This window comes from Azospirillum sp. A29 (assembly GCF_042604625.1).
Classification (GTDB): Bacteria; Pseudomonadota; Alphaproteobacteria; order Azospirillales; family Azospirillaceae; genus Azospirillum; species Azospirillum palustre.
In genome coordinates this window covers 250,344-478,841 of record NZ_CP170463.1, presented here as the reverse complement: position 1 = coordinate 478,841, position 228,498 = coordinate 250,344, and the positions used below count along the sequence as shown (strand labels likewise).

The window sequence follows — 228,498 nt, the reverse complement described above, 5'->3', positions numbered from 1 at the left end:
GGTCACCACGGCGCCGCCCCCCGCATCGGCCAGCAGGCGGGCGGCGGCGATCACCTGCCGGTCATGCTCGCCGACCTCGCCGCCGGGGCGGTCGAGCATGGCGAGAACCAGATAGGCTGGCTCGGCGATCACCCGGAGCGGGATCGCAGGCACGGGGGCGATAGCGACGCCGACAACTGCGGTGGTGCCGGTCGAGGAGGCGTCGCGCGTCCAGTCATAGCGCGGACGCGGCTGGCTCTGCACCAATGCTGCAGCGCGAAGGGCACGCGGGTCGCGGCGGCGTTCGTTGACAGCGGCGGCGACCGGCTGGCGCAGCAGGCGCGGACGCTGACCGGTCAGGACGGTGCGGGCGGCGCGCTCGGCACGCGGGTCGACGCGGCGGCGGATGTGGGGGCGGATCGGAGAAGGTTGGGTCATCGGGCGGTCTCCGTCGCGGCGAGAACCAGTTCGGCGATCTCCGCCACCTCGGGCCGGGGGCCGACGACGCCTTCCAGCATCAGGGCGCAGTTGGGGCAGGCAACGGCGACCAGCGAGGCGCCGGTCTCGCGGGCATGCTCCATGCGGACGTCGGGGATGCGGCGCTCGCCCGACACGTCGGTCAGCGGGGCGCCGCCGCCGCCGCCGCAGCAGCTCGACCGCAGGCCGGCGCGCAGCATTTCCCGGCGTTCCACGCCGATGGCGTCGAGCAGGGCGCGCGGCGCCTCGATCTCGCCGTTGTAGCGGCCGAGATAGCAGGGGTCGTGAAAGGTGACGCTGCGCCCGATTGGCTTGGTCACCGTCAGCGCCCCGGCGGTGACCAGCTCCAGCATCAGGGCGGTGTGGTGGACGACGGTCCAGCTGCCGCCGAAGGCCGGATATTCGTTGCGCAGCGTGTGCAGGGCATGGGGGTCGGCGGTGACAATGCGATTGAAGCGGCGGGTGTTCAGCGTCGCGACGTTGCGGGTCGCCAGCGACTGGAAGGTCGCCTCGTCGCCCAGCCGGCGGGCGACGTCGCCGCAATCCAGCTCCTCCTCGCCCAGCACGGCGAAGTCCACCCCGGCGCGGCGCAGCAGCAGGACGAGCGCCCGCAGCGAGCGCTGGACCCGCAGGTCGAAGGCGCCGTCGCCGACCCACAGCAGCGTATCGCAGGACCCGCCGGCCGGCAGCCGGGGCAGCGACAGGTCGGCCGCCCAGTCCCAGCGCCGGGCGAGCGCGCGGCCGCCGGGGTTGTCGGTGGCGCGCAGCTCCTCCAGCATCACGGCGGCCTTGCCGGGGGTGGCGCCCAACTCCAGCGTCTGGAAGCGGCGCAGATCGACGACGGCATCCACATGCTCGATCATCATCGGGCATTCCTGCACGCAGGCGCGGCAGGTGGTGCAGGACCACAGCGTGTCGGGATGGATCATCGCGTCCAGCCCGATCAGTGGCAGCCCCGCCCCGCCATGGGCCTTGCCGACGCCGCGGCCGGGGTGGGGGTTGCCGGCATAGGCGGCGTCGCTGGCCCGGTCGTCCATGGCGAGGACCAGATCCTGCACCAGCTTCTTCGGGTTCAGCGGCAGGCCGGCGGCAAAGGCCGGGCAGGCCGTCTCGCAGCGCCCGCACTGGACACAGGCATCGAAGCCGAGCAGCCGGTTCCAGGCGAAATCGACGGGACGCTCGACACCCAGGGTGCCCGGCTCAGTCTCCTCCGCGGGAGCGAGCGGCAGCGGCTTCAGCCCGGTGTCGCGCCCCTTGCCGTCATGGAAACGGGCCGGACGCGGATGGAAGGCCAGATGCAGCGCCCCATGCACCGCGTGCTTCAGCGGCCCCTTCCACACGCCCCACACCAGATCGGCCATCGCCACTCCGGCGACCGCGACCAGCAACAGCGCCACCACTTCCGGCATCACACCGCCCAGCGCCTGGTCGAGGGCCACCAGCAGCAGGCCGCCGGAAAATCCCAGCAGCGACAGCGGAAGGCGGGCGAAGCGCCCCTGCGACAGCTCGCGTGGGCGCAAGACCCGGCGGCGATGGCGGACCATCAGGGCACCCGCCAGCATGACCGCCAGCACCACCGCCAGCAGCAGCCAGAGAATGCGCGATCCACCGAAGGCGACGCCCATCGCCACCAGCAGCACGAGCGCCGCGAGGAAACCGCCGGCGACCAGGGCATGGAAGCGGGCGTTGAACGGCGTCCGTCCCACGACATGGTGGACATCGACCAGATAGCGGCCGGGCAGGGCGCGCAACCCGGCGACCACACCGACCGTCGCCGGCCGGCCGGCCAGCCAACGCCGCGACTGCCAGGCGGCCAGTGCCGCGCCGATGGCGAGGACGGCAAGGACGACGGTGGTAAGAGCGGTGGCGATCACGTCGGACGGCTCCTGTCGCTTGGCTGGGGTTAGAGGTGTCAGATGTCCTTGCAGAGACGCGCGGCGTCGTAGATGGCGGCGTGGATGTTGCGACCGGCCACCGCATCGCCGATGCGATGCAGCGTGTAGCCGCCATGGCCGTTGGCCTGCACCGGCTGCGCCCGGCCGGCGATCAGGCTGTCGAGGTCGGTTTCGCCGCGGTTCAGCGAATGGTCCTTCAGATCGAAATAGAGGCCGTCGTTGGGCAGGGTGCCCAGCTCCACCACGATCTGGTCGACCAGCCGTTCCTCTTCCTCGTGGGTGTACTCGTTGCGCAGGACGGCGACGCGGCGGTTGCCCTCCGGGTAGATTTCCACGAGCTGGTGGTTGGTGGTCATCACCACGTTCAGCTTGTACAGCTCGCGCAGGTGAATCGGCTGGTTGGTGGTGCCGACCTCCTCCGCGACCATGCGGTCGGGGGTGGCGATCTCCACCAGCGCGCCGCGCTTGGCCATGAATTCGGCGCAGGAGGCGCCGTGATGCTGGCCGGTGCCGTCATACATCAGGACGGTCCCCGTCGGCTCCACCGCGCCTGTCAGGATGTCCCAGGTCGACACCGCCAGATCGGCGCCCTTGAAGTCGCCGCGGTTGGGACGGCCGCCGGTGGCGAGGATCACCACGTCGGGGTTCTCGGCTTCCACGGTGGCGCGGTCGGCCTCCACCCCCAGCCGGACATCGACGCCCAGCTTGGTGACCTGCTGGGACAGCCAGCGGGTGATGCCGCTCATCGCTTCGCGCCAGGTCGCCTTGGCGGCGATGCCGATCTGGCCGCCAGGGGCGGCGTTGCGTTCGAGCAGCACGACCGAATGGCCGCGCTCGGCGCAGACGCGGGCGGCTTCCAGCCCGCCGGGACCGCCGCCGATCACGACGACGCGACGCTTGCGCTCCGCCTTCGGGATCACGTGTGGCATGGTCCGCTCGCGCCCCGTCGCGGCGTTCTGGATGCACAGCGCGTCGCCGCCGACATAGATGCGGTCGATGCAATAGCCGGCGCCGACGCACTGGCGGACATCGTCCAGCCGCCCTTCCATCAGCTTGCGCACCAGATGCGGGTCGGCGATGTGGGCGCGGGTCATGGCGACCATGTCGACGTGGCCTTCCTCGACCGCGCGGGCGGCGGTGGCGAGGTCGGTCACGCGCTGGGCATGGAAGACGGGAATGCCGGCCTCGCGCTTGATGCCGCTGGCTAGATGCAGGAAGGGAGCCACCGGGAAGGACATGTTGGGCAGCGAGATGGCATGCGCCAGATGATCGCGCGCCTGTCCGCCCAGCACGTTCACGAAATCGATCAGCCCGCGCTCGGCATAGGTGCGGGCGATGGCGATACAGTCCTCGTGGCTGAGGCCGTCGTCGATCAGCTCGTCGCCGGACATGCGCATGCCGATGACGTAATCGTCGCCGACCTCGGCGCGGATCGCCTCGAACACCTCGATGCCGAAGCGCATGCGGTTTTCCAGGCTGCCGCCGTACTTGTCGCTGCGCCGGTTGGCCGAGGGGCTCCAGAACTGGTCGATCAGGTGGCCATGGGCGGCCGACAGCTCGAAGCCATCCAGCCCGCCTTCCTTGCAGCGGCGGGCAGCCGCGGCATAGCCGGCGATGATCCGCTTGAAGTCGAAATCCTCCATCTCCTTCGGCGTGTTGCGGTGCGCCGGTTCGCGGGTGGCCGAGGCGGAGACGGTGGGCAGCCAGTTCTCGGTGTCCCAGCGGGTGCGCCGGCCCATGTGGGTCAGCTGGATCATCAGCGCCGCGCCGTGGCGGTGCACCCGGTCGGAGAATTCACGGAAGAAGGGAATGACGCTGTCATCGGCGACGGAAATCTGGTTCCAGGGCGCCGCCGGGCTGTCCACCGCGACGGAGGAGGAGCCGCCGAACATCGTCAGGCCGATGCCGCCTTTGGCCTTTTCCTCGTGATAGAGCTGGTAGCGTTCCTTCGGCTTGCCTTCGGACCCGTAGCCCGGCGCGTGGCTCGTGCTCATCACGCGGTTACGGATCGTCAAATGCTTGATCTGCAGAGGCTTCAGAAGGGCTTCGGCGGGTGAGGACATGGCAGGAACGATCCCCAGTATTGAGCCTGCCAAGAATTCACCATCGGCGCCATTGTCGCGTTGCCCCCCGCGACCGGGAATTACCTTTTTGCGACAGGAGAGAGGTGGGAGACTGCCCACCGAACAAGCATATGAATTTTTTGGAAAATCGGTAAGAACCGCCCCTCTTCGAAGTCCGCAATTAAGGATCCCCAAACCTGCTGACCCTCGGTTATGAGCGGTGGCGGTGGCTGTTTTGAAGGGGGCGCCTTCTGAATACCGCTATCCTCCTTATGCAGAATCGCTTCTTTCCCACCGGTCGAAAGCGTCTGCCACCGTACTGACCGTCGAAATGCACTTTCATTGAGTTGAGCACGGTGGATCATTCAACTATTGTCGCGTTCATTAGATACCATAAAGGCACTTAATATGCGTACACGTACACGAATAATAAACATCTTGAAAACTTTCACCGCGGCATTTTCTATGAGTGTTATCGCATTGACGTCTGTGTGTTTTGCCCCTTCGGTGCGGGCAGAAACGATGCAAAAATCCAATAGCAATTTCGATATTGGAGCATATTCCGCTAGATTTTCTCGTGAAAAGCCGATCGTAGCCGTGGTGGCTGAGAATTCATTCACTGAACTCACGGATTATGTGATCCCATTTGGGGTGATTTCTGCATCCGGGGCGGCGAATGTGTTTGCACTTGCTACGCAGCAAGGCTCTGTGCAGATGTTTCCGGCCCTTAAGGTGCAGCCGCAAGCAACGACCGTCCAATTCGATGCCCGCTTCCCTGATGGCGCGGATTTCGTGATTGTTCCCGCAGTTCATCGGGTGGATGACGCAACACTCATTGCTTGGATCCGGTCTCAAGCGGGCAAAGGTGCGACGATTGTTGGAGTTTGCGACGGCGTATGGGTCGTCGCAAACGCTGGCTTGCTCGATGGGAAAAGCGCTGTTGGTCATTGGTATTCGATTGACGATCTCAAAGCCAAATTCCCGGCCACCCAATTCCTGCGGACCAGACGGTATCTTGCTCATGGCAATGTCGTTACCACGACAGGGGTTACAGCATCGATTCCGGTTTCCCTTGCGCTCGTAGAGGCAATCGCAGGCCGAGAACGCGCAGTGGCGGTAGCGCAATATCTCGGAATCAAGGATTGGGGAGCGTCACATCGCGGTGAAGATTTCACTTTGACGCTGTCGAGTGTCGTAACTGCGGCCACCAACTGGCTGGCGTTCTGGCTGCACGAGGACATCGAGATTCCGGTCACTCATGGGATGGATGAGATCGCCTTGGCTTTGGCCGCAGACGCCTTTTCGCGCACCTATCGTTCCACCGCCTACGCCCAGTCGACCACATCCGAACCGATCACCACGAGCCATGGTTTGAGCGTGATTCCAGATCGAGTGGTTGCTCCGAACACGGGCAGTCGAACTGTCAATTTGCCGGTCGGCGTTCCGGCCGCATTGATGCTTGATGAAGCACTCCGTCAGATCGGGAATACCTACGGCGTTGCGACCGCGGATTTCGTCTCGTTGCAGATGGAGTATCCGAAGCCGTAAGCGGACATTTGAAAGACGGCCAATCACGTTTCATGACAGGCGGTCAGTCGACCTGCGCGGCGTCCCGGACGATTGGCTCCGGGTCTTCGAACAGGCGACGGTCGGGCAGAAGGGAGTTGGCGTTGGTGCGCCGGAAGGCGGTGAGAGGCGAAACATGCGGATCGGCCTCCGCATCCGGCACGGCGGTACGGCGCACCTCCGACGGCGAAACGCCGAACAGCTCCCGGAACTGGCGGGAGAAATGGGCACAGTCGGCGAAGCCGGCCTCGTTCGCGATGGCGGTGACCGACCGCTTGGTGTTGCGCAGCAGCCAGTGGCCATAGCGCAGGCGCAAGGACCGGTAATAGGTAGCCGGGCTGGTACCCACCGCCAAGCGGAACAGCCGTTCGAACTGCCGGGTGCTGACGTTCAGCCGGTGGACGATCTCCTCCACCGACAGCGGATCGCTGATGTGCTGCTCCATCAACAGCAGGGCGCGGCGGACCCGGTCGTTGGTGATCTCCACCACCGTCGGCGGCTGGGGCTGCGACTGGCTGGCGGGACGGGCCTTGTCGATCAGCAGGATGTGCATGGTCTTCTGGGCGGTCGCGCGGCCCAGATGGCGTTCGATCAGGAAAGCGGCCAGATCGGCCACCCCGGCGCCGCCCGAACAGGTGATGCGGTCGCGGTCCACCACATAGAGCTGGTCGGCCACCGGCACCAGATCGGGAAATTCCTCGATGAAATCGCGGTGATGGTACCAGCTGACGCAGCAGCGCCGGTTCTTCATCAGGCCGATGCGGCTCAGCACGAAGCTGCCGGTGCACACGCCGACCAGGGTCACGCCATAGGATGCTGCGGCGCGCAGATAGGCCAGCGTTTCGTCGTCCAGCTGTGGGCCGGCATGCAGCAGCCCGCCCACCACGACCACATAGTCGAAGCGGCGGGGATCGGTCAGCGGTTCCCAGCGGGCGACACCGATGCCGCAGCTCGACATCACCGGTTCTGCCCGTGACCCCATGATGGTCCAGCGGCAGCGGATCTGCCGCGACCGGTCGCCCTCGTCGGCGGCCAGCCGCAGGGCGTCGATGAAGGGGGCCAGCGCCGTCAGGGTGAAATTGTTGGTCAGGATGAACCCGACCGACAGAAGCGCGCGTTCCTCCTGCCGGGGGGCGGGACCGCTACCGCCGAACCGGCGATATTCCACTGTCTTCCCCACCAGGACACCCTCCCAGTCCGACGGCCCCCGTTTGACGGCCATCTTCCATCCTTCGGAATGCTAGCGTCAGCGGCCTGCCCCCGGAAGACAATTCATTGGCGATGCGTCTAACGCTCCACCACCAGATCGCTGGTGGGACGGCTGCAGCAGAGTAAGATCAACCCCTGGTCGATTTCCCGTTTGCGGATGCCGCCGGTGTGGTTCATTTCCACCGTGCCCGAAATCAACTTTGTCTTGCAGGTCCCGCACAGCCCGCGCGAGCAGGATGTCGGAACCCGGATGTCGGCCGCAGATGCCGCGTCCGCTACGGCCATGTCCGGCAGGCAGGTGAAGACCTTGCCGGTCTTGGCGAATTCAATGCGGAAGCCGGCCGATTGCAGCGCGTCCTCGATTGGGGCGGCTTGAGGCGGGGCTTCCTGGGGCGGTCCCCCGGCGGCAAGGTCGGCCACCAGCTCTTCGAAATTGAAGCTCTCCTGATGGTAGCGGCTCATGTTGAAGCCACCCTCTTCCAGAAAGGCCCGCACCGCCTTCATGAAGGGACCGGGGCCGCAGACATAGACCTCCCGCTCCATGTAGTCCGGCGCGATCAGGCCCAGCATCGGCAGCGACAGCCGGCCGGTGAAGCCGGCCCAATGGGCTTCGGTATCGATGCCTTCGCAGACATGGGCAACGCGCAGGCGCCGGCCGGGGCCGGTCAGCGCGTCCAGTTCACGGCGGAAGACGATGTCGGCCGGGGTGCGGGCGGCGTGGACGAAGACGATGTCGTGATCCTCGCCGAGATCGTCGAAGGTCCGGGTCATCGACATCAGGGGCGTGACGCCGCTGCCGCCGGACAGGAACAGGAACTTGCGCGGCGTCTCGGACTCGCCGGGGGTGAATTCCCCGAGCGGGCCGACCGCGCGGATGGTGTCGCCCGGCTTAAGAGTGTCGTGCAGCCAGTTCGACACCGGGCCGCCGGGCACCCGCTTGACGGTGATCGAAAGCCGGTGCGGCCGGGCGGCGGAAGAGGAGACGGTGTAACTGCGGTGAATGGTTTCGCCACCGATGGACAGTTCCAGCGTGATGAACTGGCCCGGCCGGAACCGGAACAGGCAGGGTTGCCGCGGTGCGAAGACGAAGGTCTTCACATCGTGCGTTTCGTCCCGCACTGCCCGGCACACCAGCGTGTCGTCGGTTTCGGGATCCCAGATCCGGACCGGAGGCAGAGCCGCATCCTGCTGCATCGTCATCTCTCTTCCTGAGCCGTGAAGCCTTGGTCGCGAACGGCGGGCGGTCCCGGCGCTTGGCCGGCCGGGATGCCCCGGCGCCGCGTCATTCGGCGGCGACGCTCACTGCGGCCTGCTTGCCCAGCAGATGCTCGGACATGCGGCCGACGTACCACTCCGTGAACTTCTCGACGAGCGGCTCGGTGTAGGGCGAGTAGGGTCCCGGCTCGTAGGCCGGGCTGAGGGCGCCATTGTGCGAGATCTCGACCAGATCGGCGTCCTGCTGGTTGGTCGCCTCCCACACCTCCGTCAAACGGTTCAGGTCGTAATCGACGCCTTCCACCGCGTCCTTGTGGACCAGCCAGCGGGTGCGCAGCAGATTGCGGTCGGGACCGAGCGGGAACACCGAGAAGGTGACGATGTGGTCGCTCATGAAGTGGTTCCAGGAGTTCGGCTGGGTCCAGAAGGACAAAGCGCCGAGCTTGCGCTCGGTGATCGACCCCAGCAGCTTCTTGGAGGCGCTGCGCGTGTCCTTGGTGTGGGCCTCGCCGGCCCCGTCCAGCGGCAGCCGCTCGGCGCGGAAGCCTGTGGTTTCGGTCAGATGCTCGATCTCGCGGCTGGGGAAGCCCGCGGCTTCCCAGCCGGTGTGGCAGCTTTGCACCAGCGCATCGTACTTGGCAGCATGTTCCATCCGCTTCGGGTTCGTACCATCGGGGGCGAAGCCGAAGCCGTATTCGAACAGCGGGATGGTCAGTTCCGGATGATTGCTGACGCAGTGGTAGCATTCACGATTGTTCTCCATCGTGAGCTTCCAGTTGCCCTTCTCGATTAGGTCGACGGTCTTGGCGATCTTGCAGTTCTTCAGATCGTGCGGAAGGATGTAGGGCTCGATGGCCGCCGCCATGCGGTCGATGTCGTCCGGGGCCTCTTCCGCCAGACAGATGAAGATCAGGCCGCCGACCGAGCGGATATGGACCTTTTTCAGGTTCCGGCACTTGCGGTCGAAATCGTTGCCCATATGCTCGGCGAACAGAAGCTCGCCGTCCTGGCCGTAGGTCCACTGGTGATAGCTGCACACCAGATTGCCGACGGAGGTCTTCTCCTTCAGGACGATGCGCGCGCCGCGGTGGCGGCAGACATTGTGAAAGGCGCGCAGTTCCATGTCGTCGTCGCGCATGACGATGACGGACGTCTTGCCGATGTCCACCACCATCACGTCGCCCGGCTCCGCCACATCCGGTTCCACACCCACATGCAGCCAGTGGCGGCCGAAGATGATTTCCATGTCCAGCTTGAAGATCTCGTCGCTGGTGTAGAACGGGGCTTCCAGGCTGTGACCCTTCTTTCGGCGCTTCAGCAGGGCTTCTATGGAAATCTCGGACGACATGGTTGTTGACCTTCTGCGGGAGTGGGCCAGCGGGAGTTGGGCAATGCGTTCGTGGAACCGCTTCAACCTTGACCGGGCTGTGATTTTCTCGATTCCACGACACACAGCCTGCCGCCGGCTGCAGCGCGTCGCGTTCTGGATTGCGACATCAACTTTAAAAAGGCCGACAGGACATCCTGTCTTTCTGCGCAGGCCGGGCGCGAGACAATGGTCGGTTTGCGACAGGATGCGAATATTCGGGCAGGATGGTCGCTCGATCCGGCCGGGAGTATGGCCGGCGTTCGACGATATGATAAGAGCCGGCTATCATCCGTAACGTTTCATCGTCACAGGACTGCCGCAGCGTTTTCCTATTTCCATAGCAGATTTTAAAATATCCGCCGGTAAATCCGGCAGCATTCGCCAGGCGGGCAGACGTCGTACGGCGTTGTCGCAAATGCGATACGAACTGCCGCTGTGATGAAGGTTTTCTGCTTTCAAGCCCGGCATTCTTCCTCAATCAGCACTGATGCCAGCAAAGGTTCGCATCGGTTGGAAACAGCTTTCCGTTCAACGCCGGAAGGCGGTCGGCCACCCGTTTCCATGGGCGCCAACCCGTCATGCGGCCGCAGTCACCGGTAGGTCGGAGATGACCTGCCGGGCAATGCGCACGCGTCCGGTTGAAGTCCCGGCACGGCGGATCGGTCAATCCAAGCGGAAGAACCCAAACAAACGACAAAACAAACGACACGAGGAGGCTTCTTGATGAATATCTTCGGTAAAGCCTTGGGCATGCTGCTGTCGGCGGCCGTGACGGTCGGTCTGGGGACCGCTGTGACCGCCATCCCGGCGCAGGCCGCGGAGAAGTCGATCAACATCGGCTGGACCGCCTGGTCGGACGCCGAGGCGGTGACGAAACTCGCCAAAGCGTTGATCGAGGAGCGGTTCGGCTACAAGGTCGAACTGACCATGGCCGACATCGGCATCCAGTACCAGGGCATCGCCAGCGGCAAGCTGGACGCCATGCTGATGTCGTGGCAGCCGCTGACCCACAAGCCCTATCTCGACAAGGTCGGCAAGGACATCGTCGATCTCGGCCCGCTCTACACCCGCGCCCGCCTGGGCTGGGTGGTGCCGGACTACATCCCCGTCGATCAGGTCAAGACCATCGAGGATCTGAAGAAGCCGGAGGTGCAGAAGCAGCTCGGCGGCAAGATCCAGGGCATCGATCCGGGATCGGGGTTGATGCAGGCGTCGGAAAAGGCGCTGAAGACCTACGATCTGAAGGGAATGCAGCTGGTGTCGGCCAGCGATGCCGCGATGCTCGCCGCTCTGGAGCGCGCCATGAAGCGCAACGAGTGGATCGTCGTGACCAGCTGGAGCCCGCACTGGATGTTCGCCAACTGGAAGCTGCGCTATCTGGAGGATCCGAAGGGCGCGCTTGGCGGGCTGGAAAGCGTGAACGCCGTGGTCCGGAAGGGCTTCTACCAGGATCACCCGGAAATCTACGAGTTCCTGAACCGGATGGTCCTGCCCATCGGCGATCTGGAGGCGATGATGCAGGAAGCCCGCCAGACCAGCTATGAGAAGGCGGTCGACAATTACATCAAGAACAACAAGGCCCGGATCGATTACTGGGTCACCGGCAAGCTCTGATCCGTAGCCGGGCACCCTTTCCCGCACCATTCCCGGCACTGTCGATGGAGGCGGTCCGTTCTCAACGCGCAAACGCGTGACGGACGGCCGTCTCCAGCCATTCCCGTTTTCAGTCCTTTCATGATCGGGAGCGCCGATGATCTCGCCAGCTCACCTGCAAGGGCAAACTCACCTGCAAGGCATGGTGCCGGCCGGCACCGGGATGTTGTCGGTTGAGGGATTGTGCAAGCTGTATGGCGGCAATGCCGCCCGCGCCTTGCCCATGCTGCATGCCAGGAGGGACCACGCCGACATCCGGCGGGAAACCGGTACGACGGTGGCGGTCGCCAATGTTTCATTCGGTCTTGCGGCCGGCGAAATCCTTGCGATTCTCGGGCGGTCCAATTCGGGCAAATCCACCCTGATCCGCATGGTGAACCGTCTGGTCGAACCGACTTCGGGCATCGTGTGCCTGAACGGGCGCGACATGGCGGCGATGAAGCCGGCCGAACTGGTGGCCGCCCGCCGCGACGCCATGGCGATGACCTTCGGCGCCGTCGCGCTGATGCCCAACCGCACCGTTCTGGAGAATCTGGCATTCGGGCTGGAGGTGGCGGGCTTGCGCCGGCGTGAGCGTCAGGACCGTGCCCGGGCCGTGCTGACGCACATGGGGTTGGCCCATCTGGCCGACCGGCGTCCGCTTGAAATTCCATCCGAGGCGCGGCTGCGGATCGGGCTGGCGCGGTCGCTGATCGGCGATCCGCCGCTGCTGCTGATGGATGCTCCCTTCGCCGGGGTGGACCCCGTCCTGCGGCTGGAGCTTGAAGCGGAATTCCTCGACTGGCAGCGGGCGCATCGGGCGGCCGTGCTGTTCACCACGCAGGACCCGGACGAGGCGATGCGGATCGCGGACCGGATCGCCTTCATGGAGAACGGCCGCTTTGCGCAGGTCGGCACCCTGGATGAAATCCTGGGGTCTCCCGCGAACGACCATGTTCGGTCCGCCTTCCAGGATATCGCGGCACGGCGGCGCGAGCGCCAGCGCTCCATCCAACTGGAGGAACTGATTTCCCATTTCGAACGGACGGCGATGGCGGGGCTGGACACGGTGGATTCGTCGGCGGGAGCGCTCGACGGCACCGCGCGCCAGCTGACCGGCATCATCGACCGCACCAACGAACAGGCGGGCGAGACCGTGGTGGCGGCGGAGCAGATCGCAAGCAACGTCCAGTCCGTTGCCGCATTGGCCGACGAGACCTTTCGGTCGTTGGGGGAAATCCGCCTCCGCATCGACAATTCCACCCGCATCGCCCTGTCGGCGGTCGAGGAGGCCCGCAAGGCCGACCAGTCGGTGCACAGCCTGCGGCAGTCGGCCGAGGGCATCGGCAACGTCGTGCGCATCATCGACGAGATCACCGGACAGACCAATCTCCTGGCGCTGAATGCGACCATCGAAGCTGCCCGCGCCGGCGAGGCCGGCAAGGGCTTCGCCGTGGTGGCGCAGGAGGTGCGCCAGCTGGCCAGCCAGACGGCCAAGGCAACGCAGGATGTCTCGCTCCGCATCCAGGCGATGCAGGACGCGACCGGCAACGCCGCCCAGGCCTTGCAGAGCATCACCGCCGTGATCGAGGAGATCAGCACGATCTCGCTTGCCATCGCCAGGTCGATGGAGGCGCAGGCCGCCGCCTCGGCCACCATCCATGCCAGCATCGACCAGGCGGCATCCGGGGCGGGTGTGGTCGCGCGCAACGCCCGGCATGTCACCGGCGGCGCCCGCGACACCGAGAGCGCCACACGCCACGTCCTGTCCGCCGCTGCCGACCTTGCCGGTCAGACGGTACGGCTGCGCGGCAGCATCGAACAGCTGCTGGACGGCATCCGCACTGGATGACCGGCCAAATCACCCCTTCTCAAGAGAGCAGAAATCCCATGAGCAATCCGCTGTTTCGTGTCGGCGAGGCCACCGTTTTCGCCAAGGAAGGCCAGTTCACCGACGCCATGCCGGAAATCGTGATCGGCACGGTCGACGGTCCGGCCGGCCATGCGTTCGCCACCATGATGGGGCAGACCGCCGGCCATACCCGCATGTTCGCGGTGCGGGATTGCAACCAGATGGTTCGTCCGGCCACCATGATGGTGTCCAAGGTGACGATGAAGTCCAGCGCCTATGTCGACCTGTTCGGCGGCGTCGTCCAGGCCGCCACCGCCGATGCGGTGCTGGACTGCGTCATCGACGGCCTGCTGCCGCGCGACGGGATCAACGACCTGTGCATTCTGGTGATGGTCTGGATCGACCCCCGCTGCGCCACCGATGCGAACCTCGACCGCGCCGATCTCTATCGCACCAACTACGAGGCGACCAAGATCGCCATCGGCCGGGCGATGCGCAACGAACCCACCATCGACGAGCTGATCGAGAACCGGCACAAGGTGCGCCACTTCATGCTGGATGCGCAGGAGTGAGCTTCGGCCCCAGGGCGGCAGCCCTGCGCCGGCTCTTTGGGATCGGGTCTTCGACTACCGGTCCCAATTGCTGATGATGGCGTCGATGGTGCCGTCCTTCTTGAGTTTTTCATAGGCTGCACGCAGCCGTTCGGCCTTATCCGCCCGAGCCTTCGGCACCGAGATATAGCGCGGCACCATCGCCAGGGGCTTGGGCAGGATTTTGACCGATGCGGTACGGCCTTCGCTGTCGGCTAGATATTTGAGCACCTGCAAATCGCCGGCGATGGCATCGACACGGCCGAGAAGCAGGCGCCGGAACGAGACGACGCTGCTGCTGCTGGGGACCCTCTCGAAGAGCTGCGACTTGTCGAACTCGGGCGTATATTCGAAGCCCTCGACGACGCCGACCCGCAGCCCCCGCAGATCCTCGATACCCCTGTAATCGATGTCCGAATTGCTGCGGACCATCAGAACGGTCGCGCCGACCCGGTAAGGTCCGATCAGATGGCCGCGCTCCAGACGGCGGGGCGAGGTGAAGAACTGGAAAGCGACGTCCACCTCGTTCTCATCGTGGGCGCGCACCACCTCCGGCCAGGTCATCGGGCGGTGAACCGGATACACGCCGATTTCCTTCAGCATCGCTTCGACGATCTCGGTGTCCATTCCCGTCCGCTTGCCCCGCAACGTGAAATTATAGGGCGGGAAGAAATCCTCGGAAGCGACGAGCCAGTTCTCGGCACGGGCCGGGGCCGCGCTGAAAATCAGCGCGCCAACCAGCAGCGTCGCGATGCATCCCAGGACAGTGCCCAGCACCCTCATGATCGGTGCCGTCCGCTTCGCGGGATGAAGAATACTGGAAACAGGAATCATCGATCTCGCCAACATGCCGGAGTTTTGGGGGATGTACGCTTCATGGGTGAAGCAGCATCTCCGTCTCCGGCGAGTGGTACATCGACAGCTTCGGGTTGGGGAAGGGATCTTATCGACGGTCGTGCCGCCCCCCGTCGCCCCGGGGGCCTTCAAAACCTTGACGGCTGTGCGTCGGGCGCTTCCTCCCCGATGCCGTCCCCGGACTTTTCTACACCCGGCGTCACGCCGTCCAAAGGCCCCGGGATCGGTGCCTGGGGGAGGAAGGGGAGGCGCCGGTCCAACGGCACAGGGGGGCGGACCGTCATCCGCCAGAGCGCGAACACCAACGCAAGCCCGGCGACCAATGCCGAGAACAGGAACAACCCATCCTGTTCGAACACCGCCATCACCAGCGAGGCGAGGAAGGGGCCGGCGATGGCGCCCATTGAGAAGCCCAGCACCATGCCGCCGCTGGCCGGCACCATTTCGGCCGGCGTCAGGAAGTCGTTGGTGTGCGAGACGCAGATCGGATAGATCGCGAAGATGATCCCGCCGAACAGGGAGATGCCGGCCAGCAGCGGGCCGAACCCGCTCTCCGGCAGCATCGTCATGCCGATGCTGATGACGGCCAAGGCCGCAAACAGGCCGACCAGGACCAGCCGCCGGTCGATAAGGTCCGAAAGCTTGCCGAAGGGCCATTGAAGGAGCATGCCGCCGATGATGGCGGCGCTGATGAAGGTCGCGGATTGGCCCAGATCGTAGCCGAGATGCCGGACATAGACCGGACCCAGCCCATAGAAGGCGCCGACGACCAGCCCGCTGATCACCGTGCCGGAAAATCCCAGCGGACTGGCGCGGTAGAGATGGCCGATCCTGATGGACTCCAGCTTCTGCAACAAGGGCGGGGCCTTGCGGCTCAGCGCGACCGGGACAAGGGCGAGCGAGACCAGGATCGACACGATGACGAACTGCTTGAAGCCGTGCGGATCGTCGATGACCATCAGATACTGGCCGACCCCTTGCGCGCCATAGAGCGCGATCATGTAGAGGGCCAGGATCTGCCCGCGCGTGGCCGAGGTGGCGCTCTGGTTCAGCCAGCTTTCGATGCAGACGAACAGGCCGGCCATGCAGCAGCCTTCCACGAGGCGAAGGGCGATCCAGGCCGCGGGATCGGCCCCCAGCGTGTGCCCGAGCGTCGCCGCGACCAGAACCGTGGCGGAGGCGCTGAAGGCGCGGATGTGGCCGACCTGCCCGACCAGCCGGAACGCCTGTGTCGATCCGACCGTCACCCCCAGGTAATAGGCGGCGGTCAGGGCGCCCAGCAGGATGGGCGAGGCGCCGGCGGCATCCAGCCGAACGCTGACGATGGTCGTCAGCGCTCCCGTACCTCCCATCATCAGGAACACCGCGAGAAGCAGCGGGACGATCGGTTGGATGAGGGGCATCGCTTGATCCGCCGGAGGGGGGAGAAACGCCCGCCTTGTCGGGGCCGACAGTGCCGATAAGGCGGGAACAGCGACCTTATAGCCGGGTGTCGCCGTTGTGGACACTGGCAAGAAGGGCCTCGACGGTGGCGAGCGCCATGCGTTCATCCTCGATCACGACATGCCGGCGCAACTCCTGCACCGCAGCGGCGAGGCCGCCCGATGCGAAAGCGCGGCGGATCGCCTGGGTGGCGTTTTCGTCAATGAGCTGCAAGATCGGTGGACTCCTGTTGTTACCTCAGGACGATTGCCCGATGGTCGTGGAGCATGACGCGCGCTTCGATGTGTAGGCGGATGGCGCGGGCCAGGACGACGCTTTCGACGTCGCGGCCGATGGCGACCAGATCGTCGGGCGACATCGAGTGATCGACGCGCGCCACCTCCTGTTCGATGATCGGTCCTTCGTCGAGGTCGTCGGTGACGTAGTGCGCCGTGGCGCCGATCAGCTTCACGCCGCGCTTGTAGGCCTGATGATAGGGCTTGGCCCCCTTGAAGCTGGGCAGGAAGCTGTGGTGGATGTTGATGACCCGCCCGGCCATCCGCGTGCAGAGGTCCTGCGAGAGGACCTGCATGTAGCGGGCGAGCACGACGAGTTCGACGTCGTTCGTCTCCACGATCTCCATCAGGCGGAGTTCCTGCTCCCGCTTGGTGCCGGACGAAACCGGGAGATGGTGATAGGGGATGCCGTGGGATTCGACCTGGGACCGGAAGGCGTCGTGGTTGGAGACGACGCCGACGATGTCGATGGGCAGCGCCCCGATGCTGTGGCGGTACAGAAGGTCGTTCAGGCAATGGCCGAACTTCGACACCATGATCAGGATCTTCGGCCGCCGCCGTGCATCCCGCAGCGTCAGGGTCATCCCGAAGCGCCCGACGATGGGTTGCAGATCTTCGATGAGGGCGGCTTCGCTGCGGATCGATTCCGGAGCGTCGAAGGCCATCCGCAGGAAGAAATGCTCGCCGTCATGATCGACGAATTGCGCGCTTTCGATGATGTCGCAGTCGCGGTCGGACAGGTAGGTGGAGATGGCGGAGATGATCCCCGGCCGGCTCAGGCAACTGACAGTCATGTAGAAGAGGTTGTGATTGGGACGCATCGCTGATCTCGCGCCTAAGGATTTGGCCGGGGGAGGAGTGGTCAGGCGATGTCGACGATGATCGGCTCATAGCCGAGCCGGCCCAGGAAGGCCGACAGGTCGTCGGGGTGCATCGACAGCGTCGCGCGATTGGTCATCGGGTGGAAATTGACGGTGTCGCCGGCCAGGACGCGGCGTTCCAGCACCAGACGGACGCGGCGTTCCTTGTCCGCCACCAGGGCCAGCGGGCTGACGCCGCCCGGCTCGATGGACAGGGCCTGCTCCAGCGTGACCGGCGAGGCGAAGGACAGCTTGGCCGAGCCGATGACCGGGGCCAGCTCCTTCATGTTCACCGACTGGTCGTGCGGCAGCACCACCAGCCACAGCACGCCCTTGGCGTCCTTCAGAAGCAGGTTCTTGGTGTGCACGCCGGGAACGCTGCGCCAATGCTCCTCCGCATCGGCGACGGTCCGCACCGGCGGATGGGCGTGCAGGCGCATCGGCGTCGATGCCAGGGCGAGTTCCCGGCACAGCTCTTCGGGAATGCCGGCCTCGCGCCAGTGCAGCTGCATGGTGTCGTTGTCGTCGAGCATGGTCGCCATCCTTGTTGAGCCCGGCAAGCCACGGAAAGCGGATTGCCGCAGTGCGGGTCGAGGGCACCGTGGATGGTTGCACTCCCGACCGTTCCGTTGGACGCAGCATGGCGAAAGGATCCACCCACCGATTGTACAGGTGCGTCACCGGCGTTGAATGGAATGGCCGTGGCAAAAAGGCCCTGGCTGAGTCTCAGCCCTTGCGGAAGACGGACGGCGTCATGCCACGCCGCTCCTTGAAGGCGCGGACGAAGTGCGAGGAATCGCAGAAGCCGACGGCGGCGGCGATCTCCGTCACCGACTGCTCGGTGTTGCGCAGCAGGAATTCGGCATGCTCCAGCCGCATGATCCGGTAGGCCTCGGTTGGCGTCATGCCCAGCGCGTTCTGGAAATGCCGCTCCATCTGGCGCCGGGCGGCTCCCAGTCGGCGCGCCATCTCCGCCACCGACAGCGGCACGTCGATGTTCTGCTGCATCAGCAGAAGCGCCTTCCGCACCACCTCGTCGTTGGTGGAGAAGTCGAGCGGGATGCCCGGCTGCGGCTTCTCCCCACGCAGGGCGTCGTCAATGATCATGATGTGCAGGCTTTTGCGCGCCTGGGCCCGCCCGACATGCTTTTCCACGAGATAGGCCGCGAGATGGGCCGAACTCGTACCGCCCGAGCAGGTCAGCCGGTCGCGGTCGACGATGAAGATCTGGTCGGACACCGGCGTGATGCCGTCGAACTGCTCCAGGAAGTCGGCGTGGTGGAACCAGCTGATGCAGCAGCGGTATCCGTCCATCAGCCCGGCCCGCTGCAAAATGAAGGCGCCGGTGCAGACGCCGACCAGCGGGATCTTCGCCGCCGCCGCCTGCCGCAGATAGCGGAGGTAGTCGGGGCTGAGGTTGGAGATCTCGTCGATCAGCCCGCCGATGACGACGATGTAGTCGAACTTTGCCGGATCGCCCAGCCGCTCGGTCGGCTGCATCAGCATGCCGCAGCTGGATGCCACCGGCCGCATCTGGTCGGACAGCACCGACCACTCGCAGAGGATAGGCCGGCTGCGGTCGCCCTCGTCGGCAGCCAGACGCAGCACATCGACGAAATTGGCGAAGGCGCACAGCGTGAAGCGGTGGGCGAGGATGAAGCCGACGGACAGGCGCGGCGCCGCGGCACGGTCCGGGAACCGGCCCGGCCTGATGGCGTTTGCCCTGGCAATGACTGTCATGTGACCTCCGGCGGACGCATCGTCGCACAGGTGACATTAAACTGACGCATCCATTCTGTCCAACGAAGGGTCGCTTCCCGATACTGTCAGCACATTGAACTTCGCGGTGCTGCCATGACCCGCTTCTCATTCTCCTCGCTGTTGACCAACGCGCTGACCGGCAACAAGAACTGGCAGCCTCAATGGCCCGATGCGGAACCGAAATCCGAATATGACGTCGTGATCGTCGGCGCGGGCGGGCATGGTCTGGGTGCGGCCTATTATCTCGCCAAGGAACACGGCATCACCAACGTGGCGGTGGTGGAGAAGGGGTGGCTCGGCGGCGGCAACACCGGCCGCAATACCACCATCATCCGCTCCAACTATCTGTACGACGAGAGCGCCCGGCTCTACGAGCATGCGGTGAAGCTGTGGGAAGGGCTGAGCCAGGAGCTGAACTACAACGTCATGTTCTCGCAGCGCGGCGTGATGATGCTGGCGCATACGGTCCATGACATCCAGAGCTTCAAGCGCCACATCCACTCTAACCGCCTGAACGGCATCGACAACGAATGGCTGACGCCGGAGCAGGCCAAGGAATACTGCCCGCCGCTGAACATCGCTGCCAACGCCCGCTATCCGGTGATGGGGGCGGCGTTGCAGCGGCGCGGCGGCACTGCCCGCCACGATGCGGTGGCCTGGGGCTATGCGCGGGCCGCGTCGGCGCGCGGGGTCGACATCATCCAGAACTGCCCGGCGACCGCGATCCGCCGCGACGCCTCCGGCCGCGTCACCGGCGTCGAGACCGCGCGCGGCTTCATCAAAGCCAAGAAGGTCGCGGTGTCGGCCGCCGGCAACACCTCGGTGGTGATGGACACCGCCGGCGTCCGGCTGCCGCTGGAAAGCTATCCGTTGCAGGCGCTGGTGTCGGAACCGATCAAGCCGGCCTTCCCCTGCGTGGTGATGTCCAACACGGTGCACGCCTACATCAGCCAGTCCGACAAGGGCGAGCTGGTGATCGGGTCGGGCACCGACCAGTACACCTCCTACAGCCAGCGCGGCGGTCTGCCGCTGATAGAACACACCGTCGCCGCCATCTGCGAGGTGTTCCCGATCTTCAACCGCATGCGCATGCTGCGCAAATGGGGCGGCATAGTCGACGTCACGCCCGACCGCTCGCCGATCATCGCCAAGACGCCGGTGCCGGGGCTCTACGTCAATTGCGGCTGGGGAACCGGCGGCTTCAAGGCGACGCCGGGGTCGGCCAACGTCTTCGCCCACACCATCGCCCGCGACGAGCCGCACCCGATCAACGCGCCCTTCACGCTGGAACGCTTCAAGACCGGGCGGCTGATCGACGAGGCCGCCGCCGCCGCCGTCGCGCATTGAGGAGACGATCATGCTGCTCATCCGCTGCCCCTATTGCGAAGCAGAGCGCCCGGAGGTGGAGTTCACCTATGCCGGCGAGGCGCACATCGCCCGCCCGGCGGACCCGTCCGCCCTGTCCGACGACGAATGGCGCGACTTCCTGTTCATCCGCACCAACCCGCGCGGCCGGCATTTCGAGCGCTGGCGTCACATGCATGGCTGCGGCCGCTTCTTCAACGCGGTGCGCGACACCGTGACCGACAAATTTTCCATGACCTACAAGGCCGGGGCTCCGCGTCCGAGCGACGAGGAGATCGCGCTCGCTTCCAGCGCCGCCGCCGACTCCGCTGCCGCCTCCGCCGCCAGCGTCAAGGATGCACGTCCATGAGCAATTTCCGCATTGCCGGCAAGGGCAGGGTCAACCGCAGCCGCCAGCTCCGCTTCACCTTCGACGGTGTGGATTACAACGGCTATGAGGGCGACACGCTGGCGTCCGCGCTTCTCGCGAACGGCGTCCATCTCGTCGGGCGGTCCTTCAAGTACCACCGTCCGCGCGGCATTCTGACCGCCGGATCGGAGGAGCCGAACGCGCTGGTCGGCAGCAACCGCGGCAATGGGCGGTTCGAGCCGAACACGCGGGCGACGGTGCTGGAGGTCTTCGAAGGGCTGAAGACCGAGAGCCAGAACCGCTGGCCGTCGCTGACCCGCGACATCGGCGGGGTGAACGACGCGCTCTACATGCTGTTCTCGGCCGGCTTCTACTACAAGACCTTCATGTGGCCGAAGAGCTTCTGGGGCAAGGTCTACGAGCCGGTCATCCGCAACGCCGCCGGCCTGGGAAAGGCGCCGACCGCCCCCGATCCCGACACCTATGCCAGCCGCTTCGCCCATTGCGACGTGCTGGTCGTCGGCGGCGGTGCCGCCGGTCTCGCCGCCGCGCTGGAAGCGGGTCGCAGCGGCGCGTCGGTCATCCTGTGCGACGAGCAGTCGGAAATCGGCGGCTCGCTGCTGTCGGAACCCGCTGCCGAGATCAACGGGCAGCTGGCCTGGGACTGGCTGGAGGATACCAACGCCGCGCTGTCGGCGATGCCGAACGTCACCGTGCTGCCGCGCACCACGGCTATCGGCTACTACCACCAGAATTTCGTCGGCCTGTGCCAGCGGCTGACCGACCATCTGCGCATCGTGCCGGACGGCGCCCCGCGCGAGCGGATGTGGAAGGTGCGGGCCAAGCAGGTGGTGCTGGCCCAGGGCGCCATCGAGAAACCGCTGGTGTTCGCCGGCAACGACCGGCCGGGCGTGATGCTGGCCGGTGCCGCGCGCACCTACCTGAACCGCTATGGCGTCAGGGTCGGCAACCGGGTGGTCGTGGTCACCACCCATGACAGCGCCTGGCATGCCGCCTTCGACCTTGCCAAGGCGGGGGTGGAGGTCGCGGCCATTGTCGATGTCCGCGGGACCGTGCCGACCCAGCTTGTCGCGGCGGCCGACGCGCTCCGCATCAGGACGCTGATCGGCTGGACCGTCACCGGGACCAAGGGCCGGCTGCGCATCTCCTCGGTGCGGGTCAATCCGGTCGGCGCCGGAGGCAAGGTCGGCGGTGCCGAGACCATCGCCTGCGACGCCCTGTTGATGTCGGGCGGCTGGACCCCCAGCATCCATCTGTTCTCGCACACCCAGGGTTCGCTGACCTGGAACGAGGACGGCCAGATGTTCCTGCCCGGCCGCGGCAAGGAGGAGTGCCGTTTGGCCGGCGCCGGCAAGGGCCGTTTCGGTCTGAAGGCCGCCTTCGAGGACGGCGCCGCCGCCGGTGCCGCCGCCGCGGCGGATGCCGGGTTTGGGGCCGAGCCGGCGACCTACCATGTGGAGGGCGAGCTGTCCTTCACCGGGGTGACCGGCCGCGAGCTGCCGACCGACCTCGATCCGGGCCACGCCAAGGCGTTCGTCGATTTCCAGAACGACGTGATGGCCAAGGACATCCGGCTGGCGGTGCGCGAGGGCTTCAAATCCATCGAGCACATCAAGCGCTACACCACCAACGGCATGGCGACGGACCAGGGCAAGCTGTCCAACATCAACGGTCTGGCCGTCGCGTCCGATGCGCTGAAGCGGCCGATCCCGGCGGTGGGCCTGACCACCTTCCGCCCGCCCTACACCCCGACCAGCTTCGGCACCTTCGCCGGCTACAACAAGGGCGCGCTGTTCGAGGTGACGCGCAAGACGCCGATCGACGGCTGGGCCGAGGAGAACGGCGCGGTGTACGAGCCGGTGTCGCTGTGGCGCCGCGCCTGGTACTTCCCGCAGGTCGGCGAGGACATGCACGCCGCGGTGGCGCGGGAATGCAAGGCGGTGCGCTCGTCGCTCGGCATGTTCGACGCCTCCACCCTCGGCAAGATCGAGATCGTCGGTCCCGACGCCGCCGAGTTCATGAACCGCATGTACACCAACGCCTGGACCAAGCTGGCGCCCGGCCGCTGCCGCTACGGCCTGCTGCTGGGCGAGGACGGCTTTATCCGCGACGACGGCGTGATCGGGCGTCTGGCCCATGACCGCTTCCACGTTACCACCACCACCGGCGGCGCCGCCCGCGTGCTGGGCATGATGGAGGATTACCTCCAGACCGAATGGCCTGACCTGAAGGTCTGGCTGACCTCGACCACCGAACAATGGTCGGTGATCGCGCTGCAAGGTCCGAACGCCCGCAAGCTGATCGAGCCGTTCGTCGAGGGCATCGACCTGTCGGAAGGCGCCTTCCCGCACATGGCGGTGGCGACCGGAAAGATCTGCGGCGTGCCAACCCGGCTGTTCCGCGTGTCCTTCACCGGCGAACTCGGCTTCGAGATCAACGTGCCGGCCCGCTACGGTCGCGCGGTGTGGGAAAAGCTGTTCGAGGCCGGGCAGCGCTTCGGCATCACCCCCTATGGCACCGAGACGATGCACGTCCTGCGCGCCGAGAAGGGCTACATCATCGTCGGCCAGGACACGGACGGCACGCTGACGCCGGACGATGCCGGTCTGTCCTGGGCTGTCGGCAAGACCAAGCCGGACTTCGTCGGCAAACGCTCCCTGTCCCGCCCGGACATGCTGGCGGCGGACCGCAAGCAGCTGGTCGGCCTGCTGACCAGCGATCCGAAGACCGTGCTGGAGGAGGGGGCGCAGATCGTCCTCGACCCAAACCAGCCGGTGCCGATGGATATGGTCGGCCATGTGACCTCGTCCTACTGGAGCGCCGAACTGGGGCGGTCCGTCGCCTTTGCGGTGATCCAGGGCGGCCGGTCCCTGCAGGGCAAGACCGTGCATGTGCCGATGCCGGACAAGGTCCATGCCGCGACCATCACCGGCATGGTGTTCGTCGATCCCGAGAACAAGCGTCTCAGCGCATAGGAGGCTTACCCATGCTTCTGGCCAATCACCCGTTGCTGGGCAAGACGATCACCGGCGACACCGCAAGCAAGCTGACCATCCGCGCGGCCGACGACGTCGCCCGCTTCAGCCTGCGCATCGATCCCGCCGCCGTCCAGGCGGCCGGGGCTGCCTTCGGCACACCGCTCCCCACCCGCATCGGCGGGATCGTGGAGGCCGACGGCCGGATGGCGCTGCAACTCGGCCCCGACGAATGGGTGCTGACGGCGCCGGTCGCCGAGAGCGACGGCATCGCCGATGCCTTCGCCGCCCTTGGGGAGACGCACAGCCTGGTCGATATCGGCCATCGCGAGGTCGCCATCCTGGTGGAGGGCGAGGCCGCGGCACTCGCCCTGCGCTCGGCCATCGCCTTCGATGTCGGGGCGATGGCGGTCGGCACCGGCTGCCGCACCCTCTTCGACAAGGCGCAGATCGTCCTGATCCGCGAGGACAAGAACCGCTTCCGGATCGAGGTCTGGCGCTCCTTCGCCGACCATGTCTGGGGAATCCTGCACGCCGTCAGCCGCGAAATCGCGCTCGGCCTCTGATCGAGAGAACCGCACATGACCCGTCATCAGTCCCTGCCAAAATCCGATCTCACCGATTCCGCGATTGCGGCGGCAATCGGGCGCGAGCTGAACCGCCAGAAGTACGAGATCGAGCTGATCGCCTCGGAAAACATCGTCTCGGCGGACGTGCTGGCCGCCCAGGGCTCCATCCTCACCAACAAGTACGCCGAGGGCTATCCGGGCCGCCGCTATTACGGTGGGTGCGAGTTCGTGGACGAGGTCGAGACCATCGCCATCGACCGCGCCAAGCAGCTGTTCGGCGCCGGCTTCGTCAATGTCCAGCCGCATTCGGGCGCCCAGGCCAATCAGGCGGTGTTCCTGGCCCTGCTCCAGCCGGGCGACCGGGTGATGGGCATGTCGCTGGCCCATGGCGGCCACCTGACCCACGGCTCGCCGGTGACGATGTCGGGCAAGTGGTTCGACATCGTCAGCTACGAGGTGCGCGAGAGCGACCAGCTGATCGACTACGATGCCCTGCGCGCCAAGGCGCTGGAGACGAAACCGAAGCTGATCGTCGCCGGTGCCTCGGCCTATCCGCGGGTGATCGACTTCGCCGAGTTCCGCCGCATCGCCGACGAGGTCGGCGCTTATCTGATGGTGGATATGGCCCATTACGCCGGTCTGGTCGCCACCGGCCAATATCCGGACCCGCTGCCGCATGCCCATGTGGTGACCACCACCACGCACAAGACCCTGCGCGGCCCGCGCGGCGGCATGATCCTGACCAACGACGAGGCGCTGGCCAAGAAGTTCAACTCCGCGGTGTTCCCGGGCAACCAGGGCGGCCCGCTGATGCATGTCATCGCCGCCAAGGCGGTTGCCTTCGGCGAGGCGCTGACCCCTGAGTTCAAGGCTTATGCCGCGCAGGTGGTGACCAACGCCAGGGTGCTGTCCGACACGCTGGTGAAGGGCGGGCTGGACATCGTGTCCGGCGGCACCGACTGCCACATGGTGCTGGTCGATCTGCGGCCGAAGGGGGTGAAGGGCCGCGACGCCGAACGCGCGCTGGAGCGGGCCGGCCTGACCTGCAACAAGAACGCCATCCCATTCGACCCGGAAAAGCCGGCGGTGACCTCCGGCGTCCGTCTCGGCACCGCAGCGGGCACCACCCGCGGCTTCGGCGAGGCGGAGTTCGCCCGCATCGGCGAACTGATCCTGACCGTCATCGACGCCCTTGCCGCCGCCGGACCGGAGGGCAATGCCGAGGTCGAGAAGCGCATGCATGGCGAAGTCCGGGAATTGTGCGAGCGCTTCCCGATCTACGGGTGACCGGGCTCCCTCTCCCGCCCCGGGAGAGGGCGTTTATCGCTATATGCAATAGCCTTCCCTCCGGGGAGAAGGGCATCCGCACCTGACGAGGCGCCCGATGTTTCTCAGCGTTTTCGATGTGTTCAAGATCGGCATCGGCCCGTCGTCGTCGCACACGATGGGGCCGATGACCGCGGCGGTGCGGTTCCTCGACATGCTGCGGGCCTCGGCGGATGCCGCGCCCGCGGCGATCAAGGTCCGGCTGCACGGCTCGCTCGCCTTCACCGGCAAGGGGCATGCGACGGACCGGGCGGTGCTGCTCGGGCTTCTCGACTACCGGCCGGACAACCTGAATGTCGATGAAGCCGAAGAGCGGATCGCCGAGCTTTGGCGGACGCGAAAGCTGCACCCGGTCGGCCTGTCGGCGCTGGACTTCGATCCGGAAACCGATCTGGTCTTCGACTTCGGACCGCCGCTGCCCGGCCATGCCAACGGGCTGGTTTTCCAGGCGTTGGACCCGGCCGGCAAGGTGACGCAGTCGGAGATCTTCTACTCCATCGGTGGCGGCTTCGTCGTAACCGCGGCGGAACGGGAAGCTCCGCCGACGGTGTTCGCGAGCGAGTCCGCCGGCTGGCCCTATCCCTTCCACAACGCCGCGGCGATGCTGCGGATGGCGCGGGAGAGCGGCGCGTCCATCGCCGAGATGAAGCGCGCCAACGAGATCGTCGTCCGCTCCCCCGCCGAGGTGGACGAGAAGCTCGGCGCGGTCTGGGCGGCGATGAACGGCTGCATCGAGCGTGGCCTCAGCCTGGACGGCCAACTGCCCGGCAGCCTCAAGGTCAAGCGGCGGGCCAAGGCCATCCATCAGCAGCTTCTGCGCGAGCGCGGAGCCAATTCGAGCCTGCCGCACGTCGCGTCCGACTGGCTCGCCATCTATGCGATGGCGGTCAACGAGGAAAATGCGGCCGGCGGCAGGGTGGTGACCGCGCCGACCAACGGGGCGGCCGGCGTCGTGCCGGCGGTGATCCGCTATTACCTCGATCATTGCGCCGGGGCTGAACCGGCGAAGGTCGCCGACTTCCTGCTGACCGCTGCGGCCATCGGCGGGCTGATCAAGCACAATGCCTCGATCTCCGGAGCGGAGGCCGGCTGTCAGGGCGAGGTCGGGTCGGCCGCCGCCATGGCCGCGGCGGGGTTGTGCGCCGTGCTGGGCGGGACGCCGGAGCAGGTGGAGAATGCCGCGGAAATCGCGCTGGAGCACCACCTCGGCATGACCTGCGACCCGGTTGCCGGTCTGGTCCAGGTGCCCTGCATCGAGCGCAACGCCATCGGCGCCACCAAGGCGGTGGCAGCGGCGTCCCTGGCGCTGCGCGGCGACGGCCAGCACTTCATGCCGCTCGACAACTGCATCCAGGCGATGCGGCAGACCGGTGAGGAAATGAGCACCAAGTTCAAGGAAACCAGCCTGGGCGGGCTTGCAGTCAATCTGCCGGAGTGCTGACGCTCTCCGCTTCCTTGCTGCCAGCCTCACCGCCAATCTCGCCGTCGTCAGCCGAGGTCGATCCCCATGGGCAACGGCATCCGGATATTTGCCGCATTGGATGGCGACGTGGAGCCGGTGCTGGCCTGCGGCTGGCTGCTGTCGATGAACCAGGGCGTGACCGTCACCGCCGGCCCTCCGGACCGCGGGCCGGGTGCGGGACTGTGCGCACGCGGTTATATGGATTTGCATGTCGTCACGCAGGACCACGGCAACGATGCGCTGATACGGACCGCCGCGCTCCAGGCCCGTCGCCTTGCGGCCCTTCTCCCCGGTGAGGGAGCGCTCCACCTGAGCCATGACCCGCCGGTCGGGAGGTTCGACCTGCTATTGGCCGGCAGGCCGCAGCCCGGCAAGCCATCCTGCTGGAGTGCCGATGCGCAGCGGTTCGGCGCGGTTCTGGTCGCCCCGCGCGAGACGCCGTCACACCTGGGGCGAAGCATTGCCATCCTGGCGGACGGGCCGCCACGCGAACTGAAATCCTTCCGCATCGCCCGACGGCTCTTCCCGGCCATCGCGTCGGTTCACCTGATTCTCGACGAGCGCAGTGGTTCGGGACGGACGGACGAGTGGCTGCGGCAACTGGACTGCCGGTGTCCGGTTCGGCTTTCGACGGTGCGGCCGACCGCGGATGCGCAGTGCGCCGCCAGTCTCGACGCCGACGGCGACCTTCTGGTGGTGGAGCGGCCGGCGCGCTTCTGGAATTCCATCGGTTTCGAGTGGCGGCTGGCCGCTCTTCTCGATCGCATGGCAGGGGCGGTGCTGTTCGCTCTTTGAAACGCGAAGCGTCACTCCAACCGCTCACCCAGCTTCATCCGCATCAGCGCCAGTTCCGGGGCATTGCGGGCCTCCATCTTTTCCAGCACGCGGGCGCGGTGGGTTTCGACCGTGCGGATGCCGATGGCGAGGCGGGTGGCGATGATCTTGTTGGGCAGGCCCTGGGCGACCATCTCCATCACCTCCAGTTCGCGCGGGCTGAGCAGGGCGAGGCGGCGGCGGATTTCCCCGACCTCCGCATCGGCGCTACGCGCGGCGAGGTCACGCGCGAACGCCTCCTGCACCCGCTCGATCAGCAGATCCTCGTCGAACGGCTTTTGCAGGAAATCCACCGCCCCGGCTCGGAAGGCCCGCACCGCGGCGGTGACGTCGCCATGGCCGGTGATGACGATCACCGGCAGGGTCAGGCCGCGCCGGATCATCTCCTGCTGCAAATCCAGCCCGTCCATGCCCGGCATGCGGATGTCGAGAATGGCGCAACCCGGCTGGTCGGGAGACGCCGTCTCCAGGAACTCGGCGGCCGACGCGCAGCAGCGTACGGCCAACCCGGCCAGATCGAGGTGAAGCGCCAGGGCATCGCGCACGGCCTCGTCGTCGTCCACCACGAAAGCCACCGGGGTGGCTCCAGAGCCCGCGGCGGGCGTCTCGGTCGTCATGCGGGCTCTCCGTTTTTGCCCGCGGCATGGGCGGGAATGGTGAACTGGAACACGGTACCGCCGATGGGACCGCCATCTGTTCTGCTTCTTGCGGTCAGGGTGCCGCCATGGCTCTCGACGATGGTGCGGACGATGGACAGCCCAAGCCCCATGCCGGTCGGCTTGGTGGTGACGAAGGGGGCGAACAGGTTGCGCTCCACCACCTCGGCAAGGCCGGGTCCGGTGTCGCGCACGCCGATGGCGACGAAGCCGGGCTGCGCGGCGGGGCAGGCGAAGATCACGATGCGGCGCCGGGGGGCCTGGGCGGACGGACCGCCATCCGCGACTTCGCCCATCGCTTCCGCGGCATTGCGGACGAGGTTGAGAATCGCCTGCTGCAATTGGACCGCGTCGCCGTCAACAGTCGGCAGGGGAGCAGGGAGGGCAGGGTCGATTTCGGCGACGATCTCCACCGCATGGCGGCTGGCCAGCGGGCCGGCCAGCGTCAGGCAATCGGCGATCAGCGTGGCGACCGACAGCGGGGCGCGGTCGCTGGCTCCCTTGCGCACGAAATCGCGCAGGCTGCGGATGACCCGGTCCGCCCGCTCCGCCTGGGTGACGGTCTTGTCGAGGATCTCGGTCAGGCGGGGGGAGGCCCCTTCAAGCCTCGCGACCTTGCGGGCGGCGCGGGCATAGCCCATCGTGGCCGCCAGCGGCTGGTTCAGCTCATGGGCCAGCGCCGCCGTCATCTCGCCCGCCTCGATCAGGCGCGAGGCGTGGGCGAGGTCGGACTGCCGTACCCGCAACCTATCCTCCGCCCGGCGTCGCTCGCTGACCACGGCGCCCAGCAGCAGGATGGTGACGGCCAGCGTCAGCATCAGCAGCTGGAAGTGCGCCATGCGGTCGGTGTCGACGCCGGTCGCCTGGATGGCGGCGATCAGCCCGGCCTGGGTGGCGACCGAGGCCACCACCGCGCCGACCAGCCCATGCCGCACGGCGATGGCGATGGAGGGTAGGAACAGCAGGTAGAAATGCTCATACTGCGAGGAGGCGAGCGGGCCGAAATCGAGCCACAGGGTGAAGCCGATCAGCCCCCCTTGCGCCAGCGTCTCCGCCGCACCGCTCCAGGACCAGCGCAGGGCCGGCATCCGCCGGCCGATCAGCACCAGCGGCGTCAGAACGGCGATGCCGATGACTTCGCCCGTCCAATAGCGCAGCAGCACCTCGGGAAAGTTTGTCCACTCGAACAGCCCGGCCGCGGTGTGGATGGCGATGAAGCACAGACCGATGCCCAGCACCGCCGCGGCGCTGCCGCCCAGCAGCAGGACGATGTCGCGCAGCCGGGACAGGCCCGGATCGATTGCGCGGCGCAGCAGCCATCCCGCAACCCCATAGCCCAAGGCGACGACGCCGTTCGCCAGGAACGGGGCCCACAGCGTCATGGGCAGAAGCGTTACGGGCAGATCGCGGACGACGAGGTCGGCGGCGGTCAGGGCCAGCCAGACCAGGGGCACGGCGCGGACGCCGAGCAGCACCGACACCCCCATCATCAGCCCGGCCGGCGGGTTCCACGGCGTGATGTTGATGGACGAGACCGCATGGATGAAGCTGATCCAATCCAGGAACAGGTGGATGGCCAGATAGGCCGGAACGAACATCCATTTGCGGCGGACAATCTGCGACATGGGGCGATGGTAACGCCAACCCGCTCCGACTGCATCAGAGGAAATCGCCGGGCCCGTATTACTACGGACACCCTGCTGTATCTGGCGCGGCCCCTTCGGGTCCGTATTTCCCGGCATGGACAGACTGCCGCCGACTTCCGATCATTGAGCTGTTTCCTGCGGAGCGATTTCCGGCAGGCAACCGACCGCACCGGAACAACAGGACCGGAGACCCCAAGCAACCGGAACCGTCACGATGGCAAGCCTCAAGCGCATTCTGCTGGCTACCGACCTGGAACCGAAATCGGACCGCGCGCTGGAGCGCGCCGTTCAGCTCGCCCACCGGTTCGATGCGGAGCTGACGGCGCTGCATGTCGTCGACGGCAAGGGCGGCCGCTATGGCTGTCTGCCGCTCCACCATGTGGAAGGCGAACTGCAACGCCACATCCTGTCGGCAAGTGGTGGGGCGGGCATCAGGGCGCAGGCGGTCGCGGTGCGCGGAGATGCGGTGGAACACCGGGTCGCCGGCTATGCCGGTTTGTGGCGTCCCGACCTTCTGGTGGTTGGCCTGCACCAGCGCGACCGGGTGGCGGACCTGTTCCTGTCCTCCACCGTCGAGCGCATCGCGATTGCCGACGGAACGCCGATGCTGATCGTGCGCGACAAGCCACTCCAGCCCTATCTGCGGGCGCTGGTGCCGGTCGATTTTTCCGAACGGTCGCACTCTTCGGTGGAATCGGCGCGCATGCTGATGGCGGAGGGCTGCATCCACCTGCTGCATGTCGCCGATCTGCCGGAAGCGTCGGCACTGGACAAGGCTCAGGTCGAGCACGATTTCCGGAGCGTGCTCGGCCCCCAGGGAGAAGGGCCGCCGGGTGGGCCGCCGGGTGGGGTGGAGGTGGAGACGATCCTGTTGACCGGCTCTCCCGGACAGCGGATCGTCGGACTGGCCCGGCAGGGGCGGTACGATCTGGTCGCAATGGGCTCCGCCCGACGCAGACGCAGCGGCGTCTCCCGCGCCCTGCTGGGCAGCACGGCGTCCGAGGTGATCGACGTACTGCCCTGTGACGTGCTGATCGGTGGCGTTGGTATGGGAATGGGCTCCGGCTGGTCCCCGGCGCCCGCACCCACACTTTGTCCCTGATGGGCCTGAATGGAGAACCGGATGACCATCACTGACCATTTTTCCGCGTCCAGCGTAATCCTCGATGCTGCGCCCGGCAACAAGGCGGCGCTGCTCGACCAATTGGCGGCGGAGGCGGCCGACCGCAGCGGGCGGCCGGCGCCCGAGATCCTGGAGGCATTGCAGGCGCGGGAGAAGATCGGCTCCACCGCGCTCGGCAGGGGCGTGGCGCTTCCCCACACGGAGCTTGCCGATCTGGCGGCCCCGGTCGTCCTGTTCGCCCGTCTCCAGCGCGCGGTCGATTTCGACGCGCGCGACGACGAGCCGGTCGATCTCGTCTTCCTGGCGCTCTGGCCGGCATCGAACCGCAAGGGGCTGCTGGCGGCCATGGCGGAAATCTGCGGGGCATTGCGCGATCCGCAGTCGCTGCGCCGGCTGCGCGGTGCCAAGACCGCCGACGACGCGGCCCAGATCGTCGTCCAGGCCGTTGCCCAGGATGAGGACGACCGGGACTGCAACGACGCATCCCCCGGCTTCTGACGCCGTCCATCGCCGCCGCTCCAGTGTGCCGCCAGTCTGCCGTAGGATTTCATGCCCGACGCACTCCCGCTCCTGATCGCCATCGCCTTGCCCTTCGCCGGCGCGGTCGCCGCCGGACTGCTGCCCACCCATGCGCGCAACGCCGCGGCGTGGCTGGCCGGCGGGGTGGCGCTGCTCGGGCTGGCGATGGTGTGGGCGGCCTACCCGACGGTTTCGGCGGGTGGCGTGCTCCGCCTCACCGCCGGATGGATGCCGTCGCTTGGGCTCGACTTCTCACTGAGGATGGACGGCTTCGCCTGGCTCTTCGCCGGGCTGGTGTTCGGGGTTGGCGCGCTGGTGGTGGTGTACGCCCGCTATTACATGGCGGCCGAGGATCCGGTGCCGCGCTTCTTTGCCTTCCTGCTCGCCTTCATGGGGTCGATGACAGGGGTGGTGCTGTCGGGAAACCTGATCCAGCTCGCCTTCTTCTGGGAACTGACCAGCCTCTTCTCCTTCCTGCTGATCGGCTACTGGCACCACACCGCCGCTGCGCGCGACGGTGCCCGCATGGCGCTGACGGTCACGGCGACCGGTGGCCTCTGCCTGTTCGCGGGCGTGCTGATCCTCGGCCACATCGTCGGCAGCTATGAACTCGACGCAGTGCTGGCGGCCGGCGACCTCATCCGCGCCCATCCGCTCTACCTGCCGGCGCTGGTGCTGATCCTGCTCGGCGCGCTGACCAAGAGCGCCCAGTTCCCCTTCCATTTCTGGCTGCCGCACGCCATGGCGGCGCCGACCCCGGTGTCGGCCTACCTGCATTCGGCGACGCTGGTGAAGGCGGGCGTCTTCCTGATGGCGCGGCTGTGGCCGGTGCTGGCGGGGACCGAGGCGTGGTTCTGGATCGTCGGGTCGGCCGGTCTCGCCACCCTGCTGCTCGGCGCCTATGTCGCCATCTTCCAGCATGACCTGAAGGGGCTGCTGGCCTATTCGACGATCAGCCATCTCGGCCTGATCACCCTGCTGCTCGGCCTGAACAGCGAGCTGGCGATGGTGGCGGCGATCTTCCACGTCATCAACCACGCCACCTTCAAGGCCTCGCTGTTCATGGCCGCCGGCATCATCGACCACGAGACCGGGACGCGCGACATCCGGCGCCTGTCGGGGCTGAACCGCTTCATGCCCTTCACCGCCCGCCTCGCCCTGATCGCCGCCGGCGCCATGGCGGGCGTGCCGCTGCTGAACGGCTTCCTGTCCAAGGAGATGTTCTTCGCCGAGGCGCTCTCCGCCAAGGACCCGCTGCCGGTCTTCTTCGACATTCTGCCGGTCGCGGCGATGGTGGCCAGCGCCTTCAGCGTCGCCTATTCGCTGCGCTTCATCCACGGCACCTTCTTCGGGCCGGACCCGGTCGACCTGCCGCACAAGCCGCACGAGCCGCCGGCCTGGATGCGCTTCCCGGTCGAGGTGCTGGTGCTGGCCTGCATCGTCATCGGCATCCTGCCGGCCGCCACCGTCGGCCCCTATCTCGACATGGCCGCCCGCGCCGCGCTGGGTGCGGCGACGCCGGAATACAGCCTCGCGGTCTGGCACGGCTTCAACCTGCCGCTGGTGATGAGCATGGCCGCCTTCGCCGCCGGGCTGATCCTCTACCGGCTGCTGCAAAGCCATCTCGCCAAGGGCATCGAGGGGCCGCCGCTGATCCGCAGCCTGGAAGGGCGGCGCATGTTCGAGCGGACGATGGTCTTCCTGTCCTGGCGGCTGGCCCGCACCGCCGAGGGTGTGCTCGGCACCCGCCGCCTTCAACCGCAGCTGCGGCTGGTGGTGACCGCCGCGGTGCTGGCCGCCGGCTGGACCGTGTGGACCCGCGGGGTGGGGCCGGGCAATCTGGTGCCGTCCGGCATCGACCCGGTGTTGGCGCTGATCTGGCTGCTGGGGGCCGCCTGCGCCCTGGGTGCCGCCTGGCAGGCGAAGTTCCACCGGCTGGCGGCCCTGATCCTGCTCGGCGGCACCGGGCTGGTCGTCTGCGTCACCTTCGTCTGGTTCTCCGCCCCCGACCTCGCTTTGACCCAGCTTCTGGTCGAGGTGGTCACCACCATCCTGCTGCTGCTCGGCCTGCGCTGGCTGCCCAAGCGGATGGGCGGCGCCGGCGGCCGCGGGTCGGAGGCGGTCACGCTGACACGGCGCCTGCGCGACCTCGGCATCGCGGTCGCCGCCGGGGCCGGCATGGCCGGGCTGGCCTTCGGGGTGATGACGCGCTTCCCGCCGGAGCTGCTGGCCCGCCATTTCCTGGAGCTGGCCTACAGCGAGGGCGGCGGCACCAACGTCGTCAACGTCATCCTGGTCGATTTCCGCGGCTTCGACACCATGGGCGAGATCGCCGTGCTGGGGGTGGTGGCGATGACCGCCTACGCGCTGCTGCGCCGCTTCCGCCCGGCGTCGGACAGTGTCGACGTTCCCGAGCAGCAACGCGACCAGAGCGCCTTCGACGCCTCGCGGCCCGACCGCAAGGACGGCGACACCGTGGCCGACTGGCTGTTCATCCCGTCGCTGATCGCGCGCCTGCTGTTCCCGGTGATCCTGTTGGTGGCGCTGTTCCTGCTGCTGCGCGGCCATGATCTGCCGGGCGGCGGTTTCGCCGCGGGCCTGACCGTCGCCATCGCCATGATCCTGCAATACATGTTCGGCGGCACCCAGTGGGTCGAGGCGCGGCTGCGCGTGCTGCCGATGCGCTGGATGGGCATCGGCCTGCTGCTGGCCGCCGGCACCGGGCTCGGCGCGTGGATGTTCGACCGGCCGTTCCTGACCAGCTATTTCGCCTATTCGCAGATTCCGGTGCTGGGGAAGGTTCCGGTGGCGAGCGCCCTGCTGTTCGACATCGGCGTCTTCGCCCTGGTGGTCGGCGCCACCATCCTGATCCTGATCGCGCTGGCCCGCCAATCGCTGCGCGGCCACCGCGCCGCCGCCCCCCGTCCGCCGGAGGTTCCGGCGGTGCCCGAACCGGTTGCGACCGCCGTGGGAGACGACTGATGGAACTGATCCTTTCGCTCGGCATCGGCGTACTGACCGGCTCCGGCGTGTGGCTGCTGCTGCGGCCCCGCACCTTCCAGGTGATCGTCGGCCTGTCGCTGCTCTCCTATGCCGTCAACCTGTTCATCTTCTCCACCGGCGGCCTGCGCACGGGTGCTGCGCCGATCCTTGAGGGCGGCCGGGCCGGCAATCTCGCCATGCATGCCGACCCGGTGCCGCAGGCGCTGGTGCTGACCGCCATCGTCATCGGCTTCGCCACCACCGCCCTGTTCCTCGTCGTGCTGCTCGCCGCCCGCGGCCTGACCGGCACCGACCATGTCGATGGAAAGGAGAGCGGCCGGTGAGCGGCTGGATGGACCATCTGACGATTGCCCCCATCGTCGTGCCCCTGCTGGCGGGGGCGGTGATGATGCTGATCGACGAGCGGCAGCGCACGCTGAAGGCCGCGATCGGCATGGCGTCGGCGCTGATGCTGCTGGGGCTGGCGATTCTGGCGCTGAGCGTCGCCGATACGGGTGCTGCCGGGATCCGGGTCTACCGGCTCGGCAACTGGCCGGCGAATTTCGGCATCGTGCTGGTGCTGGACCGCTTCGCCGCCCTGATGCTGGTGCTGAGCGGGATCCTAGGCGTGGCCGCCCTGACCTTCTCGCTGCCGCGCTGGCAGAGGGCGGGGGCGCATTTCCACCCGCTGTTCCAGTTCCAGCTGATGGGGCTGAACGGCGCCTTCCTGACCGGCGACCTGTTCAACCTGTTCGTCTTCTTCGAGATCATGCTGGCGGCCTCCTACGGCCTTGCCCTGCATGGCTCCGGTCTGGCGCGGGTGCGGGCGGGGCTGCATTACGTCGCGATCAACCTGTCGGCGTCGCTGCTGTTCCTGATCGGCGTCAGCATGATCTACGGCGTTTCCGGCACCCTCAACATGGCCGATCTCGCCGGCCGCGTTGCCAGCCTGGCTGCCGAGGATCGCGGGCTTCTGGAGGCCGGCGCGGCGATCCTGGGTCTCGCCTTCCTGATCAAGGCGGGGATGTGGCCGCTGGGCTTCTGGCTGCCCAACACCTATTCCACCCTGGGCTCGGCCTCGGCCGCCATCGTCTCGATCCTCAGCAAGGTCGGCATCTATGCCGTGCTGCGGTTGTGGCTGCTGGTGTTCGGCGAGGGGGCGGGGGCGTCGAGCGGCTTCGGCGGCACGGTCCTGCTGATCGGCGGCTTGCTGACCATCGGCTTCGGTTGCATCGCCGTGCTGGCAACGCAGAACATGGCGCGGCTTGCCGGCGCCACCGTGCTGGTGTCGTCCGGCACCCTGCTGGCGGCCATCGGCGCCGGCCAGATGGCGGTCACCGGCGGGGTGCTGTTCTATCTGACCAGTTCCGTGATGGCGGTAGCCGGCTTCTTCCTGCTGATCGAGCTGGTGGAGCGCGGCCGGGGCGTCGGCGCCGACGTGCTGGCGGTGACCCGCGAGGCCTTCGGCGAAGGCGACGACGAGGATGCCGACGATGGCGGGGGTGGCGGCGGGGCCGGCGTCCCCATTCCGGCGACGATGGCGATCCTCGGCATCGGCTTCATGTCCAGCGCGCTACTGCTGGCCGGCCTGCCGCCGCTGTCGGGATTCCTCGCCAAGTTCGCCATCCTGTCGCCGCTTCTGGCCGCCGGGCCGGAGGTTCCCGTCACCACCTGGATCCTGCTGGCGGCGCTGGTGCTGTCGGGGCTGGCGACGGTGGTGGCGATGACGCGGGTGGGCATCGACGCCTTCTGGGCCTCGCCAGCCGCCGAGGTGCCGCGGGTGCGGGTGGCCGAGATCGCGCCCGTCCTGCTGCTGCTCGCCCTCAATCTGGCGCTGACCATCCAGGCCGGACCGGCCATGCGCTACATGGAGGACACCGCGCTCGCGCTCCATGCGCCGCAGGATTACAATGGTGCCGTGCTGTCCGGCATCCCGACGACGGGCCCGACGGCCGGAGGTGCCCGATGAGACGGCTGATGAGGCGGTTTCTGCCCTATCCCATGATGACGGCGACGCTGCTGGGGGTGTGGCTGCTGCTGAACGAGAGCGTGGCCCCCGGCACCATCATCCTGGGCGGCGCTCTTTCGCTGGGGACGGCCGCGACGCTGGGCGTGCTCGACCTGCCGGGCGGACGTTTCCGCCGTCCGCAGGCCGCGCTGTCGCTGCTGGGTGTGGTGCTGGTGGATATCCTGCGCTCCAACTGGGCGGTCGCGAAGATCATCCTGCGGCCGGGCGGCGGCGGCCGGGTGTCGGGCTTCGTGCGTATCCCGCTCGATCTGCGGGCGCCCTACGGGCTGGCGACGCTCGCCTGCATCGTCACCGCCACTCCCGGCACGGTGTGGGTCGCCTATGACCGGCGGCGGAACACCATCCTCCTGCACATCCTCGATCTGGTGGACGAGCAGGAGTGGATCGACACCATCAAGGGCCGCTACGAGACACGGTTGATGGAGCTGTTCGAATGATCCTGACCCTGCTGATGGGGACGATCTTCCTCACCCAGATCATGCTGGTGGTCGCCATGGCCTTCGCGACCTTCCGGGTGCTGCGCGGACCGCGGGCACAGGACCGGGTGCTGGGGCTGGACACCCTCTACGTCACGGCGACCATGCTGCTGCTGACCTTCGGCATCCGCAACGGCAGCATCCTCTATTTCGAGGCGGCTCTGATCATCGCCCTGCTCGGCTTCGTGTCGACGGCGGCGCTGGCGAAGTTCCTGATGCGCGGCGAGGTCATCGAATGAACAACCATCTGGCCGATCTCCCAGCCTGGGCGGCCATTCCCGCCGCCCTGCTGTTGCTGGCCGGTGCCGTGCTGACCCTGATCGGCACGGTCGGGCTGCTGCGGTTCGGCAGCTTCTATCAGCGGGTCCACGCGCCGACGCTGGGCTCGACCCTGGGGATTGGCTGCATCCTGCTGGCTTCGATGCTGGTCTTCTCGGTTCTGGAATCCAGGGCAATCCTGCACGAGGTGCTGATTACCGCGCTAATGGTGGTCACCACCCCGATCACCCTGATGCTGCTGGCCCGCGCCGCCCTCTACCGCGACCGCAGCGAGGGAAGCGACGAGGTGCCGCCGCCGCCCTCCGGCCAGGACGCGCGCACTTCCGGCTCTGCCCCTCAGTCCCAGCCGGGTTTGGGCGGCGGGCAGGATGTGTGATGCGGCGTGACAGGGATCGCCCGTCACAGCGATGCGGTTTGACGCCCAACCTTGCCGGGATCGTCTGAACCGCAGCCGTTCAGCGCAACGAGCACCGCATCGGCGGTTTGCCGGCTGTGGGCGGCCAGGAGGCTGCCGGCCGCCGCCGTGTCGCGCTGCCGGAATGCGGCCATAAAGCCGTCATGTTCGCTCAGCGAGTGCCGCCAGCGTTCCTCATCGTAATTGGCCAGCGACCGCGCCCGGAGAATCTTGGAGGCGAAGCCGGCATAGGTGGCGTCCAGGGACGGGTTGCGCGCCATCGCGACGATCCGGGCGTGGATCTGCCGGTTGGTCAGGAAATAGGCCGGCCGGTCGCCGGCATCGAATTGGGCGTGAAGCTGGGCGTGGAGCCGGTCGAGTTCGGCGAACTCCTCCGGCGTGCCCCGCCGGCAGGCAAGGTCGCCCGCCAGCGCCTCCAGCGCCTCCATCACTTCGAAGACGGCGGCGATCTCCTTGGGGTCGATCGGCGTCACCACGGCGCCGCGGTGCGGGCGAAGCTCCACCAGCCCCTCCGCCGCCAGGACGCGCAGCGCTTCCCGCAAAGGCGTGCGCGAGACCCCCAGCTGTTCGCACAACTGGACCTCCGGCACGCGGCTGCCCGGCCGCAATTCACCGGACAAAATCATCGCGCGCAACTCCGCAACGGCACCGTGGTGCAGCGTTTCGCGGCGGATCGGCCCGGCAGGGGGCTTGGCGGTTTTCACAATGTCCATGGTCGATCCGGCGATGCCCGTAATGCTGAATGATTGTGCAGCTATGCGCAAACGATGCCATACGCTTAAAAACAAGGCAAGAGAGTCGCGGTGCGCACTTGGCTTCAAAAAAATTATATAGCATTGATATAAATAGATAAATCATAAATCACCATATTGTATACAATCTGGCACGCGGCTTGCGACTGATGGGATATCGCAATCGCATCAGGGAATCCTGCCCATGTCGCTTCGATCCTTCACGCTTGGCGCCGTCACCGGCGTGGTCCTCGCCCTGTCCGCGGCCGCCGCGACCGCCCAGGCCGCTGACATGGACGCGGTGAAGCTGGGCTTCGCCAAATGCGCCCACTGCCTGCCGATGGCGCTGACGCCCGATCTGGCGAAGGGCGTGAAGATCGAGGCCATCAACTTCAATTCCGGCAACGACGTGCTGACGGCCCTGGTGTCCAAGAGCATCGACGTGGCGCAGGTCACCTACCTCCATTACATCACCGCCCTCGACAAGGGCTTCGACGTGGTGGCGATCTCCGGTCAGGTGAATGGCGGATCGGAGATCCTGACTGCCAAGGGGATCGAGCTGAAGCCGGACGACTGGGCCGGGCTGAAGGCGCTGATCGCGGACCGCAAGGCGAAGGGCGAGCCGCTGCGCGTTGCCGCCTCGCGCGGGAATGCGCAGGACATCCACATGCGCGGCGCCTTCCTGAAGAATGGGATCGACGCCAACAAGGACGTGCAGTTCGTCAACATCCCCAACCCGTCCGACCATGCCGCCGCCCTCCAGCGCGGTGAGGTGGACGTGATCTGCACGGTGGAGCCCTTCGCCTCGCAGATCCGCAGCAGCGGAGCCGGCCGGCACTTCACGCTGCCCTACGATCAGGCCGCCGGCAACCTGACCAACCTGATCGTCACCCGCTCCGACGTGATCAAGGAGCATCCCAAGGCGGTCGAGGCCACCGTCGCGTCCGTCGTGGCGCTGGTCGACAAGCTGAAGGCGGATAGGGGCGCCTGGGTCGACACCATCAACAAATACACCGGCATGGACAAGACGGTCGCCGCCGAGGCGCTGAAGAACGCCTCGCCCGACTATGCCATGCACAAGGACAGCACGCTCGCCATCGCCGCGATGATGCGCGACCTGAAATACATCAGCCACGACGTCTCCGCCGCGGCCGAGAAGAACCTCGACTACAGCTTCCTGGAAACCGTCACGGCCAAGCCGAAGACCGAGTTGGGCTTCTGATCGGCTCCGGTTGCATCCGGCCAGATGTTTCATGGGACAGGAGTCCGGTTCATGACGGCGATAGGAAAAATCTGGGAGCGGTTCGCCTGGGAAAGGGCGGTCGTTCCCCTCGTCATCCTCGTGGCCTGGGAGGCCGTGTCGCGGTCCGGCCTTCTTCCCGCAGCGCTGCTGCCGCCGCCGACGGTGGTTCTGCATGCGTGGGGCGACTGGGTCTTCGGTTTCGACGAGACCGCCCAGGCCAACAGCGGGCGCTGGTTTGCCGATGCGCTGTCCAGCGCCATGCGGGTTGCCGCCGGCTATGCCATCGCGGCGGCCAGCGGCATCCTGCTGGGCATCGCCATCGGCTGGTGGCGCTGGGTCGAGCGAACGGTGGAGCCGACCATCCAGATGCTGCGCCCGGTTCCGCCGGTGTCGTGGATTCCGGTGGCGATCATCTGGTTCGGCATCGCCAACAAGCCGGCCATCTTCCTGGTCTTCCTCGGCGCCTTCTTCCCCATCCTGATGAACACCATCCACGGGGTGAAGACGGCCGACCGCAACCTGATCCGCGCCGCCGCGATGATGGGCGCCACCGAGCAGCAGCTTCTGCGCCATGTGGTGTTCCCGGCGGCCCTGCCCAGCATCTTCGCCGGCCTGCGCATCGGCATCGGCGCCGCCTGGATGCTGACGGTCACCGCGGAGATGGTCGCGGTCAAGAGCGGCCTCGGGTACGTCCTGTGGGACAGCTATTACTTCCTGCGCTACGACCTCGTGCTCGCCGCCATGGCCAGCATCGGCCTGCTCGGCTACGCGACCGACGGCCTGATCAAGCTGCTGATGTCCGTGGCGCTGCACTGGCAGCACGGATCCACCCTGCAAAGCCGGGAGGGCTGACGCCATGGCCTCCATCGAGCTGAAGAACATCACCAAGATCTTCCGCGACGCCAAGCGCAAGCGCGACCTGCTGGCCATCGACGATGTCAGCCTGTCGGTGGAACCCAACCAGTTCCTGTGCCTGCTGGGTTCGTCGGGCTGCGGCAAGTCAACGCTGCTGAACATGATCGCCGGCTTCGAGAAGCCGACCGGCGGTAGCGTGACGGTCGGCGGCAAGCCGGTGGACGGGCCGGGCGCCGACCGCGGCATGGTCTTCCAGCAGGCCAACCTGATGCCCTGGTTGCCGGTATGGGAGAATGTCGCCTTCCATCTGCGGCTGAAGGGCTGGCGCAAGGCCGACCGCCGGGCCGCGGCGCAGGAATACATCGACATGGTCGGGCTCCAGGGCTTCGAGAACCATTTCCCAGCGGAGCTGTCGGGCGGCATGAGCCAGCGCGTCGGCATCGCCCGCGCCCTGCTGCTGAACCCGCAGGTCATCCTGATGGACGAGCCGTTCGCGGCGCTGGATGCCCAGACCAAGATGGACATGCAGGAGGAGCTGGTCGCCATCTGGCAGAAGCAGCGTTGCACCATCGTCTTCGTCACCCACAGCGTCGACGAGGCGCTGGTGCTCGGCACCCAGGTCGCCGTCCTGACCAGCCGGCCGGGCCGGGTGCGCGAACTGATCGACCTCGACCTGCCGCGCCCGCGCGACATCACCAGCCAGCAGTTCAACGACCACAAGCGCCACATCCTGAACCTGATCCGCGAGGAAGGGATGCAGCAGCGTAAGGAGGCGAAGCCGGACTCCATGGCGGTGAGCCGACAGGGTGCTGTGGCATGAACCCCGCTCCCCTCGATCTGCTGCTGACCGGCGTCACCGCCATCACCGGCGATCCGGCGCTGGGCATCGTGGAGGACGCCGCCATTGGCATCCGCGACGGCCGGATTGCTCATCTGGCCCCGGTCGCCGCCGGGCTGCCGGCGGCGGCGCGGACGCTGCACCGTCCGGGCCGGCTGGTGACGCCGGGCTTCGTCAACGCCCATCTGCATGCGGTGCTGGTGATGGTGCGCGGCGTCGCCGCCGATCTCGGCTTCGCCCCGTCCTACACCCCCGGCGTTCCCAAGGGCACCGACGCCACGCCGGAGGAGGCGCGGGCGCTCGCCCGGCTGGGCGTGGCGGAGGCGCTGCTGTCCGGCTCCACCCTGGTCTGCGACCATTTCGTCCATGCCGAGGCGACGCTGGAGGTCGTGGCCGAACTGGGCTTGCGCGTTCATGCCGGCTGGCGGGTGCATGACGTCGATTTCGCCCGGGTGCCGCAGGGGGAATGGCGTTTCGACGCCGCCATCGGCGAGGATCTGCTGCGCCGGACGCTCGACCTGCACGACCGCTGGGATGGCGCCCTGGACGGGCGCATCGCGGTGCAGATGGCGGCCCATGCGCCGGACACCTGCTCCCCCGGCTTCCTGAGGACGCTCGCCGCCGAGGCGTCGGCCCGCGGCATGCGCGTCAATACCCATCTGGCGCAGAGCCGGGTCGAGGTGGAGCGTGTCCGCGCCTCGACCGGCCTGTCGCCGGCAGCCCTGCTGGAGGAGGTGGGGATGCTGAACGACCGGCTCCTCGCCACCCATTGCCTCTATGTCGATGACGACGACATCGCGCGGCTGGCCCGTTCCGGCGCCCATGCGGTGCATGTGCCCAAATGCAACGCCGCCTCCGGCAGGCTGGCGCCGACCCCGGCCCTGAAGGCGGCGGGGATCAATCTGGCGCTGTGCACCGACACCCAGCATGGCGACATGGTGGAGACGATGCGCTGGGCGCTCGCCACCGCCCGCATCGGCCAGGGCGGCGTCACCGCCGACTGGCAGCCGGCCGACGTCTTCCGCATGGCGACGCTGGGCGGGGCGGAGGCCGTCGGCATGGCCGACCGGATCGGCACGCTCACTGTCGGCAAATGCGCCGATCTGGTGGTGTTCGACAGCCGCCGCCCGCATCTGCGCCCGCAGACCAACCCGCTCGGCACGTTGGTCCACACCGGCCAGGGCCGCGACGTGGAGATGGTGTTGGTCGACGGCGAGGTTCTGGTCGAGGACGGCCGCCTGCTGCGTGCCGATCTGGAGCGGATCTGCATCGAGGCCGACGAGGCCGCCCGCGCTCTTTGGGCGCGCGCCTGACTAAAAACCCTGAAAACAAGAAACGCCTGAAGCGATAAGGACTGAACATGACCACGCCCGATCTGACCAAGCGCGTCCTTCTGGGGATGCTGACCCCGTCTTCCAACACGGTTCTCGAGCCCGTGACCTCCGCCATGTTGAGCGGGTTGCCGGAGGTGTCGGCCCATTTCGGCCGCTTCACCGTCAAGGAGATCTCGCTGCGCGCCGCGGCACTCGACCAGTTCACCGACGCACCCTTCCTCGACGCCGCCCGGCTGCTGGCCGACGCGAAACTGAACGTGATCGGCTGGAACGGCACGTCGGCGGGCTGGCTCGGATTCGATGCCGACGAGCGGCTGTGCAGCACCATCGCGGCGGAGACCGGCATCCCGGCCTGCACCTCCATGCTGGCGCTGAATGAGATTCTGGAGACGACGGGGCGCAAGCGCTTCGCCATCGTCAGCCCCTATCTCGACGAGATTCAGGAGCGGATGGTCGCCAACTACAACGCCGCCGGCTTCGAGGTGGTGGCGGAGCGCCATCTGAACGACCGCGGTAACTTCTCCTTCTCCGAGATCACCGAGGAGCGGATCGAGCGCATGTGCGCCGAGGTGGCGGAGCCCAAGCCCGACGCCATCGCCATCATCTGCACAAACATGCGCGGCGCCCCGGTGGCGGAGCGGGTCGAGAAGGCGCTGGGCATTCCCGTCTACGACACCGTGTCCACCGTGGTGTGGAAGGCGCTGCGCATGACCGGCGTCGACACCCGCCGGATCGAGGGCTGGGGCAGCTTGTTCCGGGAATTGCATGGCTGATGGCTGAAACGGGGGAGGGGAGCATGGAGTTCGATCTGGTCATCCGCAACGGCACGGTCGCCACCGCGTCGGATGTGTTCAAGGCCGATGTCGGCGTGCGCGGCGGGACCATCGCCGCGCTCGGCGCCGGCCTCGGCCCCGGAGCCGAGGAGATCGACGCCGCCGGGCTGCTGGTCCTGCCGGGCGGCGTCGACGGACATGTCCATTTCGACCAGCCGACCGGCGACGGGTCGGTGATGGCCGACGATTTCCTGACCGGCACCCGCTCCGCCGCCTTCGGCGGCACCACCACGGTGCTGCCCTTCGCCTGCCAGGAAAAGGGACGCTCGCTGCGCGAGGCGGTGGACGATTATCATCGGCGGGCCGCCGGCAAGCCGGTGATCGACTATGCCTTCCACCTGATCGTCACCGATCCGACCGAGCAGGTGCTGTACCACGAACTGCCGGCGCTGATCCGCGAGGGCTACACGTCCTTCAAGATCTACATGACCTATGACGCGCTGAAGCTGAACGACCGCCAGATCCTGGAGGTTCTCGACATCGCCCGCAGCGAGGGCGCCATGGTGATGATGCATGCGGAGAATGCCGACTGCATCGCATGGCTGACCGAGAAGCTGGAGCGTGCCGGGCAGACGGCGCCCTTCTTCCATGGCGTCTCCCGCCCGCGCGTGGCGGAGCGCGAGGCCACCCACCGGGCCATCTCGCTCGCCGAACTGGTGGATGTGCCGATTTTGATCGTCCATGTCTCGGGTGCCGACGCGGTGGAGCAGATCCGCTGGGCGCAGGGGCGCGGCCTGCGGATCTATGCCGAGACCTGCCCTCAATATCTGTTCCTGACCGGCGACGATCTGGGTGGGGAGGGCTTCGAAGGGGCGAAGTGCATCTGTTCCCCGCCGCCGCGCGACGCCGCCAATCAGGCCGTCATCTGGGACGGGCTGACTGGCGGGACCTTCCAGGTCTTCTCGTCCGACCATGCGCCGTTCCATTTCGACGGCCCGGACGGCAAGAAGGTCCACGGCGAACAGGCGCCCTTCCGCTGCGTGCCCAACGGCATTCCAGGGGTGGAGACGCGCCTGCCGCTGCTGTTCTCCGCCGGCGTGATGACCGGGCGGATGGAACTGACCAAATTCGTGGAACTGACCGCCACCAACCCCGCCCGCATGTACGGGCTGCATCCGCGCAAGGGCACCATCGCGGTGGGGGCCGACGCCGACATCGCCCTGTGGGATCCGTACCGCGGGGTGACCGTTACCAACGCCATGCTGCACCACAATGTGGACTACACCCCCTATGAGGGGATGGAGGTCATGGGCTGGCCGGTGGCGACGATTTCACGCGGCGCGGTGGTGTGCCGTGACGGCGCGCTGCTGGCTGAGCCCGGCCGCGGCCGGTTCCTGCCCTGCGGCCTGCCGGCGCCCGCCCGCCCCAAAAGCGCCCCGGCGCCGGTTCTGCCGTTCTGACGGTTCCGGCGGGCGGTGGTGGTTACACCGCCCGCCGTGCCCTGGGCGACGCGCAGGCGGCGGCCACCACCTCGCCGGTACGGCCGACATGGTGCATGAACAGGCGCTGGGCGGTTTCGCCGTCGCGGGCCTCCATCGCCGCCAGGATCTCGCGGTGCTCCAGCACCGATTCCTTCCAGCGGCCCTGGGCGCCCAGGGCGAAATAGCGCGCCCGCGCCAGCCGGCCGAGCAGCCGGTCATGCGCGTCCACAAGCGCCGGATTCTTGGCGCCCGACACGATCATCCGATGGATTTTCTGGTTGATGGAGAAATACTCCTCCAGCGCGCCGGCTCCCTGCAAAGCCTCGATCCTGTCCTGGAAGCCGCGCAGGCGGCGCAGGTCGGCGGCGGTCATCCGTTCGGCGGCGAGCTTCGCCGCGAAGCTTTCGATACAGCCTTCGGCTTCGAATAGGTGGATCAGCTCGTCGGCATCGAGCGGGGCGACGATGGCGTTGCGGTTGGGGCGCAGCATCACCAGCCCGTCGGCCGCCAGCAGCTTCAGCGCCTCGCGCAGCGGGGTGCGGGAGATGCCGAGCTTTTCGCTCAGCTCCGGCTCGATCAGCCGGGCCGAGGGTGGCAGTTCGCCATAGATGATCATGGAGCGCAGGCGCTCCACCGCCATTTCCGCCAGCGGCGGCGGCGGCACCGTCCGGCGCCGCCGGGGGGCGGCTTCGGGGGTGTCGTCCGGAGCGCCGCCAGGAACGGTGTTGTCCATGCTCATCCGGCCAGTCCTCGCCCGCCACCGGCGAGCAGCGTTTCGATGAAGGCGGCGAAGCGCAGCACCCGCCAATCCAGCCCGCGCGGGGCGACGACCTGCAACCCGACTGGCAGACCGGCACGGCCGGTGCCGCAGGGCAGGCTGAGGGCGGGGACCTTGGCGTGGTTGAACAGCGGGGTGAAGACGGCGTGCGCGCGTGGCGGCACCGCCTGCCCGCCGATGGTCTCCGGACCCAGCCGGTCGAGCGGCCATGCGACGCAGGGCGTGGTCGGGCCGAGCAGCAGGTCGGTGCCGGTGAAGAAGCCGGCAAGCGCGCGTGCGACCTCCACGCCTAGCAGTTGCGCCGCCGCGACCTCCGGTCCCGTCAGGGTCAGTCCCCGCTCGATCTGCACGGCGATGTCGGGATCGAACCGGGCCGGATCGCGGCGGAAGGCGTCGCCGTAGAGGGCGGCCAGCCCGGCATGCTGCAAGGGCATCAGCGCCGTTTCCGTCACGCCCGCGGGCCAGGACGGATCGCGCCGGACGATACGCACTCCCGCCCGTTCCAACAGTTCCACCGCGCCTTCGACCGCCTGCCGCACATCCTCGTCGATCGGGGCATCCAGGCCGAGGCGGGGGCTGTAGGCGACGGTCAGGCTTTCGGGCGGTCGGCTGTCCGCCGGTGCGACGGCGATGGACTCGGGATCGCGCGGATCGGGCCCGCACAGCGCCTCGAACATCAGTGCCGCGTCGGCGATGTCGGCGGCGATCGGGGCCATCACGGCAATGCCGGTGAAGGGCTCGGCGAAGCCCGGTCCGTAGGGAATGGCGCCGAAGGACGGTTTGAACCCGACCGCGCCGACATGGGCGGGCGGGCGGCGGCTCGACCCGCCGGCATCGGTGCCGAGCGCCAGCGGCACCAGCCCCGCCGCCACCGCCACCGCCGGCCCGCCGCTCGACCCGCCGGGGGTCAGGCTTGGGTCCTGCGGGTGGCGCGTCGGTCCGAACAGCGGGTTGGTGGTGACGCCCTTGCAGGCGAATTCGGAGCTGTTGGTCATGCCGACGATGACGGCGCCGGCATCGCGCAGCCGCTCCACCGCGATGGCGTCGGCCGGAGCGCGGAAGTCCGCGAACAGGCGCGATCCCTGGGTGACGCGCCGTCCGGCGACCCAGATGGTGTCCTTGACCGCGACCGGCACCCCGGCCAGCAATGGCGTTTCCCCGGCGGCCAGCCTGCGGTCGACCACATCCGCCTCTGCCAGCGCTTCGGCCTCGTCGACGGAGACGAAGGCGTTCAGCGCCGGGTTGCCAGAGGCGATGCGGGCCAGCGTCGCTTCCGTTTCGGCACGGGCGCTGCTGCGGCCTGTGCGCACGGCTTCGGCAATGGCGGCGGCGCGGTGGGCGGCGGCACGCGGGGGAGTGGTCATCGCTTGTCCTTCAGAAGGCTGAGGCCGGACAGCGCCGCCAACAGGCCGACGGCGATATAGCCGGTGGCGAGGTCGCTGACCGCGGCGGCGGCGACCAGCAGAATCGGCCCGGCGATCAGCCCGGCGAAGCCGCCGACCATCACCGCCCCCGTCGCCTCGCCGATGCGGCCGGCGGGCGCCAGCCTTGCGACCTCGGCCACGAACACGCCGTTCCAGCCGCTGGCGGTCAGTCCGAACAGGAAGGTCGCCAATGTCAGCACCGGGAAGGGCAGGGCGGCTCCGGCCCATCCCACCACGATCGACGCCGCGGCCATGCCCAGCCCCAGCAGACCGACCAGCCGGCGCGGCGCCATCCAGCGCGACGCCACCACGCCCCAGCCGAGCCGTCCCACCAGTCCGCCCGCCTGCCCGGCGGCCAGCGCCACCCCGGCGGACACATGCTCCAGCCCAAGCTCCGTCACCGCGAAGACCACGAAGAAGCCGTTCAGCGTCAATTGGCTGGCGGAGTAGGGGAAGGCCGCCAGCGCCATCCGCCGCAGTGCCGGGTCGCTGCGCAGCAGCTGCACTGCCGTGCCCAGTCCGAAACCGGCAGCGGCATTCCGGGTCAACGGATCGTAGACGGGCCGCAGCCGCTCGAAGACCGGAATGCAGGCCAGCGCCAGCATGGCGATGACCGCATAGCCGGCGCGGGGATCCAAGGCGACGGCCAGAAGCGGCAAAGCCAGCGATCCGGCGATGGCGCCGATCTGGTTGCCTGTCTGGCGGACGGAGAACACCATCGGCCGGTCGGCTTCCCGGACCAGCCGGCCGAGGATCGCGGCGCTGGCCGGCGTTTCGGGGCCGCAGGCAAGGCCGATGGCGACACCAGCGGCCAGCAGCCCCGCGGCGCTCCCGCCCGTCATCGCGCACAGCATGGCGGCGGCGACCGCCACCGCACAGAGGCTGGCGATCCGGAACGGCCCGAGACGCCCGGCCAGCACGCCGCCATAGAGCGACGCCGCCATCCCGACCGCGAAACCGGTGGTGGTGAACAGGCCCAGCCCGGCCGGGTCGATCCCCAATCGGGGCGCCAGCACCCCCGGTGCGAACAGGGCCAGCGCGACCAGCGCCTGCAAACCGGTCATGCCGACCAGTGCCGGCAGGAGCGGGGGGAGCAGCGGCGCTGGCGTTGCCGTCGCCGTCTCGGCTACCATTTCGGCGAACCGAAGACGGAGGCGGCATGGCTGGCGGAATTTCGATCCATGGTGTGGATGTGGCGCGCGGCGTCGCCGCCCAGGGCATGCGGGTGGAGCTTCACGCGCTGACGCCGAACCGCCGGCTGCTGGCGGCGGGCGAGCTTGGCGCCAACGGGCAGCTCGACCACCCGACCGTGCGCGGCGACGGCATCGAAGCCGGCCCGCATGAGGTGCTGTTCCATGTTGGCGACTGGCTGCGGGCGGCGGGCTATGCCGGGGAGCAGGCCCGCTTCCTCGACATCGTTCCGTTCCGCTTCGTCGTCACCGACCTCGACCGCCATCTGCATCTGCCCTTCAAGTTCACCCCCTACGGGGTTTCCCTCTTTCTCGGTGTGTGACGGGGGTCAGGTCAACCTTTTGGAGAGACCGGCGACACGTTCCATCAGCAGCATCAGGGCGACGGTGACGACGATCAGCACGCCCGACAGCGCCGCGACGGTGACGTCCAGCCGGCCTTCCAGATCCTGCCACATGCGGATCGGCAGCATGTCGGTGGCGGCGTCGCGCAGGAACAGCGAGACGGGGACGTTGTCGAAGGACGCCATGAAGGCGATGAAGCCGCCTGCCATGATGCCGGGCCGGATCAGCGGCAGGGTGACGCGGCGGAAGCCGTACCAGCGCCCCGCACCCAGGCTGGACGAGGCCTCCAGCAGCGACGGGTTCATCTGGGCGAGCGACGCCACCGTGTTGCGCACCACGAAGGGCACCGAGACGACGGTGTGGCCGATGATGAGCGTCAGCGGCGACACCGGCACCCCGATCATCGAGAAGAACATCAGCGACGACAGGCCGAAGGCCAGGGCCGGCAGCACCAGCGGCGACAGGAACAGGCTGTCCAGCACCTTGGCCGTCAGCGTCGGCGAGCGGGCGATGCCGAGCGAGGCGGAAACCCCCAGAAGGATCGACAGGCCGGTCGCCCAGGCGGCCACCGTCAGGCTGTTCATCATCGCGAACTGAAGCTGCCAGGCGTCCCACAGTTCGGCGTACCAGCGCAGCGAATAGCCGGGAGGCGGGAATTTCAGGGAATAGCCGCTGGTGAAGGACACCCAGATCACCACCACCGTCGGGGCGACCAGCAGGACCAGCGCCATCAGCGCGATGCCGGTCATGACGATGCGGAAACTGAGCGCATCGAAATCGATGCGGCGGCCGCCGGAGACCGGCTTTGCGTAATCGGACATCGATGCCTCCCCGGATCAGGCGTTGGCATAGCCGCGCGACAGGCGGCCGAGGGCGTTGAAGATCGACACCACCACCAGCACCGACACCAGGAAGATGATGGAGATCGCCGCGGCGAAGGGCCAGTTCTGCAGGGTCGAGGCCTGCTGGTAGATGTACATCGGCATGAACAGCATCTGGCCGCCGCCGATCAGGCTCTGTGTGATGAAGGCGGTGATCGCCGCGGCGTAGGTCAGCAGGCAGCCGGCGACAATGCCCGGCAGCGACAGCGGCAAAATCACCTTGCGGAAGGTCCGCCAGTGGCCGGCCCCCAGCACCGACGAAGCGTCGGCGAAGTTCGGGTCGATGCGGCTGAGCGCCGTGACGATCGGCAGTACCATCAGCGGCATCTGCACCTGCGCCAGCGCCACCACCACCCCGCCCTCGGTGTAGAGCAGCTTCAGCGGCGTGTCGATCAGCCCGATCCAGGCCAGCGTGGCATTGACGATGCCCTGGCGGCCCAGGATGACCACCCAGGCGAAGGTGCGCACCACCACGCTGGTCAGCAGCGGCAGCAGCACCAGCAGCATGATGATCCCCCTGGCCCAGCCGGGGGAGCGCTGGTGCAGCCATGCCACCGGATAGCCCAGCAGCAGGGTCAGCACCGTCACCTTCACCCCCAGCCACAGGGTGGAGCCCAGAACCCCCAGGCTGAAGCTGTCGCCCAGGAAATTGACATATTGGGTCAGCCCGTAATGGCCGCCCTGCGGGTCGGTCTGGAAACTCAGCGCCAGCAGGATAACCAGCGGCGTGACGAAGAACAGGACGAAGCCCGCCGCCAGCGGAGCCGCGAGCTTCAGGTCGTAGGTGGTGACGTCGCGCAACGTCGCGGCCATGGGGCGCCTCCTCCGGCTGGCGGGCTGTTGATGGTCAGACGCGGATTTCGCGGTTGAACCGCTCGATCCAGGCGGCGCGCTGCTCGTTGATCTTGCCCCAGTCCTGGAACACGAACTTCTTCGCGATCTCGGCATGGTCCTTGGCCAGCGTCTTGGCCAGTTCGCCCTTGATCGCGACCTTGGTGTTGGTCGGCACGATCAGGTAGGGCTCCTCCATCAGCGTGGCCTGCACCTCCGGCGACAGGGCGGCTTCGATCAGCTTGAAGGCCAGCTCCTTGTTGGGGGAGTTCTTGACGATATGGATGGTCGTCTTGAAGGCGATGGCGCCTTCCTTCGGAATGACGAACTCCACCGGGACTCCGCGCGCCTTCAGGATCTGGATGGCGTTGAAGTTGCCGGGGGAAATGTCGATCTGGCCCTGCTGGAACAGGGTGGCGAGCTGTCCTGGGTTGGCGGCGACGGCGGCAAGGCTGGGGCGCAGCGCCTCGATGGCCTTGAAGGCCGGATCGATGTTGGCCTCCGACCCGCCATGCATCTTGGCGAGTTCCACCATGAAGCCGGTGCCGAGCGTCGAGTTCAGGTTGGTGATGCCGACGCGGCCCTTGAATTCCGGCTTCCACAAATCGGCCCAGGAGGTCGGCGGCGTCTTCACCGTCTCCGGGTTGTAGGTGATGCCGACCACCTGGAAGAAGGGCGCCGGGCCCATTGGGACCTGAGCCGCCGGGATCAGGTCCTTGTAATAGGCGCTCTGTTCGACCGGATAGGGTTCGACCAGATCCTGCGCGATGGCCTGGAGCGCGGGGCCCGGATCATGCAGCATGACGTCGATCGGCGGGTTAGACCTGGCGGCGTTGACCTTGGCGATCTGGTCGACCGACAGCATCGGGTCCAGCACGATGTTGGCATTGCCCGCCGCCTTGCGGAAGGCGGGGACGAGCACGGCCTTGTGGGCTTCCTCCCAGCTGCCGGTGAAGGTCGCGAAGACCAGCGGGCGCGCCTGCGCCCAGGTCAGGCCGGGGAAGGCGTGCATGGCACCCAGCGTCAGCGCCGTCTGCATCAGATTGCGGCGGGTCAGCAGCATCGTTCACTCCTGAAGGTGAGAGGGGGCCTGAAGGTGAGCGGAGGTGGGTGAAGAGGAGATTCAGGCCGCGGCGAAGACCGAGGCGAGGCGGGGGGCGACCGGTGCCAGCCGCACCGGGGTGCCGGGCGCCAGCAGGTCGGTGCGCTGGATGCGCGGTTCCGACACCTTGACGGCGGTGCCGTCGCCGACGCGGATTTCGTGGACGACGGTGGCGCCCAGCGGCAGCCCCATCTCCACCACGCCATTCAGCGTCTCGGCGTCGCCCGTGGCGGGATCGACGCTCAGATGTTCGGGGCGCAGGCAGACGGTGACGCGGGAGCCCGGCCGCAGATCGCCCTTGGGCGCGCGGGTCTCGATCAGCCCACCGGCGTCCAGCCGCACCCGGCCGGCGTTGCGGTCGCTGTCGACCAGCACGCCGCCCAGCAAATTGGCCGAGCCGACGAAGGTGTTGACGAACAGGCTGTCGGGCGCGTCGTAGATCTCGGTCGGCGGGGAGAATTGCTCCAGCCGGCCCTGGCTCAGCACCGCGACGCGGTCGGCCATTGACAGTGCCTCCTCCTGGTCGTGGGTGACGAGGATGGTGGTGATGCCGGACAGGCGCTGGATGCGCTTGACCTCGATCTGCATGTCCAGGCGCAGATTCTTGTCCAGCGCGGCAAAGGGTTCGTCCAGCAGCAGGATCGACGGGTTGACCGCCAGCGCGCGGGCCAGCGCCACGCGCTGCTGCTGGCCGCCGGACAGCTGGCGCGGGGTGCGGTCGCCCAGATGGCCGAGCTTGACCAGATCCAGCATGCGCTGTGCCTCGCTGCGCTGGGTGGCGCGGTCGACGCCGCGTGCATCCAGCCCGTAGGCGACGTTCTCCGCCACCGTCATGTGCGGGAACAGCGCGTAGTTCTGGAAGACGATGCCGACCGAGCGGCGGTTGGGCGGCAGTCCGTCCACGCTTTTGCCGCCGACCATCACATGCCCCTTCGTTTGGGCGAGGAAACCGGCGATGATCCGCAGCAGGGTGGTCTTTCCGCAGCCCGACGGGCCGAGCAGGGCCACGAGTTCGCCGCCGCGGATGTCGAGCGTGACCTCGTTCACCGCGAGCGACGTGCCGTAGCGTTGGGTGATCCCGTCGAGAAGAAGCGTCTGCCCGCGCGGGGAAGCCGGGCCGTTGGGCGAAGCGCTGACCATGGCTGAACCATCCCTTTCGCGTTGCCGTTCGATTGCCTTCCTCTTTAGCAAACGGCATGCCGATTTTGCATTTTACGTTATATGGCAATATGATAGCGTTGTTTTGATTCAGCCTGCGGTTTTTGCGGAACGCGAATTGCCGCCATCTTGTGCGCAGGCCGGATGCATATGCCGTTTTTGACGCCATTGCCGGGAGCTTGATGAATGTCTGTGCAGAATGACGTCTTGTGGCGGGACAGCGCGGCGGCCTTGGCGGCGCGTCTCGCCAGCGGGGAGCTTTCAGCCCGCGCGGTGACGGAGGCGCATCTGGACCGGATCACGGCTGCCGATCCCGCGCTCTGCGCCTTCCTCACCGTCGCCGCGGACAAGGCGCTGGCGTGGGCCGGGGCACTCGATGCCGCCTTTGCGAAGACCGGCCGCCCGGTCGGTCCGCTGCATGGCGTGCCGGTGGCCATCAAGGATCTGACCGACACCGCCAGTATTCGCACGACCTATGGGTCGGAGCTTTACGCAGACAATGTGCCGGCGGCGAACGATGTCGCGGTGGAGCGGATCGAAGCGGCTGGCGGCATCGTCATCGGCAAGACCAACACGCCGGAATTCGGTTTCGGCGCCATCTGCGGCAACCGTCTGGCCGGACCGACGCGCAACCCGTTCGATCCGCGGCTGACGTCCGGCGGATCGAGCGGCGGCGCTGCGGTCGCCGTCGCCGCCGGCATGGTTCCGCTGGCCCACGGCACCGACTTCGGCGGGTCGGTGCGGGTACCGGCGGGCTTCTGCGGCGTCGCCTCGATCCGGCCGACGCCCGGATCGATCCCGGCGCCGAAACGGCCGCTGGGCTGGGATACGCTGGCGACGCATGGGGTGATCGCGCGCAACACGGCGGACTGCGCAGTGCTGCTCGCGGCGATGGCCGGAATGGACCTCGACGATCCGACATCGCTTCTGGCGCCGTTCCGCGACGGTGCCGATGGAGGGGTGGGCTCACGGCTGGGCGCCACGGCCGATTTCGGTGCCGCAACCGTGTCGCATGCGGTGAGGGAGCGCTTCGCCGCCACCGTTGCCCGGCTGGAGGGTGTGGCAGGGCCGGTCCTCCGCCGTCATCCCGACTGCGGTGACGCCATGGCGACCTTCCGCACGCTGCGCGCTGCACAGATCAGCCACGCCTACGGCCCGCTGCTGGACAGGCACGGCGAGCGGTTGACCGACACCGTGCGGTGGAACATCGAAGCGGGCAGCGGCATCACCGCCCAGGCCTATCTGGAGGCGCAGGCGGCGCGCACCGCGCTGTACCGCCGCTTCACGGCACTGTTTCGGGACATTGATATTCTGGTGGCCCCCGCTTGCGGCGTGATGCCCTGGCCGAACGAGGATGGCGAGGTGACGGCCATCGACGGCAGTCCGACGGAGACGATCCTGGATTATCTCGGCGTCACCGCCATCGTGACGCTGATCGGGTTTCCGGTGCTGACGCTGCCGGCCGGCGATGCTGACGGGCTGCCCTTCGGCATCCAGTTGATCGCCCGTCCGGGCGAAGAGCACCGCTTGATCGGCCTGGGCCGGCGGCTGGAGCGCGACGCCGGCTTCGTCCATCGCTGGCCGCCGGATCCGGCATTGCCGGATTGAGAGGCCGGTGGGGCCGGTCGACGCCGGTCCCGTCCCGTCATTCGCGATGGCGCAGCGCCTCGACCAGCGCGATGAAGGCCGGCGAGGATTGTCGCCGGCTCGGATAATACAGGTGATAGCTTTCCCAGTAAGGCGACCAGTCTTCGAGGACGCGCATCAGCCGCCCCCGCGCGATGTGGGGGCTGGCGATGTCCTCCGGAACATAGGCAAGGCCGAAGCCATCCAGGGCTGCCTCCAGAACATTGTGGATGTTGTTGAAGGCCACCTGTCCATCGACGCGGATGTTGACCGTCTGCCCCTCGCGTTCGAACTCCCACGCCCACAGGCCGCCATAGGTCGGCAGGCGCAGATTGATGCAGTTGTGGTGGACAAGCTCCTGCGGGCTGGCGGGGATCGGATTGCCGTCGAAGTAGGCGGGGGTGCCGATCACGGCGAAGCGGACCGGCGGGCTGATCCTGGCCGAGATCATGTCCTTGGCTAGCAGCTCGCCCATCCTGACGCCGGCATCGCATCGGGTGGCAACGATGTCGATCAGCGCGTTGTCGAGAACCAGCTCGACCTTGATGTCGGGGTATTTCGGCAGGATGTCGCGCAGCTTGGGCCAGAGCACATGGGCGACCGCATGGTCGGATGCGCTGATGCGGATGTTGCCGGCCGGTTTCTCGCGCAACTCGCTGAGCGCGTCGATCTGCGCGCCGATCTCCTCGAAATGCGGACGGATGCCGTTGAACAGACGCTCGCCGGCATCGGTCAGCGACACCGCCCGCGTCGTGCGGGTCAGAAGCCGGATTCCGAGCCGGGCTTCGAGCTGGCGGATGGTGTGGCTGAGCGCCGACTGCGACAGGCCGAACTGCGCCGCCGCCCTGGTGAAGCTCCGTTCACGGGCCACCGCGATGAAGGCCAGTAGATCGTCGACGCTCTCACGCGGCATTCATGACTCTCCTTCATGTCGTTCCGCACATTATAGCGTCCGAATGGATTTCAGGAATTGGGCTGCTGTCCCCGCTGCATGCCTGCGATTCCGGCGCGGGAGGTGAGGAAAGCCAGCAGGGCGGCGAGAGCGAGCAGGGCTGCACTGGCGCCGAAGGTGGCGCGATGTCCGCTTGCGTCGAACAGCAGGCCGCCGACCACCGCTCCCAGGGTGATGGCAAGCTGGACGATGGCCACCATCAGGCCGCCACCCGCCTCGGCGTCCCGCGGCAGCGTCCTCGCCACCCAGGTCCACCAGCCGACCGGTGCAGACGTGGCGAACAACCCCCAGCAGGCGAGCAGCAGCGCCGTCATCGGCAGAGTCCAGTCAGCCATGACGAGCATCAGAGCGGTGAGAGCCATCAGTGCCGGAATGACGATCAGCGTCCGGTAGAGACCCGTCTTCAGGAATCCGCCGATCAGGGTGGTGCCGACGAAGCCGGCCGCCCCCATCGCCAGCAGCATGAACGACAAGGTGGAAACATCGACATGGGCGACCGTTTCCAGGAACGGCCGCAGGTAGGTGAACAGGGTGAACTGCCCCATGAAGAAGACGCTGACCGCAATCATTCCCAACGCAACGACGGGGCGGCCCATCAGCCGGAAGACTGTCACGGGGGATGAACGGCTTTCCGTCCTCATGGACGGAAGACTGACCGCCTGCCAGACGAGGACGATTGCGGCGACCGGCACGACCAGAAAGAAGGCTCCGCGCCAGCCGATGAGACCGCCGAGAAAGCTTCCCATCGGTGCGGCGATGACGGTGGCGAGCGCATTGCCGCCGTTGAGGACCGCAAGCGCCCGCGGCACTTGACGGTCGGGAACGAGCCGCATGGCCGTGGCCGCCGACATCGACCAGAATCCACCGATGGCGACGCCGATGAGGGCCCGGCCCGCCATGAAGGTCGGGTAATCCGGTGCAGCGGCCACGATGGTTCCCGACAGGATCATCAGGGCGGTCAATCCCAGAAGCAGATGCTTGCGGTCGAGCGAGCCGGCCAGGGACGAGATGAAAAGGCTGGTCAGCATGGCAAAGGCGCCGGATACGGAGATGGCCTGTCCGGCCTGTCCCTCGGTGATGTGAAGTTCCGACGCTATCGGGGTCAGCAGGCTGACTGGCATGAATTCGGATGCGACCAGGGCGAAGGCGCCGAGGGACAGCGCAAAGACGGCACCCCATGCTGCCGGCTGCGGCACGATCCTGTCGGCATCCGAAGAGACGTGAGTTTGCATATTTGCCGAAGTCCAGGGCAGCAAGCCCCCGTCCGGCGGGCCGCTTGGGACGCGCCGGTTCGGGGGTGCTCAAATTTTCAAAAGGGAGGCGAGAGCCGGGATCAGGCGGACAGGGAAGCGTTGTCGATCACGAAGCGGTATTTGACGTCGCCCTTGAGCATCCTCTCATAGGCCGCGTTGATGTCCCCGGCGTGGATCAGCTCGATGTCCGCGGTGATGCCGTGCTCGGCACAGAAATCCAGCATCTCCTGCGTTTCGGGGATGCCGCCGATCATCGAGCCGGCGATGGACCGCCGCTTGGTGATCAGGTTGAACACGTTGGGCGAGGGATGCGGCGTAGCCGGCGCACCGACCAGCGTCATCGTTCCATCCCGCTTCAGCAGCACGAGAAAGGCGTCCAGATCATGGGGAGCCGCCACCGTGTTCAGGATCAGGTCGAAGCTCTTGGCATGGGCGGCCATCTCGTCCTCGTTGCGGGAAACGACGACCTCGTCCGCACCCAGCGCCTTCGCATCCTCCCGCTTGGATTCGGACGTGGTGAAGGCCACCACATGGGCACCCATCGCGTGGGCCAGCTTGATGCCCATATGGCCGAGGCCGCCGATCCCGACGACGCCGATCTTCTTGCCCGGCCCCGCCTGCCAGTGGCGCAGCGGCGAATAGGTGGTGATGCCGGCGCACAGCAGCGGCGCCACCGCCGCAAGCTGCTCCTCCGGGTGCTTGACGCGCAGAACATAGCGTTCGAGAACGACGATCCGCTGCGAATAGCCGCCCAGCGTGTGGCCGGGCGGGTCGTCGGTCGGTCCGTTGTAGGTGCCGACCATGCCGTCGCAGTAATTTTCCAGTCCGGCCTCGCAGTCGTCGCAATGCTGGCAGCTGTCGACCATGCAGCCGACGCCGACCAGATCGCCTTCGCGGAAGTCCTTCACATGGCCGCCGACGGCGGAAACCCGGCCGACGATCTCGTGGCCGGGAACGCAGGGCCACAGCGTGCCGGCCCATTCCGCCCGGACCTGATGCAGGTCCGAATGGCAGATGCCGCAATAGGCTATCTCGATCTGCACATCATGCGGACCGGGAGCCCGGCGGGCGATGTCCATCGGCTCCAGCGGTTTGTCGGCGGCATGGGCGCCATAGGCTTTCACAGTCATGGGAGGAAACTCCTCGCTTCTCTCGGTTTCTGTTCCGGGACGGGCGGCATCAGGCGCCGTATTGCTCGTCCGTCACCTTGTCCATCCAGTCGACCGCCTTGCCGTCCAACTGTTCCTGGATGGCGATGTGCGTCATCGCCATTGTAGGCGAGGCGCCGTGCCAGTGCCGTTCGCCCGGCGCGAACCACACCACGTCACCGGGGCGGATCTCCTCGATGGGGCCGCCCTCGCGCTGGACACGGCCGCAGCCGGCGGTGACGATCAGCGTCTGCCCCAGCGGATGGGTGTGCCATGCCGTGCGGGCGCCGGGTTCGAAGGTGACGCTGGCGGCGGTCGTGCGGGCCGGCGGGTGCGGCTGGAACAGCGGGTCGATGCGGACCGTACCCGTGAACCAGTCCGCCGGTCCCCTGGTGGATGGCTGCGAGCCGACGCGTGCGATGTCCATGGCCTCGATCCTCCGGTCGTTGCCCGCCTCGGTGTGGCGGTGCTGGAGCCAGAGAAGCTAGTCCACGGGACTGTCCGCGATTAGTCCCCCAAAGATGCATGGACTTATGCAAGCGATTCATCAATTCCCATGACGTGCCGCGGCTTCGAGGTCAGCTCACGGACCGGTCCGGGCCAGTTCCATCTGCTGGAACAGGGTCAGATTGTCCTCGATATGCCAGTTGTCGGTGATCCGGCCGTCCTCCACCTTCAACAGGTCGGTTGCGATGAAGCGGATCGCTTGCCCCTTGCCGGCAGTGTCACCGAATTTGCCGCTGAAATGCCCGGTGAAGGTCATGTGAACGGTGACGTAATCGCCGGCCACGATCATCTTCTCCACTATGACGCCCAGATCCGGCACGGCGGCGCGGAAGCCGCGCGAAGCGAATGCCGGCCCCTCCGGCCCCTGCGGCCGGCCGGCGGGCAGGGTGCGGTCGGTGAAGCGGTCGGAGATCGCCTGTTTCAGATAGGCGGTGTCTCCACTGTTCCAGAATTCGTAAAAGGCACGGGCCGCATTGACGGTCGCATCGGTTCGGGACCCCGGTTGCGGCGTGGCGACGATCAACTCGTGGATGGGGACGCCGTCGGCAGCCAGCAGGTTGCCGACGGGGACGGAACCCAGGGCTGCGACGAACAGGGCGCGTCCGGCGATCTTTTGGAATTTGGTGGGCATGGCGTTTTCCAGGGTGTCAGGCAGTGAGGTCCGGCGGCCGGTCAGGCGATGGCGCCGCCGCCATCCACGCGCACCGTGGAGCCGGTGGCGAAGGGGGTGGTGGCGAGGAACAGCACGGCGTTGGCGATATCCCCGGCCTGGCCGACCCGGCGGGCGGGCAGGCGCTGGGCGGCGCCGGCGAACATCGTCTCCCGCTTCTCCTCGGGCAGGCCGGACCACAGCGGTGTCGCGATCAGGCCGGGCGAAACGGCATTGACGCGGACCGGGGCGAGTTCCAGAGCCAGCCCGCGGGCCAGCGCCTCCAGCGCCGCATTGATGGCGCCCTGCAGAACGGAGGTCGCGGAGGGCCTGACGCTGAGAAAGCCCGACACGAAGGTCAGCGATCCGGTCTCGCTGATTTTTGCGGCACGGGCGACATGGTAGGCGCCCCAGAATTTGCTGTCCATCGCGGTCCGGGCGTCGGCGACGGCAAGGCCGCGCACCGGCCCGCTGGGCGTCTGCGCCGCGGAAACGACGACATGGTCCCAGGCCGGCTCTTCCGCGAAGAAGCGTTCGACCGCCTCCAGGTCGCGGGTGTCGAGCACGACGGCGCGTGCGTTGCCGCCGATTGCAGCGACCGCGGCGTCGAGCTTGTCACGCGACCGCGAGGCGATGGTGACCGAAGCGCCTGCTTCGGCAGCGGCCGTGGCGGTCGCCAGACCGATGCCGGAGCTGCCGCCGACCACCAGCATGCGCGCGTTTTTCAAGGTTTCGGACATGGTGCAGTTCCTTCAGGGGTGGGCTGGAAGGAAGTCTAGAACCTCTCCGGATTACGCAGTATCCTCGACCTAATCGATGCACTCTCCACCGAATGGAAAGAATACGACTGGTATGCTGGGCGATCTCGATGAACTGCGCACCTTCGTCCGCATCGTCGCCGCGGGCAGCCTGTCCGCCGCCGGCCGCGAGATGAATCTGGCCCTGAGTGTGGTCAGCAAGCGGCTGGCGACGCTGGAGCGGCGGACCGACACGCGGCTGGTCGCCCGCAGCACCCGGCGCCTCGCCCTGACGGAGGAGGGGCAGCGGCTGTACCGCCATGCCCAGCGCATTCTGGCCGAGGTCGCGGAGGCCGAGGAGGCTCTCAGCCATGGCCGCGTCGAGCCGCAGGGCATTCTGCGGGTGGGAGCGCCGGCCGCCCTGGGGCGCATGCATGTCGGCCCGGTCTGCCGCGAGCTTGTCGACGCTTATCCGCGGATTTCGGTCGACCTGCGCCTGACCGACCGCATGGTCGATCTGATCGACGAGGGGCTGGACGTGGTGGTGCGGATCGGCGCGCCCAGGGATTCGGCGCTGGTCATGCGCAGGCTGGCCGACAATTACCGCATCCTGGTCGGTGCGCCGGCCTATCTGGAGCGTCGCGGCTGGCCCGCCTCGCCGCAGGAATTGGAGAGCCATGACTGCATCCAGTATCGCGGCACCGGCGGGCACTGGCGCCTGCTGGGACCCGGCGGTGCGGTGGTCGAACTGGACACCGCATCCCGCCTGCGCTGCGACAATGGCGACATTGCCCAGGATTGGGCGCTTGCCGGCTGCGGCCTCATGTGGAAGTCACAGATCGACGTTGAGGACGACCTTGCCGCCGGCAGGCTGGTGCGGGTGCTGTCGGACTGGCATGGCGACCCCGCACCGGTCTGTGCGCTGTTCCCCTCGCAACGGCAACTGCCGACGCGCGTGCGCCTGTTCCTCGACGCCATGGCGCGCCGGCTGAACCGGGAGGAGGCAGGCTGATAATTGCCGGTTGGGGCGCCTCAGCCGATCCGCTCGACGGCGATGGCCGTGGCCTCGCCGCCGCCGATGCAGAGGGAGGCCACGCCCCGCGTCAGTCCGCGTGCCGCCAGGGCATGCAGCAGCGTCACGATCAGCCGTGCCCCGGTGGCGCCGATGGGGTGACCGAGCGCGCAGGCCCCGCCATTGACGTTCAACCGCTCGGGATCGATCCCCAGGTCGCGCTGTGCCGCCATGGCGACGACGGCGAAGGCCTCGTTGATCTCGAACAGATCGACCTCGCCCACCGACCAACCGACCTTGTCCAGCAGTTTGCGGATCGCCGGGATCGGAGCGGTGGTGAACCAGGCCGGATCCTGACTGTGGGTGGCGTGGCCGCGGATCTCCGCCAGGATCGGCAATCCGGCGGCCTCGGCCACCGAACGCCGGGTCAGCACCAGCGCCGCGGCACCGTCCGCATTGGCCGACGAGCTGGCGGCGGTGATCGTCCCGTCGCGGCGGAAGGCGGGCTTCAGCGCCGGGATCTTGTCGGGCGAAACCTTCAGCGGGTTCTCGTCCTGCGCGACCACCCGCTCGCCACCCTTGACAGGAACCGTGACCGGCACGATTTCCGCCGCGAACGCACCGCTTTCGACCGCCGCACGGGCGCGGGTCAGCGTCCGGGCGGCGTAGGCGTCCTGCTCGGCGCGGGTAAAGCCGTAGGCCTCGGCCGTCGCCTCGCCGAAATCGCCCATGGCGCGGCCGCCCTCATAGGCATCCTCCAGCCCGTCCAGCATCATGTGGTCCAGCAATCGGTCATGGCCGATGCGATATCCGCCGCGGGCCTTCGCCAGCAGGTAGGGGGCGTTTGTCATCGATTCCATGCCGCCGGCCACAACGATGTCGGCCGACCCGGCGCGGATCAGGTCGTGGGCCAGCATGGTCGCCTTCATGCCCGAGCCGCAGACCTTGTTGACCGTGGTCGCTCCGGTCGCATCGGGCAGCCCGGCGCTGCGGGCGGCCTGCCGGGCCGGCGCCTGCCCTTGCCCTGCGGGCAGGACGCAACCGAACAGCAGCTCGTCGATGCTGGCGGGCGGCAAGCCGGCACGCTCCACCGCCGCGGCAATGGCGCGGGCGCCGAGGGCCGGGGCCGGCAGCGCCGACAGGTCTCCCTGGAAGCGGCCCAGCGGCGTGCGGACGGCGGACACGATGACGACGGGGTCGTGGGTCGAAGCGGTGTGCATGTTGCGGTCTCCGGATCGGTGGCCCGGCTGGGGCGACAATTAAATGACGGGTATCATGTTTGCATAATTGATGATGATCGTCATATAATTTGTCAACGGGTCTCCCATCGTTTTGCGGGGACGCTTCTCAGGGTCGTGTCAGGGAAGGTGCATCATGCGGGTGAGCAAGGAGCAGGCGGCGGAGAACCGGCGCCGCGTCGTCGAGGTGGCGAGCGCGCTGTTCCGCGAGCGCGGCTTCAACGGGATCGGCGTCGCCGACCTGATGAAGGAGGCCGGTCTGACCCACGGCGGCTTCTACGGCCAGTTCGCCTCGAAGGAGGAACTGGCAGCGGAGGCCTGCGCCCACGCGATGGAGGTGGCGGCGGAGCGCTGGCGCGTATCGGCGGAGACCAAGGGGGACGAGGCTCTGACGGCGCTGCTGGACAGCTACCTGTCTCCGCGCCACCGCGACCGCAGTGCCGCCGGTTGTCCCATCGCGGCACTCGGCATCGATGTGGCCCGCCAGGGCGGAGCGGCGCGGAGTGCCTTCACCCGCGGACTACGGCCTTTCCTCGACGGCTTGAGCCGCCTCGTTCCGGGCCGCTCGGCGGAGGCGAAGCGGAAAGCGGCGCTGACCACCCTGTCTGAGATGGTCGGCGCCCTGATCCTCGCGCGTGCCGTCGACGATCCCGCCCTGTCGGAAGAGATCCTGGAGGCGGCACGCACGAGCCTTGGCCGGCCTCCCGGCAAGCCGGGGGTCGGCGACGCCTGACCGCCGTTGCGTTGATCAGGCGATGCGGCGGAGCAGGTCGATCCGCAGCGGCTCCCCCAGCAGCGCATCGAACTGCGCGGCAAGGCCGGTGAAGGCCGCAGCCTTCGCATGAGTGTCGAGCGCCGCCTGATCCTGCCAGATCTCGTACATCACAATGGTGCCGGGCTTTTCACGGCTGACATGGGCGGAGTAGGCGAGGCAGCCCGGCTCCTTCAGCACGTCCGGAACGATGGCGGTGATGGCGTCGGCCAGCGCCTGCTCCTGGCCGGGCTTGGCGACCAGATAGGCGACGAGTTGCACCTGCTCGCTCGGCGGAATGGTCATGGCGGTCTTTCCCCTGATGGACGGTTGGAAGCTGGCTTTTCGAACTTGGGCTTTGCAGCGCCGGGATCCGTCCGATCCTCGCCCGCGGGGCGGCGGCTGGCAACCCGGCCCCTCGGCCTGAGACCAAGGAATAAGCCGGGCAAATCGAAATCGGAAATGCGGAGTTGCGATTTCAGCCAGAAGCAAATCCCATCGATCCCAAGCCGCTTGCCTATGGGTTATGCCATTTCAGACGGCGCGGGCAGCGTGACGATGGGCTTTCCCGTCCTGTTGTCGACGGATTGCCCATCCAACGCTTCAGGAGCCTATGGTTTTTGCCGAATGCAGCGCGCAAGCGCCAGCGGACCGCCGCCGAACGAGGCGCCATGCCTTCATCATGCTGCTCTGCCTCCTGTCCATCGGCGTTTCCATCCTCACCGCGGCGGGTTCCGCCTTTGCGCAGTCGCCGCTGACAACGTCGGCCCCGGCACCGGATCCGAAGGAGATCGGCCGTCTGGTCGATTCGCTGGAGAACCCGGCCAAGCGCGAGGAACTGCTGGACCAGTTGAAGGCTTTGCAGCAGGTCGAACAGGCGGCCAAGCCCGAACGCGATACCGAACGCCTCGGCACGCGCCTGCTGACGGTGCTGTCGGCACGGCTGGACAATCTGGGGGAGGAGGTCCGGACGACCGGCGAGGTGGTGCTGGCCGCGCCGCAGGGGATGCGCTGGCTGCAGCGGCAGGCGCTGGATCCGGCAAAGCGGGCGACCTGGGCCTGGCTGTTCGCCGAACTCGCCCTTGTCCTTGTCGCCGGGCACAGCATCAGGCTGGTCACGATCCGGCTGTTGAGCCGGCCGCGGTCGATCCTGGCGGCACGGCCGTTCCAGTCTGCCATCGCCAAGATCCCGTTGCTGCTGGTCCGCGCCCTGATGGATCTGGCGCCCATCGCCGCCTTTGCCTTTGCCGGCTTCGGCGTTCTGGTGCTGATCGACCCGCCGGCGACGGTGCGGCTGCTCGGGGTCGCCTTCCTGAACGCCAGCCTGTTCGTGCAGGTCGTGCTTCTGGTGATGCGCGGGCTGCTGTCGCCGCGCTCCACCAATCTGCGGCTGATCCCGATGAGCGACGCGTCGGCGCGGCGTCTCCTGCTGTGGAGCCGGGCTATCGCCGCCACCACCGTCTACGGCCTGTTCGCCGCCGGGACCGTGCGCACGCTCGGCCTGCCGGAACAGTCCTACGACACGCTGGTGAAGCTGGTCGGGCTTGCCGATGCCGTCATGCTGACCGCATTGGTCCTGCAAAGCCGCGTCGCCGTCGCGTCCTGGCTGCGCGGGGAGATTTCGGCCGCCCCGTCGGTTCCGGATCAGGAGCTGGGGGGAGCGCACGCTATCAGGACCACACGCCCCGGCCGCCTTCTGCGCGCGGCGGGCCGGCGTCTGGCCAATGTCTGGCATGCCGTTGCCATCCTCTACATCGTGGCACTGTTCGGCATCTGGGCTCTGGAGGTCGAAGGCGGACTGCTGTTCGTCCTGCGGGCAACCGCCGTGTCGATGGCGGTGATCGCAATCGCCCGGATCGCCGGGCGCGGCATCGCCCAGGGCTCCGCGGCGTTGCGACGGCGTTTGGACCGCCAGCGCTCGACCTGGGGTGAGCAACGGATAAAGCGCTATGTCGGGCCGGGCACCCGGCTGCTGCACTGGTCGGTCGCAGTTTTTACCGCTCTGGTGGTGATGGATGCCTGGGGGCTGGACATCCGGGGGGCGGTGGAAACCGCCCTGGGCTGGCGGTTCGTCGCCTCGAGCCTCGCCATCCTGCTGGTGGCTGCCATCGCGCTCGCGGTCTGGGAATTGACGAACGCTGTCATCGAGCGGAACCTCGCCACCACCGACCGCAACGGCCACACCATCCAGCGCAGCGCCCGCATCCGCACGCTGTTGCCGCTGCTGCGCAATGCGCTGATGGTGCTGCTGACCACCTTCGTCACCCTGATCGCCCTGTCGGAACTGGGGCTGGACATCGGGCCGCTGCTGGCCGGTGCCGGCGTGGTCGGCCTTGCCGTCGGCTTCGGCGCGCAGACGCTGGTGAAGGACGTCATCACCGGCCTGTTCATCCTGTTCGAGGACACCATCTCGGTCGGCGATGTGGTGAATGTCGGCGGCAAGGGCGGTCTGGTGGAGGGCATCACCATCCGCACCATCCGCCTGCGCGATTTCGACGGGACGGTGCACACGGTGCCGTTCAGCGCGGTGACCAGCATTTCCAACATGACCAAGGACTTCAGCTATTACGTCTTCGATGTCGCCGTCTCGTATGGCGAGGATGTCGACCGCGTCGTGTCAGTCCTGCACGAGATCGGGGCGGGGCTGCGTGCCGATCCCCGCTTCGCGCCTCTGATTCTGGAGTCTCTGGAAGTGCTGGGGATCGACGCATTCCAGGAATCCACGGTTGTGGTCAAGGCGCGGATCAAGACCCTGCCAATCCAGCAATGGAACGTCGGCCGCGAGTTCAACGGCCGCATGAAGAAGCGGTTCGGCGAACTGGGGATCGCCATCCCGTTCCCGCAGCGCATCCTGCACATGGCGCCGAACGGGATGTCCAAGGCGAACGCCTATGGCGAAGCGGCGGAGTGACCGCTGCGCGGCAGCGATGCTCCTGTCAAATCCTCTGACCGGGCCCAGGAAGGCTTGCTTGGGTTCGGGCCGCGATGGTTCGCACCCCCAACAACGCTGTTGACCAAAGCTGTATTATCTATCATACAGGTTCCTGTCTGATGAATGGACAGACTTGGGTCCCGGTGGGACGGTTCCCGGTGGAAGGGGAGGCGGAGTGCTGTGAAGTCGGCGGTCGAACCCCTGAAGGCTCGCAGGATCTATCTGCTGCTGCGCGACCGCATCGTCGCCGGCGAACTGCCGCCGGGCGCGCGCCTGCCGGGCGAACCGGCGCTGGCCGCCGAACATGCGGTGTCCCGCGTCACCGTGCGCCGGGCGCTGGATCTTCTGGACAAGGAAGGGCTGGTGCAGCGCAAGGCCGGGTCCGGCACCTTCGTCCATGACACGCGCGCCGTCCGGCCCATCGTCGCCGATCTGTCCAATGTGCTGTCGCACCTGATCGACATGGGCCGCAGCACCGACGTCAGGCTGCTGTCCTTCGGTTATGGCGTGCCGCCTGAACCGATTGCCGAAAGCCTCGGCCTGAAGCCCGGCGAGCGGGCGCAGCGGTCGGTGCGCGTGCGCCTGATCGACGGGGAGCCCTTCTCCTACCTGACCACCCATGTGCCGGAATGGATCGGCCTGACCTATTCGGAGGCGGAACTGGCGGCGCGCCCGCTGCTGGAGCTGATCGAACGGTCGGGCGTGACGACGGAACGCGCCACCCAGGCGATCAACGCCACGCTGGCCGGTCCGGAAGCGGCGGCGGCGCTGGATCTGGAGATCGGCTCGCCGCTGCTGACCCTGACCCGCATCGTCTACGAGCCGTCGGGCCGCGGCGTGGAACATCTCCACGCGCTCTACCGGCCCGACCGCTACAGCTTCCACATGGATCTGGTGCGCACCGGCAGCGACGGCGAACGGCGCTGGAGCCCGGCGCTCGGCTGGCCGCGCGCTGCTGACAAGAACAAATCCGAGAAAAGCAAATCGGGCGAAAAGCCCACCCGCACCCCGCGGGTCATCAAACAGAGGAGTTGAGCGTTATGGGACGTTCGGTTCAGGACTCCACCCTCGCCGGCATTTCCCGCCGTACGGTTCTGAAGGCCGGTGCGGCGGCTGCCGCCGTGACCGCGCTGCCGTTTGCCGCCCCCTCGGTCCTGCGGGCGCAGACCCCGGTGGTGAAGATCGGCATCCTCCAGCCGGTGACCGGCGCGCTGGCCCATGACGGCGACCTCGGCCGGGCCGGTGCGGAGATGGCGATCAACGAGATCAACGCGGCCGGCGGCATCAAGTCGCTGGGCGGCGCCAAGCTGGAAATGCTGTTCGGCGACGCCCGTTCGACCCCGGAAGCCGGCACGCAGGAGGTCGAGCGCATGCAGGCCGAAGGCGTGTCCGCCATCGTCGGCGGCTTCGCCAGCCCGATCTGCCTTGCCGCCTCGCAGGCGGCGGCGCGTTACGATCTGACCTATCTGGTCGATGTCGGCGTGTCGGACCAGATCATGTCGCGCGGCCTGACCAACACCTTCCGCTTCAGCCCCGGCTTCGGCAAAGTCACCCAGGTGGCGCTCGACAATTTGACCGCCATCAACGACAAGGCGGGCAAGCCGGCCAAGACCGTGGTGCTGGTGCATGAGGACGGGCTGTTCGGCTCCGGCCTCGCCAAGCTGCTGCAAACCGAGCTGCCCAAGCGCGGCTTCGAGATTCTGGAGACCATCGCCCACCCGACCCCGGCGCGCGACATGTCCAACGTGGCGCTGCGCATCCGCTCGCTGAACCCCGATCTGGTGATCCCGTCCAACTACTACGGCGAATTCGTGCTGCTCGCCCGCACGATGCAGCAGCAGCGGATCAAGCCGAAGGGCATCTACGCGATCCTGGGCGGTGCGGCGTCGAACGGCCGCTTTGTCAAGGAGTTCCCGCAGGCGGCCCAGAACGTCATCGACTGCAACCACTGGCACGACCCGAAGAACCCGAAGGCGCTGGCGCTCCGCAAGGCGGTGGAAGGGCAGGGCAAGTCCTTCGCCTACAATGTCTCGCTGAACTATTCGAACGTCCTGCTGCTGGCCGACGCCATCGAGCGCGCGGGATCATCCGACCGCAAGAAGATCATCGAGGCGCTGAACGCCTCCACCTTCGCCGGCCACATCATGCCCTACGGCCCGACCAAATTCGTCAACGGCCAGAACGAGGGCGCCACCCCGATCAACACCCAGATCCAGGGTGAGGACATCAAGGCGATCTTCCCCGAAGCATTCGCCGAGGCGAAGGCCAACTTCCCGGCGGCCTGATCCGTTTTTCGCCGTCGCACCTCCGCATTCCCCCCATCCGTCCGGGTTGCCGCAAGCCGGCCGACCCGGTGCGGGTGAGGGACCATTCCCCTCATGCGCGGGCTGCCATGTATTCTCCTCAGATCATCCTGGAAGCGGCGCTGAACGGTCTGATGACCGGTGCGGTCTATGCCCTGATCGCGCTTGGACTGACGCTGATCTACGGCGTACTCCACATCATCAACTTCGCCCACGGCGCGCTTCTGACCTGCGCGATGTTCGCGGTCTGGATCGCCTGGGCATGGCTGGGGATGGACCCCTATCTCGCCATTCTGCCGCTGGTGCCGCTGATGTTCGTGCTTGGCTATGGCCTGCAGCGCTTCGTCATCGGGCCGGCCAGCCATGGCGACGACGGCAACATCCTGCTGGTCACGCTGGGCCTGTCCATCGTGCTGGAGAATGTGCTGCTGGCCGTGTTCCAGTCCGACACCCGCACGCTCGACACTGAATATTCCTTCCAGGTGGTGGCTCTGGGGCCGCTGCTGCTCAGCTACCCGCGGCTGATCGGGCTGGGCGTCGCCGTGGTGGTCACCGGCCTCTTGTGGCTGGTGCTGAACCGCACCGACACCGGCAAGGCGATCCGCGCGGTCGCCAAGGAGAAGCTCGGCGCCAATCTGGTCGGCATCGACGTGCCGCATGTCTATGCCGTTACCTTCGGCCTGGGCTGCGCCTGCCTTGCCGTCGCGGCGGGGCTGCTGATGCCGACCTTCTACGTCAACCCGCGCATCGGCGGCGCCTTTGTGCTGGTCGCCTTTACCGTGGTGGTGCTGGGCGGCATGGGCTCGCTGCCCGGCGCGCTGCTGGGTGGCCTGTTCATCGGCGTGGTGGAGAGCCTGTGCGGCCTGTTCCTGGGCGACAGCCTGGGCCAGATCGGCATTTTCCTGATCTTCATCGCCGTGCTGCTGGTGCGGCCGACCGGACTGTTCGGAGCCAAGGCATGACCGCGCGCGACATGATCCCGATCGCCGTCCTCACCGTCCTGGCGGCGCTGCTGCCGCTGGTGGTGACCTCCAGCCCGGTGCTGAATTTCCTGGTCTTCATGCTGATCGTGGCGCTGGGCGCGCAGGGCTGGAACATCCTGGGCGGCTTCGGCGGCCAGTTCAGTTTCGGCCATGCCGCCTTCTTCGGCACCGGCGCCTATGTGACGGCGATCCTGCAACTGCGCTACGGCGTCAACGCCTGGGCCGGGCTGGTGTTGGCGACCCTGGCCGGGGCGGCGGTCGGCTGGCTCATCGGCTTCCTCAGCTTCCGGTCGGGCCTGCGCGGCTCCTACTTCGCGCTGGTGACGCTGGCTTTCGCCGAGGTGTTCCGCATCCTCGCCAATGCCGCGTCGTTCACCGGCGGTGCGGCGGGGATGCTGATCAAGCTGGATGTCCGCGCCGCCAACCTGCAATTCGACGACCGCGCCGTCTTCTACTGGCTGGTGCTGGCCTTCGTCGCCGCGGTGCTGCTGCTGACGCGCTGGATCCAGCGCTCCCGCTTCGGGGCGCAGCTGGTGGCGGTGCGCGAGAACGAGGACGCGGCCAAGGCGCTGGGCGTCAATTCCCTGACGGTGAAGCTGCGCGCCATCGCCCTGTCCGGCGGGGTAACGGCGCTGTCCGGCTGCCTCTATGCCCAATACTTCCTCTACATCGACGCCAACATCGCCTACGGCAGCTGGATTTCGGTGGAGCTTCTGCTGGCCCCGATCATCGGCGGCGTCGGCACCGTCTTCGGCCCGGTGGTCGGGGCGCTGACCCTGCACGGGCTGGGCGAAGTGGCCAAGCAGTTCGCCGGCCGCATCCCCGGCATCGACCTGATCGTCTTCGGCGGGGTGCTGGTGCTGGCCGTGGCCTTTGCCCGCGGCGGCATCCTGGGCCTGCTGGAACGGCTGCGCGACCGCGGCCGCGGGATGGTCACGCGCGGACCCAAGGAGGTTTCCCATGCTGGCCGTTGACAGTGTTTCCAAGCGGTTCGGCGGGCTGATGGCGGTGGATAGCGCGACGCTGTCACTGCAACCCGGCGGCATCGTCGGGCTGATCGGCCCGAACGGCGCCGGCAAGACCACTTTGTTCTCGATGATTTCCGGATTCGTCGCCCCCACCGACGGCCGCATCCGTTTCGAGGGCACCGACATCACCGCTGAGGAGCCGCACCGCCGGGCAGAGCGCGGCATCGGCCGCACCTTCCAGATCGTCCAGCCCTTCGCCGGGCTGACGGTGTGCGAGAACATTGCGGTCGGCGCCTATCTGCGCCATGCCAAACGGGCCGACGCCACCGCAAAGGCACGCGACGTGGCGCGTCGCGTCGGGCTGGGCGCCGAGCTGGACCGCCCAGCAGGCGGGCTGACGGTGGCCGGACGCAAGCGGCTTGAGCTGGCCCGCGCGCTGGCGACCGAGCCCAAGCTGCTGCTGCTGGACGAGGTGCTGGCCGGGCTGAACCCGTCGGAGATCCGCGACATCATCCCGGTGATCCGGGGCATCCGCGACGAAGGGGTGACGATCCTGATGATCGAACACGTCATGCAGGCGGTGATGAACCTGTGCGAGCGCGTCTATGTGCTGGCGCAGGGCCGCATGATCGCCGAAGGGCCGCCCGCCGTCGTCTGCGCCGACGCCCGCGTGATCGAGGCCTATCTCGGCCACGGTGCCGCCGCCCGGCTGAAGGCGGAGGGGGCGGCCCATGGCTGAACAGCTTCTGGAAATCCGCGGGCTGAAGACCGGCTATGGCGCCACCGAAGTGCTGCGCGGCATCGACATGGCGGTGCATGCCGGCGAGATCGTCACGGTGCTGGGCTCCAACGGTGTCGGCAAGACGACGCTGAACAAGGTGATGTCGGGCGTGCTGCCGGCCTGGACCGGAGAAATCCGCTTCGGCGGCACCCGCATCGACGGCAAATCCGCCGCCCGCATCGTCGACCAAGGGCTGATCCAGGTGCCGGAAGGCCGCAAGATCTTCCCCAACCTGTCGATCCGCGAGAATTTGGAACTCGGCAGCTACCGCCGCGGCAAGCCCAACCGCGCGCGGAACCTGGAGCGCATCTTCGCGACCTTCCCCCGTCTGAAGGAGCGCGAGGGCCAGTTCGCCGGCACCCTGTCCGGCGGCGAGCAGCAGATGCTGGCGATCGGCCGCGGCATGATGGCGGAACCGCTTCTGCTGATCCTCGACGAACCGTCGCTCGGCCTCTCGCCGTTGGTGGTCGAGGAGATGTTCGGGCTGATCCGCAAGCTGAATGCCGACGGGCTGGCGATCCTGCTGGTGGAGCAGAATGTCGTCCAGTCGCTGGAGGTCGCCCGCCGGGCCTACATCCTTGAAAACGGCGTCTTCGCGCTGTCGGGACCGTCCGACGAGATCGCACGCGACCCCGAACTGAAACGCACCTATCTCGGCCTCTGAGGGGCCGTCCGCCTGGGAGCGGTGACATGACAAGCCTGTCCTTCGACGTGAAGCCGGCGAGCGAGCTGCTCGCTGCCGCCTGCCCGTCCTGGCTCGACCGCTGGGGCGCCTTCGCCGCCGGCCTGACTTTCGCCGACCTGCCGGCCCCGGTGGTGGAGCGGGCCAAGCTGGTGCTGCTCGACTGCATCGGCGTGATTGCCGCTGGCATGCAGGAACCGGAATGCCGCGCGCTGGTCGGCAGGATGGCCCAGACCGCCGGCGCCGGGGATTGCCCGGCCATCGGTTCGGGCCATGGCTTCCCCGCGGGCTCGGCTGCCTTCCTCAACGGGCTCGCCGGGACCATGCTGGAGCTGGACGAGGGCAACCAGTATGCCCGCGGCCATCCGGGAATTCATGTGCTGCCGGCTGCATTCGCCACCGGGCCGCGGCTGAACTCCTCCGGCGCAGACTTGCTGACGGCCTTGATACTGGGCTATGAGATCGGCTCGCGCATCGGCATCGCCGCCAAGCTGCTGGTCACCACCCACCCGCACGGCACCTGGGGCACGGCGGGCGCGGCGCTGGCCGTGGCGCACCTGAACCGGGCTGACGCGGCGGCGATGATCGAGACGATCAACATCGCCTCCACCCTCGGCCTCGCCACCAGCCGGCAGACGATGCTGGAGGGCGGCACCGTTCGCAACGCCTATGCCGGCGTGTCGAACCAGCTGGGCCTGACCGCCTGGGATCTGGCGGCCAGCGGCATCATCGGCGAGACCGACGGGGTCGGCAGCGTGTTCGGTGGCGTCATCGCCCGCGATTTCCGGCCGGACCTGATGGTCGACGAGCTGGGCGAGCGCTGGGAGATCGCCCGCAACTATTTCAAGCGCCACGCCGCCTGCCGCTACACCCATGGCGCGCTCGACGCGCTGGGGGACATCGTGGCGCAGGCCGGCGGGCGGATTGTGCCGGAGCAGGTCGCCTCTATCGAGGTCGACACCTATGTCTGGGCCGCCCAGCTGAACGGGCCAGAACCGAAGAACATGCTGGCGGCGAAATTCTCGCTGCCCTTCGCGCTGGCGACCTTCCTCGCCAACGGGGCGGCGACGCCCGACGCCTTCCGCGACGAGGCCCGGCAGGTCCAGTCCACCCGCGATCTCGCCCGCCGGGTGACGGTGCGGGAGGATGTCGGCCTGACCGCCCGCCTTCCCGGCCTGCGCCCGGCCCGTGTCCGCCTGACGCTCGCCGACGGCCGCAGCTTCGCGGCGGAGGCACTGACCAACAAGGGCGACACCGAGGACCCCTACAGCGCGGGCGAGGTGCGGGCGAAGTTCGCCGAACTCGCCGGTCCCGTCTGGGGCGCTTCGCACGCCGCCGCCATCGCCGACTGCATCGAGACCATCGACCGCGCGGCCGATCTTTCAACCCTGACCCGGCTTCTGTCGGCGCCTGCCGCCGCCGGGGGGAGCGTCTGAGATGACCATGCCCGACCTCAGCTTCAAACAGCGGCTTTCCGAAGACCGCGTCGTGCTGGCTCCCGGCGTCTACGACGCCTTCACCGCATCGATGGCCACCGCCGCCGGGTTCGAGGCGCTGTACCTGTCCGGCGCGGCCATCGCCTACACCCGGCTGGGCCGGCCCGACATCGGGCTGGTCTCGGTCAGCGAGGTGGCCGACACCATCGCCCTGGTGCGCGACCGTGTGCCGACGCCGCTGATCGTCGATGCCGACACCGGGTACGGCAATGCACTGAACGTGCAGCGCACCGTGCGCATGTTCGAGCGTGCCGGCGCCACCGCGTTGCAGTTGGAGGACCAGAGCTTTCCCAAGCGCTGCGGCCACCTGACCGACAAGGCGGTGATCCCGGCCGGCGAGATGGCCGGCAAGATCAAGGCGGCGGTCGATGCCCGCACCAGCGAAGGCACGCTCATCGTCGCCCGCACCGACGCGGTGGCGGTGGAAGGCGTGTCCGCGGCTCTTGACCGTGCCCGGCTTTATGTGGAGGCCGGGGCCGACGTGCTGTTCGTCGAGGCGCCGAAAAGCCGCGAGCAGCTGTCCGCCATCGCCACCGACCTGGGCGGCATCCGCCCGCTGCTCGCCAACATGGTCGAGGGCGGGCAGACGCCGATCAGCTCCGCCGCCGACCTGGCCGAGCTGGGCTACCGGCTGGTGATCTTCCCTGGCGGAATTGTGCGAGCGCTCGCTCGGCAAGCGCAGGACTATTACGGCTCGCTGGCGCAGCACGGCACCACCCAGCCCTTCCGCGACCGCATGTTCGACTTCAACGCGTTGAACGACCTGATCGGCACGCCGGAGATGCTGGCGCTCGGCGAGGCTTATAAGGACTTCACGCCCGCAAAGCGGGAGGACGCAGCATGACCATCCAGACCACCGCCAAATCGACCGCAATCGACCCCGTCACGCTGGCCGTCCTGAAAGGCCGGCTGGAGCAGATCGCCGACGAGATGGACGCGACGCTCTACCGCTCCGCCTTCAACCCGATCATCGCCGAGGCGCGCGACGCCTGCCACGGCCTCTACCATGCCGAGACCGGCGCCACGCTGGTGCAGGGCACAAATGGGTTGCCGATCTTCGTCGGCGCCATGGTCTTCGCGGTCAAGGCGGTGATCGACAAGGTGGCGAAGGAGGGTGACCTCCATCCCGACGACATCTTCCTGTTCAACGATCCCTATGACGGCGGCACCCACCTGAACGACTTCCGTCTGGTGCGGCCGATCTTCCGTCAGGGCCGGCTGTTCTGCTGGATGGCGTCGGTCGGCCATTGGCTCGACATCGGCGGCAACGTGCCGGGCAACTTCAACGCCCGCGCCACCGACAGCTTCCAGGAAGGCGTCCGCATCCCGCCGGTGAAGCTGGTCAAGGCGGGCGCGATGAACCACGATCTGCTGGCGATCCTCGCCGCCAATTCCCGTGTGCCGGTGTCGAATTACGGCGACCTGAACGGCCAGTTGAATGCCCTGGACCTGGGCGTGCGCCGCCTGACCGAGCTGCTGGACGAGCATGGCGAGGAGACGGTCGCCGCCGCCTTCGACGCCTTCACCGCGCGGGCCGACGCGCTGATGCGCAGCGCCGTGTCCAAGCTGCCGGACGGCGTCTACAGCTTCGAGGATTATCTCGACAATGACGGCATCACGGCGGACCGGCTGCTCATCGCGCTGGACCTGACGATTGCCGGCGACCGGATGACGCTGGACTTCTCGCGGTCGTCGGCTCCCTGCGCCGGGCCGTTGAACATCGCCTATTCCACCGCGGTGGCCTGCTGCTACGTCGCGGTGAAGCATGTCTTCACCGACGTGCCGGCCAATGCCGGCTGCCTCAACCCGATCACCTTCGTCATCCCCGAAAGCACCCTGCTGGCGGTCAAGCCGCCGAAGCCGGTCGGCGGCTATACCGAAACCATCCTGCGGGTGATCGGCGTGGTGTTCGGCGCGCTGGCTCTGGCCGACCCGGCCCGCGCCGCTGCTGCCCCCTTCGGCACCATCAACGCGCTGTCGCTGGCCGGCCACCGCAAGGACGGCTCGCGCTGGGTGATGTTCTCCTTCTTCGGCGGCGGCCTGGGCGGCAATCCGGAGACGGACGGGCTGAACCACGCCAACAACCCGATCTCCACCGCCACCATCCCACCGGTGGAAATTCTGGAGGCCGCCTATCCGGTGATGTTCACCCAATGGGCTCTGCGTCCGGACTCCGCCGGGGCCGGCCTGCATCGCGGCGGGTTGGGGGCCGTCTATGAGATCGAGGCGCTGACCGATGCCGACGTCTTCCTGCTGGGCGAGCGCGGCGTCTTCGCGCCCTTCGGTGTCGCCGGTGGCACCCCGGCGGTGCTAAATTGCTTCACCTGGCAGAGCGACGAGGGCGAGAAGTCGCCACCGCTCGCCTCCAAGGTCACCGACGTGAAGATTCGCGACGGCCAGCGCGTGCGGCTGGAAACGCCGGGCGGCGGCGGCTGGGGCGACCCGAAGCGCCGCGATGCTGAGGCTGTCGCCCGCGACGTGCGGCTCGGCTACCTCGGCCGTGACGCGGCGCACAGCGCCTATGGCGTGGCGCTGACCGACGACGGCGCGCTCGACATCGCCGCCACCGCGACCTTGCGCGAATCCTCCGCCGCCTGACGATTCCGGGATCCAAGACCATGAGCAACGGTATTTCCAAGGGCGCAATCGTCGGCGTCGATGTCGGCGGCACCTTCACCGACCTGTTCCATTACGACGAGGCGCGCGGCAGCTTCCGCACCGCCAAGGTCCCATCCAACCGCGGCGACGAGGCGGTCGGCTTCCTGGCCGGATTGCAGAGCTTCGGCCCGGTGGCCGATCTCGGCTCCATCGTCCACGGCACCACCGTCGGCACCAACGCGCTGTTGGAGCGCAAGGGCGCCAAGGTCGGCCTGATCACCACGGCCGGCTTCCGCGACGTACTGGAGATGCGCCGCCGCGACCGCCGCCACACCTGGGGCCTGTGGGGCGATTTCGTCCCCGTGGTCGACCGTGACATGCGGTTGGAGGTGGCGGAACGCACGCTGGCCGACGGCACCATCCGCACCGGAATTGACCCGGAAGAGGTGCGTGCTTGCGCCCGCCGGCTGGCCGACCAGGGGGCGGAGGCGCTCGCCATCGTCTTCATCAACGCCTACGCCAACGCGGCCAACGAGCTGGCGGCGCTGGAGGCGGCGCGCGAGGTCTGGCCGAACGCCAACCTCGAATGTTCCTCCCGTATTCTGCCGGAAATCCGCGAGTTCGAACGCACCTCCACCACCGCGCTCAACGCCTATCTCCAGCCGGTGGTCGGCAGCTATCTCGCCAAGCTCGACAACGCGCTGGCCGGCGAAGGGTTCGGCGGACGCTTCCACATCGTGCAGTCGAACGGTGGCGTGATGTCGACCGAAACCGCAAGACGCCTGCCGGTGCGCACCGCCCTGTCGGGGCCGGCGGCGGGCGTGATCGCCGCCGCGGCGATCTCCAAGGCGGCGGGCTTCCCGAATGTCATCACCGGTGACCTCGGCGGCACCAGTTTCGACGTGTCGCTGGTGGTGGAGGGGCAAACCACGCTGGCCGCCCAGACCACCATCGATTTCGGTCTGGTCGTCCGTACGCCGATGATCGAGATCACCACCATCGGCGCCGGCGGCGGTTCCATCGCCGGGGTCGATCCCGGCGGCATGCTCCAGGTCGGGCCGGAGAGCGCCGGCTCGCGGCCGGGGCCGGTCTGCTACGGCCAGGGCAACACCCGCCCGACCCTGACCGACGCCAATGTCCTGCTCGGCCGCATCAACGCCGAGCGTCCCATCGGGGGCAAGCTGGCGCGGCTGGACGTCAATGCCGCCCGCACCGCCATCGCCACCCATGTCGCCGAGCCGCTCGGCCTTGAGGTCATGGCTGCGGCAGAAGCGGTGGTGCGCATCGCCAACAGCAAGATGGCCGGCGCCATCCGCCTCGTCTCCATCGAGCGCGGCCACGACCCGGCCAAGTTCGCCGCCGTGCCGTTCGGGGGCGGCGGGGCGCTGCATGTCGGCGCGCTGATCAAGGAGGTCGGGCTGAAGGCGGCGCTGGTGCCACGCTTCCCCGGCGTGACTTCCGCACTCGGCTGCGTCATCGCCGACATCCGCCACGATCAGGTGCAGACGGTCAATCTACCGCTGGCCGGCATCGACGCACGCTCGCTCGACCGCCGCATGGTCGAGGAGGCGACTGCCGCCCGCGCCGTGGTGGAGTCCGCCGGTCTCAGCGTCGAGCGCATCGACCTCGTCTTCGAACTCGACATGCACTACATCGGCCAGACCCATACAGTCGCCGTGCCGCTGCCGGTGGCGGTGGAGAATGGCACGACCGGCCCAACCACAGGAATTGACGAGGCGACCATCCGCGCTGCTTTCGAGCGCGCCTATCAGGCGTCCTTCAGCCGTCTGCTGCCGGGGGTCGGCGCAAAGATCGTCAATCTGCGCACCGCCGCCATCGGCCGACGTCCGCATTTCGACCTCTCCGCTTTGGCTCCGGCCGCCGGAACGACGGTCGAGGGCGCCTATGCCGGGTCGCGGCCGGTGTGGTTCGACGGGGCCTGGCACGAGACTGCCGTCTACAACCGGCTGGACCTGCCGGTCGGCGCCGTCATCCAGGGCCCGGCAATCCTGGAGCAGCCGGACGCCACCACCGTCATCGACCCCGACCTGTCCGCCCGTGTCGACGGCTTCGGCAACGTCATCGTCGAAAGGAGCGGCCGATGAGCGCCGCCGTCATCCCGGTCGAGCGCACCGCCCTGCTGGTCTGCGACCTGCAAAACGACTTTCTCCATTCCGAAGGCGCCTACGGCCGCGCCGGACAGACGGCGCCGGAGATTGCGGCGCTGCCGGAGCGGGTGAAGCCGTTGGCCGATCTGCTGCGCTCGCGCGGCGGCTGGGTGATCTCCACCAACTTCACCCTGGTGCCGGGCCGCGGCGGCGAGCCGATGATCTCGCCTCATCTGAAATCGCTGCGGCCTTTCCTGGCGAAGGGCGATTTCCAGCCCGGCAGTTGGGGGCACCGGACGGTGGATGCCCTCCAGCCCGTCGATGTCGAGGTGGAGAAAATCGCCTATTCCGCCTTCTACATGTCGCGGCTGGAATGGGTGCTGCGGAAATGCGGGGTGGAACGTCTGCTGGTCTGCGGCATCGTCACCAATGGCGGCGTCGCCTCCACCGTGCGCGACGCCCATGTCCGCGATTTCGAGACCATCCTGCTGGAGGACGGCTGCGCCGCCTTCAGCCCGGAGGTGCATGAGGTCTCCGTCGCCGCGCTGCGCCCGGTTTGCCGGGTCGCGACGGTCGCGACCATGCTGGAGGAGGTGGCGAACTCATGAGCCGCATCCTGCCCGCCGATGGCATCGAGTTCGAGTTCACCGTCCCCGTCGTCGTGATCGGCGGCGGAGCGGCCGGGATGGTCGCGGCGCTGGCCGCCCATGAGCGGGGTGCCGGCGTGCTGGTGCTGGAGCGCGATGCGCTGCCGCAAGGATCCACCGCCCTGTCGGCCGGGCTGATCCCGGCCCCCGGCACCCGCTGGCAGCGCGACGCCGGCATCGAGGACAGCCCGGAGCGCTTCGCCGCCGACATCGTCGCCAAGGCGAAAGGGGAGCCCAACCCGGCCGAGGTCGCCCGCGTCGCCCAAGCGGTCGGGCCGGCCCTGGAATGGCTGGCCGACCGTTACGGCCTGCCGTTTTCGGTGGTGGACAATTTCAGCTATCCCGGACACAGCGCCCGGCGCATGCATGGGCTGCCCAGCCGGTCGGGAGCAGAGCTGATCGACCGGCTGCGCGGTGCCGTGGAAACCGCCGGGATCGACGTGCTGTGCGAGGCGCACGTCACCACCCTCCATGCCGATGGCGCACGGATTTGCGGTGTCGAGATCACGCGGCCCGACGGCAGTGTCGAGCGGGTCGGCTGCGGTGCGCTGATCCTTGCCTGCAACGGCTATGGCGGCAACAGGGCGCTGGTCGGGCAGCATGTGCCGGAACTGGCCGACGCGCTCTATTTCGGCCATCCCGGCAACCAGGGCGACGCGCTGCTGTGGGGTGAGGCACTGGGGGCGGCCACCCGGCACCTGTCGGGCCATCAGGGCCATGGCTCCGTGGCACACCCCGCCGGCATCCTCGTCACCTGGGCGACGATCACCGAGGGCGGCGTGCAGGTGAATGCGGACGGCCGGCGCTTCTCCAACGAGGCGCACGGCTATTCGGAGCAGGCGGCGGTGGTGCTGCGCCAGCCGGACGGCATCGCCTGGACTGTCTTCGACGAACGCATCGCCGGCATCGCCCGTCAGTTCGAGGATTTCCGGCAAGCCGAGGCGATGGGCGCGATGCTGAGCGCCGACACTCCGGCCGAACTGGCCCGTCTGATGAAGATCGACGCGAATGTCCTCGCCGCCACGCTGGCCGACATCGACCGGCTGAAGGCGGAGGGTGGAACCGATGGGTTCGGCCGCGACTTCGCCGGCTCGGCCCCGCTGGTGCCGCCCTACCGTGCCGTCCGCGTCACCGGCGCCCTGTTCCACACCCAGGGCGGGCTGGTTGTCGATGACGAGGCCCGCGTTCTGGACGAGCAGGGGACGCCGCTACCCAACCTCTATGCCGCCGGCGGGGCCGCCTGCGGCGTGTCGGGGTCCAAGGCGTCCGGCGATCCGTCCGGCAACGGCCTGCTGACCGCGGTGGCGCTCGGGCGCATCGCCGGGATGGCCGCCGCGGGCGCCGTAAAGGAGGAACTCAGCCAATGACCGCACAGCCACGCAGCCTGTTCGAGAAGGTGTGGGACGCCCATGTCGTGGCGACCCGGCCGGACGGTCAGGCCCTGCTCGCCATCGACCGCCATTTCCTGCACGAGGGGTCCTTCCACGCCTTCGGCATGATCGACCATGCCGGCCGCAAGGTGCGCCGGCCGGAGCTGACCTTCGCCGTCGCCGACCATTACGTCCCCTCGCACAGCCGGTCCAGGCCGATTGCCGATCCCGAGATCGCCAACATGGTGACGATGCTGGAGGCGAATGCCGGCCGCCACGGCCTGCGCCATTTCGGCCTGCACGATCCGGCCCAGGGCATCGTCCATGTGCTGGCGCCGGAACAGGGGCTGACCTTGCCCGGCCTGACCATCGTCTGCGGCGACAGCCACACCTCGACCCATGGCGCCTTCGGGGCGCTGGCCTTCGGCATCGGCGCCACCGAGGTGTCGCATGTGCTGGCGACCCAGACGCTGTGGCAGCGCCGGCCCAAGACCATGCGTATCACGGTGGACGGCGTGCTGGGACCGCATGTGACGGCAAAGGACCTGATCCTGGCGGCGATCGCTGCCATCGGTGCCGACGGGGCCGCCGGCCATGTCATCGAATATGCGGGCAGCGCCATCCGTGCCCTGTCGATGGAGGGCCGCCTGACCGTCTGCAACATGTCGATCGAGGCCGGGGCGCGGGCCGGCATGATTGCGCCGGACGACACCACCTTCACCTGGATCGAGGGCCGGCCCTTTGCCCCCAAGGGGGATGTGTTCGACCGTGCGGTGGCGCATTGGCGCACCCTGCCCAGCGATCCGGATGCCGTTTTCGACCGCGAGGTGAGGCTGGATGCCCCCGACATCGCCCCGGCGGTGACCTGGGGCACCAGCCCGGAAACCGCGGTTCCGGTGACGGCGGCCGTTCCCGATCCCGCTGCCGAAACCGACCCGGTGCGCGCCGGCCAGATGCGCAAGATGCTGGATTACATGGGCCTTGTCCCCGGCATGGCGCTGGAGGAGGTGGCCATCGACCGCGTCTTCATCGGCTCCTGCACCAATGCCCGGCTGGAGGATCTGCGCGCCGCCGCCGCGGTGCTGCGCGGCCGTCGCGCGGCGGTGCCGGGGCTGGTGGTTCCGGGCTCGGTCCCGGTGCGCCGGCAGGCGGAAGCGGAGGGGTTGGACCGCGTCTTCATCGATGCCGGGCTGGAGTGGGGCGAACCCGGCTGCTCGATGTGTGTCGGCATCAACGGCGACCTCGTTCCGGCGGGGGAGCGCTGCGCCTCCACAACCAACCGAAACTTTCCCGGCCGCCAGGGGCCGAACGCCCGCACCCATCTGATGAGCCCGGCGATGGCCGCCGCCGCCGCCGTTACCGGCAAACTCACCGATGTCAGAAAGCTCAATGTCCGCAAGCTGGGAGTTTCCTGAGGATGGATCCCTTCGTCACGCTGACCGCGCCCGCGGTGCCGCTCGACATCGCCAACATCGACACCGACCAGCTTCTGCCCGCCCGCTTCCTGAAGAAGCCGCGCAGCGCCGGCTATGGCAACTTCCTGTTCCATGACGAGCGCAAGCCGGGTTCCCGCTGGACGACCCGTCCTATGCCGGAGCCCGCATTCTGGTGAGCGACCGCAATTTTGGCTGCGGATCCTCGCGCGAGGGCGCGGTCTATGCGCTGGTGGACGGTGGGTTCCGCTGCGTCGTCGCCCCCAGCTTCGGCGACATCTTCGCCGCCAATGCCGCCAAGAACGGCCTGCTGACCGTCACCCTGCCGGAGGATACGGTGGCATTGCTGCGCCGCCAGTTGCAGGCGACGCCGGGTGCCACCGTCACCGTGGACCTGCCGGCCCAAAGCCTGACCGGTCCGGACGGCCGGGCGCTATCCTTCGCCATCGATCCCTTCAAGAAGGACTGTCTGGTCGAAGGATTGGACGACGTCGCCCTGACCCTGCGCCACCAGGACGCCATCGACGCCTTCGACCGCGAGGATGCGGTGCGGCGGTCCTGGGTGGTGCCGGGCAGGGGGTGATTTACTCCGCCTCTATTCCCAGAACCTCGGCGGCGATCTTCGCGACGTTGCCGTTGATGGGGGGCGGGGCGATGTTCACACCCTCCTTCAGCGCAGCGGTGACGATCTCCAGCACTTTGAGGCGGGCATGCCATTTGGAGTTCGCCTCCACCGCATGCCAGGGCGCGTTGGCGGTGGAGGTGTGGTCGAACATCGTTTCCGCCGCCTTGACGTAATCGTCCCATTTGGCGCGGTTGCGCATATCCTCCTCGGTCAGTTTCCAGCGCTTGTACGGGTTCTTCATCCGCTCGCGGAAGCGCTCCAGCTGCTCTTCGGGAGTGATGTGCAGGAACAGCTTGACGATGCGCACTCCGTCGTCGGTCAGCAGCCGTTCGAACTCGTTGATCTCGTCATAGGCGCGTTTCCACTGGTCCTTGGTGGCGAACTTCTCCACCCGCTCCACCATGACGCGGCCGTACCAGGACCGGTCGAAGATGGCGAAGGTGCCGGGCGCCGGCAGCTTGGTCCAGAAGCGGTACAGGTAATGCTTTCCCTGCTCGTCCGCGGTGGGTGCGGAGATCGGCCAGACATGGAAGCCGCGGGGGTCGAGCGGCTCGGTCATGCGACGAATGGCCCCGCCCTTGCCGGCCGCGTCCCAGCCCTCGAACACCACGATGGCGCGGCGTTTCTCGTGCCAATAGGTCTGCTGGATGTGCAGAAGCTCCTTCTGCAGCTTGCCGAGTCGGCGGTCATATTCCTCCGCCGTCTCGATCCGCGCCTGCTCCTGGTCCAGTTTGGCGAGGCGGATTTTCGAGACCTTGCCGGGCTTCTCGGCCATGCGTTGCATCCTGTGCTGGTGGGTTCGGTTGCGGCTTGCCAACAGGGCGGGCGGAACCTTCACCGCCCCTGCGGGTTTTCCGGCGGGGGCACGGTGTCGGCATCTGCGTCGGCGCCGGCACACCCGTGAGGGGAAAAGCACCGATGCCGCCTGGTCGATCCCACAACGGGGAGCGGCAGGCTGTCAACGGAGAAGCAGGGCCAAGGAAGGGGGTTCCATGAGCATCGTCGGACCGCGCATCTACAACCTGTTTCCGACCCTGGTCGGTCCCGTGCGCGATTGGGCCGGGCACCTGCCGCGGATCCAGGGGATGGGTTTCGACTGGATATTCCTGAACCCGATCCACCAGCCCGGATTCTCCGGCAGCCTGTATGCCATCAAGGACCCTTACCGGCTGCACGACGCGCTCCGCGGCGGGTCGCACGAAAGCGACGACGAGCTTCTGCGCCGCTTCACGGCGGAGGCCGCCGCGCACGGCCAGTCGGTCATGATGGACTTCGTCATCAACCACACCTCTCGCGATGCGCTGCTGGTCGAGCGTCACCCCGACTGGTACAAGCGCGGCGCGGATGGCGACCTGCACCGTCCGGGTGCCGTCGATCCCAACAACACCGCCCATGTCACGGTGTGGGGCGACCTCGCCTCGCTCGATTATGAGCGGCGGACTGCGCGCCGGACTGGTCGGCTATTGGTCCGACTATCTGCGCCATTACATCGGGCTTGGCGTGCGGGGGTTCCGCTGTGACGCCGCCTACCAGGTGCCGGCGGAGGTGTGGAAGAGCCTGATCGACGCCGCCCACGCCGTAAACCCGGAGGTGAAGTTCTTCGCCGAGACGCTGGGCTGTACGGTGGAGCAGGTGCGCGAGCTGTGCGGCGCCGGCTTCGACTTCCTGTTCAACAGCGCCAAATGGTGGGACTTCAAGGCCGATTGGCTGCTGGACCAGTATGAGGAATTCCGCTGGATCGCGCCGTCCATCGCCTTCCCGGAAAGCCACGACACCGACAGGCTGGCGGCGGAGGTCGGCAGCCAGGACGCCGTGCGGCTCGCCGCCCAGCTGAAGATGCACTACCTGTTCGCCGCCAGCTTCTCCACCGGCGTGATGATGCCGGTCGGCTTCGAATATGGCTTTACCCGCAAGTTGGACGTGGTGCGCACCAGCCCGGCCGACTGGGAGCAGCCGAAGCTTGACCTCACCGGCTTCATCGGCGCGGTCAACGCCATGAAGGCCGCCACCCCGGCCCTGAACGTCGAGGGGCCGCAGCGCCGCGTGACCTCGCCGCACAGCCCGGTGCTGGGGTTGATCCGGCAGGTGGACGGCGCCGCGCTCGACCAGCCCGACGGCTGCGCCATCCTGGTGCTGAACCCGGACGAGAACCGGACGCACACGCTGGATGTCGGCCCGATCCTGGCGGCCACCGGCGGCATCTACGAGGCGTTCGAGGACGTGACGCCGGAGGCTGAGCCGCTGCCGATGGAGCCCGGCGCGCCGATGACGTTGCGCCCGATGGAGCTGCGCGTCTTCCGCGCCCGCGCCGCCCGCAGCCACGCCATCGAACTGCACGATGTGGAGGAGCGGGAATGGATGGATTCCATCGCCGCCGGCCGCATGACCATCGAGAATGTCTATCCGGAGCTGGACGGCGGCCGCTTCGCCATCAAGCGCGCGGTCGGCGACGTGATGGAGGTTTGGGCCGACATCTACACCGACGGCACCTTCGTGCTCGCGGCGTCCGTCATGTACAAGGCGGACGGCGACGAGGGCTGGAGCGAAGCGCCGATGCGCCTTCACGAGAACGACCGCTGGGTCGGCCGCGTGCCGCTGACCCGCAACGCCCGCTACACCTACAGCATCGAAGCCTGGCGCGACGTGTGGGAAAGCTGGCGGGCCGACTTCAAGAAGAAGGTCGATGCCGGCATGGTCGTCGACTTGGAATTGGTGGAGGGCCGCCGCTTCGTCGAGCAGGCGCTGGACTTGAACCATGGTGACGGGCGTGCGGCGCTCCAGGCGGTGATCGAGCGGATGCAGGCGCTGTCGGGCCGTGAGGCCATCGACTATGCCCTGTCGGACGAACCGCGCCGCGTCATGAAGCAGTATGGCGAGCGGCAGTACAAGTCGCGCTACGTGCGTGAGCTGGAGGTCTATGTCGACCGCACCGCCGGCGCCGATTCGGCATGGTTCGAGATCTTCCCGCGTTCCGCCTCGCCCGACCCGTCGCGTCCTGGCAATTTCGACGACGTGGTCAATCTGCTGCCCATGGTGCGCGACATGGGCTTCGACGTGCTGTATTTCCCGCCGATCCACCCCATCGGCCGTGCCTTCCGCAAGGGCAGGAACAACACGCTGAACCCCGGCCCCGACGATCCCGGCGTGCCCTATGCCATTGGCGCGGAGGAGGGCGGGCACGACGCCATCGACCCGATGATCGGCGACTTCGACAGCTTCCGCCGGCTGGTGCGCGAGGCCAAGCGCCATGGAATTGAGATCGCGCTGGACTTCGCCGTCCAGTGCTCGCCCGACCATCCCTGGGTGAAGGAGCATCCGCACTGGTTCTACTGGCGGCCCGACGGCACCATCCGCTATGCCGAGAACCCGCCGAAGAAGTATCAGGACATCGTCAATGTCAGCTTCTACCGCCAGTCCTACCCGGACCTGTGGTACGCGCTCCGCGACGTGGTGCTGATGTGGTGCAAGGAGGGTGTGCGCATCTTCCGCGTCGACAACCCGCACACCAAGCCCTTCCCCTTCTGGGAATGGATGATCCGCGAGGTGCAGGACCGCTATCCCGACGCCCTGTTCCTGGCCGAGGCCTTCACCCGTCCGAAGCTGATGAAGCGGCTGGCCAAGGTCGGATTACCCAGTCCTACAGCTACTTCACCTGGCGCACCACCAAGCCGGAGCTGACCGAATACCTGACCGAGCTGACGCAGGGTGAGTTGCGGGAGTATATGCGGCCGAACTTCTTCGCCAACACGCCGGACATCCTGCCGCCGATCCTGACCCATGGCGGCCGTCCGGCACACATGATGCGGGCGGTTCTGGCGGCGACGCTGGCCGGCGTCTATGGGCTCTACGGTCCCTACCTGCTGTGCGAGGCGGAAGCCTATCCCGGCAAGGAGGAATACAACCACTCGGAGAAGTACGAGGTCCGGCACTGGGACTGGAACAAGCCCGGCAACATCCGCGACTACGTCACCGCCATCAACCGCATCCGTGCCGAGAATCCGGCGCTGCAGCAGTTCACCAATCTGAAGTTCTACAACGCCTACGACGACAACATCCTGCTGTACGGCAAGATGACGGCGGCGAAGGACAACGTGATCCTGATCGCGGTGAATTTGGATCCGTACAACGGCCATGGCGGAACCATCGAGGTGCCGCTGTGGGAGCTGGGCCTGTCCGACGGTGCCCATGTCCAGGTGGAGGACCTGTTCAGTGGCCACCGCTTCACCTGGATCGGCAAGTTCCAGAATGTCTGGCTGGATCCCCACCGCAACCCGGCGGCGATCTGGCGGATCGTGCCGCCGGGGGTTTGAGGAAGGGATTTCGGCGGCAGATGCCACTTCTGCCGCCGAAGAACTCTGCCGCCGAAGAAATTTCCCAATAAAAAAGCGGCCCTGGAGGGCCGCTTTTTAAATTCCGTCTATGCGCCGATCAGCGCCGGCGGATCATCGTCACGCCACCGACGGTCTTGTCGAGAAAATCGATCATGGTATCCGGCTTCGGTCCAACCGACGAGGCGGCGAACGCCATCCACCAGCGGGCCATCGGGGTGGTCCAGCCGTAGCGGTCGGCGATGGTCTGAACATCTACGGTAGAGGACATGGTCGTCTGGGCAGTCGCCGCGGCGCGGGTGGCGCCGGACGGGGTAACCTGAGATTTGACGCTGTGCATGGTGCCTCCCAACGGGGACATACGGTGTCCGCTTATGCGGTACCTTAGCTCTCAACCGCTGGAAGGGGCAGAGTGGCTTTGGTGCTAACGGGTACTATACCTTTGGCTGCAAAGGTCCCATGCCCAAGGCCGCCCCTTTCAGGCAGGTGGATGCGGCAATCCGCTGGCCCAGCCCAGGAAAGCCACCAGCGCCGCGCGGTTGGCCGGGCGGAGCAGCAGGGCCAGCCGCACCCACAGGGGTGAAATCTTGTATTCGGCAGCCATCTCCCGGACTTCCTCCGGCGACAGACGCAAATCGGGAGCGGGGTTATTGCTCACCGGGCAGTCCTCCACCATTGCCAAAGGGTGCGATGGATGGAGAACAATCCGTCGCACCGGCAATCGCGCGGGCGCCTGTGATAAAAAATGGCCGGTCTTTACTTGGCGGCCAGCAACGCTCGTGGCGCCCGGTCGGCTCCGCTTGCCAGCGGCACCTTGGGGTTTGCGATCCAGGCGATGACGTCGTTGACCACCAGCTTGCCCTTCAGGTCGCGCAGCAGCATGTGGTAGCCGTCGGGGTAGACGGCGACGACATGCCGCCCGCCGGACTCGAAATCCTTCAGGGCGCGCTCGACCGGCCGCGGCGGCAGGACTTCTTCATGGGCGCCGTAGAGCACCAGCGAGGGCGTCTGGAGATGCTGGCAGGCGTCGAGCGCCGAACCCATCAGGTCGGTCAGCCCTTCCAGCGCGTCGACGCGCGAGCCCTTGATGACCAACGGGTCACGGCCGAGAGCCCGCAGCATTTCGATGTTGTCGGACGGGTGGATGTCCAGATCCTTCGGCGGATGCACCACCATCCCGGGAACCAGATTGTAGGTGATCCACAGCGCGGCGCGCGGGAAGAAGCCCATCGCCTGCCGCCCCCAGACGGCGGGTGCGACCAGGATGGTGCCGTCGACCTTGGGCGGGTTGGGACCGGTCATCGCGCTCAGCACGACGGCACCGCCCATGCTCTCGCCCATCAGATAGACCGGCACGCCGGGATGGCGCTTGTGCACCATCTCCACCGCGGTGCGGGCGTCGCTGACCAGCGTGGGGGTGCCGGCCCACACGCCGCGTTCGCGGGTGGCGCCGAAACCGCGCTGGTCATAGGCGTAGGTGGCGATGCCGGCAGTCGCGAAGTCGCGGCCGGCGCCGTCGAAGGCATTGGAATAGTCGTTGTAGCCGTGCAGAGCCACCACCACGGCCCGCACCCTGCCGTCGGCCGGCAGCCAGGAGCGCATGGGCAGCTCGAAGCCGTCGGCGGCGATCAGCACCTTGTCGTTCAGCTGCGGCTGGACGACGGCCATCCCCATCGGTTGGAAATCCGCGGCACAGCCGCCAAGCAGAAGCCCCAATCCGAGAACAGCCGCCATTCCGCTACGCCGCATGGATTACCCCTGTGTTGCGGTGAGCACCACCCGTCAGTTGGAGGAATATATCTTCAAGATCCGACTCTTCGGTCGTGACATCGACGATCCCAATTCCGGATGCCGCCAGGGCTGACAGGATGGCGCCGGCGCGCTGGCGGCTCGGGTGGTAGCGGACGACCATCCGCCGCGGTTCCGGCAGCTCGACCGTATAGCCTTCCAGCGCGGGCGGGGCGGCGGTCAGGTCGCGCTCCAGGGTCAGGCACAGCGCCTTGTTGTCGACCCGGCGCAGCAGCGTCGTCTTCGGCTCGCACGCCACCACCTGCCCGTGGTTGATGATGGCGATGGTGTCGCACAGCTCCTCCGCCTCCTGCAGATAGTGGGTGGTCAGCAGGACGGTGGTGCCGGACTTGTTCAGCGTGCGCACATAGTCCCACAGCTGGCGGCGCAGCTCGACATCGACGCCGGCGGTGGGCTCGTCCAGGATCAGCACCGGCGGCGTGTGGACCATCGCCTTCGCCACCATCAGCCGGCGCTTCATGCCGCCCGACAGCGAACGGGCGTGGGCGTCGGCCTTGTCGGCCAGCCCGACGGCATCAAGCAGTTCGTCCGTCCGGCGCTCCTTCTTCGGCACGCCATAGAGGCCGGCCTGAAGCTCCAGCATCTCGCGCGGGGTGAAGAAGGGATCCATGTTGAGTTCCTGCGGCACCACGCCGATGGAGGCGCGGGCGCGGCGCGGATGGTCGGCCACCTCATGCCCCCAGATGGTGGCGGTGCCGCCGGTCTTGTTCACCAGCCCGGCGAGGATGTTGATCATCGTCGATTTGCCGGCGCCGTTGGGGCCGAGCAGCCCGAACAGAGACCCGCGCGGAATGGCGAGGTCGATGCCTTTCAGCGCGTGCTTCGGCCCGGCTTTGCCGGTCGGCTGGTAGATCTTGGTCAGGCCGCGCAGCTCGACCGCGTTGGCAGGGAGCGAGACGGGCGTGGGGGTATCGGTTGGCGCGGCCATTGATCCTGAACCATGATGTTTGCGGTTTGCGAAAAAGCCCCGGCGTCCGGTGGTTTCCCCCGTTGATCCGCGGCGCGCGATGGGTATCATCCGGCCCGCGCGCGCGGAACCCTGATCGGGGGCCCGGACAGCGGGCGTGTCCACGATGGCGTGAACCGGCGCGCCTGTCAAAACAGAGGATGACTGCTATGCAGCCGACCGAGACGATCCTTGTTGAAACCTCGACCGTCGGATGCGACGGCGGCGGCGGCGCGCTGGGCCATCCGCTGGTCTATTTGACGCTGGATCGCGAAGGGCAGGTCGAATGCCCCTATTGCTCGCGCCTGTTCAAGCTGAAGGACGGTGCGAAGGTCGCCCACGGGCACTGACAGCCCGTTTCTCCTGCCGGCGGGCCGGTCCAGACCCGGCCCGCCAGCAGGATCAGCACAGCCAGCGCCAGCAGCGCCGACAGCCCGTGCCAGAAGGCCAGCGGGTTGCGCTCGATCAGCGGCCGGCGCCGCATGCCCGCCGCCTGCTTGCGCGGATGGCGGAGGTCGTACAGGAACTCCGACAATTCCCGATAGCGCTTGGCCGGGTCCGGATGGACCGCCTTGCGCAGCACCCCGTCGATCCAGGCGGGAACCGCCCGCCGGTCGTCCAGGGCGGTGCGGTAGACCAGCTTGCGCTGGCGCGCCCGCGTGGTGGCCGTCGCCGCATCGGCACCGTAGGGCAGGCGGCCGGTCAGCATCTGATAGGCGATGACTCCCAGCGCATAGAGGTCCGATGCCGGCGTTCCGCCTTCCCCGAGCAGATATTCAGGCGCGGTGTACTGCAGCGTGCCCAGAATCTCGCTGCGGTCGGCGTCGGGCATGGTCTCCAGGATGCCGGGGACCAGAACCGATCCGAAATCGACGATCTTCACCGTTCCGGTGCCGTCGATCATCACATTGTCGGGCCGCAGATCCTGATGCAGCATCTCCAGCCGGTGGAAGGCCTGCAATCCCTTGCCGATCTGCTCGACGATGGCGCGCACGGCGGGCAGATCGGGGGCGGGGTGGTCGCGCATCCACTGGGTCAGCGTCTGCCCCTCGATATACTCGGTGACGACATAGAGGTGGCGGCGCGGCCGGCTTTGCGGCGGCGGCTTCAGCACATGGGGGCTGTTGAGCCGGCGGGCTATCCACTCCTCCATCAGGAAGCGGCGGAGGTGGGCGCGGTCGTCGCGCCGGTCGATGGCCGGCACCTTCGCGCCACCGCCGGGGCCACCCCTGAGCCGCCCGCACCGTCCTGGGCCAGATAGACATGGCTGCGGCTGCTGGCGTGCAACTCCCGGAGAATGCGGTAGCCCTCGAACTCCGTCCTCGGCTCCAGCAGGGGCGGCAAGGGCAGGTCGGACAGCCTGTGGAACAGGTCGCCGGCATCGGCGTCGGGGACCGCATCGATTCGGACGATCTGGAGGGTCAGATTGTCGGTGCTGCCGCGCCGCAATGCCTCGTCCACCGCGATTCGGGCCACGCGGTCGAGGTCGTCCGGGTGCCTGTCGATTGTGCTGATTAAAAATTCGGCATCGACATGCTCATAGACGCCGTCGGTCGCCAGCAGAAAGACGTCGCCGGGTTCCACCGGCAACTCACGGCAGTCGATCTCGACATGCGGCACCACGCCCATCGCCCGGCCGAGATAGCTCACCTCCGACGACACCACCACGCGGTGGTCGTCGGTCAACTGCTCCAGCGACCGGCCGGCAATTCGGTAAATGCGGGAATCGCCGACATGGAACAGGTGCGCGGTGGCCGATTTCAACACCAGCGCGCTCAGCGTGCAGGCATAGCCGCGGTCCTGGTCGTAGCGGTACTCGCTGCGCCGGTTCTGGGCGTGCAGCCAGGAATTGGTCGCCGCCAGAACCCGCTGCGCCGCCGTCCTGACCGACCAGCTTTCCGGCGTGCAGTAATAGTCGGTCAGGAAGCTTTTCACCACGGATTCGCTGGCGATGTGGCTGACCCGGCTGGTGCTGATGCCGTCGGCCAGCGCCACCGCGATGCCCTTCATGCCCAGCAGCGGCGCCACCGGGATCAACGCTCCGTGGAAATCCTGATTGGTCTCCTTGCGCCCCTTGTCGGACCACTGGCCGATGGAGATCCGCAGCTCTTTCACGATACCGGCCCCGCTCAAGGAAAACTCCGCTCCAGGCCCCGGTCCAGGGCGGACCGGGGAGAGCGGACGGACGGGCAGGGTGGCTTATTCAGCCGGCTGCAGGTGGGGCTGCGGCAGGCGGCGCTTGGGTGCCGTGCGGACATGGGTGGCGTAGAGCGTCAGACCGGTGAAGGCGAGGCCGCCGATCAGGTTGCCCAGAACCGTCGGCAACTCGTTCCAGATCATGTAGTCCATGACCGAAGAGTTGCCGCCCATCAGCATCGCCGATGGGAACAGGAACATGTTCACCACCGAATGCTCGAAGGTCATGCCGAAGAACAGCATGATCGGCATCCACATGGCGATCACCTTGCCGCTGACCGAGGTGGAGATCATGGCGCCGACGACACCGGTGGAAACCATCCAGTTGCACAGCATGCCGCGCAGGAAGATGGTCAGCATTCCTGCCGCGCCATACTGGGCGTAGCCCAGCGTACGGTTTTCGCCGATGTGGGAAATGACGGTGCCGACCTTGTCCGGCGGGGTGGAGAAGCCATAGGTGAAGACCACGGCCATCATCACCGCCACCGTCAGCGCGCCCAGGAAATTGCCGACGAACACCAGCCCCCAGTTGCGCAGAACGCCGCCGATGGTGACGCCCGGCCGCTTGTCAATCACCGCCAGCGGGGTAAGCACGAACACCCCGGTCAGCAGATCGAAGCCCAGCAGATACAGCATGCAGAAGCCGACGGGGAACAGGATGGCGCCGATGATCGGGAACCCCGTCTGGACCGTGACCGTGACGGCGAAGACCGCCGCCAGCGCCAGGATCGCCCCGGCCATGTAGGCGCGGATGATCGTGTCGCGGGTGGACATGAAAATCTTGGATTCGCCGGCGTCCACCATTTTGGTGACGAACTCGGAGGGCACGAGATACGACATGACAAGTCCCCTTGGAATAAGGGCCGAAGAAACGGCACGGCAGCGTCTGGTGCAATCCGCGCGGCACCGGTCCGGTGCGGGGCGGGAGGAGGAAGGACGCGTTGCGTGTGATTTGGGTGCGGGCCGCAGTCATTGGGTCCGCGCTGGTCAAACCGCCGTTGGCTTGAACGGGAAGGCACATTGCACGGGATGTGCCAAACGCTGGAATGCAGCAAAGCAGCGGCATTTCGATCGCCGCGACGAGGCTGTATTGCAAAGAAGAACCGGTGTTGCTCAAAGACCGGGCAGCGTTGAATAAAAATCAGTCATTTGTACAAGAGCGATTGCCGGACCGGACAAGCGCGCGGCCGTTACCGCGAGGGTCATAGCGGAGAAATCTTTCAAAATTTTAACCGTGGCTCGCAATACTATCGTTGCGAATCAATGCTCTGAGCAATGGTCCGGGTCGGATGTGCCGGTAATGGTCAGGAACGGTTACCTTTTTGTTATATTTTCCCTTCGTACTATGAGACAGTACAGGCGATGTCGCTTGACGGGCTTCATCGAACCGGCGTCTACTTTGCCGCATTGCGGAAAGATGGCAGTTCCACAATCGTTGTTTGAGTTGCAGGCCTATGTTGTTTCCAGGCGGTTCGGGATCGGCGTCGGATGAGGCGCGTATTATAAGTCACGACACTGAAGAGCAGTACCGCAGCATCTTCGAGAATGCTGTCGAAGGCATCTATCAGACCACCGTCGACGGCCGTTACCTGCGGGTCAATCCGGCGCTTGCCGATATCTACGGCTATGCTTCGCCCGAAGACCTGATCGCCAACCTCACCGACATCGCCTGCCAGCTCTATGTCGATCCGGGCAAGCGCGAGGCCTTCGCCGACCTGATGGCCCGCCAGGACCGCGTCCTCAGCTTCGAAGCGCGCGTCTTCCGCCGCGACGGCTCCATCATCTGGATCTCGGAAAGTGCGCGCTGCGTGCGCGACGCCGCCGGCCGCATCCGCTATTACGAAGGCACCGTCCAGGACATCACTGAGCGCAAGCAGCATGAGGAGAAAATCCGGCTGCTCGCCACCGTGTTCGACAGCGTCGCCGACGGCATCCTGATCGTCGATCCCGAACTGACCGTCCAGGCGATCAACCCGGCCTACGAGATCATGACCGGCTTCCAGCGGGAGGAACTGCTCCGCAAGCCTTTGGTGCTCTTCGCCCCCGGTTCGCACGAACGGGAATTCGTCGACGCCATCTGGACCACGGCGCGCCAGGCCGGCCGCTGGCAGGGGGAGGTCACCAGCTTCCGCCATTCCGGCGACGCCTTCGCCGCCGCCCTGTCGGTGACGTCGGTCCGTGCGCCGAACGGCGTGCTGGAACATTACGTCCTGACCATCGCCGACATCAGCCAGCGCAAGTCGCAGGAACACCGAATCCGCTATCAGGCCAGCTTCGACCGGCTGACCGACCTGCCCAACCGCTGGCTGGTCTGCGAAAGGCTGGAGGAGGCCATCGTCCGCGCCCAGCGGACGAAGAGCAAGGTCGCTGTCGCCTTCCTCGACCTCAACCGCTTCAAGCAGGTGAACGACACACTGGGCCATCATGCCGGCGACGAGCTGCTGAAGCTGGTGGCCCGGCGCCTGCGCAACTGCACCCGCATGACCGATACCGTCGGCCGGCTGGGCGGGGACGAGTTCCTGATCGTGGCGCCTGACGCCGCCGACCGCTCCGCCGGAGCCCGGCTGGTGGAAAAAGTGCTCTATTCGATGTCGGAGCCCTTCAGTGTCCACAATCAGGAGCTTTTCTGCGGCGCGTCCATCGGCATCGCCTTCTATCCCGACGACGGCGAGACGGCGGACCAGCTTCTGCGCAATGCCGATCTGGCGATGTACCACGCCAAACTCAATCCCGAGCACAAATACGTCTTCTACGACGGCGGGATGCGCGAGCGGTCGGGCTTCACGCTGGGGCTGGAGAGCGACCTGCGCCGCGCCAGCGGCGGTGACGAGTTCGAACTGCATTTCCAGCCCAAGATCGATCTGGTCGGCAACCGCACCATTGGGGCGGAGGCGCTGATCCGCTGGCGTCACCCGGTCCGCGGCGTGGTCAGCCCCGCGGAGTTCATTCCGCTTGCCGAGGAAACCGGCCTGATCTGGGAAATCGGCGCCTGGACCCTTATCGAATCCTGCCGACGGCTGGCCGACTGGATCCGGCGCGACCTGCCGATCCCCTCGGTGTCGGTGAACCTGTCGCCGCGCCAGTTCCAGGACGCCCGCCTCGTCGGTTTCGTGCGCAGCGTGGTGGAATCGGCAGGCATCCCAGCCGACCGGCTGGAGCTGGAGCTGACAGAAGGTGCGATGATCGGCGACATCGAGAAGGCGGTGACGATCCTCAACGGGTTGAAGGACATCGGTGTCCGTCTGTCCATCGACGATTTCGGCACCGGCTATTCTTCGCTGGCCTATCTGAAGCGCTTCCCCATCGACACGCTGAAGATCGACCGTAGCTTCGTCCGCGACATCGTGAAGTCGACCACCGACCCGGCCATCGTCGGCACCATCGTCAATCTTGCCGAGAGCCTGGGCTTCGACACCATCGCCGAGGGGGTGGAGACGCAGGAGCAGGCCGACATGCTGCGTCAGCAGCGCTGCACCCGCATCCAGGGCTATCTGATCAGCCGGCCGCTGCCGATCGATCAGTTCGAAGCCTTCCTCGGCAACAGCGTGGTTCCGGCCTGACGGCTGTCCCCCCTCTCCCGCCGGGAGAGGGGATACCTCGACTTACGGCGCCGTCCGTTCCAGGAAATACTCCATCTCCTGGATGATGCCGCTCTGGGCGGCCCAGAGGGCGGCCTGGGTGCGGTTGCGAACATTGATGGTCTGCATGATGTGGCGGACATGAAGCTTCACGAGATCTTCCGTCATCAGCATCTCGCGCGCGATTTCCTTGTTGCTGCATCCGTCCATGATCAGCTTCAGGATGCGGGCGTGACGCGGATAGAGCCCGGGATAACCCAGCAGTTCGGTTTCATGCTGGGCCATCGCCCCATCCTCGCCACCGCGGCGCAGTGCGGTGGGAGAGAAGTAATCGAAGCACTCCTCCGGCACCACCGGCTCGCCGGCATGGATCAGGCGCAGGGACAGCACGAAGGCGGCCGGCGCCATCCGGTTCAGGAGATAGCCGCGCACGCCGAAGCGCAGGGCCATCCGCATGTGGTGGGCGGAAAATTCGTCGGCGATCATCGCAAGCTTGGCCTGCTCGCCGTACCAACTGCGGAAGTTCCAGGCGTCGGTCTTCAGCGAGGCCAGATCGAACAGCACGATGTCGGCGGATCGGTCGGGATTGCCGTTTGCGGAGCCGTTTCCAGGCGGCGCCTCCAGCGTGGCCACAGCCCCCCTGGCGGAGAACCCGTCGGAATAGCGGTCGGCGGCGCCGTTCGTTCTGCCGTTCCACATCGTCTTGGGTGAAAGTCCAGTTACAAGCCGGCTTTGCGGATCGATGACCTCGAAGCAGTCATCCAGAATGTTCAGGATGGATTCGCGCAGCAATCGGCTTTGGTTGTGAACAATCACACGAATACGATCGGACATGTCCGTCTCCCCCAGGAATAGACGAAATGGTGGACGGCATTGCGCGGCCGGAAGGCAGGCTTTTCCCCCCTGGACGCTGTGCTTGGACGTCGGCGGTGCCGGTGCGTGGCAATTCAGGTTTGCCGGATTCTTATGCCCGGCGTCCGACCTTCGGCCCCCCGTTCGGACCGTTGCCTCCGCAGTCTCCGATGCCGCCGCGCTTGGCCGCGCAATGCCGCAATTCCGATGGACGGTGCACGTTGTATCGCTGGTGCCGTGCTCGCCCGTTCGAATTTAGATCAAACTATGATCCGGCACTCACGGCATTGTCTGCTGCACTTTTGGAATTGTTCCAGGCTCAGTGGGGGAGAAATCACCCTGTCAGGGCGGAGTCCGTTGTCAGAAGGACAGCAGTAATAAACCATCCTCGTGTGCCTGGATAGAGATGATTACCCGACAAAGACAGTGGGGGCTACAAGGGATATCGCCAATCGTGACGAGTCCGAAGGGAAAGGAGCCAAACGATTTTGCCAGACTAAGAAGAAAAACGTCATTCTAAAGCAACTTATATTAGATGACTTGACTTGCTACCTGTTCGATCTGCGCCAGTTCACCATCGATAATATAGACTCTTAAACAGGTGTTGCCAGGGGAATCTTCGTTGACCATGGAAACGAAAATGGAGCCCCGCCTGGACGGGGCTCCATTTTCGTTCCGGTTAGCTGCGTCTTGGCCGCCGCCTTATGCCGCCACGTCGTGGCTGATGGCATAGACGCCGGTATCCCAGCGGGCGATGGTGGTGTCGAAGCCGCCGACGCCGTTCACCACGTCGAAACCCTGGGTAGTGTTGTGCATCAGGTCCTGGACCGTGTAGTGGCCATTGGCGAGCTGCAATTCCACATGAGTGGCCACCGCCTTGCGCGCCGCGGTGTCGTTGAAATCGACGCGGTCGGAGGCGACGACGATCAGCCGGTCCTTCTGGTCGTAGAAGCCGTAGCCGGTGATCTGGGCATCCGGATCCTTGTCGGTGAAGGTCAGCGGATGGTGATAGTTCACCCCTCGTCGCCGATCAGCACCGGGGCCTTGGCCTTCAGGGCGGCGATCTCGGCGTCGCTGAACAGGTTGTGCCCCTCGTATGTGGCCTGCGGGATGATGAAGGCGCTGGGCGCGCTGGCCTTGGTCATCGATTGCAGGGCGGCGTCGCTGACGTAATAGCCGAAGGGCACGCCGGCATCGTGCAGCTTGGTGATCGGTTCCAGCAATTCGCCCAGATAGGCGTTGCCGATGGAGTTGCCGGCCGGCTCCAGCGCATTCATCGCCTTTTCGGCGTTGGCGCTGTAATAGAGCGCCGGGCCGAAGGGACGGGTCGGCACGATGTCGCGCAGCATGTCCAGCCAGGGCTGCTTCACCTCGCCCCAATCGTGATAGCTGCGCGACCACTGCTCCGCCGCCCGGCGGACACCGCCCTGGTCGTCGGCGATCATCGTCCAGCCGCTCTGCAGCCAGGTCTGCTCCAGCCGGCCCCAGCCCAGCTCGTCACGCACCGTGCCGGTGACACCGGTGTAGAGGCTGTTCACCGCGCCCCAGTAATCGTCCTCCGACGAGGACATCATGTGGCCGAAATGGGCGTCCGGCGCGCGGGCGGCATGGATGCCCAGCATCGCCTGCTCGTAGGAGGCCGGGGCCTGCTTGTGCTGCATCTCGAAGCGTTCGAGGGTCTGCACGTTGAACAGGATGTCCTTCTCGTTCATCTTGTCGGCGATCACACGGGCATCGACGCCGGCGAATTCGCGCATCGCCGCCGGGGTGAAGGACACCTGGGTGGTCAGCCAGGCCGCCTTGCCGGTGTTCTTTACGATGGCGTCGTCCAGCGCCTTCCAGCCATAGGCCCAGCCATCGACGAAATATTCCAGCCACTGGGTCGGGTGGTTGTCGACGATGTCCTGTGCCTGCTGCGCCAGCGTGCTGCCGGCCACCTTGATGCCGGTCTTGCTGCTGAACTCCGCGATCATGCGAGAATTGAAGAAGTCCATCACACCGGAATGCGGGCTGCCGTCAAAGAAGTCGGCCAGCTCGTACCCGCGGGTGCCGGTCAGGGCGGACAGGCGACCGAGTTTGTCGGCCATCCAGTCGGCATAATGGGCGGTACCGCCGGTCCAGCCGGCCGGTGCGTCCTTGGCGTCCAGAGGCATCAGCGGGCTGACATAGCCCCAGCCATACGGGTTGCTGCTGTCGGAGTTCAGGACATTGCCGTCGCCGTCGCGCCCCAGATACTGCGGATGGGCCTTGACCCACGACACCCACGCCTTGTGGCCGCCCAGATTGGCGAACTCGCCGCCGTTCTGCGAGAACTCGAAGGTGTCCTCCCACAGCTGCAGGCCGATCAGCGGCATCACCCCGTCGGCCAGGTGGCCGGCGGCGACGTCGCGGGTTTCCTTCAGATGGGCTGCGTTGGCGTAGTCGGGCACCAATTCCCAGAACAGGTGCTGCGGCGCCAGCCCGCGGTCGGCACCCCAGGAGATGGTCGACACGTCCGACATCAGCGGCGGACGGTCGCTGCTGACCCCGGCGCTGGCGCTGTGGTCGTTCTTCGGCAGCGTGGCGGCTGGCGCCGTCGGAATTGTGGGAGTGGTGGGAGTGGTCGGCGCCGTAGGGGTGGTCGTCGTTCCGCTCACCAGCATGTCCTTGCTGACGGGAATGCTGAGTGTGCCGTTCCACCACAGACCCTGCTGGCCGGCAATGATGTCCTTGCCGTCCAGCGCGCCGCGGTCATAGGTGACGCCAGCGGCGGTCGAGGCGACGCTGTGGCCGTTCACCACGACGGAGCCGACATAGAGGCTGCGGTCCTGGCCATTGACGACGGCGTCGTTGTCGTACTGGACCTGGACCTTGTGCGCCAGGGCCGGATCGAGATCGACCGTGAACTTGTAGGCGGTCTGGCTGGTGGCGGCCACCTTGGCGTCGCCCACCATTTTGCCATCGACCAGAAGCTTGAAATGCGGCGGCACGCCGCCGGCACTGGTGCCCCAGGCGTTGACGACCACGCTGAAGGACTTGGTCGCCGCCGGGGTCGCGACCACCGCCTCGGCGGCATCGGTCGCCGTGGGGACGGGGAACAGCGAGGCGGGCAGCGGCATGTTCAGGGCGCCGCCCCAATAGAGACCTTCCTGCCCCTTCACCACGTCCTTCCCGTCGACCGCGCCCTTGTCATAGGTGACCGACGGGTCGGTGACGGCGATCGAGGTGCCGTTCACCGCCACGGCGCGGACGAACAGGTTGCGGTCGGCGCCGCCGATCACTCCGTCATTGTCATAGACGAGCTGAAGGTTGTGCGCGCTGCCGGCGGCGACCTTCGCGGTGATGGTGTAACGGCCGGCGGTGCTGCTGTTCACCGTCGCCTGACCGATGGTCGCACCATCGAGTTTGAGCGCCAGATGCGGCCAGATGCCGCCGGCAGCCTGTCCCCATGCGTCGATCGCAAAGGTGACATCGATGAGATTGGACTCGGTGGACGACATCGGCACGACTCCTATTAATCGGATATTAAGATCTTCCAAAACGGGATTACCCGTATCGGTCGGATTACCCTTCTCGTTAGGAGTAGTCGCACGAAAGTTTATGTAATTGAGAGAGTCAATCTTGGGACATGACTCTGACTCATCTTTGACTCTTCCAAAAAAATCGATTTTGAGTCCGCGAATGCTTTAGACGCTGAAAGACTGAAACCGACATCGGCAGTCTTAAGCCTGTTGTGTGGAGATCGTATCTTTCGTTTGTTTGGTGTCCGCCCTGCCTCCATGGTCCACTGCGGCACGAACCGCCGCCGATACCGCAGATCAGGCAGGGCAGGAGACCTCCCCATGCGCACCAAATCCCTGCGCATCGCCGTCGTTACGCAGAAGATCGTCCGCCATGACGGCCAGGGCCGCGTAAACGCGGTCGTGGTCGACGAACTGCTTCGTCGCGGGCACGAGGTCGTTGCCATCGCGTCGGAACTGTCGGACGAACTGGCGCGTCATCCGCGCCTGCGCTGGGTCCGCATCGACGGGGGAGGGGTGCCGACGCAATTGGCGAAGGACCAGCTGTTCGCATGGCAGGCCAGCCGGGCGCTGGCACGGGAAAGGCGCCGGAGGAAAGACCGGCCAGGGAAAGATCAACCAGGGAAGGACGGACCGGGGATCGACCGGGTGGTGGTGAACGGCTTCGTCAGCTGGGCGCGGTCGGACGTGAATGCGGTGCATTTCGTCCATTCCGCCTGGATGCGCTCCCCCACCCACCCGATCCGCAAGGGCGTCTCGCCCCTGTCGCTTTACCGGGCTCTCTACACGCTGCTGAATGTCGGGTTCGAGCGCTGGAGCTTCCGTCGCGCCGGCCGGCTGGTGGCGGTGTCGCGCACCGTGGCGGACGAGTTGCGCCGGGACGGCATCGCGCCCGTGCGGCTGAGCGTGATCGACAATGGCGTCGATGTCGAAGAGTTCCGTCCGGGAACGGCGGATCCGGCGCTGTTCGGCCTGCCGCCCGGCCGGCCGGTAGCGCTGTTCGTCGGCGATGCCCGCAGCGACCGCAAAAATCTGGACGGCGTGCTGCGCGCGCTGGCCGAGGTGCCGGATTTGGCGCTGGCGGTGGTCGGGGACGAGCGGGGCGGCCCATTCCCGGCGATGGCGCGGGCGTTGGGGGTGGAGGAACGGGTCCGCTTCCTCGGCCACCGGCGCGACGTGGCGGCGCTGATGCGGGCGGCCGACCTGTTCGTTTTCCCGACCCGCTACGAGCCCTTCGGCCTCGTCCTGCTGGAAGCGGCGGCGAGCGGGCTGCCGGTCGTCACCACGCGCCTGGCCGGTGCCGGCCGGCTGCTGGAAGACGGGGCGGCCATCCTGCTGGATCGCCCGGACGACCATGGCGAGCTGGTGCAGGCGATGCGCAGTCTGGCGGCTGACCCGGCGCTCCGCCGCCGCATGGGCGAGGCCGGGCGCCGGATCGCCGAGAGCCAGGACTGGTCGGTGACGGCCGGGCAGTATGCCGACCTGCTGGAGGAGCCGGAATGCGCGGGTCGGGCGGTCGAGGGGCGGGGGCTGTTGGCCGGATCGGCCCCCTGACCGGGTGCGGTCAGCGCGCTCCCAGCCGCAAATCCATCATCACGCTGTCGCTTCCCGCCGGGGCGTCTGCCACAGCCACACCCACCGCAGCCGCGGGGCCGGCAGTGGAATCGACCCTCTGGGGAACGCCGCCGGCGGGGCGCAGGAGGCTGCCCATGCGGATGGCGGCACGGGTCTTGCCGACCGGCGCGGTGCCGCTGGTGGCGACCGGCACGACGCCGCCGGCTGGGGCCGAGGTCAGGGCGACGCCGTCGGCCGGGCGATCCTGCTCCAATCGGCGCACCCGGTCGTAATCGCGCTGCACCAGATTGCCGGCATCGACGCCGCCGGCCCCGGCCTTGCGGAACTCGCCGGCGCACTCCACCGCCTCGAACCGGTTGGCGCGGCAGGTGCCGGAGATGCTGAGCGCTGGAGCGAACCCGTCGCGGCCGAGGCGGATCAGCCGTTCCGCATCCTCGAACCGGTTGCCGACGGCCGAGGATGCCACCACGGCCGCGGTCTCGATGTCGGCGGCGCGGTCGTTGGTGCCGTCGCCGAAGCTTGCGCTGCCGCCGGTGAACCGGTTGCGCTCCAGCGACCGCACCACGATCAATCCGGTGACCGGACGCCCGGCCAGACGATAGTCGGGCAGCAGAGACCCGCTGCAGCCGATCAGGACATTGCCGTACATCTCCGCCATCGGCCCTTGGATCCAGCCGTTGCCGCAGGCCTCAAAGGCGCAGTCGAGGAACTTGTTGTTGGACAGGAAGGTCCGCTTCGGCGCCCCGTCCTCCGCCAGGATGGCGTAGGGCGAGAAACCGAGATGGCAGGAGATGAAGCTGGCATGATCGATGCCGTTTTCCGGCGCCACGGCGATGGAGGCCAGTGTGTTGCCGGCGAGGTCGGTGTCGAGGAACAGATGATCGCCGAAGCTGTCGGTTCCCGCCGACCAGTAGGCACCGATGTGGTTCTTGGTCAGCTGGCAGGAAATCAGCGAGGAATGGTCGCGCCAGACATCCACCCCGGCGCGGAAGCCGTAGACCCCGACCCGTTCCAGCAGGAAGCGGGAGGTCAGGGCCACCCCGCCCATGCCTGGCGGCGCATCGCCCGGCCGGTTGCCGGGCTTCGGTCCGCGCAGGCTGAGATGGGCGATGCGGCTGCGCTGATAGCCCTTGTTGTCGTCGCGGGCGGCCTGCCGACTGCCGGCACGGATGGCGAAACGGCCCGGCCCCAGATCTCCGGCCAGGACAGCAGCGAGGCCCGCATGCCGGCGCCGACGATCTCGACCTCGTTGAAGGCATCGTCGTAGCGGTCGAGGTTGGGCAGGACGATCTCGCCATCCAGCCGGTACTGCCCCGGCGGCACCAGCACCGTCCCGCCCTGGCCGGTGCGCGACAGTTCCAGGACAGCGCCTTGCAGAGCGGCCCAATCGCATTCCTGGTCCAGGGAACGGGCATGAGGATGGACGCGCCGCGCCGCCTCCAGGCTCTTGTAGCGTTCGGACAGGGGGTGGCTGCGCCCGTCGCCGATGGCGCCGCGGTCGCGGATCGACAGGGCCGGGCCGTTCCGTGGCGGCTGGTCGGGGGGCGGGCTGGGAGACGGGCGCGACAGCTTGTCCGGAGCAGCCAGGGCGGTGACGGCGGCGGACCCGACTGCCGGCAGTGTAAGGGCCGCTGCCAGCAGCGCACGCCTGCCGATGCGGCTGCCGGTTCGGTCATTCATGGGACACGAACCCGAGCCGGTCGCTGGAGCCCGCCGCTGAGCGCGGCGCGATAGACCTCCTCCACCCGGTCGAGATGGCGATCCAGGGTAAAGGGTGCTTGCCAATAGCGGTCATAGGCATTGCGGCCCATCCGCGTCACCTCCGCATCGTGGGTGAACAGCTTCAGGCAGCGGGCGAGGTCGGCGGCGTCGCCGCTGCGGAACAGGAAACCGTTCTCGCCGGACAGGACCGCCTCCGCCGCCGCACAATTGTCGCTGACGATGACGGGGACGCCGTTCGCCAGCGCTTCATAGGCGGCGAGGCCGAAGGTCTCGTACCACAGCGACGGAACCACCAGGGCGCGCGCGCCCCGTACCTCCTCAAGCACTCCATCGGGTGGCAGCCAGCCGGCAAGCTCCGCCTCCGGGTTCAGCCGGCGGACCGTCTCCATTTCGTCGCCGTCGCCGATGAAGCGCACCGGGCAACCGGCCTCGGCCGCTGCATCGGCCAGCAGGGCGGCGCCCTTCTCGCGCGACAGGCGGCCGACGAACAGCATGTGGCGGTTGCCGGCGACCGGAGCCGGACCACGATTCCTGATCTCGTCAGGCACTTCGACCGGGTTCGGGATGGGCAGGGTCATGGTGCCGGGCGGCAGATGGGGGGCGATCACCGCGCGCTGGCGGTCGCTGAGCGTCACCAGCGCCATGCCCCCGGTGAAGCCGCCGGCCAGCGCGCCTGCCGCATGGCGGGCCGCCCGCCACCATTTGTGATGCAGGGCGCGGGCGTCGCAGTCGGTGGCAAGGCAGCCGGCGGACAGCGCCCGGTGCGGACAGTTGACGCCTTCGGGGAAGACGAAGAAGGCGCCGTTGGGGCAAAGCGGGAAATAATCGTGCAGGGTCAGAAGCACCGGCAGGCCGGATTTCCGGCAGACCGGGAAGACGCTGGGCGACAGCGCCTTGGCCCAGCCATGGATGTGGATCACCGTATCGTTGGCCGGGCAGCCTGCAAGCAGGCTTTCCAGGGCACGCGCCGCTTCGCGGTTCCAGAGTCCCCGCAGCGCCGCCTGCACACGGTCGGCGTTGCCCTTCAGATCAGCCTGTTCCAGGCAATGGACGGTGATGCCGGCGGTCAGCAGAGCCGGATCGATGGGCGGCACGGCGGTGAAGAATTGGACCCGGTGGCCGCGCCCGGCCAACCCGACGGCGCTCGCGATGGCGACCTTCGCCAGCCCGCCGCTGGGGTGGGCATGGTCGCAGAGGATGACCACCGTGCTCATCGCGGGATGCTCGAAATTCGCGAGGACTTAAGCTCCCGGTTCAGTGACGGTTCCGACGCAGGAAAATGTCCCCTCTCCCCGGGGGAGAGGGGGATGGGACACTGCGGCCGCTCATTGCAGGGCACCGCGGTAGACCGCGGCGGTGCGGGCGGCGATCACCGGCCAGTCGAAGCGGCTGCGGACCAGGGCCCGGCAGGCATCGCCACTTGGCAGGCGGCGGACTCCGGTCAGCGCCTCCGCAAGGCCGATGCCGATGGAGCGTGCGTCGGTCCCGGCCAGGACGAGGTCGCCGTCCAGCCCTTCCACCACCTCCGGCAGCCCGCCGACCGGGGTGACCATCACCGGAGTGCCGGCGGCCAGGGATTCCAGCGCGGTCAGCCCGAACCCCTCCAGCGCCTGGGACGGCATCACGCACAAATCGGCGGCCCGGTAGGCCAGCGGAAGATGCGCATCGGGGACGAAACCCAGCAGCCGCACATTCTCCTCCAGCCCCAGCGCGCCGATACGATCCTGAAGGGCTGCCGCCTCCGGCCCGCGCCCGGCGACGACCAGCAGCACGTCGGGCACCCGGCGGCGCAGTTCCGCCATGGAATCGACCAGCGCCGTCAGCCCCATGCGCTTCACCAGCCGCCGCACCGTCAACACGGTCGGACGCCCCGGAGGCCAGCCGAGCCGGGCGCGTGCCCGCTGCCGGCTGTCGGGAAGGTCGTAGCGGTCGGCATCGACGCCGCCCGGCACCCGGTGGATGCGCTCCGGCGGCACGCCATAGCGCTCGGCCAGGACGGTTGCGAAAGACCGGGACAGCACGATGAAGCGGGCGGCGCGGTGATAGACCAGCCGCTCCACCATGAATTTCAGCCGCACCGCCAGCGGACCCGCCCCCTCCGCAGCGCTTTCCAGTGCCCAGGGGCCATGGAAATGGACGACCATCGGGCGGTTGCGCAGGGCCGGCAGAGCCCCCACCGTGTTCAGCGCGAAATGCGAGGCGACGAGGTCCGGTGCCTGCCGGCGCAGCGCCTCCGCGATAGCGGTCCGCGCCGCCACCATCCGGCGCGGCAGCGTGGCCGAAGGCGGCGCGAAGCTGGCGATGCGGGCGCCATTGTCCAGCGTTTCGGAAACAGTGCCCAGCACCAGCCCGGAGAAGGCGATGCCCTGCTGCGGCAGATGGCGGGCGAGGTTGTAGAACATGTTCTCCGCCCCGCCATGGGTCTCCGGAAACCAGCCCAGCCCAAGCTGGAGCACGCTGGCCTCCCGCATCTCCTCCGGCAGGGCGCCGGGCAGGATCAGGCTTCCGTCCATTGCTCGTCCTCTTGGAATTGGCGTTCGGCGGCTTGTTCGACGGCGGCCTGCTGGGTGGCGAGCCCATGGTTCTTGGCGGCCATCGCCATGCCCAGGAAGAACCAGAAGCCGACGCCCGTGACCTTCACCAGCGTGTGCTCGAACACCATGCAGAGGAGGATCGTCAGCGCCGCGGTCTCGGCGCAGCGGGCGAAGGGGTCGGGCGGCGCCCCGCCTCGGCGCAGCATGCCCACCGTCAGCGCGATGATTCCGGCGACATAGCCCAGCGTGCCGGGCCAGCCAAGCTCGTAGGGCACGCGCAGGATGCCGCTGTCGAAAAAGGCCATGGCACCCAGCTGGCCGTCCTCGTTGGTCAGCTTGGTCGCGGTGTCGATGGTGCCGAGCCCGGCGCCGCGCACCTCGGTCAGCGCCTGGATCAGGAAGCGGCCGTAGAACTCCTGCCGTTCCTGATAGCTGCGGTCGTTCTCCATCGAATTCAGCGTGTCGAAGCGGGAGACGATGGCCTGGTTGACCAACGGCACGCTGAGGAGCGGCAGGGAGCAGAGGATCAGCCCGACACCGACGGCGACCAGCCGCAGCCGGTGCCGGCCGGGCATTGTCAGCAGCAGCCAGGCGAAGGTGAACAGACCGGCCAGCCACGCCGCCCGCACCAGACTGAGCAGCAGCGACCCCAGCGCCAGCGCACCGGCGATCGGCACGAGAATGCCGCGGGCCGCCGGCAGCACCGCCAGCCCGGTCACAAGCAGGAAAGCCATCGGGCCGGAGGAGTTCAGCGTGCTGAAGACCCGCACCTGCATCGGCAGCGGCATGCCCTGGTTGGTCATGCCGACATTGATCAGCCAGCGCGCATCCCAGGCCGGCATAAAGAAGTACTGGATGAGCCCATAGCCGCCGACAAGCGCCAGCCCCAGCACGAAGGCGCGCAGCACCGCGTCGCGCATCTGCGGGTAGAGCGGCCAATGCAGGGCGACATAGAGGCCCAACGTCACCGGCACCAGCCAGTTCAGCAGCGCAAAGGTCGCCGCCGCCAGGCCGGCCTGGGTGATGCCGTTGAAGTAGGCGTAGAAGATGCCCAGCATCACCGGCACGAAGCCGAAATAGGCCCGATAACGCAGCATCGGCAGATACTGCGCGATCACCAGCCAGGTCATGGCACCGACGGCGAAAGGCGTCACCATGACGGACTGATGACGCTCCAGCCCGCCTGGTAATCGACCAGCCGGCGCACCTCCGGCGTCAGGAACCACAGCCACCAGGTGAAGGCGGCGAAGCGGGCCGGGTCGCGCGTCACCAGCAGCGCGCCGACGGCCAGCGCCCCCACCGGGAAGATGATCTCCAGCAGGCCGGCCTTGCCGACCAACACCGGCATCAAGACCAGGAACCAGAAGACCGGTGCGGCCAGCTTGCCCAGGGACGGCAGGCCGCCCGCGCCGTGATGGGTATGGGCCGGATGGCTTTGCGCCAGATGGTTTTGGTCCTGGCCGGCGGTGGCGAAGGTCATGCCGCTGTCTCCCGCCAGTCTCGCATCCCCGCCAGCCGGCCGCGCAGCGTGGCGAGCAGCTTCGCCCCGGCATGCCGGTCGCCACGCAGCCGCAGCCTTGCCCATTGCGCCAGCCCGGGAAACTCGCAGGTTCCCACCAGCATGGCCCAGGCGGCGAAGGCGGCGCGGTTGGCCGGGCCGAAATGGGCCATCAGCGCCAGCGTGTCGTTGAAGGTCGCGTTCTCCTGTGCCAGCGGGTGGAAATGATCGCTGCCACGCTGGTCGATGTCGAAACGGACGGCCGGAAAATGGTCGACCGCCACCAGCGGGTCGTAGACCAGCCGCCAGCCCTGGCGGGACAGGCGCAGGCAGAAATCGACCTCGTTACGGACCTGGGCGCCGCTGCCGCGCAGCCGGGTGTTCAGCCGCTGGCCGGCGATGGCCACCCGACGGAAGCTCCAGTTGGCGCCTTTCAGAACATCGACGTCCTGCGCCGGGCCGACGCCCAGATGGTGGTTGCCGATGACGCGGCCGAACCATTGCAGCCGGCCGACGATTTCCGCCTCTCCGGTCTCCGGCACGTCGCCGTGAAAGACATGGTCGCGGCCGCCGACCCCGCCGATGCGGGGGTCGGTGCGATACCACGCCTCGATCCGCTCCACCCAGTCGGGATGCGGGACGGCGTCGTCGTCGGTGATGGCGACGATATCTCCGATGGCATGGTCCATGCCGCGGTTGATGGCGGCGACCTGCCCCGGCACGTCGATGCCGACGAGTTGGACGGGCAGGGCGGGGCGGTAGCGGCGGGCGACCTCGGCGGACTCCGGATCGCTGTCGCGCACGGTGACGACCACCTGGACCGGCGCCAGGGTCTGGCGGACCAGCCCGTCCAGGCAGCCGGCCAGCTGGTCCGGCCGGCGGTAGGTCGGGACGATCACGGTGACGCCCAGCCGCTCGGTGGCGGTGGGATCGATCGGCACCAGCGATACCGGACGGGTCGTCATGGAAGGAGTGGTGTTGCCGTTCATGCCGGTGCCAGCTCCCGTCCGCGGCGGTTTGTCGCCGTCGACCGGTCGGGCGCCAGGGAGGCCTCCTCGCCGTTCATCCAGCTGTCGATGGTCTCGCGCAGGCGCGCCTTGAACACGTCGCGGTCGAAGCGGGCCGCATGGGCGCGGATGGCGGCGGGGTTGAAGCGTGCCTCCTGCGCCTCGAACCGCTCCACCGCCTCGATCAGGCCCTCCGGCGTCTGCTGGTCGAAGAACAGGCCGGACAGGCCGTCGCGCACCGTCTCGGTGGCGCCGCCACGGTTCAGCGCGATCACCGGCCGTCCGGCGGCCATCGCCTCCACCGGCACGATGCCGAAATCCTCGTTGGCGGTGAAGATCAGCGCCCGGCAGGACGCATAGTGGCGGTCGAGGTCGGCCGGGGAGCAATGGCCGACCAGCTCCACCGTCGGTCCGGCCATCTGCTTCAGGCGCCGGAACTCCTCCCCCTCGCCAACGACGACCAGCTTGCGGCCCATGCGGTTGAACGCCTCGATGGCGACGTCGGCGCGCTTGTAGGAAACGAGCTGGCTGACGAACAGGTAATGGTCGCTCCTGTCGCCGCCATTCGGGGAGGTGACGGTGGCGAAGCGCTGCGTTTCCACCGGCGGGTGGATGACGGTGGCGTCGCGGCGATAGACCCGCCAGATGCGTTGCGCCACCGTGTGCGAATTGGCGATGAAGCGGTCGACCCGCGCGGCGGTCGCCAGATCCCATTGCCGCAGACGGTGGATGGCATAGGGCATCAGCGGCCGGACGATCGGACCGGCCGAGTGCAGATAATCGTGATAGCCGCTCCACACATAGCGCATCGGCGTGTGGCAGTAACAGACATGTAGCGCGTCGGGCCGCGTCAGCACGCCCTTGGCCGGTCCGGATTCGCTGCTGATGACCAGGTCGTAGGCGTCGAGGTCCAGCTGCTCCAATGCCAGCGGCATCAGCGGCAGGTATTTCTGGTACATTCGGTGGGCCATCGGCAGCCGGTCGATGAAGGTCGTGGTGACCCGGTGGCTGCGGATGATCGGCGACATGCGTTCCGGCCGGTAGACATGGGTGAAGATGTCTGCCTCCGGATACAGCTCGCACAGGGCTTCGACGACCTTCTCGCCCCCGCGCATCCCGACGAGCCAGTAATGGACGATCGCGACTTTCATGGTGGGTTCTCCAGAAAGGGACCGGCGCTTGCCTGAGCCCAAGGGTTCGGTCTCAGGCGATGCGGCGCAGGCGATAGGAGCGGCCGCTGGGCGGGCGGGCGCCATATTCGAGATTCGCGTGTTCGCGGGCGTTGACCATCGACAGCACCGCCCCGCCGATCCGCCCGCCGACCTGCCGCACCTGCTTGATGCCGGCGCTGGCGAGGCTGGAGGCGGTGCGTGCCCAGCGCACGACGTAGAGGACACGGTCGGCCAGCGGCGCCAGGATCAGCGCATCCGACACCGACAGCACCGGCGGCGTGTCGAGGACGACGACGTCGTAGCGTTCGGCCAGCTCGACCAGCAGCGACAGCATGGCCTTGGAGCCGAGCAGGATTTGCGGGCGGTCGACCGGCCGGCCGGCGGCGATCACCGACACGCGGCGGCGGTCGTCGATGTGCAGAACCTGATCGAGCGTCGCGTCGCCTTCCAGCAGGTCGGTCAGCCCCTTGGGCGGGCGGACGCCGCCGAGAAGCCGGTGCACGGCGGGACGGCGGGTGTCGCAATCGACGATGACGACGCGCCGGCCGGTGTCGGCGAGGAAGGCGGAGAGCGCCACGGCCAGTGTCGTCTTTCCCTCTCCCGCCACCGACGAGGTCAGCATCACCACCTCGCCGCCCTTGACACTGGCGGGCTCGGCCCCGGTGCGGACCAGATGCAGCCGGGCGCAGAGCCGCCAGACCGCCTCGGCGAAATCGCCGCCGCCGGTGTTGGAATAAGGGTCGTCGTCGGCACGTGCGGACCGCTTGGCCCGGCCCAGCAGCGGCACGATGCCGACCGCCGGCAGGCCCAGCAGCGCCTCCACCTGATGGGAGCTGTAGACGCCGCGCTGCCGCATGGTGCGCACCAGGGCGACGCCGGTGGCGATGGCGCCGCAGACGACCGCGGCCAGCCCGGCGAGCACCGCCTTGCCCGGTCCGACCGGGCCGCCCGGAACGGCGGCGGCCGACACGATGCGCACGTCCGGCGTCATTTCCAGCGCCTGGAGCACCTGCGTCTCCTTCAGGCGGGTGACGGCGCGGCGGTAGTTGTCGTCCGACGCGTCGGCCTGCCGCTGAAGATCGCGCAGCCGCACGTCGGCCTGGAGCGTGTCGAAGGATTCCGCCCGCAGGCCCTCCAGCCGGCGGGACAGATCCGATTTTGGCGACCTGCTGTTCAACCTCGCCCCGCAGGCTGCGGACCACGCGGTCGACCTCGGTGGCGAGGGTGGCGTTCAGTTCGCGCAGTTCCGCGGTCGGCCGGTTCAGCGCCGGGTGGCGGTCGCCGTACTGGGCCCGCAATTCCGCGAGCTGGGCGTTCAGCGCCGCCTGACGCTGGCGCAGGGTGGTGATCAGCGGATCGCCGCCGATGTCGGCGCCGGTCAGCGATTCCGGGTTGCCGGGCCGCACCGACTGCAACTGGCGCAGCCGGGCCTGGGCATTGGCATGGGCGGTGCGCGCCTCCGCCAGCTGCCCATTCAGGGCCGACATCTCCTCGTTCACCAGCGGGGCGTCGCGGCCCTTCACCATGCCGGTCTCGGACCGCATCGCCTCGACCGCCGCGCGGCCGGTGGTGGTCATGTCCTGGCGCAGCTCGTCCAGGCGGCTTTGCAGCCATTCGCTGGCGTTCTGTGTGGCTTTGCGCTTCGCCTCCACCTGGATGGCGAGATAGGCGTCGGCGACGGCGGTGGCGGCGCGGGCGGCAAGCTGCGGATCCTTCGCCTCCACCGTGATACGGATCGCGCGGGACTGCACGCCGGGGCTGATGCGCAGGTTCTTCTGGAACGCCTCGGTCAGGCGGTCGGCTTCCCTGTCCTGCACGTTGCCGGTCGGGGCGGCCGGGCGCGGCGGCGGCGTCAGCAGCACGGCCAGCAAATCAGGCAGCATCGCCGTCACCTCCGTCAACAGGGTACGGCCTTCCTCCATCAGCGGGCTGAACAGGCCGGGCTTGTTGGTGGGGGCGGCGTATTCCGGTTCCTGTCCCAGGTTCAGCACCTCGACCACGCGGGCGGCGAGATCGCGGGAGCGCAGGATTTCCACCTCGGTGTTGACGGTGTCGAGATAGATGCCCATCGGCTCGGAGACGGAGGGGATGTTGATGACGCGGTTCGGATGCGGGTCGATCACCACGACGGCGGAGGAACTGTAGAGCGGGGTCATGGCGTTGATCAGAAGCACCGCTGGCAGCCACAGCACCGCGGTCAACCCGAGGATCAGCCATTTCTGGCGCCACAGCATCTGCACCAGCCGGCTGACGTCGACCTTGTCGGCGCCCGTTCCGACCGGCGGTGCGACAAAGCCGGCGGCGAGACCGGACGTGCCTGACGGCAATCGGTGTTCCGGTGCGTCCATGGGCTCAACTCCTTCATAGCGGGCGAACGGTGCGCGGCGTTGCAAGACGGCTGTGGTGGCTCAGGCGACCTCTGCCGGGTCGCGGCTGGGCTGGCGGGTTTCCGGCGCTTCATCCTGTGCCCGCGTACCGCCGACTTCCGGTGGGATCGCGGGAGGCGCGGCGGTGCCGTGTCCGGCCTTGGCCTCGGCCAGGATGCGGGCATAGCGGGCGACGGTGTTGGGGGTGACGTTGACCAGCATTCCGGTCCCGCCGCCATTGGCGACCAGCTGGGCGACCTGGAACAGCGCGCGTCCCTTTTCCAGAACCTCGCCAGGCAGCATCCACAGGATGGAATCGATGTTGGAGGCCAGCCATCCCGGCTTTCCGCTGCGCGTCAGGCGGCGTTCGGCCGACCGGACCTGCGCGGTGTTGCGGATGGTGTAGAAGGGCGACCAGCCGTCCCAGTCGCCGGCGGTGAAGGGCAGCGCCACGAAGCCGTCGCCACCTCCGCCGTCCGTCACCACCGCCTCGGCGGTACCGAAACCGGACTTGGTCCACATGTAATCGAAGCCGGCGGAGCGGACGGCGGCGGCGACCTCCGGCCGCAGCGGGCCGGGGCGGGCGCTGTCGTAAGGCCGCCACGCCTCGTAGAAACGGTCGAGCCGGTAGCGGCGCAGCGCGTTCCCGATCAGGCGCCGGGCGTCCATCGCCGGCGCGCCGGTCTGAGGTGCCGTGCGCGGCGCGGCTTCCGGGGCCGCCTCGACGCTGACTGCCGGAGTTTCTGCGGGACGGGGGCGAGGGGAGATGCGCAGGACGGGGCGGCCCTCCTCCCAATGCAGGCGCGAAGTGTGTCCGGGCACCAGGGGTGAGTCGACCAGCGGCCACCAGCCGCGCGGCATCAGGCCGGGCGGCAGCATGGTGGCGATCTCCGCACGGGCGTCGGCCAGCAGACGGGTCAGCTCGCCGCCCTGATTTTCGAGGCTCGGCATCTCTCCCTCGGCGCAGACACCGCGGCCGGTGCTGCCCAGCAGAAGCTCCACCCGGCCCAGCACGCCGCCGCGCTCCTCCGGCACCGACAGCAGGGCGAGGTCGGCGGGGCTGGACTGGGTCAGGCTGTCGACGGTGACCACCAGCCCGCAGCGCAGGCCGGTCGCCGCCACCAGATCGAGAATGCGCGGAATGCAGTGCAGCTCGCGGATCATGCCGGACCACAGCACCAGCGTGGTCAGCACCCGCCCCTCCGCCGCCCAGCGGCGCAGGGTGGCGTCGTCGGGCTCGAAATCGGTGAAGGGGCGTGGCGGCGCGGCGATGCGCAGCGGCACCGCGGCGGTGCTGGCGAAGGGCGGGTCGGGATCGACGATCTGCAAGCCGCGGCCCAGACGGCCGAGCGCGAAAAAGTCGTGATCGTCGAACTGGCGGCCATAGACCGGGTCGGCCCCGGCCTGAATCAGGTCGGCGGCCCGCTCGATCACGTCGGTCTGCGGCCGGCCATAGAGCGGCAGGAGACGCTTGGCCGCCGCCAGCGGCAACTGGGCGGCGATCAGGTCGGGGTCGCCCAGCAGGGTGCCGCGGCCCCAATCGGCATGGCGGCGGGCCAGCGCCACGCTGAAGCTGGCATAGCTCTCCCCCGCCACCTTGCCCTCGACCGCATCGAGGCCGCCGGGAAAGGCGCGGGCACGCACCGGGTCGACGCAGTAACCGGTGAAGCGCCGGGCGCCCAGCGCCTCCAGCCGTTGCCGCAGCCCGGCATCGGCACTGGCGTCGATGCCCAGGCAGGGCTCCGCCATCAGCCGGGGATAGAGGAAGGGCGCGGCGACGATGCCGAGCGGGGTCTGCGGCGCCATGTCCAGCACCGCGACCTCCTGCGGCAGCGGCTGGCCCAGCAGACGGAAGGCGGCGTTATACAGGGCGGCCGGATCGGTGCTGCGCAGGGCGCATTCGCCGCCCGCCTCCACCACCGGCCACAGCGGAGAGGCCGGGTCGCCCAGAGCCACGACGCGGAAGCAGGTGGTCAGCCACAGCGCATGGTCCAGATGTCGGCCGCCGGCCATCAGGCTGCCGGTGCCGGTCGCTTCTGTGCGGTTGCCGTCCTCCCAGCCGCCGAAATGGCGGCCGCTGCGGCGCCCGTCGTAATAGAGGTCGAAGGTCCATCCGGCGCGTTCCGCCGCGGCGGCCAGCACCGGCGCCATGGCGACGCGGTGCGGATCGCCGCCATGGGCGAGGAAGAGGAGGAGGGGCGGTTTGGTCACGATACGCGACCCTCCGTCCCGCCGCCGCCGCGCCGGCACCACCACAGATGCCATTTCGCCACCCCCGGCGGGCCGAAATGATCGGTCTTCTGCAGGGTCAGGCCGGTGGCGGCGATGGCCTTGCGCATCTCCGGCGCCCAATGGTGGCGGACCAGCGCCTTCCACTCGGGCAGCACGCCATGGCAGCGCATGGTCGCCAGCAGCCGGTCGGGCCGCCAGCGGTAATAGCGGGGATAGGCGATCACCCACAGCGGATTGGCGTTGGTGGTGTCGCAGACGATCCGGCCGCCGGGCTTGACCACCCGTTGCAACTCGCGCACGCCGGCTTCCAGATCCGGCAGGTGGCAGAGCAGGTCCATGGCGATGACGAGGTCGAAGCTGTCGTCGGCGAAGGGCAGCTTGCGGGCGTCGGCCTGCTGGACGGTCAGAGCGGGGAAGCGCTCCTTCGCTTCCGCCAGCATCTCGTGGGAGATGTCGACCAGCGTCACGTCGTGACGGCCGGCGAAGGGGCCGGTGATGCGGCCGTAGCCGCCGCCGACGTCAAGGATGCGCATCCGCGGCAGCCGTTCCAGCTCCGCCGCCACCGCGCGCCGCTTCTCGTCATAGATGCGGTAGAATGGGGTGGTCGGGTGGTCGGGGCGGAAATGGCGGCGGTAGCCGTTGTTGTAGATGCCGGAGCCGGCGGCCTGGGTGCGTTCCGCCTTGGCGTTCTCCAGCAGGACGGCGACCTGGGCGGCGACGGTGTCGACGTCGAAGCTCCTGGCATGCTCCAGAGCGGCCGCGGCGACCGCCTTCAACCCCTCGCGGTCGGCCAGCCGGGCGATCAGCATGTCGCGCAGCGGTTCGGCTTCGCCCGGCGGGACCAGCCAGCCGGTGCGGCCATGCTCGATGATTTCCGGGAAGCCGCCGCAGTCGCTGGCGACCACCGGCACGCCCAGCGCCATCGCCTCCACCACCACGAAGCCGAAGCTCTCCCACAGGGAGGGGACGACCGCCATCTCGGCCCGCGCCACCACCGCCAGCGCGTCGTTGCGCGGCAGGGCGCCGGTGAAATGGACGCGGTCGGCGACCGGGGCGACGTCGCGGCGGAACTGGTCGATGACGGCGGCGCTCGCCGAATCCTCGCCGCCGATCATCATCAGATGCAGATCGGGGTTGGCGGCCAGAACGCCCGGAATGGCGCGGCCCAGCGTGGCGATACCCTTGCGCCCCTCCAGCCTGCCGAAGAAGGCGATGAAGCGCTTCGGCAGATCGATCGGCGGTTCGGCCGTCCGGTTCGCCGCCACCGCAGCGATGTCGATGCTGTTGGGGATCACCTGTATCAACTCCGGCGCGATGCGCCAGTAATCGGCCACACGCCGGGCGATGGCGCGGGTGGAAGCGTAGATCGCGGCGCTGCGCCGGGTCTGGTCGCGTTCCAGCGCGTTCAGCAGATGGGTGTGCGGCACCCAGGGCTGGGTGTTGGTGTCCATCACCAGCCCGGTCGGGGTCGCCAGCCGCGTCACCACCGGAATGGTGCTGAAACGTGTCAGCCACCATGCGTCGGCATCGAACTCCGCCGCATGGACCACGTCTGGACGGAAGGCGCGAACGGCGTCGGCCAGCCGGCGGTTGGTCCGGAAGCGGTCGACCACCGCATGCATGTGCGGACCCGGATCGACGCGCTGCACCGTCACGCCGTCCTCAATGGTGGTGCCGGCCGGCAGGCCGCCGGCCTTCCACGGCGTCACCACCTGGACGGTATGGCCCAGCCGCGCCAGCGCGCGGGCCATCGTGTGGGTGTGCGTGGCGATACCGCCGAGCTTTTCGCCGGGTGGGTATTCGGGCGTCAAGAGCGACAGTCGCATTGCGGTTTCCTCGATTCCTAAAGAATGTCCGGTGGGTTCGGTCACTTGCCTGCGGGGCTGGCCGGGGTGGCTGCCGCCGGGGCCGACTTGTCGATCAGGCGCCGCGGCAAGGCTGCGAGCATCGCCGGGTCGGGAAGAAAGACGCGCCAGGGCAGTCCGGTCGCGCGGCGGTAGAGCGTCGCCGCGGTGGCGAACACCAGCGTATAGGCGACGGTGGAAACGATGGCCGCCGCCAGGATCCCGCCGCTGCGCAGGAACAGCAGCAGCCCGCCCAGCGTGACCACCATGCCCAGCAGATTGGCCAGGGTGGCGGTGAAGGGCCGGTTCTCCGCATAGAGCCCGTTCAGCAGGATCGACGCGGCGGCGTAGAGGATGGCCCCCGGCAGCAGCAGCCGCAGCGGCAGCGCGCTGTCGGCGAAGGACGGGCCATAGACCAGCCCGATGGCGATGTCGGCGAAGACGAACAGCCCGCCGCCCAGGAGCCCGCCGATGGCGAAGGTCGCCTGGAGGCTGTTCAGCACCAATTCGCGCCCCGACTGTCCCCGCCGGGTGGCGGCGGGCATGACGACGGTGGCGAGTGCGCCGGACAGGCTGACGATCAGCCAGGACAGGCTGGTCGCCAGCGCATAGAGCCCGACCTGCGTCGCGGACAGGAAGGCCGGGATGATGAGCAGGTCCAGCCGTTGCGTGATGACGCCGCCCACCACGTCGCCATGGGTGCGCAGGGCATACCAGACGGTCTGCCGGCCGAGTGCCGGATCGGGCCGGCTGATGCCGTGGCGGCGGACCAGCACAGCGGTCGCCACCACCAGCACCAGCGTGCTCATTGCCGCCTGGACGATGACGGCGGCCTCCACCGTGAAGCGGCCGGTGGCCCACAGCGCGGCATAGACGATGGCGACGCCGGCCGGTTGAAGGAAATTCAGCGCGTTGAAGCTGCGGAAATCCTGATCGCCGAGGATCAGGCCCAGCATCAGTTCAGACAGCAGGGCCATGGCGATCATCGGCAGGTAGAGCCGCGCCAGCGCCAGCGTCTCCGCCGGCTGTGCCGCCAGCAGCGTCGGCAGCAGCAGATAGCCGACGCCGATCGCCACCGCTGCGACCGGCAGCAGGATCAGGGTCCAGGTGCTCAGCAGGCGGCCACCGGCGGCATGGTCCCGCGACAGCGCATAGGTGACCGCCTTGCCGCAGCCCATGCCGAACAACCAGCCCAGCAGCTGCACGGTGGTCAGCACCGCGGTCAGCGCCCCCCGGCCGTCCGGACCGATGGTGCGGGCGACCAGGATCCCGGTCAGCAGCCCCAGCGCCATCGTGGCGGCGGTGACGAGCACCGTCGCCACACCATGCCGGGCGAAGCTGTTCCGCTTTGCCGCCGTCCGTCCGGTCAAACCCTTCAGCATCGCGCCGTCACCCCCGTTGATGGCCCTGAAATCCACGCACTGCGTAACCTGCCGTTCTGGAACTCCTGTTTTGATTGCAGCCCCATTCCCGATTTGAAGCGGTTTTCATTTGCCTGCTTTTGCGGGCAAAAAATAGTTGGTCCTGCCAACATTGTGCGTTGAATTCAAAAGTTATCGGGAAAAGGAACAATCATAAAATACGGCCGTTATTTGATCCGGCGCGCATTTTTTGTTGTGCGTTGCAAACAGGACGGTAGTGGGGTGTGGGTCCAGGGTCAACGCCGCTTTCGGAACTGTTCTTCCCACACACCAGGGGAGTATTTTTCTTTGAACATCCGTTGGCGAGGATTGTCGGACCTAGCGTATCTTTCGGGCATCGGTTATCGGCGACGCCCATTTTCCGGCATCGGGATTAGCCCGTTGCCGGGCCGGTCGCACACAGGAGGGGAGTGGGAGGCGCCGTTGCGCCCCGCCGCATGGCGTCGTCGGACCACCGCCTGACGCCATTGATAGGTGTCTTCAGTCGGCCGCGGCCATCCGCGCGGCGGTGGAGCCGCGCACGATGCAGGTGCCGCCGAGAATAAGGCGGCGGCTGGGACGGTCCGGCGCCTCCAGCCGTTCGAACAGCAGGGCCATGGCGGACTGGCCGATGTCCTGCACCGGCTGTTCGATGACAGTCAGGCCGGGACCGACCAGTTCCGTCCAGGGTTCGTTGTCGAAGCCGGCGACCGCCAGCCCGTCGGGAATCGGCAGATGGAGGCGGCGGGCGGCCTTGACCACGCCCATCAGGAACAGGCTGTTGCTGACAATGAAGGCCTCCGGCCGGTCGCGCTCCGCCATCCACGCCACCACCGCCTCTTCCGCCGCATCGGCATGGGGGGCGAGAAAGCGGGCCGCCGGGGCAAGGCCGCGGGCGGTCATGGCGGCGCGGTAGCCCTCATGACGCTCCTGGCCGGTGGTGCTGGTGTTGCCGAACAGGCCGGCGATCCGGCGATAGCCCTGGGCATGCAGATGCTCCACCAGCATCGCCGCGGCACGCGGGTTGTCGAGGACCACGGCATCGTGACGGCCGGTCGGCGCGTTGCGGTCGATCAGCACGACGGGGAAATCGAGATCCAGCCCGTCCAGCCGGTCGAGCGTCGCCCGGGTGGGGGCGAAGATCAGGCCGGTGATCCGCTCCTCCTGCATCAGGCGCAGGTACAGCTCCTCCCGTTCGGGATTCTCGTCGCTGTTGCACAGGATCACGCGCATGCCGGCACGGTAGGCCGCATCCTCCACCGCGCGGCTGACGGCGGTGAAGAAGGGGTTGCGGATGTCGGACACCACCAGCCCGATGGTCTGCGAATGCTGCGAGCGCAACCGCCGCGCCGACAGGTTGGGACGGTAGCCGGTGGCGCGCACCGCATCCTCCACCCGCCTGCGCAGGGCGTCGCTGACCGGACCGTTGCTCAGCACGCGTGACACGGTGGCGACCGACACACCGGCGGCCAGGGCCACGTCCTTGATGCCGGCGGTTTTTCCCGAGACGCTCATGTCCAGACCGATCGTGTGGAGGGATGCCCCGATAGGGGAGGCGACCTTAGCCGCATGGGCCGAAGATGACCAGGGCGGGGTATTTTCTGAAAACGTTTCCAGCAGCTTCGGTAAAACATCCATTATTTTTGTCCGCCTGACAAGCCATTCATCAAGAAACGTCCATATGTTGCAACGCAACAAGCGTTGACAGCTGGACTGTAATCGTTTTCACTTGGTTCAGCAGCACAAACAAAAGCCCGCGGAGGATACGGTCGCCATGCTCACCGACACGCACCCCTTGAGCCTTCCCCCCGATCTGATCCGCCTCGGCGCCGCTCCGGCGGGCAAGGAGGCGGCGATCCGCGAGGCGGCGCAGCTGCTGATCGCCGCGGGCTGCATCGATCCCGCCTACGCCGACAGCATGATCCGGCGCGAAACGGTGGCGAACACCTTTCTCGGCCATGGTGTCGCCATCCCGCACGGCATGGTGGACGACCGCAATCTGGTCCGCCGCAACGGGATCGCGATCCTGCAGGTGCCGGACGGCGTGGTGTGGAACGAGGGGCAGACCGCCCGGCTCGTCGTCGCCATCGCTGCCCAGTCGGACGCCCACATCGCCATCCTGCGCCGCCTGACCCGCCTGATGCAGGACGAGGCGCGGCTGACTGCCCTGTTCACCACAGGCAACCCCGCCGACCTCGTTGTCGCGCTGACCGACGAGACCGCATCGCCGGTCCCCTCCGCCGCCGATGTCGGCGACCTCGCCGAGAACTTCGACTGGGTGGTCGATTATCCGACCGGCCTGCATGCCCGCCCCGCAGCCGCCTGGGTCGAGAGCGCCCGTGCCGCGTCCGGCCGGGTCCGCGTGCGCCATGGCGAGGAAAGTGCCGACGGCAAGACGCTGGTGGCGCTGCTGCAGCTGGGCCTCCGTCCCGGCGACCGCATCACCGTGTCCACCGACGGGCCCGATGCCCGCGCGGTGCTGAACCGGCTGCGCGCCACCATCACCGGCCTCAGCGCGCGGGAAAAGGCGGATGCCGCCGCCGCGGCGCGCAAGGCGAAGGCCGTGGTCCAGGGCTGGACGCCGCCGGCTGCCGCCGGCACGATTGGCGGCCGCGAGATGCCCGTGGTTTCCGGCATCGGCGCCAGCCCGGGCCTGACCATCGGCCCTGTCCATGTGATGCCGAAGGCCGACCTGACCGTTCCCGACCGTCCGGCTCCGCTGCTGGAGGGGGGCAACCGCCTGCACGAGGCACTGAACCTGACGCGTCAGCAGCTGAAGGCGCTGGCCGACGACACCGCCCGCCGGCTGGGACCGGCCGAGGCCGGCATCTTCGCTGCCCAGGCGGAGCTGCTGAACGACACCGACGTCATCACGCTGGCCTGCCAGCTGATGGTCGAAGGGCACGGTCCCGGCTGGTCGTGGAACGAGGCGGTGGAGCGCAGCGCCGCCAGGCTCGCCGCCAACCCGAATCCGGTGCTGGCCGGCCGCGCCGCCGATTTGCGCGATGTCGGCCGCCGGGTGCTGACCCGCATCGATCCGGAACTGCGCGGCGGCTCAATCCGCGACCTGCCGGACACCCCCTGCATCCTGGTTGCCGACGACCTGTCGCCATCCGACACCGCCGCCCTCGACATGGGCCGCGTCATCGGTCTGGCGACGGCGCAGGGCGGCCCGACCTCCCACACCGCCATCCTGGCGCGCACGCTTGGCCTGCCGGCGATGGTCGCGGGCGGTGCCGCGCTGACCGGGCTCGCCAACGGCACCACCGCCATCCTCGACGGCCAGTCCGGCCGCCTCTATCTGGACCCCTCCGACGCCGACATTGCCGCCGCCCATGGCTGGATCGAGGAGCAGCGCGTCAGGAAGGCCCAGCAGGAGGAGCGGCGCAGCCTGCCCGCCCGCACCCGCGACGGCCACACGGTGGAGATCGGCGCCAACGTCAACCGCCCCGATCAGGTGGTGATGGCCCTGTCGCAGGGCGGCGAGGGCGTCGGCCTGATGCGCACCGAGTTCCTTTTCCTGGAGCGCGGCGATGCTCCGAGCGAGGAAGAGCAGTACCAGACCTACCGCGCCATGCTGGAGGCATTGGACGGCCGTCCGCTGATCGTCCGCGCGCTCGACATCGGCGGCGACAAGCAGGTGCCGCACCTTCAGCTGCCGCATGAGGAGAATCCCTTCCTCGGCGTGCGCGGTGCCCGCCTACTGCTGCGCCATCCCGAACTGCTGGAGCCGCAGCTGCGCGCGCTCTACCGTGCCGCCAAGGGGGCGAAGCCCGGCGGGCTGCTGATCATGTTCCCGATGATCACCACGCTGCGCGAGATCGAGACGCTGCGCGCCGTCTGCGACCGCATCCGGGCGGAACTGGACGCCCCGGCGGTGCCGCTGGGCATCATGGTCGAGGTGCCGGCCGCCGCCATCCAGGCCGACGTCCTGGCCCGTCATGTCGATTTCTTCTCCATCGGCACCAACGACCTGACGCAATACGCGCTGGCCATCGACCGCCAGCACCCCGAACTGGCGGCGGAGGCCGACAGCCTGCACCCGTCGGTGCTGCGCCTGATCCGCCTGACGGTCGAAGGGGCGGAGAAGCACGGCCGCTGGGTCGGCGTCTGCGGCGGCATCGCCGGCGACCCGTTCGGCGCCGCGTTGCTGGCCGGTCTCGGCGTACGCGAGCTGTCGATGACCCCGCGCGACATCCCCGGCGTCAAGGACAAGCTGCGCGACAGCGACCTCGCCGGGCTGCGGGCACTGGCCCAGCGCGCGCTGGACTGCGAATCCTCCGACGAGGTGCGGGCGCTGGAGGGGGAAGCGTCATGAGCGGTCAGCCGAAGACGATCCGGTCCGTCGTCACCGTCACGCTGAACCCGGCCATCGATCAGACCATCACGGTCGAGGCTTTGAAGCCCGGCAGCGTCCATCGGGCCAAGGCGGTTCGCCACAATGCCGGAGGCAAGGGCGTGAACGTCGCCAGCTGCCTTGCAGACTGGGGGACACCGGTGACCGTCACCGGCCTGCTCGGCGCCGGCAACGCCGCGCCTTTCGAGGCGCTGTTCCAGGCCAAGGGCATTGCCGATGCCTTCATCCGCTTGCCGGGTGAAACCCGCGTCAACATCAAGATCGCCGACCTCGCGGCCAACGACACGACCGACATCAACCTGCCGGGCCTGAGCGCCGATGCGAGCGCCGTCGACCGCGTGCGGGAGACCGTGCTGGGGCTGGTGGAGCCGGGAACGCCGGTGCTTCTTGCCGGCAGCCTGCCGGAAGGCTTGCCCGCCGATGCCTACCCCGCCCTGACCGCCGATCTGGCGGCGGCCGGTGCCCGCGTCGTGCTGGACAGCAGCGGGGCGCCGCTGGCGGCGGCGCTGGCCTCCACCGGTGCGCTGCCCCATTGCATCAAGCCCAACCGGCACGAGCTGGAGGATTGGGCCGGCCGGCCGCTGCCGACGACCGCCGACCTGCTCGATGCGGCCCGCGATCTGCATCGCCGCGGCGTGTCGGTGGTGGTGGTGTCGCTGGGGGCCGACGGCGCGCTATTCGTCGATGGCGCCCGCGCCCTGCACGGCCGGCTGCCGCCGGTCCAGGCGCTCAGCACCGTCGGGGCGGGCGACGCGATGGTCGCCGGGCTGATCGCCGCCTTTCAGCAGGATGGCGGGTTGGAGGATGTCGCCCGGCTGTCGGTGGCCTTCGCCGCCGCCAAGCTCGGCTGTTTCGGCCCCAACCTGCCCGATCCGGCGACGGTGCGGTCGCTCGCCGCCCAGGTGAACCTGACCCCGATCGACTGAGATTTCCGACGGTATCGGACTGAAATCAACGCAGTGACAGGCGCGGGCTCGAACCCGCCAGGAGGAAACAATGGCGACCCTGTTGGCCGTGATCGCGGCGGGCGATCTTACCACCCAGGCCGTTCTGGCGGCCGAGGCCCTGCGCAAGGCGGCGGCGAAGGCCGGCCACCGCATCCAGGTGGAGCTTCGCACCAGCCTCGGCATCCAGTCCCCGCTCGACGCCGCCGCTTTGTCCACGGCCGACGGGCTGATTCTGGTCGGCAGCGGCGACTTCGATGACGGGCGCTTTGCCGCGGTGAAGCGCAGCACCGCCTCGCTCGACGAGGTGCTGGGCAATCCCGCCGCCGTGCTGGAGAAGGCGTCGTCCTCCACGGCTGCGGCCGCGGCTGCGCCCGTGGGGGCCGGTCCGCGCCGGATCGTCGCCATCACCTCCTGCCCGACGGGCATCGCCCACACCTTCATGGCGGCCGAGGGCATCCAGCAGGCGGCGACTGCGCTGGGCCATAAGGTCCGGGTGGAAACCCAGGGCTCCGTCGGCGCGCGCGACACCCTGACCGACGAGGAGATCCGCGAGGCGGACGTCGTGCTGATCGCCGCCGACACCCAGATCGACCTGTCCCGCTTCGCCGGCAAGCGCGTGTTCCTCAGCGGAACCAAGCCCGCCATCAACGACGGCAAGGCCCTGGTCAACCGTGCCCTGGCCGAGGCGAAGACCCATGGCGCCGCCGACGGTGCGGTTCCGCTGGCCGATGCCGTCGCCGCCGGCAAGGCCGAGCGCTCGGCCCAGCGCACCGGCCCCTACAAGCATTTGATGACCGGCGTGTCCTTCATGCTGCCCTTCGTGGTGACGGGCGGTCTGCTGATCGCGCTGGCCTTCGCGTTGGGCGGCATCTACGTCTACGAGGAATCGAACGCCGGCACGCTGGGCTATGCCCTGTTCCAGATCGGCGCCAAGGGTGCCTTCGCCCTGATGGTGCCGGCGCTGGCCGGCTACATCGCCTATTCCATCGCCGACCGTCCCGGCATCGCTCCCGGCATGGTCGGCGGCATGCTGGCCGGCAGCATCGGTGCCGGCTTCCTCGGCGGCATCGTCGCCGGCTTCATCGCCGGATACGGCACCGCCTTCCTGAATCGGCACATCAAGCTGCACCGCAACCTGGAAGGGCTGAAGCCGGTGCTGATCCTGCCGCTGCTGGGCTCGCTGCTGACCGGCCTGCTGATGATCTACGTCGTCGGCACCCCGGTCGCCGAGGCGCTGGCCTGGATGAGCGCCTGGCTGAAGGGCATGCAGGGCAGCAGCGCCATCCTGCTAGGCCTGCTGATCGGGGCGATGATGGCCTTCGACATGGGCGGTCCGGTCAACAAGGCGGCATACGCCTTCTCCACCGGCCTGATCGCCTCCCAGGTCTACTCGCCGATGGCCGCCGCCATGGCTGCCGGCATGGTGCCGCCGCTGGGTCTGGCGCTCGCCACCAAGCTGTTCGCCGACCGCTTCACCGCGGAGGAGCGCGAGGCCGGCAACGCCGCCGCGGTCCTGGGCATCGCCTTCATCACCGAGGGCGCCATTCCCTTTGCCGCCCGCGATCCGCTGCGCGTCATCCCGGCGCTGATGCTCGGCGGTGCGTGACCGGTGCGATGTCGATGGCCGTGGGTGCGGAGCTGAAGGTGCCCCATGGCGGCGTCTTCGTCCTGCCGATCCCCAACGCGGTGACGCATCTGCTCGGCTATGTGGTGGCCCTGGTGGTCGGCACGGTGGTGACCGCCGTCGCCCTGCGCATCCTGAAGAAGCCGGTCTCCGCCGCCGCCGCGGCGCCGAAGCCGGCGGCCCGGCAGGCCGGCGCGCACGCCTGACCCTTGTCCCTTTCCTCTCGGGCGTCCTCCCGAAACTGGCCCCTCTCCGCTTCCGCGGGGAGGGGCGTTTCTTTTTTATCTATCCAAAGAATCCGCGCCAGCTTTCGCCGCGCCGCCCGTGGGATCGGTCAAGACATCGCCCGGAGTGACCGATCCATGCTCGACGAAAAGCCCGATGTGATGCTGGGCAACATGCTGCTGCATGTGAACCTGCTGGCCCTTGGCACGCTGATGACCAAGATGATGGCGGAGATGTTCCGCAAGGACGAGGATCCGGCCAGCAAGGCGGATGAGTGGCTGCGCCTGTTCGAGGCGACCGCCGCGCAGATGACCTTCGCCAACGAGACGCCGGAATGGAGTGACCTGCCGGCGCAGGAGTTCCGCGACGTGCTGATGCAGCATATCCACCGCGCCCGCGCCATGGCGCTGGGGGAGGACTGCGACCCGCGCGCCTATCTGCGCCATCAAGGCTGAGAGCGGTCACCGGTATTCCTGCCGCCGCGCCAGCCCGTCCTTCAGGTGCCGGATCGCCGCGTGCACCTTCGCCGGCACGTGCCGCTTCTGCGGATAGACCGCCCACACCGCCGTGTTGGGCGGCCGGTGGCGATCCAGCAGGGAAACCAGCCGTCCCTCCGCCACCGGATCGCGCACATAATAGTCCGGCAACTGGCACAGCCCGAACCCGCGCAGTGCCGCGTCCAGCACCGAGAAGCCGCTGTTGCAGCGCCAGCGGCCCCGCGGACGGAACAGCCAGTCCTGGCCGTTGTCGTCGAACAGCCAGTGGTCGGAGGTGCCGGTCAGGCACTGGTGGGAGCTGAGGCTGGTCAGGCTGTCCGGACTGCCGTGGCGTTCCAGATAGGACGGGGCGGCGCACAGATGCATCACGCGGGGGGCGATGCGCGTCGCCACCAGGCTCGATTCGCTGAGGCGGCCGAGACGGATCGCCAGATCGTACCCCTCCTGCACCAGATCGAGCTGCCGGTTGGTCAGTTCCACCTCGATGCTCAGCTGCGGATGGCGCTCCATCAGGTCGTTGATCAGCGGCATGACGAACTGCTCACCATAGGCGGTGGCGCAGGTCATGCGCAGCACGCCCTTCACATCGCTGTCGCTGCCCCCCTGCAAGGCCCCCACCGCCAGGAAAGCGTCGTCGCGCTGCTCCGCCAGCCGCCGGCAGCGGGCCAGGAAGGCACGCCCGCTCTCGGTCAGGCTGACCTTGCGGGTGGTGCGGTAGAACAGGCGGGCCTGAAGCCGGTCCTCCAGCCGCGCCACGCTGCGGCTGACGTGGGAGGAGGAGACGCGCAGCCGCTCCGCCGCGCGGGAAAAGCTGCCGGTTTCGGCCACCGCCACGAATTCGTCGATGCCGTCCCAGCCGCTCACGGTCATTCTCCCAGGGCCATCCGGCCATTATCCCCATACGGCAAAAATCTATTCCCGAAATCGCCGTTCTGGCAATGACCGGTCGCGGTCTACACTGCGGAAATCAAATGCCAATCCTCATTGGCAAACCCGCCTGCGGGGCAAACCCGTTCTCGGGACCAATCCGACTTGGGGAAGGAAACCCACATGGTTCTGTCGCGCGCCGCCGTCGCCTGGGAAGCCAACCGTCCGCTGGAGATCGAAGAGGTCGAGGTCGCGGCCCCCAAGGCCGGCGAGGTGATGGTCCGCATCGTCGCCACCGGTGTCTGCCACACCGACGCCTACACCCTGTCGGGCAAGGATTCCGAAGGCGTGTTCCCCTGTATCCTCGGCCATGAGGGCGGCGGCGTGGTGGTGGAGGTCGGTCCCGGCGTCACGTCGGTGGCGGTCGGGGACCACGTCATCCCGCTCTACACGCCGGAATGCGGCAAGTGCAAATTCTGCCTGTCCGGCAAGACCAACCTGTGCCAGGCGATCCGCGCCACCCAGGGCAAGGGCCTGATGCCGGACGGCACCAGCCGTTTCTCGCTGAAGGGCAAGGAGATCGCCCACTACATGGGCACCTCGACCTTCTCCGAATACACGGTCCTGCCGGAGATCGCGCTCGCCAAGATCAACAAGGCGGCGCCGCTCGAGAAGGTCTGCCTGCTGGGCTGCGGCGTCACCACCGGCATGGGGGCGGTGATGAACACCGCGAAGGTGGAGCCGGGCTCGACCGTCGCCATCTTCGGTCTGGGCGGCATCGGCCTGTCGGCCATCATCGGCGCCACCATGGCGAAGGCCAGCCGCATCATCGGCATCGATGTCAACCCGTCGAAATTCGAGATCGCCAAGCAGCTCGGCGCCACCGACGTCGTCAATCCGATGGATTTCGACCGCCCGATCCAGGAAGTGCTGGTCGAGATGACCGACGGCGGCGTCGACTACAGCTTCGAGTGCATCGGCAACGTCAAGGTGATGCGGGCCGCGCTGGAATGCTGCCAAAGGGCTGGGGCGAGTCGGTCATCATCGGCGTCGCCGGCGCCGGCGAGGAGATCGCCACCCGTCCGTTCCAGCTGGTCACCGGCCGCGTCTGGCGCGGTTCCGCCTTCGGCGGCGTCAAGGGCCGGTCGGAGCTGCCGGAATATGTGGAGCGCTACCTGCGCGGCGAGTTCGAGCTGGATACCTTCATCACCCACACCATGGGTCTGGAGGACATCAACCACGCCTTCGACCTGATGCATGAGGGCAAGAGCATCCGCTCGGTCATCCTGTACAACCAGTGAGGCGACGGTGGCTCTTTCCCTCGCTCCCTTTGCCGGGAGCGGGGGAGGGAGCCCTCCGGCCATCGTTTTTCAAAGGGCGTTTCCATGACCGATCCCCTCACCACCCTGTCGGAAACCCGCGTCTTCGGCGGCCGGTTGAAGCGGGTGCGGCACCAGTCCGCGGCGGTGGATTGCGAGATGACCTTCGCGATCTTCCTGCCGCCTCAGGTGGAGTCCGGCGCCGCGGTGCCGGTCTTCTACTGGCTGTCGGGACTGACCTGCACCGACGAGAACTTCACCCAGAAGGCCGGCGCCTTCCGCGTCGCGGCGGAGCTTGGCCTCGCCATCGTCGCCCCCGACACTAGCCCGCGCGGGGAGGGGGTGCCCGGCGACCCCGACAATTCCTGGGACTTCGGGCTCGGCTCCGGATTCTACGTCGATGCGACCGAGGAACCGTGGGCGCGCCATTACCGGATGCACGATTATGTGACGCGGGAGTTGCCGACGCTGATCGAGGCGAATTACCCGGTCACCAACAGGCGGTCGGTCGCCGGCCATTCGATGGGTGGGCATGGCGCGCTGGTCTGCGCGCTGAAACATCCGGGCTTCTACAAGGCGGTGTCGGCCTTCGCCCCCATCGTCAACCCGGCCGCGGTGCCCTGGGGTGAGAAGGCCTTCGGCCGCTATCTGGGCCCCGACCGCGACCGCTGGCTGGAGTGGGACGCCTGTGCCCTGATCGAGACGGCCAGCGAACGGCTGCCGATCCTGATCGACCAGGGCGACCGCGACGGCTTCCTTGAGGCGCAGCTGAAGCCGGAGATGCTGGTCGCCGCGGCGGAGGCGGTCGGTCACCCGGTGACGCTGCGGATGCAGCCGGGCTACGACCACAGCTATTTCTTCATCAGCACCTTCATCGAGGACCATCTGCGCCACCATGCAGCGGCGCTGCTGGGGTGAGATGCCGAACGGGCAGGGGGCAAGACACCCCCTGCTTCGACGCCTTCCCTTAAGCCACCCGCCGCGTCAGGTGGTTGTCCCACCGGAAGGCCGGCGCCTTGCGCTCCGGTCCCGCCTCGGCGCTCGCCGAGACCGGCTCGATGACGCCGAGCCCGCTGGTCGCCAGATAGCCGTCGCCGTTCGGTGCCAGACCGCAGCCGTCGGCCAGCGCGGTGGAGCCCAGCCATGCCCCGCTTGCCGCATCCCACAGCCCGATGATTCCGCCCATCGGCGAGCTGGCGGCCACGGTTCTGCCGTCCGACGCGACGCTGCCGATATAGCCCTGCATGCGCGACAGCACATCTTCCGGCGTGTCGAACAGGCGGATCGCGCCGCCACCGGGACGGTGGGCGCCGGTCAGCGGCTGAAGCATGCCGATGGGCCGCTCATCCTGCACACCGAAGGCAATCCCGCCATCGTCGAGCAGGGCGATGTGGCGCATGCCGAGATTCGCGTGCTCTTCCGGCAGCCGCACCTTGTCGAGCAGCTTGCCCGTCGCCGCCTCGACATAGGTCAGCGAGCTGTCCATGCTGTCGAGGTTCAGCTTGGCGCGGCCGGTGTCGGGGTGGGTGATGACGCCGCCGTTGGCGACCGCCAGGGTCGTGCCGTCGCGCATCAGGATCAGTTCGTGCGGCCCCAGCCCATGGGTCGGGATGGCGCCGATGCGGCGGTAATTGTCGGTGGCGTCATAGACGCCGATGGCACCCTCTTCGCGCGGCACATCGTCCTCGGCGACGAAGAGGGTGCGTCCGTCGGCGGAATAGTCGCCATGGCCGGTGAAGCGGCGGTCATCCGGCGCGCGCACCACCGGGCCGGGGGTGCCGTCGGCCAGCGACAGGGTCTGGAACCAGCGGCCGGGCCGGCGGGCGAAGACGGCGGCCTCTGCCATGCCGGGCCGGGGCATGATGCCATGGGCGCGGCCGGGGGTGGCGGTGGTGAACAGCACCTTGCCGGTCCGGTCGAGCGCCGCGACGCCGAAGCTCGGCTCCGCCCCGGCAGTGGCATAGGCGTTGAGGTAGAGCGTGCCGGCATCGGCGGCATGGACCTTGCCCGTCAGCACGGCCAGCAGTCCACCCGACAGGCCGGCGCCCGACAGCACACGTCCCCCGAAGACCCGCCCGGCCAGCAGGCTCAGGATGTTCCTGCGGTCGACCGCCATCGTCAGTCTCCGTCCAGTTCGTTGAAGCCCAGCGTGATGTCCAGCAGCGGCGCCAGCGTGCCCAGCATCTCAACCCGCGCCGCCTTGACCAGCCGCAGCGCGCTTTCGGTCTTCTTGCGGGTGGCGGGGTCGGTGACCGCCTTGTTCAGCGGGCCGGGGACCGCCTCCACCGTGCTGATCGCGGCGGCGAAACTCTCATCGATGGCCTGCTTGGCGGTGGCGCCGTCGTCGTTGGCGGGCAGCAGCCAGACGAAGCCCGGACCGCCATGCTCGCCCATCAGCAGGGCGCGCAGCCCCTCCAGGTTCAGCACGACATTGCGCAGCGACCGGCCGCTGCGCAGCGCCTCCACCACCGTCGGCTTGGCGTCCTCGATGCTCGCGCCGAGTGGGGCCATCAACTTCTGGTCGATCACCACCTGCATCGCGGTGATGGCGGAGGCATAGAGCGTGTTGACGGCTTCGGACGCGGTCGGTCCGAGCACGGTCGCCTGCCCGGCGGCGAGCGGCGCCTCCAGCTCCTTCCACCCGTCGCGCGCATCGGTGGCGATGGCGGCGACGTTGCGGGCGGCAGCGGCGGCGAGTTTGGCGCGGTACAGCTTGGCATCGCTGCCGGTGAAGCTGTCGGCGGTGACGCCCTCGTCGAACAGCAGCCGCTCCAGCACGGTCAGCCCCTGGACGGCCGCACTCTGGCGGGCCAGCGCGCCGGGCTCCAGCAGCTTGGGGTCATGGTCGCGCAGGATCTGGCCGATCTGGCGCTGGACCACGCCCGGCCGCTCCGGCCAGAACGACATGCGGTCGGCCCGCAGATTCATGGTCAGCGGACCGGGGCGCAGGTGCTGCACGGCGGCCCAACCGTCGGTAACCTTGAAGTGGGCGGCGCGCGCCTCCTCAAGCCCGGCGGCGGTGGGGCCGGCGGCGAAGCGGTCGAGCGTATCGGCATAGGCGGTGGCCGCTGCCACCAGCGCATCGAAGCGGGGCAGGGCATGGGTGCGAACCATGCCGCCCAGGAAGGCGGCATCCTTGTCCGACTGGCGGGCGGCGAAGGCCGGCGTCCGCGGCAGCAGGGCCGCCACGGCGGCGGCGGCCGACATCAGTCCCAGCACTATGCGGCGTCGCATACGATCAATCCCTTCTGCCTTTGACGTGGAGCGAACCCCCGCCCTTCCTTTACAAACCCAGCACGTAACGCACCAGACGTTTCCGGTCCGCGCCCGGCAGAGACTTGAAGCGGTCCTTCGCCGCTTCCGCCTCGCCGCCGTGCCACAGAATCGCTTCGGTGACGCTGCGGGCGCGCCCGTCATGCAGAAGCGACAGCTGCCCATCCATGGCCGCCAGCCGGTTCAGGCCCCACAGCGGCGTGGTGCGCCAGTCCGACCCGTTCGCCTCGCCCATCGGCAGCCGGTCGCCCAGCCCGGGGCCGAGATCGTGGAGAAGCATGTCGCTGTGCGGGAAGATGTCGCGGTTGGACAGCGACGGATGCCCGGCATCCTCCCCCGTGCGCCAGGACGGACGGTGGCAGGCGGCGCAGCCGGTGTCGGCGAACAGAGCGGTGCCGGCCTTGTCCTTCGGCGCCTCCAGGCTGCCGTCGGGCGGCAGGTCGCGCAGGTAGCCGTCGATCAGGCCGATGACGGTGCTGGGGATGTCGAGCCCCTCGAACTGCTTGGAATCGCCGTGCGGCGCATTGCGGCAGACGGTCTGTGCCGGGGTGCAGTCACCCCAGGGCTCCGGGAAGGCCGGGGTCGACATACCGATGTCGAGGCTGAAGGCTTCCGCATCCTGATGGTCCAGGGTGGGGTGCATCGCCTTCCAGCCGAAACGGCCGACCTGCCGCTTGCCATCCACCGTCACGTAATTCACCCGCCCGGCGGCCGGACCGCCGGAGGCCGCCTGTCTGGCGGCCTCGGCTTCGATGGCGTCGGCCGGGATGCGGTCGAGCAGGCCCATACCGTGAACGCGCGGAGGCACGCGGGCGGACATCACCGTCGCTTCGGCCAGTGGGCCATAGCCGAGATCCTCGACCACCGGCGTCGGGTGGCGCAGCCGGACGGTCTCGCCGTCGGGGAAGCGGACCGTCTCCTCGCGGTAGGTGACGCGGGGGCGGCCTTCGACCAGCTGGCCCGGAATGGCGTTGGACTGATCTGCCGGCCATAGACCGGATCGGCGTTCAGCTTGATCGCATAACCGACGCCCTGGTCGTCCTTCACCGCCGGATCGGGCGGTCGGCCGCCGGCACCACGCGGATGGCAGGTGGCGCAGGAGCGTGCGTTGTAGAGCGGACCGAGCCCGTCCGCCGCCTGCGTCGCGGTGGGCGCCGCCACCCACATGCGGCGGAACAGCGCCTCGCCGATGCGGTTGTCGAGGCTGTCGGCAGCGTGAGCGGCCGGAGCGGCGAGAAGCAGCGCAGCGGCAATGACGTTGCGGAAATTGATAAAATCAGGCAACGCGGATGTATCCCATCATGCCGGTGTCCTGATGTTCGATTATGTGGCAGTGGAACATCCAGTCGCCGGGATTGTCGGCCTTGATGGCGACGCGCAGCCGCTCCTTCGGCTCCAGCAGCACCGTGTCGGCATGGTGGGGCACCACCTTGCGGGCATCGGAGGACAGCACCTTGAAGGTGTAGCCGTGGATGTGGATCGGGTGCAGGTGCGGCGTCAGGTTGGCCAGCTCGAAAATGTAGCTCCGGCCCTTCTCCAGCGTGACCAGCGGCGGCGGCAGGCGTTCATGCCCGCCCTCCGGCCAGCTCTGCTGGTTGATCGCCCAGAAAGTCTTCGCCGACAGGCACAGCGCATCGGCATAGGGCAGGCCGGGCAGAGCCGCCGCGTCGAAGCTCTGTGCCACCGCGGTAGCGGAGAAGGCCATCGGGATGATCGGCGCGTCCTTTAAATCCGGTTCCGGAATGGCGGAGGCGGGCAGGGCGCGCGGCTTGAAGCGCTTGTTGGGCAGGCTCGGTCCGACGGCGCGGAAGGTGGCGAGCGGCCGGGGCTCTGCCGAATAGACGTTGGTCAGCCGCAGGGTCTGGCCGGCCTTGGCGGGTGCCCGGAACAGCACGTCGATGCGCATGGCCGGCCCCATCGGCCAGCCGTCCAGCGGGCGGGGCGGCAGCGGGTTGCCGTCGACCGCGACGATCCAGGCCTCGGCCCCCTCCACCCGCAGATCGACCACGCGGGTGCTGTCGATGTTGTAGAGGCGGGCGCGGATGTCGCCATTGGCGGGGACCTCGATCACCGGCTCGATGGCGCCGTTGACGGTCGACACGCTGCCGAAGGTGCCGGCGCGGGAAGCACCGCGATCGGTCATGAAGGTGCCGAACGTGCCGGTCTTGTCCAACTGCCAGTCCTTGACTAGGCAGACGACGTCGGCATCGACCTTCGGCGCGTCCGGCTCCTCGACGATCAGCACGCCGGCAAGGCCGCGGCCCAGCAGCTCCACTGTGTTGCAGTGGGGATGGAAGAAGAAGGACCCGGCATCGGGCGGGGTGAATTCATAGACGTGGCGCTCACCCGGCCTGGTCGGCGGCTGGGTCAGGTAGGGCACGCCGTCTTCCAGATTCGGCAGGCGGATGCCGTGCCAGTGGATCGAGGTGTGCTCGTCCAGCCCGTTCACCAGGGTGGCGCGCAGCCGCTGGCCCTTGCGCATGCGGATGATCGGGCCGGGAAAGCTGTCGGCATAGGTGATCAGCGGCGACGGCCCGGCCGGTTCCGGCAGGATGCGCAGCATCCGCTGCTTGGCGACCAGATCGACCTCGACCAGTTCGCCCGCGGCGGTGACCGGCGTCGGGCCAGCGAGACCGGCTTTCGGCCCACCGGCATCGGGGGCGGCAAGGCCGGTTCCGCCCAGCGCCGTCGCCGCGATGGCGGCACCCCCGGCGCGCAGGAGGGTGCGACGGGACAGGGCGGAGGCGGGGCGATGCGGCATGACGGCGGTCCAAAAACTTCAGGCAGGAAAAGGCCGGCTCCGGTCCCTTCGCCATCCCCCGCCGGGTCGGCCCGGAAGGGAAGCTCGGGGGAAACGGTCCTGCGCGGGAGGGCGCGGGACCGGAGCCGGGCAGGCGTGCTTACTTGCCGACCTTGGACGGGTCGTCGAGGCTGTCGGAGCCCTTGACCTCGACCGAGACGCCGAGCGCGGCGACAGCGCCTTCCAGCGCCTTCTTCTGGGCGACGAGGCCGTCGATGCCGGCGGACACCAGCTTGTTGCCCTCGTCGTTGTCGGCGGCGATCATCTGGTCGTAGGCCATCTTGCCGCTGTCGGCGGTGTCCTTGATCGCCTGCATCGCCTTCATGGTGTTGGCCAGGGCGGTCTTGACCGCGGCGTCGGCATCGGCGGACTTGGCGGCGACCAGCTGCGACAGCGAGGCACCCGAAACGGTCTTGCCGTCGGTGCGCTTGTAGCTGCCGTTGTAGACGTTCACCATGCCGACTTCGTCGTAATAGTGCGAGTTGTGGGTGTTGTCGGAGAAGCAGTCATGCTCCTCTTCCGGATCGTGCAGCATGAGGCCGAGCTTCATGCGTTCGCCCGCCAGCTCGCCATAGCTCAGCGAACCCAGGCCGGTCAGCATGCGGCCGACTCCTTCGCTCTCCGGCGCCTTGGCGATGGAGGCGCGGGCCTTGCCCTTGGCGGCCCAATCGGCGGTCATTTCCGACAGATCGTCGACCAGCATCTGGGTGGCGACCTTCAGATACTGGACGCGGCGATCGCAATGGCCGTTGGTGCAGTCCTTGCCCTTGCCGTAGTCGGTGGCCTTGCGCTCGCCCGCCCCCGGACCAGTGCCGTGCAAATCCTGGCCCCACAGCAGGAATTCGATGGCGTGGTAGCCGGTGGCGACGTTCGCCTCGACCTTGCCGGCGCCGTGCAGCTTGTCGGTCAGCAGGTCCTTGGTGATCTTGGAGGCGTTGATGGTCTTGCCGCCGGCCGTGATCTTCGGGTTGGCGATGACGTTCGCCTTGGCGTAGGGGTTGCTCTCGCCGCCGGCATAGCCCTCGTCGACATAATCGATCAGGCCCTCGTCCAGCGGCCAGGCGTTCACCTTGCCTTCCCATTCGTCGACGATCGGGTTGCCGAAGCGGAAGGCTTCCGTCTGCATGTACGGAACGCGGGCGGCCTTCCAGGCGTCGCGCGCCTTCGCCAGATTGTCCTCGGTCGGATTGGCGACCAGGGCGTCCACCGCCTTCTTCAGCGCCTTGGCGCCGTTGGTGGCGTCCTCATAGGCGGCATGGGCGATGTCGGCGTAGTTCTTCGCCACGTCCTTGTAGGCCGGACCGGCAGCCTGGGCACCGTACGGCAGCAGGGCAACGACGGCTACGGCGGCGAAGCCGGCAGCGCGCTTCGACATGGAGGTCTCCTCGAACGTCGGTGGTCGGTAATGACAGCAAGTGCGACTGATTCTCAGCGAATAACGTCGCGAATTATTCTCACTGTCAAGCCCTATCCGCGTTGGGGGTACTCGGAAATGCGCAAGCTCCGCCGTGCTGCGTCGATATGTCCCGCCGCCCTGTCCTGCGGGCGGCGGGATATGGACGGTCCTCAGCCCTGTCCAAGCGCCTGCGACAAATCCTCATAGAGATCGTCCGGCGACTCCAGCCCGACCGACAGGCGCAGCAGGTCGCCCGGCGCCGGGGAACTCGGCCCTTCGATGCTGGCGCGATGCTCGATCAGGCTCTCCACCCCGCCGAGCGAAGTTGCGCGGCGCCAGATTTCGACGCGGGCCGCGGTGTCGATGGCCGCCTGGGTGCCGCCCTTCACGCGGATGGACAGCATGCCGCCATAACCGCCGCTCATCTGGCGCGATGCGATGCCATGGCCGGGGAAGCCGGGCAGGCCGGGATAGAGCACCTCGGCCACCCGAGGATGGGCGGACAGCCGCTCCGCCAGGGCCATGGCGGCGTCGCTCTGCCAGCGGACGCGGGCGAACAGGGTGCGCAGGCCACGCTGCAGCAGCCATGCCTCGAAACTGCCGAGGATGCCGCCCTGCTGGGTCTGCACCGCCTTGATCCGGGCCCAAAACTCGTCCTTGCGGGCGGCGGTCAGGGTACCGGCGACGACGTCGGAATGGCCGTTGAGATACTTGGTCGCCGAATGCATGACGATGTCGGCGCCCAGTTCCAGCGGACGGGTCAGCACCGGGGTGGCGACCGTGCTGTCCACCGCCAGCCAGGCGCCCGCCTCATGCGCGAGTTCGGCCACCGCGGCGATGTCGGTGACGGTCCACAGCGGGTTGGCCGGGGTTTCCACCCACACCAGCCGCGTCTGACCGGGACGGAGTGCGGCGCGCACGGCGTCGGTGTTACTAGTGTCGACGCCCTCGACCTTCAGGCCCCAGCGTGTGGCGGGGCCATGGACCCAGTTGCGGAAGGCCCAGTACATCACATCGGGCACAATCACATGGTCGCCGGGGTCCAGCGCCTGGAACACCGCGGTCGCCGCCGCCATGCCGGAAGCGAACAGCAGCGTGTCGGCTCCCTTCTCCAGTTCGGTGATGGTCCTGGCCGGAATGTCGAAGGTTGGGTTGTCGGCGCGGGCATAGACCCGGCCGCGGCCATAGCCGTTGTCGGGATCCCGGACATAGGTGGTGGACGGGTGGATCGGCGGGATGACCGCGCCGCTGGCCGCATCCTCAAAGCCCAGGGCACCGGCGGCGATGGTTTCGGGACGGTGGGGACGGTGGGGACGGTCGGTCATTGCCGGGGCACTCCGGGATCGGTCATGAAAGGGGGGTGTCAAGGATACGTCCGCCGGACGCCGGGCCGCAATGGCGCCGCGCAACCGTCAGGCGTAGCGTGCGATCAGGCGGGCCAGCGGCGGCCCCGACAGCACCACCACGAAAAGCCGCAGGGTTTGCAGGGCCAGCACCAGCGGCAGATCCACCCCGCTGCCCAGCGCGATCACCACCACCGAATCGAGCCCTCCGGGGCTGGTGGCGAGGAAGGCGGTCAGCGGGTCGGTCGGGAGCAGCGTGACCAGCACCCAGGCCGACAGGCTGCACAGGGCGATCATCAGCCCGGTCGACAGCAGCATCTGCGGCACGGCACGCAGGGCGTGGCTCAGCACCTCGCGGGTGAAGCGCAGACCGATGCTCCAGCCGATGACGGTGTAGGTGATGGTCAGCAGCGCATGCGGCAGTTGCAGAATCACACCCGCACCGGTCTGTACCAGCGCGCCCAGCACCATCGGCACCAGAAGGGCACCGGAGGGAATGCGGAAACGGTGGCCGATCCAGCCGCCCGCCGCAGCGACCAGCAGCGTCGCCGCCAGCCCGCGCAAGTCCAGCGCCTCCACCGGGGCCACCGGGATGGCGGAGCCCTGCGAACCGGCGGTCAGCGCATGCGTCACCAGCGAGGCGTCGAGCACCACCAGCACGACGCGCAGATATTGCATCACGGCGACCAGCCGGACGTCCGCGCCATAATCGCCGGCCATGGCGACCATGGCGGAGGCGGCACCCGGCGACACGCCCCAGGCCGCGGTGGTGCCGGGCAGGCTGCCGTAGCGGACGAACAGCCAGCCGACGATGCCGCTGACCAGCACCGTCAGCCCGACGGTTCCCAGCATCAGCGGCCAGTTCTGTGCGATGGACAGCAGGATCGACGAGGTGACGGCATGGGCGACGAGGCAGCCGATGATCGCCTGCGCCATGGTGAAGCCCGAGCCCGGAACGCGGATGGTGGCGCCGCCGACGCCCAGCGCGATGGCGCCGATCATCGGTCCGATCAGCCAGGCCGCCGGCAGTCCGACCGCATCGAGACCCAGCGTCGCCGCCGCGGACAGGGCGAGCAGCCCAGCCCATTGCGCGACCGTCCGCGGGCGGAGCCACGATCCGTCGCCATTCCCGGGGCCGTTCCCGCTGCCATCCCTTGCGCTGACCACGAACCCATACCTGCACGAATGATTTGCGACCGCCCATGCTGCCCGCCGCCGCCCCCGTCCGTCCAGCGGGCGAAGGGGCGCGGCAGCCATGCACGGCGGATCGGCGGATCAGCGGGCGGCGCGGATGCTGGTCAGGAAATCGCCGACGCCCCGGTTCAGCTCGTCCGCCTGCCGGTGCAGAAGTCCGGCAGCGGCCAGCACCTCCTGCGCGATGCCGCCGGTCTCCGACGAGGATTGCGTGACCTCGCCGATGGAACCGGTGACCCGGCGGGTGCCGACCGCGACCTCCTGCACGTTTCGGGTGATCTCCTGCGTCGCGGCGGTCTGCTGCTCCACCGTCGCGGCGACCGTGGTGACGATCTCGTTGATGTGGACGATGGTGCGGCCCACGGCATGGATCGCGTCGGCGGCCTGGCCCGCGGCATTCTGCATGCCGGCGATCTGGCTGGAGATGTCCTCCGTCGCCTTGGCGGTCTGGTTGGCGAGGCTCTTCACCTCGTTGGCGACGACGGCGAAGCCCTTGCCCGCTTCTCCCGCCCGTGCCGCCTCGATGGTGGCGTTCAGTGCCAGCAGGTTGGTCTGGCTGGCGATGTTGTTGATCAGGTTGACCACGTCGCCGATGCGCTGGGCCGCTTCCACCAGACCGCTGACGGTTTCCTTGGTCCGTTCCGCCTCACCGACGGCGGAGGTGGAGATGCGGGAGGATTCGTTGACGTGCCGGCTGATGTCGGTGATGGAACTGGCAAGCTGTTCGGTCGCCGCGGCCACCGTCTGCATGCTGGACGAGGCGAATTCCGTCTCCGACGCGACATCGGCGGAGCGGCGGCTGGTGCTGGTGGCGATCTGCGACATGCGCTGGGCATGGGCCTGCATCTGGTTGGAGGCGGCGACCGTACCCTCCACGATGCTCTTCACGCTGTCTTCGAAAGTGCCGGCCAGCCGGTCGAGGGTGGTGCGCTTGCTCTCCTCCTCCGCCACGCGATAGGTCTCCAGCAGCAGTTCGATGTCGAACCACGCGATCTTGTTCAGCGTCTCCAGCTGTGCCGTCCGGTTGCGGCGGGCCGCCGCGCCGAACAGGCCGGCCCTCAGCCCCTCGTCGCCACCGGTGAGGCCGAGTTCGCGGGCGAGGTTGGAACTGACGATGTAATGGCAGATCGACACCGCATAAGCCGGGACGCCGTTCTTATAGAAAAGCGTCGCCAGCCGTTTCGCGGAGTCGGCGAAGCCGGCATCGATCCGACCGGATACGGCCCGCGTCCAATGATCCAGACGGGCGGCATGCACGTCGGGACGTTGCAGCGCCGCCTGGATTTCCGGCCATGCATCGAAATGCCGGTGCCATTCGGTCAGCAGTGCGGGAAGACGCTGCTCCGCGAACTCCCGGTTGCCCCTTAGCCGGTTCAAATCGTCGTGGGTGATGAGAAGGTGGAAAGTCTCTTCGCCTGCACATCTGTCAGCTCGACGGTCATCTTCTGGACGATCCTCAGTTCCGGGGCCTCGCATGTATCGTTCTACGCCAGGAATGTTCTTTTGGATCGCTCCCTCGACGGCAACTCACCACCGCATCTTCATCATACCCAAATATGTATAAGAAGGAGAGGCGTGGCCGGTCATACAACGCTGACGCCAGATCGGCCGGCCCACTTTGGGCCTATGGTCGACAGGGGTTCGACGGCGGATTTACCCCATGTCGGGACGCTGGCGCAGGCCGTTCAGCAGCAGGGCGATGGACTGGCGGGCGATCTCCGCCGGGTCCAGATCGCCGTCCGGGCTGTACCAGCGGGCGACCCAGCTGAGCGCTCCCGACAGCGTGAAGGCGGCGATCTTCGGATCGCAGGGGACGATGCTGCCCTCGGCGATGCCGCGTTCGATCAGGTTCCGGAATTTCAGGTCGATGCGGCGCTTCAGGCCGCGCAGGGTACGGCGGCTGTCCTCGGTCAGCGGTTCCTCGCCGACCCGGATCACGCACATGCCGAAATCCATGGTGACGATGTCGACATAGGTGGTCATCACCGCCACCAGTTCGTCATAGGCGCTGCCGCCATGGCCCGTCACGTCGTTCGAGGCGCTGTCGAGCATTTCCAGCCCGATCCGCACGCACTCGAACAGGATCTCTTCCTTGTTCTTCACATAATAATAGATCGTCGGCTTGGTCACGTTCAGCCGCCGGGCGATGTCGTCCAGCGAGGTGGCGTGATAGCCAAGCTCGTTGAAGGCCTGCGCCGCCGTCCGCAGCACGGCGATCCGCTTTTCCTCCCGTTCGCTGCGGCGGTCGGCGGCGGTCTTCCATGGCGAGTCCGACATGCGGTGTTGGCTCCCTTCGCTCGTTCTTCCGGCCTATCGCTTTCCCATTTGGCTGTGCCCATGTCCAGGCCGGCAAACAGTCAGTTCGTGCAGCAAACTTGTTTCGCTTCCTACTTTCAAGTAACTTAGGTTCCATACAGTAAAGAAAATGCCGGACGAACCCGTGACCGGGGTGTTCGGCGACGGCGACAGAACCTTTCAGAACCGGGAGGACACGCATGCCCATGGACGTTGCCAAGGACGCCATCGCCGCGGCGCGCGGCACCAGCATCGGCGGGGCTCTGGCACGGGCGGCGCGGCGCTATGGCGACTGCATTGCCCTGCGCTACGACGGCCGGGACTGGAGCTTCGCCGGCCTGCATGTGGCTGCGAAGCGGATGGCCCGTAGGCTCCACGACATGGGTCTGCGGCCGGGCGACCGGGTGGCCGCCTTCGGGCGCAATTCCGACGCTTATGTCGTGGCCTGGCTCGGCTGCGCGGTCGGCGGCTTCATCCATGTGCCGGTCAACTACGCTCTGACGGGGGAGGAGCTGTCCTACATCCTGACGCAGTCGGGGGCGCGGATGGTGCTGCACGACGCCGATCTGGCCGGCACCTTGGCCGACGCCGGGAAAGCGGCGCGGATGGAGTGGGTCGGGACCCTGGCAGCCGGTGCCGCCGGTGCCGGCGATCTGGACGTGCTGGCCATCGCACAGGACCGGGGCACCCCGGCGGACATCGACGTGGCGGTGGATGCCGACACGGTGGTCCAGCTTCTCTATACCTCCGGCACCACCGCGGCACCGAAGGGTGCGATGATGACCCATGGCGGCCTGCTGGCGGAGTATGAGAGCGCCATCCACGACTGCCGCTTCGCCGAGAGCGACCGGGCGTTGGCGGCGCTGCCGCTCTACCATTCGGCACAGATGCATGTCTTCCTCATGCCGCAGCTGATGGTCGGTGCTACCACCCTGCTGATTCAGGCTCCGGCCTTGAAGCAATGCCTGGAACTGATCGAGACGCACCGCATCACGTCCTTCTTCGCGCCGCCCACGGTGTGGGTCGGGCTGCTGCGCCATCCGGATTTCGACGCGCATGATCTAGGGTCGCTGGAGAAGCTCTATTACGGCGCCTCGATCATGCCGGTTCCGGTGTTGCAGGAGCTCCGCCGCCGCCTGCCCAACGCCAAGCCCTTCAACTGTTACGGCCAGAGCGAGATCGGCCCGCTCGCCACCGTGCTGGCCCCGGAAGAGCATGAGGAGCGCCCAGCCTCCGCCGGCCGCCCGGTGCTGAATGTCGAGACGCGGGTCGTCGATCTGGAGATGAACGATCTGGCTGCGGGCAGCCATGGCGAGATCGTCCACCGCTCCCCCCAGCTGATGGTCGGCTATTGGGACAAGCCGCGCGAGACGGAGGAGGCCTTCCAGGGCGGCTGGTTCCATTCCGGCGACGTCGGCTATCTGGACGAGGCCGGCTATCTCCACATCGTCGACCGCATCAAGGACGTCATCAACACCGGCGGCGTGGTGGTCGCCAGCCGCGAGGTGGAGGAGGCGATCTACACCCATCCGGCCGTCGCCGAGGTTGCGGTGGTCGCGTTGCCCGACCCGAAATGGATCGAGGCGGTGACCGCCTTCGTCGTGCTGCGCACCGGCCAGAGCGTCGATGCCGAGGGGTTGATCGCCCATTGCCGCGGTCATCTGGCGCCCTTCAAGCTGCCCAAGCAGGTGCATTTCGTCGACAGCCTGCCGCGCAACACCGCCGGCAAGCTGCTGAAGCGGGAGCTTCGCCGGGCCTACAGCGAGAACGCGGCGTAAGTGCGGAAACATGAGCTTATACGAACCGCCGCTGCACGCCGTCCGCTTCCTCGTCAGCGAGCTACTGTGAAGATCGCGACCCGAGCGATGGGGCGCCTAGGGGTAGCCGCCCCTCACGCCGCGGAGACGATCAGCAGGGCCGCGACCAGCGTCACCGCATCCTCCAGCAGGGCGGCAGGGCGGTCGCGGCCGAAGGCGGCGGCCATGCGCATGCGGGCGGCATAGCCGACCAGTGTGCCCACCACGGCGCCGATGCCGCCGGCCACCAGCCCGCCGATCCAGAATCCGGCATTCGCCCCAATGGCCGCACCGGCGATGGCGCCGCCGGCAATGCGGCTGGCGAAGGGAAAGGGCAGTTTGCGGCTGGGAGTGGCCGGCAGCTTGTCGACAATCAATTCCGCCAGCGCCATGGCGGTGAAGACCCAGGGCGACACCGGGTGACTGAGGAAGAACAGCCAGCTTCCCGATACGTCGAGCCAACCGCCGTAAGCGGCCCAGCTGACGGCCGCCGGTGCGATCAGGGTGCGCGAGCCGGCGACGGCGCCGATCAGAAAGGCAAGGGCCAGGGCAAGCATCCGGTCATCCGTGTTTCGTTGGGGTCGAAGTCAGGTGAGGCCCGCGGTCATTCGGCGGACCGTCCGCGCACCGCCTGCACCAGTCGCCGCAGCGCTCTGCCGCGGGTGCCGGGTCCGCCATGGAACAGGCGCAGCGCCGCCAGCATCAGCGCCTCGTCACCGGCGCGCGGCTGGTCGAAATGGGGGCGGAGCCGCCCCTTGCGGACCGAGACGGTTTTCACCTGCGTCATTTCCAGCAGTCCCTCGGCGCCACGGGTGACGCCCCAGCCGCTGGCATGCCGCCCGCCGAAGGGCAGGCGAGGGTCGGCACTCGGCACGATGAGGTCGTTGATCGTCACGGTTCCGGCGTCGATCCGTCCGGCCAATTCCCGGGCCTGCGCCTCCGGCCCGAACACGGACGCCCCAAGCGCATAGGGGCTGCCGGCCGCAACCGTCAGCGCCTCGCCCATGTCCCGCACCGGCACCAGCGACAGCAGCGGGGCGAAGATCTCCGCGCGCAGCAGCGCCATGTCGGGCCTCGCGTCGGCGAGGATCAGTGGCGACATCGCCGGACTGTCCTCCCCCGGCAAAGCGCCCAGCGCACGGGCTCCACCCGCCACCGCATCCCGGGCCAGGGTGGCGAGCCGGCGTCCGGTCGGAGGGGCACCGGCACGGCCGGAATCGCGCCGACATGGCGGAGCAGCGCGGCCTCCAGGCCCGCCGCCATGCAGTGCGGGACGAACACCCTCCGTGGCGCGATGCAGGTGGCGGAGCCGTTGAGCCGAAGGCCGAAAGCCAGCGCGCGGGCGACCTGCTCCAGGTCCGCACCCGGCAGGACGAAGACGGCGTCGTTGCCCGACAGCTCCATTGTCGATGGCACCAGATGCCGGGCCAGCTTCTCCGCCACCACCCGTCCCGTATCGGCCGATCCGGTCAGCACCAGCTTGTCGATGCCCTCCTCGATGGCCTCATCCACCGCGGCGGCGGATTCGTCCAGCACCCGGAACAGCCCCGGCGGCAGTCCGGCTTCCTCCAGCCAGACCCCAAGCAGGATCATCGGCGCCCTGCACCCCGGCGCCGGCTTGACCAGCACTTGGTTTCCAGCCGCCAGAGCCTGGATCGCCTGAACGCCCGGCAACAGCAACGGGTAATTGGACGGACCGACGATCAACACGGTGCCGACCGGCTCCCGCCGCACCTCCGCCTCGACCCCGAACAGCCAGACCGGACGGCCGCGCCGGCCCAGCCGCTTCGGCGCCAGCAGCCTGGACGCTTCCCGTTCCAGAAACCGGCAGGCCTCCGCCAGCGGCAGGATTTCGGCGCCGATGCTCTCGGCAGGGGTTCGAGCCGGGCGGGTTTTCAACGCTTCGACGAGGTCCTCCGCACCGGCGGCGATCCGGTGGTGGAGTCCACGAATAGTGGAAAGGCGTAAAGAAATATCTCGTTCGGACCATGCCTTAAAGCCGACCGACTCCCGAGGGATCGCTTTTCTTATCCAAGGAGATAAGACGTCAGGAGAAGGGTTGTTGTTGCGATCCATTTTCGACCCAGCTTCGTAGTGATCACGACTGAATTTTGCAGCGCAGGAGCGTTTGGCAAGCGGATGGAACGACAAGTCGTGATCATCGGCGCGGGACCGGGCGGATTGGCATCCGCGATGCTCCTGGCGCTCACCGGAGCGAAGGTGACGGTGCTGGAACGGCAAGATCGCATCGGCGGCAGGTCGGCGGGCTTCTCGCTCGACGGCTACCGGTTCGACAGCGGACCCACCTTCTTCCTCTATCCCCGCATTCTGGAGGAAATCTTCGAGGCATGCGGACGACGGCTGTCCGACGACGTCGACCTGATCCGCCTCGACCCGCTTTACCGGCTGGTGTTCGAGAGCGGCGGGGAACTGCGCGTCCATGCCCAGATGAAGGCACTGATGGCGGAGATCGCCAGGCTCAGCCCGGGTGACGCCGACGGGCTTCCGCGCTTCCTGGCCGACAACCGGGCGAAGATGGAGCGTTTCCGCCCGGTTCTGGAATCCGATTTCTCCAGCCCCTGGGCGCTCGCCTCGCTGCCGATGCTGAAGGCTCTGGGCAGGCTGGCGCCGCACCGCTCGGTCGACCGCGACCTGTCCCGCTATTTCCAGGATCCGCGCATCCGCCTCGCCTTCTCGTTCCAGAGCAAATATCTGGGGATGTCGCCTTTCCGCTGCCCCAGCCTGTTCACCATCCTGTCCTTCCTGGAGCATGAACATGGCATCTTCCATCCCCGCGGCGGAACGGAATCGGTGATGAAGGCGATGCGCCGGGTGGCAGAAAGCCTGGGCGTCACCGTGCGGCTGAACGAGACGGTGCGCCACATCAAGTTCCAGGGCCGCCGCGCCGTCGGTGTGCGAACGGACGCCGGCGACTATCCGGCCGACGCGCTTGTCATCAATGCCGACTTCGCCCGCGCCATGACCACGCTGGTGCCCGACGATCTGCGCCGGCGATGGAGCGACGCCCGCATCGCCACCAAGAAATTCTCCTGCTCCACCTTCATGATGTATCTGGGCATCGAAGGCAAAGTGGACGGGCTGGATCACCACACCGTCTATCTGGCGGAGGATTACGCCCGCAACCTCGCGGAGATCGAGGAGTGCCGGGAGTTGCCGCGCCGGCCGTCGATCTATGTGCAGAACGCCTGCGTCACCGATCCCGATCTGGCGCCGCCGGGTGGCAGCACGCTCTACATCCTGGTGCCCGTCGGCCACCAGCGCGGCCACATCGACTGGAAGGCGGAGGCGCCGCATTACCGCCGGCTGGTGCTCGACCGGCTGGCCGGCTTCGGCCTGACCGATCTGGAGCGCCGCATCCGGGTGGAGCGGGTGGTGACGCCGGCCGACTGGGACAGCCAGTTCGCCGTGCACCGCGGCGCCACTTTCAATCTGGCGCACAGCCTCGACCAGATGCTTCACCGCCGTCCGCGCAACCGGTTCGAGGATCTGGACGGCGTCTATCTGGTGGGCGGTGGCACCCATCCCGGCAGCGGCCTGCCGGTCATTTTCGAAGGCGCACGCATCACGGCGCGGCTGCTGGCGCAGGAACTGGGTCTGCCTACGCCTTGGCGCACAAAGACCATGGGTTTGTCCGGCATGCTGCGGCAGGCCGTTGCAGGGGGGATGGCATGACGGATCGGATCGCGGTGATCGGCGGGGGGCTGGGCGGACTGGCGGCGGCGGTGGTGCTGGCGGCGCGTGGGCACAAGGTGACCCTGCTGGAAAAGAACGGCTGGGTCGGCGGCAAGGCGGCCGTTCTGGAGGAAGGCGGATTCCGCTTCGACATGGGGCCGACCATCCTGACGGTGCCGCGCGTCCTGCGCCGCATTCTGGAGGAGGCCGGTTGCGATCTGGACCAGGAGTTGGACATGGTCCGGCTGGAGCCGCAGTGGCGCTGCTTCTTCGACGACGGCACGGTGCTGGACCTGTCGGAGAATGTCGGGACCATGGCGGCGGAACTGGACAAGCTGGCGCCCGGCCGCGGGTCGGGGGAGGGCTATCGCCGCTTCCAGGCGATGTCGGAACGGCTGCACGGCATCTCCGAACGCTTCTTCTTCTGGAAGTCGGTGGAGGATCTCGGCGATACGCTGAACTTCCGCAACAGCTTCAACGCCAGCACCCTGTCGGACGTGCTGGCGCTCCGCATGGGCAGCACGGTTGCCGGGACCATCCGCGGCCATGTGCCGGATGCGCGGGCGGCGCAGATGCTGGACCATTTCACCCAGTATGTCGGCTCCTCGCCCTACGGCTCTCCGGCGGTGCTGTGCGCCATCGCGCACATGCAGACCAATGACGGCGTCTGGTATCCGATGGGCGGCACCCGCGCCGTGCCGACGGCACTGGAGCGGGTGGCGAGGCGGCTGGGCGTGGAAATCCGCACCAACACCGGCGTCCGCCGTCTGCAGGTGGAACGCGGCCGCGTGGTGGCGGTCGAGACGGACGGAGGCGAACGTATCCCGGTTTCGGCCGCGGTTTCGAACATGGATTCGGTCCGCACATATCGGGAACTGATCGGCGGGTCTCCGGCCAAGCGCTTCGCCAAGCGCCGCAGCTACGAGCCGGCCTGTTCCGGCGTGGTGTTCTATCTGGGGCTGGACCGCGCCTACGATCACCTGCTGCACCATGACTTCGTTTTCTCCCGCGATCCGGAGGAAGAGTTCGACTGGATCTATCGCCAGGGGGAACCGGCGCCCGACCCGACCTGTTACATCGCCGCCCCGGCCCGCACCGAGCCGGGCGTCGCACCCGCAGGCGGCGAGGCGCTGTATGTGCTGGTCCACACCCCCTATCTGCGCGAGCGCCATGACTGGAGCCGCATGCTGCCGGCCTACCGCCGCGTGGTGTTCGACAAGCTGAAGCGCACCGCTGGCATGCCCGATCTGGAGGACCGCATCCGGGTCGAGCATGTGCTGACTCCGCAGGACATCAATGACCGTTACAATGTGCTGAACGGCGCCATCTATGGGCTGGCGAGCCATGGCCGCTTCATGGGCGCCTTCAAGCCCGGCAACCGCTCCCGCGATGTCGAGGGCCTGTATCTGGCCGGCGGAGCCGCCCATCCCGGGCCCGGCATGCCGATGGTTCTGATGTCGGGTTGGATCGCCGCCGACAGCCTCGACCAGGATATGCGCGGCGGCATCCAGGCTGATGCCGGGGCAGGTTCCGCGCGCGCCGTAGCCTGATGGAAGGCGGTGGGAGGATGACGGACGATCCGGTTGCGTTACGGTCCCGGCTGCTCTGCTGGTTCTTCGGCGGCGTCATGGCCCGGCGGCTGCGGCGCGGCTTCCATGCGGTGCGGCTGGCGCGGCCGGGCTGGCCGGTCCTGCCGCCGGGTCGTCCGGTCATCGTCTATCTCAACCATCCATCCTGGTGGGATCCGGCGCTGCTGATCGTGATGGGCACCACCCGTTTCCGCGGCCGGCCGGGCTATGGGCCGATCGATGCGGAGATGCTGCGCCGCTACCGCTTCATGCGCCGCATCGGTTTGTTCGGGCTGGAGCCCGGCCGTGCCGGGGCAGTCTCCTTCCTGCGCAACGCCGAACATATTCTGAGCGACCCGCGCGCCATGCTGTGGATCACGGCGGAGGGCGCCTTCACCGACCCGCGCCGCCGCCCGGTGACATTGCGGCCGGGCATCGCCCATCTGGTCCGCCGCATGCCCACCGCCCTGATGGTGCCGCTGGCGGTCGAATACCCGTTCTGGGACGAGCGCACGCCGGAGGCGCTGATGCGGTTCGGCCAGCCCTTTGAAGCCGGCGCTTTGGCCGGTCTGCCGGTGCAGGACATCGCGGCGGAGCTGGAAAGGCGGCTGGAGGCGGTGATGGACCAGTTGGCGCTCGATGCGCAAGACCGCGACCCGGCGCGTTTCCTGACGCTGATCGAGGGAACGGTCGGGGTCGGCGGCATTTACGACCTGTGGCGCCGGCTGCGCGCCCTGGCCGGCGGACAGAGCTTCTCTCCGGCCCATGGCAGCCGGCAAGGACCGCCCCGGCAGGAGATGCAGCAGGAGATCAAGGGCCCATGAGCGTCATCGTTCTGATCGCCGCGCTGTCGCTGATCCTGGCCCTGTTGCCGCTGGGGCAGGGGATCGTGAACCTGTTCCTCTACCGCCGCCCGACCACCGAACCGCCGCCGGGCACCGTCGTCAGCATCCTGATCCCTGCCCGCAACGAGGAAGCCGGCATCGCCGCCGCCGTCGATGCCGCGCTGCTCAGCCGCGGTGTCGATGTCGAGGTGGTTGTGCTGGACGACCACTCCACCGACCGCACGGCGGAGATCGTCCGCGCCATCGCCGCCCGTGACCCGCGCGTCCGTCTGGAGAGCGCGCCGCCGCTGCCGCCGGGCTGGTCGGGCAAGCAGCATGCCTGTCAGATGCTCGCCGGTCTGGCGCGGTACCCGGTTCTGCTGTTCCAGGATGCCGATGTGCGATTGTCGCCGACGGCTGCCCGCCGGGTCGGCGGCGCCCTGCTGTCGGGCGAAAGCGGTCTGGTCAGCGGTTTCCCGCGCGAGGAGACCGGGACGCTGGCGGAAGCCCTGGTGATTCCGCTGATCCATTTTCTGTTGTTGGGTTATCTGCCGATGGCGGCGATGCGGCGCTCGACCGACCCACGCTTCGGCGCCGCCTGCGGCCAGTTGATCGCGGTTCGGCGGGACGCCTATCTCAAGGCCGGCGGCCATGCCGCCATCGCGACGTCGCTGCATGACGGTGTGACGCTGCCGCGCGCCTTCCGCCGGGCTGGACAGAATACCGACCTGTTCGATGCCACCGGCTTTGCCCGCTGCCGGATGTATCGCGGCTGGCGCGAGGTTTGGTCCGGCTTCTCCAAGAACGCGACGGAGGGGATGGCGACCCCGGCCGCCCTGCCGGTCTGGACGCTGCTGCTGTTCGGCGGCCATGTGCTGCCCTGGCTTCTGCTCGGCTGGGCGGCGCTCCATCCGCTGCCCATTTCGGCGGTCCTGCTGGCGGGGCTGGCGGCGGTGGCCGGGCTGGCTTTCCGCCTTCTGCTGGCGGTCCGCTTCCGCCAGAGCATCCTCGGCGCCCTGCTGCACCCGGTCGGCATGATGATCATGCTGGCGATCCAATGGGCGGCGCTGCTGCGCGCCCGCCATGGCAAACCGTCGGAATGGCGCGGCAGGGCTTATCCGGCCGCGCCGGGGCCCAGGGTGGAGTCAGGGCCGGGGCAAGGTGTGCCATGACGCCCTGGCTGCGCCGCCACGGCCACCGTATCTTCCACCCGTTGGCCGGGGCCGATGCTGCCACGTTGGCAATCGTGCTGCGCGACGGCGGCGGTGTCGGGCCGCTGCACCTGCATCGCGTCGCAACCGCGCTGGGCGCCGCAGCGATCCGCGCACCGCTCGACCTGCTGGAGCGGCGGCGGGTGGCGGGGCTGGTCGGGGAGGGCAGGGCCGCCGGGTCGCCGCCGCTGTTCATCCTCGGTCATTGGCGCAGCGGCACCACCCATCTGCTGAACCTGCTGGCGCAGGATGCGCGCTTCGCCGCCCCCGATCCGCTGGCGGTCGGCCTGCCCTGGGGTTTCCTCGGCCTGAGTTCCTTCTGGCGCTCGCGGCTGGAGGAGTGGCTGCCGCCCGACCGCATCATCGACGCCATGCCCGTCGATCCGACCTCTCCGCAGGAGGACGAACTGGCCCTGGCCCTGATGCAGCCGCTGTCTTACTACCACGGTATCTTCTTCCCCAGGCACCTGCACCGCGCCTTCCGACAGGGCGTGCTGTTCGAGGGATGCCGGCCGCAGGCCGTCGCGCTGTGGCGCCGCCGGATGGACCATTACCTGAACAAGATGCAGATCCATTGCAGCGGACGGCGGCTGCTGATCAAGAATCCGGCGCACACGCCGAAGCTGGCGGAACTGCTGGCGCTGCGGCCCGATGCCATCTTCGTCCACATCCACCGCGACCCCTACGAGGTCTTCAGCTCGACCCGGCGCATGCTGCTGACCCTGCTGCGGGAGTTTTCGCTACAATCCTACGATCCGCGGGCGGTGGACGATCTGGTGCTGGATCTCTATCCGGCGATGATGGCCCGGTTCGACCGCGACCGGGCGCTGCTGCCGCCCGGCCGGCTGGTGGAGATCCGCTACGACCGCTTCGTCGCCGATCCGCTGGAGACGCTGGCCGGGATTTATGACGGGCTCGATCTCGGCCCCTTCGCGCTGGTTCAGCCGAAAATGGAACGCTATCTCGCAAGCGTGCGCGATTATCGCCGGGCCCGGCACGATCTCGAGGATCCGGCCCGCCGCGCGGTGCGCCGCCGGTGGGCCTTCGCCTTCGACCGCTGGGGCTACTGACGCGTCAAGCTTCGCCGCGCTCCTCGCGCTTGGCCTGCTGCCACATGGCCTCCATCTCGTCCAGCGTGGCATCCTGCGGCTTGCGCCCCTCAGCGGACAGCAGCGCCTCGATCCGGTGGAAGCGGCGTTCGAACTTTGCGTTGGTGCCGCGGAGCGCCGTTTCCGGCTCCACCTTCATCCGTCGGGCGAGGTTGACCAGCGCGAACAGCAGGTCGCCCAGCTCGTCCGCCACCCGCTCCTGCGCCGAACCGGCGTCCATTTCGGCCCGCAGTTCCCGCACTTCCTCCTCGATCTTGTCGAGGATGTCGCGGGCGTCGGTCCAATCGAAGCCGACCCGCGCGGCGCGGTTCTGCAGCTTCAGCACCCGGGTCAGCGCCGGCAGTCCGGCGATCACGCCCTCCAGCGCCGACGGCGCCCGGCCTTCCTCGGCGGCCTTGGCTGCCCGCTCGGCCGCCTTGTGGTCCTCCCAGCGCGAGGTCTGCTGGTCCGACGACTTCACCTCCTCCGGCCCGAAGACGTGGGGATGGCGGCGGATCATCTTGTCGGTGATGACCCCGGCGACCTCGTCGAAATCGAACAGCCCCTCTTCGCGCGCCATCTGGCTGTAATAGACGACCTGGAACAGCAGATCGCCCAGCTCCTCGCGCAGGGCGGCCTTGTCGTCCTTCTCGATGGCGTCTGCGACCTCATAGGCTTCTTCGATCGTGTGCGGCGCGATGGTGCGATAGGTCTGCTCCGAATCCCACGGGCATCCGCCGTCGGGATTCCGCAGCCGCGCCATCACGTCGAGCAGCCGGTCGATGTTGCGGGTCATGTCTTGCGGTCTCCGATTGCGGGGAGGTGAAGGTCCGCGACGATAACCGAGCGGAGCGGGCGGTGGAAGCGGCGAGGGCGAACGCCGTGTGTCCAGACTGGCCCCCTAGGCGGAGCCAGCGCCGGCTGTATCGGCCGCCGCCGGAACCGGACGCCCATGCAGTCCGACCTGCCCGCGTCCATTGCGCTTGGCGGCATACAATGCCTGGTCGGCATAGCGCAGGACCGTGTCGAAATCCGTGTCGTCGACCGGCCACAGCGCCATCCCGATGCTGCACCCGATGCCGATTTCCGCTTGCTCCAGCCTCATCGGGGCCGACAGTGAGGCGATGATGCGGGCCGCGACCTCCTGTGGTGTCAGCCAGTCGGCCTGCGGAAGCGCCAGACAGACGACAAACTCGTCGCCACCGAGGCGGATGACCTCGTCGCCGTCGCGCACGCAGTTGAGCAGCCGGCGCCCGACCTCCGCCAGCACGGCATCGCCGACATGGTGCCCATGGCGGTCGTTCACCGGCTTGAAGCCATCCAGGTCGATGCAGAGCGCCGCCACCGTCGGGCGCCCGCCGGGCGGCAGGTCGGCCAACTCCCGAACCCTGGCTTCGAGATAGCGGCGATTTCCCAGGGTGGTGAGCTGATCCTTGTAGGCGAAGCCGTGCAGGGTGGCGCCCATGTCGTGGATCGCCTGTGCGGCGTTGCCCATCTCCCGTGTCCGGAATCCGGCTGCGGCACTCTTCGCGACGGAATCGATCCGCCCCGCCGACAGGTCGGTGGCGGATCGCTGGAGATCGCGCAGCCCGCGCAGAACAAGGATGTCGAGCAGGAACCAGACACCGGCAACGATCGTCGCGACGACGCCGGCCAGGATCGCGATGCCCCACATGATCTTGCCGTTCACTTCGTCGAGGACGAGATCGCGCGGCACCCCGACAGCGATCCGCCCGCCGGTATCTTCCAGCTTCGCAAAGCCGATGATCCGCGGCTGGTCTTCGAAACCGGGACGCTCAACGATCCCGCGGTCGGCCTGGAAGATCGCGCGGGTGACCGGATGGTCGGCCACGTGCCTGCCAACCAGGGCGTTCGGCCCCGGTTCGCGCGCCAGGATCGTTCCCTGGGCGTCGAACAGGGTCACCGTGGTGCCGGGAGCCTCCGCGGCCTCCCTCGTCAGGTCGCCGAGCCATTTCAGATCCAGTCCCGTCAGCAGAACTGCCCTGACGGCTCCATCCTCATCGAGCAAGGGCAGGGCGGCCGCCAGAAGCGGCTTGCCGGATCCGCGCCCGACGCGGAAATTGCTGGTGCTGAATGCCTTCGTGGCCAGCGCCAGCATGAAATAATCCTGATCCGCCACCGTCGTCACCGGGCTGCGGCCAAGTCCCGTCCGACAGAGGATCTGGCCGTCGGGCGCAGCCACCCCGAACCCGGTGCTCCAGGGCTGGAACGACATTGCCCTGCGCAGGGGCGGGCCGCAATCCTCGGACCGGTCCCCCCGGACCTCGGAAATCAATGCCAGCGTCTGCAAGGTCTCGCGAACCCGCGCTATTGCATCGGCCTGCTGGGATGCACCTTGTTCGGCAAGCGTCAGAACACGTTGACGGGCATGTTCAATGTCGGCGTTCCATTGCTGCACGTAGAGCGAAATAATAAGACCAACCAATGGCAAGAATGCGGCAACAATGAAAACTTCGAGTTGGACACGAAGGCCCATACCGCCCCAGATATTCATTATGGATTTTCTGATAGACCCAATGAACATGTCATTTCCAGAACGGCAGGAGTATTTCGATGGCCGAGGTTCAAAACACCACAGGTGAGCGGTTGAGCAAAAAGACTGGAGTTACAGTTGCGCCGAAGCGTCCGCGATTTTAAGGGACGCACCGGACCCCTCCATAGAGCCGGCTGGAGAGACCGTATGCCTTCGGGGTATCGGAAATGCCAGTTCTTCTTGTTAAATCTGCTTATGCTTGATGCAACCCGGCCATGCTGTCTGACATTCTGATATTGCGCTTACAGGCAAAAACACATAATGCGCATTATGGAAATTATATCGATGGGCCGGGCGATCTGTTGCGGGCTGCCCCCGGCGGTTGTCCCGTCACCCGTTTGAAAGCACGGCTGAAGGCGGCCTGTGAGCCGTAGCCCAAGCGGTATGCCGCAGTCTCTATCGGCATGTTCTCGCGCCCGATCCACTGCGCGGCGAGCCGCATCCGCAGTTCGGTAACATACTGGAGCGGCGTCATGCCGGTAACCGCCAGAAATCGTTCGGCGAAGACGGATCGCGAACTGCCCATTTCTGCGGCCAGTTGGGCGACCGTCCAATCGCGGCCGGGATCGCGGTGAAGCGCGGCGATGACACGCCCCAGCCTGGGATCGCGCAGCGCCTCCACCCAGCCGCGGGCGTCGCCACAGCCGCATTCCACCCAGCCGCGCACGATGAAGGCCGACACGACGTCGGCCAGCCGCGCCAGGATCCCGGCAAAGCCGGCACGTTCGGTCCGCGCCTCCCTTTCCATCGCCTCCAGCATCGGAAGGATTTCCGGATAGCGGTCGAGCAGGGTGCCGACGAGCATCACCTCCGGCATGAGGCCGATCAGCGGGTGCATGGCGCCAAGGTCAAATTCCATGCAACCGCTGAAGATCACCGTGTCCTTGCTGCGGCAGGTGTCCGCCGGGCAGGATTTGATGCTGCCGACCGTTTCACACAGCGCCGCTTCGTCGAAACCGCCCATATCCAACCCCTTCCCATCGGCATCGGAGACCAGATCGTGGGCACCGCCCCGCGGCAGCAGGACCGCGTCGCCGGCGTGCAGTTCATGCAACATCCCCGTCCTGCCGCGTAGGATGGCGGTGCCGCAGGCCACGAAATGGAACTGCGCCCTGCCCTCGTCCCGGCCGAAGCGGATGCCGAACGGCGGAGCGAACTGCAACCGGCGGTACCTGACCCCGTATAGCCGCATGCCGAGCAACAGCTCGCTGACGGCATCACGCGGCGAAGGCGCGGAGGGTTGTCTGGCGGCGGATAGGGGCATATCCAGACTTTCGATCAAAAACTACGGACGGTATGGCATGGATCGTCCGGCCCTTCAAGCTTAGCCTGCAATGCAGCAAAAACACCTTCGAACGAGGGGAAAGAGACATGAGTGATGTGACGAAGCCGGCTTGGGGCGCGGTTTTCGCGATGTCCATGGGTGTATTCGGGCTGGTCGGAGCGGAGTTCCTGCCAGCCAGCCTGTTGACGCCGATGGCGGCCGATCTCGGCGTTTCGGAAGGGCTGGCGGGACAGGCGGTGACGGCCACGGCGGCCGTTGCGCTGGTGACCAGCCTGCTGATCGCCACGGCGACCCGCAGGGTCGACCGGCGGACCGTGCTGCTGGCATTTTCCGTGCTGCTGATCGCCTCCAATCTGGCAGTCGCCTTCGCGCCGAATTTGCCGGTCCTCCTGGTCGGGCGCGTGCTGCTGGGCATAGCGATCGGCGGTTTCTGGACCATGGCCGCGGCGACGGCGATGCGGCTCGTTCCGCCCGAACTGGTGCCCCGCGCCCTGTCGATCATCTTCAGCGGCGTGTCGGCGGCAACGGTGTTCGCGGCTCCGCTCGGCAGCTATGTCGGCGGGTTGATCGGCTGGCGGCCCGTCTTCCTGCTTGGCGCCGTCCTCGGGCTCCTTGCCCTGGCGGCACAGGCGGCGACTCTTCCGCGTATGGCGCCGAGCGGGCATGCGCGGCTGCGCACTCTGTTCGACGTGCTGACACGGCCGGGCGTCGGCATCGGCATGCTGGCCGTGGTCCTGGTCTTCACCGGGCATTTCGCCTTCTTCACCTACATCAGGCCGTTCCTCGAAACGGTGACCAGCGTCGGGCTCGACGGCGTGTCCGGTATTCTCCTGGGCTTCGGACTCGCCAACTTCGTCGGAACCGCGCTGGGCGGCATGCTTCTGGAGCGCAACATGCGCCTGACGCTGGTCGCCATGCCGCTGCTGATGGCGCTGCTCGGGCTGGGGTTGGCAAGCATGGGCGGCACGCCGGCCATCGACACGGTGCTGGTGACGCTGTGGGGTCTTGCCTTCGGAGCGGTTCCGGTGGCGTGGTCGACATGGATCACCCGTGCCGTGCCCGATGAGGCGGAGAGCGCCGGCGGCCTGATCGTCGCCGCGGTGCAACTCGCCATCGCCACGGGAGCCGCGGCGGGGGGAGCCATTTTCGGTGTCAGCGGCGTGACCGGCGTGTTCACCATGGCCGGAGCGGTGCTGCTGATCGCCGTCCTGACCATCCTGCTCGGAGTCCGCACCCGGACGGTCGAGACCGCCTGAACATCGCGTCCCCAACCGATACGCCCGGAGGGGAACTATCTCCCGGCCCCGTCGGTCGCCACACAGGCGACCGACGGGGCCGTCGTGTTTTTTGCACCGCGGCAATCCAGCCATGCAGCGAACGGGGCCTCAGGACCACACCTGCCTCTTGCCTGATTTAGATAGCAAACCTATTAAATAGGGATGCTACAAGATAAGGCTCTGCGCCTTCCTCCGAATTTTGGCCTGCACCTGTTCCGCGCCTCCCATCTGTGGCGGCGGGCGGCGAACAAGGTGCTGGCGGACAGCGGCTTTTCCGCATCGGCCATCACGCCGCTGATGCTGCTGGCCGAACTCGGCGACGGGTTGCGTCAGCGCGAGCTGGCGGAGGAGATGGGCGTCGAAGGCCCGTCCCTCGTGCGTGTTCTCGACGGGCTGGAAAATGCGGGATTGCTGGAGCGGCGCGAGGATCCCTGCGACCGCCGGGCGAAGACCCTGCATATGACCGATGCCGGCCGGCACCTGCTGGTGCAGGTGAACGACGCGTTGAACGACGTCCGCCAGCGCCTGATGGCGGACGCGGCGGCGGCCGATGTCGAGGCCTGCTATCGGATCCTTTCCATCATCGAAGCCAACGCCAAGCGTGAACAGACCTGATCGTGCCGTGTTCTCCGGGGATGCGCGCCATGGCCGGTTCCGGCCGCGGCGACCTCCGGTCGCATCGGTGCGGTGATTGAGGAACCAAGATTGTGACACTCTTTCCTTCCTTCCGGACGGTGGTCCGGATCGCCGTGACCCTGTTGGTGACCGTGGCGGCGGCCGGCGGCGGGCTGTGGCTGTGGGATTATTACATGAATGAGCCCTGGACCCGTGATGGCCGCGTCCGTGCCGACATCGTCCAGGTCTCTTCCGATGTCGCCGGTCTGGTGACCGACGTCCGCGTGACCGACAACCAGCTGGTCCACAAGGGCGACCTGCTGTTCGTCGTCGATCCCGGCCGCTACAAGCTGGCGGTGGAACAGGCCCAGGCCAACCTCGACAGCGCCAAGGCGGAACTGGCCTACCGCACCGCCGAGGCACGCCGGTACGAGCAGTTGGGCACCAACGTCGTCTCCACCGCCCAGAAGCAGGAGGTGGCGTCGGCCATGTCCAAGGCCGCCGCCGCCGCCAAGCAGACCGAGGCGGCGCTGGATCTCGCCCGCTTCAACCTGGAGCGAACGGAGGTCAAGGCGACGGTCGACGGCTATGTCACCAACCTTCAGATGATGACCGGCAACTATGTCGCCGCCGGTCAGGCGGTGGTGGCGCTGATCGACAGCCATTCCTTCTATGTCATGGGCTATTTCGAGGAAACCAAGCTGCCGCGCATCCATGTCGGCGCTCCGGTCGCCGTCCGCATCATGGGGGCGGGTGCCGATCTGCGCGGCCGGGTCGACAGCATCACCCGCGCCATCGTCGACCGCGACCGGGCGGAGGGCACGGGATTGGTCGCCAACGTCAACCCGACCTTCAACTGGGTCCGGCTGGCCCAGCGCATCCCCGTGCGGATCGCGCTGGACGAGGTGCCGGACGGCCTGCAACTGGTCGCCGGCCGCACCGCGACCGTGTCGGTGATCGGTTCGCCCGACAGTGCACCGAAGGTTGCCCAGCTGCCGGCCGGGCAGTGAGCGCACGGCCATGCCAAAAGCTTCTTCCTGGGCCCCTTCTCTGAACGAGCTGGTCTTCTCGCTGAAGTCCTTCGCGCCTCCATGCTGGCGCTCTACATCGCCTTCGGCATGGGGTTGCCGCGGCCCTTCTGGGCGATGCTGACCGCCTATGTGGTGTCGAGCCCGCTGTCGGGAACCGTGCGGTCGAAGGCGGTTTACCGCGTCGCCGGCACGATCGTCGGCTGCATCGCCGCCATCGTCCTGACGGTCGAACTGGTCAATGCACCGGAACTGCTGTCGCTGGCGGTCGGGCTGTGGGTCGGCGGCTGCCTGTTCATCTCGCTGCTGGACCGCACGCCACGCAGCTATGCCTTCATGCTGGCCGGTTACACCGTCGGCCTGATCGTCTTCCCCGGCGTCGCCAATCCGGAGGCGATCTTCGACACGGGGCTTGCCCGGGTCGAGGAGATCATCCTCGGCATCGTCTGCGCCACCGTCATCCACAGCGTCATCCTGCCGCGCGGCATGGGGCCGGTCCTGCTCGGCAAGCTCGACGCCTCGCTGCGCGATGCGGAACGCTGGACGCTCGACGCGCTGGAGCAGGTCGCTACCGACGCGCGGCTGCGCGACCGCCACAAGATGGCGACCGATCTGACCGAATTGCGGGTGATGACCACCCACCTGCCCTACGACACCTCCGACCTGCGCTGGATGACCCGGCCGATGCGGGCCTTGCAGGACCGTATGGTCTATCTGCTGCCGGTGCTGACCGCCGTGCATGACCGGCTGGGCGCGTTGCGCCGCCCGGACGGCGCGGTGCCGCCGGATCTGGCGCCGGTGGTGGCCGCAGTCCGCGATTGGATCGCCGCCGGTGCCGCCGCCGACCCGGCGGACGCCGCCCGGCTGATCGACCGGCTCGACCGGCTGGAAGCGGCGGAGTCCTCGCAAGCGACCGACGGCTGGGAGGCTGCGACCCGCTTCAGCTTCCTCCGCCGTCTGCGGTCGCTTGTGGAAATCCACCGCGATTGCCGGGATTTGCGGGCGCATATGGCCACGGGCGACAAGGCCCTGCCCGACCATCTCGACCCGCTGGCCCGCAAGCGGTCGCGCGGGGTCTTTCATCTGGATTACGGGATGGCGGCATGGTCGGCGGCAGCCGCCCTGCTGGGCATCACCAGCGTCTGCGCCTTCTGGATCCTGACCGGCTGGTCGTCCGGATCGGCGGCGGCGATGATGGTGGCTGTCTTCACCTGCTTCTTCGCCTCCTTCGACGATCCGGTGCCGGGCATTCGCCTGTTCCTCGTCTACACGATGGCCTCGCTGCCGCTGTCCGCCTTCTACCTGCTGGTAGTCCTGCCGTCCTTCGACAGCTTCCCGATGCTGGTGCTCTGTCTGGCGCCGACGCTGGTGACGCTGGGCATCTTCGTTGCGCGCCCGGCGACGATGGGCAAGGCGATGGTGCTGATCTTCGGCGTCGGCGGCTCGCTCAGCCTGCTCGACACCGGCAACGGCGATTTCGCCTCCTTCCTGAACAGCAGCATCGGACAGATCGTCGGCATCGTCGGCGCCATGCTAGTCACCCGCATGTGCCGGTCGGTCGGTGCGGCGTGGAGCGCGCGACGCCTGCTGCACATCGGCTGGCGCGAGATCGCCGACATGGCGCGAACGCGCGGGGTGCCGGCCAATGACGGCTTCGAAAGCCGCATGCTGGACCGCGTCGGCCTGCTGTCCGCCCGGCTGGCGCAGGCCGGCGGGTCGGTCGATGTGGACGCTATTGACGCGGTGCGCGACCTGCGGGTCGGGTTGAACATCGTCGAGCTTCAACGGGCGCGCCCGGTGCTGGGCCGCGCAGGCGGAGCGGCGCTGGACCGGCTTCTGGGCGGCATCGCCGTCCATTTCCGCGCCCTGTCGGCCAAACGGCCCGACCCGGCGCCGGCCGAGCTGCTGGGCAGCATGGACGAGCTTCTGTCCGCCATACGCACCGCCCCGCCCTGCCCTGAGCGCGACCGGGCTGTGGTGGCTCTCGCCTCGCTGCGGCGCAGCCTGTTCCCGGGCGCGGCCCTGCAACCGCCGCCATTGGCCAACGAGGAGATCCCTCGGACGATGCATCAGGAAAGGGCACGCGCATGATCGGCGAAATCGATGTCTACGGCCTGTTCCTCCCGCCGCTGCTGATCATGGCCGTGGTCGCCTGGGCGGTGTCGGCGCTGCTGCGGCGGGGACTGCGCGCCATCGACGCCTATTGCTGGGTATGGCACGCGCCGCTGTTCGACTTCGCGCTCTATGTGCTGGTGCTGAGCGGGCTTACCGGCTTGTGGTCGGTCTGGTCGGCCTGACCCGCGGCTGAAATCGTCCACACCGCGAGCCGTCCGGCGTGCTAGTCTTGCCGCCATGACCGCCCCCCTGTCGCAGCCCTTCTCCATCCCCGGCATCCCGTCCGATGCCGACGCCGAGAGCGCCTGGATCGACGTGATCCGGAAGATGGACGAGACCTACGCCAATCTGGTGACGCAACAGGTGGAGCTGGAGCGCAAGAACGCGGAGCTGGAGGAGGCGCAGGCCTTCATCGCCAGCGTTCTGGGCTCCATGACCGACGTGCTGATCGCCTGCGACCGCGATGGCCGGATCGAGCAGACCAACCCGGCAGCCGAACGGGCGCTCGGTTGCGCCGGGCGTGACCTGACGGGACGGCCGCTGCGCGATTTCCTCGACCCGGCTTTCCATCCCGCCTTCGCCCGGCTGTGCAGTGCCGCCCTCCAGCGCGAGGAGGTCAGCGATGTCGAGCTGTCGCTGCGCGGCCCCACCGGCCCCTTCCCGGTCGCGGTCAACAGCACGGTTCGCTACGACCAGCGCGGGCATGCCATCGGGATGGTTCTGGTCGGCCGGCCCATCGGGGAATTGCGCCGCGCCTACCGCGACCTTGCCGCCGCCCATGAAGGGCTGAAGCAGACCCAGCAGCAGCTTGTCCATTCGGAAAAGATGGCCTCGCTCGGCCGGCTGGTGGCGGGGGTGGCGCATGAGCTGAACAACCCGATCTCCTTCGTCTATGGCAACGCCCATGCCATGCGCCGCTATGTCGACCGGATGACCGCCTATCTCGACCGCGTGCATGACGGCGCCGCGGCGGCCGAACTGGCGGGCCTGCGCAAGGACCTGCGCATCGACCGCGCCCGTGCCGATGCCGCGGCGACGCTGGACGGCATGCTGGAGGGGACGGAACGGGTGCGCGACATCGTGGCGGAGCTGAGGCGCTTCTCGTCAGAACAGAAGCACGCCTCGGAACGTTTTGATCTGACAGGGCTTTTGCGTTCCGCGGTCACCTGGGTCGCCAAGGCGCAGATGCCCGACCTGACCGTGGTTTTCGATCTGCCCGACACGCTGGACATTGCCGGCCATCCCGGCCATCTGCATCAGGTCGCGATAAATCTGGTCCAGAACGCCATCGACGCCATGGCCGGTGCTGCGGTCAAGCGGCTGGAATTGCATGGGCTGGAGGAGGCTGGGACGGTCATCGTCACCATTCGCGACACCGGCCACGGCATTCCCGAGGCGATCCTGGCCCGCATCTTCGATCCCTTCTTCACCACCAAGCCTGTCGGCAAGGGCACCGGCCTCGGCCTGTCGATCAGCTACCAGCTGGTGCACGACCATGGCGGCGCGCTGTCCGCCGCCAATCATCCAGACGGCGGGGCGCAGTTCACCTTGACCTTGCCGGCCGCCGGTCAGCGTGAAGGAGCTGGACGATGAGAGAACGCCCGCTGTCGGTGCTGTGGCTCCAGTCGGGCGGCTGCGGCGGCTGCACCATGTCGCTGCTCTGCGCCAAATCCCCGGATTTGCCGATGCTGCTGGAGACTGCCGGCATCCGGTTGCTCTGGCACCCCAGCCTGTCGGAAGAGACTGGAGCGGAGGTGGTCGAGCTGTTCGAGCGCATCCTGTCGGGGGCCGAGCCGCTGGACGTGCTGTGCGTCGAGGGATCGCTGCTGCGCGGACCGAACGGCACCGGACGCTTCCATGTTCTGGCCGGGACCCGCCGGCCGACCATCGATTGGGCCCGCGATCTGGCGGCTGTCGCCGGCACCGTGGTCGCCGTCGGCACCTGCGCGGCCTTCGGCGGCATCACAGCGGGCGGCGAGAACATCACCGAGGCCTGCGGCCTTCGTATGAGGGCACGCAGCGCGGCGGCGCCTTGGGTGCGGAGTTCCGCGCACGGGACGGCGTGCCGGTGGTCAACGTCGCGGGGTGCCCGACCCATCCGAACTGGGTGACCGAAACGCTGATGCTGCTGGCCGAGAACACGCTCACCGCCGCCGACCTCGACCTCTACCAGCGCCCGCGCTTCTACGCCGACCATCTGGTCCACCATGGCTGTCCGCGCAACGAGTATTACGAATACAAGGCCAGTGCGGAAAAGCCATCCGATCTCGGTTGCCTGATGGAGCATATGGGCTGCCTCGGCACCCAGGCGCATGCCGACTGCAACACCCGCCTGTGGAATGGCGAAGGGTCCTGTACCCGTGGCGGCTACGCCTGCATCAACTGCACGGCACCGGGCTTCGAAGAGCCCGGACATCCGTTCCAGCAGACGCCGAAATTCGCCGGTATTCCCATCGGCCTGCCCACCGACATGCCGAAGGCGTGGTTCGTCGCGCTGGCCTCCCTCGCCAAGGCGGCGACGCCGGAACGGGTGCGCCGGAACGCCGCCGCCGACCGCATCGTCGTCGCCCCCACCGTCCGACCCACCCGGAAAGGCTGATCCGGTGAGCGAAGCCCCAAACCGCCGCCTGATCGTCGGCCCATTCAACCGCGTGGAAGGCGATCTTGAAGTCCGCCTTGAGATAACCGGCGCAAGTGTCTCGGCTGCCTACGTAAATTCGCCGCTGTTCCGCGGTTTCGAGCGCATTCTGGAGGGGCGCGACCCGATGGATGCGCTGGCGGTGGCGCCGCGGATCTGCGGCATCTGCTCCGTCTCGCAGAGCCATGCGGCGGCGCTGGCGCTGGCCGACGTCATGGGGCTGGAGGTGCCGCGCAACGGACTGCTCGCGACCAACCTGATGACGGCGACCGAGAATGTCGCCGACCATCTGACCCATTTCCACCTGTTCTTCATGCCCGACTTCGCCCGCCCCGCCTACCGGGGCCGACCGTGGTTCGAAAAGGCGGAGGCGCGGTTCAAGGCCGCCCAGGGCATTGCGGTGCGCAGTGCCATTGCGGCACGTGCGGAGCTGTTCCATGTGCTGGGCATTCTCGGCGGCAAGTGGCCGCATACCCTGACGCTTCAGCCCGGCGGCGTCACCCGTGCGGTCGATGCGCGCGACCGGGTGCGGTTGCTCGCCACCGTCCGCAGTTTCCGCCGCTTCCTGGAGGACAGCCTATTCGGCGCGCCGCTCGACCGGGTGCTGGTCCTCGCGGCGCCGGAGGATCTGGAGCGCTGGCGCATCTCAGGTCCAGCCGGCGATTTCCGCCTGTTCCTAGAGATCGCCGACGATCTGGAGCTTGCCGGCCTCGGCCGTGCCTATGGCCGGTTCCTCTGCCACGGTGCCTATGCCGCCCCGGAGGGCGGACATCTCTATCGCCGCGGCACCTTTGCCGACGGTCAGGACGGCCCCTTCGATCCGGATCGGGTGACGGAGCACCATCGGTTCAGCCGCATGGCCGGACAGGACCGCCCGCATCCACCCTTCGCCGGTTCGACCGTTCCGGATGGCATGGACGAGACCGGTTACAGCTGGTGCAAGGCGCCGCGGTTGGACGGCCTGCCCTATGAGACCGGTGCCATTGCCCGGCAATTGGTAGACGGCCATCCGTTGATCCGGGCGCTGGTGGCACAGGATGGCGGTTCGGTGCGCAGCCGCGTGATCGCTCGTTTGCTGGAACTGGCCCGCACCACCGATGCGATGGAAGGCTGGCTGCGTGCCATCGAACCGTCCGCCCCATGGTGTGCGGCTTCGGAAATGCCGGACAGCGCGCAGGCGGTTGGGCTGACGGAGGCCGCGCGTGGAGCATTGGGGCATTGGCTGCGGGTTGAACGCGGGAAGATCGCCGGTTACCAGATCATCGCTCCGACCACTTGGAACTTTTCACCGCGCGACTTGGACGGAGTGCCCGGTCCATTAGAGCAAGCCCTTGTCGGAGCCCCGGTGACGGCAGAAGAGCACACACCGATCTCTGTTCAGCACATCGTGAGATGTTTCGATCCCTGCATGGTATGTACTGTACATTGACTTCATATACTTTAGATATCGGAAATTTTTATTGCGGATTTACTTACGAGATGACGAAGGCTGCGTAGGACATTACGCTGACGAACATCAGCAGAGAGACCATCGGGGCCATTTTCAATCTCCATCGGACTGGGTGGTTCATTGCTTTCCAAAGGATCTACGCCTCGTCCGCGTTGGGATAAATGCCCCGTTCCCGGATTCACCGTTCGGAGTTTTCGAACAAAGGGTGGCGTTTGCCGCCCCCCTGTTGACGGCGGACCGACGCTCCGTCGTCCGCCACGCTTGCTGTTCGCCAAAGCCCGCGAAATCATGAAAAAGAAAGAATCCTGCGTCCCAAAGACGGCGTCGCTGGAGGGTACAGGTTTTCACCTATGCCGACCGCCTCAGATTTTTAGAGGATTTCCCTCAATATATGATGGAACGCTAAATCGGATAACGGATGAAGCGGACCTCGATCAAATATAAAATTGCCTCCTTACACTATCGTTATTATAAATCCATAGTCTTTAATAGTTAAATTAAATAATTAATATCGATCGAAGGCCCCGTTTCCGTGATTTGACAAAAGTGGATGTTGCCATGACTGACCAGGCATTCGCCGATCCAGCCTCATCGGTTGAAGAGACATCCGCAATCCCCGAACAAACGAAGGCACGCCTGCGGCACATTCTGGCTGGAGGACAGCGTCACTCGGCCGGTGCGGTCCAGTTGATCGGACTGGGAACCCTGCGCAACCGGTTGGGCAAGCGCTGGGACATCGTCAAGGAGCGCATCTACGAGCAGACCGAACGGCTGTTCGACCGCCATCTGCCCCCCTCCGATGTCTGGCTGCGGGCCGACGACGCGAATTATATGGTGGTTTTCGCGACGCTCGACCGGCAGGCTGCCGAACTGATCTGCGGCAGGATCGTATCGGAACTGCATCGGCTGATGCTTGGAAACAGCGACACGAGCCAGATAACCGTGCGCAGCATCGTGACCGAACTCGATGGCAACATCGCCGTCGAAGCGATGCAACTCGATCAGTTGATTGCGAGGGCCGCCCAGCAGGGCGCCGCTTCTTCGCAAAACGATGCGGCCGATGCCGGCGATGCCCGGACGGTTCCAACCGCCGATGCGCACGAAGGCGGCGTCTTCCGCCCGACCATCTGCTATCGCCCGGTATTCGACACATCCCACAAGGTGTTGTCCACCTATGTGTGCCACGCCGATGAGGAAACGAAACGTATCCTGAATGCCCTGTCGACCGATGATGTGCAAAGCGAGGATTACAGGTTCAGAACCGATCTGGAGCTTTTGATCCAGTCGATAGAAATTTATGAGGAGCTGTATAAAAACAATTTTCGATACATCCAAAATCTTACGGTGGGCTTTTCCACCCTCTCGATTGGCCGGCATCGGCGGGCATACCTTGCCCGCTGCCATTCGATCCCGTCGCATCTCATACCCTTCATCGTATTCGTGATACAGGGGGTTCCCACCGGCGTCCCCTACAGCCAAATCTCCGAAATCACGACGAGCCTGAAGCCATATTCGCGTGCCGTCCTTGTCCTGCTGGACGATGGAGCGCCAAATCTCGCGGCCTTCGCCCAGGCGGGCGTCCGCGGCATGGGCATAACGGTTCAAGCCTGGGAACCGGATGCACGGGCAGCCAATCGCCTCCATACCTTTGGAGCCCATGTGCAGCGCCATGGCATGATCTTCTTCGTCGATGGCATCAGGTCGGCGGCCATGCTGCGCATCGCCGAGGACGCAGGAGCGTCCTATGTGGCGGGACCCCTGATCGGCCGGGACACCGACGTGCCCGGCCATATGAAGCGCATGACCGAACGGGAACTGATCCAGAAATCCGCCAAAACCGCCCGTCACCGCTGACCGGCAAGCCTCCAGCCATACTGGCAAGTTTGTTGCCAGTTTCCACGCATGCTGTAATGTTGATGTCCATAATCGCTGCTATGTCGAGCGATGGGCGTCGAAATACGCAATCCAATCAATGGCCTGACCCAGCCGCCGATCCTGGCATGGAACTTGTACGAACGATGGTTCGGCGGCAGGACGCCGCATCATTGGACGGATGCCGGGGCGCAAATGGAGTTGGCTGGAAACGAGGGCAGTCGCGGAACGGCGCAAATCCTAGTGCTGGGCATCGGCAACATCCTGTGGGCCGACGAGGGATTCGGTGTCCGCACGGTGGAGCGTCTGTCCGCCGATTGGCGCTTCCCCGACACCGTCACCGTGATGGATGGCGGAACCCAGGGCCTGTATCTGCTGCCGCATCTGGAATGCGCCGACGCGCTGATCGTGGTCGACGCCATCGACTATGGGCTGCCGCCCGGCAGTAGCCGTGTCTTCCATGGCGATGACGTGCCGGCATTCCTTGGCGCCAAGAAGATGAGCCTGCATCAGACCGGCTTTCAGGAGGTGCTCGCGAGCGCCATGCTGCTGGGCCGCTGCCCGCAGGATCTGATCCTGGTAGGCGTTCAGCCGGAATGCCTTGAGGATTACGGCGGCGGCCTGACCGACACCGTCGCCGCCCAGGTCGCCCCGACCATCGAGATCATCCTCACGCTTCTGCGCGACGAGTTCGGCGTGGAGGGCACGCGCCGCGATGCCGCCGCCGACCTCGCCGCCCCGGCCATCGCCCGCGATGCCTATGAAGGCGGACGCCCGAGTTCCGATGAAGCGTGTCGCATCGGCGATCCCCGCATCCTGGCGGCGCTGTCCGCTGGACAGGCCTGAAACCGGGAGCGCCCAGAGCATGTGCATCGGCATTCCCCTGCGCCTGACCGGCGTCGACGGCGTCGTCGGCCGGGTTGCGGACGGGTCGGCCGTCGATCTGTCACTGGTTCCGGAGGCCGCCACCGGCGACTGGGTGCTCGGCTTCCTCGGTGCGGCACGCCGTATGCTGGACCCGGAAGAGGCCGCCCAAATCCTCGATGCGCTGGCGGCAATGGCCGCGGCATTGGATGGGGAAACCCTCGACGGCGCCTTCGCCGACCTGACCGGCCGCGAGCCCACCCTTCCCCCCACCTGGAGGCGGCCCGCGCGGCCGGCCTGACGGAGGCCTGACGCCATGACCGACCTTGCCCCCTCTCCCGCCAAGCCGCGTCTGCCCCTGCCGCCGCTGGTCGATCTGCTGACCGATGTGCACGGTTATCTGCGGCTCGACCATGCCGACGACCGGCCATGGCTGGACGATCCGGCCAAAAGCTGGGTGGTCTTCCTGCCCGGCCACGGCAAGGGCAATGCGGAGACCACCGACGTGGCCGTCATCCTGCCGGAACTGGTCCGTGCGCTGCACCCGCGCCTGTCTCCGGCTGTGGCGGGCGAGGCAGCGGAGCGCGCGCTCCTGGCCCTGGCCGGCATGATGAGCCTGCCGTCGCTGGTCTTCCTGCGCGGCGACCGGCTGCTTGGCAGCATCCCGCGCGTGCGTGACTGGGACGATTATCTGCAGCGGATCGGCGAAATCTTGGAAGGTTCTTTGGAAGGCGGTGCGGCATGAGTTCCCTGTTCGGCATGACCCATCCGCCGGTCGGCTTCGGCCCCGGCAGCCAGCCCGACGCCAGCGAGGAAGGGCTGGAATATCTGCCGATGCCGTCCGGCATGCGCGTCTATGAACCGCACCTGCCGGAGGTCGCCGATCCCGCCTGCGCAGCGGTGGCCCGCGAGGTGCTCGTCCGCATCCAGGGGGCGCTTGCCAACTGGTCGCCCGGCGAGGAAATCCGCATTCCGGTCGACGATCTCGACTCTCCCGTCCTGGCCCTGGTCGACGAGGCGCTGGGCGAGGGCGAGGTCGCGGTCAAGGTGGAGCGGGCCGGCGACCGGCTGGAGATTCAGGAAGCGTCTCTCGCCGGCGTCTGGCGCGTGCGCGCCTTCGGCGACTGGCCGACGCGCGAAAGCCTGCTGGTCGGGGCCTTCCCGCGGGTGGCGCTGAACCGCGCCTTCACCGCCACGGCATCGGTCGTGACCGGCCCGGCACCTGCCGGCTTGATGCCAACCGGCCTGATGAATGGCCAGCCGATCCTGACCGAGCTTCTGGACCGCAGCGCCGCCTGGCGCCGCGGCCACGGCCCCCATGCAGTGAATTTCAGCCTGCTGCCGCACACGCCGGAGGATCTGGCCTTCGTCGAACAGCGTTTGGGCGTCGGCGCCACCACCATCCTGTCGCGCGGGTACGGCAATTGCCGCGTCACCGCCACGGCGACGCCGAATGTCTGGTGGGTGCGCTATTACAATTCGGTCGACACGCTGATCCTCGACACGGTGGAGATCGTCGACGTGCCGGCGGTGGTCTGCGCCGCGGCCGAGGACATCGCTGACAGCGCCGAACGGCTGGCCGAAATCCTCGATGCGCTGACGACCGACCTGGAGCGGGTGCGATGAGCGCCGCCCCTTCCCGCTTCGAGGGCTCCTATCTCGGCGACGCCAGCCGCATCGGCGCCGCGACGCGGATGGAATGCAAAATCTGCTGGCATGTCTACGACCCGGCGGAAGGGTGCGAGCAGTGGCAGGTGCCGCCCGGCACAGCCTTCGCCGCCCTGCCCGACCATTGGCGCTGCCCGGTCTGCGACGGCGCCCGCGATCAGTTCATGGCGCTGAACGGCGAGCCGGCGGCCACGGAAACCGCCGCCCTGCCGGCTGCCGTTGCGCCGGTCCCCGGCCCGGCCCTGCCAACCGAGGCCATCGCCCGGCTGGAAGCGGTCTTCCGCGAAATCCACACGGCACAGATGCGCGGCATGCCCATCGTCAACGATGCGCTTGCGGTAAAGGCCGTCGGCTTCCGCCGTCATGGCGAGCGTTGGTTGGGCGCCCTGGTGACGCCCTGGTTCCTCAATCTGGTCCTGCTGCCGGGCGAGGGCGACGACTGGTCGGGGCTGGTGCCGGGGGCGAAGGAACTGATCGAGTTCCCGTCCGGCCGGTATGAGTTCGTACACGCCAACCGCAAGGGCCTCGGCGCCTACAAGGCCTGCTCGCTCTTCTCGCCGATGTTCGAGTTCGCCTCGATGCTTCAGGCGACGGAGACGGCCTCGGCGGCTCTGGTCTCCCTCTTCGATCCCTCCATCCGCGAAGACGGTGCCCAGACCGCCGAAATCCGCCGTCGGCGCGAGGAGGAACTTGCGCCCCCGCCCGAACCCGCTCAGGTCCAGGCCGAGCCGGTGCGCCCGTCGCGCCGCGCGCTGCTGGGGATGGGGACCGGAGACACTGCGGATGCATGAGATGGCGCTTTGCGAAAGCCTGCTCCAGGCGATGGAGGAGGCAGGTCGGACGAATGGATTCAGCCGCGTAACCAAGGTCCGGCTGGAGATCGGCCGCTTCGCCGGGGTGGAGGTGGAGGCGCTGCGCTTCGGCTTCGACGTGGTGACGCGGGGATCGCTGGCCGACGGGGCGGACTTGGTGGTGCTGGAAGTGCCGGGCCGTGGCTGGTGTTTCGACTGCAACGACACGGTGGCTCTGGACGACCGGCTGTCGTCCTGCCCACACTGCGGCGGCAACCGGCTGCATCCCAACGGCGGCACCGAAATGACGATCAAGGATCTTGAGGTTGAGTGAGGCGAGGTCGAAAGAGGCAGGCCCGATGAGGAAGGACCCCGCGCGATGACCAATCCCGCCCGCCCCGGCATTTTGGTGGTGGATGACGAGCCGCGCTCCGTCGAGGTCATCGCCCGCCTGCTGGACGAGGAGTTCGAGGTCTTCACCGCCCTGTCGGCGGCGGAGGGCCTGCGCCTGCTGGAAACCGAATCGATCCAGGTCGTCTTTTCCGACCAGCGGATGCCGGAGGTCAGCGGCGTGGAATTCCTGACCCAGGTCCGCGAGCGCTGGCCCGACGTGGTGCGCATCGTCATCACCGGCTACATCGACCCCGAGGACATCATCGGCGCCATCAACACCGCCGGCATCCATCAGTTCATCACCAAGCCCTGGCACCCCGACCATCTGCTGCTGACCGCCCGCAACGCCGCGAGGCTCTATCAGCTTCAGCGCGAGCATGACCGTCTGACCAGCGAGCTGAAGCTGCTGCCGCCGCTGGCCGAGACGCGGGTGGCGACCAGACGCGAACGGGTCCGGCAATCCTACCGCTTCGACGGGCTGATCCGTGCCGAGGGCAGCCCGGTCGACGAGGTCTGCCGGCAGGCCGAACGGGTTTCGGGCTTCAACGTCCCGGTTCTGGTGCTGGGGGAGACGGGCACCGGCAAGGAACTGCTGGCCCGTGCCATCCATTACGGCAGCCCGCGCTCCGACCAGCCATTCTATTGCGAGAATTGCGGCGCCATCCCGGACGAGCTGCTGGAAAGCGAACTGTTCGGCCACAAGAAGGGCGCCTTCACCGGCGCCCACAGCAACCGCGTCGGCCTGCTGGAGCAGGCGGACGGCGGCACCATCTTCCTCGACGAGATCGGCGACATCAGCCCGGCCTTCCAGGTCCGGCTGCTGCGCTTTCTGCAAGAGGGCGAGATCCGGCCGGTCGGGTCCAACGAGACCCGGCGGGTCGATGTCCGCGTTGTCGCCGCGACCCACCGTGACCTGACCGCCGAGGTGAAGGCCGGCCGCTTCCGCGAGGATCTCTATTACCGGCTCAGCACCATGACGCTGACCATGCCGCCCCTGCGCAACCGGCCGGACGACATTCCGGTCCTGGCCCGCCACATCCTGGAGCGGCTGTCCGCCGCCCACGGCAAGCCGGTGACCGGCTTCGCCCCCGACACGCTGGCCTGCCTGGAATCCTATGGCTGGCCCGGCAATGTGCGCGAGTTGCAGAACGAGATCATGCGCATGCTGGTGCTGTGCGAGGGCGACACGCTGGGCGCCGATCTGCTGTCCGACCAGGTGCTGCGCGGTGCCGCGCTGAATGCCCGCCCGGCCTCGCCGGAAGACGGGCCGCTGCCGCCGCTCGACCTGATCGGCCAGGGCGGACCGCTGAAGTCGCGGATTGAGCGGGTTGAGGCCGGCATCCTGATGGAAACGCTGGTCCGCTGCCGCTGGAACAAGAGCAAGGCCGCCGACGAGCTGGGCCTGTCGCGCATGGGCCTGCGGGCCAAGCTGGAGCGCTACGGCATTGAGCGCGGGCCGGCACAGCGGCACTAGTCGCCCTCTCCCGCACCCAGCCCCCCTTGGGAGAGGGCGAGATCACCCAAAACCACAAGAACCCCGAGGAGCCGTTCGATATGTCGAAATTCACCCGCCTCGCCGCCGTCTCCGCGGCCATAGCGCTTGCCGCCACCCCGGCGCTGGCCCATCCCGGCCATCTCGCCGGGGCCGGCTTCCTCGACGGTGCCGCGCATCCGCTGGGCGGGCTCGACCACCTGATCGCCATGGTCACGGTCGGCGTCTACGGCGCCACCATCGGCGGCCGTGCCGTTCTGGCGGTGCCGGGGGCGTTCCTGGCCGCCATGCTGGCCGGCGGGCTGTTCGCGCTGGCGGGCGGAGAACTGCCGCTGGTCGAGCCGGCCATCTATGCCTTCACCGTCGTGCTGGCGTTGCTGTGTGTCATGCCGATGTCGCGCAACAGCCTGATCGGCGTCGTCTTCGCCGCCGGCTTCGGCCTGTTCCACGGCTTCGCCCATGGGGCGGAGATGCCGGCCGACGCCGCGGCGCTGGGCTACGCCGCCGGCTTCCTCGCCAGCACCGCCGGGCTGCATGCGGCCGGCGTGGCAATCGGCTGGGCGCTCCACCGCCTGATCGGCCGGCCGCAAGAGGATGGCCGGACGGCCTGACCGCCACCGGCAACCGACTTTCCACCCCGGCCGTCGTTTCGGCCGGGGAGTTGCCAGCGGTGACGGTCCCTACAGCCTTGTGACCGTTGGTTTGCCAAATGTTCGTACCACGGCACGATTGTTGCCTATGCCCGCGGGAGAAGCGCACCGGACCCTCGCACGCCGGTGCTGCCCGACGGGAGAAAACAAACCGATGGCAACGCTGGAAACCTTCTACGAGGTGATGCGGCGGCAGGGGATCACACGCCGTTCGTTCCTGAAATACTGCTCGCTGACCGCCGCGGCCCTGGGGCTTGGGCCAGAGTTGGTACCGCAGATCGTCCACGCCATGGAAACCAAGCCGCGCACCCCGGTGCTGTGGCTGCACGGGCTGGAATGCACCTGCTGCTCCGAATCCTTCATCCGCTCGGCGCACCCGCTGGTGAAGGACGTGGTGCTGTCGATGATCTCGCTGGACTATGACGACACGCTGATGGCGTCGGCCGGCCACCATGCCGAGGCGATCCTCGACGAGGTGATGGAGAAGTACAAGGGCAACTACATCCTCGCGGTGGAAGGCAATCCACCGCTGAACCAGGACGGCATGTCCTGCATCATCGGCGGCAAGCCCTTCACCGACCAGCTGCGCAAGGTCGCCAAGGACGCCAAGGCGATCATCTCCTGGGGCTCCTGCGCCTCCTTCGGCTGCGTCCAGGCGGCGCGTCCGAACCCGACCCGCGCCACCCCGGTGCATGAGGTCATCACCGACAAGCCGATCATCAAGGTTCCCGGCTGCCCGCCGATCGCCGAGGTGATGACCGGCGTCATCACCTACATGCTGACCTTCGACCGCATCCCGGAGCTGGACCGCCAGGGCCGGCCGAAGATGTTCTACAGCCAGCGCATCCACGACAAATGCTACCGCCGGCCGCATTTCGATGCCGGCCAGTTCGTCGAATCCTTCGACGACGAGGGCGCGCGCAAGGGCTACTGCCTCTACAAGGTCGGCTGCAAGGGCCCGACCACCTACAACGCCTGTTCCACCGTGCGCTGGAACGAGGGCACCAGCTTCCCCATCCAGTCCGGCCACGGCTGCATCGGCTGCTCGGAGGACGGCTTCTGGGACAAGGGGTCCTGGTACGCCCGCCAGTCCGACATCCTCCAGTTCGGGATCGAAGCCAACGCCGACCAGATCGGCACCACCGCCGCCATCGGCGTCGGCAGCGTCATCGCCGCCCACGCGGCGGTCAGCGCCCTGAAGCGCGCACAGCACAAGGGAGACGTCTGACCATGGGCATCGTCCAGACCCCGAACGGGTTCTCGCTCGACAACGGCGGCAAGCGCATCGTCGTCGATCCGGTCACCCGCATCGAAGGGCACATGCGCTGCGAGGTGAACGTCGACAGCGACAACATCATCCGCAACGCCGTCTCCACCGGCACCATGTGGCGCGGCCTCGAGGTGATCCTGAAGGGCCGCGACCCGCGCGACGCCTGGGCCTTCGTCGAGCGCATCTGCGGCGTCTGCACCGGCTGCCACGCGCTGACCTCGGTCCGCGCGGTGGAGGATGCGCTCCAGATCCGCATCCCGAAGAACGCCCACCTGATCCGCGAGATCATGGCGAAGACGCTGCAGATCCACGATCACATCGTCCATTTCTATCACCTGCACGCGCTGGACTGGGTCAACCCGGTCAACGCGCTGAAGGCCGATCCGCAGGCGACCTCGGCATTGCAGCAGGCGGTGTCGCCGCGCCATGCCAAGTCCAGCCCCGGCTATTTCCGCGATGTCCAGACCCGCCTGAAAAAGTTCGTGGAGAGCGGCCAGCTCGGCATCTTCAAGAACGGTTACTGGGACAACCCGGCCTACAAGCTGTCGCCGGAAGCCGACCTGATGGCGGTGACCCATTATCTGGAGGCGCTCGACCTCCAGAAGGACATCGTCAAGATCCACACCATCCTGGGCGGCAAGAACCCGCACCCGAACTACATGGTCGGCGGCGTTCCCTGCGCCATCAACATGGACGGCACCGGGTCGTCGGGCGCGCCGCTGAACATGGAGCGGCTGAACTTCATCCGTGCCCGCATCCAGGAGGCGACGGCCTTCGTCGAGAACGTCTATCTGCCGGACGTGCTGGCCATCGCCAGCTTCTACAAGGACTGGCTCTATGGCGGCGGCCTGTCGGCGACCAACGTCATGGACTATGGCGATTACGAGAAGGTGCCGTACGACCATTCGACCTGCCAGCTGCCGGGCGGCGTCATCCTGAACGGCAACTGGAACGAGGTCCATCCCATCGACCCGCGCGACCCGGCGCAGGTGCAGGAATTCGTCGCCCACAGCTGGTATCATTACGAGGACGAGAGCAAAGGCCTGCACCCGTGGGACGGCGTGACCGAGGCCAAGTTCGAGCTGGGCGCCAACACCAAGGGCACCCGCACCGACATCAAGGAACTGGACGAAGCCGCCAAATATTCCTGGATCAAGGCGCCGCGCTGGCGCGGCCATGCGGTGGAGGTCGGCCCCCTGCCCCGCTACATCCTGGCCTATGCCCAGGGCGTCGGTTATGTGAAGGATCAGATCACCGAAGCGCTGGGCGCCTTCAACACGCTGGCCGGCACGAACTTCACGCCGCAGCAGGCGCTGCCGACCACCATCGGCCGCACGCTGGCCCGCGCGCTGGAATGCCAGTACTGCTGCACCATGATGATGGACGACTGGAACGCCCTGATCGCCAACATCAAGGCCGGCGACACCGCCACCGCCAATGTCGAGAAATGGGACCCGAAGACCTGGCCGAAGGAGGCCAAGGGTGTCGGCACCGTCGCCGCGCCGCGCGGCGGGCTCGGCCACTGGATCAAGATCAAGGACGGCAAGATCGACAATTACCAGTGCGTCGTGCCGACGACCTGGAACGGCAGCCCGCGCGATCCCAAGGGCAACATCGGCGCCTTCGAGGCCTCGCTGCTGAACACGCCGATGGCCCGCCCGGACGAGCCGGTGGAGATCCTGCGCACCCTGCACAGCTTCGACCCGTGCCTTGCCTGCTCCACCCACGTCATGGCGCCGGACGGCGCCGAACTGGCCCGCGTCACCGTGCGCTGACCGGCAACCGAGGAGGATTTAAGTCATGGCTCCTCTCGACGATGCGAAGCCGGTCGCGACACCGGAGGAGGAAGGGACGGCCGCTCCGGCGGCCGGCCGTTTCCTGAAGGCGATCTATGTGTACGAGGTGCCGGTGCGGATCTGGCACTGGGTCAACGCGCTGGCGATCGTGGTTCTGTCGGTCACCGGCTACCTGATCGCCAATCCGCTGCCGACCATGCCGGGCGAGGCCAGCGCCAATTTCCTGATGGGATACATCCGCTTCGTCCATTTCGCGGCGGCCTACATCTTCGCCATCGGTTTCATCGGCCGGCTCTATTGGGCCCTCGTCGGCAACCACCATGCCAAGCAGCTGTTCCGCTTTCCCTTCTGGGACCGCCACTGGTGGGGCGAGCTGTTCCTGGAAGCCCGCTGGTACCTGTTCCTGGAGCGCAAGCCGAAGCTGTATGTCGGCCACAACCCGCTGGCGCAATTCTCGATGTTCTGGGCCATCGCGGTCGGCAGCGTCTTCATGATCGTCACCGGCTTCGCGCTCTACAGTGAGGGGGCGGGCCAGGGCAGCTGGCAGGACACGCTGTTCGGCTGGGTCATCCCGCTGTTCGGCCAGAGCATGGACGTCCACACCTGGCACCATCTCGGCATGTGGGCGATCCTGCTGTTCGTGATCGTCCACGTCTATGCTGCGGTGCGCGAGGACATCATGTCCCGCCAGTCGATCATCTCCACTATGATCAGCGGCGTGCGCACCTTCAAGGACGCCGAAGCCCCGGCGGACGAGGAGCAAGAGCGTCCGGTGAAGAAAGCGGCGCGGGCGGGGTGAGACCGCGTATCGGCCGCTCCGACAGGAGCGGTTGAGCACCCCTTGCATGGATCCCCCGCTAGCGCGTATCGATGGACGATCCATACGCCGCCGGGGACAGGACATGGGTTTCGCGAAAGAACTCTACACCCTTGAATACTTTACCGGCCGCGATGCCGCCGGGAAACGGATTCATTATGGCGCCACCGGGATGGAGGAGTGGGAGGTCGGCGGCATTTCCTCCATCCACCGCAAGCTGATCGACCAGCTTCCCCTGGTGAATGCCCATGTGCTGGAAATCGGGTACGGGCGCGCCGAAAGCGCCCGCTACCTTCTGTCGACCGGCAAGGCGGACCACTATCTGGGCGTCGATTTCTCCGATGCGGCCCACGCTCTGGCCAACGAGACTTTGAAGGGTGTCCCGGAGGCGCGCTGGGAGGTCCATCACGACGATGCGCTGCAATTCTTGTCCGTACGGAACTTCACGGGTGTCTTCGACGCAATCCTGATGCTGGACGTGATCGAACATATCCCCCGCGCGGAAGTGCAGGCCCTGCTTCCCCGTCTTTACGCTGCGTTGCGGCCGGGCGGTTATCTGGTCGTCAACACGCCCTTCTACTCGATTGACGAGGATTATATCGCCCAAAACTTCGAATACATCATGCCATCGGCCAGCGACCTTATCCCCGAGACGCGCGGCATGCATTGCAACAAGTACACCGAACATCGTTTGCAGCAGGAATTCACCGGAGCAGGATTCTTTCGCATCGGCTCCAACCTGTTCCGCCGCGCTCCCGAACCAGGGGCGCATGCCAAATGCGCGGTGGTCATTCCGGTCGGCCCCGGACATCAAGCGCAGTGCCAACAGGCGATCAACTCGGTCATGACGGCCGCCCAGACCGATCCCGGTCCTTTCACCGACTTCGATTGTGTGGTGATCGACGACACCGCCGGCACCAAAGGCCGGTCGGCCGCCAGGAACGAGGGCGTGCGCGAGGCGGCATCCCGAGGGGCGGAATGGCTGTTCTTCCTCGACGCCGACGACCTCATGACGCCGCAGGCCTTCCAGCAGATGGCGCCGCACACCGACCGCGCCGACGCTGTCTGGGGGCTGATCCTGGAGAGCACCGACCCGCAGCCCGGATCGGATGAGTTGACCGGCCGCATCCGCCTGCCCCAATTGCCCCGGATCGAAACGGTGGCCGACCTTTTGCTGCACGATCCCTATGTCACCTTGCAGATGGGTCATTTCATCCGGACGTCCGTCGCTCTGGCGAACCCGTTCGACGAGACGCTGGATGTCGGGGAGGATGTCGACTACTACCTGCGTGTCTGGAACAGCGCCCGATGCCTGAAGATCACGGCGCCGCTGTTTCTGAACCGCAGAGGGATGCACTCCACCGGTCCACGGTCGGGCACCGGTGCCGACTGGCTGACCTCGACCGCCCAGATATTGGAGCGCGCGCGGCAGGCGCACGGCCTCGACCCGGATGGCGAAGCGGCGATCCAGGTGCGCAACGCCGCCACCCTGGATACTCGGAACTGGCTGCGGGGCTTCGGCGCCATAGATCCCGGCAGCCTCTTCTCCATCAGCCGAAAATTTCCGTTTCACGACTTTCTGGAGATCGAGCCGGCCATCGGCGAGCCGATCGCCCTTTTCGACGACAATGACGATCTGGTCTGCATGAGCCTGGGCTGGCGTGGCAGCTATGAGCCGGCCTCGCTTCGGCTCTGGCAAACGCTGGCGACAGGATCAAAGGTTGCGTTCGACATCGGCGCCTACACAGGCATCTACACGCTAATGGCTGCGCGGGCGGCGCCGGCGGCGCGCATCGTCGCGGTAGAACCGGTTCCTGCCAATCTGGCGCGGCTGATGAAAAACCTGGAAGCGAATGGCTGCGGCAATGCACGGGCGGTTCATGCCGCGATCCTCGACCGCCGGGGCGAGGTAACGCTCTCGCGGACGGCGACAAGCGATTTCCTCACTTCCGGCGCGTCGATTGCCCGGCGGGCCGGGGGGGAGGACATTGCCAGCGAAACGGTTCCCGGACTGACAGGCACCGATTTGCTGGAGCTTGCCGGAGAGACCACGGTTGATCTCGTCAAGATTGACGTGGAGGGGGCGGAAACCCAAGTATTGCACGGCATGGTGGAGATCTTGGAGCGCTGCGGACCGGACCTGCTGATCGAATGCCTGGATCAGGACTCGGCGGACAGAGTCGATGCAATTCTCCGCCCTCTCGGCTACCGGTTCCACACTATCGACGACGAGGCTCTGAGCGTGGAGGAGACCGGCCGGTTCGAGGCGGCCGGAGGCATGAATTCGCTCAACCGCTGGGCAACGCGGCGGGACGCGGCGGCGGTGGAAGCAGTGATCCGATCAGCCGGACTGCGCTTTTCCAGACGCTGAACGGAAGGAATGAATCGGCGCCGCACCCGTTGAAAATCTTGAATTGTTCTACATGTGTTCCCATATCTGGGAGGTTCCGAAACCACGGAGTCTCCCAGAGCGGCGCCACCCCATGCGGGTGCGTCAGGAGGACGTCATGCCCTATTTTCCGACCATCGAGTTGACCCCGCAGGTGAAGATGCTGCTGGCCCGCGGGGCGCTGACGCTGAACCCGGGCCAGTGGGTGCGGGGCGAGAAGGGACGCGGCCGATTCCTGCGGACCGACCCGCGCACCGGCACCGCCCATGTCAGCTGGCTGCGGCCGGGCGACGATTGGGACACCGCCTCGCAGCGTTTCCATCGTGCCTGCCGCAAAGGCTATATCGGCAAGTATCGCGGCCTGTACGAATTCGACAAGGCCAACCGCACCGCCGAAATCCCGCCCCTGCGCAGGAAGGTCCGGGCACCGGTCCAGATGCCGCTGTTCGGCTACAGGGCGAAGGACGCCGCCCATGCCTGACCGAGGCTGAGCCCGCCGTCGTTGGCGGGAGCCAGCCTCGGCAGCAGCGCCTCCACCCCGGCGGCACGGAATCCTGCCACCAGTTCCTCAGCCAGCACCGCGTTCATCAGGCAGCCACCGGACAGCACCACCCGGCCCAGGCCATGGACACGCAGCATCGGCAGCGTCCAGTCCACCAGCGCCGCTGCCAGCGTGCCATGGAACAGCTCCGCCCCCTCCACCGCATCGGCGACGATCAGCAGCCGTTCCAGCAGGGGGGTCAGGTCCAGTTCGCCCCCGTCGATCCGCCACGTGCCGTCCGCCACACGGGTCCGGCGCACGAGGGATTCCAGCGCCATCGGCGCCTCTCCCTCGAACCCGGCCACCGCGCGGACGCCCAGCAGACCGCAGGCGGCATCGAACCAGCGCCCGCAGGAACTGGTGAACGGCGCGTTGATGCCGCGCTCGATCATCCGCCGGATACCCTCGGCCGGTCCGTGCGCAGCGAAGCGGGAGGCGATCTCATCGGCACGCCCCATCCGGGCCAGGGCCGCGGCGGCCATGCGCCAGGGCTGGCGGGCCGCCACGTCGCCACCGGGCTGGGCGAGCGGCGCAAGGCTGCCGAGACGCTCGGACCGCAGCCCATCGACCAGCAGCATCTCCCCGCCCCAGGACCCGCCATCCTCCCCCAAACCGAACCCGTCCAGCGCCAGTCCCACCGCCGGTCCTTCGATCCGGTGTTCGGCCATCACGGCCGCGACATGGGCGTGGTGATGCTGGACCGGCACCGCCGGCAGGCCACTCATTTCAGCGAAGCGGGTGGATTGGAAATCGGGATGCCTGTCATGGGCGACCGCAACCGGCTCGACCCCCAGGATGTGCAGCAGATGGGCGACGGTTTCCTCCAGAAAGCCCAGCGTCGCGGCGTTGTCGAGGTCGCCGATGTGCTGGGACAGGAAAGCCTCGTCGCCACGGGTGACGCAGACCGTCGTTTTCAGATGGCCGCCCACCGCCAGGACCGGCGGCACCGGCCGGGCCAGCCGGATCGGCTCCGGCACATGGCCGCGGCCGCGGCGCAGGAAGGCGGGAGCGCCGGCCAGTTTGCGCACGACGCTGTCGTCGGCACGGATGACGATGTCGCGGTCATGGTCGACGATCAGGTCGGCGATACCGGCCAACCTATCCCGCGCCTCCGCATTGCCGATGGCCAACGGTTCGCCGCCGGGATTGGCAGAGGTCATCACCAGGGTCAGATCCTGCGGCAGGTCCAGCCAGCCGGTGCCGTCCGGCCGCCCGGCCGCCTCGTGGAACAGCAGGTAATGCAGCGGCGTATAGGGCAGCATGACCCCCAGCCAGGCCAGACCAGGAGCGATCTCGGGCGCCAGTTCGGGCGCATCGCTCCGCCGCCGCAGCAGGACGATGGGGCTCGCCACCCCCTCCAGCAACGCCTGCTCGTCGGCGTCCATCCAAACATGACGGATGGCGGATTCGGTGTTGGCGACCATCAGGGCGAAGGGCTTGCCGTTTCGCTGCTTGACCCGCCGCAGCCGCTCCACCGCATCCGCCCGCGTGGCGTCGCAGGCGAGGTGGAAGCCGCCCAGCCCCTTGATGGCAACGATCCTGCCGGCGCGGAGTGCGGCGACGATGTCTTCCGGCCGATGCGACAGGCGGGGCCCGCAGACCGGACAGGCCGTCGGCTGCGCGTGAAAGCGGCGGTTCGCCGGATCCTCGTACTCGGCCAGACAATCCGGACAGAGCCGAAAGCCGGCCATCGCCGTCTGCGGCCGGTCATAGGGGAGTTGCCGCGTGATGGTGTAGCGCGGGCCGCAGTGGGTGCAGTTCAGGAAGGCATAGCGATGGCGACGGTCGGCGGGGTCGAACAGTTCGGCCAGGCATGCCGGGCAGACCGCGGCGTCGGGTCCGATGCCGGTCGCGACGGCGCCTGCGGACAGGCTGTGACGGATTGCGAAGGAGACCTCGCCGGAAACAGGCGGAACAACGTCGCACTCGACGGCATCGATCCGGGCCAGCGGCGGCGCCTCGGCCGACAGGGCTGCCTGGAAAGCGGCAACGCCGCCGCCCTGTACCTCGATCAGCACGCCCTGCGGGTCGTTCAGCACCCAGCCGGTGAGGCCGAAACGCCCGGCGAGCGCATGGACATGCGGGCGGAACCCCACCCCCTGCACCCGCCCGCGCACACGGATCCTCAGCCGTTCGTCTTCATGTGACATGAGAGCCTGTCGAATGATCGTCGGCTGCGCCGACCCCCGACATCCTAACCGTCTCCCCAAAAGGAAGAAGGGATTTCGCAACCATCCGGCACGGCGCCGGTTGACAGGGGGACATGCGGAACCGGAACGGAGATGCCGCCATGAGCGCAAGCAAGCACGAGAAGACCGACAAGCCGACCGATGCCGACCTGAAGAACAACCCGCAGATCGGCGGGTCGAAGGGCGCCCGCGCCGCCGGCATGACGCCGGACGACCTCGATCTGGCCCAGGGCGAGAGCACATTCGAGGGCGACGTAGAAAACCAGACCAACGACAAGGGCGGCGTCGACAAGCCCTTCCGCGACGGCCCGCCGCTGCGGCCCCGTCAGGCCTGACGGTCGAGATCATCGGACGATGAAGGCGGCGCTCCAACGGGGCGCCGCCTTGTTTCTTTCCGCGCCGCACAGCCATGCGATGCATCGCATGGCATATGGTCGCCAAGGCCCGCGGCATTCTGTTACGCCTGCTTCCATGCTGCATCGCGTCACGCCGCCCAGACGGCCTGCCCTTCGCATTAACCTGAAGCCCGACCGCCTGATCGACCGGACGGCCGCCGCTTCGCAGCGATCCCAATTTCCGACTTCCATTCCCGATCATCGTCGACGGAAGCCCACCGTACGGCCTTTGCCGGTGCGCCCTGCCGCCGTCCCGCCTTCGATGTGCGGGAGAGTCTGGACATGGCGGTGATCGATGTTTCCGGCGCCCATATCTGGGATATCTCCAGCGTCGCGGCTCTCGACGGCGTCGTGCTGAAATTTCACCGCGCCGGGACCGAGGTGCGGCTTACCGGCCTGAACGCTGCCAGAGAAACCATCGTCGACCGGCTTGCGATCCATGACAAGCCGGGAGCCGGTGATAGCGCTCCGGCGCACTGATCGACGCCGCTCCTCGAAAGGCCAGCACCTTTTGCGGGAGCAGATGGGGCGCAACGGCGGGACCGGCTTCTTGTTGGCTGAAGGGCCTGGGCGGAAGATGCTGGAATGCGCATCGACCGGAAGCGCATCCCGCGCCCGACCGACGGCAGCATGCAGGAGGCAGGATGTCACCCGATCCGCATCTGTTGGCGGTCGCCACCGCGTTGCCGCCCCACCGCTTCGAACAGGAAGAGACTTTGGCCGTCGCGCGGACGGTGTTCGCTCACCGCCTGCGCGACTTCGACCGGCTGGCCCCCGTCTTCGCCAACACCGGCATCCGCAGCCGCCATGCCGCCTGCCCGCTGTCCTGGTATCTTGAGCCCCATGGCTGGGCAGAGCGCGCCGCCGTCTTCGAGCGGGTGGCGCTGGAGTTGCTGGAAGAGGCGGCCGGCAAGGCGCTGAGCGCGGCGGGGCTGCGCCCCGGCGATGTCGATGCCATTGTCTGCGCCACCACCACCGGCATCGCCACACCGAGCCTGGAGGCGCTGCTGCTCGATCGCATGGGATTCCGGCCCGACACCTTGCGGTTACCGGTCTTCGGGCTGGGCTGCGCCGGCGGGGCGCTGGGGCTGGCGCGGGCAGGCATGATGGCACGGGCGATGCCGGGCCGTACCGTGCTGTTCCTGGTGGTCGAGCTGTGCACCCTGTCCCATCGGCCGGAAGAGGCGTCCGCCACCAATGTGGTGGCGAGCGCGCTGTTCGCCGACGGTGCCGCCGCTGCCCTGTTGCGGAGCCCTGGGGCAGGCGACGACACGTCCGGACCGCGCTTCGTCGACAGTGCCGAGCACACCTGGCCCGGCACCCGGCGGATCATGGGGTGGCGGATCGAGGATGAGGGCTTCGGCGTCGTCTTCAGCCAGGACATTCCCCGCCTGATCCGCGAACGGCTGGCCCCGGTGGTGGACGGCTTCCTGACCGGACGCGGCATGACCCGTGCCGATCTGGGCGGTGTGATCTGCCACCCCGGAGGTGCCAAGGTGCTTCACGCATTGACCGAGGTGCTGGCGCCCGCCACTGCGGGCATGGACGAGTCCTGGGCCGTGCTGGGCGACTGCGGCAACATGTCGGCGGCCAGCGTGATGTTCGTTCTGGAACGGCGGTTGCGGAGCGGAGCAGCCGGATCGCATCTGATGCTGGCACTCGGTCCCGGCTTCACCGCCGGCCTCACCCTGCTGGACCTGTAAGGATTGAAGGGGTGACGATGGACGCCTTCGGCTGGCCGCAGATCATCCTGGCCGCGGTCGCGGCGCAACGACTGCTGGAACTGGCGGTCGCCCGCCGCAACACCGCCCGCCTGCTGGCCGACGGTGCGCGGGAGGTCGGAGCCGGGCATTACCCACTGTTCGTCGCGCTGCATGCCGGATGGCTGCTGGCGCTGTTTCTGGCAGTCCCGGCCGACGCGCCGGTGAATGGCTGGCTGCTTGCGCTATTCCTGCTGCTCCAGGCCGGGCGGGTTTGGGTGATCGCGACGCTCGGCCGCTTCTGGACGACGCGGATCATCACGCTGGACAGCGCGCCGCTGGTCCGCCGCGGTCCCTTCCGCTGGGTCCGGCATCCCAATTACCTCGTGGTGGCCGGGGAGCTCGCCGTGCTGCCGCTGGTCTTCGGCGAGCTGTGGATCGCGGTTGCGGCAAGCCTGCTGAACATTCCGCTGACCTTCCATCGCATCCGGGTGGAAGAACGGGCCCTGAGAGGACGCGACGGAACCGCAAGCGGTGCCGGGGGTTGGACAGGATGGAGCAGCCGGCGCACCCCGCCGGCGGCCTGACGCCCAGATTCCTGAGACAGGACCCTCGCCATGCAACCGACCAACGGCGTTCAGAAGTCTCCCGTCATCTGCATCACCGGCGCTTCCGCCGGGGTCGGCCGCGCAACGGCGCTGGCCTTCGCCGCCTATCGCAAAGCCTCCATCGGCCTGATTGCCAGATCGTCCGATGCGCTGGAGGAGGTGAAGGCCGAAGTCGAACGGCTGGGCGGCCGGGCGCTGGTCCTGCCGCTGGACGTCGCCGACCCCGACGCGCTGGAGGCCGCCGCCGACCGGGTGGAGAACGCCTTCGGCCCCATCGATGTCTGGATCAACGTGGCGATGGTCACCGTCTTCGGCCCCGTCCATGCCGTGACACCGGAAGAGCTGAAGCGGGTGACCGAGGTGACCTATCTCGGCTCCGCCTACGGCATCCAGACGGCCCTGCGGCGGATGCGGCTGCGGGACAGCGGCACGATCCTGCAGGTGGGCTCGGCATTGGCCTACCGGTCGATCCCGCTGCAATCCGCCTATTGCGCGGCAAAGCATGCGATCACCGGCTTCATCGACAGCCTGCACTCCGAGCTGATCCATGACAACAGCGGGATCGGACTGACCACCGTGCATCTGCCGGCGGTCAATACCCCGCAATTCGACTGGGCGCGCAGCCACATGCCGCGCCGGGCGCGGCCGATGGGGACCATCTTCCAGCCGGAGGACATCGCCCGCGCGATCCTGCACGCCGCCGAGAATCCCCGTCGCGAATATTGGCTGGGCGGATCGGCGATGCAGGCGATCCTCGGCAATTTCCTGGCGCCGGGCTTTGCCGACCGTTACCTCGCCAACACCGCGGTGGAGGGCCAGATGACGGAGGAGCGGGAAATCCCCGGCCGGCCCGACAACCTCTACCACCCTGTCGACGGTCTGCACCGCACCCGCGGGCGCTTCGGACTGCCGCACAACAGCCTGCGCCTGACGGCACCCAGCGGCGCCGCAAGGGGTCTGGCGATGGCCGCCGGCCTGATCCTGGCGGGCGGGCTGGGCTTCATGATGAGCCGGGCAACCCACCGATAAATGTCACAGCGGAGCGGTCAGGAGCGGGACTTGCGGCCTCCGCCGAGCCGCCTATATAGGGTGTCGTAGTCAACAACTGAAAGGAGGTGATCTCGTGTCTCATTGTCCGTCTCACTCGTCGTCGAGCGCCAAGGCCGAGGTCTCTTTCTTCGCGGAAGGGATTTCGGTCCGCTAAGGACTGCGCCGTGGTGTCGACGACACACGGATTGACAATGGAAGGGCTGCCGGAAACGGCGGCCCTTCTTTGTTTCGGGGTTTTGTCTGTCGTCTTTCCTGAAGGCCCCTCTCCCCTTGCGGGAGAGGGGTTGGGGTGAGGGGTCGCAAACATGGCTTCCTCCGGCCTGCGGCCGGTGCCCCCTCGTCCCAACCCTTCTCCCGCGAGGGGAGAAGGGCTTTCCATTGCGTCGCAACGCAACATCGACCAAAATACATGCATGAATGGCGTTGCCACCGCCCGCAGATTGCGAAGCACATTGACCGACGCCGAGCGACGGCTGTGGTCCCGGTTGCGCAACCGTCAATTGGCTAGGGCGAAGTTCCGACGGCAGTTCCCCATCGGCCCGTTCGTTGCAGATTTCGCCTGCACGGAATGCAAACTGATCGTCGAGGCGGACGGCGGACAACATGCCGATAATCCGGCGGACGAGCGCCGCACCGCTTGGCTTGTCGAACAAGGCTGGCGCGTTCTGCGCTTCTGGAACCCCGACATCCTGACCCGCACAGACGATGTACTGGCAACGATACTGGCCGCCTTGGAACAACCAGAAATATAAAAAGCCCCTCTCCCCTGCGGGAGAGAGGCTTTTCTTCAATTCACCCGTAGCCTCAGTGCTGCATCTCGCCCATTTTTTTGCGGCTGTCGCCGCTCTTGTCGAGGATGATGCTGTCGTCGGGCTTGCCTTCGACTTCCAGAATGCCGATCAGGCCCTTGGTGGCGCGGCTCAGCGCGTGGTCGACCAGGGCATATTTGCCGGGGTAGTCGACCTTGAATTCCACCATGGTGGCGCCGCCGGGGGCGACGGTGACGGTCTGGATGCCCTTGGCCGGCTCGCTTTCCAGGCCGCCCAGATTGTAGACCTTATCGAAGATCTCGCCGATGACGTGGAAGGAGGAGGTCAGGTTCGGACCGCCGACGCCGAAGAACAGGCGAACCGTCTCGCCGACCTTGGCCTTCAGCGGCTTGTCCTTGGTCAGGGCGCCGACGGTGCCGTTGAACACCAGATAGCTCGGACGCTCGTTGACGAGGCCGTCATAATCATCCTCGGCATTCGTCAGGTTCTTGGCCTTGGTGGCGTAGATTTCCTGCTGCATCACGTAGAATTCGTGATCGACCGGGGCCAAGCCGGCTTCCGGCTCCACCACGATCAGGCCGTACATGCCCTTGGAGATGTGGTGGGCGACCATCGGCGTGGCGCAGTGATAGACATAGACGCCGGGGGTCAGGGCCTTGAAGCTGAAGGCCTTGGTCTGGCCGGGCTCCACCTGGGTGATCTGGCCGCCGCCGAGGAAGCCGGTCGCGGCATGGAAGTCGACGGAATGGTTCATCGTCGATTCCGGCGCGTTGGAGATCGAAACATCCACCGTATCGCCGACCCGCACCCGCACCATCGGACCCGGCACCGTGTTGTTGAAGGTCCAGTAGGTGTAGGTGGTGCCATCGTCCAGCTTGGATTCGACCTCGGTCGTCATCAGCGAGACCTTGTGGGTCTTCGGCGCCCGCTTGCCGGCCTTTTCAGGAGCCGGCACGGAAGCAGGGTCCTGGACGACACTGACCGTCGGCTGCTTGACCTTCGGGTCGGCATAGAGCGTGTCGGCGGCCGAGGCGGCGCCGATACCGGACAGGATCATCAGGGCGGCGGCGCTAACGGTGACGAGAGAGAGCTTGGTCTTCATGGCGTCATCTCGGATGAATGTTTCTTGTGAGGGAATATTCTTCCCGCTCCCGAGATCGATGCTTGACCGCCGTCAAGTGGAACTTCTGAACGCTATTTTGTCGCATGCTCCTTTTTATTTCCACACTAAGTATAATGACTTTTGGCGTCACGATTTAGGACGGAAGGAAACGCAGATCTCAGGATCGGTTTCGATCCGGCCGGCACCGATCAAATCCAGGCAATAGGGGATCGCGGGAAACACCGCGTCCAGGCAATCATGGATGGCGGACGGCTTGCCCGGCAGATTGACGATCAGGCTGCTCCCGCGAATACCGGCGGTCTGGCGCGACAGGATCGCGGTGGGCACCACCCGCAGGCTGACCGACCGCATCAGTTCGCCGAAGCCCGGCATCATCTTGTCGCAGACCCGCTCCGTCGCTTCCGGCGTCACGTCGCGCGGGGCCGGGCCGGTGCCGCCGGTGGTCACCACCAGACCGCAGCCGGCGACGTCGCACAGCTCGACCAGGGTGGAGGCGATCAGGTCGAGCTCGTCCGGGATCACCCGGGCCTCCGCCACCCAGGGGGAGGAGATGATGCGCGACAGCTCCTCATTAATCGCCGGGCCGCCCTTGTCTTCATAGATGCCGCGGCTGGCGCGGTCGGAGATGGTGACGATACCGATCTTCACGGGGCCGATCTTCACCGGTGCGGTCATGTCTGAAGGTCCTTTTCGGTCAGGCGGCGCAGGCGACCTGCCGGTAGAGCGCCGGCAACGCCTTGGTCAGGTGGGAAACCTGCGGGAATATGGCATAGGCGCCGCGTCCGAACAGATACGGGATATAGTCGCGGGCCTGCGCATCGACGGTGATGGCGAAGACCGCCAGCCCGTCGCGCCGTGCCTCGCGGATCGCCTGCCGCGTGTCCTCGATGCCGTAACGGCCCTCGTAATGATCGACGTCGTTCGGCTTGCCGTCGGTCAGCAGAACCAGCAGCCGGTGCCGGTTCGGCCGGTCGGCAAGCTGGGAGGTCACGTGACGGATCGCCGCCCCCATGCGGGTGTAATAGCCGGGCTTCAGCGCACCGATCCGGCGGGTGACGGTGGGGCCCAGCGGTTCATCGAATCCCTTCATCGTTTGCACCCGCACCCAGTTCCGCCGCCGGGAGGTGAAGGAATAGAGGGCATGGTCGTCGCCGCAGGCGGTCAGCCCATGGGTCAGCGCCAGTAGCGCCTCCTTCTCGACATCCAGAACCCGCCGTCCTTCGATCCAGCCGTCGGTGGACAGCGAGCCGTCGACCAGCACCGCCACCGCCAGATCGCGGGCGGCGCTGCGCACCTGCTGGTGCACACGGTCGCTGCCGCAACCGCCGGCCTGGAGATCGGCCCGGCTGCGCACCAGGGCGGCCAAATCCAGCTCGTCGCCATCGGCCTGACCGGTGAACAGCATGCGGCGCGGGCGCAGCGCCTCGAACTGGCGGCGCACCTGACGGATGCGGCGCAGAGCGGCGGCATCGGGCTCCCATGAGTCGCCGTCGGCCGGTGCGGTTTCGGCGATCACCCGGCAGTGGTTGGGCAGATGGGCCTGCCGGCCATGATCCCATTCCGGATAGATCAGGGTCGCCGCCAGGGGCGTGTCGTCGACCACCGGCGCTCCGAGGTCGAGGTCGAGCTTCAGCGTGGTCGATGCCTTGCGCTGGTGGGCGCCGACGGCGATCTCGTCCAGGTCGTCGGCGGCCTTGCGGGCATTCTCCGCATCGTCGTCATCGACCGCACGCGGGATGTTCAGCGCCTCGGCAAGGCTCAGCATCTTTTCGAAGCGGTTGAGGATCAGCGGGTCGTTGCGCTGGATCTGGTCGGTCTGCCGGCGCGTCGCGGCCCGGCGGCGCTGGTCGCCCTCGGCCGCCTGTCCTCCTTCGCCGGGGCTTTCGACGGCAGCGGAAGCGTCACGGCCGATGCTTGGCAACACCAGTCCCCACAACGGCACCGGCAGCATCCGGGCATAGCCGTAAGGAGCGGTGAAATCCGACAGCGGAACGCTGGGCGCCAGCATGCGTGCACCGTCGCTGGTGACGGCACCGAAGCCGAGCAGCGCCAGGACGGCGCGCTCGACATCGGCCTCGACCGGCGGCAGGCGACGGGCGGGGCGGATGGCGGCGACGGCGCGGGCCAGTTCCTCATGCATGCGGGACAGGCCGGGCCAACGGGTCAGAACCCGCGTGGTGGTGGTGGCGGCGCTGCGGAGCGCCTGCACATCGGCCTGCAACGGGTCGGCGGGGGCCGGCTCGGCCTCGGCATGGGCGAAGAAGGCGGCCAGCCATTCGTACAGCCGCTCGTTCAGGGCGGGATCGGGGAACAGGTCGATGGCGGTGGGCAACTGGAGCACATTGCCGTCCAGTGCCGCCCGCTCCACCCGCTCTTCCCCCAGCCCGATGCGGCCGAGGAGCGACAGCCGGTGCCCCGACACCGAAGCGCTTCCGGCGGCAAGCCGGACGCCGCAGTCGCCTCCCAGCGCCCGGAAGAACACCGCCAGCCGTGGACGCATCGTCTCCAGCGTGACGGCTGCGTCGGGATAGTGCGGATAGCTAGACCGCCCGCCGATCAGGCGGTGCCACAGACGGCCGACGGTCTCTTCCGGCTCGAAGAACTCCAGCATGGCGATAGCCCTCCGCCTTTTCCGATCAGCCCAGTGTGACCTCGGCCACGCGCAGCAGGGCGGCGCGGATGTCCGGATCGTCGGTCAGCGGCTCGATCAGGGCGGCGCGGATGGCGCGCTCGGGCTTCATGCCGGAACGGATCAGCGTGGCGCAATAGATCAGCAGGCGGGTCGAAACGCCCTCCTCCAAATCCTGGCCCTTCAGGGCACGCAGGGCGTTGGCGAGGCGGACCAGCGGAGCGACGCGATTTTCGGGCAGGCCGCTTTCGGTCGCAACGATGGGAATCTCGCGTTCCGGCGGCGGGAAGTCGAATTCGACGGCCAGGAAGCGCTGGCGGGTGCTGGGCTTCAGCGCCTTCAGCACATTCTGGTAACCGGGGTTGTAGGACACCACCAGCATGAAGCCCGGCGGCGCTTCCAGCGTTTCGCCGGTGCGGTCCAGCGGCAGGATGCGGCGGTCGTCGGTCAGCGGGTGCAGCACGACGGTGACATCCTTGCGTGCCTCGACCACCTCGTCGAGATAGCAGATGGCGCCCTCCCGCACGGCACGGGTCAGCGGCCCATCCGCCCAGACGGTGTCCCCGCCCTTCAGCAGATAGCGGCCGGTCAGGTCGGCGGCGGTCAAATCGTCATGGCAGGACACTGTGTAGAGCGGCCTGCCGAGCTTTGCCGCCATGTGGGCGACGAAGCGGGTCTTGCCGCATCCGGTCGGCCCCTTCAGCAGAAGCGGCAAGCGATGAGTGTAGGCATGCTCGAACAGCGTGCACTCGTCGGCGGTCGGCTGGTAGAACGGCAAGGACGGCAGGATGGGGACGGCGCTGTCGGGCATCGCGAGGAAACTCCGTAAAAGAGACGGCCCCTGCGCCGACCGGACATCCGGTGGGTCGCAGGGGCCGGAGGGAACGTCACTCGGCCGGCTGGTAATTGGACGGGATCGAGGCGGGCCGTTCCTCGCGGGCCGGGCCGAAGACGGCGTAGAGGTAGAGCGCGACGCCGACCGCCACGGCGAAACCGGCACCCAGCCGCATCCAGTAGAACAGCGCGATCTGCTCCTGGACTTCCATGTAGCTCATGCCCAGGACCCGTTGCAGATGGGTCTGAACGACGCCGGCCACGGTCAGGGCGAAGGTCATGAAGGCCATGCCGCCGCTCATCAGCCAGAAGCTCCACATGTTGAGGATCTGGTTGTAGGGCTGCTTGCCGCGCAGGTAGGGCATGGCGTAGGTGATGATGGCGAGGTTGATCATCGCATAGGCGCCGTAGAAGGCGAGGTGCCCGTGCGCCGCGGTGACCTGGGTGCCGTGGGTGTAGTAGTTGATCGGGGCCAGCGTGTGCAGGAAGCCCCACAGCCCGGCGCCGAAGAAGGCGAAGACCGCGCAGCCCAGCGACCACAGCATCGCCGCCTTGTTCGGGTGACGGCGGCCGCTCTTCCACACCATCATGAAGGCGAAGACGACCATGGTGAAGAAGGGAGCGACTTCCAGCGTGGAGAACAGCGAGCCGATCCACTGCCAGTAGCCGGGCGTGCCGATCCAGTAATAATGGTGGCCGGTGCCGAGGATGCCGCTGAACAGGGCGAGACCGACCATGGCATACAGCCACTTCTCGACGACCTCACGGTCGACGCCGGTCATCTTGATCATCAGGAAGGCGAGGATGGAGGCCAGGACCAGTTCCCACACGCCCTCGACCCACAGATGGACGACGTACCACCAGTACATCTTGTCCAGCGACAGGTTCGCCGGGTTGTAGAAGGAGAACAGGAAGAAGAGCGCGATGCCCCACATGCCCACCAGCAGGATATTTGTGATGACCGTGCGGCGGCCCTTCAGCACCGTCATCGTGATGTTGTAGAGGAACATCAGCGCGACGACGACGATGGCGGCCTTGATCCACAGCGGCTGTTCCAGGAACTCCCGCCCTTCATGGATGCGGAAGACATAGCCGACGACCGCCGCCAGCGCGCCGAAGACGAACAGGCCGAGCTGGATCAGCGCCAGCTTCGGACTGTACAGCTCGGTCTCCGCCTCCTCGGGCACGAGATAGTAGGCGGCGCCGAAGAAGCCGATCAGCAGCCAGACGATCAGCGAGTTGGTATGGATCATCCGGATGATGTTGAAGGGCAGAAGCTCCGACAACGTGTTGGGCAGGACATAGACGGTACCGGCCAGGAGACCCACCAGGATCTGCACACCGAACAGCCCCATGGCGGCCGCGAAGTAATAGATGGCGACTTTTTGCGATTCGTACTTCATGACGGAAATCTCCTCAGCCCGACAGCTTGGGCGGCCAGTTCTGGGTGTTGATCCGGCTGGTCCATTCCAGGAACGCGGCAAGGTCCTCGACCTCGCTCTCGGTCAGGTGAAACTGCGGCATCTGGCGCCGGCCTTCGATTCCGGACGGCTGTGCCGCCATCCAGCCCTTCAGCGCCATCACGGCGCCCTCGGGGTCCTTGTCGCCGCCGTAACGCAGCCAGACATTGCCCAGTTCGGGGGCGAAATAGGCGCCCTCGCCCAGCAGCGTGTGGCAGTTGATGCAGGCGTTCTTCTCCCACACATGCTTGCCGCGCACGACCGCTTCGGACAGCGTCTTCTTATCGGTGCTGGTATTGACGATGTAGTTGTGGCTGAGCGCGGTCAACGCGACGAAGGTCGCGAAGAAGAACAGCGATCCGCCATAGAAGATGTTTCGCGCGGCCGCCTTGGTGAAGCGTTCGGTCATCGCTCGGGATCCCTGGAAATCTCGATCTGTCGGTCGAGAGGGGGTCGGTTCGGAAGGGCGTCGGGTGCGCGAAGCCGGAAGCGGGAAGCCGGGCGTCGCAGCGTCCTACCGCCACGGGTCGGGCGAATAATTGACCGTGGCGGAAGGGCATTCCTTGACCGCGGTCAAGCCGGTCCGCGGATCGCCGCCTTATCATTCGCGTACATGATGACAAGCTTTGGAAAGTGGAAATGGCCGACGTTGAGATGACGGGCCTGGAGATCGGCGGTCCGGAAGCCCCGGTTCCGGTGGAGCGGGGAAGCGGCCTTGCCGCCCTGCCCGGCAACCTGATGATGTGGATCCTGATCTTCAGCGAACTGGCTGTGTTCGGCGTTGCCTTCCTGGGCTTCGCCGTAGCCCGCGTGCTGGATCCGGCGACTTTTGCCGCCGGTCAGGCCCATTTGAACGGAACGGCCGGCGCGCTGAACACCATGGTTCTGGTGACCAGCGGCTATCTGGCCGCCAAGGGGGTCGCCGCCGGGCGGCGCGGTGCCGTGCCGCAGGCCCGCCGGGCGATGCTGACGGCGGCGGCCATCGGGTCGGTGTTCCTGGCGGTGAAGGCGGTGGAGTATTCGGCGACGCTGGGCGCCGGGCTGACCATCGACACCGACAGCTTCTTCACCCTCTATTTCCTGCTGACCGGATTCCACGCCCTGCATGTGGTGCTGGGCATCGTCATCCTGCTGCTGGTCGGCCGCTCCGGCCCCGACACGCTGGTGGAGAATCTGGAGACGGGAGCGGCCTTCTGGCACATGGTCGATCTGGTCTGGGTGATCCTCTATCCGCTCGTCTATCTGATCCGCTGAGAGGACAGGCCATGACATTTCTCAAGAAGATCGACCGGCTGACGCTGTCCTGGCTGATCCTGATGGGGCTGACCGCCGTCACCCTGCTGTTCGCGCGCCACGGCGATGCGGGCGGCAGCGTCGGCATCGCTGGAGCGGCGCTGCTGCTGGCGCTGGCGGTGACGAAGGGACGGGAAATCCTGCTGCATTATCTGGAGTTGGACCATGCCGGTCCGGGATGGCGGTTTCTGATGACCGGATGGCTGGTCCTGCTGTGCGGAGCCATCCTGCTGATCACCGCCGCCGGCGCCCTGGGCTGGGTCGGCCAGCACTGAACAAAGACCGGGGGAAGCTGCCATGACCGAAGCCAAGCTCGGCCTGATCCTGACCAGCGTTGCCGTCATCACCATGGCGGTGGCGCTCTACCGCCAGCGCGCGTTGGGACGCAATGGACTGGTGACGGTGATCGCCGCCACCGCCGCCGTGTTCGCCGCTATGTTCTTCACCCAATAATCGGAACCCGCCCGCCATCGTCCGCGCTGGACCCGACGATCCGGATGCGTAAGATCGCCGGTTCGGATCGGCATCGGGCGGGAAAAGCGGAAATGATGCAGCTTGAGGATTTGGGTCAGCGCATCTGCATCCTGGGACCGTCCAACAGCGGCAAATCCACCCTTGCGTCAGCCATCGGACGGAAGCGCGGCCTGACGGTCATTCACCTCGACCAGCTTTACCATCGGCCCGGCACCGACTGGGAGCCCCGCCCCACGGAAGAGTTCGTCCGCCTGCACGATGACGCCATCGGCGGCGACCAGTGGGTGATGGATGGAAACTACTCCGTCTGTATGCAGCAGCGTTTCGCGCGGGCGACCGGATTGATCATGCTGGACATCGCGATGCCGGCCAGCCTGCTGCGGTATTTCCGCCGAACCTGGTTCGAACGGGAACGGCTTGGTGCGCTGGATGGCGGGCGCGATAGCGTAAAATGGGACATGATCCATCACATCGCCGTCGTCACCCCCCAGAACCGAAGCCGCAATGCCGCCCGGTTCGATCAAGCCGACCTGCCGAAAATTCGCCTGCCCTCCATCCGCGCGATCAAGGACTGCTACCGGCTATGGAGCCTGGAGAGATAGCCCGGCTTCTCTCCGCCCCGGCGGAATTCCCTAAGAACCAAGCAACGCCGCGACCAGATCGGAGTCCGGATCGGCCAGATCGTCGATGACGTCGAAGTGATGCCGCCCCGCGGCCAGCCGCACCCCGGTCGCCACTCCCAGCCCAAGCCAGATGTTGGCGAGCAGCTCCGTCTGGCGGACGAACTCCGGCCGCTCGGCCGCCCCGACCCAGCAGGTGATGCCAATGCCGGGCTGCGGGCGCAGCAGCGCCGGGCTTTCCGCCACGGCCTCCGCCTCGTCCAGGCGCAGCGTGGCATTCATGCGGGTGTTGAGCAGCGGGCGCAGGTCGTGCAGCCCGCTGATGGAGACGACATGCTCCACCCGCGCCCGGACATCGTCCGACAGCGGGGCGTCCGCGCAGACGAGGCGGCTGACCAGATGGCCGCCAGCGGAATGGCCGGTCAGGCGCAGCGGCCCGGCCTCCGCCCCCGCGATGACCTCCACCGCCCGGGCCATCTGCCGGGTGATGCCGGCGATCCGTGTTTCAGGACAGAGCGTGTAGCTGGGCATGGCGACCGCCCACCCTTGGGTGAGCGGCCCGGCGGCCAGATGCGACCAGCGCGCCTTGTCAAAGGCCATCCAATAGCCGCCATGGACGAAGACCACGGTGCCCTTGGCGGCTCCCTCCGGCCGGAACAGGTCGTAGCGTTCCCGCTCCCCCTCGCCATAGGGCAGGTCCAGCTCCGCCCGTCCAGCGGCGGCGAGTTCGGTCCGGAAGGCTGCGGCCCGCTCCGCCCAGCGTGCGGGGTAGGCGTCGCCGCCGGGGATGTGGGCACCGTTGCTGTAGGCGTCGTCCCAATCCGTGATCCTTCGCAATTCCGTCACAGCACCGTCCTCACCCGCCAGAGTTCCGGGAAAAGCTCCACGGCCAGCATGTTACGCAAATAGGACACACCGCCGGTCCCACCGGTGCCGCGCTTGAAGCCGATCACCCGCTCCACCGTCGTGACATGGTTGAAGCGCCAGCGCCGGAAGTAATCCTCGAAATCGACCAGCTTCTCGGCAAGCTCGTAGAGCGGCCAATGGGTTTCGGGCGACTGGTAGATGATCCGCCATGCCTCGGTCACACCGTCATGGGGCTGGTGGGTCTGCGACACGTCGCGTTCCAGCACGTCGGCCGGAACCGGAATGCCGTTGCGGGCGAGCAGGCGCAGCGCCTCGTCATACAGGCTGGGACGGGACAGCTCCTGTTCCAGCAGGGCATGGATGTCCGGCCGGTGGGCATGGGGGCGCAGCATCGCCGGGTTGCGGTTGCCCAGCAGGAACTCGATCTCCCGGTACTGGTAGGACTGGAAGCCGGAGGACTGGCCGAGATCGTCGCGGAACCGGGTGTATTCGCTGGGCGTCATCGTGCGCAGCACATCCCAGGCCGAGTTCAGCTGCTCGAAGATGCAGGCGACACGGGTCAGCATCTTGAAGGCCGGCGACAGCCGGTCCTCGCGGATCGCCTCGCGGGCGGCGCGGATTTCGTAGACGGCCAGCCGCATCCACAGCTCCGACGTCTGGTGCTGGACGATGAACAGCATCTCGTCATGGGCGGTGGAGCGTGGAGTCTGCGCACCCAGGATGCAGTCCAGCTGCAAATAGTCGCCATAGGACATCCGCCCGTCGAAGGCCATCTCGGCACCCTCTGCCGCCGGATCGTAGGGCTTCTTCGTATCCTGCCCGCTCATGTCACCATCGCCTTCCTGTGGTAGTCTTGCCGGTCCCAAAGCCCGCCATCCATCACCTGTTTGAGCACATCGACGGCGCCACGCACCTCCGCCTCGCCGATATAGAGCGGGGTGAAGCCGAAGCGCAGCACGTCCGGCGCCCGGAAATCGCCGATCACGCCGCGGTCGATCAGCGCCTGCATGATGGCGTAGCCCTGGCTATGGCGGAACGACACCTGACTGCCGCGCCGGTTGCCGTCACGCGGGGAGACCAGTTCCAGCATCGGGCATTGCGCCTCGACCAGTTCGATAAACTGGTTGCACAGCGCGATGGAGGTGCGGCGGATGTCGGCCATCTCGACCTCGTCCCACACATCCAGCGCAGCGTCGAGTGCCGCCAGCGCGATCACCGGCGGGGTGCCGACGCGCATGCGCTCCACCCCCGCGCCGGGACGGTAGGAGGGATCGAAGGCGAAGGGCGCCTCATGCCCCATCCAGCCGGACAGGGCCGGCCGCGCCGTCGCCGCATGCTGCGCAGCGACGTAGATGAAGGCCGGGGCCCCCGGCCCGCCATTCAGATATTTGTAGGTGCAGCCGACCGCGAAGTCGGCTCCGGCACCGGCCAGATCGACCGGCAGCGCACCGGCGGAATGGGCGAGGTCCCACACCGTCACCACCCCCGCCGCATGGGCCTTGGCGGTCAGCGCCGCCATGTCATGCAACCGGCCGGTCCGGTAATCGACCTGGGTCAGCATCAGGACGGCGACATCCTCGCCGATTGCCGCCTCCACCTCCTCCGGCGCCATCACCCTCATGACATGGCCGCGCCCCAGCGTCTCGATCAACCCCTCGGCCATGTAGAGGTCGGTGGGGAAGTTGCCGCTGTCGGACAGGATCACCCGGCGGTCGGGCCGCATCGCCAGTGCCGCGGCCAGCGCCTGATAGACCTTGATCGACAGGGTGTCGCCAACCACCATGCTGCCGGACGGCGCGCCGATCAGCCGGGCGATGCGGTCACCGACCTTGCCGGGCTGCACCATCCAGCCGGCGCTGTTCCAGCCGCGGATCAGCTGGCCGCCCCATTCCTGGGCGAGGGTGCGGGCCACCCGCTCCTCCACCCCGATGGGCAGCGGTCCCAGCGAGTTGCCGTCGAGATAGATCACGCCGTCCGGAATGCGGAACTGGGCGCGGGTCTTCTGAAAATCGGTCATCGATCTGACTGCTCCTTCCCCGGCAAAGGATGCCCGGCAATCGCTGATATTGCAAATTGTTGCAACGCTTAAGCGTATCAGACGATATGAATTCATCATTGTCCCGGAGGCCGCGAAAGTGGAGGATCGCACCGGCCGGACCAGCCGGCCGCCACCCCTGCCTTCCCCATCACCAAGGACCGGACGAACCGCCATGTTCAACGCGCTTTCCCGCCAGCCCGACGATGCCCTGCTCGCCCTGATCGGGCTGTACAAGCAGGATCCGCGGCCGGGCAAGGTCGATCTCGGCGTCGGGGTCTACCGGGACGAGGAGGGGCGCACCCCGGTCTTCCGCGCGGTGAAGGCGGCGGAACGGCTGCTGCTCGACGGGCAGGACAGCAAGGCCTATCTGGGGCTGGAAGGCGACGCCGGCTATCTGGAGCGGCTGTGGTCGCTGGTCGGCGGGGCCGCCGGAACCAAGGTCGCTACGGCCGGCGTGCAGACCCCCGGCGGGTCGGGCGCGCTGCGGCTGGCGGCCGATCTCGTCCTGCGCGGCGGGTCGAAGCGGGTGCTGGTCGGCCAGCCGACCTGGCCCAACCATGTCGGCATCTTCGCCGCCGCCGGCCTTGAGCTCGTCAGCTATCCCTTCTTCGACACCGCCGGCCAGACCGTGCTGTTCGACCGCATGGTCGCGGCGTTCGAGGCGGCGCAGCCCGGCGACGTCGCCCTGCTGCACGGCAGCTGCCACAACCCGACCGGCGCGCCGCTGTCGCTCGACCAGTGGAAGGAACTGGCGACGGTGCTGGAAAAGCGCGGCGTCCTACCGCTGGTCGACCTTGCCTATCAGGGCTTCGGCCGCGGTCTGGACGAGGATGCCGAGGGGCTGCGCCACCTGATCGGGGTCGTGCCGGAAACGCTGGTCGCCGTGTCCTCGTCCAAGTCCTTCGGCCTCTACCGTGAGCGCACCGGCGCCATCTTCGCCGTCGCCGCGGCACCGGCCGCCGCCGACCTCGCCAAGTCCAACCTGATGGCGCTGGCCCGCACCAGCTACTCGATGCCGCCCGACCATGGCGCCGCCGTCGTCCGCACCATCCTGAGCGACGCCGCCCTGACCGCCGACTGGATTGCGGAACTGGACGTCATGCGCGCCCGCATCGCCGGCATCCGCCGCAAGCTGGCTGCCGGTCTGGCCGGCGCCTTCCCCGCCTTGGCCGCGGTGGCGGAACAAGAGGGCATGTTCTCGCTGCTGCCGCTGACCGAGGCGGAGGTGCTGCGCCTGCGCGCCGACCATGCCATCTACATGCCGACCTCCGGCCGCATCAACATCGCCGGCCTGAAGACGGCCGAGGTGGACGATGTGGTGGCGAAGTTCGCCGCTCTCCGTTGAGCCCTGTGGTTTGAAGCGGGGACAGACGACGATGGCCGCGACCCTCCAGGCTCCGCCCGCCGCGGCGGAGCGTCACCAGCTCTATGAAGACGCGCTCGCCATGCTGATGGGCACGCTGTTCATCGCGCTGGGCATGCTGATCTATTCCAAGACGATGCTGTTGACCGGCAGCACCGCCGGGCTGGCGCTGCTGCTGAGCTATGTCACCAAGGTCCAGTTCGGCATCATCTTCTTCGCGATCAACCTGCCCTTCTACTGGCTGGCCTGGAAACGGCTGGGCTGGAAATTCACCGCGCGCACCTTCATCGCCGTGGCGCTGGTGACGCTGTTCTCGCGCCTGACCGACCAATGGGTGGGCTTCACCCATCTGGATCCGGTCTATGCCACCGTGGTTGGAAGCGGCCTGTGCGGCACCGGCCTGTTGATGCTGTTCCGCCACCGCACCGGTCTGGGCGGTGTCAACATCCTGGCGATCTATCTGCAGGAGACCTACGGAATCCGCGCCGGCTATTTCCAGCTGGGCGTCGATTTCGCGATCCTGGCCGGCGCCTTCTTCGTCCTGGCGCCGGACCGGCTTCTGCTGTCGGTGCTGGGGGCGACCATCGTCAACGTCACGCTGGCGATCAACCACAAGCCGGGCCGCTATCTCGGCATCAGTTGAGGGGCGACCGCTGCGGGCGCCGGTCAGCGCCCGCAGCAGGCCTTGTGCTTTTTCCCCGAGCCGCAGGGGCAGGGATCGTTGCGGCCGACCTTCACCACGCGGCGCGGTGGGTCCTTCGGGTTGAGGATGCTGTCGACATAGAACCAGCGGCCGTCGACGCGGCGGAAGCGCGACCGCTCATGCAAAGGCCACTCCTCGCCATCGCGGTGGAAGGTCAGGAAGAACTCGACCATCCCATCGTCGCCGGTCTCCTCCGCCTTCATGACGGTCAGCGGACCCCAGTCGCATTCTTCTGCCACCCGCTCCACATCGGCACGGCTGAAGGTGGCGCGGGTTTCGGGCACGCAGCTCCGCTCGATATGGTCGATGTCGCGGCGGACGAAGGCGGTGTAGCGCGACCGCATCAGCGCTTCCGCGCTGGGGGCGGGGTCCCCCGCCAGGATGGGGCCACAGCAGCGGTCGAAGGCCAGACCGGAACCGCAGGGGCAGACGGACATCACGAAACGGCTCCTTCCATGAGCATCGAGAAACGGCCTGCGGCACAGTGCCCGGCAAAACTTAACGCCGTCTCAACATTTTCCGCCGGATTCTGGGGCGGAAGCTGGATTCCCGCAGGGGGAACCAAGTCTCGATCCGTGTGCGGATCCGTGCGCGGCGCGGCCGGAAATAGTGACGCTTGGCATCGGCATCGTCCAGATCGGCCTACCTCGCGACCTGGATACGCTGCAAACGGATTATGGCGATGAGCGCGCAGACAGAGACGTTGCAGGCAGAGAAGTTGCGGACAGGCATGACGATGACGGCAAAGGGCGAGCGGCGGCGTCTCAGCCTGCTTTTCAGAACAGTGCCTGACCGCCATTCCGACGTGGCGGCGATGCGCCTGCCCACCCCCGGCACGGTTCTGCTGCGTCTGGCCGGCATCGCCCTGTTCCTGGCGCTCGCAGTCGGCGGCATCGCCTTTCTGGTCGAAGTCGAGATTGCCGATAACCGGGTGGTCGAACTGGCACGGGAAGAATCGGCGGCGTTTCTGACCGAAACCCGCACATCGCTGGCCGCCGGTGCCGCCGATTCCGATCTGGAGGCGTCGTTGCAACATTTCATGGCCAGTCGCAACGGACTGCGCCTGAACCATGGTGACGGCCGCTTCATCGTCGCGGAGCTTTACAGCCCGGACCAGCGGAAGACGGCCGAATACATCGCTCCCGGCGCGGAATGGGCGGAACAGCGGATGTCCGCCACCCGGCACGGCTTCCCCACCGACGGAGACTCCATTTACGACCGCTTCACGCTGGACGGACAGATCTTCATCCAGACGATGGAGCCGCTGCTCGATTCCGACGGTCGGCTGCTCGGTTATCTCGAAAGCGTTTTCCAGCTTTCATCCCGCCGGTCCCATGAGATCCTGCGCGACACCGCCACCGTCGTCGCCGTTTCCTCGCTGTCGGTTCTTGTGACCGCGCTCGTCCTCCTGCCGATCTTCGGCTCCTACAACCGGGGCATCCTGCGGCTGTCGCGCGGCCTGCTCGACGCCAACATCGGCATGCTGAGCGCGCTGGGCAGCGCTATCGCCAAGCGCGACAGCGACACCAACGCCCACAATTACCGGGTAACGGTCCTCGCCATCCGTCTGGCCGAGGCGCTGGGGGTGGAGGACGCGGCGATCCGCAAGCTGGTGAAGGGCGCCTTCCTGCACGATGTCGGCAAGATCGCCATTCCCGACAGCATCCTGCTGAAGCCCGGCAAGCTGGACGCCGAGGAGTTCGCGGTGATGAAGACTCATGTTGTCCACGGGTTGGACATCGTCGGCTCGTCCGACTGGCTGTCCGACGCGGCCGATGTGGTCGGCGGCCATCACGAGAAATTCGACGGGTCGGGCTATCCCAACGGCCTTAAGGGAGAGGCGATCCCGGTTGCCGCCCGCATCTTCGCCGTCGCCGACGTGTTCGACGCGCTGACCTCCCGCCGCCCCTACAAGGAGCCGATGTCCTACGCCGCGACCATGGACATTCTGGCCGAGGGCGCCGGCCGGCATTTCGACCCGGCGGTGCTTGCCCGCTTCACCGCCATCGCCGCCGGCCTGCACGAGCGGCTGACCGCCCTTGGCGACGATGGGGTGCGGGAGGAGCTGCGCGGACTGGTCACGCGCTATTTCAAACTGGCGTAAACAGGGTCACGCGGTGAGCCCGCGCAGGAACAGGTCAACCGCCTTGTCGACGAAGGCATGGCGTTCCTCCTCCGTCGGCGTGGGGCACAGACCCAGCACCAGCTGGCAATAAGCGCCGCCCTGCATGGCGGACAGGAACTGCCGGGCGACGAAGGCCGGATCGTCGGTGGCGATCGCACCGCGGTCGTTCAGCCGGGTGAACAGGGCGACGAAATTGGCGATCCCCTGCTCCGGCCCCGCCTGGAAATAGAGCTGGGCGGCGAGCGGCATCCGGGTCGCCTCCCCCACCACCGCCTGATGGACACGGATCGCCGCATCCGACCACAGCAGGTCGGTGAAGCGGCGACCGACCTGGATCAGGACATCGCGCAACGGCATGCCATCGAACATCTCCGGCGCAAAGCGCAAGCCGCGCCGCTCGCACTCGGCGGAGATCACCGCGGTGTAAAGCTCTTCCTTCGATGGGAAGCGGGTGTAAAGCGTCGTCTTGGACACACGAGCCTGCTGCGCGACCTGATCCATCGACGCGGCGGCATAGCCGAGTTCCAGGAACACCTCCCGCGCGGCGACGACGATCTGTTCCGCCTTCGCGTCGAGCGACGGGGCGGGGTGGGACGCTTTCTGCTCCGATGACTGCACTGAACTGTACCGTTCACTCTTGACGTTGGCTGGGGGCCGGAGTAGGACGGTAACAGTACGATACAGTCCAGTCCAGTGGGGAGACGTGGTATGGCCCTGTTCCGCGAAAGGCGGCTTGCGTCCGCTGTCATGGCGACAACGGCGCTTCTGACGGTGGCGGGCCTGCTTGCCGGCTGCAACGAAACGCAGTCCGCTTCCCCCCCGGCGGAAGCAGAGGTGCGTCCGGTCCGCGTCGCCACCGTCACGCTGGAACCGCTGGTCGACAGCGTGCGCTACGCGGCGGTGATCCGCCCACGGGTGGAGGCAGATGTCGGCTTCCGCGTCGGCGGCAAGGTGACCGCCCGACTGGTGGAGATCGGCACCCGCGTCGAACCCGGCACACCGCTGGCCCGCCTCGACCCCACCGATCTTCAATTGCAGATCCGCGCATCGCAGGCGCAGCTCGCCTCGGCGCGGGCCGACGCCGCCAACGCCCGCAGCGATTTCCAACGCTACGCCAGCCTGCGCCAAGGCGAGTGGACCACGCGCCAGGAATACGACCGCCGCAAGACCACGCTGGACAAGGCGGAGTCCAAAGTGCGCGAGGTCGAGGCACAGCTGCGCGTCCTCGACAACTCCGCCCAATATGCCACGCTGGTGGCGGACGAGGCCGGCATCGTCACCGCGACTCTGATCGAGCCGGGACAGGTCGTCGCATCCGGCCAGACCGCCCTGCGCGTCGCCCGGCTGGGCAGCCTGGAGGCGGTGGCGAACATCCCCGAGCAGAGCGTCGCCGCCCTGCCCCGCCAGACGCTGGCGGTGGAGCTGTGGTCGCATCCGGGCCGGAGCATTGCCGGCAGCCTGCGCGAGGTCTCGCCCAGCGCCGACGCCAACACCCGGACCTTCCAGGCGAAGATCACGCTGACCGATCCGCCGCCCACGGTCCAGCTTGGCATGACCGCGACCGTCGTCGCCGCCGCCGACCATGGCGCACCGGTCGCCCGTGTTCCCCTGAGTGCTCTGGCCCAACGAGAGCAGAAGCCGGCGGTGTGGGTTCTGTCCGCGCCGGACGACCGGCTGGAGCTGCGCCCCGTGACCGTCGCCGCCTATGCCGGCGACCTCGCGCTGATCGGCGGCGGGCTGAAGGACGGCGAGCGCGTCGTCACCGCCGGCGTGCACAAACTCGACGCCGGCCAGAAGGTCCGCGTCTGGACGGAGCCGGCGCGATGAACCACTCCCGCATGAACCTGTCGGCCTGGGCGCTGGCCCACCGCACGCTGGTGCTGTTCATGATGCTCGCCAGCGTTCTCGCCGGTGCGCTGGCCTACAAGACACTGGGCCGGGCGGAGGATCCGTCCTTCACCTTCAAGGTGATGGTGGTGCGCACCCAATGGCCGGGTGCCACCGCGCGTGAGGTCGAACAGTTCGTCACCGACCGCATCGAGAAGAAGCTGGAGGAGGTGCCCTACTACGACGTGGCTCGCAGCTATTCCAAGCCCGGTGAGTCGGTGATTTTCGTCCAGTTGAAGGACTCCACCCCGCCGAAGCTGGTGGCGGACCTGTGGTATCAGGTGCGCAAGAAGATTGGCGACATTCGCAACACCCTGCCCGACGGCGTGGTCGGCCCCTTCTTCAATGACGAATTCGGCGACGTCTATTCCGGCATCTATGCCTTCATGGGCGAGGATTTCACTCCCGCCCAGCTGAAGAAGGTGGCCGAACAAGCGCGTGCCCGACTGCTGAAACTGCCGGGTGTCGAGAAGATCGACCTGATCGCCCCGCAGGAAGAGCGCGTCTATGTCGAGATCTCCAGCCAGCGGCTCGCCAGCTTCGGTCTGCCGGTCGATTCGGTGATCCAGGCGCTCCAGCGCGAGAACGCCATCGCCGCATCGGGTGACGTCGATACCGGATCGCAGCGCGTCTATGTCCGCCTCGACCTCGGCCTCGACACCGCGGCGGCGGTGCGTGCGATCCCGGTGGAGAGCGGCGGCCGGCTGCTGACCATCGGCGACGTGGCGGAGGTCAAGCGCGGCTATGTCGAACCGCGGCGCTACACCCTGCGCTACAACGGTCGCGACGCCATCGGTCTCGGCGTGGTCATGGCGAAGGGCGGCAACGTCCTGAAGCTGGGCGAACAGCTCGACGTGGCGATGGAGAAGGTCCGCGCCGAACTGCCGGTCGGGCTGGAGGTGGCGCAGGTCGCCGACCAGCCGAAGGTGGTCGAACATTCCGTCGGCGAATTCATGGAATCGCTGGCCGAGGCGCTGGGCATCGTCATCCTGGTCAGCCTCGTCAGCCTGGGCTGGCGCACCGGCATCGTCGTGGCGCTGGCGGTGCCGCTGGTGCTGGCGATGACGCTGGTGGCGATGCAGATTCTCCACATCGACCTGCAGCGCATCTCGCTGGGCGCCCTCATCATCGCGCTCGGCCTGCTGGTCGACGACGCCATCATCGCGGTGGAGATGATGGTGGTGAAGATGGAACAAGGGTGGGACCGGCTGAAGGCCGGCGCCTTCGCCTACACCTCCACCGCCTTCCCGATGCTGAGCGGCACCATCGTCACCGCTGCCGGCTTCGTGCCGGTCGGATTCGCGGCCTCGGCCGCCGGCGAATACACCAATTCAATCTTCTGGGTGGTGGCGCTGTCGCTGCTGCTGTCCTGGGTGGTGGCGGTGATCTTCACCCCCTATCTCGGCTGGCTGCTGCTGCCCAAGCCCAAGCATGTGGTGCCGGACGGACACGAGCTGGACATCTACGACACCCGCGCCTACCGCATCCTGCGCGGAATGATCGAGGCCTGCGTGCGGGCGCGCTGGATCACCATCGGCGTGACGGTGGCGGCCTTCGTCACCGCACTCGTCGGCTTCGGCCATGTCCAGCAGCAGTTCTTCCCGTCGGCCAGCCGGCCGGAGCTGTTGATCGACGTCCGGCTTGCCGAAGGCTCCTCCTTCGAAGCCACGGCCGCCGAAGTGAAGCGGATGGAAGCAGTGCTGGCCAAGGACCCGGACGTCGATTACTGGGTCGCCTACACCGGCGGCGGGTCGCCGCGCTTCTACCTGCCGCTCGACCAGCAGCTGGAGACCGCCAACTTCGCCCAGTTCATGGTGATGACCAAGGGGCTGGAGGAGCGCGAGCATTTCATGCAGCGGCTGGAGCCGACTTTGGACTCCGACTTCCCGGCTGCCCGCGTCCGCATCGGCCGCCTGGAGAACGGCCCGCCGGTCGGCTACCCCGTACAGTTCCGCGTCACCGGCGAAGACCCGGCAACCATTCGCAAGATCGCCTATCAGGTGCGCGACACCATGCGCGCCCACCCCAACACCGCCAACGTCCATCTGGATTGGGATGAACTGTCCAAGCGCATCCGGCTGGAGGTCGACACCGCCAAGGCCCGCGCGCTGGGCGTGTCGAAGCAGGATCTGTCCAACGCCCTGGAACTGCTGCTGAACGGCATGTCCGTCACTCAGTACCGCGAGGGCACGGAACTGATCGGCGTCCTGCTGCGCACCACGCCTGAGGAGCGGATGGACCTGTCCCGCCTGGGGGAGCTGAACATCCGCACCGGTCGCGGCACCACCGTGCCGCTCAGTCAGGTCGCCACCGTGCGCTACGAGCTGGAGGAACCGGTGCTGTGGCGCCGGGCACGCGAGACGACGATGACGGTCAAGGGCGACGTGACCGGCGGCTTGCAGGCCCCGGTGGTCAGCACCCAGTTGAACGGGCAGTTCGACGCCCTGCGCGTCACCCTGCCCGACGGCTACGCCATCACCATGGGCGGCGCCATCGAGGAGAGCGCCAAGGGCCAGGACTCGATCAATGCCATGATGCCGGTAATGCTGCTGATCATGGTCACCACGCTGATGCTGCAATTGCAGAGCTTCTCGCGCGTGTTCATGGTCCTGCTGACCGCTCCGCTGGGGCTGATCGGCGTCACCGCCTCGCTTCTGCTGTTCAAGCTGCCCTTCGGTTTCGTCGCCATGCTGGGTGTGATCGCGCTGGCCGGCATCATCATGCGCAACTCGGTCATCCTGGTCGACCAGATCGAACAGGACATCCGCAGCGGCCGGTCCCGCTGGGAGAGCATTGTCGAGGCGACGGTGCGCCGTGCCCGCCCCATCGCCTTGACGGCAGCGGCGGCGATCCTCGCCATGATCCCGCTGACGCAGAGCGTGTTCTGGGGTCCGATGGCGGTCGCCATCATGGGCGGTCTGGCCGGTGCGACCGTGCTGACGATCTTCTTCCTGCCGGCGCTCTACGCGGCATGGTTCCGCGTGCCCCGGCCGGAAAGGGAGGAGGTGGAGGACAACGGCTTGAGCGGCGCGCTGCCGAAGCCGGCGCTGGGGGATTGATGCCCTACTCTTTTGCTCAAGCTTGACCGCGGTCAAGGGGAGCGCGTGTCATCCGTGACAGGATGGCGCCACAATCGATCTCCCGATTGCATCATCACTGCTGATGATCCTCTTTCGTACTGTGCCTTCGCGCCCGGCGGCCTCAGCCCCCGGGCGCTTTTTTTTGGCCTCAGTCTACCCGCCTGCCCGCCGTCGCCAGCGTCAGCCGGCCGAAGCGCGGCCCCCCCCGCAGCAGGCGGCGCCCGCCGACCTCGATCCGGCGATAGGCCGGGCCGGCCATCAGCAGGCAGGCCGTGACCATCGCCAGCATGAGCGCCATCGACCAGCTGCCCGGCAGCGCCTTGCGGTCATGGATGCCGAGCCCCAGCCCCAGCATCCGCGTGGTGGCATATTCGACGAAGCCGTGGATCAGATAGAGCGAATAGGACACGTCGCCCAACCAGACCAGCGGCCGGACATTCAGCATCCCCGCTGCCCGGCCGTGGTTGGCGACGGCCGCCAGGATCAGCAGGGCAAACAGCGGCACGGCCAGCAGGTCCGGCCCGCCGGTGTGGAGAAGCAGCAGGATCGCCACCACCACCCCGGCCATCGTCAGGTCGCTCGACAGCACAGACGCGGCGAGCCCGCTGCGGAAGGCGCTGTAGAGCAGGGTGCCCAGCAGGAATTCAGGCAGGCAGCGCAGCAGGGTCTGCGGCCCGTCCCACTGGTTCAGATTGTCCTGCGTTGCCCAGGCCAGCGCGAAGAGTGTTGCCAGCGCGCCGACCGCCAGCAGGGCCTGCGCCCGGCCGCTCGACCGCCAGACCCAGGGCAGCGCGAAGGGAAAGACCAGATAGGCCATGAACTCCAGGCTGATCGACCAGGCCGGATAATTCCAGCTCAGCATGCTGGCATAAAGGCCCTGGAGCATGAACAGGTTGGCGACCAGGGCCCAGACCGATTCAGCCCCTTTCAGCGGGATTGCCGGGAAGCTGCCGGTGGCGGCGTACTCCACCGCGCGGACGGCCAGCGCCGTCGCCACGAACAGCAGCAGGACCGCCAGATGCAGCGGATAAAGTCGGGCAATGCGCGCCCGCAGGAAGCTCCAGTATTTGTCGCCGACCGAGTCGGTGAAGGTGCCGTGATAGACATGCGTCAGCACGAAGCCGCTGAGCATGAAGAACAGATCGACGGCCAGATAGCCTTTCTGCACCAGATGCGTGTAGCTGTCCGGGTGCAGGTTGGGAAAATATTGGAAGCTGTAGTGGTACAGCACCACCCACAAGGCCGCAATGCCGCGCAGCGGGGTCAGGGAGTGGAGGTGGCCGGGGTTGGTCTGCGTGCTCATGGCGCAGGCTCCGGCCGCTCAGACCGATGGAACCTGCCCCGCCGATGGGACTTGGTCCGAGCAGGATTGCCTGGGCGCAGCCATCGGCCGCCCCGCCTTGAAGCCCGCACCCGTGTTCCAGCCGAGACCCTTCGAAACCACGTCACCCTCCAGGCGTTACGCCGCGCGAGACCCGTCCGATGTCGGACGGAAAGGCGGCCCCAGTGCGGGTTAACGGCGGAGGTGACGATTGGTTTCGTTGCGGGCTGTTACAGATTGAGGACCGTTACAGGAAGAAGACCAATGTGGTCAGTCCCAGCAGCGGCACCAGGATGCCGAAGGACCAGGCCATATAGCCGAAGAAGCTGGGCATGGCGACGCCGCGCTCCTCAGCAATCGCCTTGACCATGAAGTTGGGAGCATTGCCGATATAGCTGTTGGCACCCATGAACACCGCACCGGCCGAGATCGCGGTCAGCGTCAGCGACAGATCCGTCATCAGCACCTTCGCGTCGCCGCCGGCGGTGTTGAAGAAGATCAGGTAGGTCGGCGCATTGTCGAGGAAGCTGGACAGGATGCCGGCCGCCCAGAAATAGGCGGCGGGGTTCGGCTTGCCGCCCTCGTTCACCGCCGAGATGATGGCGCCCAGCGCGCCGTCGGTGCCGGCCCGCAGGATGGCGATGGCGGGGATGATGGTCAGGAAGATGGCGGCGAACAGCTTCGCCACCTCCAGGATCGGACCCCAGCTGAAGCCGTTCAGGCGGCGGCTCTGCTTGCTGGTGAGAGCCAGCGACAGGCCGGTGATGCCCAGCAGCAGCAGGTTCGACACGATGGTCTCCAGCGGCACCGGCACATGGTACAGCGTGACACCCGTTCCCGGATGCCAGATGCCGCTGAGCAGCACCGCGCCGACGATGGCGACCAGCAGCAGCAGGTTGACGCTGCCCTCGATGCGAATCGGTTCGCGCTCGTGCACGCCCTCGATCAGCGGGTGCTTGCCGGGATCGCGGGTGTGCAGGAAGAGATCGAGCGCGAAATAGATCGCGAGCAGCAGGCCCGACAGGAAGGCCATCGGCGCCAGCAGATGCACGGTCGGCCAGAAGAAATCGACGCCCTTCAGGAAGCCAAGGAACAGCGGCGGGTCGCCCAGCGGGGTCAGCGACCCGCCGACATTCGACACCAGGAAGATGAAGAAGACGACCGTGTGGACCTTGTGGCGCCGATGTTCGTTCGCGCGCAGCAGCGGGCGGATCAGCAGCATCGAGGCGCCGGTGGTGCCCATCAGGCTGGCCAGCACGGTTCCCAGCGCTAGCCCGACCGTGTTGGCCATCGGCGTCCCCACCAGCGACCCTGCCAGCCGCACGCCGCCCGCCACCGTGAACAGCGCGGTCAGCAGAACGATGAAGGGGATGTATTCCAGCAGGACCGTGTGCAGCAGCTCGTAGGTGGCAAGCTCGACCCCGAAGGTCGCGGCGAAGGGAAGCAGGAAGGCCAGGGCCCAGGCAGCCGAAATCTTGCCGAAATGATGGTGCCAGACCATTGGCGCCAGCAGCGGGAACAGCGCGATCGACAGCAGGATCCCCGCGAAGGGCACCACCCACGCCGCACTCATCAACCGCCCGTCCAGATGCGGCACGCCGGCATGGGCGACCTCCGCCGCCACCTCCGCGGCTTGCACCCCATGCGTGCCCAGCAGCACGCCGACGACGGCGAGTGCCCCCCAGAGATAGGCCGGGAGAACGGTCGGGAGGATGGATGGGCGCCGTTGGAGCGTTGGGGAAGTGATCATCGGTCCGGAAAATAGGCTGACGAAAGGAACGGGAGTATGCGGACTGACGCAGCGTAAGCCAAGCCGGAAGGGGCGGCAGCGACACGAACTTTCGTATGCGGGTATGCGCCGGTCCTATGGGCAGGCCCGCAAGGTGATGGCCCGATCCATGCTCCCCGTCCAGCCGGAGAGCGGCCGACAGTCACCGCCCGCACACAGCCGATGCTCTGCGGTGAATCCGGATGCCGCCAGCGTGACGCTGTCCTGCGGCGGCAGGTCCGGCCTCCAGGCCATCCAGCCATCCGCGGTCATCCGGGCATCCGGGCCGGGCTCCATGCCAGCACCGGTGCCACGGATGCGGGCCTCGACCAAGCGCAAGCGCCCCGTATCTACGCTCCACTGTTCCTGCCACTCCGTTTTTTCGATGGAGTGGGTCCAGGACAGGGTGAAGGCCGCTCCCGGCAGCGACGCCAGCAGCGCGCCGCCGAGGGCGAACAGGCAGAGACCGCTCACCTCACGCCGCGGCGGCGGTCGGCACGCTCCGGCGCCGGTGCTGCCACAACAGGAACAGGCCGGTCATGACGAAGGCGGCCTCGTCCGTCAGGGGCAGAGCCACGATGAACAGGAAGGAGGCCGCCGCAGCATAGAGACGGGCGACCGGCGACAGCGGCGTCCAGAAGAAGCCGATGGTGGCGGCCCCCCACAGGGCGATGGCGACGCAGGCCTTGACGAACACATAGCCCACCGCCAGCCAGCTCTCGCCTTGCAACACCAGGGCCGGATCGTAGACGGCCATGAAGGGCACGACATAGCCCGCCATCGCCACCCGCGTCGCGATCCAGCCGATCTCCATATGGTCGGCCTTGCAGATCGACGAGGCCGCCAACGCCGCCAGGGCGACCGGCGGGGTCAGGTCGGCCATGATGCCGAAATAGAAGACGAACATGTGGCTGACGATCAGCGGCACGCCCATGGTCAGCAGGGCCGGCGCGGCAATGGACGCTGTGATGATGTAGTTTGCCGTCGTCGGCAGGCCGGTGCCCAGCACGATGCAGGCGATCATCGTCAGAACCAGCGCCGCCAGCAGATTGCCGCCCGACCAGTCGACGATGGTCGAGGCGAAGCTGGAGGCAAGCCCCGTCAACGTCATCATGCCGATCAGCACGCCGACCAGGGCGCAGGCGACGCCGACACCGACCGCGTTCTTGGCGCCGTCGGCGACGCTGTTGACCACCAGCACCAGAGTCTGCCGGCCGCCCTTGAACAGCAGGCAGGGGATAATCAGCAGCACGACCATGGTGAAGGCCAGATGCTCCGTCCGGAACCCCAGCTTCCACAGGCCGGCGGCGACCAGCCCGACCGCGACCCAGAAGGCGACGCGCAACGCCATCGGCCCGATGGTGCCGACGATGGTGGTGCCGAGGATCAGCGCCGCCGTCGCCGCGATGCCGATGACACCCGCGAACAGCGGCGTGAAGCCGGAGAACAGCAGATAGATCAGCGCCGCCAGCGGCAGGATGAGGTACCAGCCCTCAATCACGGCACGAAGCGCGCTGGGGCACTGGTCCTTGGGCAGGCCGACGAGGTTGCGCATCCCCGCCTCCAGATGGACCATCCAGAAGGCGCTGCCGAAATAGAGAATGGCGGGAATCGCCGCGGCGATGGCGACCTCGCTGTAGGGCACGCCGATGGTCTCCGCCATGATGAAGGCGGCCGCCCCCATCACCGGCGGCATCAGCTGCCCGCCCATGCTGGCCGTCGCCTCCACAGCGCCGGCGAAGGCCGGGCGGTAGCCGAAGCGCATCATCAGCGGGATGGTGAACTGCCCGGTGGTCAGGACATTGGCGACGCCCGAGCCGTTGATGGTGCCCATCAGGCCCGACGAGATCACCGCCACCTTCGCGGGTCCGCCCTTGGCATGGCCGACGAGGCCGAGCGACACGTCGTTGAACAGCTTGATCATGCCGGCGCGCTCAAGGAAGGCGCCGAACAGGATGAACAGGAAGATGTAGCTGGCCGACACGAAGGTCGGCGTGCCGTAAAGCCCCTCCGTCGACAGGTACAGATTGTCGATCACCTGATCGATGTCGTAACCGCGGTGGGCGAGCCCGAAAGGCAGATGGCGACCGAACAGGGCGTAAGGGATGAAGACGCCGCACATGATCGGCAGCGCCAGCCCCATGATGCGCCGCGCCGCCTCGAACACCAGCGCCACCGCGACGGTGCCGACGATCAGGTCGGTGGTATTGGGATCGCCCGCCCGCTGGATCAGGTCGACCTCGAACACGTAATGATAGAGGCCGACCGCGAAGGCGGTCAGGCCCAGCAGCCAGTCGTACCAGGGAACCCGCCTGCGCTCCGCCGTCTGGCGGAAGCCGAACAGGGTGAAGGTCATCAGGAGCAGGAAACCGACATGGACCGCCCGCACCACCATGGTGGAAACCGGGTTGAAGGCGGCGGTCCAGATCTGGAAGGCGGAGAAGGCGACGGCGATGGCGAAGACCGCCCGCCCGTCGAACCCTTCGAATGCGGCCACCGTCGCCGGATTTTCCCGGTCGATGGCCTGGCGGATCTCGGAGTCCGCCTGATTCTTGTTTGCGCTCACCACGGCTTCTCCGCCCGTCAGTTTTTTACATCAAGCCCTTTTCCTTGAAGTACTTGATGGCGCCCGGATGCAGCGGCACCGGCGACTGGGTGGCGGTCTGGTCGAGCTTGATCTGCTTGGCGGCGACATGGGCGGCGGCCAGCGCGTCGAGATTCTCGAACAGCGTCTTCGTCATCGCATAAGCCGCATCGTCGGACACGCCGGAGTGGCTGACCAGCAGGTTGCGCACGGCGGCAGTCGGCACGGCCTCCGTCTGGCCCGGATAGGTGCCGGCCGGAATCGTTTCGGTGATGTAGGCGGCATCGCCGACCTTCTGCACCAGCTCGGCCGGAATGCTGACGACGGTGATCTCCTGGGACGAGGACAGATCCTTGATCGCCGCCACGCCGAGGCCGGCGGAAATCAGGGTCGCGTCGAGCTGGCGGTTCTTGATCAGATCGACCGACTCACCGAAGGGCAGATACTCGGTCTTGGCGAAATCCTTGTAGGTAAGTCCGGCGGCGCCGAAGATGGCCCGCGCGTTCAGCTCCGTCCCCGATTTCGGCGCGCCGACCGACACCCGCTTGCCCTTCAGGTCGGCCAGCGTCCTGATGCCCGATTCCTTGGCGGCGACGACCTGGATGTAGTTGGGATAGATGGCGGCGATGGTGCGCAGCTTGTCCAGCTTCTGCTTGAAGCCGACCTCCTCGTTGCCCTTCCAGGCATCGCTCAGCGAATCGCCCAGCGTGAAGCCGATCTCGCCGCGGCCGGCCTGGAGCAGGTTCAGGTTCTCGACAGACGCCTTGGTCGCCTGCGCCGTCACCTTCGCCCCCGGAAGCGCCTTGCCATACACGTTGGAAAGCGCCACGCCCAGAGGGTAATAGACGCCGCTGGTTCCGCCGGTCAGAACGGTGATGAAGGCCTCCGCATGCGCCGGAAGTGCGGCGAAACCAAGACCGATGCCGAAGCCCGCGGCCGTGCACAGGGCCAGGACGCGACGCTTCACAGATGGGCGATTCATGGTGGCACTCCCCGTCATCATTGCCGTGCCCGGATCGTTGCCGGGCGGATTTATTTTGGGCCCACAGAGCGTGGGCAGCCCCAACCCACTGTAACGCGCCACAAAATTGCGCGCCAGTACGTACAATCCGACATAACGATGGTTGCAATGCCATTCTTTCGGCCAAGCCATGCACAGGCTCCTTGACCTCGAAGGGCAGACACCCCCTATCCTTGTGGCACAAGACCGCCGACCGAAGCGGACACCACCACGGCTTCGGCCGACGGCGCGTCAATCGACAGCGATAAGTCCCAACTGCACGCCATACGACTGCAAGCCAGACTTCAGCCAGCGGGAGGAAAACCGATGTCCTGTACCGTTTCGATGACCGTCAATGGCAAGACGGTCTCGCGCGAGGTGGAGGAGCGCACACTGCTCGTCGCCTTCCTGCGCGAGCATCTTGGCCTGACGGGCACCCATGTCGGCTGCGACACCAGCCAGTGCGGCGCCTGCGTCGTTCATGTCGACGGCCGGTCGGTCAAATCCTGCACCACGCTGGCCATCCAGGCCAACGGGGCGGATGTCTTGACCATCGAAGGTCTGGCGGCGTCCGACGGCACGCTGCACCCGATGCAGGCCGCCTTCCGCGAGCATCACGGTCTGCAATGCGGCTTCTGCACGCCGGGCATGGTGATGAGCGCGGTCGATCTGGTCCGCGAGAACCCTAGCCCGACCGAAGCCGAAATCCGCGAGGGGTTGGAAGGCAACATCTGCCGCTGCACCGGCTATCACAACATCGTCAAGGCGGTGAAGGCGGGTGCCGAAGCGATGGCTGGGGCACAGGCAACGCCGGTCGCGGCCGAATAAGGGCGAAACGCCCAGAACAGAAAAGATTGCAGATCAGGCATTTCCGCATCTTCAGCGTTCCTGTGGGAGGAAACACGAGATGGCGAACCCCAATGGCATCGGCGCCTCGGTGCGCCGGCGCGAAGACCAGCGTTTTCTGACCGGCCGCGGCAATTACACCGACGATTTCAAGCGCCTGAACATGACCCATGCGGTCCATGTGCGCTCGCCCTACGCCCATGCCCGCATCCTGGGCATCGACTTCACGGACGCGGCGGCGATGCCGGGCGTGGTCGCCGTGCTGACCGGGGCCGACATGGAGGCCGACAAGGTCGGCAGCCTGCCCTGCGGCTGGCAGATCCATTCCAAGGACGGCTCGCCGATGAAGGAGCCGCCGCATTACCCATTGGCGCGCGACCGCGTGCGCTATGTCGGCGATGCGGTCGCGGTGGTGATCGCCGAGACCCGCGAGCAGGCGCGCGACGCCGCCGAGATGGTGGTGGTCGATTACGAGGAACTGCCGGCGGTGGGATCCTCCACCCGCGCGGTCGCCGGCGGTGCGCCGCTGGTCCATGACGATGCGCCGGACAATGTCTGCTACGACTGGCATCTCGGCGACAACGCGGCGGTGGACGCCGCCTTCGCCAACGCCGCCCATGTCGCGAAGATCGATCTGGTCAACCAGCGTCTGGTGCCGAACGCGATGGAACCGCGGGCGGCGATGGGCGAATACGACCAGTCCAGCGGCGAATACACCCTGACCACCACCAGCCAGAACCCGCACGTCACCCGCCTGCTGATGGGTGCCTTCGTGCTTGGCATTCCCGAACACAAGCTGCGGGTGGTGGCACCCGACGTCGGCGGCGGGTTCGGATCGAAGATCTTCCATTACGGCGAGGAGGCCGTGGTCACCTGGGCGGCGCGCAAGGTCGGGCGGCCGGTGAAATGGACCGCCGACCGCTCGGAAAGCTTCCTGACCGACGCCCATGGCCGCGACCATGTCAGCCACGCCGAACTGGCGATGGATGCCGACGGCAATTTCCTGGCGCTGCGCGTCTCGACGCTCGCCAATCTCGGCGCCTATCTGTCGACCTTCGCGCCATCGATCCCGACCTACCTCTACGCCACCCTGCTGGCCGGCCAGTACAAGACCCCGGCGATCTATGCCGAGGTGAAGGCGGTCTTCACCAACACCTCTCCCGTCGATGCCTATCGAGGTGCCGGCCGGCCGGAAGCCTGCTACCTGATCGAGCGGCTGGTGGATGTCGCGGCCGGCGTGATGGGCATGGACAAGACCGAGATCCGCCGCCGCAACTTCGTGCCGAAGGAGGCGATGCCCTACCAGACGCCGGTGGCGCTGCAATACGACACCGGCGACTTCGCCAAGAATCTCGACATCGCCTTGCCGCTGGTCGACTACCCCGGCTTCCAGCAGCGTCGTGCGGACTCGAAGGCGCGCGGCAAACTGCGCGGCATCGGTTTCGCGACCTACATCGAGGCCTGCGGCATCGCGCCCAGCAATGTCGCCGGTGCGCTCGGTGCTCGCGCAGGACTTTATGAATGCGCAGAAGTCCGTTTCCATCCAACGGGTTCGGTGACGGTCTTCACCGGTTCTCACAGCCACGGCCAGGGCCATGAGACCACCTTCGCCCAGATCGTGGCGGAGCGGTTCGGCATCCCGATCGAGAATGTCGAGATCGTCCACGGCGACACCAACAAGATCCCGTTTGGCATGGGCACCTACGGCTCACGCTCGCTCGCGGTCGGCGGCTCGGCCCTGGTGAAGGCGATGGACAAGGTGGAGCGCAAGGCGAAGAAGATCGCCGCCCACATGCTGGAGGCCGCCGAGACCGACATCGAGGTGAAGGAGGGCCGCTTCACCGTCGCAGGCACCGACAAGAGCCTGGGCATCGGCGACATCGCCCTGCAAGCCTACGTCCCGCACAACTTCCCGCTCGACGAGCTGGAGCCGGGGCTGGACGAGCAGGCCTTCTACGACCCGAAGAACTTCACCTACCCCAACGGCTGCCATGTCTGCGAGGTGGAGATCGATCCCGACACCGGCGTCACCACCATCGTCAGCTTCGCCGCGGTGGACGATTTCGGCAACGTCATCAACCCGCTGATCGTCGAGGGGCAGGTGCATGGCGGCCTCGTCCAGGGCATCGGACAGGCGCTCTACGAGAACTGCGTCTATGACGAGGAGTCGGGCCAGCTCGTCACCGGCTCCTACATGGACTATTGCATGCCGCGGGCGGACGATGTCCCATCCTTCACCGTGCGCTACCACGAGGACCAGCCCTGCACCCACAATCCGCTGGGCGTGAAGGGCTGCGGCGAGGCCGGGACCATCGGCGCCGCCGCCGCCGTGATGAATGCAGTGGTGGATGCGCTGTCCGACTACGGCGTCACCCACATGGACATGCCGGCAACGCCGGAGAAGGTCTGGCGGACCATCCGCGACGCCGCCCCAGCGATGGCGGCGGAATAAGACGGCCGAAGAAGAAGGAGGCTAGAGAATGTACGCGTTCACGTACCAACGGCCGACATCGCTTGCCGACGCGGCGACCGCCATCCAGGCGGAAGAGGCCAAACTGCTGGGCGGCGGCCAGACCCTGTTGCCGACGCTGAAACAGCGCCTCGCCCGCCCGACGGACCTGATCGACCTCGGCGCCATTCCGGAGCTGAAAGGCATCCGCGAGGCCGATGGAGGGTTGGAGATCGGCGCCTTCACCCGTCACGCGGAGGTCGCCCATTCCGACCTCGTCAAGCGGGTGATCCCGGCGCTGGCGAGCCTCGCCGAGGGCATCGGCGACCGGCAGGTCCGCAACATGGGCACGATGGGCGGCTCCATCGCCAACGCCGATCCGTCGGCCGACTACCCGTCGGCCGTGGTGGCGCTCAAGGCCACGGTGACCACCGACCGCCGGACCATCTCCGGCGACGATTTCTTCACCGGCATGTTCGAAACCGCACTGGAGCCGGGCGAGATCCTCAAGTCGGTCCGCTACTCCCGGCCGGACAAGGCGGCCTACGCCAAGTTCCGCAACCCTGCCAGCCGCTACGCCATCGTCGGCGTCTTCGTCGCGAAGTTCGGTGCCGAAGTGCGGGTTGCGGTGACCGGCGCCGCCGGCTCCGTCTTCCGCGCCACGGCGTTCGAGACGGCGCTGGCCGCCGACTTCCGTGCCGAAGCGCTGAACGGCCTGTCGGTGGAGGCCGACGGCCTGAACGCCGACATCCACGCCAGCGCCGACTACCGTGCCCATCTCGTCACCGTGATGGCGAAGCGCGCGGTGGAAGCGACGGGGTGATTTAACTCCCTCTCGCTCTCCTACCCCAGGGGAGCGAGAGGGCATTTCCTGTCCATTTCCAAGGCCCTCGATGACCGTAGCCCTCCCCGCCTCCGTCGATGACACGCTGGCGCTTCTCACCCGTGGCAATTACGTCGCGGACCGCTCGCTGGCGACAGCACTCTTCCTGGCCCTGAAACTGAAGCGCCCGCTGTTCCTGGAGGGCGAGGCCGGGGTCGGCAAGACGGAGATTGCCAAGGTCCTGTCGGCGACGCTCGGCCGCAAGCTGCTGCGGCTGCAATGCTACGAGGGGCTGGACGCCTCGTCGGCCGTCTATGAGTGGAACTACGCCCGCCAGATGATGGAGATCCGGCTGGCGGAGGCGTCCGGCGGACAGGACCGCGACTCGCTGGCCGCCGACCTGTTCTCCGAGCGTTTTCTGGTCAAGCGGCCGCTGCTCCAGGCGCTGGAACCGGACCTTGCCGGACCGCCGGTGCTGCTGATCGACGAGCTGGACCGCACCGACGAGCCGTTCGAGGCCTATCTGCTGGAGATCCTGTCCGACTATCAGGTCTCGATCCCGGAATTCGGCACCGTCCATGCGCCGGAGCCTCCCATCGTCATCCTCACCTCCAACCGCACGCGCGAGATCCACGACGCGTTGAAACGGCGCTGCTTCTACCATTGGGTCGATTACCCGAACGCGACGCGCGAGCGGGAAATCCTGTCGGTCAAAGCGCCGCAGGCCGATGCCCGGCTGGCAGCCCAGGTGGTCGGCTTCGTCCAGACCCTGCGCGGCCTGGATCTCTACAAGGCGCCGGGCGTCGCCGAGACGCTGGACTGGGCTCAGGCGTTGGTGGAACTGAACCAGCTGGAACTTGATCCCTCGGTCATCAACGACACGCTGGGCACGCTGCTGAAATACCAGGACGACATCGCCCGCATCCAGGGCAGCGAGGCGGCGCGCATCCTGACCCAGGTCAAGACCGAGCTGGCCGCCACCACCGCGCGGTGAGCGCATGATGACGGACCCCGTTCCGGCCGGGCGCCTCACCCTCAACCTGATGCATTTCGCCCGCGCGCTGCGCGCCGCCGGCCTGCCGGTCGGGCCGGGCAAGGTGTTGCAGGCGGTGGAGGCGGTGGAGGCGGTCGGCCTGTCGAACCGCACCGACTTCTATTGGGCGCTGCACGCCATCTTCGTGAACCGCCACGACCAGAGCGAGCTGTTTGACCAGGCCTTCCACGTCTTCTGGCGCAACCCCGACATCCTGAAGAAGATGATGTCGCTGATGCTGCCGAAGGTTCGGACGGAGGCGCCGCCCGACCAGCCGGAAATGGCGCAGCGCCTTGCCGAGGCCCTGCACGGCAGCGCCACCGAGCAGGAGGAGCCGGAAAAGACGGAGATCGAGATCGACGCCTCCTTCACCGTCTCCGCCGCCGAGCGTCTTCAGGACAAGGATTTCGAGAAGATGACGGGGGAGGAGATGGCCCAGGCCAGGCGCCTGCTGACCCGTCTCTCCCTGCCGCTGGCGGAGGTCACCACACGGCGCCACCGCCCCGACCCGATGGGCCCGCGGGTGGACCCGCGCGCCACGCTGCGGCGGATGCTGCGCAGCGGCGGCGATCTGTCGGACCTCGCCCGCAAGCGCCGCCGCACCCGGCCGCCGCCGCTGGTCGTGCTGTGCGACATCTCCGGTTCGATGACCCGTTATTCGCGGATGCTGCTGCATTTCATGCATGCGGTCACCAACGACCGCGACCGGGTCTACAGCTTTGTCTTCGGCACGCGGCTGACCAACATCACCCGCCATCTGCGGCACAAGGACGTCGATGTCGCGCTGGACGCCGTGTCGGGGGCGGTCGCCGACTGGTCGGGCGGCACCAGGATCGGCACCGCGCTGCACGCCTTCAACCGGACCTGGGCGCGCAGAGTGTTGGGACAGGGTGCGGTGGTTCTTCTCATTACCGACGGGCTTGACAGGGATGCAGGGGAAGGGCTTGCGGCAGAGGCCGAACGGTTGCACAAAAGCTGTCGGCGGCTCGTCTGGCTGAATCCTTTGTTGCGCTGGGAAGGCTTCGCGCCGAAATCCTCAGGCATCCGGGCGTTGCTGCCGCATGTGGACGATTTTCGTGCGGCCCACAGCCTGAACAGCCTCGCGGATCTGGCCGGCGCCTTGTCGGCCGACGGTCCGCGTCGTAGTCCGGGCTTGCGCCGCTGGTTGAAGGAGGCGGCGAGATGAACGACACCCTGATGGCGGACAACATCGTGGAACAGGCGGCCGCATGGCGGACAGCCGGCCGCAGGGTGGCCCTGGCGACCGTCGTGTCGACCTGGGGCTCCTCGCCGCGGCCGGTCGGCAGCCAGATGGCGGTCGACGACCGTGGATCCATGGCCGGCTCCGTGTCCGGCGGCTGCATCGAAAGCGCCGTGGCGCATGAAGCGGCCAAGACGATGGAGGACGGCGAACCGCGCCTGCTGTCCTTCGGCATCACCAACGAAATGGCCTGGGAAGTCGGGCTGGCCTGCGGCGGACAGGTACAGGTCTATGTCGAGGCCGTGGAATGAAACGCGAAATTCTGGACCGGCTGCTCGCGGCGAAGGCCGACGCAATTCCGGCTGCCCTGGTGACCGATCTTAACAGCGGCCTCCAGACGCTTGTTTTCGAAGACACTGTGCATGGCAGCTTCGGGCTGGAGCCCGACCTGCTGGACGAGGTGCGCCGGCGCATCCGCCAGGATCGTTCCGGCATGCTGGTCGATCCGCAGGACGAGGACGGCTTCCGGCTGTTCGTGCATGTCCACAACCCGGCCATGCGGCTGTTGATCGTCGGCGCCGTGCACATCGCCCAGGCGCTGGCTCCGGTGGCGGCGCTGACCGGCTATGACGTGACGGTGATCGACCCGCGCGGCGCCTTCGCGACCGAGGCGCGCTTCCCCGGCGTGAAGCTGAACCACCTTTGGCCGGACGAGGCACTGGCCGAGCTGAAGCCCGACGTCCGCACCGCGGTGGTCACGCTGACGCACGACCCGAAGCTGGACGACCCGGCGCTGATCGCCGCCCTGCGGTCTCCCGCCTTCTATGTCGGCGCGCTGGGCAGCAAGCGCACCCATGCCCTGCGCCTCGACCGCCTGCGCGACGAAGGACTGAGCGAGGCCGAAGTGAAGCGCATCCGCGGCCCGGTCGGGCTGTCGATCGGCGCCGTAACCCCGGCTGAGATCGCCATTGCGATCATGGGCCAGATCACCTGCGTGCGGCGGGGCGAGAACCATCCCTGCTGAGGTCTGAGGATCGGATTGGGGGAGCCATAGCCGTCTCCCCCAACCCACAACACCTTCCGCCCATTGCCCCGCTCCGGCCCGGTCGCCATATCCGTCGGCGAACACCGACCGCGCCCATCCGGAGCCCCCATGTTCTTCGGCCCGCTTCTCCTGTCCGACGCCGAGGGCGCGATCCTCGCCCATTCGCTGCGTCTGGGCTCCATCGCCTTCAAGAAGGGCCGCCGGCTGTCGGCCGATGACGTCACAGCCCTGGGCGAGGCCGGCATCGCCGAGGTGATCGCCGCCAAGCTGTCCGACAGCGACATCGGCGAGGATGCCGCCGCCACCCGCATCGCCGCCGCAGTGGCGGGCGGCGCCGTCCAGGTCGCCGCCGCCTTCACCGGCCGGGTCAACCTGTTCGCCGAAGTGCGCGGCCTGCTGCGCCTCGCCCCGTCCCGCATCGACGCGATCAACGAGATCGACGAGAGCGTCACCATCGCCACCCTGCCCGACTTCGCCCCGGTCGAGCCCGGACAGATGCTGGCCACCGTCAAGATCATCCCCTTCGCCGCCCCCGCCGACGCGGTCGAGCGGGCGGAGCGGATCGCCACGGATGGACCGCCCCCGCTGGCAGTCCTGCCCTACCGCCCGCTGTCGGTGGCGCTGATCCAGACGCGTCTGCCCGGCGTAAAGGACAGCGTCCTAGACAAGACCGTCGCCGTGACGCGGGAACGGGTCGAGGGTCTCGGCGGCACCCTGATCCACGAGTCCCGCTGTGCCCATGACGAGGCGGCGCTGGCGGCAGAGATCGCCGGGGCACCGGTCTCCGACCTGCTGCTGATCGCCGGCGCCTCCGCCATCACCGACCGCCGCGACGTGCTGCCCGCCGCCATCGAGCGGGTCGGCGGCGTGGTGGAGCATTTCGGCATGCCGGTCGATCCCGGCAACCTGCTGCTGCTGGCGCGGCGCGACGGCAAACCGGTGCTCGGGCTGCCGGGCTGTGCGCGCTCACCCAAGCTGAACGGCTTCGACTGGGTGTTGCAGCGCATCGCCGCCGGCATTCCGCCCAGCCGGGCCGAGGTGATGCGGATGGGCGTCGGCGGACTGCTGGCCGAGATCCCGACGCGCCCCCTGCCCCGCGCCGGCGTGGCGGCGGAAACGCCGCGAGCGCCGCGCGTCACCGCCCTGGTGCTAGCCGCCGGCCGCTCCAGCCGCATGGGACCGACGAACAAGCTGCTGGCAGAGGTCAACGGCGCGCCGCTGGTCGCCCGCGCGGTCGATGCCGCACTGGCCTCGCAGGCGGCCAACGTCATCGTGGTCACTGGCCATCAGGGGGAAAGCGTGGCGCGGGCGCTGGCCGACCGCCCCGTCACCTTCGTTCACAATCCCGCCTTCGCCGAGGGGCTCAGCAGTTCGCTGCGCGCCGGGCTGGCGGCGGTACCGAGCGAATCGGACGCGGTGGTCGTCTGCCTGGGCGACATGCCGCAGGTGGCGTCTGCCGTAATCGATCGGCTGATCGCCGCCTACAGCCCGTTGGAAGGCCGCGCGATCTGCATCCCCACCACCCATGGCAAGCAGGGCAATCCGGTGCTGTGGGACCGTGCCTTCTTCACGGAGATGGCGGCGCTGAGCGGCGATGCCGGGGCGAAGCGGCTGATCGGCCAGCATGCCGACCGGCTGTGCGAGGTGCCGGTCGACGATGCCGGCATCCTCTACGACGTCGATACGCCGGACCTGCTGGCCCGCTTCACCGAGGCTGCCGGCAGTGGAACGGTCAGCGCGCCAGATCCAGCCAGCGCCGCGTCATAGCGCGGGTGAATTGCTCCGCAACGGGCAGTTGGGTGACGATCGAGTCTTCCAGCCCGTGCAGCATCTCCGCATTGCTCTGCCGCGCCTCCTCCCGGATGCGCGAGGCCCAGCCGCGCAGGATGTCGCCGGTGGCCTCGGGGTGGAACTGGAAGGCATAGGTGGCGCGGCCGAGGCGGAAGGCCTGACGGTCGCAGGCTTCGCTGTAGGCCAGCGGCACGGCGCCGTCGGGAAACTCGAAGGTGTCGTAATGCCACTGGGCGAGGTTCAGTTCGGGACCGAAGCCGCCAAGCAGCGGGTCGTCCTGCGCCCCGTCGGTCAGGCTGACACGATGGATGCCCAGTTCCGGAATGGTGTGGCGGTAGACCTTGGCGCCATAGGCGCGGGCCGCCAGCTGCGCGCCCAGGCAGATGCCCATTACCGGCCGGTCAGCCTCGGTGAAGTCGCGGATCGACTCCATCACCCGGCCGAAATGCGGCCCCTTCTCATCGTCCCAGGCATCCTGCGGACCGCCCAGCACCACCAGTCCGTCGTAGCCATCCTTATCGGGGATCGCCTCCCCCTCGTTGGCGGCGATGGTAACGAGGGTGGCGCCGTTGTCGGTCAGCGCATCGCCCACCAGACCGATGGGGGCGGTACGGCTGTTCTGAACGACCAGAATGCGCATGGGTCTGCTCGGCTCGCGTCGTTGGTAAGGCTGTCATGAAGTTGTGAGACCGTCGCGGGCAGAGTTCAAGCCACAGCCTTACCCGGCCGCATGCGCCGATGTGCAAAGCCGCTATGCGCGGGGGCGGAAAGCTGGTCTAGAGTGTCCGAAGTTTCCTGCCGGAGGTCCGTTCCTCATGCTGTACCGCACCCGTCTCGTCGCCGCACCGCTGTTCGCCATCATGCTCGGCGCCGCCCTGCCCACCTGGGCGCAAAACGGCACGCTGACCTTCCTGCACGTCAACGATGTGTATGAAATAGCGCCGGTGAAGGGACAGGGCGGGTTCGGGCCGCTGATGACCCTGCTGAAGCGCGAACGCGCCGCTGCCCCCGATGCGATCACCACGGTCGGCGGCGATTTCCTGTCGCCGTCCCTGCTGTCCGGCACGACGCGGGGCGAGCAGATGATTGCGCTGTTCAATGCCATCGGCGTCGATGCGGTGACCTTCGGCAACCATGAATTCGACTTCGGTCCCGACCTGCTAAAGCAGCGCATGGCCGAATCGAAATTTCCATGGATCGGCACCAACGTGCGGGCGGCCGACGGCTCCGCCTTCGCCAGCACGGTGCCGAGCTGGACCCGGACCATCGACGGCATCACCGTCGGCTTCCTCGGCCTGATCACCCCCGACACCGCCCGCCTGTCGAGCGCCGGGCCGAGCCTCGACTTCCCGCCGGTGCTGGAGACGGCGGCGGCGACGGTGAAGGAGTTGCGGGCGAAGGGGGCGTCGGTCGTGGTGGCGCTGACCCACCTGACCATTGAGGAGGACCGCGAACTTGCGTCCAAGGTCAAGGGCATCGACCTGATCCTGGGCGGCCACGACCACGACCCGATCAGCTTCTATGAGGGTTCCACCCTGATCCTGAAGGCCGGGCATGACGCGCAGTATCTCGGCGTCGTAAAACTCGCGGTCGAAACGAAAGATGCCGGAAAGGGCCCGGCGACCACCACCGTCCCGACCGAATGGCGCTTCGTCACCACTGCCGGCGTCGCTCCCGATCCGGAGGTGGAGACAGTAGTGGAGGGCTACACCAAGCGGCTCGACAGCGATCTGGCGGCGGTGATCGGCACCACGACCACGGAGCTAGACAGCCGCAAGGACGTGGTGCGCAGCCGCGAGGCCAGCATGGGCAACCTGATCGCCGACGCCCTGCGCGACACGCTGAAGGCCGACATCGCCATCACCAACGGCGGCGGCATCCGCGCCGACGCGTTGCATCCCGCCGGGTCCAGGCTGACCCGCAAGGACATCTTCGCCGAACTGCCCTTCGGCAATGTCGGCGTGCTGGTGGAAATGTCGGGGCAGGATCTGATCTCCACCCTAGAACATGGCGTCAGCAAGGTGGAGGAGAAGGCCGGCCGCTTCCCGCAGGTTTCCGGCCTGACCATGACCTACGACCCGAAGGCGCCGGCCGGGCGGCGGGTGACCTCGATCATGGTCGGCGGCAAGCCGGTGGACCCGCAGGCGACCTACCGCGTCGCCACCAACGATTACATGCTGAAGGGCGGCGACGGCTATGCCGCCTTCCCGCGCTCCAAAGTCATCGTCGATGCGTCGGGCGCGGTGCTGCTGGCAACCATCGTGATGAACTACGTCGAGGCCAAGAAAACGGTGGCTCCGGCGGTGGACGGCAGGATCGTGGCAAAATAACGCAGCAGCCGGGACATTATAGTGCCCTGGGCCGTCACTCCGTTGCGTGTGGCGGCCTTTTCCCTTTAGGGTAGCCCGTCCGCCCTACATCCGCGCCGAAGGCCGCCGCATGTCCGACACCCTGACCGCCCGCTCTAACGACTTCGCCCAGACCTTCAACACCGCCCACGGCGAGGCCGGGCTGGGCCGGGTGTCGATCGCGCACATACTGCAACGCGTCCAGACCGATCCGAATTTCCTGTTCAGCCAGGAGTTCCGCCATGGCGCCGGGCAATGCCCGTTCCACGCCGGCAAGACCGAAGGCGCCGCGGAAGCGGCGGCCCCGATCCCGCAGGACGACGCCGACAAGGTGGCCGTCAACAGCCTGCTGGCCCTGCTGTTCAGCCGGCTGCGCGACCACATCGCAGGCAAGCTGCCCTTCGATGCGGATGGGCGGCCGATGCTCCCCATCCCACCGCGCTCGCCGCACGGGCTGGACCCGGCCGACCGCGACGCCATGGCTACGGCGGCGCCGGACGTGTTCTGTTCGGTCCTGCGCGACGCCACCTGCCATCTGCTGGACGGGCTGATCACCGGCTGGGCCGTCGATCTGGTGCGCGAGGAGGAGTATTTCCGCTCCCAGGGCTCCGGCGAGATCTCGCTGGAGGCGGCGGCGACCTTCGTCCTGCGCACGGTGCTGGAACATTCGCCGCTCTACCAGCGCGCCGGATACGACATGCTGTCGATCACCAAGACCGGCAGCCACACCGCCATCCACATCTGCTGGGCGATGGTGGAGGCCGCACCGCTGCTGGTGCCGGGACAGGACGCCGCCTTCTACGACGACCTCGTCCACCGCAGCCTCAAGCAGATCGTGCCGCTGTCGATGTCCAGCCTGGGCATGCTGGTCCATTACATGGAGGAAAGCGGGATCGAGCCGCCCGACGGCTTGGCGGTGCACCGGCTGCCCAAAGACCAGAAGGCCTTCATTCTGGACGCCAACGGGCTGATCCGGCTGAACGCCGATCCCATCGTCACCTTCGCCAAGCCGGGCGAGCGCTATTACACCGGCTGCCCGGCCTTCTACACCACCAACCTGATCAAGCTGTATCTCGACATCGTCGCCGGGCTGGCCCTCGACTACTCCGTCTACGACCGCCTGCAGGAGGGCTGAGCCCGATGGCCCGCACCAACGACTTCGCCCTGACCTATGCCGGCGCGCATGAGGAAGCCGGGATGACCAGGATCAACCTCGCGCCCATCCTGCACCGCATCGCCGAAGACCCGAACTATCTGCTCAGCGAGGAGTTGCTGACGCTGGCCGGCCACTGCCCGGCCCATGCCGACACCCGCAAGGAGGATTTCGAGAAGGTCGCGATCAATACGCTGCTGGGCTTCCTCTATGTCGATTTGCGGGAGCACATCATCGCCCGCATGCCGCTGGACGATGACGGACATCTGCGGCTGTCCACGCCGCCGGAGTCGCCGCACGGACTGGACTTCGCCGACCCCGACGGCATGGCCGCCGCCGATCCCGACCGCATGGTCGGCTTCCTGCGCGATTCCGTCTGCCACCTGCTCGACGCCATCATCAAGGATTGGGCGATCAAGGTGATGGTGGAGGAGGACCGCTGCCGGACGGAGGGAACCATCACCGACATGGCCGCCGCCGGCTATGTGCTGGGCCGCGAATTGCAGAAGTCGGTGCTGCACGGCCCGTCCGGCTACGACATGCTGTCGATCACCAAGACCGGCAGCCACACCGCGCTCCATGTCTGCTGGAATCTGGTGGAAGCGGCGCCGCTGCTGCGGCCGGGACTGGAGGCCGCGGCCTATGACGACCTCGCCCGCCGCAGCCTGAAGCAGGTGCTGCCGCTGGCGATGGGCAGCCTGGGCATGCTGTGCCAGTTCATGGCGGCGGGAAAGATCGAGGCCGACGACCATCAGGCCATCCACCCGCTGCGCACCGACCAGTCGGCCTTCCTCTACGATCCGGACAAGGACCTGATCGTGCTCAACACCGACCTGATCGAGCCGACCGCGATGGCGGGGGAACGCCATTACACCGGCTGTCCGGCTTTCTACGCCAACGGCCTGATCAACCTGTACATGGAAATCGTGCTGACGCTGGCCGCCCAGTACGGCATGTATGTACGGCTGCAAGACAGGGTGGCGTGACCCGTTTCTCGCAATGGGGTTCTTGACGGAACGCCGACCATGCCTATGTTGGCGTTCCGTCAGAGTCGGAAGGTTTGAGTTGGCGAAGAAAAGCACCCTGCGGGCGGTCACCACCACCGCGCTGGCCGATGCGATCAAGCGCAGCCGAAGCCGCATGGCGACGCCATGGCAGCGCGCGCTCGGCCATCTGGAAGCCGTGTTCATCGACCATGCCTGTTTCCGGCTGATCTATTCCAACACCTATCGCATTTCCCCCAACATGTACCGGGCGAGCCAGCCCTCGCCCTCGCACATTGCGGCGGCGGCGCGCAACGGGGTGAAGTCGATCCTGAACTTGCGCGGCTCGCGCGACTGCGCCTCCTACATCCTGGAGGCGGAAGCCTGCCGCGCCCATGGCTTGGAACTGGTCGATTTCCCGGTGAACTCCCGCGACATGCCGAAGAAGGAAACCCTTCTGAAGGCGCGCGAACTGTTCAGGACGATGACCTATCCGGCGCTGATGCATTGCAAGTCGGGCGCCGACCGCGCCGGCTTCATGTCGACGCTGTATCTGTTCGCCCATGAAGGCCAGCCGCTCGAACAGGCGATGAAGCAGCTGTCCTGGAAGTACGGCCATTTCAAGCAGGCGAAGACCGGCATCCTCGACTACTTCTTCGAGCTGTACGCCGCCTACAACCAGAAGCGCCCCATCGCCTTCTGGGATTGGGTCGAGCGCGTCTATGACCCGGTGGAGGCCAAGGCGAGCTTCCGGTCGCGGGAATGGGCCGACGCGGTGGTCGACCGGGTGCTGGGCCGCGAATAGAGCGGCCCCCTCGCCCGGCGGCCCCATTCCATTCAGCGGGCGACGTACCAGTCGGCGCGGTGGTTGAAGGCGACGAAGGCGTTCAGCACCGCAGCCCCCAGGATGGACGCCAGCAGCGCCGGCCAATCGAGCACGAAGGCCGCGGCCGAGAACACCGCCAGATCGAACAGCGACTGTAGCCAGCCGGCACGGAAGCCGGTCTTTTCCTGCAGGTAAAAGGCGAGGATGCCGACACCGCCACCGCTGGCGCCATGGCGGAACAGGGCGATGACGCCAATCCCGACACAGAAGCCGGCCAGCACTGCCGCGACATAGGGGTTGATGGCGCTGAAGCTCATCATCGTCGGCAGCAGGCCGGACAGCACGGCGATGCCGGTCACCGCGATCAGCGACTTGACCGTAAAGCCGACGCCGATGCGCGCCAGCGCAAGAAAATAGAAGGGCAGATTGACCAGGAAGAACAGAGTTCCGAAATCGACGCCGGTTGCGTAAGAAATCACAAAGGCGAGCCCCGCCGCCTGTCCGGTGACCAGACCTGCGGCATGAAGAATGGCAATGCCGAAGGATGTCATGACGATACCGAACAGTTGTCCTTGCAAATTATCAAAGACACTGTGCGCCGCCTTCGGGCGCTCATAAGTGACCAACGCAGGGGATGACGAAATAGTCGAGGCGGAATTGTTCGTCATGCCAGCTACCCCTCGGTGTCGCCTGTGTGTTTACACGCGACGACCAATATAGGTCATTTCTGCTGACCTATCCATACTTCGCTTCGGTGAAGAGACGAGATATGCGATTTGCGGGGGGATGGTTGAGATGGCGGTCCTTTGGTGCCGCTTCACGCTGCCTTCAGCGTTCCGCGATGACAGCAATGGATGGGGAGGGGCCAAGCGACCGAACCCTGGCAAATGGCGGAACATCACGCCGCCAGCGTCCGCGCCAGAGTGTCGCTGTCCACATTGCGGCCGGACAGAACCGCCACCGTCCGTCCGGTCCGTCCCAGCCGTCCGCAGAGCACCGCTGCGATCCCAGCAGCTCCGGCTCCCTCCGCCACCACGCCAAAGGAGCGGTGAAGCGCCCTCATCGCCGCGGCGATCTCCGCCTCCTCCACTTCGACCACCCGGTCGACAAGGGTGTCCACGATTGCCTGGGGCAGCTTGCCCAGCGCATGGACGTTGATGCCGTCGGCCAGCGTCGGACCGCCGCGCCGGGCAAGGCGCACGCCGATCACCCTCACCCACGGATTCTGCGCCTTTACCGCGGCAGCCACCCCGGCCAGCAGACCGCCGCCGCCGACCGGCACCACCACCGTGTCGACATCCGGCCGGTCGGCCAGGATTTCCAGCCCGACGGTTCCCTGCCCGGCGATCACGTCGGGATCGTCATAGGGATGGAGGAAGGTCAGCCGGCGTTCCGCCGCAAGTTCCAGCGCCCTGCCCTTCGCCTCGCCGACCGTGGCGCCGTGCAGCACCACCTCGGCACCCAGTTCCGCGGTGCGCTCCACCTTGCAGCGCGGGGCCGTCTCCGGCATCACGATGGTGGCCCGCACCCCCAGGCGGGCGGCATGCAGCGCCACCCCCTGGGCATGGTTGCCGGCCGACATCGCCACCACGCCGCCGGCCCGTTCCGGTGCCGTCAGCCGCAGCAGGCGGTTCAGCGCGCCGCGTTCCTTGAAGGCTCCGGTGGCCTGGAACACCTCCGCCTTCAGCCACAGGTCCCGGACCAGCGTCGGCGCATGCAGCAGCGGCGTGCGGACGATCTGGCCGGACAGCCGCTCGGCGGCGTCGGTCACCGCCGACAAGGGCAGCCACGCCGGCAGGCGGTCTTCAAGGGATCGGTGACGGGGAGCGCAGACGGAAAGGGTGCGCGCGGCATCGGCATGCGCGGTGAACATCGCGAAGATCCTCGGCAAACGAATTTTTGGGTAAGTCGGGCGTGCCCCGGACCGCCTCAGCGGGCCGGGAGAATAATTCGCGCCGAGCCACACATTCGCTCGCCGAACCGGACGTCATAAGACGACACCGCAACAGCGATCAGAGCCTTGGACCTGTCATGAACCGGATTGAGGGCTCCGGGAACCACATGGTGCAGCGACACGCCACACACTCCACACGACCATTGAACACGAAGACGGCAACTCTCCGACGCTTCAGAGCGCCGGGCCGGTAATTCGCATTCGCATGGTGTCGGTGGTCTTCATGGGATCTGGATACCCGTTGTTGCAGCGGCGGTCAAGCCGTCATCGTTCAAATTGTCGCAGGTCGATACATCCCTTCACATCACCTCGACCCGGTTCCGCCCGAGCGCCTTGGCGCGGTAAAGCGCCTGGTCGGCCCGCCCCAGCACGCTCTCCACCGTATCTCCCAGCGTCCGCACCTCGGTCAGACCGAAGCTTCCGGTCAGCTGGAAGTTCCGGCCATCCGACAGCTCGATTGCCAACGCGGCGAGGCCGCTGCGCAGCCGCTCCGCGATGACAACGCCATCGGCTCGCGAGCTGTCCGGCAGCAGGATGGCGAATTCCTCTCCACCGATGCGGCCGATCTGGTCGGTCGCGCGCATCTGGCCGCGGATCACCTCGACCACCCGGCGAATCGCGAGATCGCCGGCGCCGTGGCCCATCTCGTCGTTGATGCGCTTGAAATGGTCGATGTCGAGCATGATCAGGCAGGCCATGCCGGCGGCCTGACGCCCCTCCGGGACAACGTCCGGCCCGGAAAGCAGACGTTCCAAAAGCTCCAGAATATGCCGGCGGTTGTGGGCACCGCTCAGCGGGTCGGTGATGGCGAGGCGCTGGAGTTCGCGTTCCATCCGCCGCCGCTCCGTGATATCGGTGGCGATGGCGATCACGCCGGTCGCGGCACCGTCCGGCGAGCTTAGCGGACGCTTCACCACCAGCAGTTCACGCGCGTCGCCGTCCGGCCCGGCAACGCTTGTTTCGAAGGAAAAGGCCGTCGTACCGGACGGAGCCTGTTCCGGGAGATCCTGGCCTGGAGGTTCCTGCCCCTGAAATGACCATTCGGCCTCGTCGGCGGCGTTCGGAAACAGCTCGCGGAAAGCGCGGTTGCATAGGGCATAGCGGCCGGCCGAATCCTTGTACCAGACCGGGCTCGGCATCAGTTCCACCAGATTCTCGATGAAGCGGCGCTGCTCCTCGGCCAGGGCGGTCTGCCGTTCCAGCTGCGCCGTGCGTTCGGCGACGCGATGCTCCAGCGATTGGTTCAGCGTCTCGATGGTGACCAGATCGCGCCAGCCGCGCACGGCGCTGACCAGACTGGTGAACAGCTTCTGGGCGGTCAGCTCCGCCTTGCTTTTATAGTCGTTGATGTCATAGGCGACGATGGCGTCGCGTTCCGGCGCCTGTCCGGGCTGGCCGGTGCGCAGGATGATGCGGATGTGGCGGTTGCCCAGATCGCGCCGGATGTGATGGACCAGACGCAAGCCCGCATCCTGCGTTTCCATCACAACGTCGAGAAGGACCACGGGCAGGTCCGGCCGCTCGGCCAGGATCGTCCGCGCCTCCGCCGCGGAAAAGGCGCTGACGATGGTAAAGCGGCGGCCTTCGAACTCGAAATCGTTCAGCAGCACGCGCGTCATCGCATGCACCTGCTCGTCGTCGTCGACCACCAGCACCGGCCATGGCACAGCCGTCGTCGCCAGCCGGTTCGGCGCCATGCCGGCTTCGTCATCCTGGAACATCAGATCGTCGGGCGACATGTCACCTGCCGGGAATTGCCCAGTTGAAGGTTGCATAAGCCTGTGCTCACCGGGCCTCGATGTCGACACCTGAAAAATCCTGATTGAAAATGTTGTTCGTGTAGTTTTTCACCTCCTTGCGGTGGGCGACGACGATGATCGAGTTCGCAATGGGAAACCACGGGACTTCCTGATGGAAGATCTGCTGGGCTGTGCGGTAATGGGCAGTCCGGCGG

General features: G+C 67.4%; 204 protein-coding genes and 4 pseudogenes (2 of these 208 running past the window's edge). 114 read left to right on the top strand and 94 right to left on the bottom strand.

Annotated features, from left to right (window positions below):
* The 3 genes in view from ABNQ38_RS10685 to ABNQ38_RS10675 are tightly spaced (at most 38 nt apart) and all read right to left on the bottom strand, a layout consistent with a single transcriptional unit that may run on beyond the window.
* On the bottom strand, positions 1-417 hold the beginning of the coding sequence (locus tag ABNQ38_RS10685) for an electron transfer flavoprotein subunit alpha/FixB family protein (RefSeq protein WP_377806810.1). 825 nt of this gene lie to the left of the window's left edge; 417 of the gene's 1,242 nt are visible here — the first part of the coding sequence; it begins with the start codon at positions 415-417; its stop codon lies beyond the left edge, outside the window.
* The gene (locus ABNQ38_RS10680) at positions 414-2,330 is read right to left on the bottom strand and encodes a DUF3483 domain-containing protein (protein ID WP_377806808.1); all 1,917 of its coding nucleotides are present in this window, start codon (positions 2,328-2,330) and stop codon (positions 414-416) included. The genes ABNQ38_RS10685 and ABNQ38_RS10680 overlap by 4 nt, the downstream gene beginning before the upstream one ends.
* Positions 2,331-2,368: 38 nt before the next feature.
* Entirely contained in the window at positions 2,369-4,414 is a 2,046-nt protein-coding gene (locus ABNQ38_RS10675) for an FAD-dependent oxidoreductase (protein ID WP_377806807.1), read from the bottom strand.
* 438 nt (positions 4,415-4,852) lie between these two features.
* On the opposite strand from ABNQ38_RS10675, the gene ABNQ38_RS10670 reads away from it, so the two are divergent.
* Positions 4,853-5,962: a DJ-1/PfpI family protein gene (locus tag ABNQ38_RS10670; protein ID WP_377806806.1), complete on the top strand. Its 1,110-nt coding sequence runs from the start codon at positions 4,853-4,855 to the stop codon at positions 5,960-5,962.
* 43 nt (positions 5,963-6,005) lie between these two features.
* On the opposite strand, the gene ABNQ38_RS10665 is transcribed toward ABNQ38_RS10670, so the two are convergent.
* The 3 genes from ABNQ38_RS10665 to ABNQ38_RS10655 all read right to left on the bottom strand — a co-directional run bounded on the left by ABNQ38_RS10665 (position 6,006) and on the right by ABNQ38_RS10655 (position 9,752).
* A complete protein-coding gene (locus tag ABNQ38_RS10665; RefSeq protein ID WP_377806805.1) occupies positions 6,006-7,202 on the bottom strand; it encodes a GlxA family transcriptional regulator in 1,197 nt (398 codons plus the stop codon).
* 65 nt (positions 7,203-7,267) lie between these two features.
* Positions 7,268-8,389 (bottom strand): FAD-binding oxidoreductase, encoded by a 1,122-nt coding sequence (locus ABNQ38_RS10660; RefSeq protein ID WP_377806804.1) that lies wholly within the window; start codon positions 8,387-8,389, stop codon positions 7,268-7,270.
* Positions 8,390-8,471: 82 nt separating this feature from the next.
* The gene (locus tag ABNQ38_RS10655; RefSeq protein WP_377806803.1) at positions 8,472-9,752 is read right to left on the bottom strand and encodes an SRPBCC family protein; all 1,281 of its coding nucleotides are present in this window, start codon (positions 9,750-9,752) and stop codon (positions 8,472-8,474) included.
* Positions 9,753-10,496: 744 nt separating this feature from the next.
* On the opposite strand from ABNQ38_RS10655, the gene ABNQ38_RS10650 reads away from it, so the two are divergent.
* The 3 genes from ABNQ38_RS10650 (at position 10,497) to fae (ending at position 13,829) form a co-directional block, all read left to right on the top strand.
* On the top strand, positions 10,497-11,387 hold the full coding sequence (locus tag ABNQ38_RS10650) for a glycine betaine ABC transporter substrate-binding protein (RefSeq protein ID WP_377806802.1): 891 nt from the start codon (positions 10,497-10,499) through the stop codon (positions 11,385-11,387).
* Positions 11,388-11,523: 136 nt separating this feature from the next.
* The gene (locus ABNQ38_RS10645; protein WP_377806801.1) at positions 11,524-13,257 is read left to right on the top strand and encodes a methyl-accepting chemotaxis protein; all 1,734 of its coding nucleotides are present in this window, start codon (positions 11,524-11,526) and stop codon (positions 13,255-13,257) included.
* 38 nt (positions 13,258-13,295) lie between these two features.
* The gene (gene fae / locus ABNQ38_RS10640; RefSeq protein WP_174469205.1) at positions 13,296-13,829 is read left to right on the top strand and encodes a formaldehyde-activating enzyme; all 534 of its coding nucleotides are present in this window, start codon (positions 13,296-13,298) and stop codon (positions 13,827-13,829) included.
* Positions 13,830-13,883: 54 nt separating this feature from the next.
* Here the strand turns inward: fae and ABNQ38_RS10635 are convergent, their stop codons facing one another.
* From ABNQ38_RS10635 to ABNQ38_RS10610, 6 genes are all read right to left on the bottom strand, one after another.
* A complete protein-coding gene (locus ABNQ38_RS10635) occupies positions 13,884-14,681 on the bottom strand; it encodes a substrate-binding periplasmic protein (RefSeq protein ID WP_377806800.1) in 798 nt (265 codons plus the stop codon).
* A 149-nt stretch (positions 14,682-14,830) separates the two neighbouring features.
* On the bottom strand, positions 14,831-16,105 hold the full coding sequence (locus ABNQ38_RS10630) for an MFS transporter (protein WP_377806799.1): 1,275 nt from the start codon (positions 16,103-16,105) through the stop codon (positions 14,831-14,833).
* Between the two features lie 76 nt (positions 16,106-16,181).
* Positions 16,182-16,358 carry a hypothetical protein gene (locus ABNQ38_RS10625; protein ID WP_377806798.1) on the bottom strand — a complete coding sequence of 59 codons (177 nt, stop codon included), beginning with the start codon at positions 16,356-16,358 and terminating at the stop codon, positions 16,182-16,184.
* Positions 16,359-16,377: 19 nt separating this feature from the next.
* Positions 16,378-17,241 carry a formyltetrahydrofolate deformylase gene (gene purU / locus ABNQ38_RS10620; RefSeq protein ID WP_377806797.1) on the bottom strand — a complete coding sequence of 288 codons (864 nt, stop codon included), beginning with the start codon at positions 17,239-17,241 and terminating at the stop codon, positions 16,378-16,380.
* A 41-nt stretch (positions 17,242-17,282) separates the two neighbouring features.
* The gene (locus ABNQ38_RS10615; RefSeq protein WP_377806796.1) at positions 17,283-17,813 is read right to left on the bottom strand and encodes a YbaK/EbsC family protein; all 531 of its coding nucleotides are present in this window, start codon (positions 17,811-17,813) and stop codon (positions 17,283-17,285) included.
* Between the two features lie 193 nt (positions 17,814-18,006).
* The gene (locus ABNQ38_RS10610) at positions 18,007-19,020 is read right to left on the bottom strand and encodes a GlxA family transcriptional regulator (protein ID WP_377806795.1); all 1,014 of its coding nucleotides are present in this window, start codon (positions 19,018-19,020) and stop codon (positions 18,007-18,009) included.
* Between the two features lie 114 nt (positions 19,021-19,134).
* Between ABNQ38_RS10610 and ABNQ38_RS10605 the strand changes: the two genes are divergently transcribed.
* The 7 genes from ABNQ38_RS10605 (at position 19,135) to ABNQ38_RS10575 (ending at position 27,903) form a co-directional block, all read left to right on the top strand.
* Complete coding sequence (locus tag ABNQ38_RS10605; RefSeq protein WP_377806794.1) at positions 19,135-20,388, top strand: sarcosine oxidase subunit beta family protein; 1,254 nt, start codon at positions 19,135-19,137, stop codon at positions 20,386-20,388.
* Between the two features lie 10 nt (positions 20,389-20,398).
* A complete protein-coding gene (locus tag ABNQ38_RS10600) occupies positions 20,399-20,755 on the top strand; it encodes a sarcosine oxidase subunit delta (RefSeq protein ID WP_377806793.1) in 357 nt (118 codons plus the stop codon).
* A complete protein-coding gene (locus ABNQ38_RS10595; RefSeq protein WP_377806792.1) occupies positions 20,752-23,751 on the top strand; it encodes a sarcosine oxidase subunit alpha in 3,000 nt (999 codons plus the stop codon). The genes ABNQ38_RS10600 and ABNQ38_RS10595 overlap by 4 nt, the downstream gene beginning before the upstream one ends.
* A gap of 11 nt (positions 23,752-23,762) precedes the next feature.
* The gene (locus ABNQ38_RS10590) at positions 23,763-24,317 is read left to right on the top strand and encodes a sarcosine oxidase subunit gamma (RefSeq protein ID WP_377806791.1); all 555 of its coding nucleotides are present in this window, start codon (positions 23,763-23,765) and stop codon (positions 24,315-24,317) included.
* Between the two features lie 15 nt (positions 24,318-24,332).
* Positions 24,333-25,607, top strand: coding sequence for a serine hydroxymethyltransferase (glyA, locus tag ABNQ38_RS10585; protein ID WP_377806790.1), 1,275 nt, complete (start codon positions 24,333-24,335; stop codon positions 25,605-25,607).
* A 97-nt stretch (positions 25,608-25,704) separates the two neighbouring features.
* Positions 25,705-27,087: an L-serine ammonia-lyase gene (locus ABNQ38_RS10580; RefSeq protein WP_377806789.1), complete on the top strand. Its 1,383-nt coding sequence runs from the start codon at positions 25,705-25,707 to the stop codon at positions 27,085-27,087.
* A 66-nt stretch (positions 27,088-27,153) separates the two neighbouring features.
* Positions 27,154-27,903, top strand: coding sequence for a hypothetical protein (locus ABNQ38_RS10575; RefSeq protein WP_377806788.1), 750 nt, complete (start codon positions 27,154-27,156; stop codon positions 27,901-27,903).
* 11 nt (positions 27,904-27,914) lie between these two features.
* Here ABNQ38_RS10575 and ABNQ38_RS10570 read toward each other — a convergent pair whose 3' ends face one another.
* Both ABNQ38_RS10570 and ABNQ38_RS10565 read right to left on the bottom strand, forming a co-directional pair.
* Positions 27,915-28,559, bottom strand: coding sequence for a response regulator transcription factor (locus ABNQ38_RS10570; protein ID WP_377806787.1), 645 nt, complete (start codon positions 28,557-28,559; stop codon positions 27,915-27,917).
* Complete coding sequence (locus tag ABNQ38_RS10565; RefSeq protein ID WP_377806786.1) at positions 28,556-30,223, bottom strand: ATP-binding protein; 1,668 nt, start codon at positions 30,221-30,223, stop codon at positions 28,556-28,558. Before ABNQ38_RS10565 ends, ABNQ38_RS10570 begins: the two co-directional genes overlap by 4 nt.
* Positions 30,224-30,458: 235 nt before the next feature.
* On the opposite strand from ABNQ38_RS10565, the gene ABNQ38_RS10560 reads away from it, so the two are divergent.
* From ABNQ38_RS10560 to mnhG, 8 genes are read left to right on the top strand one after another with little or no spacing between them, the layout of a single operon-like run.
* Entirely contained in the window at positions 30,459-31,346 is an 888-nt protein-coding gene (locus ABNQ38_RS10560; RefSeq protein WP_377806785.1) for a universal stress protein, read from the top strand.
* Between the two features lie 21 nt (positions 31,347-31,367).
* On the top strand, positions 31,368-31,865 hold the full coding sequence (locus tag ABNQ38_RS10555) for a PTS sugar transporter subunit IIA (RefSeq protein WP_377806784.1): 498 nt from the start codon (positions 31,368-31,370) through the stop codon (positions 31,863-31,865).
* 51 nt (positions 31,866-31,916) lie between these two features.
* Positions 31,917-34,868: a monovalent cation/H+ antiporter subunit A gene (locus ABNQ38_RS10550; protein WP_377806783.1), complete on the top strand. Its 2,952-nt coding sequence runs from the start codon at positions 31,917-31,919 to the stop codon at positions 34,866-34,868.
* Entirely contained in the window at positions 34,868-35,212 is a 345-nt protein-coding gene (locus ABNQ38_RS10545; protein WP_377806781.1) for a Na+/H+ antiporter subunit C, read from the top strand. Before ABNQ38_RS10550 ends, ABNQ38_RS10545 begins: the two co-directional genes overlap by 1 nt.
* Positions 35,209-36,837: a monovalent cation/H+ antiporter subunit D gene (locus tag ABNQ38_RS10540; protein WP_377806780.1), complete on the top strand. Its 1,629-nt coding sequence runs from the start codon at positions 35,209-35,211 to the stop codon at positions 36,835-36,837. Before ABNQ38_RS10545 ends, ABNQ38_RS10540 begins: the two co-directional genes overlap by 4 nt.
* Positions 36,838-36,845: 8 nt before the next feature.
* The gene (locus ABNQ38_RS10535) at positions 36,846-37,334 is read left to right on the top strand and encodes a Na+/H+ antiporter subunit E (RefSeq protein ID WP_377806779.1); all 489 of its coding nucleotides are present in this window, start codon (positions 36,846-36,848) and stop codon (positions 37,332-37,334) included.
* Positions 37,331-37,612, top strand: coding sequence for a K+/H+ antiporter subunit F (locus tag ABNQ38_RS10530; protein WP_174469222.1), 282 nt, complete (start codon positions 37,331-37,333; stop codon positions 37,610-37,612). The genes ABNQ38_RS10535 and ABNQ38_RS10530 overlap by 4 nt, the downstream gene beginning before the upstream one ends.
* Positions 37,609-38,028 (top strand): monovalent cation/H(+) antiporter subunit G, encoded by a 420-nt coding sequence (gene mnhG, locus ABNQ38_RS10525; protein WP_109047654.1) that lies wholly within the window; start codon positions 37,609-37,611, stop codon positions 38,026-38,028. Before ABNQ38_RS10530 ends, mnhG begins: the two co-directional genes overlap by 4 nt.
* Positions 38,029-38,051: 23 nt before the next feature.
* Here mnhG and ABNQ38_RS10520 read toward each other — a convergent pair whose 3' ends face one another.
* Positions 38,052-38,780: a GntR family transcriptional regulator gene (locus ABNQ38_RS10520; protein WP_377806778.1), complete on the bottom strand. Its 729-nt coding sequence runs from the start codon at positions 38,778-38,780 to the stop codon at positions 38,052-38,054.
* Positions 38,781-39,003: 223 nt separating this feature from the next.
* On the opposite strand from ABNQ38_RS10520, the gene ABNQ38_RS10515 reads away from it, so the two are divergent.
* Genes ABNQ38_RS10515 through hydA form a run of 6 tightly spaced genes read left to right on the top strand, consistent with a single transcriptional unit; the run spans position 39,004 to position 45,301 of the window.
* The gene (locus tag ABNQ38_RS10515) at positions 39,004-40,020 is read left to right on the top strand and encodes an ABC transporter substrate-binding protein (protein ID WP_377806777.1); all 1,017 of its coding nucleotides are present in this window, start codon (positions 39,004-39,006) and stop codon (positions 40,018-40,020) included.
* 51 nt (positions 40,021-40,071) lie between these two features.
* On the top strand, positions 40,072-40,893 hold the full coding sequence (locus ABNQ38_RS10510; protein WP_109047656.1) for an ABC transporter permease: 822 nt from the start codon (positions 40,072-40,074) through the stop codon (positions 40,891-40,893).
* 4 nt (positions 40,894-40,897) lie between these two features.
* Positions 40,898-41,716, top strand: coding sequence for an ABC transporter ATP-binding protein (locus ABNQ38_RS10505; protein ID WP_377806776.1), 819 nt, complete (start codon positions 40,898-40,900; stop codon positions 41,714-41,716).
* Complete coding sequence (locus ABNQ38_RS10500) at positions 41,713-43,047, top strand: amidohydrolase family protein (protein WP_377806775.1); 1,335 nt, start codon at positions 41,713-41,715, stop codon at positions 43,045-43,047. The genes ABNQ38_RS10505 and ABNQ38_RS10500 overlap by 4 nt, the downstream gene beginning before the upstream one ends.
* Before the next feature lie 47 nt (positions 43,048-43,094).
* Positions 43,095-43,841: an aspartate/glutamate racemase family protein gene (locus ABNQ38_RS10495; RefSeq protein ID WP_377806774.1), complete on the top strand. Its 747-nt coding sequence runs from the start codon at positions 43,095-43,097 to the stop codon at positions 43,839-43,841.
* A 23-nt stretch (positions 43,842-43,864) separates the two neighbouring features.
* Positions 43,865-45,301 (top strand): dihydropyrimidinase, encoded by a 1,437-nt coding sequence (gene hydA, locus ABNQ38_RS10490; protein WP_377806773.1) that lies wholly within the window; start codon positions 43,865-43,867, stop codon positions 45,299-45,301.
* 22 nt (positions 45,302-45,323) lie between these two features.
* Here the strand turns inward: hydA and ABNQ38_RS10485 are convergent, their stop codons facing one another.
* Genes ABNQ38_RS10485 through ABNQ38_RS10475 form a run of 3 tightly spaced genes read right to left on the bottom strand, consistent with a single transcriptional unit; the run spans position 45,324 to position 48,657 of the window.
* Positions 45,324-46,061, bottom strand: coding sequence for a GntR family transcriptional regulator (locus ABNQ38_RS10485; RefSeq protein ID WP_377806771.1), 738 nt, complete (start codon positions 46,059-46,061; stop codon positions 45,324-45,326).
* Entirely contained in the window at positions 46,058-47,464 is a 1,407-nt protein-coding gene (locus ABNQ38_RS10480; RefSeq protein ID WP_377806769.1) for an amidase, read from the bottom strand. Before ABNQ38_RS10480 ends, ABNQ38_RS10485 begins: the two co-directional genes overlap by 4 nt.
* A complete protein-coding gene (locus ABNQ38_RS10475; protein WP_377806768.1) occupies positions 47,461-48,657 on the bottom strand; it encodes an MFS transporter in 1,197 nt (398 codons plus the stop codon). The genes ABNQ38_RS10480 and ABNQ38_RS10475 overlap by 4 nt, the downstream gene beginning before the upstream one ends.
* 26 nt (positions 48,658-48,683) lie before the next feature.
* On the opposite strand from ABNQ38_RS10475, the gene ABNQ38_RS10470 reads away from it, so the two are divergent.
* Complete coding sequence (locus ABNQ38_RS10470; protein ID WP_377806767.1) at positions 48,684-49,037, top strand: hydroxyisourate hydrolase; 354 nt, start codon at positions 48,684-48,686, stop codon at positions 49,035-49,037.
* Between the two features lie 6 nt (positions 49,038-49,043).
* Here the strand turns inward: ABNQ38_RS10470 and ABNQ38_RS10465 are convergent, their stop codons facing one another.
* From ABNQ38_RS10465 to ABNQ38_RS10450, 4 genes are read right to left on the bottom strand one after another with little or no spacing between them, the layout of a single operon-like run.
* The gene (locus ABNQ38_RS10465; protein WP_377806766.1) at positions 49,044-49,880 is read right to left on the bottom strand and encodes an ABC transporter permease; all 837 of its coding nucleotides are present in this window, start codon (positions 49,878-49,880) and stop codon (positions 49,044-49,046) included.
* Between the two features lie 15 nt (positions 49,881-49,895).
* Positions 49,896-50,753 (bottom strand): ABC transporter permease, encoded by an 858-nt coding sequence (locus tag ABNQ38_RS10460; RefSeq protein ID WP_377806765.1) that lies wholly within the window; start codon positions 50,751-50,753, stop codon positions 49,896-49,898.
* A gap of 34 nt (positions 50,754-50,787) precedes the next feature.
* The gene (locus tag ABNQ38_RS10455; protein ID WP_377806764.1) at positions 50,788-51,834 is read right to left on the bottom strand and encodes an ABC transporter substrate-binding protein; all 1,047 of its coding nucleotides are present in this window, start codon (positions 51,832-51,834) and stop codon (positions 50,788-50,790) included.
* 60 nt (positions 51,835-51,894) lie between these two features.
* A complete protein-coding gene (locus ABNQ38_RS10450) occupies positions 51,895-53,013 on the bottom strand; it encodes an ABC transporter ATP-binding protein (RefSeq protein WP_377806763.1) in 1,119 nt (372 codons plus the stop codon).
* A 204-nt stretch (positions 53,014-53,217) separates the two neighbouring features.
* On the opposite strand from ABNQ38_RS10450, the gene ABNQ38_RS10445 reads away from it, so the two are divergent.
* Entirely contained in the window at positions 53,218-54,639 is a 1,422-nt protein-coding gene (locus tag ABNQ38_RS10445) for an amidase (RefSeq protein ID WP_377806762.1), read from the top strand.
* Between the two features lie 37 nt (positions 54,640-54,676).
* Here the strand turns inward: ABNQ38_RS10445 and ABNQ38_RS10440 are convergent, their stop codons facing one another.
* From ABNQ38_RS10440 to ABNQ38_RS10415, 6 genes are all read right to left on the bottom strand, one after another.
* Positions 54,677-55,570 (bottom strand): LysR family transcriptional regulator, encoded by an 894-nt coding sequence (locus ABNQ38_RS10440; RefSeq protein ID WP_377806761.1) that lies wholly within the window; start codon positions 55,568-55,570, stop codon positions 54,677-54,679.
* A 50-nt stretch (positions 55,571-55,620) separates the two neighbouring features.
* Complete coding sequence (locus tag ABNQ38_RS10435) at positions 55,621-56,841, bottom strand: MFS transporter (RefSeq protein ID WP_377806760.1); 1,221 nt, start codon at positions 56,839-56,841, stop codon at positions 55,621-55,623.
* 101 nt (positions 56,842-56,942) lie between these two features.
* Positions 56,943-57,992: an NAD(P)-dependent alcohol dehydrogenase gene (locus ABNQ38_RS10430; RefSeq protein WP_377806759.1), complete on the bottom strand. Its 1,050-nt coding sequence runs from the start codon at positions 57,990-57,992 to the stop codon at positions 56,943-56,945.
* A gap of 49 nt (positions 57,993-58,041) precedes the next feature.
* Positions 58,042-58,437, bottom strand: coding sequence for a cupin domain-containing protein (locus ABNQ38_RS10425; RefSeq protein ID WP_098738516.1), 396 nt, complete (start codon positions 58,435-58,437; stop codon positions 58,042-58,044).
* A 156-nt stretch (positions 58,438-58,593) separates the two neighbouring features.
* Positions 58,594-59,148, bottom strand: coding sequence for an ester cyclase (locus tag ABNQ38_RS10420; RefSeq protein ID WP_377806758.1), 555 nt, complete (start codon positions 59,146-59,148; stop codon positions 58,594-58,596).
* Positions 59,149-59,189: 41 nt separating this feature from the next.
* On the bottom strand, positions 59,190-59,906 hold the full coding sequence (locus ABNQ38_RS10415; protein WP_377806757.1) for an SDR family oxidoreductase: 717 nt from the start codon (positions 59,904-59,906) through the stop codon (positions 59,190-59,192).
* Between the two features lie 112 nt (positions 59,907-60,018).
* On the opposite strand from ABNQ38_RS10415, the gene ABNQ38_RS10410 reads away from it, so the two are divergent.
* Positions 60,019-60,915, top strand: coding sequence for a LysR family transcriptional regulator (locus tag ABNQ38_RS10410; RefSeq protein WP_377806756.1), 897 nt, complete (start codon positions 60,019-60,021; stop codon positions 60,913-60,915).
* A gap of 20 nt (positions 60,916-60,935) precedes the next feature.
* Here ABNQ38_RS10410 and ABNQ38_RS10405 read toward each other — a convergent pair whose 3' ends face one another.
* Positions 60,936-62,135 (bottom strand): acetyl-CoA C-acyltransferase, encoded by a 1,200-nt coding sequence (locus ABNQ38_RS10405; protein WP_377806755.1) that lies wholly within the window; start codon positions 62,133-62,135, stop codon positions 60,936-60,938.
* Positions 62,136-62,289: 154 nt separating this feature from the next.
* Between ABNQ38_RS10405 and ABNQ38_RS10400 the strand changes: the two genes are divergently transcribed.
* Entirely contained in the window at positions 62,290-62,886 is a 597-nt protein-coding gene (locus tag ABNQ38_RS10400) for a TetR/AcrR family transcriptional regulator (protein ID WP_377806754.1), read from the top strand.
* Positions 62,887-62,901: 15 nt separating this feature from the next.
* Here ABNQ38_RS10400 and ABNQ38_RS10395 read toward each other — a convergent pair whose 3' ends face one another.
* Positions 62,902-63,210, bottom strand: coding sequence for a putative quinol monooxygenase (locus tag ABNQ38_RS10395; RefSeq protein WP_377806753.1), 309 nt, complete (start codon positions 63,208-63,210; stop codon positions 62,902-62,904).
* Positions 63,211-63,586: 376 nt separating this feature from the next.
* Between ABNQ38_RS10395 and ABNQ38_RS10390 the strand changes: the two genes are divergently transcribed.
* From ABNQ38_RS10390 to leuD, 16 genes are all read left to right on the top strand, one after another.
* Positions 63,587-65,815 (top strand): mechanosensitive ion channel domain-containing protein, encoded by a 2,229-nt coding sequence (locus ABNQ38_RS10390; protein ID WP_377806752.1) that lies wholly within the window; start codon positions 63,587-63,589, stop codon positions 65,813-65,815.
* 201 nt (positions 65,816-66,016) lie between these two features.
* Positions 66,017-66,871 carry a GntR family transcriptional regulator gene (locus ABNQ38_RS10385; RefSeq protein WP_377806751.1) on the top strand — a complete coding sequence of 285 codons (855 nt, stop codon included), beginning with the start codon at positions 66,017-66,019 and terminating at the stop codon, positions 66,869-66,871.
* 5 nt (positions 66,872-66,876) lie between these two features.
* Entirely contained in the window at positions 66,877-68,121 is a 1,245-nt protein-coding gene (locus ABNQ38_RS10380; RefSeq protein WP_377806750.1) for an ABC transporter substrate-binding protein, read from the top strand.
* A 107-nt stretch (positions 68,122-68,228) separates the two neighbouring features.
* Entirely contained in the window at positions 68,229-69,101 is an 873-nt protein-coding gene (locus ABNQ38_RS10375) for a branched-chain amino acid ABC transporter permease (RefSeq protein ID WP_377806749.1), read from the top strand.
* Entirely contained in the window at positions 69,098-70,096 is a 999-nt protein-coding gene (locus ABNQ38_RS10370) for a branched-chain amino acid ABC transporter permease (protein ID WP_377806748.1), read from the top strand. The genes ABNQ38_RS10375 and ABNQ38_RS10370 overlap by 4 nt, the downstream gene beginning before the upstream one ends.
* On the top strand, positions 70,083-70,829 hold the full coding sequence (locus tag ABNQ38_RS10365) for an ABC transporter ATP-binding protein (protein ID WP_377806747.1): 747 nt from the start codon (positions 70,083-70,085) through the stop codon (positions 70,827-70,829). The genes ABNQ38_RS10370 and ABNQ38_RS10365 overlap by 14 nt, the downstream gene beginning before the upstream one ends.
* Positions 70,822-71,535 (top strand): ABC transporter ATP-binding protein, encoded by a 714-nt coding sequence (locus ABNQ38_RS10360; RefSeq protein WP_377807406.1) that lies wholly within the window; start codon positions 70,822-70,824, stop codon positions 71,533-71,535. Before ABNQ38_RS10365 ends, ABNQ38_RS10360 begins: the two co-directional genes overlap by 8 nt.
* Before the next feature lie 26 nt (positions 71,536-71,561).
* On the top strand, positions 71,562-72,989 hold the full coding sequence (locus tag ABNQ38_RS10355) for an MmgE/PrpD family protein (RefSeq protein ID WP_377807405.1): 1,428 nt from the start codon (positions 71,562-71,564) through the stop codon (positions 72,987-72,989).
* A 1-nt stretch (position 72,990) separates the two neighbouring features.
* Positions 72,991-73,893 carry an oxaloacetate decarboxylase gene (locus ABNQ38_RS10350; RefSeq protein ID WP_377807404.1) on the top strand — a complete coding sequence of 301 codons (903 nt, stop codon included), beginning with the start codon at positions 72,991-72,993 and terminating at the stop codon, positions 73,891-73,893.
* Positions 73,890-75,647 (top strand): hydantoinase B/oxoprolinase family protein, encoded by a 1,758-nt coding sequence (locus tag ABNQ38_RS10345; protein WP_377807403.1) that lies wholly within the window; start codon positions 73,890-73,892, stop codon positions 75,645-75,647. Before ABNQ38_RS10350 ends, ABNQ38_RS10345 begins: the two co-directional genes overlap by 4 nt.
* Positions 75,648-75,667: 20 nt before the next feature.
* The gene (locus ABNQ38_RS10340) at positions 75,668-77,752 is read left to right on the top strand and encodes a hydantoinase/oxoprolinase family protein (protein WP_377807402.1); all 2,085 of its coding nucleotides are present in this window, start codon (positions 75,668-75,670) and stop codon (positions 77,750-77,752) included.
* Positions 77,749-78,363: a cysteine hydrolase family protein gene (locus ABNQ38_RS10335; RefSeq protein ID WP_377807401.1), complete on the top strand. Its 615-nt coding sequence runs from the start codon at positions 77,749-77,751 to the stop codon at positions 78,361-78,363. Before ABNQ38_RS10340 ends, ABNQ38_RS10335 begins: the two co-directional genes overlap by 4 nt.
* A complete protein-coding gene (locus tag ABNQ38_RS10330; RefSeq protein WP_377807400.1) occupies positions 78,360-79,769 on the top strand; it encodes an FAD-dependent oxidoreductase in 1,410 nt (469 codons plus the stop codon). The genes ABNQ38_RS10335 and ABNQ38_RS10330 overlap by 4 nt, the downstream gene beginning before the upstream one ends.
* Positions 79,766-81,187, top strand: coding sequence for a 3-isopropylmalate dehydratase large subunit (gene leuC / locus ABNQ38_RS10325; RefSeq protein WP_377807399.1), 1,422 nt, complete (start codon positions 79,766-79,768; stop codon positions 81,185-81,187). Before ABNQ38_RS10330 ends, leuC begins: the two co-directional genes overlap by 4 nt.
* Positions 81,188-81,189: 2 nt before the next feature.
* Positions 81,190-81,384 carry a hypothetical protein gene (locus ABNQ38_RS10320; RefSeq protein ID WP_377807398.1) on the top strand — a complete coding sequence of 65 codons (195 nt, stop codon included), beginning with the start codon at positions 81,190-81,192 and terminating at the stop codon, positions 81,382-81,384.
* Entirely contained in the window at positions 81,381-81,788 is a 408-nt protein-coding gene (gene leuD / locus ABNQ38_RS10315; RefSeq protein WP_377807397.1) for a 3-isopropylmalate dehydratase small subunit, read from the top strand. The genes ABNQ38_RS10320 and leuD overlap by 4 nt, the downstream gene beginning before the upstream one ends.
* Position 81,789: 1 nt before the next feature.
* Here the strand turns inward: leuD and ABNQ38_RS10310 are convergent, their stop codons facing one another.
* Positions 81,790-82,605 (bottom strand): polyphosphate kinase 2 family protein, encoded by an 816-nt coding sequence (locus ABNQ38_RS10310; RefSeq protein WP_377807396.1) that lies wholly within the window; start codon positions 82,603-82,605, stop codon positions 81,790-81,792.
* 217 nt (positions 82,606-82,822) lie between these two features.
* Here ABNQ38_RS10310 and ABNQ38_RS10305 point away from each other — a divergent pair, with 217 nt between their 5' ends.
* Genes ABNQ38_RS10305 through ABNQ38_RS10295 form a run of 3 tightly spaced genes read left to right on the top strand, consistent with a single transcriptional unit; the run spans position 82,823 to position 86,140 of the window.
* A complete protein-coding gene (locus tag ABNQ38_RS10305) occupies positions 82,823-83,350 on the top strand; it encodes an alpha-amylase family glycosyl hydrolase (RefSeq protein ID WP_377807393.1) in 528 nt (175 codons plus the stop codon).
* The gene (locus ABNQ38_RS10300; protein WP_377807392.1) at positions 83,259-85,508 is read left to right on the top strand and encodes a maltotransferase domain-containing protein; all 2,250 of its coding nucleotides are present in this window, start codon (positions 83,259-83,261) and stop codon (positions 85,506-85,508) included. The genes ABNQ38_RS10305 and ABNQ38_RS10300 overlap by 92 nt, the downstream gene beginning before the upstream one ends.
* Before the next feature lie 44 nt (positions 85,509-85,552).
* The gene (locus ABNQ38_RS10295; protein ID WP_377807391.1) at positions 85,553-86,140 is read left to right on the top strand and encodes a hypothetical protein; all 588 of its coding nucleotides are present in this window, start codon (positions 85,553-85,555) and stop codon (positions 86,138-86,140) included.
* Between the two features lie 118 nt (positions 86,141-86,258).
* On the opposite strand, the gene ABNQ38_RS10290 is transcribed toward ABNQ38_RS10295, so the two are convergent.
* The 4 genes from ABNQ38_RS10290 to ABNQ38_RS10275 all read right to left on the bottom strand — a co-directional run bounded on the left by ABNQ38_RS10290 (position 86,259) and on the right by ABNQ38_RS10275 (position 88,895).
* Positions 86,259-86,498, bottom strand: coding sequence for a hypothetical protein (locus ABNQ38_RS10290; protein WP_377807390.1), 240 nt, complete (start codon positions 86,496-86,498; stop codon positions 86,259-86,261).
* A 138-nt stretch (positions 86,499-86,636) separates the two neighbouring features.
* Positions 86,637-86,816: a hypothetical protein gene (locus ABNQ38_RS10285; protein WP_377807389.1), complete on the bottom strand. Its 180-nt coding sequence runs from the start codon at positions 86,814-86,816 to the stop codon at positions 86,637-86,639.
* A 98-nt stretch (positions 86,817-86,914) separates the two neighbouring features.
* On the bottom strand, positions 86,915-87,892 hold the full coding sequence (locus ABNQ38_RS10280; RefSeq protein WP_377807388.1) for an alpha/beta hydrolase: 978 nt from the start codon (positions 87,890-87,892) through the stop codon (positions 86,915-86,917).
* A 4-nt stretch (positions 87,893-87,896) separates the two neighbouring features.
* Positions 87,897-88,895 carry an ABC transporter ATP-binding protein gene (locus ABNQ38_RS10275; protein WP_377807387.1) on the bottom strand — a complete coding sequence of 333 codons (999 nt, stop codon included), beginning with the start codon at positions 88,893-88,895 and terminating at the stop codon, positions 87,897-87,899.
* Between the two features lie 179 nt (positions 88,896-89,074).
* Here ABNQ38_RS10275 and ABNQ38_RS10270 point away from each other — a divergent pair, with 179 nt between their 5' ends.
* Entirely contained in the window at positions 89,075-89,263 is a 189-nt protein-coding gene (locus ABNQ38_RS10270) for a zinc-finger domain-containing protein (RefSeq protein WP_109049093.1), read from the top strand.
* On the opposite strand, the gene ABNQ38_RS10265 is transcribed toward ABNQ38_RS10270, so the two are convergent.
* From ABNQ38_RS10265 to ABNQ38_RS10255, 3 genes are all read right to left on the bottom strand, one after another.
* A complete protein-coding gene (locus ABNQ38_RS10265; RefSeq protein ID WP_377807386.1) occupies positions 89,206-90,117 on the bottom strand; it encodes a serine/threonine protein kinase in 912 nt (303 codons plus the stop codon). The two genes, ABNQ38_RS10270 and ABNQ38_RS10265, sit on opposite strands and share 58 nt — an antisense overlap.
* Positions 90,066-91,046, bottom strand: a complete 981-nt coding sequence (locus ABNQ38_RS10260) for a PP2C family protein-serine/threonine phosphatase (protein WP_377807385.1) — start codon at positions 91,044-91,046, stop codon at positions 90,066-90,068. Before ABNQ38_RS10260 ends, ABNQ38_RS10265 begins: the two co-directional genes overlap by 52 nt.
* A gap of 66 nt (positions 91,047-91,112) precedes the next feature.
* Positions 91,113-91,949 carry a formate/nitrite transporter family protein gene (locus tag ABNQ38_RS10255; protein ID WP_377807384.1) on the bottom strand — a complete coding sequence of 279 codons (837 nt, stop codon included), beginning with the start codon at positions 91,947-91,949 and terminating at the stop codon, positions 91,113-91,115.
* 614 nt (positions 91,950-92,563) lie between these two features.
* On the opposite strand from ABNQ38_RS10255, the gene ABNQ38_RS10250 reads away from it, so the two are divergent.
* Positions 92,564-94,669 (top strand): EAL domain-containing protein, encoded by a 2,106-nt coding sequence (locus ABNQ38_RS10250; protein ID WP_377807383.1) that lies wholly within the window; start codon positions 92,564-92,566, stop codon positions 94,667-94,669.
* Positions 94,670-94,711: 42 nt separating this feature from the next.
* Here the strand turns inward: ABNQ38_RS10250 and ABNQ38_RS10245 are convergent, their stop codons facing one another.
* The 3 genes from ABNQ38_RS10245 to ABNQ38_RS10235 form a co-directional block, all read right to left on the bottom strand.
* Entirely contained in the window at positions 94,712-95,521 is an 810-nt protein-coding gene (locus ABNQ38_RS10245) for a LuxR C-terminal-related transcriptional regulator (protein ID WP_377807382.1), read from the bottom strand.
* Between the two features lie 720 nt (positions 95,522-96,241).
* Positions 96,242-96,556 carry a hypothetical protein gene (locus ABNQ38_RS10240; protein WP_377807380.1) on the bottom strand — a complete coding sequence of 105 codons (315 nt, stop codon included), beginning with the start codon at positions 96,554-96,556 and terminating at the stop codon, positions 96,242-96,244.
* Positions 96,553-99,018 (bottom strand): carbohydrate-binding domain-containing protein, encoded by a 2,466-nt coding sequence (locus tag ABNQ38_RS10235; RefSeq protein ID WP_377807379.1) that lies wholly within the window; start codon positions 99,016-99,018, stop codon positions 96,553-96,555. Before ABNQ38_RS10235 ends, ABNQ38_RS10240 begins: the two co-directional genes overlap by 4 nt.
* 342 nt (positions 99,019-99,360) lie before the next feature.
* Here ABNQ38_RS10235 and ABNQ38_RS10230 point away from each other — a divergent pair, with 342 nt between their 5' ends.
* Complete coding sequence (locus tag ABNQ38_RS10230) at positions 99,361-100,593, top strand: glycosyltransferase family 4 protein (protein WP_377807377.1); 1,233 nt, start codon at positions 99,361-99,363, stop codon at positions 100,591-100,593.
* A 10-nt stretch (positions 100,594-100,603) separates the two neighbouring features.
* Here the strand turns inward: ABNQ38_RS10230 and ABNQ38_RS10225 are convergent, their stop codons facing one another.
* The 14 genes and pseudogenes from ABNQ38_RS10225 to ABNQ38_RS10160 form a co-directional block, all read right to left on the bottom strand.
* Positions 100,604-101,662: a hypothetical protein gene (locus ABNQ38_RS10225; protein WP_377807376.1), complete on the bottom strand. Its 1,059-nt coding sequence runs from the start codon at positions 101,660-101,662 to the stop codon at positions 100,604-100,606.
* Positions 101,644-102,294: a hypothetical protein gene (locus tag ABNQ38_RS10220; RefSeq protein WP_377807375.1), complete on the bottom strand. Its 651-nt coding sequence runs from the start codon at positions 102,292-102,294 to the stop codon at positions 101,644-101,646. Before ABNQ38_RS10220 ends, ABNQ38_RS10225 begins: the two co-directional genes overlap by 19 nt.
* Complete coding sequence (locus tag ABNQ38_RS10215; RefSeq protein ID WP_377807374.1) at positions 102,291-103,550, bottom strand: glycosyltransferase family 4 protein; 1,260 nt, start codon at positions 103,548-103,550, stop codon at positions 102,291-102,293. The genes ABNQ38_RS10220 and ABNQ38_RS10215 overlap by 4 nt, the downstream gene beginning before the upstream one ends.
* Positions 103,551-103,661: 111 nt before the next feature.
* Entirely contained in the window at positions 103,662-104,849 is a 1,188-nt protein-coding gene (locus ABNQ38_RS10210; RefSeq protein ID WP_377807373.1) for a glycosyltransferase family 4 protein, read from the bottom strand.
* Positions 104,834-106,027 carry an O-antigen ligase family protein gene (locus ABNQ38_RS10205; protein ID WP_377807372.1) on the bottom strand — a complete coding sequence of 398 codons (1,194 nt, stop codon included), beginning with the start codon at positions 106,025-106,027 and terminating at the stop codon, positions 104,834-104,836. The genes ABNQ38_RS10210 and ABNQ38_RS10205 overlap by 16 nt, the downstream gene beginning before the upstream one ends.
* The gene (locus ABNQ38_RS10200; protein WP_377807371.1) at positions 106,021-106,350 is read right to left on the bottom strand and encodes a hypothetical protein; all 330 of its coding nucleotides are present in this window, start codon (positions 106,348-106,350) and stop codon (positions 106,021-106,023) included. Before ABNQ38_RS10200 ends, ABNQ38_RS10205 begins: the two co-directional genes overlap by 7 nt.
* Positions 106,347-107,357, bottom strand: coding sequence for a glycosyltransferase family 2 protein (locus tag ABNQ38_RS10195; protein ID WP_377807370.1), 1,011 nt, complete (start codon positions 107,355-107,357; stop codon positions 106,347-106,349). The genes ABNQ38_RS10200 and ABNQ38_RS10195 overlap by 4 nt, the downstream gene beginning before the upstream one ends.
* The gene (locus ABNQ38_RS10190; protein ID WP_377807369.1) at positions 107,354-108,526 is read right to left on the bottom strand and encodes a glycosyltransferase; all 1,173 of its coding nucleotides are present in this window, start codon (positions 108,524-108,526) and stop codon (positions 107,354-107,356) included. Before ABNQ38_RS10190 ends, ABNQ38_RS10195 begins: the two co-directional genes overlap by 4 nt.
* A gap of 52 nt (positions 108,527-108,578) precedes the next feature.
* Positions 108,579-109,724 (bottom strand): AAA family ATPase, encoded by a 1,146-nt coding sequence (locus ABNQ38_RS10185; RefSeq protein ID WP_377807368.1) that lies wholly within the window; start codon positions 109,722-109,724, stop codon positions 108,579-108,581.
* Positions 109,725-110,598: 874 nt separating this feature from the next.
* Positions 110,599-110,781, bottom strand: a pseudogene (locus ABNQ38_RS10180) (Wzz/FepE/Etk N-terminal domain-containing protein); the annotation flags it as partial.
* Positions 110,782-110,955: 174 nt separating this feature from the next.
* Complete coding sequence (locus ABNQ38_RS10175) at positions 110,956-113,124, bottom strand: hypothetical protein (protein WP_377807367.1); 2,169 nt, start codon at positions 113,122-113,124, stop codon at positions 110,956-110,958.
* Positions 113,121-114,971, bottom strand: coding sequence for a glycosyltransferase (locus ABNQ38_RS10170; RefSeq protein WP_377807366.1), 1,851 nt, complete (start codon positions 114,969-114,971; stop codon positions 113,121-113,123). Before ABNQ38_RS10170 ends, ABNQ38_RS10175 begins: the two co-directional genes overlap by 4 nt.
* 41 nt (positions 114,972-115,012) lie before the next feature.
* Positions 115,013-116,407 carry an oligosaccharide flippase family protein gene (locus ABNQ38_RS10165; protein ID WP_377807365.1) on the bottom strand — a complete coding sequence of 465 codons (1,395 nt, stop codon included), beginning with the start codon at positions 116,405-116,407 and terminating at the stop codon, positions 115,013-115,015.
* 483 nt (positions 116,408-116,890) lie between these two features.
* Positions 116,891-117,904: a LacI family DNA-binding transcriptional regulator gene (locus ABNQ38_RS10160; protein ID WP_377807364.1), complete on the bottom strand. Its 1,014-nt coding sequence runs from the start codon at positions 117,902-117,904 to the stop codon at positions 116,891-116,893.
* Here ABNQ38_RS10160 and ABNQ38_RS10155 point away from each other — a divergent pair.
* The 5 genes and pseudogenes from ABNQ38_RS10155 (at position 117,903) to ABNQ38_RS10135 (ending at position 123,997) form a co-directional block, all read left to right on the top strand.
* On the top strand, positions 117,903-118,094 hold the full coding sequence (locus ABNQ38_RS10155; RefSeq protein ID WP_377807362.1) for a hypothetical protein: 192 nt from the start codon (positions 117,903-117,905) through the stop codon (positions 118,092-118,094). The genes ABNQ38_RS10160 and ABNQ38_RS10155 overlap by 2 nt on opposite strands.
* Before the next feature lie 69 nt (positions 118,095-118,163).
* On the top strand, positions 118,164-120,707 hold the full coding sequence (ptsP, locus tag ABNQ38_RS10150; protein ID WP_377807361.1) for a phosphoenolpyruvate--protein phosphotransferase: 2,544 nt from the start codon (positions 118,164-118,166) through the stop codon (positions 120,705-120,707).
* Positions 120,704-121,672 (top strand): 1-phosphofructokinase, encoded by a 969-nt coding sequence (gene pfkB / locus ABNQ38_RS10145; protein ID WP_377807360.1) that lies wholly within the window; start codon positions 120,704-120,706, stop codon positions 121,670-121,672. Before ptsP ends, pfkB begins: the two co-directional genes overlap by 4 nt.
* Before the next feature lie 70 nt (positions 121,673-121,742).
* A pseudogene (locus ABNQ38_RS10140) lies at positions 121,743-123,523 on the top strand (fructose-specific PTS transporter subunit EIIC).
* A gap of 156 nt (positions 123,524-123,679) precedes the next feature.
* Positions 123,680-123,997 carry a hypothetical protein gene (locus ABNQ38_RS10135; RefSeq protein ID WP_377807359.1) on the top strand — a complete coding sequence of 106 codons (318 nt, stop codon included), beginning with the start codon at positions 123,680-123,682 and terminating at the stop codon, positions 123,995-123,997.
* Between the two features lie 6 nt (positions 123,998-124,003).
* Here ABNQ38_RS10135 and ABNQ38_RS10130 read toward each other — a convergent pair whose 3' ends face one another.
* Complete coding sequence (locus ABNQ38_RS10130) at positions 124,004-124,909, bottom strand: LysR substrate-binding domain-containing protein (RefSeq protein ID WP_377807358.1); 906 nt, start codon at positions 124,907-124,909, stop codon at positions 124,004-124,006.
* A gap of 180 nt (positions 124,910-125,089) precedes the next feature.
* Between ABNQ38_RS10130 and ABNQ38_RS10125 the strand changes: the two are divergent.
* Positions 125,090-126,207 (top strand): annotated as a pseudogene (locus ABNQ38_RS10125) (S-(hydroxymethyl)glutathione dehydrogenase/class III alcohol dehydrogenase).
* A gap of 84 nt (positions 126,208-126,291) precedes the next feature.
* Positions 126,292-127,143, top strand: a complete 852-nt coding sequence (gene fghA / locus ABNQ38_RS10120; protein WP_377807357.1) for an S-formylglutathione hydrolase — start codon at positions 126,292-126,294, stop codon at positions 127,141-127,143.
* Between the two features lie 49 nt (positions 127,144-127,192).
* On the opposite strand, the gene ABNQ38_RS10115 is transcribed toward fghA, so the two are convergent.
* From ABNQ38_RS10115 to ABNQ38_RS10070, 10 genes are all read right to left on the bottom strand, one after another.
* On the bottom strand, positions 127,193-128,341 hold the full coding sequence (locus ABNQ38_RS10115) for a DUF1513 domain-containing protein (protein WP_377807356.1): 1,149 nt from the start codon (positions 128,339-128,341) through the stop codon (positions 127,193-127,195).
* 2 nt (positions 128,342-128,343) lie between these two features.
* Entirely contained in the window at positions 128,344-129,459 is a 1,116-nt protein-coding gene (locus ABNQ38_RS10110) for an imelysin family protein (RefSeq protein WP_377807354.1), read from the bottom strand.
* A 49-nt stretch (positions 129,460-129,508) separates the two neighbouring features.
* Positions 129,509-130,381 (bottom strand): di-heme oxidoredictase family protein, encoded by an 873-nt coding sequence (locus ABNQ38_RS10105; protein WP_377807411.1) that lies wholly within the window; start codon positions 130,379-130,381, stop codon positions 129,509-129,511.
* Positions 130,318-130,782: a di-heme oxidoredictase family protein gene (locus ABNQ38_RS10100; RefSeq protein WP_377807353.1), complete on the bottom strand. Its 465-nt coding sequence runs from the start codon at positions 130,780-130,782 to the stop codon at positions 130,318-130,320. Before ABNQ38_RS10100 ends, ABNQ38_RS10105 begins: the two co-directional genes overlap by 64 nt.
* The gene (locus ABNQ38_RS10095) at positions 130,775-132,259 is read right to left on the bottom strand and encodes a multicopper oxidase family protein (protein WP_377807352.1); all 1,485 of its coding nucleotides are present in this window, start codon (positions 132,257-132,259) and stop codon (positions 130,775-130,777) included. The genes ABNQ38_RS10100 and ABNQ38_RS10095 overlap by 8 nt, the downstream gene beginning before the upstream one ends.
* Before the next feature lie 139 nt (positions 132,260-132,398).
* Positions 132,399-133,673 (bottom strand): imelysin family protein, encoded by a 1,275-nt coding sequence (locus tag ABNQ38_RS10090; protein WP_377807351.1) that lies wholly within the window; start codon positions 133,671-133,673, stop codon positions 132,399-132,401.
* A gap of 191 nt (positions 133,674-133,864) precedes the next feature.
* Positions 133,865-135,019: a trans-sulfuration enzyme family protein gene (locus ABNQ38_RS10085; protein ID WP_377807350.1), complete on the bottom strand. Its 1,155-nt coding sequence runs from the start codon at positions 135,017-135,019 to the stop codon at positions 133,865-133,867.
* 87 nt (positions 135,020-135,106) lie between these two features.
* A complete protein-coding gene (locus ABNQ38_RS10080) occupies positions 135,107-136,204 on the bottom strand; it encodes an AbrB family transcriptional regulator (protein WP_377807349.1) in 1,098 nt (365 codons plus the stop codon).
* A gap of 108 nt (positions 136,205-136,312) precedes the next feature.
* A complete protein-coding gene (locus tag ABNQ38_RS10075; RefSeq protein ID WP_377807348.1) occupies positions 136,313-137,608 on the bottom strand; it encodes a methyl-accepting chemotaxis protein in 1,296 nt (431 codons plus the stop codon).
* A 276-nt stretch (positions 137,609-137,884) separates the two neighbouring features.
* On the bottom strand, positions 137,885-138,508 hold the full coding sequence (locus tag ABNQ38_RS10070; RefSeq protein WP_377807347.1) for a TetR/AcrR family transcriptional regulator: 624 nt from the start codon (positions 138,506-138,508) through the stop codon (positions 137,885-137,887).
* Between the two features lie 218 nt (positions 138,509-138,726).
* Here ABNQ38_RS10070 and ABNQ38_RS10065 point away from each other — a divergent pair, with 218 nt between their 5' ends.
* Entirely contained in the window at positions 138,727-140,304 is a 1,578-nt protein-coding gene (locus ABNQ38_RS10065; protein ID WP_377807346.1) for a fatty acyl-CoA synthetase, read from the top strand.
* Between the two features lie 113 nt (positions 140,305-140,417).
* Here ABNQ38_RS10065 and ABNQ38_RS10060 read toward each other — a convergent pair whose 3' ends face one another.
* The 3 genes from ABNQ38_RS10060 to ABNQ38_RS10050 are packed head-to-tail and all read right to left on the bottom strand — an operon-like array spanning position 140,418 to position 142,398.
* Positions 140,418-140,879: a DUF4126 domain-containing protein gene (locus ABNQ38_RS10060; RefSeq protein ID WP_377807345.1), complete on the bottom strand. Its 462-nt coding sequence runs from the start codon at positions 140,877-140,879 to the stop codon at positions 140,418-140,420.
* 47 nt (positions 140,880-140,926) lie between these two features.
* Positions 140,927-141,424, bottom strand: a complete 498-nt coding sequence (locus ABNQ38_RS10055; RefSeq protein WP_377807344.1) for an aldehyde dehydrogenase family protein — start codon at positions 141,422-141,424, stop codon at positions 140,927-140,929.
* Positions 141,412-142,398, bottom strand: coding sequence for an aldehyde dehydrogenase family protein (locus tag ABNQ38_RS10050; protein ID WP_377807343.1), 987 nt, complete (start codon positions 142,396-142,398; stop codon positions 141,412-141,414). Before ABNQ38_RS10050 ends, ABNQ38_RS10055 begins: the two co-directional genes overlap by 13 nt.
* Positions 142,399-142,461: 63 nt before the next feature.
* On the opposite strand from ABNQ38_RS10050, the gene crtI reads away from it, so the two are divergent.
* Genes crtI through ABNQ38_RS10025 form a run of 5 tightly spaced genes read left to right on the top strand, consistent with a single transcriptional unit; the run spans position 142,462 to position 148,688 of the window.
* Positions 142,462-144,015 (top strand): phytoene desaturase family protein, encoded by a 1,554-nt coding sequence (gene crtI, locus ABNQ38_RS10045; RefSeq protein WP_377807342.1) that lies wholly within the window; start codon positions 142,462-142,464, stop codon positions 144,013-144,015.
* Complete coding sequence (locus tag ABNQ38_RS10040; protein ID WP_377807341.1) at positions 144,012-145,565, top strand: phytoene desaturase family protein; 1,554 nt, start codon at positions 144,012-144,014, stop codon at positions 145,563-145,565. The genes crtI and ABNQ38_RS10040 overlap by 4 nt, the downstream gene beginning before the upstream one ends.
* A 17-nt stretch (positions 145,566-145,582) precedes the next feature.
* Positions 145,583-146,407, top strand: a complete 825-nt coding sequence (locus tag ABNQ38_RS10035) for a lysophospholipid acyltransferase family protein (protein WP_377807340.1) — start codon at positions 145,583-145,585, stop codon at positions 146,405-146,407.
* Positions 146,404-147,579, top strand: a complete 1,176-nt coding sequence (locus ABNQ38_RS10030; protein WP_377807339.1) for a glycosyltransferase — start codon at positions 146,404-146,406, stop codon at positions 147,577-147,579. The genes ABNQ38_RS10035 and ABNQ38_RS10030 overlap by 4 nt, the downstream gene beginning before the upstream one ends.
* Entirely contained in the window at positions 147,576-148,688 is a 1,113-nt protein-coding gene (locus ABNQ38_RS10025) for a sulfotransferase family protein (RefSeq protein ID WP_377807338.1), read from the top strand. Before ABNQ38_RS10030 ends, ABNQ38_RS10025 begins: the two co-directional genes overlap by 4 nt.
* 4 nt (positions 148,689-148,692) lie before the next feature.
* Here the strand turns inward: ABNQ38_RS10025 and mazG are convergent, their stop codons facing one another.
* From mazG to ABNQ38_RS10010, 3 genes are all read right to left on the bottom strand, one after another.
* Positions 148,693-149,502 carry a nucleoside triphosphate pyrophosphohydrolase gene (gene mazG / locus ABNQ38_RS10020; RefSeq protein WP_377807337.1) on the bottom strand — a complete coding sequence of 270 codons (810 nt, stop codon included), beginning with the start codon at positions 149,500-149,502 and terminating at the stop codon, positions 148,693-148,695.
* Positions 149,503-149,607: 105 nt separating this feature from the next.
* A complete protein-coding gene (locus ABNQ38_RS10015) occupies positions 149,608-151,221 on the bottom strand; it encodes a diguanylate cyclase domain-containing protein (protein ID WP_377807336.1) in 1,614 nt (537 codons plus the stop codon).
* Positions 151,222-151,537: 316 nt separating this feature from the next.
* Positions 151,538-152,542: an AraC family transcriptional regulator gene (locus ABNQ38_RS10010; protein WP_377807335.1), complete on the bottom strand. Its 1,005-nt coding sequence runs from the start codon at positions 152,540-152,542 to the stop codon at positions 151,538-151,540.
* A gap of 89 nt (positions 152,543-152,631) precedes the next feature.
* On the opposite strand from ABNQ38_RS10010, the gene ABNQ38_RS10005 reads away from it, so the two are divergent.
* The 23 genes from ABNQ38_RS10005 to ABNQ38_RS09895 all read left to right on the top strand — a co-directional run bounded on the left by ABNQ38_RS10005 (position 152,632) and on the right by ABNQ38_RS09895 (position 176,151).
* Positions 152,632-153,801 carry an MFS transporter gene (locus ABNQ38_RS10005; RefSeq protein ID WP_377807334.1) on the top strand — a complete coding sequence of 390 codons (1,170 nt, stop codon included), beginning with the start codon at positions 152,632-152,634 and terminating at the stop codon, positions 153,799-153,801.
* 183 nt (positions 153,802-153,984) lie between these two features.
* The gene (locus tag ABNQ38_RS10000) at positions 153,985-154,437 is read left to right on the top strand and encodes a MarR family winged helix-turn-helix transcriptional regulator (protein ID WP_377807333.1); all 453 of its coding nucleotides are present in this window, start codon (positions 153,985-153,987) and stop codon (positions 154,435-154,437) included.
* 92 nt (positions 154,438-154,529) lie between these two features.
* Positions 154,530-155,447, top strand: coding sequence for an efflux RND transporter periplasmic adaptor subunit (locus tag ABNQ38_RS09995; RefSeq protein WP_377807331.1), 918 nt, complete (start codon positions 154,530-154,532; stop codon positions 155,445-155,447).
* An 81-nt stretch (positions 155,448-155,528) separates the two neighbouring features.
* Complete coding sequence (locus ABNQ38_RS09990) at positions 155,529-157,556, top strand: FUSC family protein (RefSeq protein ID WP_377807330.1); 2,028 nt, start codon at positions 155,529-155,531, stop codon at positions 157,554-157,556.
* The gene (locus tag ABNQ38_RS09985; RefSeq protein ID WP_377807329.1) at positions 157,553-157,762 is read left to right on the top strand and encodes a DUF1656 domain-containing protein; all 210 of its coding nucleotides are present in this window, start codon (positions 157,553-157,555) and stop codon (positions 157,760-157,762) included. Before ABNQ38_RS09990 ends, ABNQ38_RS09985 begins: the two co-directional genes overlap by 4 nt.
* 55 nt (positions 157,763-157,817) lie before the next feature.
* Complete coding sequence (locus ABNQ38_RS09980) at positions 157,818-159,173, top strand: sensor histidine kinase (RefSeq protein ID WP_377807328.1); 1,356 nt, start codon at positions 157,818-157,820, stop codon at positions 159,171-159,173.
* Positions 159,170-159,691, top strand: coding sequence for a hypothetical protein (locus ABNQ38_RS09975; protein WP_377807327.1), 522 nt, complete (start codon positions 159,170-159,172; stop codon positions 159,689-159,691). The genes ABNQ38_RS09980 and ABNQ38_RS09975 overlap by 4 nt, the downstream gene beginning before the upstream one ends.
* Positions 159,649-160,179, top strand: coding sequence for a hypothetical protein (locus ABNQ38_RS09970; protein ID WP_377807325.1), 531 nt, complete (start codon positions 159,649-159,651; stop codon positions 160,177-160,179). The genes ABNQ38_RS09975 and ABNQ38_RS09970 overlap by 43 nt, the downstream gene beginning before the upstream one ends.
* Before the next feature lie 4 nt (positions 160,180-160,183).
* Positions 160,184-161,647, top strand: coding sequence for a nickel-dependent hydrogenase large subunit (locus ABNQ38_RS09965; RefSeq protein WP_377807323.1), 1,464 nt, complete (start codon positions 160,184-160,186; stop codon positions 161,645-161,647).
* Between the two features lie 579 nt (positions 161,648-162,226).
* The gene (locus ABNQ38_RS09960) at positions 162,227-163,522 is read left to right on the top strand and encodes a hypothetical protein (protein ID WP_377807322.1); all 1,296 of its coding nucleotides are present in this window, start codon (positions 162,227-162,229) and stop codon (positions 163,520-163,522) included.
* A 213-nt stretch (positions 163,523-163,735) separates the two neighbouring features.
* Positions 163,736-164,386 (top strand): HyaD/HybD family hydrogenase maturation endopeptidase, encoded by a 651-nt coding sequence (locus ABNQ38_RS09955; protein WP_377807321.1) that lies wholly within the window; start codon positions 163,736-163,738, stop codon positions 164,384-164,386.
* Between the two features lie 19 nt (positions 164,387-164,405).
* A complete protein-coding gene (locus ABNQ38_RS09950; protein ID WP_377807319.1) occupies positions 164,406-164,705 on the top strand; it encodes a HypC/HybG/HupF family hydrogenase formation chaperone in 300 nt (99 codons plus the stop codon).
* A 15-nt stretch (positions 164,706-164,720) separates the two neighbouring features.
* Positions 164,721-165,149, top strand: coding sequence for a hydrogenase (locus ABNQ38_RS09945; RefSeq protein WP_377807318.1), 429 nt, complete (start codon positions 164,721-164,723; stop codon positions 165,147-165,149).
* Entirely contained in the window at positions 165,146-166,030 is an 885-nt protein-coding gene (locus tag ABNQ38_RS09940) for a hydrogenase expression/formation protein (protein ID WP_377807317.1), read from the top strand. The genes ABNQ38_RS09945 and ABNQ38_RS09940 overlap by 4 nt, the downstream gene beginning before the upstream one ends.
* Positions 166,027-166,863 (top strand): [NiFe]-hydrogenase assembly chaperone HybE, encoded by an 837-nt coding sequence (gene hybE, locus ABNQ38_RS09935; RefSeq protein ID WP_377807316.1) that lies wholly within the window; start codon positions 166,027-166,029, stop codon positions 166,861-166,863. Before ABNQ38_RS09940 ends, hybE begins: the two co-directional genes overlap by 4 nt.
* A 1-nt stretch (position 166,864) precedes the next feature.
* Entirely contained in the window at positions 166,865-167,197 is a 333-nt protein-coding gene (gene hypA / locus ABNQ38_RS09930; protein ID WP_377807315.1) for a hydrogenase maturation nickel metallochaperone HypA, read from the top strand.
* A gap of 45 nt (positions 167,198-167,242) precedes the next feature.
* Positions 167,243-168,730, top strand: coding sequence for a sigma-54-dependent transcriptional regulator (locus tag ABNQ38_RS09925; protein WP_377807314.1), 1,488 nt, complete (start codon positions 167,243-167,245; stop codon positions 168,728-168,730).
* A gap of 80 nt (positions 168,731-168,810) precedes the next feature.
* Entirely contained in the window at positions 168,811-169,359 is a 549-nt protein-coding gene (locus ABNQ38_RS09920) for a HupE/UreJ family protein (RefSeq protein WP_377807313.1), read from the top strand.
* Positions 169,360-169,552: 193 nt separating this feature from the next.
* Positions 169,553-170,626: a hydrogenase small subunit gene (locus tag ABNQ38_RS09915; RefSeq protein WP_377807312.1), complete on the top strand. Its 1,074-nt coding sequence runs from the start codon at positions 169,553-169,555 to the stop codon at positions 170,624-170,626.
* A 2-nt stretch (positions 170,627-170,628) separates the two neighbouring features.
* On the top strand, positions 170,629-172,443 hold the full coding sequence (locus tag ABNQ38_RS09910) for a nickel-dependent hydrogenase large subunit (protein ID WP_377807311.1): 1,815 nt from the start codon (positions 170,629-170,631) through the stop codon (positions 172,441-172,443).
* 25 nt (positions 172,444-172,468) lie between these two features.
* A complete protein-coding gene (gene cybH / locus ABNQ38_RS09905) occupies positions 172,469-173,263 on the top strand; it encodes a Ni/Fe-hydrogenase, b-type cytochrome subunit (RefSeq protein WP_377807310.1) in 795 nt (264 codons plus the stop codon).
* 103 nt (positions 173,264-173,366) lie between these two features.
* Complete coding sequence (locus ABNQ38_RS09900) at positions 173,367-175,652, top strand: FkbM family methyltransferase (protein WP_377807309.1); 2,286 nt, start codon at positions 173,367-173,369, stop codon at positions 175,650-175,652.
* Positions 175,653-175,788: 136 nt separating this feature from the next.
* Positions 175,789-176,151 carry a hypothetical protein gene (locus ABNQ38_RS09895; RefSeq protein ID WP_377807308.1) on the top strand — a complete coding sequence of 121 codons (363 nt, stop codon included), beginning with the start codon at positions 175,789-175,791 and terminating at the stop codon, positions 176,149-176,151.
* On the opposite strand, the gene hypF is transcribed toward ABNQ38_RS09895, so the two are convergent.
* Positions 176,121-178,361: a carbamoyltransferase HypF gene (gene hypF / locus ABNQ38_RS09890; RefSeq protein ID WP_377807306.1), complete on the bottom strand. Its 2,241-nt coding sequence runs from the start codon at positions 178,359-178,361 to the stop codon at positions 176,121-176,123. The genes ABNQ38_RS09895 and hypF overlap by 31 nt on opposite strands.
* Positions 178,362-178,501: 140 nt before the next feature.
* Between hypF and ABNQ38_RS09885 the strand changes: the two genes are divergently transcribed.
* The 6 genes and pseudogenes from ABNQ38_RS09885 to ABNQ38_RS09860 all read left to right on the top strand — a co-directional run bounded on the left by ABNQ38_RS09885 (position 178,502) and on the right by ABNQ38_RS09860 (position 182,905).
* Complete coding sequence (locus ABNQ38_RS09885; protein ID WP_098738662.1) at positions 178,502-178,735, top strand: hypothetical protein; 234 nt, start codon at positions 178,502-178,504, stop codon at positions 178,733-178,735.
* 288 nt (positions 178,736-179,023) lie between these two features.
* Positions 179,024-179,275: pseudogene (locus ABNQ38_RS09880) on the top strand (STAS domain-containing protein); the annotation flags it as partial.
* A gap of 164 nt (positions 179,276-179,439) precedes the next feature.
* Positions 179,440-180,498 (top strand): type III polyketide synthase, encoded by a 1,059-nt coding sequence (locus ABNQ38_RS09875; RefSeq protein WP_377807305.1) that lies wholly within the window; start codon positions 179,440-179,442, stop codon positions 180,496-180,498.
* 17 nt (positions 180,499-180,515) lie between these two features.
* Positions 180,516-181,082, top strand: a complete 567-nt coding sequence (locus ABNQ38_RS09870) for an isoprenylcysteine carboxyl methyltransferase family protein (protein ID WP_377807410.1) — start codon at positions 180,516-180,518, stop codon at positions 181,080-181,082.
* A gap of 30 nt (positions 181,083-181,112) precedes the next feature.
* Positions 181,113-182,132, top strand: coding sequence for an SDR family oxidoreductase (locus ABNQ38_RS09865; RefSeq protein WP_377807304.1), 1,020 nt, complete (start codon positions 181,113-181,115; stop codon positions 182,130-182,132).
* A gap of 434 nt (positions 182,133-182,566) precedes the next feature.
* Positions 182,567-182,905 (top strand): endonuclease domain-containing protein, encoded by a 339-nt coding sequence (locus ABNQ38_RS09860; protein WP_377807303.1) that lies wholly within the window; start codon positions 182,567-182,569, stop codon positions 182,903-182,905.
* Between the two features lie 52 nt (positions 182,906-182,957).
* On the opposite strand, the gene nirK is transcribed toward ABNQ38_RS09860, so the two are convergent.
* The 6 genes from nirK to ABNQ38_RS09830 all read right to left on the bottom strand — a co-directional run bounded on the left by nirK (position 182,958) and on the right by ABNQ38_RS09830 (position 189,378).
* Entirely contained in the window at positions 182,958-184,025 is a 1,068-nt protein-coding gene (nirK, locus tag ABNQ38_RS09855) for a copper-containing nitrite reductase (protein ID WP_377807302.1), read from the bottom strand.
* Positions 184,026-184,172: 147 nt separating this feature from the next.
* Positions 184,173-184,721 carry a molybdopterin adenylyltransferase gene (gene mog / locus ABNQ38_RS09850; protein ID WP_376961770.1) on the bottom strand — a complete coding sequence of 183 codons (549 nt, stop codon included), beginning with the start codon at positions 184,719-184,721 and terminating at the stop codon, positions 184,173-184,175.
* A 19-nt stretch (positions 184,722-184,740) separates the two neighbouring features.
* Positions 184,741-186,657 (bottom strand): nitric oxide reductase activation protein NorD, encoded by a 1,917-nt coding sequence (locus ABNQ38_RS09845; protein WP_377807301.1) that lies wholly within the window; start codon positions 186,655-186,657, stop codon positions 184,741-184,743.
* Between the two features lie 25 nt (positions 186,658-186,682).
* The gene (locus tag ABNQ38_RS09840; protein ID WP_377807300.1) at positions 186,683-187,486 is read right to left on the bottom strand and encodes an AAA family ATPase; all 804 of its coding nucleotides are present in this window, start codon (positions 187,484-187,486) and stop codon (positions 186,683-186,685) included.
* A 76-nt stretch (positions 187,487-187,562) separates the two neighbouring features.
* Complete coding sequence (locus ABNQ38_RS09835) at positions 187,563-188,912, bottom strand: cbb3-type cytochrome c oxidase subunit I (RefSeq protein WP_377807299.1); 1,350 nt, start codon at positions 188,910-188,912, stop codon at positions 187,563-187,565.
* Positions 188,913-188,925: 13 nt separating this feature from the next.
* Positions 188,926-189,378 (bottom strand): c-type cytochrome, encoded by a 453-nt coding sequence (locus ABNQ38_RS09830; RefSeq protein WP_377807298.1) that lies wholly within the window; start codon positions 189,376-189,378, stop codon positions 188,926-188,928.
* Positions 189,379-189,608: 230 nt separating this feature from the next.
* Here ABNQ38_RS09830 and ABNQ38_RS09825 point away from each other — a divergent pair, with 230 nt between their 5' ends.
* Genes ABNQ38_RS09825 through ABNQ38_RS09810 form a run of 4 tightly spaced genes read left to right on the top strand, consistent with a single transcriptional unit; the run spans position 189,609 to position 191,338 of the window.
* A complete protein-coding gene (locus ABNQ38_RS09825) occupies positions 189,609-190,223 on the top strand; it encodes a cytochrome c oxidase subunit 3 family protein (RefSeq protein WP_377807297.1) in 615 nt (204 codons plus the stop codon).
* Between the two features lie 11 nt (positions 190,224-190,234).
* Positions 190,235-190,537 (top strand): cytochrome C oxidase subunit IV family protein, encoded by a 303-nt coding sequence (locus ABNQ38_RS09820; RefSeq protein ID WP_377807296.1) that lies wholly within the window; start codon positions 190,235-190,237, stop codon positions 190,535-190,537.
* 22 nt (positions 190,538-190,559) lie between these two features.
* Positions 190,560-190,715 carry a hypothetical protein gene (locus ABNQ38_RS09815; protein WP_167421776.1) on the top strand — a complete coding sequence of 52 codons (156 nt, stop codon included), beginning with the start codon at positions 190,560-190,562 and terminating at the stop codon, positions 190,713-190,715.
* Between the two features lie 44 nt (positions 190,716-190,759).
* Positions 190,760-191,338: an AAA family ATPase gene (locus ABNQ38_RS09810; RefSeq protein WP_377807295.1), complete on the top strand. Its 579-nt coding sequence runs from the start codon at positions 190,760-190,762 to the stop codon at positions 191,336-191,338.
* 30 nt (positions 191,339-191,368) lie between these two features.
* Here the strand turns inward: ABNQ38_RS09810 and ABNQ38_RS09805 are convergent, their stop codons facing one another.
* Genes ABNQ38_RS09805 through kynU form a run of 3 tightly spaced genes read right to left on the bottom strand, consistent with a single transcriptional unit; the run spans position 191,369 to position 194,240 of the window.
* Positions 191,369-192,202, bottom strand: a complete 834-nt coding sequence (locus tag ABNQ38_RS09805) for an alpha/beta hydrolase (protein WP_377807294.1) — start codon at positions 192,200-192,202, stop codon at positions 191,369-191,371.
* Positions 192,199-193,050, bottom strand: coding sequence for a tryptophan 2,3-dioxygenase (gene kynA / locus ABNQ38_RS09800; protein ID WP_377807293.1), 852 nt, complete (start codon positions 193,048-193,050; stop codon positions 192,199-192,201). Before kynA ends, ABNQ38_RS09805 begins: the two co-directional genes overlap by 4 nt.
* On the bottom strand, positions 193,047-194,240 hold the full coding sequence (gene kynU / locus ABNQ38_RS09795; RefSeq protein WP_377807292.1) for a kynureninase: 1,194 nt from the start codon (positions 194,238-194,240) through the stop codon (positions 193,047-193,049). Before kynU ends, kynA begins: the two co-directional genes overlap by 4 nt.
* A gap of 193 nt (positions 194,241-194,433) precedes the next feature.
* Here kynU and ABNQ38_RS09790 point away from each other — a divergent pair, with 193 nt between their 5' ends.
* The gene (locus tag ABNQ38_RS09790; protein WP_377807291.1) at positions 194,434-195,606 is read left to right on the top strand and encodes an amino acid aminotransferase; all 1,173 of its coding nucleotides are present in this window, start codon (positions 194,434-194,436) and stop codon (positions 195,604-195,606) included.
* 31 nt (positions 195,607-195,637) lie between these two features.
* Positions 195,638-196,267 carry a YitT family protein gene (locus ABNQ38_RS09785; RefSeq protein ID WP_377807290.1) on the top strand — a complete coding sequence of 210 codons (630 nt, stop codon included), beginning with the start codon at positions 195,638-195,640 and terminating at the stop codon, positions 196,265-196,267.
* A 23-nt stretch (positions 196,268-196,290) separates the two neighbouring features.
* Here the strand turns inward: ABNQ38_RS09785 and ABNQ38_RS09780 are convergent, their stop codons facing one another.
* Complete coding sequence (locus ABNQ38_RS09780) at positions 196,291-196,764, bottom strand: YchJ family protein (protein ID WP_377807289.1); 474 nt, start codon at positions 196,762-196,764, stop codon at positions 196,291-196,293.
* A gap of 245 nt (positions 196,765-197,009) precedes the next feature.
* Between ABNQ38_RS09780 and ABNQ38_RS09775 the strand changes: the two genes are divergently transcribed.
* Positions 197,010-198,431: an HD-GYP domain-containing protein gene (locus tag ABNQ38_RS09775; RefSeq protein ID WP_377807288.1), complete on the top strand. Its 1,422-nt coding sequence runs from the start codon at positions 197,010-197,012 to the stop codon at positions 198,429-198,431.
* Positions 198,432-198,437: 6 nt separating this feature from the next.
* Here ABNQ38_RS09775 and ABNQ38_RS09770 read toward each other — a convergent pair whose 3' ends face one another.
* Entirely contained in the window at positions 198,438-199,070 is a 633-nt protein-coding gene (locus ABNQ38_RS09770; protein WP_377807287.1) for a TetR/AcrR family transcriptional regulator, read from the bottom strand.
* 90 nt (positions 199,071-199,160) lie between these two features.
* On the opposite strand from ABNQ38_RS09770, the gene ABNQ38_RS09765 reads away from it, so the two are divergent.
* Positions 199,161-200,279 (top strand): efflux RND transporter periplasmic adaptor subunit, encoded by a 1,119-nt coding sequence (locus ABNQ38_RS09765; RefSeq protein ID WP_377807286.1) that lies wholly within the window; start codon positions 199,161-199,163, stop codon positions 200,277-200,279.
* On the top strand, positions 200,276-203,398 hold the full coding sequence (locus ABNQ38_RS09760; RefSeq protein WP_377807285.1) for an efflux RND transporter permease subunit: 3,123 nt from the start codon (positions 200,276-200,278) through the stop codon (positions 203,396-203,398). Before ABNQ38_RS09765 ends, ABNQ38_RS09760 begins: the two co-directional genes overlap by 4 nt.
* 169 nt (positions 203,399-203,567) lie before the next feature.
* Here ABNQ38_RS09760 and ABNQ38_RS09755 read toward each other — a convergent pair whose 3' ends face one another.
* From ABNQ38_RS09755 to ABNQ38_RS09735, 5 genes are all read right to left on the bottom strand, one after another.
* The gene (locus tag ABNQ38_RS09755) at positions 203,568-204,722 is read right to left on the bottom strand and encodes an acyltransferase family protein (RefSeq protein WP_377807284.1); all 1,155 of its coding nucleotides are present in this window, start codon (positions 204,720-204,722) and stop codon (positions 203,568-203,570) included.
* 265 nt (positions 204,723-204,987) lie between these two features.
* Complete coding sequence (locus ABNQ38_RS09750; RefSeq protein ID WP_377807283.1) at positions 204,988-206,490, bottom strand: sodium:proton antiporter; 1,503 nt, start codon at positions 206,488-206,490, stop codon at positions 204,988-204,990.
* Between the two features lie 114 nt (positions 206,491-206,604).
* Positions 206,605-206,982 carry a DUF1850 domain-containing protein gene (locus ABNQ38_RS09745; RefSeq protein WP_377807282.1) on the bottom strand — a complete coding sequence of 126 codons (378 nt, stop codon included), beginning with the start codon at positions 206,980-206,982 and terminating at the stop codon, positions 206,605-206,607.
* Between the two features lies 1 nt (position 206,983).
* Positions 206,984-209,074, bottom strand: a complete 2,091-nt coding sequence (locus ABNQ38_RS09740; protein WP_377807281.1) for a TRAP transporter permease — start codon at positions 209,072-209,074, stop codon at positions 206,984-206,986.
* A gap of 25 nt (positions 209,075-209,099) precedes the next feature.
* Positions 209,100-210,074 carry a TAXI family TRAP transporter solute-binding subunit gene (locus ABNQ38_RS09735; protein ID WP_377807280.1) on the bottom strand — a complete coding sequence of 325 codons (975 nt, stop codon included), beginning with the start codon at positions 210,072-210,074 and terminating at the stop codon, positions 209,100-209,102.
* Between the two features lie 345 nt (positions 210,075-210,419).
* On the opposite strand from ABNQ38_RS09735, the gene ABNQ38_RS09730 reads away from it, so the two are divergent.
* The 8 genes from ABNQ38_RS09730 to ABNQ38_RS09695 all read left to right on the top strand — a co-directional run bounded on the left by ABNQ38_RS09730 (position 210,420) and on the right by ABNQ38_RS09695 (position 219,256).
* Positions 210,420-210,920, top strand: a complete 501-nt coding sequence (locus ABNQ38_RS09730) for a (2Fe-2S)-binding protein (RefSeq protein WP_377807279.1) — start codon at positions 210,420-210,422, stop codon at positions 210,918-210,920.
* 79 nt (positions 210,921-210,999) lie between these two features.
* Positions 211,000-213,390 (top strand): xanthine dehydrogenase family protein molybdopterin-binding subunit, encoded by a 2,391-nt coding sequence (locus ABNQ38_RS09725; RefSeq protein WP_377807278.1) that lies wholly within the window; start codon positions 211,000-211,002, stop codon positions 213,388-213,390.
* A gap of 28 nt (positions 213,391-213,418) precedes the next feature.
* On the top strand, positions 213,419-214,210 hold the full coding sequence (locus ABNQ38_RS09720) for an FAD binding domain-containing protein (RefSeq protein ID WP_377807277.1): 792 nt from the start codon (positions 213,419-213,421) through the stop codon (positions 214,208-214,210).
* 70 nt (positions 214,211-214,280) lie between these two features.
* Entirely contained in the window at positions 214,281-215,204 is a 924-nt protein-coding gene (locus ABNQ38_RS09715) for an AAA family ATPase (protein ID WP_377807276.1), read from the top strand.
* A 7-nt stretch (positions 215,205-215,211) separates the two neighbouring features.
* Positions 215,212-216,429, top strand: a complete 1,218-nt coding sequence (locus tag ABNQ38_RS09710) for a VWA domain-containing protein (protein WP_377807409.1) — start codon at positions 215,212-215,214, stop codon at positions 216,427-216,429.
* A complete protein-coding gene (locus ABNQ38_RS09705; protein ID WP_174469352.1) occupies positions 216,426-216,755 on the top strand; it encodes an XdhC family protein in 330 nt (109 codons plus the stop codon). Before ABNQ38_RS09710 ends, ABNQ38_RS09705 begins: the two co-directional genes overlap by 4 nt.
* Complete coding sequence (locus ABNQ38_RS09700; RefSeq protein ID WP_377807275.1) at positions 216,752-217,468, top strand: XdhC family protein; 717 nt, start codon at positions 216,752-216,754, stop codon at positions 217,466-217,468. The genes ABNQ38_RS09705 and ABNQ38_RS09700 overlap by 4 nt, the downstream gene beginning before the upstream one ends.
* A 129-nt stretch (positions 217,469-217,597) precedes the next feature.
* A complete protein-coding gene (locus tag ABNQ38_RS09695) occupies positions 217,598-219,256 on the top strand; it encodes an NTP transferase domain-containing protein (protein ID WP_377807274.1) in 1,659 nt (552 codons plus the stop codon).
* On the opposite strand, the gene ABNQ38_RS09690 is transcribed toward ABNQ38_RS09695, so the two are convergent.
* On the bottom strand, positions 219,222-219,920 hold the full coding sequence (locus ABNQ38_RS09690; RefSeq protein ID WP_377807273.1) for a type 1 glutamine amidotransferase: 699 nt from the start codon (positions 219,918-219,920) through the stop codon (positions 219,222-219,224). The genes ABNQ38_RS09695 and ABNQ38_RS09690 overlap by 35 nt on opposite strands.
* Positions 219,921-220,095: 175 nt before the next feature.
* Here ABNQ38_RS09690 and ABNQ38_RS09685 point away from each other — a divergent pair, with 175 nt between their 5' ends.
* The 4 genes from ABNQ38_RS09685 to ABNQ38_RS09670 all read left to right on the top strand — a co-directional run bounded on the left by ABNQ38_RS09685 (position 220,096) and on the right by ABNQ38_RS09670 (position 224,569).
* Positions 220,096-221,610: a bifunctional metallophosphatase/5'-nucleotidase gene (locus ABNQ38_RS09685; RefSeq protein WP_377807272.1), complete on the top strand. Its 1,515-nt coding sequence runs from the start codon at positions 220,096-220,098 to the stop codon at positions 221,608-221,610.
* A gap of 109 nt (positions 221,611-221,719) precedes the next feature.
* Positions 221,720-222,763, top strand: coding sequence for a hypothetical protein (locus ABNQ38_RS09680; RefSeq protein WP_377807271.1), 1,044 nt, complete (start codon positions 221,720-221,722; stop codon positions 222,761-222,763).
* A 5-nt stretch (positions 222,764-222,768) separates the two neighbouring features.
* A complete protein-coding gene (locus ABNQ38_RS09675) occupies positions 222,769-223,767 on the top strand; it encodes a hypothetical protein (protein ID WP_098738697.1) in 999 nt (332 codons plus the stop codon).
* 79 nt (positions 223,768-223,846) lie between these two features.
* Positions 223,847-224,569, top strand: a complete 723-nt coding sequence (locus ABNQ38_RS09670) for a protein tyrosine phosphatase (protein WP_377807269.1) — start codon at positions 223,847-223,849, stop codon at positions 224,567-224,569.
* Positions 224,570-224,601: 32 nt separating this feature from the next.
* Here ABNQ38_RS09670 and ABNQ38_RS09665 read toward each other — a convergent pair whose 3' ends face one another.
* From ABNQ38_RS09665 to ABNQ38_RS09650, 4 genes are all read right to left on the bottom strand, one after another.
* Positions 224,602-225,258: a YitT family protein gene (locus ABNQ38_RS09665; protein WP_377807268.1), complete on the bottom strand. Its 657-nt coding sequence runs from the start codon at positions 225,256-225,258 to the stop codon at positions 224,602-224,604.
* Between the two features lie 230 nt (positions 225,259-225,488).
* Positions 225,489-226,463, bottom strand: a complete 975-nt coding sequence (locus tag ABNQ38_RS09660; protein ID WP_377807267.1) for a pyridoxal-phosphate dependent enzyme — start codon at positions 226,461-226,463, stop codon at positions 225,489-225,491.
* 380 nt (positions 226,464-226,843) lie between these two features.
* Positions 226,844-228,283 (bottom strand): diguanylate cyclase, encoded by a 1,440-nt coding sequence (locus tag ABNQ38_RS09655; protein WP_377807266.1) that lies wholly within the window; start codon positions 228,281-228,283, stop codon positions 226,844-226,846.
* A gap of 46 nt (positions 228,284-228,329) precedes the next feature.
* Positions 228,330-228,498, bottom strand: partial view of an ABC transporter substrate-binding protein gene (locus ABNQ38_RS09650; protein ID WP_377807265.1) — the end only. 1,454 nt of this gene lie beyond the right edge of the window; only the last 169 of its 1,623 coding nucleotides appear in the window; its start codon lies beyond the right edge, outside the window; it ends in the stop codon at positions 228,330-228,332.

Coding starts and splice junctions, on each gene's coding strand:
- ABNQ38_RS10335 (WP_377807401.1), top strand. CDS start 77,749: ATGAGCGCCGCCGTCATCCCGGTCGAGCGCACCGCCCTGCTGGTCTGC.
- ABNQ38_RS09870 (WP_377807410.1), top strand. CDS start 180,516: ATGGACGCCTTCGGCTGGCCGCAGATCATCCTGGCCGCGGTCGCGGCG.
- glyA (WP_377806790.1), top strand. CDS start 24,333: ATGACCCGTCATCAGTCCCTGCCAAAATCCGATCTCACCGATTCCGCG.
- ABNQ38_RS09665 (WP_377807268.1), bottom strand. CDS start 225,258: ATGACGAACAATTCCGCCTCGACTATTTCGTCATCCCCTGCGTTGGTC.
- ABNQ38_RS10520 (WP_377806778.1), bottom strand. CDS start 38,780: ATGGACATTGTGAAAACCGCCAAGCCCCCTGCCGGGCCGATCCGCCGC.
- ABNQ38_RS10255 (WP_377807384.1), bottom strand. CDS start 91,949: ATGTCGTATCTCGTGCCCTCCGAGTTCGTCACCAAAATGGTGGACGCC.
- ABNQ38_RS10515 (WP_377806777.1), top strand. CDS start 39,004: ATGTCGCTTCGATCCTTCACGCTTGGCGCCGTCACCGGCGTGGTCCTC.
- ABNQ38_RS10440 (WP_377806761.1), bottom strand. CDS start 55,570: ATGCCGCGTGAGAGCGTCGACGATCTACTGGCCTTCATCGCGGTGGCC.
- ABNQ38_RS09780 (WP_377807289.1), bottom strand. CDS start 196,764: ATGTCCGTCTGCCCCTGCGGTTCCGGTCTGGCCTTCGACCGCTGCTGT.
- ABNQ38_RS10495 (WP_377806774.1), top strand. CDS start 43,095: ATGACCACGCCCGATCTGACCAAGCGCGTCCTTCTGGGGATGCTGACC.
- ABNQ38_RS10565 (WP_377806786.1), bottom strand. CDS start 30,223: ATGTCGCAGATTGTCCGCCGCAAATGGATGTTCGTTCCGGCCTATCTG.
- ABNQ38_RS10390 (WP_377806752.1), top strand. CDS start 63,587: ATGCTGCTCTGCCTCCTGTCCATCGGCGTTTCCATCCTCACCGCGGCG.
- ABNQ38_RS10425 (WP_098738516.1), bottom strand. CDS start 58,437: ATGGACATCGCACGCGTCGGCTCGCAGCCATCCACCAGGGGACCGGCG.
- ABNQ38_RS09675 (WP_098738697.1), top strand. CDS start 222,769: ATGGCCCGCACCAACGACTTCGCCCTGACCTATGCCGGCGCGCATGAG.
- ABNQ38_RS09705 (WP_174469352.1), top strand. CDS start 216,426: ATGAACGACACCCTGATGGCGGACAACATCGTGGAACAGGCGGCCGCA.
- ABNQ38_RS10300 (WP_377807392.1), top strand. CDS start 83,259: ATGAGCGGCGGACTGCGCGCCGGACTGGTCGGCTATTGGTCCGACTAT.
- ABNQ38_RS09760 (WP_377807285.1), top strand. CDS start 200,276: ATGAACCACTCCCGCATGAACCTGTCGGCCTGGGCGCTGGCCCACCGC.
- ABNQ38_RS10365 (WP_377806747.1), top strand. CDS start 70,083: ATGCTGGCCGTTGACAGTGTTTCCAAGCGGTTCGGCGGGCTGATGGCG.
- hypA (WP_377807315.1), top strand. CDS start 166,865: ATGGCGCTTTGCGAAAGCCTGCTCCAGGCGATGGAGGAGGCAGGTCGG.
- ABNQ38_RS10110 (WP_377807354.1), bottom strand. CDS start 129,459: ATGCGACGCCGCATAGTGCTGGGACTGATGTCGGCCGCCGCCGCCGTG.
- ABNQ38_RS10055 (WP_377807344.1), bottom strand. CDS start 141,424: ATGTCGCCACTGATCCTCGCCGACGCGAGGCCCGACATGGCGCTGCTG.
- ABNQ38_RS10455 (WP_377806764.1), bottom strand. CDS start 51,834: ATGCTGCTGACCCGCCGCAATCTGATGCAGACGGCGCTGACGCTGGGT.
- hydA (WP_377806773.1), top strand. CDS start 43,865: ATGGAGTTCGATCTGGTCATCCGCAACGGCACGGTCGCCACCGCGTCG.
- ABNQ38_RS10115 (WP_377807356.1), bottom strand. CDS start 128,341: ATGGCGGTCGACCGCAGGAACATCCTGAGCCTGCTGGCCGGGCGGGTC.
- ABNQ38_RS10155 (WP_377807362.1), top strand. CDS start 117,903: ATGTCCAGACCGATCGTGTGGAGGGATGCCCCGATAGGGGAGGCGACC.
- ABNQ38_RS09960 (WP_377807322.1), top strand. CDS start 162,227: ATGACTGACCAGGCATTCGCCGATCCAGCCTCATCGGTTGAAGAGACA.
- ABNQ38_RS10655 (WP_377806803.1), bottom strand. CDS start 9,752: ATGTCGTCCGAGATTTCCATAGAAGCCCTGCTGAAGCGCCGAAAGAAG.
- mazG (WP_377807337.1), bottom strand. CDS start 149,502: ATGACCCGCAACATCGACCGGCTGCTCGACGTGATGGCGCGGCTGCGG.
- pfkB (WP_377807360.1), top strand. CDS start 120,704: ATGAGCGGTCAGCCGAAGACGATCCGGTCCGTCGTCACCGTCACGCTG.
- ABNQ38_RS10475 (WP_377806768.1), bottom strand. CDS start 48,657: ATGGTAGCCGAGACGGCGACGGCAACGCCAGCGCCGCTGCTCCCCCCG.
- ABNQ38_RS10370 (WP_377806748.1), top strand. CDS start 69,098: ATGACCGCGCGCGACATGATCCCGATCGCCGTCCTCACCGTCCTGGCG.
- ABNQ38_RS09700 (WP_377807275.1), top strand. CDS start 216,752: ATGAAACGCGAAATTCTGGACCGGCTGCTCGCGGCGAAGGCCGACGCA.
- ABNQ38_RS10570 (WP_377806787.1), bottom strand. CDS start 28,559: ATGACGACCGAGACGCCCGCCGCGGGCTCTGGAGCCACCCCGGTGGCT.
- ABNQ38_RS10470 (WP_377806767.1), top strand. CDS start 48,684: ATGGCTGGCGGAATTTCGATCCATGGTGTGGATGTGGCGCGCGGCGTC.
- ABNQ38_RS09815 (WP_167421776.1), top strand. CDS start 190,560: ATGACCGAAGCCAAGCTCGGCCTGATCCTGACCAGCGTTGCCGTCATC.
- ABNQ38_RS09725 (WP_377807278.1), top strand. CDS start 211,000: ATGGCGAACCCCAATGGCATCGGCGCCTCGGTGCGCCGGCGCGAAGAC.
- fghA (WP_377807357.1), top strand. CDS start 126,292: ATGACCGATCCCCTCACCACCCTGTCGGAAACCCGCGTCTTCGGCGGC.
- ABNQ38_RS09875 (WP_377807305.1), top strand. CDS start 179,440: ATGTCACCCGATCCGCATCTGTTGGCGGTCGCCACCGCGTTGCCGCCC.
- ABNQ38_RS10350 (WP_377807404.1), top strand. CDS start 72,991: ATGACCATGCCCGACCTCAGCTTCAAACAGCGGCTTTCCGAAGACCGC.
- ABNQ38_RS10445 (WP_377806762.1), top strand. CDS start 53,218: ATGTCTGTGCAGAATGACGTCTTGTGGCGGGACAGCGCGGCGGCCTTG.
- cybH (WP_377807310.1), top strand. CDS start 172,469: ATGGCTCCTCTCGACGATGCGAAGCCGGTCGCGACACCGGAGGAGGAA.
- ABNQ38_RS09755 (WP_377807284.1), bottom strand. CDS start 204,722: ATGAGCACGCAGACCAACCCCGGCCACCTCCACTCCCTGACCCCGCTG.
- mog (WP_376961770.1), bottom strand. CDS start 184,721: ATGACCGCACCGGTGAAGATCGGCCCCGTGAAGATCGGTATCGTCACC.
- ABNQ38_RS10480 (WP_377806769.1), bottom strand. CDS start 47,464: ATGACCACTCCCCCGCGTGCCGCCGCCCACCGCGCCGCCGCCATTGCC.
- ABNQ38_RS10330 (WP_377807400.1), top strand. CDS start 78,360: ATGAGCCGCATCCTGCCCGCCGATGGCATCGAGTTCGAGTTCACCGTC.
- ABNQ38_RS10215 (WP_377807374.1), bottom strand. CDS start 103,550: ATGAGCACGGTGGTCATCCTCTGCGACCATGCCCACCCCAGCGGCGGG.
- ABNQ38_RS10405 (WP_377806755.1), bottom strand. CDS start 62,135: ATGCACACCGCTTCGACCCACGACCCCGTCGTCATCGTGTCCGCCGTC.
- ABNQ38_RS10380 (WP_377806750.1), top strand. CDS start 66,877: ATGGGACGTTCGGTTCAGGACTCCACCCTCGCCGGCATTTCCCGCCGT.
- ABNQ38_RS10375 (WP_377806749.1), top strand. CDS start 68,229: ATGTATTCTCCTCAGATCATCCTGGAAGCGGCGCTGAACGGTCTGATG.
- fae (WP_174469205.1), top strand. CDS start 13,296: ATGAGCAATCCGCTGTTTCGTGTCGGCGAGGCCACCGTTTTCGCCAAG.
- ABNQ38_RS09710 (WP_377807409.1), top strand. CDS start 215,212: ATGACGGACCCCGTTCCGGCCGGGCGCCTCACCCTCAACCTGATGCAT.
- ABNQ38_RS10430 (WP_377806759.1), bottom strand. CDS start 57,992: ATGACTGTGAAAGCCTATGGCGCCCATGCCGCCGACAAACCGCTGGAG.
- ABNQ38_RS10615 (WP_377806796.1), bottom strand. CDS start 17,813: ATGCTCGACGACAACGACACCATGCAGCTGCACTGGCGCGAGGCCGGC.
- ABNQ38_RS10090 (WP_377807351.1), bottom strand. CDS start 133,673: ATGTCGAAGCGCGCTGCCGGCTTCGCCGCCGTAGCCGTCGTTGCCCTG.
- ABNQ38_RS10130 (WP_377807358.1), bottom strand. CDS start 124,909: ATGACCGTGAGCGGCTGGGACGGCATCGACGAATTCGTGGCGGTGGCC.
- ABNQ38_RS09910 (WP_377807311.1), top strand. CDS start 170,629: ATGGGCATCGTCCAGACCCCGAACGGGTTCTCGCTCGACAACGGCGGC.
- ABNQ38_RS10560 (WP_377806785.1), top strand. CDS start 30,459: ATGGCAAGCCTCAAGCGCATTCTGCTGGCTACCGACCTGGAACCGAAA.
- ABNQ38_RS10650 (WP_377806802.1), top strand. CDS start 10,497: ATGAATATCTTCGGTAAAGCCTTGGGCATGCTGCTGTCGGCGGCCGTG.
- leuC (WP_377807399.1), top strand. CDS start 79,766: ATGACCGCACAGCCACGCAGCCTGTTCGAGAAGGTGTGGGACGCCCAT.
- ABNQ38_RS10535 (WP_377806779.1), top strand. CDS start 36,846: ATGAGGCGGTTTCTGCCCTATCCCATGATGACGGCGACGCTGCTGGGG.
- ABNQ38_RS10040 (WP_377807341.1), top strand. CDS start 144,012: ATGACGGATCGGATCGCGGTGATCGGCGGGGGGCTGGGCGGACTGGCG.
- ABNQ38_RS09860 (WP_377807303.1), top strand. CDS start 182,567: ATGAATGGCGTTGCCACCGCCCGCAGATTGCGAAGCACATTGACCGAC.
- ABNQ38_RS10485 (WP_377806771.1), bottom strand. CDS start 46,061: ATGAGCATGGACAACACCGTTCCTGGCGGCGCTCCGGACGACACCCCC.
- ABNQ38_RS10580 (WP_377806789.1), top strand. CDS start 25,705: ATGTTTCTCAGCGTTTTCGATGTGTTCAAGATCGGCATCGGCCCGTCG.
- ABNQ38_RS10465 (WP_377806766.1), bottom strand. CDS start 49,880: ATGTCCGATTACGCAAAGCCGGTCTCCGGCGGCCGCCGCATCGATTTC.
- ABNQ38_RS10065 (WP_377807346.1), top strand. CDS start 138,727: ATGCCCATGGACGTTGCCAAGGACGCCATCGCCGCGGCGCGCGGCACC.
- ABNQ38_RS09775 (WP_377807288.1), top strand. CDS start 197,010: ATGAGCGCGCAGACAGAGACGTTGCAGGCAGAGAAGTTGCGGACAGGC.
- ABNQ38_RS09980 (WP_377807328.1), top strand. CDS start 157,818: ATGACCGCCCCCCTGTCGCAGCCCTTCTCCATCCCCGGCATCCCGTCC.
- purU (WP_377806797.1), bottom strand. CDS start 17,241: ATGCGTCCCAATCACAACCTCTTCTACATGACTGTCAGTTGCCTGAGC.
- ABNQ38_RS10555 (WP_377806784.1), top strand. CDS start 31,368: ATGACCATCACTGACCATTTTTCCGCGTCCAGCGTAATCCTCGATGCT.
- nirK (WP_377807302.1), bottom strand. CDS start 184,025: ATGAAGACCAAGCTCTCTCTCGTCACCGTTAGCGCCGCCGCCCTGATG.
- ABNQ38_RS10000 (WP_377807333.1), top strand. CDS start 153,985: ATGCTACAAGATAAGGCTCTGCGCCTTCCTCCGAATTTTGGCCTGCAC.
- ABNQ38_RS10510 (WP_109047656.1), top strand. CDS start 40,072: ATGACGGCGATAGGAAAAATCTGGGAGCGGTTCGCCTGGGAAAGGGCG.
- ABNQ38_RS09820 (WP_377807296.1), top strand. CDS start 190,235: ATGACATTTCTCAAGAAGATCGACCGGCTGACGCTGTCCTGGCTGATC.
- ABNQ38_RS09990 (WP_377807330.1), top strand. CDS start 155,529: ATGCTGGCGCTCTACATCGCCTTCGGCATGGGGTTGCCGCGGCCCTTC.
- ABNQ38_RS09940 (WP_377807317.1), top strand. CDS start 165,146: ATGAGTTCCCTGTTCGGCATGACCCATCCGCCGGTCGGCTTCGGCCCC.
- ABNQ38_RS09750 (WP_377807283.1), bottom strand. CDS start 206,490: ATGATCACTTCCCCAACGCTCCAACGGCGCCCATCCATCCTCCCGACC.
- ABNQ38_RS10290 (WP_377807390.1), bottom strand. CDS start 86,498: ATGCACAGCGTCAAATCTCAGGTTACCCCGTCCGGCGCCACCCGCGCC.
- ABNQ38_RS10355 (WP_377807405.1), top strand. CDS start 71,562: ATGACAAGCCTGTCCTTCGACGTGAAGCCGGCGAGCGAGCTGCTCGCT.
- ABNQ38_RS10395 (WP_377806753.1), bottom strand. CDS start 63,210: ATGACCATTCCGCCGAGCGAGCAGGTGCAACTCGTCGCCTATCTGGTC.
- ABNQ38_RS09660 (WP_377807267.1), bottom strand. CDS start 226,463: ATGTTCACCGCGCATGCCGATGCCGCGCGCACCCTTTCCGTCTGCGCT.
- ABNQ38_RS10345 (WP_377807403.1), top strand. CDS start 73,890: ATGACCATCCAGACCACCGCCAAATCGACCGCAATCGACCCCGTCACG.
- ABNQ38_RS10630 (WP_377806799.1), bottom strand. CDS start 16,105: ATGCCCCTCATCCAACCGATCGTCCCGCTGCTTCTCGCGGTGTTCCTG.
- ABNQ38_RS09955 (WP_377807321.1), top strand. CDS start 163,736: ATGGAGTTGGCTGGAAACGAGGGCAGTCGCGGAACGGCGCAAATCCTA.
- hybE (WP_377807316.1), top strand. CDS start 166,027: ATGAGCGCCGCCCCTTCCCGCTTCGAGGGCTCCTATCTCGGCGACGCC.
- ABNQ38_RS10415 (WP_377806757.1), bottom strand. CDS start 59,906: ATGTCCGAAACCTTGAAAAACGCGCGCATGCTGGTGGTCGGCGGCAGC.
- ABNQ38_RS09975 (WP_377807327.1), top strand. CDS start 159,170: ATGAGAGAACGCCCGCTGTCGGTGCTGTGGCTCCAGTCGGGCGGCTGC.
- ABNQ38_RS10085 (WP_377807350.1), bottom strand. CDS start 135,019: ATGACCGACCGTCCCCACCGTCCCCACCGTCCCGAAACCATCGCCGCC.
- ABNQ38_RS10450 (WP_377806763.1), bottom strand. CDS start 53,013: ATGGTCAGCGCTTCGCCCAACGGCCCGGCTTCCCCGCGCGGGCAGACG.
- ABNQ38_RS09690 (WP_377807273.1), bottom strand. CDS start 219,920: ATGCGCATTCTGGTCGTTCAGAACAGCCGTACCGCCCCCATCGGTCTG.
- ABNQ38_RS10205 (WP_377807372.1), bottom strand. CDS start 106,027: ATGGTGACGCCTTTCGCCGTCGGTGCCATGACCTGGCTGGTGATCGCG.
- ABNQ38_RS10095 (WP_377807352.1), bottom strand. CDS start 132,259: ATGCCGCATCGCCCCGCCTCCGCCCTGTCCCGTCGCACCCTCCTGCGC.
- kynU (WP_377807292.1), bottom strand. CDS start 194,240: ATGACCGATTTTCAGAAGACCCGCGCCCAGTTCCGCATTCCGGACGGC.
- ABNQ38_RS10025 (WP_377807338.1), top strand. CDS start 147,576: ATGACGCCCTGGCTGCGCCGCCACGGCCACCGTATCTTCCACCCGTTG.
- ABNQ38_RS10035 (WP_377807340.1), top strand. CDS start 145,583: ATGACGGACGATCCGGTTGCGTTACGGTCCCGGCTGCTCTGCTGGTTC.
- ABNQ38_RS10435 (WP_377806760.1), bottom strand. CDS start 56,841: ATGCAAACTCACGTCTCTTCGGATGCCGACAGGATCGTGCCGCAGCCG.
- ABNQ38_RS10200 (WP_377807371.1), bottom strand. CDS start 106,350: ATGACCTTCGCCACCGCCGGCCAGGACCAAAACCATCTGGCGCAAAGC.
- ABNQ38_RS09945 (WP_377807318.1), top strand. CDS start 164,721: ATGACCGACCTTGCCCCCTCTCCCGCCAAGCCGCGTCTGCCCCTGCCG.
- ABNQ38_RS10135 (WP_377807359.1), top strand. CDS start 123,680: ATGCTCGACGAAAAGCCCGATGTGATGCTGGGCAACATGCTGCTGCAT.
- ABNQ38_RS10460 (WP_377806765.1), bottom strand. CDS start 50,753: ATGGCCGCGACGTTGCGCGACGTCACCACCTACGACCTGAAGCTCGCG.
- ABNQ38_RS10005 (WP_377807334.1), top strand. CDS start 152,632: ATGAGTGATGTGACGAAGCCGGCTTGGGGCGCGGTTTTCGCGATGTCC.
- ABNQ38_RS09920 (WP_377807313.1), top strand. CDS start 168,811: ATGTCGAAATTCACCCGCCTCGCCGCCGTCTCCGCGGCCATAGCGCTT.
- ABNQ38_RS10015 (WP_377807336.1), bottom strand. CDS start 151,221: ATGAATATCTGGGGCGGTATGGGCCTTCGTGTCCAACTCGAAGTTTTC.
- ABNQ38_RS10210 (WP_377807373.1), bottom strand. CDS start 104,849: ATGGACGGAAGCCTGATCCTGCCCGGCGCCCTGCCGGAGGAGATGCGG.
- kynA (WP_377807293.1), bottom strand. CDS start 193,050: ATGAGCGGGCAGGATACGAAGAAGCCCTACGATCCGGCGGCAGAGGGT.
- ABNQ38_RS10225 (WP_377807376.1), bottom strand. CDS start 101,662: ATGGGCGGGGTGGCCCTGACCTCCCGCTTCCTGCTGGAACGGGTCGGG.
- ABNQ38_RS10635 (WP_377806800.1), bottom strand. CDS start 14,681: ATGATTCCTGTTTCCAGTATTCTTCATCCCGCGAAGCGGACGGCACCG.
- ABNQ38_RS10420 (WP_377806758.1), bottom strand. CDS start 59,148: ATGCCCACCAAATTCCAAAAGATCGCCGGACGCGCCCTGTTCGTCGCA.
- ABNQ38_RS09785 (WP_377807290.1), top strand. CDS start 195,638: ATGGCCGCGACCCTCCAGGCTCCGCCCGCCGCGGCGGAGCGTCACCAG.
- ABNQ38_RS09845 (WP_377807301.1), bottom strand. CDS start 186,657: ATGCTGGAGTTCTTCGAGCCGGAAGAGACCGTCGGCCGTCTGTGGCAC.
- ABNQ38_RS10645 (WP_377806801.1), top strand. CDS start 11,524: ATGATCTCGCCAGCTCACCTGCAAGGGCAAACTCACCTGCAAGGCATG.
- ABNQ38_RS10500 (WP_377806775.1), top strand. CDS start 41,713: ATGAACCCCGCTCCCCTCGATCTGCTGCTGACCGGCGTCACCGCCATC.
- ABNQ38_RS09695 (WP_377807274.1), top strand. CDS start 217,598: ATGTTCTTCGGCCCGCTTCTCCTGTCCGACGCCGAGGGCGCGATCCTC.
- ABNQ38_RS10230 (WP_377807377.1), top strand. CDS start 99,361: ATGCGCACCAAATCCCTGCGCATCGCCGTCGTTACGCAGAAGATCGTC.
- ABNQ38_RS10060 (WP_377807345.1), bottom strand. CDS start 140,879: ATGCTTGCCCTGGCCCTTGCCTTTCTGATCGGCGCCGTCGCCGGCTCG.
- ABNQ38_RS09835 (WP_377807299.1), bottom strand. CDS start 188,912: ATGAAGTACGAATCGCAAAAAGTCGCCATCTATTACTTCGCGGCCGCC.
- ABNQ38_RS10320 (WP_377807398.1), top strand. CDS start 81,190: ATGGATCCCTTCGTCACGCTGACCGCGCCCGCGGTGCCGCTCGACATC.
- ABNQ38_RS09885 (WP_098738662.1), top strand. CDS start 178,502: ATGAGCGCAAGCAAGCACGAGAAGACCGACAAGCCGACCGATGCCGAC.
- ABNQ38_RS10270 (WP_109049093.1), top strand. CDS start 89,075: ATGACTGCTATGCAGCCGACCGAGACGATCCTTGTTGAAACCTCGACC.
- ABNQ38_RS09925 (WP_377807314.1), top strand. CDS start 167,243: ATGACCAATCCCGCCCGCCCCGGCATTTTGGTGGTGGATGACGAGCCG.
- ABNQ38_RS09950 (WP_377807319.1), top strand. CDS start 164,406: ATGTGCATCGGCATTCCCCTGCGCCTGACCGGCGTCGACGGCGTCGTC.
- ABNQ38_RS10190 (WP_377807369.1), bottom strand. CDS start 108,526: ATGAAAGTCGCGATCGTCCATTACTGGCTCGTCGGGATGCGCGGGGGC.
- ABNQ38_RS10280 (WP_377807388.1), bottom strand. CDS start 87,892: ATGGCGGCTGTTCTCGGATTGGGGCTTCTGCTTGGCGGCTGTGCCGCG.
- ABNQ38_RS09895 (WP_377807308.1), top strand. CDS start 175,789: ATGCCCTATTTTCCGACCATCGAGTTGACCCCGCAGGTGAAGATGCTG.
- ABNQ38_RS10675 (WP_377806807.1), bottom strand. CDS start 4,414: ATGTCCTCACCCGCCGAAGCCCTTCTGAAGCCTCTGCAGATCAAGCAT.
- ABNQ38_RS10530 (WP_174469222.1), top strand. CDS start 37,331: ATGATCCTGACCCTGCTGATGGGGACGATCTTCCTCACCCAGATCATG.
- ABNQ38_RS09865 (WP_377807304.1), top strand. CDS start 181,113: ATGCAACCGACCAACGGCGTTCAGAAGTCTCCCGTCATCTGCATCACC.
- ABNQ38_RS09735 (WP_377807280.1), bottom strand. CDS start 210,074: ATGAATCGCCCATCTGTGAAGCGTCGCGTCCTGGCCCTGTGCACGGCC.
- ABNQ38_RS10245 (WP_377807382.1), bottom strand. CDS start 95,521: ATGTCCGATCGTATTCGTGTGATTGTTCACAACCAAAGCCGATTGCTG.
- ABNQ38_RS10195 (WP_377807370.1), bottom strand. CDS start 107,357: ATGAACGGCAACACCACTCCTTCCATGACGACCCGTCCGGTATCGCTG.
- ABNQ38_RS09830 (WP_377807298.1), bottom strand. CDS start 189,378: ATGACCGAACGCTTCACCAAGGCGGCCGCGCGAAACATCTTCTATGGC.
- ABNQ38_RS10340 (WP_377807402.1), top strand. CDS start 75,668: ATGAGCAACGGTATTTCCAAGGGCGCAATCGTCGGCGTCGATGTCGGC.
- ABNQ38_RS09655 (WP_377807266.1), bottom strand. CDS start 228,283: ATGTCGCCCGACGATCTGATGTTCCAGGATGACGAAGCCGGCATGGCG.
- ABNQ38_RS10400 (WP_377806754.1), top strand. CDS start 62,290: ATGCGGGTGAGCAAGGAGCAGGCGGCGGAGAACCGGCGCCGCGTCGTC.
- ABNQ38_RS09685 (WP_377807272.1), top strand. CDS start 220,096: ATGCTGTACCGCACCCGTCTCGTCGCCGCACCGCTGTTCGCCATCATG.
- ABNQ38_RS10665 (WP_377806805.1), bottom strand. CDS start 7,202: ATGGCCGTCAAACGGGGGCCGTCGGACTGGGAGGGTGTCCTGGTGGGG.
- ABNQ38_RS10410 (WP_377806756.1), top strand. CDS start 60,019: ATGCTGGGCGATCTCGATGAACTGCGCACCTTCGTCCGCATCGTCGCC.
- ABNQ38_RS10220 (WP_377807375.1), bottom strand. CDS start 102,294: ATGAATGACCGAACCGGCAGCCGCATCGGCAGGCGTGCGCTGCTGGCA.
- ABNQ38_RS09790 (WP_377807291.1), top strand. CDS start 194,434: ATGTTCAACGCGCTTTCCCGCCAGCCCGACGATGCCCTGCTCGCCCTG.
- ABNQ38_RS10250 (WP_377807383.1), top strand. CDS start 92,564: ATGTTGTTTCCAGGCGGTTCGGGATCGGCGTCGGATGAGGCGCGTATT.
- ABNQ38_RS10360 (WP_377807406.1), top strand. CDS start 70,822: ATGGCTGAACAGCTTCTGGAAATCCGCGGGCTGAAGACCGGCTATGGC.
- ABNQ38_RS09915 (WP_377807312.1), top strand. CDS start 169,553: ATGGCAACGCTGGAAACCTTCTACGAGGTGATGCGGCGGCAGGGGATC.
- ABNQ38_RS10545 (WP_377806781.1), top strand. CDS start 34,868: ATGGAACTGATCCTTTCGCTCGGCATCGGCGTACTGACCGGCTCCGGC.
- ABNQ38_RS09840 (WP_377807300.1), bottom strand. CDS start 187,486: ATGCCCGACAGCGCCGTCCCCATCCTGCCGTCCTTGCCGTTCTACCAG.
- ABNQ38_RS09715 (WP_377807276.1), top strand. CDS start 214,281: ATGACCGTAGCCCTCCCCGCCTCCGTCGATGACACGCTGGCGCTTCTC.
- ABNQ38_RS09730 (WP_377807279.1), top strand. CDS start 210,420: ATGTCCTGTACCGTTTCGATGACCGTCAATGGCAAGACGGTCTCGCGC.
- ABNQ38_RS10660 (WP_377806804.1), bottom strand. CDS start 8,389: ATGACGATGCAGCAGGATGCGGCTCTGCCTCCGGTCCGGATCTGGGAT.
- hypF (WP_377807306.1), bottom strand. CDS start 178,361: ATGTCACATGAAGACGAACGGCTGAGGATCCGTGTGCGCGGGCGGGTG.
- ABNQ38_RS10275 (WP_377807387.1), bottom strand. CDS start 88,895: ATGGCCGCGCCAACCGATACCCCCACGCCCGTCTCGCTCCCTGCCAAC.
- ABNQ38_RS10610 (WP_377806795.1), bottom strand. CDS start 19,020: ATGACAGTCATTGCCAGGGCAAACGCCATCAGGCCGGGCCGGTTCCCG.
- ABNQ38_RS09720 (WP_377807277.1), top strand. CDS start 213,419: ATGTACGCGTTCACGTACCAACGGCCGACATCGCTTGCCGACGCGGCG.
- ABNQ38_RS09810 (WP_377807295.1), top strand. CDS start 190,760: ATGCGTAAGATCGCCGGTTCGGATCGGCATCGGGCGGGAAAAGCGGAA.
- ABNQ38_RS09900 (WP_377807309.1), top strand. CDS start 173,367: ATGGGTTTCGCGAAAGAACTCTACACCCTTGAATACTTTACCGGCCGC.
- ABNQ38_RS10575 (WP_377806788.1), top strand. CDS start 27,154: ATGGGCAACGGCATCCGGATATTTGCCGCATTGGATGGCGACGTGGAG.
- ABNQ38_RS09680 (WP_377807271.1), top strand. CDS start 221,720: ATGTCCGACACCCTGACCGCCCGCTCTAACGACTTCGCCCAGACCTTC.
- ABNQ38_RS10295 (WP_377807391.1), top strand. CDS start 85,553: ATGCGGCCGAACTTCTTCGCCAACACGCCGGACATCCTGCCGCCGATC.
- ABNQ38_RS09825 (WP_377807297.1), top strand. CDS start 189,609: ATGGCCGACGTTGAGATGACGGGCCTGGAGATCGGCGGTCCGGAAGCC.
- ABNQ38_RS10310 (WP_377807396.1), bottom strand. CDS start 82,605: ATGGCCGAGAAGCCCGGCAAGGTCTCGAAAATCCGCCTCGCCAAACTG.
- ABNQ38_RS10050 (WP_377807343.1), bottom strand. CDS start 142,398: ATGGATCGCAACAACAACCCTTCTCCTGACGTCTTATCTCCTTGGATA.
- ABNQ38_RS09985 (WP_377807329.1), top strand. CDS start 157,553: ATGATCGGCGAAATCGATGTCTACGGCCTGTTCCTCCCGCCGCTGCTG.
- ABNQ38_RS10170 (WP_377807366.1), bottom strand. CDS start 114,971: ATGCGACTGTCGCTCTTGACGCCCGAATACCCACCCGGCGAAAAGCTC.
- ABNQ38_RS10030 (WP_377807339.1), top strand. CDS start 146,404: ATGAGCGTCATCGTTCTGATCGCCGCGCTGTCGCTGATCCTGGCCCTG.
- ABNQ38_RS10505 (WP_377806776.1), top strand. CDS start 40,898: ATGGCCTCCATCGAGCTGAAGAACATCACCAAGATCTTCCGCGACGCC.
- ABNQ38_RS10305 (WP_377807393.1), top strand. CDS start 82,823: ATGAGCATCGTCGGACCGCGCATCTACAACCTGTTTCCGACCCTGGTC.
- ABNQ38_RS10590 (WP_377806791.1), top strand. CDS start 23,763: ATGCTTCTGGCCAATCACCCGTTGCTGGGCAAGACGATCACCGGCGAC.
- ptsP (WP_377807361.1), top strand. CDS start 118,164: ATGCTCACCGACACGCACCCCTTGAGCCTTCCCCCCGATCTGATCCGC.
- ABNQ38_RS09765 (WP_377807286.1), top strand. CDS start 199,161: ATGGCCCTGTTCCGCGAAAGGCGGCTTGCGTCCGCTGTCATGGCGACA.
- mnhG (WP_109047654.1), top strand. CDS start 37,609: ATGAACAACCATCTGGCCGATCTCCCAGCCTGGGCGGCCATTCCCGCC.
- ABNQ38_RS10595 (WP_377806792.1), top strand. CDS start 20,752: ATGAGCAATTTCCGCATTGCCGGCAAGGGCAGGGTCAACCGCAGCCGC.
- ABNQ38_RS10600 (WP_377806793.1), top strand. CDS start 20,399: ATGCTGCTCATCCGCTGCCCCTATTGCGAAGCAGAGCGCCCGGAGGTG.
- ABNQ38_RS10550 (WP_377806783.1), top strand. CDS start 31,917: ATGCCCGACGCACTCCCGCTCCTGATCGCCATCGCCTTGCCCTTCGCC.
- ABNQ38_RS10160 (WP_377807364.1), bottom strand. CDS start 117,904: ATGAGCGTCTCGGGAAAAACCGCCGGCATCAAGGACGTGGCCCTGGCC.
- crtI (WP_377807342.1), top strand. CDS start 142,462: ATGGAACGACAAGTCGTGATCATCGGCGCGGGACCGGGCGGATTGGCA.
- ABNQ38_RS10070 (WP_377807347.1), bottom strand. CDS start 138,508: ATGTCGGACTCGCCATGGAAGACCGCCGCCGACCGCCGCAGCGAACGG.
- ABNQ38_RS10235 (WP_377807379.1), bottom strand. CDS start 99,018: ATGTCGTCCACCGAGTCCAATCTCATCGATGTCACCTTTGCGATCGAC.
- ABNQ38_RS10605 (WP_377806794.1), top strand. CDS start 19,135: ATGACCCGCTTCTCATTCTCCTCGCTGTTGACCAACGCGCTGACCGGC.